This window comes from Ruegeria sp. K3 (genome assembly GCF_056531845.1).
On sequence record NZ_JBQFMM010000002.1, the window covers coordinates 55627 to 281293 of the forward strand.

Consider the following 225667-nt stretch of genomic DNA (forward strand, 5'->3'; position numbering starts at 1 on the left):
ATTCGGACCATTCTGAAGGCCGATGTCGCTTCGGTCACGCTGGGCGGGGATCATTATATCAGCTTCCCGATCCTCAAAGCTTATGCCGAGAAATATGGGCCGATGTCGCTGCTGCAATTTGATGCGCATACGGACACCTGGGCCGATGACGACATGTCCCGCGTGGATCACGGGACGATGTTCTACAAGGCAGTGAAATCGGGGTTGGTTGATCCGAAACGCTCGGTTCAGGTGGGCATTCGCACTACAAACGAAGACACGTTGGGCGTCAACATCATCGACGCGCGCGAGGTTTACGAATCCGGCGCAGCCGCCGTGGCGCAGAAGATCAGGGGTATTCTGGGCGACAGCCCCGTGTACCTGAGCTTCGACATCGACGGTCTGGATCCTGCTTTTGCGCCCGGTACTGGTACGCCGGTCTGGGGTGGGCTGAGTTCGATTCAGGCGCAAATCATCCTGCGCGACATTGCCGGGATCAACCTCAAAGGTGGCGACGTGGTCGAGGTTTCTCCGCCGTATGACACCTCTGGTGCGACGGCGATTGCGGGGGCTCATGTGGCAACACAGATCATTTGCCTTTTGGGGTGGAACAAGCTGGTGAAGCCTTAACCTTTGGTTAGGCATAATCCCGGTATCTGCTTGGTGAGGCACCGGATCGGAGACATTACATGACCCAATACAACCAACCGATTGGCGGCAATGATCTGGCACGGTTTTCGGGGCCGAACACGTTTATGCGGTTGCCACAGGCGTCGTCGCTGGACGGGCTGGATGTGGCGATCCTGGGGGTTCCGATGGATATCGGCACTTCGTGGCGGTCGGGCACACGGTTCGGACCCAAGCAGATTCGCAGCGAAAGTGCGATGATCCGGCCCTATAACATGGCCAATGGCGCGGCACCGTTCGACCATTTGCAGATCGCAGATATCGGCGATCTGGCGATCAACACTTTCTCGCTTGCCGATAGTCTTAGGATCATCAAGGAAAGCTATGACGGCATTCTGGCGCAAGGTGTCATCCCGGTGGCGATGGGTGGGGATCACTCGATCACTTTGCCGATCCTGCGGGCGATGGCAGCCAAGCACGGGCCTGTGGCTCTGGTGCACGTGGACGCCCATGCTGACGTGAATGATGAGATGTTCGGTGAAAAGGAAACCCACGGCACTGTCTTCCGCCGCGCCTATGAGGAAGGGCTGATTGTCCCTGACAAGACCTTTCAGATCGGCATTCGAGGCTCGGGTTACGCCGCCAGCGACTTTACCGAGGCACAGGGTTGGGGGTTCCGTCAGTACCCGGCGTGGGAGCTGTGGCAACAGAACCTGACCGAAATCGGCTCTTTGATCCGTAAAACTGTTGACGATCACCCGGTCTATATCACCTACGATATCGACAGCCTCGATCCGGCCTATGCACCCGGAACAGGCACGCCCGAGATCGCAGGTCTGACCACTCCGCAGGCGCTGCAGTTGATCCATGCGCTGGCAGGCATGAATGTGGTGGGCTGCGATCTGGTCGAAGTATCTCCACCCTATGATCCGTCGGGCAATACGGCACTGACCGCAGCCAATCTACTGTTCGAGATGCTGTGCATTCTGCCCGGAGTGACGTCACGATAGGGGTGCGACGCCATCCTCTGACCGAGTAAGCAGGGCATAGCGGGAATGAATGGGCAGATAAAAATGTTGCTGTGGCTGTTGATTGCGGTGGGCCTTGCAATGGGGGCCTATATCAGACTTGCGCCTTCAGATCCTGTGCGCTGGCATGTGGCCCCTGAAGACACGGAACGAGACCTGAAGGGTGGTGTCGTTCGGGTCGTCGAAACCGGTCCTGATGGGCTGGCGCGTCTCGATAAAATTGCGCGCGCAACACCACGCACCAGTGTGCTGGCCGGATCGCTGGAAGAGGGCATGATCACCTATATCACCCGTACCAAGGTGTTCGGTTTTCCCGATTACACCACCGTGCAGCTAGACAGTGATACGCTGCGTATCTATGCAAGATTAAGATTTGGCCGGAAAGATTTCGGCGTCAATCGGGACCGGGTCACCCAATGGCTTGCTTTGCTGCAACCCTGACGACAAACAGCCCTCTTGCACCTCGCGCCACATGGGCACGTTCAGCGACATCTGGCATTGAGCCATGAACATGCGGCCGTCGACCTGCAGGCATATCATCTCTCCCAACTCGATGCGGGTGCCGGATTTGTCGGTGCAATAGCAGTCTTGCACTTTGCCTCCGGGGCCAACAACATCGGCCATTCCGGGCGTCGCAATGAGTGTCAGGGCTAAGATCAGTCGCTTCATGGCCCAAGCCTAGCACAAGGCAGGGCCTTGACCAAAGCCTCTGGATGATAGACACCGCGCGGATGATCCCCGAAGAACGCCTTGAACAGATAACTCAGCGATTCCAATACCTCGAAGCGGCCATGGCGGATGGTGCCTCGGGCGGGGATATTGCAGCTTTGGCAAAGGAATATTCCGACCTCAAGCCGGTGGTCGATCAGATCATGGCGTGGCGTCAGCTGGTTTCTGATCTGGCCGAGGCCGAGGCGATGTTGGCCGATCCGGACATGAAAGAGCTGGCCGAAGAGGAAATTCCAGAACTGCAGGCGCGTATCCCCGAGGCGGAGCATGCCTTGCAGCTGGCGCTGTTGCCCAAAGACGCGGCTGATGCGCGCCCGGCAATGCTGGAAATACGCCCCGGCACCGGCGGGGATGAGGCCGCGCTGTTCGCCGGAGACCTGTTGCGCATGTATCAACGCTATGCCGAAGCGCGGGGCTGGCAGTTCGAGATCATCGAGGAACAAGCGTCTGATCTTGGTGGGATCAAAGAGGTGGTGGCACATATCAAGGGCGACAATGTCTTTGCGCGGATGAAGTACGAATCCGGCGTGCATCGCGTGCAACGCGTGCCCGAAACCGAAAGCGGTGGGCGCATTCATACCTCGGCGGCGACGGTGGCGGTTTTGCCAGAGGCCGAGGATGTGGACATTCAGATCGATGCCAATGACATCCGTATTGACACGATGCGCAGCTCGGGCGCGGGGGGGCAGCACGTGAACACGACGGATTCGGCTGTGCGGATTACCCACTTGCCCAGCGGTATCGTGGTGACCAGTTCCGAGAAATCCCAGCACCGAAACCGTGAGATAGCGATGCAGGTGCTGAAAACGCGCCTTTATGATCTTGAACGGCAGCGGATCGACAGCGAACGCTCGGCGGATCGCGCCAGTCAGGTCGGTTCAGGTGACCGGTCGGAACGGATTAGGACGTATAACTTCCCGCAAGGCCGCATGACGGATCACCGCATTAACCTGACGCTTTATAAGCTGGATCAGGTGATGCAGGGCGATCTGGATGAGGTGATCGACGCGCTGACCGCAGATGATCAGGCTCGGCTTCTGGCCGAAATGGCGCAATGATTGCGGCGCTGACAGCCGCGCAGGCCATGGTCGCTGCAACCGCACGTTTGCGCGCAGCCGGTGTGCCTGATCCAGCGCGGGATGCGCGGGTGCTGCTGGCGCATGCGGCGCGGATCGAGGCCAGTCGGGTGACGCTGATCGCGCCCGAGGAGCTGCCGGTGGATATCGCGGAACGCTACGATCAATTGATCTCGCTAAGGGCCATCCGAGTGCCGGTATCGCATCTGCTGGGCGAGCGTGAATTCTATGGTCGGCGGTTTCGGGTCAGTCGCGATGTGCTGGACCCGCGCCCGGAGACCGAAGCATTGATTGAGGCGGCGCTGAGCGAGCCGTTTGATCATGTACTCGATTTGGGTGTGGGCTCGGGCTGTATCCTGATCACCTTGCTGGCCGAGCGGGCGAGTGCCTCGGGCGTCGGCGCCGACCTCAGCGAAGCTGCCTGTCTGCAGGCCAGCGCCAATGCAGTACAGCATCAGGTGCAGGCGCGCGTCGAGATTCGGCAATCTGACTGGTTCGAAAACATTGAAGGTCAGTTCGATCTGATTGTTTCGAATCCGCCCTATATTTCAGCTGACGAGATGCACGCGCTTTCCCCTGAAGTGCGCGAGCATGAGCCGCGCATGGCGCTGACGGATGAGGGCGACGGTCTGGATGCCTATCGCCGTATTGCGGCGTCGGCCCCGGATTATCTGATGCCCGGCGGGCGTATCCTGGTTGAAATTGGCCCGACACAGGGCGCTTATGTTTCTGCCCTTTTTGATGCCGCTGGTTTGACCGGCGTAAAGGTGATCCCCGATCTGGACAGGCGTGATCGTGTTGTGGGGGCCAGAATGCCGCCTTCTAAGCGAAACTGAGGCCGAAAAATGCCGATTGATGTAAAAAAGCTGCGACATTTTCGAGAATCCCCTTGTCTGAACGCTCAGGACATGTTTACTCAGGATTAGTCGGCGAGGTTGACGCTGTTTCAGCGCACCCCTGACGCCAAGCCCAAAAAGTCGATAGCGCGTAACGGCACAAGCCACTGAGCAGCGTTAGATACGGGTTGATCGACAGTGAATTGATAAGGCTGACGTAAAGTAAGATGAGATCTTCCAAATCCCGCTCGCGGGCCAAGAACAACCGCAATCGTCCTTCTGGCGGAAACGTCGTAAACCGGGTTTTTGACAGCTCGGGCCCCGAAGGCAAGGTGCGTGGCACACCGCAGCAGATCATTGACAAATACAACCAATTGGCGCGCGACGCTCAGCTGTCGAATGACCGCGTGGCAGCTGAGAACTTTCAGCAACACGCCGAGCACTATCTGCGCATGCTAAGCGAAGCGCAGCGCGAGATCGAAGCGCGCCGCGAAGAGCAAGAGCGCCAGAACCGCGAACGACAGGCCGAGCGTGATCGTGAACGCGCGGAGCGTCAGGAACGCGAAGCAGCCCGTCAGGCCGATCCGGCCGAGGCTCCGCAGCCGGACGTTGTGGATTTCGGGAATGAGGCGGCTGCGCCCGATACAGGGCTGGTCGAGACGCCGGAAAGCAAGGATGCCGAGCAACCCGAAGCGACCGAGCGTAAGGAAAAGCCGCGCCGCCCGCGCACCCGGAAGCCAAAGGCTGCCACCCCTGCGGCTGAGGATGCACCCGCTGACAAGGGCGACGCACCCGAGGCAGCTGAATAAGCGCTTTTCGATCATGAATTTAATGAAAACCCCGGGCAAAGGCCTGGGGTTTTTTCGTTCAGGGTTTGCGAATTTCGCGCGCGAGCGCGCAGAAGGCTTCGAGCGGGATCTGCTCGGCCCGGTCGGTGGGTTTGATTCCGGCTGCGATCAGGCGGTCCTCGATATCTGGCGCTGCCCCTTTCAGTGAGGCCCGCAGCATTTTGCGGCGCTGATTGAAGGCTGTGGCAACCACGCGCGACAGGGTTGCGGCGTCAGCGGGATAGCGGGGTTCGGGCAGGGCAGTCAGGTGAACCACGGCGCTTGAGACCTTGGGCGGTGGAGTGAAGGCTCCGGGTGGCAGGGACATCGCAATGCGCGCTTCGGCCCGCCATTGGGCAAGGATGGCGAGGCGGCCATAGGCCTTGTTGCCGGGTTGGGCCACGATCCGCTCGGCCACTTCACGTTGAAACATAAGGGTCAGGCTCTGCCAGAAGGGCGGCCATTCGGGCGGGGTGAGCCAGCGGACCAGAAGCTCGGTCCCAACATTGTAGGGCAGGTTGGCGGCCACCCGGATCGGAGGCGTCAGATGGGCCAGCGGCTCGATTTCCAGCGCGTCGCCGTTGATCACTTCCAGCTGGCCCGGATAGGCGGCGGCGATGTCGTTCAGGGCGGCGATGCAGCGGGTGTCCTTTTCCACGGCCACGACCTTGCGCGCGCCTTCGGACAGAAGCCCGCGAGTCAGACCTCCGGGGCCTGGGCCGATTTCAAGGACATCGCATTGAGTCAGATCACCCGCCTGCCGCGCGATCTTGGCGGTCAAGTTGAGGTCGAGCAGGAAGTTCTGGCCCAGCGACTTGCGGGCCGAAAGCTGGTGAGTTGCGATAACCTCGCGCAGCGGGGGGAGGGAGTCGATGGCGCTCATGACTTTACCGTCGCGCGGGTTGCGGGGAGAGCACCAGAGATTTTTTTGCCTCCGGCGGAGGTATTTGGGGCCAGATGAAGCATTAGCGGGACTGCGCCATTCGCTGGGCGAGCTTCAGGGCCTCGATCAGGCTGTTGGGGGTCGCGCTGCTTTGGCCCGCGATGTCCAGAGCGGTGCCGTGATCCGGCGAGGTCCGGACGAAGGGCAGGCCCAAGGTTACGTTCACACCGCGGTCGAAATCCAGTGTCTTGATCGGGATCAGGGCCTGGTCGTGATACATCGCAATCGCGGCATCATATCGCGTGCGCGCCGCGGCGTGGAACATGGTGTCTGCCGGGTGGGGTCCGGTCACGGTGCAATCGACTGGATTGAGGTCTGCGATCAGTGGCGCGATCCAGTCAAGCTCTTCCGTACCCATTTTCCCGCCTTCGCCCGCATGGGGGTTCAGCCCCGCGATGGCGATGCGAGGGTGGGGGATGCCGAATTGGGTGCGCAGGCCTTGGGCGGTGATCTCGATGGTTTCTTGCAGCACTTCTGGGGTGAGTGCGCTTGGGACCTGGGAGAGCGGGATGTGGATGGTGGCCGGAACCACGCGGAGCTGTTCGCTGGCCAGCATCATCACCACGCGTGACCGGCCTGCCAAAGTAGCAAGAAATTCGGTATGGCCGGGGAAGGCAAAGCCCGCACCGTCGATCAGCGCCTTTTTGTGGATCGGCGCGGTACAGAGTGCAGACGCCGCGCCGGATTTCACCAGTTCAACACCTTTTTCGATCGAGTCGATGACCGAAAGGGCGTTTGCCGGATCAGGATAGCCGGGCGTGTTCGGGGCGGGGAAGTCGAAATGCAGAACCGGGAGGGCCGAGGCGCTGGCCGATATTGCCTCAGTCGGGTCGGCGATCCGGGCAATGGGTGTTTCTTCGGGCAGATGCGATGCGTCGCCGATATAGAAGAATGGACAGGTTTCGCGCAGGGCTGCCCAAGCTTTGGCTGCGATTTCGGCCCCGATCCCGGCGGGCTCACCGCAGCTTAGCGCGATTGGGGCGATCATTGTTCGATGATGACAGCGTCGGCCCTGAGCTGTTCCAGCAGGCTGTTTGCAAGGGCCTGTAACCGTTGCTGGGTCAGTGCGTTTGCCACGTCCACACGGGTGGTATCTTCGCCCAGGTTGCGGGTGCGATTGCACAGCATCAGGAACATCAGCGTCTGCCCGTTGTTGCGCGTCAGCGTGGCCGATGCCTCATTTGGATCAAGCTTGGCCAGCTCAAGCGCTACGTCGCGTGGAATCGCCGAGGGGCTTTGGGTAAGGCGTTCCAGCACGTCGGGCGATTGATCTTTGGCGATGCCGTAGAGGTCATCGCAGGTGTCGATCTCTTCCTTGAGCTTTTCGGCTTTCGCAAGCGTTTCGGCGCTGCGGCCACCGGGAAGGTAGTAGATCGCGTAGTCGATCTCGGAATAGGTTGGGGCACCTGCGGCAACTTCGCGGATGCCGCGCATCTGGAACAGAGCCACGGCGTTCGGGAGCGAAAGTGGGTCGGTGATCTCACCGTTTTTCAAGCCCAGAATGACGGGTTGCAGGGCCGGAGGCAGGTTGTTGAGCGACAGCCAATCCAGTCGCCCGCCATTCTCGCGTGTGGCAGCGGCAGAGTATTGCGTAGCAGCCGAAGAAAAGCTGTCTTGATCGGGAAGTTGTGAGATTTCATCGGCCAGGGCTTCAGCCTGCGCCAGGGTCTGCGGTGTTACCGGAATGATAATTTCGGACAACAGAACCTGCAGGCCGCCGCCGCCACCCTGACCCAGTGCGCGGTTGATCTCATCTTCCGAGGGGCGAGCCTGCGACAGAAAGCGGGTACTGACAAAGTCGCGCCAGGACAGTTGATCGGCAACAAAATCCCGGACGGTTTCCTTTGATACGCCCGCATCGTTGAGCAGCTGCAGAAACTCTTCGCTGCTAAGGTTGCCGCGCGAGGCGAATTCATCAATCCCGGTCTGGATATCTTCGGGTGCGGCTTCGATGCCGGCATCGCGCATCGCCTGTTTGCGCAGACGATCCTCGATCAGGGCTTCGCGGACTTCGCGCTCGGAACTGCCCGGAACACCGAGCAGTTCGAGAAACTGCTGACGTTGTTGAAGTTCATACCAGGTGACAATGTCCTGATTGACCCGGATTGCAGGCGAGAACAGGCTTTGAGCCTGGACCTGTGGTGTGGCCATTGCAACAAGCGCGGCAGCCAGCACCGGCAGCACCGATCTACGGCAGCCAGAGCGGAGAGATTTTGTGAAACCTGAGATCAACTGCATCTTCTCTTAAACTTCTGTCCATCGCCTTCGACGGAATACCCTGTCAGGGCAACGGTAAAGCCGAATTCTGTCGAAGGCTCAATACTTGATGTGGAGGTAAAGCGTCTGTTGACGTTCACATTTACCTGCACACACTCATTTTCGTAGGTCACGCCGAACCCAAGGCGGAGTGGTTCGGATTCGCTGAAATCATAGCGTGCGCTAGCAAGGGTTAGCCAATTTTGGTCTACGCGGTAGCGGCCACCGACCCGTAGTTCCGAGATTTCATCATTATTTGCTTCAGCAGGATCAGGTTCGAGCCAGATGTACCCGCCGGAGATTGCCGTATCTCCATTAGACCAGCCTGCACGAATTTCAGCTTTGGTAAAACTGAAATCGCTGTTTAAAAGCCCACGCGCGGCCAATGTCAGCCCCTTGCCGTTATTCAATTGCCCGGCAAGCAGAATGTCGGACTTGGTACCCTGCAGCCCCGATGTGAGCGTGAAATCCGGATCCGCATCGGACCGGAAGACCTGTCCGATTGTCGCCAGCGCCCGCCAGCCGTCAGCGTTGTACCGAGACCAGTTCAGGCCCACAACGGCTGTTGCACCGTCTTCGCGGCGGTCGGGGGCCGGAAAGCGCGAAAGGGACAAAAGATTGCCCTGATCGAGTTCCTGAAAGGTACTTTCATCGTTGGGAACGTCATTGTTCGAAACATGCGTCCAACCAATTTGCGCGATTGGCTCAAGGATTTGTGTTGCACCGGACTGCTCGCGGCGCAGCATGGGGTAGCGCAGGGTAAAAGCTGCACGCGGGGTCGAGCGGGTTACATTGTTCGGAAACTCGCTGTCATTGCGGATATTGAAGGTATCCACTGACGCGCCCACCAATGCTTCTGCACGTAATCCGGTCGCAAAGGTCCAGTTGCGCAACCATTCCGCATCGAATGTTGCCCTGGCGACGTCGCGACCAATAATATCTTCGTCACTGGTTCGCGTGTGGGTGTGACCATCGAGGCTTAGTTCAACTTCACCCCCTAAGGTGCTGGGGAAGAATCGCTTTCGATAGTTGATGTCGAAGACACGCGATGGGATTTCATCCTGATTTTCGCTATCCCGAAGGGACTTGTAGTGGATGAAGCTGGTTCTGAATGCGGTATCACGCTTGATCCGCTCAAGTGCAATTTCGCTACGCAAGCGGTCAAAATCGGGCAAGCCGTAATCTGCCAGATACGAGTCATCCGAAGTTGTTTTGATATCGAATGTCAGCCGGTAGTCATTTCCAAGACCGAACCGGCCATCGGCGAAGAAATACCCCCGATCCTGACCGGGCTGCAGGTCGTCGCGTGTATAAGAGCCCCGCAGCCGAATGCGCCCGCGTTTGAATGCCTGTCGGTAACGAAACCCAAGTGTGCGGGTCTTGGACGACAGATACGGCGTCAGAGTCAGGTCCTTGTGATCTCCGATCTTGAAGAAATACGGCACCTGAACGCCAGTGCCCAGTTGCGAAGTGGTGCGGATCGACGGCACGAGAAAGCCGGTCGCCCGCTCAAGTGTCGGGTCGGGTAGGCGCAGCGTGGGAAAGTAGAAGACCGGGACATCAAGTATTCGGAACTGTGCGCCTTCGAAATAGAGCTGCCGTTCAAGCTGGTCATGGGTCACTTTACGGGCGCGAATTTGCCAGATCGGGGGTCTGCCATTCGCGCAGACATGACATGAGGTTGCGGCGACCTTGCTGAATTGCGTGTAGCGACCTGCCGCACGGGTGGCCTGGACTGAGGCGATCTGCACTTGCTGGTCAAAGACCATGCGCGCGCCCATCAAAAGGCCATTTTGTATCCCGCTGTCCAACTGCGCGGAATCGGCCAGCAATGTGCTGTTCCCGCCTTGATCGATCCGGATTGGGCCGGTCAGGGTCAGCTCGCCGGTTTCGCGATCATAGGTGACGCTTTGCGCTGTCAGTTTGACGTCGCCTTGGAAGGCCTCGACATTCCCCTCTGCGACCAGTTTGCGATCCGGGGTAATGAATATCTCATCGGCCACCAGTAGCGCGGGTTGATTCTGTTCAGTCGCGTCAGCCTCGCTGGCGGCACCTTCTGGTTCGGACTGTGCGGCAACTGCTGCTGGCAGCGAGAGGATCAGTGCGCTCGACAGCAACAAAGACAGGACGGAGCGCATCAGCCATCCTCCGCATGGAGCAACAGTCCCAGAGACAGTAGAATGCCCGCAAAGGGTGGGGCCCAAGCCGAGACCAGAATAGGTAATTGCCCGTTTTCGCCAAGAATTTGGGCGAAATTCCGGATGAAGTAGATACCGAACCCCAGCAATACAGCGGTCAGCACGGCAACTCCGGTGCCGCCGAACCGGACATGGCGCATTGTGAAGGCGGCCCCGATCAGAACCATCGAAACCAGAAACAGGGGTCGCGCAAGTTGTACTTGCAGCCAGACCTCATATTGCTTGGTTGAAAATCCCGCCTCGCCCAGATCACGAATCAACTGCGGCAGATCATAGACCGAAACTGAATCCTTTTGCCCGAGAGTGTCCAGAATCCGGTCTCTGGTCAGCGTTGTGGGTAGGTTCAGGATCTCATGGCTGGTGGCATTTGCTTCGGGATTGAGATCGTCCTGAATGGGCCAGATTTTGGCCTGATGCAAGGTCCAGAAACCATCCTCCAGATCAGCTTGCTGGGCCGAGATTTGCTGGTTCGGCTTGCCGTCGGATGAGAACGTTGTGATGGTCACGTTCTGCAGGGCGAACCGGTCGCCGTTGACAGTGCCGGTTGCGTGAATCACCGACTGACCGTTGGCTGAGCTCTGGCGCAGCCACAACCCCTCGCGGCTGATGGACAGGGCTGAGCCACCCTGGTTGCGATAGCCATCGGACAAGCGTTGGAACTCTTCCGATGTCGCGGCCGCGATGGGATTCAGCAAAGTCACAGCAAGTGCGCCGATGGTCAGCGCAAGCAACACGGGCGCTAGCAGGGCTCGGATACCGGATCGCCCGATTGCGCGGGTCACGACCAGTTCGGAGCTGCGGGCGAGGCCGACAAACAGCGCGATCGTGGCCAGGATCATCAGCAGAGGCAACATCTCGCTGATCGCGGCTGGTGTGTTCAGCAACGTCAGTTGCAGCAACTGGCCAAAGGATAGGTCAACACCATCGAACCGCCGCACCTGTTCAATCAGATCGATCAGGATCATCAAGGTCAGAAAAATACCGCCGATTACAAGAAAGCTTTGAATAAAGCGGCGGGCAAAATAGCGGTCGAGGATCACTTGGGCATCCCCGTCAAACCCCGGCATCCAAGAATCACAATCGGGCATGGAATCATGCGCGACGGCCTGTAACTGCCGATTGGTGTCACGTTCTCTCCCCCGAGCCTGCCGTTATTTTCGCGCGACCATAATGCAATTGCCCGGCGGGGAAAACTGCTATCTGGTCAACGGTGGCCGCGCGGGCTAGGTCTTGGGCAACGCATTTTTCAGGAGAATGATATGAGCAGTCTTGTGCCCGTCCGATTCACCCCCTTTGACCTTGATGCGATAGCGCAAACCGAAGGGCGCCTGGCCATTCTCATTCCCGCCGATGGTAAGATGAGCCCCGCCGCGCGTCGAGCCAATCGCCTGACCAAAGGCGCGGTTGCGCGACTGGTCGAAAGCGAGCGGTTCAGCAAGGTCAAATCGGGTAATGTTATTTCGCTGGCCTGGCCTGCCGGAATGGTGGCCGAGGCGCTGGATATTCTGGTGTTGCCGCGCCGTCCCGACGCGGACGAGGCACGCAAGGCCGGGGCCAATCTGGCGAAAGCTGCAGCGGGCAAACCCGTGCTGGTCATGGCCGCCAATCACGCGCGTATCGAAGAACTGGCCTTGGGCATGGTGCTGCGGACCTATGATTTTGATGTCCACAAGACCAAGGAGGCCGATCCGGCAGGCGAGATCACCATCGGTCACTCCAAGCCGGAGGAGGCCGAAGCTGACTTTGCGCCGCTCTATGCCGTCGCAGACGGTGTGCGCATGACACGAGATCTGACAAATGAACCCGCGAATGTGCTGACGACAACTGAGTTCGCGGACAGGTTGGTCGAGATGGAATCGCTGGGCCTGAAGGTGGAGGTTCTGGAAGAGGACAAGCTGGCCGAACTGGGCATGCGTACACTGCTGAGCGTCGGGCAGGGCTCGGTCAGCCCCTCGAAAGTTGTGGTGATGCAATGGGACGGCGGCGACAAGGATGACGCGCCACTGGCCTTGGTCGGTAAGGGCGTCGTGTTCGATACCGGCGGTATCTCGCTTAAGCCGGCCGGAGGCATGGAAGACATGACCATGGACATGGGCGGCGCGGGTGTTGTTGCCGGAACCATGCGAGCGTTGGCTAAGCGCAACGCCAAAGCCAATGTCGTGGGGCTGGTCGGGTTGGTCGAAAACATGCCCTCGGGCAATGCCTCTCGCCCGGGCGATGTGGTCACTTCGATGAAAGGCGACACTGTCGAGATCATCAACACCGATGCCGAGGGTCGTTTGGTTCTGTGTGACGTCATGTGGTACGCGCAGGATCGGTTCCAGCCGGTGGGCATGATCGATCTGGCCACTCTGACGGGCGCGGTCATCATTGGTCTTGGGCATGAGAATGCCGGTGTGTTTTCAAACAATGACACCTTCTGCAACGCCTTCCTGAAGTCGGCCAAGGCCGAGGACGAGGGCGCATGGCGGCTGCCCTTGGGTGAAGGCTACGACAAACAACTTAAATCGCGCATTGCGGATATGAAGAACGTAGGCGGGCGGCCCGCAGGTTCGATCACCGCAGCGCAGTTCCTGCAGCGTTTCGTCAAGGAAGAGACGCCGTGGATTCACTTGGATATCGCAGGTGTGGCCTCTGTCTCTTCCGAGACCGCTTATGCACCGAAAGGGGCCACGGGCTGGGGCGTCCGCGCGCTAAGCCGGTTCGTGCAGGACAATTTCGAGTAAGCGCATGGGTGCCGTCTATTTCTACCACCTGACCCGTCAGCCGTTGGAGCACACATTGCCTGTGCTGCTCGACAAGGCACGGCAGGCCGGATGGCGGATTGCCGTGCGGGGTGTCGACCCTGCGCGGATGGACTGGCTGGATGAGAAATTGTGGCTGGGACCTGAGGACGGGTTCCTGCCGCATGGCCGCGAAGGTGGCCCGCACGACGCGGCACAGCCCGTTCTGCTGACGACCGGCCAAGGGGCAGCAAATGGCGCGACCTGTGTAATGGCTGTCGATGGGGCAACGGTTGAGGCGGAGGAAGTTTCGACCATGGAGCGTTTCTGCATTCTGTTCGACGGGAATGATCCGGAGGCGGTTCAACATGCGCGCGGGCAGTGGAAGGCTCTGACCGGGGCGGGGTGTTCGGCACAGTATTGGTCCGAGGAATCCGGACGATGGGAGAAAAAGGCTGAGGCTTGATCAGCCACAAATATATTTTAGGAGATTTCAAATGGATATGAAGCCTTTGGGCCGCACCGGGATCATGGTGTCGGATTTATGTCTTGGGACAATGACCTTTGGTACTCAGACCTCGGAAACGGAGGCGCACCGCCAGATGGACATGGCGCTTGCGGGTGGGATCAACTTTGTCGACGCGGCTGAGATGTATCCGGTGAACCCGATCTCGGCAGAGACGGTCGGGCGGACCGAGGAAATACTTGGCATTTGGAATGCCGCCAATCGTTCGCGTCGAGGGGAATATGTGCTGGCGACGAAACACTCCGGTGAAGGGTTCGTGCATGCGCGCAATGGCGCCCCAATCTCGAAAGAGACCATACCTGAGGCGATAGAGGGTTCACTGCGTCGTCTACAGACTGATTGCATAGATCTCTATCAGTTCCACTGGCCAAATCGTGGCAGCTACATGTTCCGACAGAACTGGGACTATGCGCCCTTGGGTCACAACCGTGACGAGATTATGGACGAGATGCGCGAAAGCCTGATCGCTCTGCAGGCGCAGGTGGACAAGGGCAATATCCGTGCCTTTGGTCTGTCGAATGAAAGCGCTTGGGGTACCGCTCAGTGGTTGCGGGCGTCGGATGAGGTTAGTGGACCTCGGGTCGCGTCGATCCAGAACGAGTATTCTTTGCTCTGCCGGTTATTCGATACCGACCTGGCTGAATTGTGTCTTCTGGAAGATGTCGGGTTGCTGTCCTTTTCGCCTTTGGCTGCGGGTTTCCTGACCGGGAAGTATCAAGGCGGGGCTATTCCAGAAGGGTCGCGCATGGCGCTAGTGCCGAATATGGGCGGACGCAAAACGGATCGCGTGTATGATGCCGTGGCTGCTTATCTAGAAATCGCGCAGCGACACGGGTTGGACCCCGTGCACATGTCCTTGGCGTGGTGTTGCAGCCGGCCGTTTATGGGATCGACCATTTTCGGCGCGACGACTGTGGCGCAGCTAGAACATATTCTGGCGGGTAAGGATTTGAAGCTGTCGTCCGAAGTGATGGCCGAGATCAGTGCGGCGCATCGGGCGTTTCCGATGCCATATTGAAGGGATGGGGGCTCTGCCCCCGTCGCCTTTGGCGACTCCCCCGAGGTATTTTAGGCCAGATGAAGCTGGATCGTATCAGTGATGGGTGGGTTGCGTACGGTCTTGCCTGAGGTCGCGAGCCGTGAGGCCGTGGGCGGTTCGGAACGCGCGGGCGAAGCTGGATTGCGAGGCGAAGCCGGTGGCTAGAGCCACGTCCATCAGCGGCAGGTCGGTATCGGTAACCAGACGGCGGGCCTCGGCCAGTCTGAGTTGCAGGTAATGATCCTGTGGAGTTGTATTCAGGCGCAGGCGGAACTGCTGCTGCAGGGTGCGTGTACTAGTGCCGAGTCTATCGGCGATGTGCGCAAGGGACAGCGGGTCGTCCAGTGAGGATTCCATCAATGAGTTGGCTTTGGCTGTGAGCGCGGTGTGACGGTGCGGCGCACCGGTGCGGCTTTGTGGTTTTGAGGGCTGAGACGCACCTTCATAGAGGAATAGCCCGGACACGCGGGCGGCAAAGCCCGCGCCATGACGTGCAGCAATAATATGGAGCATCATATCGATCGCCGGGACGGCGCCGCCAGAGGTTAGGCGTGTATCGGAGACGGTAAATCGGTCAGGGCGCACATCGACATTGGGAAAGCGCGCAGCGAAGTTCTCCAAATCCTCCCAATGGGTCGTCGCCGCGTGACCGTCGAGCAATCCAGCCTCAGCCAGTAACCAGGGGCCGCCATCTATCCCGGCGATTGTTGCACCGGTGGCCGCGATCCTGCGGAGCCCGGCGAGCAGGCTGGGCGTCGCATGACGGGCCAATTGGAATCCGGCAACTACAATCAACAGATCGCAGCCCTGCAACCGGGCCAGGGGAATGCCCTGCACATTCAGAGCGCTGGTCAGCAACGCGGGTTCTGCGGTTGCCGTGACGTAGTCCCAATCAAAAGCGGGCCGATCCGCTAGTCGGTTGGCAGCACGCATCGGATCGACGGCGGCCGCGAAGCTGAGTGTGTTGCATTCGTCCAGCACCAGCACCGCCGTTTTCAGGGCGCGATGTTCGGGCTGCAGTATGTTTTTTGCGGATTTCATCAAGTCTGATTCGCATTTTGCTAAGTGGTTCCCTCAAGGCTGCGTCAGAGTTGGCGTTGACGCAAATCGGAATCCGGGGAGAAGCCTGGGGAAAACCCACGGTAAAACCGGGTATAAGCTGGGGATAACGCCATGCCTTTGGAAATGAACCGCGAAGTCTTTATCACCTGTGCCGTCACCGGCTCGGGCGGGACACAGGATCGCAGCCCACATGTGCCGCGTTCGCCGAAGCAGATTGCCGATAGTGCAATTGCTGCAGCGAAAGCCGGTGCGGCCGTGGTGCACTGCCATGTGCGCGACCCCGAGACCGGTGCGCCTTCACGCGATCTGGCGCTGTACCGTGAAGTCACGGACCGCATTCGCGATGCCGAAGTAGACGCGGTTCTGAACCTGACGGCGGGCATGGGCGGAGACATGGTGTTCGGCGGGATCGAAAATCCGCTGCCTTTGGCAGAGGCCGGAACAGATTTGGTCGGCGCGACTGAACGTGTTGCGCATGTAGCGAAGTGCTTGCCTGAAATCTGTACTCTGGATTGTGGCACGATGAACTTTGCCGAGGCCGATTATGTGATGACCAATACGCCCGGCGCCTTACGGGCGATGGGGCAGATGATGACCGATCTGGGCGTGAAGCCCGAGATCGAGGCCTTCGACACCGGCCATCTGTGGTTCGCCAAGCAGCTGGTGAAAGAGGGTGTTCTGGAACCGAACGCTCTGGTCCAGCTATGTATGGGGGTGCCGTGGGGGGCTCCGGATGATCTCAACACCTTTATGGCGATGGTGAACAATGTGCCGGATGACTGGACGTTCAGCGCGTTTTCGCTGGGGCGCAATGAGATGGCGTATGTCGCGGCCTCGGTTCTGGCGGGCGGCAATGTGCGCGTCGGGCTGGAGGACAACCTGTGGCTGGAAAAGGGTGTTCTGGCCGAAAACTGGCAGTTGGTCGAGCGTGCAGGCAGCATCATCGAAAACATGGGCGCGCGGGTGATCGGGCCGCAGGAAGTACGTGAAAAGTTGGGGCTTACTAAGCGGGCTCCGGTTGCGAAGTAGTCGCGGATTGGGGGCCAGCCCCCAAACCCCCGAGATATTTTTGGCCAGATGAAGAGGCGGATCGTGGGCAAAGAACAGCAAGCAAAAACAGCAGCAATCATCGGAGGCGGTGTGATTGGTGGCGGGTGGGCTGCCCGGTTCCTGCTGAACGGATGGGATGTTCGGGTATACGATCCCGACCCTGAAGCCGAGAGGAAGATCGGTGAGGTGTTAGATAACGCGCGCCGTTCTTTGCCGGGGTTGAGCGATGTACCTCTGCCGCCTGAAGGGACGCTGAGCTTTCATGACGATCTCGGTGAGGCAGTTCAGGGTGCGATCTGGATTCAGGAGAGCGTACCGGAAAGGCTCGATCTGAAGCTGAAGGTTTACAAGAGCTTGCAGGGGGCTTGTGATCCAGATGCAATCATCGGGTCCTCGACCAGCGGGTTCAAGCCCTCGGAGTTACAAGAAGGCGCGATGCGACCCGAGCAGATCGTGGTGACCCACCCGTTCAACCCGGTCTACCTGTTACCACTGATCGAACTGGTTCCGACCGACAAGAATTCACCTGACTTGATCGCGCGGGCCAAAGATCTTTTGACCTCAGTGGGGTTCTTCCCGCTGCACATCAGGAAGGAAATCGACGCGCATATTGCTGACCGGTTCCTCGAGGCGGTGTGGCGCGAGGCGCTTTGGCTGGTGAAAGACGGCATCGCAACGACCGAAGAGATCGATGAATCCATCCGCATGGGTTTTGGTATCCGTTGGGCCCAGATGGGACTGTTCGAAACCTATCGCGTGGCCGGTGGAGAGGCCGGGATGCGGCATTTCATGGCTCAGTTCGGCCCAGCGCTGAAATGGCCCTGGACCAAACTGATGGATGTGCCTGAGTTCACCGATGAGTTGGTCGACATGATTGCGGATCAGTCGGATGCGCAGTCTGGCAAGTACTCGATCCGCGAGTTGGAGCGTATCCGGGACAATAACCTCGTTGGTATGATGCGGGCGCTGAAGGCCCAGAACTATGGTGCAGGGGCGGTATTGAACCAGCATGATGCGGCCTTGAAGCCCGGAGCGCTGCCGACGCTGGACGAGGCGGATCTGAGCCAGCCGATCCTCACGCTGTCGCGCGCCGTTCCGCTGGATTGGACCGACTACAATGGCCACATGAATGAAGCTAAATATCTGGAGGCCTTTGCAGCGGCCACGGATCGTTTCATGGAAATCATTGGCTGCGATATGGAGTATATCGCGACAGGCGGCAGCTATTTCACTGCCGAAAATCACATCCGTTACATGCAGGAGACCCATGCGGGGTCGCGGATCGAATGCCGTACGCAGATGCTGTTAGGGCAGGGCAAGAAGCTGCATGTCTTCCACAGCATGTACGAGGGTGAAACGCTGTTGGCCACAGGCGAAAGCTTTCTTCTGCATGTCAGCCTTGAGACCCGACGCCCCAGCCCACCTTCACCCGAGATCGAGGCCGCGATGGCACGGGTTGCCGAGGCGCAGGCCGGGTTGCCTTATCCCGAAGGCGCGGGCGCGGCGATCCGCAAGCCCGCATGAGCAGCCGGGTCTTGATTACCGCAGGCGCCTCTGGCGTCGGCAGGGCCATGGCTGAAGCGTTTGATGCTGCCGGGGCTCAGGTCTGGGTTGCGGATGTTGATGCGGATGCGTTGGCGGATTGCCCGGCGCATTGGAAGCAAAGCCAGCTTGATGTGTCGGATGAGGATGCTGTCGCGGCTGCGTTTACCGACCTTGAGACCGAATGGGACGGGCTTGATGTGCTCTGTGCGAATGCGGGGATAGCGGGTCCCACCGCAGCAGTTGAGGACGTTTCCTTGACGGATTGGAGGTCATGCCTTTCCATCAATCTAGAGGGGTCATTTTTGTGCTCTAAATACGCCGCACCTCTGATGAAACAGCAACGCAGCGGCGCGATCTTGATCACTTCATCGACTGCAGGCCAGTACGGATACCCCAACCGCGCGCCGTATGCGGCGGCCAAGTGGGGCATGGTGGGATTAGGCAAAACGCTGGCGATGGAGCTTGGGCCGCACGGTATCCGCTGCAATGTGATCTGCCCGGGTTCGGTCGAAGGTCCACGAATGGAGGGCGTGCTGCAGCGCGAGGCCGATGCCAAGGGCATGACCCGGGATCAGGTTTACGACGGCTATGCCTCGGGCACGTCCATGGGCCGCTTTGTAGAGGCGCAGGACATTGCGAACATGGCTGTATTCCTGGCTTCAGATGCAGCGAGGCTGGTGTCGGGTCAGGTAATCGCGGTGGATGGCCATACGGTCAATCCTGACCCGAAACTGTGAATCAGCCCTGATTTGGCCCCCGAATCTGGCGGATGGCGCTGCGGACGGCTTGCCAGTCCTGCGCCTCCTGCTGATTTCCGGCGGCTTCGCATTCGCGCATTTTCTGCGCAGCTTCGGCTTCGGCCCGATCGCCATGGGCCGTATAAAGGGCACGTGCGTATTCAGCGGTTTTGAGTGCGTCCATTCCCGTCATCCTCCATCTCAGATCGGAATGTCTGTAGTTTCGCGCCAAGTGACTATACTACAGCTTTCAGCCCAGGTCATGTCTGAGAGATTTCTGAGCGCAATTGCTGCAGATGGTCCGGAAAATCACGCGCGGTCATATCCGCCTCTCGAACCAGCCGGTCGAAATGGAGCGTAAAGACCTCAATCCGGTCGCGGTCTCGGAAAGCCATGTAGTGGCTTCCGGCATAGAACACGCAAAGAAGTGGGCCGAATATCGTGACGGGGGCAGAGTAAAGACGTTTTGCATCAAATAGATAGATGCGCAGACGTGGATAAAGCTGCTCGCACACCGACAGCAGGTGATCGATCTGATCCAACCGGACCTGAAGCGGTAGTCCCTCGTAGTAACCGGTGGCATAGGCAAAGCTGTGAAGCTCGTACAACGGCATGGCAATCTCATAGTCGGACTGGGCGCTGCGCATCCATGCCAGCCGGTCTGCCGAGGCGCCAATGGCTTGATCTGCAGTACGGCCCAGATGCGGAGCGTATTCCCATTCAAGCACGGCGCGGGTCTTGAGCATGTCGGGCAGGGTAGCCGGAACGTAGCGTATCTTGTAGCCGGCGGCCTCTTGATGCCATTCAAAAATGCGCTCATCAACCAATGCCCGGGCGGCCTCGGTTAGGGTGAGGGAACTGGCCAATAGTTCTGCCGCGCTTTCGGGTCGGTTGGAAAGCCCAAGAAGCCAATCGGCGGAAACCCCAAGCGCCGAGGCGCAGCTGCCGACGACATGAGCATTCGGAAGGCGTGCCCCCGCCCCGGTCAGCAATTGCGAAACGGTAGATCGGTCAACCCCGATGCTGCGTGCCAGGGCGCTTTGGCTGACGTTGCGCTCTTGCATCGCTCGGGCCAGGCGCTGGCGAAAATGCAGGGCGCGATCCCGTTTGTCGATTTTATCAATCATGTGGTGATTAATATCACCTTTGGTGAGAATTGTTAATCATATTCAGAATTCACGACCCTTGGGTCTGTCTGTAACGCTGGTGTTACAAAAATAAGAATGGGGTCTGGAATGGAAACGCGACGCAGGTCGGTCGTGAAGGCGCTGGTGTGGAATGCGATGGGGCTGGCGATGATGACGCTGGTTGGTTTGATCGCCACGGGTTCAGCAGCACTTGGAGGGATGGTTGCACTGGTCAATACGGCCATTGGTTTGACCATGTATGTGATTTACGAGCGTATCTGGGCCGGAATTTCGTGGGGCCGCAATGGCTGAGCCGGTCACACCCAAATCTCCCGAATGGGCGACATTTGCCCTGATTATCGCGTGTTATTCCGCTTGGCTTGGTGCGATTTTCTGGTTGGCAGGCATATCGCTTTGGGTTGCGATCCCGTTCATGGGGCTGGTGGCTGCGCTGCATTCCTCGCTGACCCATGAGGCTTTGCACGGGCATCCCTTTCGCCAGAAGTGGCTGAATGAGGCGCTGATGGCGATGCCGCTGACTTTGTTCATTCCCTACAATCGGTTTCGGGACCTGCATCTGGCGCATCACTGTGACGCGAACCTAACCGATCCCTACGATGACCCTGAGACCAACTATCTTGACCCACAGGTCTGGGCGTCTCTGTCCGGTTGGCAGAGGCGGATGTATCAAGTGAACAACACTCTGCTGGGGCGGATGGTTCTGGGGCCTGCAATTGGGCAGGTTGCGTTCTCGCGAGATGAACTGCGTGGTGCACTTCGCGGAGATCGGGCGATTTTGTTGGCATGGGCGCTGCACATGCCCGGCGTTGTCGCGACTCTTTGGATCGTCGCGCTTTCGCAAATGCCGATCTGGGCCTTCGCCCTTTCAGCATATATCGGGTTGGGTTTGGTCAAGATTCGCACATTCCTGGAACACCGCGCGCATGAGAAATCGCGCGCGCGCACAGTGATCGTAGAAGACCGTGGCATCCTTGCATTTCTGTTTTTGAACAATAACTTGCACGTCGTTCATCATATGAACCCATCAGCACCTTGGTACCGATTGCCTGCACTCTACCGCACGGGCAAGGAAAGATACTTGGCCTGTAACGAGGCTTATGTCTACCGTTCGTACGGGCAGATATTCCGAGAGTATTTCTGGCGCGCCAAGGATCCAGTGGCGCATCCGCTCTGGCCAAAGCCTTGATTTAACGACAGAAGGGAAGCCATGAGTTTATGGATTCCCGTCACCATCGCGGCCGCATCGTTCCAGACGGTGCGGTTCATGCTGCAGAAATCCCTGAGCAGCGTGAAGCTTTCGGCTGCCGGGGCGACATTTGCACGATTCGCCTATTCCATGCCATTGGCCTTGCTGGGGCTTTTCATTGCTTTGGCCGCGACAGGGTACGAACTGCCAGCGCTGACGGCGAAGTTCTGGATATTTGCTGTCATCGGTGGGACCACACAGATATTGGCCACGATCTGCGTTGTGGCATTGTTCAAGCAGCGCAACTTTGCGGTAGGGATTACGTTTAAGAAAACTGAGGTGATTCAAACCGCTATTGTGGGGTTCCTTGTCCTCGGCGATCAGGTCTCTACCGGGGCGCTGGGGGCAATTCTGCTTGGGTTGCTGGCCGTCCTGTTATTGTCAAAAACGCCCGGAGGCAGCGGCGCTTGGTGGCAACATCTGACAAACAAAGCCTCGCGTCTTGGACTGGGGTCAGGCGTGTTATTCGCATTCTCCTCGGTCAGCTATCGCGGCGCCTCTTTGCAATTGGGCGACATCGATGCGTGGTTTCGGGCACTTGTGACACTTGCCGTCGTGGTAACGTTTCAGTTTCTCAGCATGTGGCTGTGGCTGCTTTGGCGAGACAGGGCCGAGCTGCGCGCGGTGTGGGAGACTCGCCGGACCGGTGTTTTTGTCGGCCTGACCAGCCTCTGTGGTTCGTTTTGCTGGTTCTTCGCCTTCACGTTGCAGAACGCAGCCTATGTAAAGGCCTTGGGTCAGATCGAACTGATCCTCAGCCTGTTCGCATCGCTGCTGTTTTTCCGTGAAACCATCACCCGGCGCGAGATCGCCGGGATGACGTTGCTTGGCTTGTCGATACTGGCGCTTGTGCTGACAATCTAGCCAGCGCGACGCTCATCAAAGCTGAGAGCGATAAAGCTGGGGAGGTGATCCCCCATGCCTACAAATGCTGGCCCGCCATCGTCGCGACGCCCACGACCACGGGTTTTGGGCTCTCGCTCTTTGCGGCTCTCGCTCTTTTTGTTGTCCGACGCTTTGGCCTTCTTCTCTGGCTTTGGCGCCTCGGGCTTGGGCTCATCGGCCTTGACCGGATTGTCGATGCGCGGAATGTCCTTCTGGATCAGGCTCTCGATCGCGGCCAGCGCCTTTTCATCGCGGCCCGAGCAGATCGTGATTGCCTTGCCTTCGCGTCCGGCACGGCCCGTGCGGCCGATGCGGTGGACATAATCTTCGGCATGGCCGGGAACATCGAAGTTGAACACGTGGCTGACCGAGGGGATATCCAGACCCCGCGCAGCAACGTCCGAAGCCACCAGCAGCCGCAGTGATCCATCGCGGAATCCGTCCAGTGTTTTCATCCGCTGCGACTGATCCAGATCGCCATGGATCGCGGCGGCGTTATAGCCGTATTTCTTCAGCGACTTGGCGCAGATATCTACATCGGTCTTGCGATTGCAGAAGATGATGGCGTTGGTGCATTTGTCACCCTCGGCATCGATCAATGCGCGCAGGGTTTTGCGTTTCTGGCTGGCCTCACGATCCCGGCGACCACCTTTGAACATCACTACGCCTTGTTCGATGGTTTCCGAAGCGGTGGCCTGACGCGCAACTTCGACCCGGGTGGGGGCCGACAGGAAAGTATCGGTGATCCGTTCGATCTCGGGCGCCATGGTGGCCGAGAAGAACAGCGTCTGGCGGGTGAATGGCGTCAGCGAGAAGATGCGCTCGATGTCAGGAATGAAGCCCATGTCGAGCATCCGGTCAGCTTCGTCCACCACCATGATCTGAACGCCTGTCAGAAGCAGCTTCCCGCGTTCGAAATGATCCAGCAGACGGCCCGGAGTGGCAATCAGCACGTCAACACCGCGGTCAATCAGAGCATCCTGTTCCTTGAAGGAAACGCCACCGATTAACAGTGCTTTGGTCAGCTTGAGGTGCTTGGCGTAGGTATCGAAATTCTCGGCCACCTGCGCTGCCAGTTCCCGCGTCGGGCACAAGACCAGCGAGCGTGGCATACGTGCACGGGCGCGCCCACGGGCCAGCAATGTGATCATCGGCAGGGTGAAGCTGGCGGTTTTGCCGGTGCCGGTTTGGGCGATCCCCAGAACATCGCGCCCTTCCAGCGCGGCTGGAATTGCGCCTTCCTGGATCGGGGTCGGAGTTTCGTATCCGGCTTCCTCAATTGCTTTGAGGACCTTCGGGTTCAGGTTCAGTTCGTTAAACTTTGTCATGTATGTCCGGTTCAAGCGGACACTAGACCTGGCCCGCGCGTCTGAAAATGCCCGGCCCGGATGGCCATGCGCCCCATGCGCGTTTCGGCTGTGGCGCGGGCATAACAAAAACGTGGGGCAGGGTCAAATGAAGTCGGTTTAATCCGTGGCAAATCTGCCGGTAACAAGGATTTCCGCAACAATTCAGATGGTTCCGGGAAAGTGTTTCGCGACTTTTTGGTCCAGATCAAGCGGCCGGTGACGGATCATGTCGTTATCCTCAAGCCGTTCCAGCACTTCCGGGTCAGCAGCGCTGATTTCATCGTAAAATTCCCGCAGGCCATCGAGCCCGTATTCGGTCTCCAGAAGGGTGATCAATTCGTACCTGTCTAGCGCACCGATCTTTCGCGGGCGATCCGGGCTGGCCTGGTACGAGCCGCGTTCGAGGCGGAAACGATAATGCGCCAGCCAATGCTCCCAATCCGGGGCGTGGCGATGACACAGATCGATCTGAGGAAGCTCGGTTCTGACTGGCAGAAACTCACCGTGCTGATAGAGGTTGTGGATACGGTCGCTCAGTTTTTTCAAACCGCCGCGTACGAACAGTTTGCCCTGAATGTGGCTCATGAAACCGGCCAGAACGTAAGTGCCGAAATTGGGATAGAGCGCTTCGACCAGCGCTTGTCGATTCTGACCTTCGGGAATGAACGCTTTGTAGAGGTCCTGGCCACCCGCCAGCGCCTCAATCGGGCGGACGCGGACGGCGGGGATGTCATCGGGAATGTCGCGCAGCAGGTCGGGGATCGGGGACATTGGCCATAAAAACTCATCGACATCGATATGTGCGACCCAGTCCAGATCAGTCCTGTTGTAGATCAAATTCGCATTCGAGGATTGGCGAACCTGATGTTTGTCCGGCCTCTCACGCCTGCGACGCTTCCAGAACGCCGCATCGCAGGTACGCACCCGGATCCGGGGATGCTCGCGCAGGGCTGAGATGTCCCCCTGGACCGGCTCGTCCAGAAAGATGTGAATCCGGTCCGCGCCGATATCGAGGTGATGGGCGGCAAAGCGCAGAATATCCTCACGTGGGGCGCGGATCGTGGACACAATCCCCCATGTGGTCACTTCTGGATTGCCCGCAGAGTCCGTCAGGTCATCATTTCCTTCGTCGCGGTCAGGCTCAGCTCGGGATAATCGCGGACGACCCGGTCGATGTCCCACTGCAGCCGCGTCAGATAGACGATATCTCCATCGTGATCATGGGCAATATGCTGCTTGTTGGCGTTGACGAATTTGTCGATCTCAACCTTGTTGCCACTGACCCAACGGGCCGAGGTGAACTGAGACGCCTCAAACCGCACAGGCAGGCCGTATTCCATCTCAATCCGGCTGGCGAGCACCTCGAATTGCAGCGCACCGACGACGCCTACGATGAATCCTGACCCGATTGAGGGTTTGAAAACCTTCGCGGCACCTTCCTCGGCAAACTGCATCAGGGCCTTTTCCAGATGCTTGGCCTTCAATGGGTCACCCGCGCGCACCGTTTGCAGCAATTCCGGTGCGAAGGAGGGGATGCCGGTCACCCGGATCGCCTCGCCTTCGGTCAGCGTGTCACCGATGCGCAACTGACCGTGGTTGGGAATGCCGATGATATCACCGGCCCAGGCTTCCTCGGCCAGTTCACGATCAGAGGCGAGGAACAGCACGGGGTTCGATATTGCCATCGGTTTCTTCGATCGCACATGCGTTAGCTTCATGCCGCGTTTGAAATGGCCCGAGGCCATGCGGACAAAGGCCACCCGGTCGCGGTGTTTGGGGTCCATATTGGCCTGCACCTTGAACACGAAACCGGCGACCTTCTTTTCATCGGGCGCGATCTGACGGGGCTCAGCCGACTGAACCTGCGGCTGCGGACCATAGGCGCCGATACCCTCCATCAGTTCCTTGACGCCAAACGAGTTGATGGCCGAACCAAACCAGATCGGGGTCATGTGCCCCTCAAGCACCGCCTGAGGGTCGAGCTTGGGCAGCAATTCGCGTGCCATCTCAACCTCTTCCAGCAGCTTGTCGAGCAATTCAGCGGGCACATGCTCGGCCAGCTTAGGGTCATCCAGACCATTGATTTGGATGCTTTCGGCCACCTTGTTGCGGTCGGCGCGGTCCATCAGCTCAAGCCGGTCGCGCAGCATGTCGTAGCAGCCGATGAAATCGCGACCCACACCGATAGGCCACGCGGCTGGCGTGACGTCGATCGCCAGCATTTCCTGAATTTCGTCGATGATCTCGAACGTATCCCGGCTTTCGCGGTCCATCTTGTTACAGAAGGTCAGGATCGGCAGATCGCGCAGGCGGCAGACCTCGAACAGTTTCTGCGTCTGGCTTTCCACACCTTTCGCACCGTCAATGACCATGACGGCGGCGTCTACGGCTGTCAGGGTGCGATAGGTGTCTTCGGAGAAATCCGAGTGGCCGGGTGTGTCCACAAGATTGAACCGGAAGTTCCCGTAGTCGAATGACATGGCCGAGGCTGAGACCGAGATACCGCGATCTTTCTCCATCTGCATAAAGTCCGACCGCGTCCGCCGTGCCTCACCCTTGGCCCGTACCTGTCCAGCCATCTGGATCGCGCCGCCGTACAGCAGAAACTTTTCCGTCAGCGTTGTCTTGCCCGCATCCGGGTGCGAGATGATAGCGAAGGTCCGGCGACGAGCGATCTCGGGCGGCAGGGTGGGTTGGTTCGAGGTATCAAGCATATTCGCGCGTATAGGCGGGGAATCCTGCCGAGGCAAGACAAAGGGGCTGGTTCGAATCATGTGGCTATGGCAATAAGAACATATAGTGAACAAAATATGGAGTGGACCAATGAATTTGAAAGAAATCGCAGACGAACTGGTTGCTGGATGCCGCGAGAACCGGGCCAAGGAAAACCTCGAGAAGCTTTATGCCTCGGATGCTGTTTCTGTTGAGGGACAGGATTTTGCGGGCATGGGGCGCGAGACGCACGGATTGGAAGCCATTCGTGGCAAGCACGAATGGTGGGAAGGCGCTCATGAAGTATCGGGCGCGTCCGTCAGTGGCCCGTACCCGCATGGTGACGACCGCTTTGCCGTGATCTTTGAAGTGCAGGGCAAGGTGAAAGAAACCGGTGAGAGCTTTGATATGCGTGAGGTCGGTGTTTATCACGTCGCCGATGGCAAGATCGTGCGTGAAGAGTTCTTTTATTAATCCGCAAGATCCCATTCTGGCCTTCTTTGCCGGGCCGATGTTAGATGTGTGCCGAAGATAGGGAGGGCCAGAATGGACATGGGAATTCGCGGAAAACGCGCGCTGGTTTGTGCCAGCAGCAAAGGCTTGGGATTGGGCTGTGCTGAGGCGTTGGCCGAAGCCGGCGTCGATCTTGTGATGAACGCGCGCGGAGCCGAAACGTTGGAGGCCGAAGCCACGCGTTTGCGATCATTATATGGCGTTGCCGTGCAGACAGTGGCTTGTGATGTTACCACACCAGAGGGTCAGGCCGAGGTGATAAGCGCTGCGCAGGGTGCTGATATCCTTGTCACAAACGCGGGTGGCCCTCCGCCCGGCATGTGGTCGGACTGGGAGCGTGATGATTTCATCAAAGCGCTGGATGCCAATATGCTGACACCCATTGCTTTCATGAAGGCTCTGCTGCCGGGCATGATGGATAAGGGCTGGGGTCGCGTGGTGAATATCACCTCGCAGTCGGTACGCGCGCCGATTGCGGTGCTGGGCCTGTCGAATGCGGCGCGAACTGGATTAACCGGCTATGTTGCGGGCACATCGCGCCAGGTGGCACCACATGGCGTGACGATCAATAATCTGCTGCCAGGTATCCACGCCACAGACCGCGCGAACGCGCTGGATGGCGGGGTGTCAGAGCAGAAAGGTATTTCGATGGCCGAGGCACGGGCTGAACGCGCTGCAACCATCCCAGCGAGACGCTATGGCACGAGGGAAGAGTTTGGGGCGACCTGCGCGTTTCTATGCTCGCAACACGCCGGGTTCATTGTCGGGCAGAACATTTTGCTGGACGGTGGTGGCACCAATCTGACGATGTAGGTATGGCACAGAACTTTTCTCTGAAAGATCAGTTGTTCAACGCGGAAAAGGTAAGCTTTCTTGCGGGCTTGTTCGCCAAGGTTGATTCCGATTTCAAGGAAGAAGCATTCGCGGCGAAAGTGATGTCGCGTTTGCCCGAGCTTGAATTGAAAGAGCGTATGGCGTGGATTGCAGAGTGTCTGCAAGAATCGGTGCCCGGCGATTTGCCGGCAGTGGCACCGGTCATTCTGCGGGCGCTGCCACCTCCGCTGGACCCCGCCAAAAGTGATGATGACTTCGGAGACTTTATCTTTGCGCCCTTGGGTGATTGGGTTTGTACGATCGGCCTGGATCATCCCGCTTTGGCGCTGGATGTATTCGAAGAGCTGACCCAGAGATTTTCGATGGAATGGGCGATCCGCCCGTTCCTCAATCACCACTCCGAACTGGTCATGGCGCGGATGCAGGCTTGGTGCACGCATCCCAGCTATCACGTGCGTCGTCTGGTCAGCGAGGGCACGCGGCCGCGTTTACCGTGGGGGCAGGCCGTTGGCTTGGCAATGTCAGACCCATTGCCGTTATTGGACCGGTTGCACGGGGATCGGACGCGCTATGTGACGCGCTCGGTCGCCAATCATCTGAATGATATCACCAAGAAAGACCCCGATCTGGTGCTGGAACGTCTGCGTAGCTGGGGCGAGACAGGGCGGCAGGACAAGGACGAACTGAACTGGATGACATCTCATGCACTACGAGGCCTTGTGAAATCTGGGCATCCCAAGGCGATGAAGGTGCTTGGATACGATCCCGATGCAGATATTGCGGTTGAGATTCAGGTAAACGGTCCGGCCCGGATTGGTGAAGCGCTGGAGTTTGAAATCCGCCTAAGCGGCGCAGAAGATCAGCCAGTCTTGGTCGACTATATCGTTCATTTCCAACGACCTGGCGGAAAGATCTCACCCAAGGTTCACAAGTTGAAACAGGCCGAGCTTACAGGTGGTCAGTTGACACTTAGAAAGCGGCACAAGCTGAAGGGCAATGCAACAACATTCAAGTTGGTTCCTGGGCCGCATCGGTTAGAGATTCAAGTGAACGGCCGCGTGCACGCAGGCGTGGATTTCGACCTGCTCGCCTGAGCCCTGTCACGGTTTCGTCAGATCGGGCGCTGGTGGATTGCGTGGTGTGGATTGCTGCACTAGCTGCAAAAGACCAGTGACAAAAGGATTGCCCCGATGAAGCACGAGGCTGTGCAGAACTACTATGGTGAGGTGTTGCAAGGCAGCGCGGATTTGCAAACAAATGCCTGCTGTACTCCGGATGATATGCCGGATCACTTCAAGAAAATTCTGTCGCAAATTCATGATGATGTGCTGACACGTTACTATGGATGCGGGCTGATTGCTCCGTTGGATCTGGAGGGAATGCGTATCCTGGATCTGGGCTGTGGTGCGGGGCGCGATGTGTATGCTTTATCCGCGATGGTCGGTGAAAAGGGCCGTGTTGTCGGCGTTGACATGACGCCTGAGCAGCTCGACGTGGCGCGCGCGCATCAGGACCATCACGCGAAGGCATTCGGACATTCGGCCAGCAATGTCGAGTTTCACCACGGCTATATCGAAAAGCTGGATGAGCTGGACCTCGAACCGGGATCGTTCGATATCATCGTCTCAAACTGCGTGATCAATCTGGCGACCGACAAGGCTGCTGTGCTGCGTGGTACGCATCGGCTGCTAAAAGAGGGCGGAGAGATGTATTTCTCGGACGTCTACGCCGATCGCCGGGTGCCCAAGGCGATGGCCGAGGATGAGATCCTGTATGGCGAATGCCTGTCGGGTGCGCTCTATTGGAACGATTTTCTGTCGATGTCGCGTGCGGTCGGGTTCAGCGATCCCCGTCGGTTGACGCATCGGCCTTTGACCATCGAGAACCCAATTCTGGAAGAACGGGTCGCACCGCTGAGCTTTATTTCGGCCACCTACCGTCTGTTCAAGCTGCCGGAGTTGGAACCTGCATGCGAGGATTACGGTCAGGCTGTGATCTACAAGGGCACAGTGCCGCATGCGCCGCATGAATTTGTGCTGGATGACCACCATACGATCGAGGCCGGCAAAGTATTCCCGGTCTGTGGCAACACGTGGATGATGCTGCAAGACACCCGTTTTGCACGACATTTCGAGTTTATCGGCGATTTCTCGACCCATTACGGGATTTTCGAAGGCTGCGGCGGGGATAGCCCGTTTGTTGTACAGGGCGAAGCTGCCTCGACCGGGTGCTGCTGATCCCTTGCGCCTGATGGGCGGGGTTGTTATCCCCGCCTAAGCCCGATGGAATTGATCGGGAAAGGCAATGGGGTCCATCGGTGACAGTGACGACAACTCCTCCTCGATTGGAAATCCGCAATCTGATTGCGCGCTTTGGCGGGCGGACGGTCGTGGATGATGTATCGTTGACCGTGCACGCGGGGCAGGTGACTTGCCTGCTGGGGCCTTCGGGCTGCGGAAAGTCGACCACCTTGCGGATGATCGCGGGGGTCGAAATGCAGACCTCAGGCGAGATTTATGTAGATGGCAAGCTGATCTGTGACACGGTGTTCCGAGTACCGCCCGAACGGCGCGAGATTGGGCTGATGTTTCAGGATTTTGCGCTGTTTCCGCATCTCAGCGTGGCGGATAACGTCGCGTTCGGCCTGAAAGGCAGCAAGGAGCAGAAACGCGCGCGGGTCGAGGAACTGCTGACCAAGGTCGATCTGATGCGGTTCATCGATGGATTTCCGCATCAGTTATCTGGGGGTGAGCAGCAGCGGGTTGCTCTGGCGCGTGCGTTGGCCCCACGTCCGCGGATCATGCTGATGGATGAGCCGTTCTCGGGCCTCGATAACCGTCTGCGCGACGGCATTCGGGACGAAACGCTCGCAGTCCTCAAAGAAGAGGACGCTGCTGTTCTATTGGTCACGCATGAGCCGGACGAGGCGATGCGAATGGCTGATGAAATCGCGCTGATGCGGCGCGGCAAGATTGTGCAGCAGGGGGCGCCATACAATGTCTATACCCGGCCTGCAGACAAGGCAGCAGTTTCGTTTTTTAGTGATATCAATGTGTTGAAGGCCCAAGTTAATGGTGCGTTGGCGCATACTCCGTTTGGCCGTTTTCTTGCGCCCGGTGTGCCGGACGCGACCGATGTTGAAATCGTGTTTCGACCCCAGCACGTCAAGCTGGACTTCGACCGCAATGGCAAAGGGCCTGCGCCGACGCCGACAGACGGCATTGCCGCCCGAGGCGTGGTTGAGCGTGCTCGGTTTTTGGGAAATGAAAGCCTTGTCGAGTTTCGCATGGACTATGATGGCTCGATCCTGAAGGCGACGGTTCCGAACGTCTTTGTGCCCAAAGAGGGCCGTGTCATGTGGCTGACCATTCGCCGCGACCGGTGTTTTGTATTCCCGGCCTGACGCTCAAATCCTGCATTTTCATCCAAGTGGTGCGTGAAAGCCTCAGATTGCGCTTGTGCATTGCTTGTCGCAGCGCTGAGGCGGGTCTATCAAGGGCAAAACGAGGGGTGGACCGGGCATGCGAATTCTTCTGACCAATGATGACGGCATCAATGCGCCGGGACTGATTGTGCTTGAAGCGATCGCGGCTGAACTGGCCGGTCCCGATGGCGAGGTCTGGGTCGTCGCGCCTGCCTTTGAGCAGTCAGGCGTGGGCCATTGCATTAGCTATACCCACCCAATGATGGTCGCCAAACTGGGTGAGCGTCGCTATGCCGCCGAAGGGTCTCCGGCGGATTGCGTGTTGGCCGGTTTGCACGACGTTATGAAGGACGCCCCGCCCGATCTGGTGTTGTCAGGGGTGAACCGGGGCAACAACTCGGCTGAAAACACGCTGTATTCGGGTACAATCGGCGGCGCGATGGAGGCGGCGTTGCAAGGTGTGCCCGCGATTGCCTTGTCTCAGTATTTCGGGCCGCGCAATCTGGGGCTGGACGATCCGTTTGAGGCGGCTGCCAAATTTGGGGCCGATCTGGTGCGCCGCATTCTTGATGCGACACCCGAGCAGCAGGGCGACTATCGTCTGTTCTATAATGTGAATTTCCCTCCGGTTCCCGCAGATGAGGTGCTGGGTACGCGCGTGGCCCCGCAGGGGTACCGACGCGATACACATTTCTCTGTCGAGCCGCACAGCTCGCCCTCGGGTCGCCGGTTCCTTTGGATTAAGGGCGGGTATCAACATAACCCGACTGCTCCGGGCACGGATGCGGCGGTCAATCTGGAAGGATATATCTCGGTCACTCCGATGCGCGCTGATCTGACAGCATATGACACGCTCGAGGCGCTAAAGGTCATCGAATGACTGGACCAAGCGCAGAAACCATAATGCAGTTCCTGTTTGCCCTGCGCTCGCGCGGGGTGACGGATGCACGTGTACTGGCAGCGATGGAGCAGGTTGACCGGGGGCGGTTTGTCAAAGGCCTGTTCGCGGACCGGGCCTATGAGGACACTCCGCTGCCTATTGCCTGTGGACAGACCATCAGCCAGCCTTCGGTTGTGGGGCTGATGACGCAGGCGCTGCAGGTGCGTCCGCGTGATACGGTTCTAGAGGTCGGCACCGGCTCGGGCTATCAGGCGGCGATCCTGTCCAAGCTGGCGCGCCGGGTCTACACGGTTGAGCGGCACAAGAGGCTGGTGCGCGAAACGGGAGAACTGTTCCGTGAGCTGGGGCTGACGAATGTGACCGCGATGCTGTCGGATGGATCATTTGGACTGTCCGAGCAGGCCCCGTTCGACCGTATCATTGTGACCGCGGCCGCCGAAGATCCTCCGGGGCCGCTCTTGGCGCAGTTGAAAATCGGCGGTATCATGGTGTTACCCGTGGGCCAGTCGGACGCGGTGCAGACCCTAATCCGGGTCACGCGCACTGAAACCGGTCTGGACTATGACGAATTGTTGCCGGTCCGTTTTGTGCCCTTGCTTGAGGGGCTGGGAAAAGACGGAGCGTAAAGGTATATTAGAGGCGCCAGAACCCCGGAGAACAGGGGCAGGTGTTGAGGACAGTAAAATGAGAGCAGTTTCCAAATCAGCAATGCGCCGCTATGCGACAGGTGTTGCCGCGCTGGCAATTTTGGCCGGGTGTGAAGGGCCATATGACTATGACCTGCGCGGCAATGTCGGCGGGTTCTCCACTGCAGATGCCGCCCTTGCAGCGACCGCCAACCGCCCGACGCCGGATGCGCGTGGCGTGATCACCTATCCGAACTATCAGGTCGCGGTAGCCCGCCGTGGGGATACAGTTGGCGATGTCGCCACCCGGATCGGCATGCCGGTGGCCGAATTGGCGCGGTTTAACGGATTGCAGCCAAATGACAGCCTGCGTGACGGTGAAGTTCTGGCCTTGCCGCGCTCGGTCGGTGGGACGAGCAATGTTGATATTGCGACCATTGCCGGAACCGCGATTGACGAGGCACCGGACACAGGATCTGTACAGACATCGACATTGGAGCCCGCGCAACCTGCTGCGGCTCCGGCACCGGTTGCTACGGGGCCTGAGCCGATCCGGCACAAGGTCAAGCGGGGTGAGACAGCCTATACAATTTCGCGGCTCTATCAGGTGCCTGTGGAGTCTCTGGCAGAATGGAACGGTTTGGGACCAGACTTTATGGTGCGCGAAGACCAGTACCTGTTGATCCCGGTCAAGAATCAACCGGCACCTCGGGCAGCGGCGCCGGCCGCCACGGCAACTGCGGTAACCCAACCGGGCGAAGGCTCACCAACTCCTACGCCGCCGAGCGCGACGCAGCCATTGCCGGATGAGAAAGTTGCCGCGGCAACGCCTGCGCCGGATATTACAGCCGAGGCCCCGACCAATTCGGGAAGCTCGGCGCTGGCAAGCCCGGTGAGCGGCACCATCATTCGGACCTATAAGAAGGGTAAGAATGAGGGGATAGATATCGCCGCAGCGCCAGGCGCGTCGGTCAGTGCTGCCGAGGCAGGCACGGTCGCCGCGATCACCGCGGATGCGGATCAGGTTCCGATCATCGTTGTGAAACACAACAATGACTTGCTGACTGTTTATGCCAATGTCGACAATATCACCATCAAGAAAGGTGATCGGGTGCGACGGGGACAGAAGATCGCCTCGCTTCGCGGGGGCGACAATGCATATGTGCACTTCGAAGTGCGCAAAGGGTTCGAGTCGGTTGATCCCGAGCCTTACCTTAAGTGACCGAAATGGCCCGTTCCGGGCCATGCCTCCGGCGGAGGTATTTGGGGCCAGATGAAGGACGGATCACGCATTGGGATCGTAGTCGCTGAGCCTTTTACCCGGTTCGTCGGTAAAGAGTTCAGGTAGAGGCGTGACGTTTTCTATCAGGTCGATGCGGAAGACGCGGAAGTCGTTGCGCAGCTCGCACCAGGCAGTCAGTGTCCAGACACGGCCCCAGTATTCCATATGTAGCGGTCGGATGGTGCGTTCGGTCAGCGCGCCGTCAATGCGACGGTAGCTGAGCTGCAATTTCTGGCGCGATTTGATCGCGGCGCGGATCGGGGCCATATGTGCCATTCCGCGTACGACATCAGCGAAGGGATAGACCGCGAATTTCCAGCTGTCGGCCTCGGCAATGACCTGCGTGGGCAGGACGGCGTCGATTTTCTCGGCTAGAGATTCTGCGGCGGATTTAAGATCGGGATCGGCGGCCTCGGCAACGATCGCCATGCCGAGGTTCAGAGCCTCAAGCTCGGCGGGTGTCAGGTTCAGCGGGGGCAAAGTGATCTGCTCGCGTACCATGTAACCTACGCCGCGTTCGCCTTCTACAGGTACGCCCGAGGCCACCAACGTGTCCATATCGCGATAGATCGTACGGACCGACACCTCAAGTCGGTCCGCGATGTCCTGCGCGCGGTGCAAGTTACCATCGCGCAGGATCTGTATGATGTCGAACAGGCGGTCAGTGCGGCGCATGACACGCCGTCTGAGCCGCCCTTAGGCGGTCATGTTCCATAGCACGGTCTCGTGACGCATCTGGGCGCTGTCGGGGTTGATTGCCGCCATCAGAGCGGGTGCAAAATCCTGTTGCATGAATGCAGCAGCGGCGTCCTTTGCGGATTTCATATCGGTCCAGACGACATAGTCGGTCCAGCGGCCATCTTCGCCATGGCTTAGCTGGCGGTGGGTAAAGCCGGGAGCCGCGCGGACGAAGGCTTCGGAGGCTTGGCTTAGCCTGACGAACTGTTCGGGCTTTGTGCCGTCGGCAAGGGTAAAGGTGACGATTTCTGCGACATGGGTCATGTGGTTCTCCGTAGACCAGGTTTCGATATCGTCCTTCTAGGTGATATCAACTGACATAAACCTGTCAGTTGAGAAATGCGAGTCCGCAAAAAACGCATGATCCGTTCAATTTTGCGCGCGGATTTGATCTGTCGCACTTTTGCTGATGCCCGTACGGGCGTAGACACGGGGCCAGACATATTCACGGCGCGCTGCGCCGACGTAGAAGGAGACAAGTCATGCTCAACAATATTGGCCTTCCGGGTATCCTGCTGATTGCTGTTGTGGTTCTCGTCCTGTTTGGACGCGGCAAGATCAGTTCGCTGATGGGTGAAGTGGGTAAAGGCATTACCTCGTTCAAAAAAGGCATCAAGGAAGGTTCGGAAGAGCTGGAACAAGACGCGTCTGAGCTGGCCAAAGACGTCACGCCTGAGACTGACAAAGACAAGGTCTGAGCCTAGATGTTTGATCTGGGCTGGACCGAGCTTCTGGTCATCGGCATCGTCGCGTTGATCGTGGTGGGGCCAAAGGACCTGCCTGTGCTGTTCCGCAATGTCGGACGGTTCGTCGGAAAGGCGCGCGGCATGGCGCGCGAATTCAGCACTGCAATGAACGAGGCTGCGGACGAAGCAGGCGTCAATGAGATCAAGAAGGGCCTGAACGCGGCGACCAACCCGGTTAGTACAGCGATGGACGGGATCAACGAAGCCGCGCGCGACGTGGCCAAATCCATCGACCCAACCAAGTTCGACCCTGACAGCGAGACCGGCAAGCTGGCCACCGAGCGAGCAGAGCAAGCCAAGAAGATCCAAGCCACAACTGCCCGCGCTGCCGCTGAACGCAAGGCCAAGGAAGCCGCGGATGCGCTGGCCAAGGCGGAAGAGGCCGAAGCAGCGCTGAAAACCGAAAGCAAGACATGACCAAGACCGACGAGATCGAGGACAGCTCGGCACCCCTGATCGAGCACCTGGCCGAGCTACGTACGCGGCTGATCCACTGCGTTGTGGCGTTTCTGATCGGTATGATCATCTGTTTCGCCGTGGCCACGCCACTGTTCAACTTCCTCACGCAACCGCTATGTGAGGTGCTGACCGAGCGTGGACAGGATTGCGGGCTGATCTTCATCTCGCCGCAGGAAGGGTTCTTTGTAGCGATCAAGGTTTCGCTGCTGGGCGGGTTCATTCTGGCCTTTCCCTATATCGGGATGCAGATGTGGAGGTTCGTGGCGCCGGGCCTGTATAAGTCGGAAAAGAACGCGTTTCTGCCGTTCATGCTGGCCTCTCCCTTCATGTTCCTGCTGGGCGCAAGCTTCGCTTTTTATGTGGTCACGCCATTGGCCTATGACTTCTTCCTCGGTTTCCAGCAATTTGGAGCGGAAGGGGAAGCTGTAGCAGAAGGCGCAACCGCACCTTTGAGCGTGGTGTTTCAGGGTTCGGCGCAGGAATATCTCAACCTGACCATCAAGTTCATCGTTGCCTTTGGCCTGTGCTTTCAATTGCCCGTATTGCTGACACTGATGGGTAAGGCCGGACTTGTCAGTGCCGAAGGTCTGGGGGCAGTGCGTAAATATGCGGTGGTAGGCATTCTGGTGTTGGCTGCGATTGTCACACCGCCGGACGTGATCACCCAGATCATCCTCTTTGTCGTAGTTTACGGGCTCTATGAAATTTCAATATTCCTGGTCGCCCGTGTCGAGAAGAAGCGCGAAGAACAGTTGCGCGCCGATGGATACTACGACAATGAAGAGGCCGAAGCCGACGCAGACGTGATGCAGGATTACGAAGAGAACAAGTAACCTGTTCCAATAGCTTTAAAGGCGCGCCCAAGGTAGGCGCGCCTTTTTCAATTGCTACTCTTGTTGTGTTGATCGGAACATGGTTGAACTCCGCCAGAACATCCCGGAGGAGCCGATGGACGACCAAGCCCTGAATCGCATTGCGGACGCGTTGGAACGCATGGCGCCCGCGCCGCTGGCGGCACCTGATTTCAACGCGGCCCCGGCTTTCGTCTGGCATGTCGAGCCTGACCGGCTGGAACCCGTCACACAGGTCAATCGGGTCGACCTTGATCTATTGGTGGGGATCAACCGCTCCCGCGATACGTTGCTGGACAACACGCGCCGCTTTGCTGCGGGTTACAAGGCTAATAACGCGCTCTTGTGGGGCGCGCGCGGAATGGGGAAATCCAGCCTCGTCAAAGCGGTGCACGGTACGTTGCAGGATGAGCATCCTGACCTGAAACTGGTCGAATTGCAGCGCGAGGATATGGGCTCGGTCGCGCGTTTGCTGAACCACCTGCGTGCCGCGCCGCACAGGTTCATCCTGTTTTGCGATGATTTGTCGTTCAGCCACGATGACCAGCATTACAAATCGCTCAAGACCGTGCTGGATGGCGGTATCGAAGGTCGCCCGGAAAACGTTGTGTTCTACGCCACATCAAACCGCCGCCACCTGATGCCGCGCGACATGATCGAAAACGAACGCTCCAGCGCCATTAATCCGTCCGAGGCGGTCGAGGAGAAGGTCTCACTCTCTGACCGTTTCGGCCTGTGGCTGGGGTTCCACCCCTGCGATCAGGACGAATATCTAGCGATGATCGATCGCTACTGCGCCGCTCATGGCGTCAAGGTTGATCCCGAAACTCTGCGCGCCGAAGCCATCGAGTGGCAAGCCACCCGGGGGGCACGCTCGGGCCGCGTCGCCTGGCAATTCTTCGTCGACCTCGCCGGGCGAAACGGCGTCCATATCGGTTAGTCCGCGCGCTTCATCTGGCCAGAAATACCTCCGCCGGAGGCATGGCCCGTCAGGGCCATTCTCACAACAGTGCTATAATCCGCGCCGCCTCATCCGCAGTGCTGGTTAATACATCCCGATCCTCACCGGGATGGAAACGCGCACGTACGGCGGTCGGCATCGGTGCAGGCTCAACAATCGACACGCGCGGTCCTGTCCGCGCGGTCTCGGTCGCCCAGCTGCGAGCCAGCGCCATCTGCGCCGCTTTGGTGGCGCCGTAGATGCCATAGAACTTCTCGCCTGCCTTCGGGTCATCGAAGAACACGGCATGGCCAGTTTCGCCCAACAAAGGCGCGACATACGGGATCAGAACCGAGGTGGCGTTTGCATTGATGCTGGCTGCCTTGTTCCATTCCTTCGGATCAACGAAATGCACTGGCGTCAGGGCTGAGGTATGGATTGCAGTATGCAACCACAAATCGATCTTGCCCCAGCGATCGTGAATGCCCCGGCACAGGGTCGCCATCGCATTGGGATCGGTGATGTCCATGGGGGCCAGAGTGGCCGAGCCACCCTTCGCCTGGATGCGGTCATCCAGCTCTTCCAGCCCGCCCTGAGTGCGAGCGACAGCGACGATGTGATAGTCGGGGGCCAGCGCTTCGGCCAGCGCCGCGCCCAACCCGCGAGAAGCCCCGGTGATAAGGGCGATTTTGGTCTGATCGGTCATGAGGGGGGTTTGAACCTGCACGCGCAGGGCGTCAAGTCAGGATCAGCTGCCGGGGATGTCGATCCGGCGGTTCTGGCCGCTTTGTCGCAGCACAACACCATTTTCATCAATGGCGACGACCTTACCCGGGCCGACACGACTGCCGGGTTTCACTTTCTTAATGCGCCCCGACGACATGCGGACCAGGGCTTGCAGGTCCGCCTTGGGTCCAAAAATACCCAATACCGAGACCGCGTTTTTCTTGAGCGCCCCCGCCTGTGTGGCGGCGCTTTTCACCGTTGCGTTTGCCATGATCTGTGGCCGAGCTGCGCGCCCGGACCCCGTTTTGTGAGTGGTTTTCGGCATCCGGGTAACACGGGCTTTGCCGGACCAAAAGGCCGGCAGCACTCGGTTGGAAGCGGTTCGAATGCCGCATACCGAACCCTTTGCAAATGCAGCCTGTTCAGCAATAGGTTGTCGGCGGATTCTGACCTATGGCCGCTAGCGCAAGTCTCTTGGCCGACGCCTCAGGACAAAGCGATTCGCCCGATCACCCCGAGGCCAGTTTCGCCGCGTTCCACGAACTGCCGACCACCTGCATATCTTCACGCTTTTTGCTGACCCGACTGCTGTTTTCTAGGCTGCCCAGATATTCCTCATCGACGCCGGTGACGTAGTTGCCGTCAAAGCAGGAACAGTCAAAGGCTTCGATCTCGGGGTTGCCTTCCTTGGCAGCCCAGATCAGATCGTCGAGATGTTGGTAGAACAGCGCATCCGCACCCAGTTCTTCGCGAATCTCCTCGATCTCTTTGCCATTCGCGACAAGCTCGTGTCGGGTGGGCATATCGATGCCATAGACATTGGGGTATTTCACCGGGGGCGAGGCGCTGGCGATATAGACCTTTTTTGCCCCGGCCTCACGGCACATCTGGACGATCTTTTTGATTGTATTGCCGCGCACGATCGAATCGTCGATCAGCAGTACGTTATGACCGTCAAACTCCAAAGGCACCGCGTTCAGTTTGCGACGCACGGATTTCTGCCGTTCTTCCTGGCCCGGCATGATGAAGGTGCGACCGACATACCGGTTCTTCACAAGCCCCTCGCGATAGGGAATGCCTGTGATCTTTGCGGCCTCAAGCGCGACAGGGCGGGCGCTATCTGGCACAGGGATGATCCGGTCGATCTTAAGTCCCGAGTCCTGAATTTGCTTGGCCAGCGTCTGCCCCATGCGCATCTGGGTTTTGTAAACCGACACCCCATCCAGCAGCGAATCTGGTCGGGCCAGATAGACATACTCGAAGATGCAGGGTGTCAGTTTACCTTCAACGGCCTGGAACTCGTGCATATTGCCGTCGAGGTCGATAAGGATCGCCTCGCCGGGACCTAGGTCGCGCAGCTTGTCAAAACCGTTGATGCCGAATGCCACATCTTCGGACGCAAAGGCATAGTCATCGCCAGCACCTGGCGCATCGCGCTTGGCGACTGAAAGCGGGCGGATTCCATAGGGGTCACGGAAGGCGAGCATACCGACACCCGCGACCAGACAGATCACGGAATACGCCCCCTGAACCCGCTCCATCGTCATTTTGACACCGGCAAACAGGTTGCGGATCGGATCAGCATTACCATTGACCTTGATCGCATCAGCGACCTTGTCGGCCAGTACGTTCAGAAGGACCTCTGAATCCGAAGTTGTGCGCAGGTGACGGCTGTATTTGGCAGTTACCTTTTCGCGCTGTTCTTCGGTATTGGTGATGTTGCCGTTGTGAACCAGATAGATGCCATAAGGCGCGTTCACGAAAAATGGTTGCGCCTCGGCCGCGCTGAGCGAGCCAGCGGTTGGATAGCGGACATGGCCCATGCCGACCTTTCCCAACAGGGTTTCGGCGTCACTGGCATTGAACACGTCTTTGACGAGACCATTTGCTTTCTTCTCACGGAAGAACTCGCCGTTGTAGGTGACGATCCCCGAGGCGTCCTGACCTCGGTGCTGAAGCATCAGCAAGCCGTCATAGATTTCCGCAAAGACATCATGTGTCCGGCTTGCGATCCCCAAAATCCCACACATACACGGGCTCCAATTTCTATGACTTGCTTAGGATGGCGTTCAGGTCGGATCGGGTGCGGACGGGTATCTGAATGGTGTGTTTTGGTCCGTTTGCACGGGACTCAGGCACAAGCACGAAAGCGGCTAGCGCATAAGAAAACAGATACAGCAAGGTCGGCAGCTCCGATTCCATGTCGGTATGGCCTCCACATAATGCCAAACGATGCGTGTGTCATCAAAGGATCACATTCGCGATTTGACGCAGGTGCGAATTGTACACGCCGCGGGTTTAGGATGACAAATGTACAGACCTATGCTGTCATATCATTACGAAGGTTTTTTGCATGCAGTCCGGCAATACCTGGTGGAGCAGACGCCATGTGGCAACACAAGCAAAACACACCGAAGGACAAACCTGTCAAGCGGCGTTGCCACCGATGTCGTGGGGCAGGGCGCGCACCCTGCGAGATCTGCAAGGGAACCGGTGAAGTGATCAAGAGCCGAGACCAGTATGGCAAGCCGATCTCAAGCCGATGTGACGGATGCTTTGGCCTGAAGACCATCCGTTGCAATATTTGTGGTGGCGAAGGGTTTATCTGATTTTTCCGAACCAAACGCAAAAAAGCCCGGCTGAAACCGGGCTTCTCGTTGGAATTTGGTTTGATTAGCCCTCAGAGGCGTTGTCGGCGGTGCAGCTTGCGACCAGCTCTTCGTACTGGGCGGTAACCCAACCCAGCGCCGCCTCGGGGTTTTGTTCTTCGATCTGTCCGCTGAACTGTTCGAACACTTTGGCAGAGCGGCTTTCATCAACCATGGTATAAGACTGGCCGGTCATCACCGTGTCGTAGACAAAGAACGCGATGGCAACCAACAGGATGCCGCGGGCGATGCCGAAGAAGAAGCCAAGCGCCTGATCCAGCCCGCCAAGCGCGGAACGCTGCACCAAAGACGAAAAGAGCGGTGTGAAGATGCTGACCACGATCAGCGCAATGGCGAAGACGGCGGCAAAGCCGGTAATGACCGAAAGCTCGCAGCTATCACGCAGGAATTCTCCAACCACCGGGACCTCTTTGACCAGTGGTACGGCCTGCGGTGCGAAGATGAATGCTAGAACTGCCGCGGCGACCCAGCCTGCGATGGCCAAAACCTCGCGCATGAAACCGCGCGAATAGGCCAGCAAGCCCGACAGCACGATGATCAGGGCCACAACCCCGTCAATTATTGTAAAACCTTCCATGGCCCTCGCCTGTTCGTTTTCTGCCCCTCAAGGCGCGACTTTACCCTGCTCCGAAGGTTTCGCCAACAAACCCCACCAAATCAGAGGGTCGGGTGAGTGTCAGACCTGCCACAGTGCCAGTTTTGCCACCTGCCGGAGCAATTGCCGCTGTGAAACCAAGTTTTTGCGCTTCTTTCAACCTGTTTTCGGTCTGCGGGGCTGGTCTAAGTGCCCCGGATAGCGAGATTTCTCCGAAAACGACCGTATCGGCAGGCAGGGCGGTGTCTTCACGAGCGCTGAGCAGCGCAGCAGCAACGGCGAGGTCGGCAGCAGGTTCGCTGACTTTCAGCCCTCCGGCGACGTTCAGGTAGACATCGAGCCCGGCAAAGGGGATGCCGCAGCGGGCTTCGAGTACTGCAAGGATCATGGCGAGCCGCCCGCTATCCCATCCCACAACCGTGCGGCGGGGCTGGGAATGGGGGGACGGCGCCACCAGTGCTTGCAATTCGACCAGCACGGGGCGGGTGCCTTCGATACCTGCGAATACGGCGGAACCTGGGCTGGGCTTACCGCGTTCCGATAGGAACAGGGCCGAAGGGTTGGTGACTTGCGCCAGCCCTTTGCCGGTCATTTCGAAGACGCCGATCTCATCCGCTGGGCCAAAGCGGTTCTTAACGGCGCGCAGGATGCGGAACTGGTGCCCGCGTTCGCCTTCGAAGTAAAGCACGGTGTCGACCATATGTTCGACTACACGGGGGCCAGCGATCTGGCCTTCTTTGGTGACGTGGCCAACCATGATGATCGATACGCCGTGGCGTTTTGCAAATGTCGTCAGCTCGTGCGCTGCGGCGCGCACCTGCGACACCGAGCCCGGCGCGCTGTCGACATTGTCGGCCCACATCGTCTGGATCGAGTCGATGATGGCGAGGCCGGGTTTTTCTGCCTCTAGCGTCGTGAGGATGTCCCGAAGGTTGGTTTCAGCGGCCAATTGCACCGGCGACTCTTCCAGACCTAACCGGCGCGCGCGCATCCTAACCTGTGCGCTGGCCTCCTCGCCCGAGACGTAGATGGTTTTGACACCTTTGCGGGCAAAACGTGCTGCAGCTTGCAGTAAGAGGGTCGATTTGCCAATGCCGGGGTCACCGCCCACCAGCAGCGCCGATGCAGGGACAAGGCCGCCGCCGAGGACACGGTCCAATTCTTCAACACCGCAGAGGGTGCGGGGCGGGGGTGTTTCTTCGGTCGAGAGGTCGGTGAGCGCGATTGACTGGCCGCGTTTGCCGCCGAGGGATTTCTTGGCTGGTCCAGCCGAGAGCGGGGCTTCCTGAACGATGGTGTTCCACTCGCCGCAGCCGTCGCAGCGGCCTGACCATCGTGTATGTGAGGCACCGCAGGCGGAGCAGGTGAAGGATTGTGTCTTTGCCATGTCGCCCTTGGTGCCCGAGGAAGGGCGGTTCTTCAAGCCCTTGCGGGCTTTCCTCACCGCCGGTGGCGCGCCACGTCCTCAGGCCCTTCGGGCCATCGTCCGCTGCGGGCGCTAGACGCGCCTATTCCGCAGCACGCGGCGGGGTCATCGCAACCACGCTGCCTGGTGTTTGATCGTCCGTGGGGGATTGCAATTGCGCCGACAGTTCCGGAAGCAGATCGAACAGCTCATCCCTGAGGCGCGCGAGTTGCGATTTGGCGATGGATTCCTCGATCTCGATGTCTCGGGTCCATTGGCGCAGCTCGTGCTGGATGATTTGGGCTTCCTCGATGCGCTGCTGGAATTGTTCGACCTCTTCCTGACGTTGCCGCAGGAAGGCGCGGGCGCGTTCGACCTTTGTGTCCCCATAGGTCTCGGCCAGTTCCTGGCTGATCTGGCTCATCTGAGCAGCCAGTTCCAGCACCTGCGGTTCGAGCCCCTGCAAATCGGGGTGATCGCGCAGGAAGGCCATGCGCTCTTTCACCGCGTCGAATTCGGAGGCCAGCGCAAAGGCGCCGCTGCGGTCGGCGGCATGGGCGACCTGATAGGCCCCGGCCACGTCCTGCATATTCATTGTGAACTTACGATGGGTGTTTTCAAGCGCCATCATGCGGGCGTTCGATGGCAGATAGAAGACCAGCATCAGGATCAGGGCGGTTAATCCGATCTGGATATAGATGCCTGCGTCAATTGTTGCACCGTTGCTGAGACCGGCCTGCAACGAGAGCCAGGGCAGGATTCCAATCGCGGATAAAATGGTGGTCGTCACCGCGAACAATGCTGCGGCGCAGATCAGGAAAAAAGTGAGCCTTAATAAGGTATTCTGAAATTGCAATGTTATTGTGTGGAGGGCGGCCATGATCGTCGTTCTCCTTCTTCAACCGGTACAAAAACCGGGCCGAAGCGGAAGGTTAGACAGACGCGAAGTGATCCGCTACGGACCCGAAAACTACAAAATTTACTGCTCGAAATATAAAGATGATACTCAGAAATCTGTTTTCAATCAATTAGGTCTGAGGTTTTCGTGATCCAAATGTCATCTCTGTAATATGGCCCAGTGCAAGTGAGGCCAGAATGCAGCCGGTGAACAGGTAGAGACCCCATGCGGTTTCGATGGTGGCGTATGAGATGCCTTTGGCCAGCGTGATGTAGAGCGCGATGAGGAAGATATCGGCCATCGCCAGCTTGCCGAGGATGTTGAGCGCGGGCTGGACGCGCGGGTCCAGCAGGTTCCATTGGATCAGCGCGGTGCCGATGGTTTTGACGTAGGGCGCGAAGAGGGCGAAGACGGTAACGATCAACGCGAGGAAGATGTCGGACTTCCACAAGGACTGGAGCCCGGTGATGACGCTGATTTCACTGAGGCCGAAGATCGGGAGGAGACCGGCGCGCATCAGCGGGGCGAACCACGCGATGGGGTAGAGGATCAGGAGGGATAGGGTGGCGAGGCGGAGGATCATGAACAAGAATTTTGATAAGGCAGTTGAATACTTAATGAGTGGAGGTATCTGCGGCAAGTTCTGAGTTGCGGTCGCTTGAGTTGAGTGTAAGTTTAAGTAAGTCCTAAATTAATCAGCTTTAGATTGCAGTGCCTGACCCAATAATAAAGATCGTAAATGGCCCATCCGCATTTAGTAAAGGAACCGTTGCTGCGGGAACTGACGGCTTAAATGCTGTCTTTTCAGCTGCGAGTGCGGCAGCAGACAGGTTGCCGTTTGACCGAGAGCAGCTCTTTGGTGTTTTGCATTTCCGACTTTACGAAACGGATCGCGCACGAAGAAGAGCGGTATGGTTTGGTGGCCGTCTATTCAACAGGTTTTCTGGTGAAGATCCCGGCTACATCCCGGTTTCCGGAACACATCTTCGCCAAGTGTTTGATGCAATACGCATTCAAACCCCCGACTTTGTGATAAGCGCAGGGCAATATCTATTGCGCTATGACTACGCTAAGCGCGCGTATGATCAGTTAAAGCAGGAACGTGAGGCGGAGAGAGCTTAACGCACCGCCTCAATCGGCCCCTCGGCACTCCCGCTGATGAACTGCTCCACATAGGGATCACCTGAGGCGTCCATCTGGCTGACCGGGCCAGTCCACTGGATCACGCCTCCGTGCAGCATGGCTACGTTGTCGGCAATCGCGCGGACCGAGCTCATGTCGTGGGTGATGGTCATCGCGGTGGCGCCCATCTCGGTCACGATTTCTCGGATCAGGTCGTTGATGACGCCGGACATGATGGGGTCGAGGCCGGTGGTGGGCTCGTCGAAGAAAATGATCTCGGGTTCGGCGGCGATGGCGCGGGCGAGGCCGACGCGTTTTTGCATGCCGCCTGACAACTCCGCCGGGAATCGGTCAGCCACGTTGGATTTCAGGCCCACACGGCGCAGTTTCTCGATGGCGATCTCGCGCGCCTCATCGACTGGGCGTTTCAGCGAGCCGCGCAGCAGGCGGAAGGCGACGTTTTGCCAGACGGGCAGCGAGTCGAACAGCGCCGCGCCCTGAAACAGCATTCCAAAGCGGGCCAGAAACGCATCGCGGTCGCCTTTGGCGGCGTCTTTGCCGTCGACATAGATCATGCCGCTGTCGGGCTTGATCAGGCCGAGGATGCATTTCAGCGCCACGGATTTGCCCGTACCCGAACCACCGATGATGACCATCGAGGTGCCCTGTGGGATATCAAGGTTCATGCCTTGCAAGACGTGGTTGTCGTCAAAGGCCTTATGTACGTTCTCCATTCGGATCATAGCGAGAAGAACACCCCTGTAAGAACGAAATTGGCGGCGAGGATCAGTACAGCAGCAGCCTCGACCGAGCCCTTGGTGGCGCGGCCCACGCCCTGCGCGCCGCGGCCTGAGGACATGCCGTAATAGCAACCCATAATGGCGGCGATCACGCCGAATGCAGCACCTTTGACGAGTGACGAAACGATATCCCGCGCTTCAAGGAAATCGACGGTGTTTTTCAGATAGGCTGCCGGGTTGAAGCCCAGATTTTGCGTCGCGACCGTGTAACCGCCTGCGATCCCGATGATATCTCCGACCCCGACCAGCGCTGGAACTGTGATCAGGGCGGCCAGCACGCGTGGGGCGGTGAGGTATTTCATCGGATGGGTGGACAATGTGACCAGAGCGTCGATCTGCTCGGTCACTTTCATCGTCGCAATCTCGGCGGCGATCGAAGACGTCACGCGGGCGGCGATCATCAGGCCGACCAGCACCGGGCCAAGCTCTCGCACCATGCCTATGGCGACGATCTGGGGCACAACGGCTTCGGCGTTGAAACGCGCGCCGCCTGCGTAGATCTGCAACGCCAACGCGCCGCCGGTGAAGATGGCGGTCAGGCCGACCACGGGCAGGGACAACCAGCCGATGTTCAGCAGGGCGATTCCGAACTCGCGCGGATAAAACGGTGGTCGAAAAATGTGCGAAACCGCGTCGAGCGCGAACAGCGCGACGCGGCCAAACGCGGCGAGCATGGTCAGGATAGAACGCCCCAGCTCACCCAGCAATGAAACGGGATTCATTCCACGTAGCCCCGCGAAAAGCGACTGCCGAGCGAGGTCAGAATTTCATAGCCGATGGTGCCAGCGGCTTCGGCCAGATCATCGACGGTTTGGTGCCCGTTCAGGATACGCAGGCGATCAGGTTTATACGGCAAGTCAGTCACATCCACGGTGATCAGGTCCATCGAGATACGTCCTACCACTGGGCAGGGCTGATCACCAGCGAATGTATCGATGCCGCCCCCAATGGCGCGATGCAGCCCATCGGCATAACCGGCCGCAACAGTCGCAATCTTCGACGGGCGGCGCGCGCTCCAGCTGTTGCCGTAGCCGACGGTCTCGCCCACGGCGACGTCGCGCACTTGAATCACCGGCATATCGACGGTGACGACCGGCTTGGCCCCGGCAAAGGGCATCCCGCCGTACAGGCCAATCCCTGGGCGGCAAAAGTCAAAGTGGAATTCCGGCCCCATCAGAGTACCACCCGTCGCCGCAAGCGAGCGCGGCGCGTCGACGCCATCGGTCATCTGTTTGAACGTGTTCAACTGTTGGCGGTTCATTGGGTGTTCAGGCTCATCCCCGCAGGCCAAATGCGACATTATCACCAACGGGTTCAGGGCAAGGGCTTCGTGCCGCAGTTCGGCCCAGTCCGCAGGCTCAAGCCCAAGGCGATTCATACCGCTGTCGAGCTGGATACCAAAGCCATGATCGGGCAGGGCCTGACGATGACGCTTGAATTGTTCGGGCGAGTTGATCAACGGCGTCAGATCATGCTGGCGCAGCAGATCCGTGTCACCCTCCATATGTCCGGAAAACACCGCAACCAGCGGGCCGGGGCCCACAGCCTCACGCACGGCCACGCCTTCCTCGGCAACGGCGACGAAGAATTTTGCAACGCCTTCCTCAGCCAGCGCAGAGGCTACTGGACCGGCACCTAACCCGTAAGCGTCAGCTTTAACCACTGCGCCGGTCTCAACCTGGGTCTTTGCGTCAAGCGCCTGCCAGTTCTGGGCGAGCGCGTGCAGATTTATCGTCAGATGTGCGGTACTCATAAACGCCGTTCATCACATAGGATTGGCCCAGGTCAAGGGGGAGCACCTTAATTCTTGGCGGGTTTATGCGCCTCATAGGCCGCTTCCAGCTCGGAACGCAGGAAATCCGCAAATAATAAGGGGCTAAACTGAGGTTGGCCGGTCCCGGGTAGGGGTTCGATGATTGTGCTGACATGAGGATCAAAGAAGAACGGAACGCTATATCGTTCACGGCCAGAACGGTTGATGACCCGATGCGGCGTCGATAGCAGGCGACCGTTTGACATCCGGTGCAGCATATCCCCGACATTGACGACAAAGGCGTCGGGACGGGACGGAACGTCAACCCAATGCCCTGACGGTGTTTTGACCTGCAAGCCGCCCACCTGATCTTGAGCGAGCAGCGTTAGGCATCCGAAATCAGTGTGCGGGGCCGAGCCGAACAGATCATCGGGGCTGGTCTTTGCTTGCGGAGGATAGTGAAGCAGACGCAGCCAGAAGGTAGGTTCATCAAACGCGGAAAGGATCGAGAAATCCCGTGCGTCGCAGGCGATCAGCGCGATATTCATCAATCTGCGTCCGAGGGCGGACATAGCCTGAACGTAGATATCCAGGGTGTCGCGAAAATCCGGCAGATCGGGCCATCGGTTCGGACCCGAGAGGTAGATATCGGGATCAACGCCAGCGTCCTCACGCATCATCATGAAGCTGGCGGACTGGTTGGGTTTTTTTACATCAGCCAGTGTCGAGTTTACATCTGTCGATGTGTTGATGGCGATATAACCTCGATGCGTGTGGTCAACTGCGATGGCCAGCTTTTGATCCAGCGGCAGTGCGTGAAACCGTTTTGAGGCTTCGAACACATCGCGCAACAGTTGCGGGTCGATCCCGTGATCTTCGATATAGCCGAAACCGGTCGTGCCGTAGGCCGACCGAAACTCGGCCGCGATTTCCTCATCAGGGCGTGCACCCAGACGAATAACGGGGATCTCTGTGAATTCAGTCATGTCTCTCTCGCTTATGTAGGGAAGAATGCAGGGGCAGAAGGTGCCCCCGATCTATCCCGCAAAGCGTTTGCGGCGATGCCCGAAATGACGCGCCAGAACCACGCGCCGGGGTAGGGGATTGAGAGAAGCTTGCATAGCCCGATCCGTACATATCGGGCCGGGCAGGTCAAGGGATCAGTAGCCCTCGATCTGACCATCCTGTTGCCAGGGTTTGACCAGATTGCCAAATCGGGTGAACTGAGCTTCGAATGACAGCTCGACCGTGCCGATGGGGCCGTGGCGCTGCTTGCCGACGATGACCTCGGCCTTGCCATGCAGGCGCTCCATGGCCTGTTTCCACTCTTCCATCTTTTCCAACTCGTGATCGCCGGGTTTTTCGCGTTCCTTATAGTATTCCTCGCGAAAAACGAACATCACTACATCAGCGTCCTGTTCGATCGAGCCCGATTCCCGCAGGTCAGACAGCTGCGGGCGCTTGTCGTCGCGGCTTTCCACCTGACGGGACAGCTGAGACAGTGCGATGACCGGGATGTTGAGTTCCTTGGCGATGGCTTTCATGCCCATCGAAATCTCGGCGATTTCGTTGACGCGGTTGTCGGCCATTCCGCGGCAGAGCTGAAGGTAGTCGATCACCAGCAAATCCAGCCCGTGCGTCCGCTTCAGCCGCCGTGCACGGGCAGCGAGTTGCGAGATCGGCAGGGCGGGGGTGTCATCGATGAATAGCGGGCAGGCTTCCAGTTCTTTCGCGGCGTCAACGAAGCGGCGGAACTCGGACTCGGTCATGTCGCCCTGGCGGATTTTGTGACTGGAGATCTCGGAAGCCTCGGCCAGAACCCGACCCGCAAGCTGTTCGGCGCTCATTTCGAGTGAAAAGAACCCAACCACACCGCCGTCGATCGCACCTTCAGAGCCGTCCGGCTTGGTGCCGCGCTTGTAGGCCTTGGCCACGTTAAATGCGACGTTTGTTGCCAGCGATGTCTTACCCATCGACGGACGCCCGGCCAAAATGATCAGGTCGGACGGGTGCAGGCCACCCAATTGCTTGTCGAGATCGGCCAGACCGGTGGAAATCCCCGCCATGCCGCCACCGCGTTGGTACGCCTCGTTGGTGACGTTGACGGCTTCTGTGACCGCCTTGAGGAAGGATTGAAAACCCTGTTCGGTCTGGCCCTGCTCGGATAACTGATAAAGCTGTTGCTCGGCCTCGACGATTTGTTCTTTGGGCTCGCTGCTGACATCGACCCTCGCAGCCTTGTCTGAAATGTCCCGGCCCAGCCGGATCAGCTCGCGCCGAATGGCGAGGTCGTAGATCATTTGGGCGTAGTCATGCACCGCAAAGGCACTGATTGAGGCACCGGCAAGCTTGACCAGATAGGCCGGACCACCCAGTTCCTTCAGGCCCTCATCCTCGGCCATGAAAGACTTCAGCGTGACGGGTGAAGCCAGCGCATTTTTAGCGATACGGGTCGACGCGACTTCGTAGATGCGCGCATGAACCGGATCATAGAAATGCTCGGCCCCAATAATCGATGCGACCCGATCATACAGATCGTTATTCGTCAGAATAGCACCCAGAAGCTGCTGCTCGGCCTCGATGGAGTGCGGCATTGTTTCTGGGTTCTGAATCTGTGCGGCGGCCTGCTCGATACTGCTGATCTCGTTCATTGCTGTTCTCTTTGTCCCCTGGACAGAGGCCATAGCGCGGCCCTGTGAGTCGGCGCAAATTGTATGTTTTCTGGGGATATGCTGTGCATATCTCTCTGCCCCATCATATTGAAGGATGAGGCAGGGTTGCGTCAACATCTTGTGGATGAAGCGATCGACGCAGCGGTCAGTGTTTCCATTCTGAAAACAGTTTGCGCAACGTCAGCTTTTATGTGCGTCCTGCCAACCGCGCGGGTCGTTCAGGAAGGCCTCGACGCCATCAAGCGTCTCTTCGTCAAAGGCCTTTTGCGCTTTGGCTTCCGCCAAAACATCCCACCAGGTACAAAGCGAGTGCAATTTTACGCCGTGATCGCCCAGCGTTTTCTCGGTTTCGGGGAAAATACCATAATAGAAGATCACAGCCGTATGCCCACAGGTCGCACCGGTTTCGCGGATCGCGTCGACAAAGGACAGTTTTGAGCCTCCATCGGTGGTCAGGTCTTCAACCAGCAGTACCCGCTCACCCTCGCTCATCGCGCCTTCGATGCGGGCGTTCCGGCCGTAGCCTTTGGGTTTCTTCCGCACGTAGGTCATTGGCAGTGCCATGCGCTCGGCGACCATTGCAGCGAAGGGAATACCCGCTGTTTCGCCACCGGCGATATTGTCAAACGCTTCGAACCCCGCGTCGCGCATCACGGTAACCGTCAGGAAGTCCATCAGGGTCGAGCGGATGCGCGGGTACGAGATCAGCTTGCGGCAATCGATATAGGTCGGGCTTGGTAGACCGCTGGCCAGCGTGAAAGGTTCGCGGGAATTAAAGTGTACGGCTTTGATCTCCAGCAGCATCCGCGCGGTCAGGCGGGCGATTTCGGTGCTGTCGGGGAAGGAACTGGGGATCATGGCGCAAACCTCTGGGCTGAAAGGGTGTCGCAGGCTGATAGCCTGACCCCCGGCCCAGAGTCGAGAGGGCACGCCAAAAGAAAAGCGGACCCCCAAGAGGTCCGCTTGATGCCCTTGCGGGCAGAGCAGCCAAGGTGGGCTTGACTGCTCATTTCTCGGGCTCGCTTTCCGCAATCGGCAAGACCGTGCCTTCAATCTCGGTTTCGACGTGTATGCGAGGCGAGGTAAGAAGCGCAACCACCATTGCCGTCACAAATGTGTAGGCTGCCGCGCAGTAACTGTATTCAGCGCCCAGTATTCGAATTGATGCGCTGTAGGTTGCACGTTTTCTTAGGTCTGAGCCAGATCAGCAAGAGCGTCGCTCAAAAGGGTCAAAGCGTGGTCCCGTGCAGCGCGACGTACGTTATCCCGTCCCTGGGCTCCGAATTCCACGGTCTCGGTTCGGGTCGGTTGACCCTGTGCAGCGAGGCCAAAGCAAACGCGGCCTTCGGGTTTGTGTTCGGACCCGCCGGGGCCCGCGATGCCGGTGATCGAGACCGCCAGCTGCGCCCGCGAATTCAGCAGGGCGCCATTGACCATTTCTTGGGCGACTTCTTCTGAAACTGCGCCATACGTCTCAAGCGTATCGGCGCGCACGCCCAGCATCTCTTGCTTTGCGGTGTTGGTGTAGGTGACAAAGCCGCGCTCAACCACGGCAGAGCTGCCGGGGATGTCAGTCAGTGCAGCGGCGACCATACCACCGGTACAGCTTTCAGCAGTGGCGATCATCATGCCCTGCGCCTTGGCGCGATCCAGCAGCTCGACAACGGTCATAGACCCATCACTCCATGTGAGATACCGGCGAGGACGACCACACCGATGGCCGCAAAGACGCCAGCGATCACATCATCCAGCATGACACCCATCGGATCTCCACGCCGGTCGGCCCAGCCAATGGGACCGGGTTTGGTAATGTCGAAGAGGCGGAACAAGAGAAAACCCGCGATCCAGCCGGGCCAGAGCGCTGTGATGTCGATCCCATGCGCCCAAGACGGGTAGGAAATCGCCCATATCGCGATGAACTGGCCCGCGACTTCATCAATGACAATTTCGGACGGGTCGTGGTCATCTTGTCCAGCTGTCATCACTTGCGTAGCCCACAGGCCCCCGAAGAAAACCGCGAGTGTTGAGATGACCAGCAAGGGGAAGCCACCCAGCGTATGCAGAACCCATGCCAGCGGCAAAGCAGCCAGCGATCCCCAGGTGCCGGGGGCAGGGCGGAGGTAACCGACGCCGCAGACGGTTCCGATTAGACGAGCCGCTGTCATGACTTCACCAGACAGGCAGTTGCGAGCGAGGCAATGCCTTCGCTGCGACCGGTAAAGCCCAGCCGTTCGGATGTGGTGGCCTTGACCGAGACCTGATCGGTGCGCAAGCCCATGATCCGTGCCATTTCGGCACGCATGGTATCGGCATGAGGGCCGATCTTGGGAAATTCGCAGACCAGTGTGCAGTCGACATTCGAGATCTCATAGCCCAACTGCCCAGCCAATTCGACTGCGTGGCGCAGGAAAATTTCACTCGCTGCACCTTTCCACTGCGGATCGGAGGGCGGAAAATGCTGTCCGATATCACCCCGCGCCAGGGCGCCATAGATCGCGTCGGTGACCGCGTGCATCCCCACATCTGCATCGGAGTGACCTTGGAGCCCACGATTGTGCGGCACCTTCACACCGCAGAGGATCACGTGATCTCCGTCACCAAAGCGGTGCACGTCGTAGCCGTTGCCCAGCCTTACATCCATATTCATACCCATTGTACGTTCGGCCCGTGCGAAATCCTCGGGCCGTGTGATTTTCAGGTTATCCGCATCGCCCGGAATAATCGCGACTTCGATTCCCGCAGCGCGCGCGACTTCTACATCATCCGCTGCACCTCCGGGATGGGCTGAATGGGCGGCGGTGATTGTGCCATAATGAAATCCCTGCGGTGTCTGCGCAGCGTAAAGGCCGGATCGATCCTGCGTTCCTGTGACCACTGAACCGTCGCCTGTCCAGAGCGCATCCGTGACGGCCAAGCCTGGAGCAGCTGCCGCATGCGTGTCGAGTGCTTTCAGAACATCGCCGATTATCCGAGCGCTGACGCAGGGGCGGGCAACATCGTGAATCAAAACCTTTTCAACGCTGTACGCTTCCAAAGCCTGCAACCCGTTGCGCACTGATCCGGCGCGGTCTGCACCGCCGGGTGCAAGGATCAGGTTTGTCGCGCTGAATTCTTCCCAAACGGCTGTGTCCTCTTCGGCCAGCACCAAAACGACGTGATCAACCAACCCTTCGAAGCGGTCAATCGCCCAATCGGCCACGCGCCTCCCGCTCAACGCACGCCACTGTTTGGGCACTCCGCCTCCGGCGCGCAGGCCGCGCCCGGCGGCGACGATGATGGCGGCTGTGGTCATCTGAAAGGCCTCCTGATTGGGGCATTGTTTAGGGGTCGGTGAATGCAGAGGCAATCACCCGCGTCAATTTGCTTAAAAAATAAGCATATGATGATTTTACGGGCTTGAATGCTCCCGTTTTATTGTTCATATGCCGCAATTTCGATATCAAATGCGCAACTGCTCAAGGATTAAGCACATTGGCCCTGCGTCTTGCTGAAAAGGATCTGACCCCTCCGGTGCTGTTGGCGCCAATGGCCGGAATCACCGACCGGCCTTTTAGGGACCTTGTGATGCGCTTCGGCGCGGGCATGGTTGTCAGCGAAATGGTTGCCAGCCAAGAGATGGTGCAGGCCAAACCAGGCGTACGTGAACGGGCCGAGCTGTCGGCGGATCTGGAAAACACCGCTGTGCAACTGGCCGGACGCGAGGCGCATTGGATGGCCGAGGCCGCCCGGCAAGTCGCTGACCGGGGCGCGCGCGTGATCGATATCAATATGGGTTGCCCAGCCAAGAAGGTAACCAACGGCTATTCCGGTTCGGCTTTGTTGAAAACTCCGGACCATGCACTGACGCTGATCGAGGCCGTTGTGGGTGCAGTTGATTTGCCTGTTACGCTGAAAACGCGGCTAGGCTGGGATGACAATCTGCTGAACGCGCCGGATGTGGCGCGGCGTGCGCAGGACGCAGGCATCCGGATGGTGACCATCCATGGGCGTACGCGCTGTCAATTCTATAAAGGCCGGGCAGATTGGCGGGCGATCCGGGCGGTGAAAGAAGCCGTCTCGATCCCAGTCATCGCAAACGGTGACATCGTCGATACCGAGGCCGCGCAAATCGCGCTGAATCAGTCCGGGGCCGATGGCGTCATGGTAGGTCGGGGGGCGCAGGGCAAGCCCTGGCTGCTGGCGCAGATTTGCCATGATCTCTATGGCGCTGCTTCTCCAACCATTCCCACGGGCACTGAACTGATCGAGATGGTGCGTGGCCACTATCTGGCGATGCTGGAGTTTTACGGTACCGATCTGGGCCTGCGCGTCGCACGCAAACATCTCGGTTGGTACATGGATGAGGCCGGAACACCCGCCACCTTGCGGCGGGCTGTCCTGACATCCCGCGACACCGATGAGGTGTTACGTCTTATAACAGATGCGCTGAGTGGCACGGCGGAGGCAGCAGCATGACCTCGGACCAGAGCATCTGGACCTCGCTTCCGGTTCCGGCGTTCATTATCGATGCCGAAGATCGGATATCGGACGTCAACTCCTCGGGTGAGGGGTTTCTGAACGCCTCCCGCAAGGCAGTGATTGGACACCCGGTCTGGGATCAACTCGCGGTTGACGCGCCGTTGGAAGCGGCGTTTCTGCGCGCGCGTCAACAAGGTACACCGCTGTTCGTGAACGATGTGGACGTTGGGTCGGGCAATCGCGCGCCGCTGCAATGTGCGCTGCAAATCGCGCCGCTGATGGGGCATCCCGGTTCAATGATCATGATCATCTCGCCGCGCGAACTGGCCGGTCGGATGACCCGTGGCAACACTGTGAAATCGGCAGCGCAGTCTGCGATTGGCATGGCCGAGATGCTGGCGCATGAGATCAAGAACCCTTTGGCAGGGATCACCGGTGCGGCGCAATTGCTCAGCATGAATATTTCGCAGCAAGATCTTGAGCTCACTGACCTTATCGTTGAGGAAAGCCGCCGCATTGTGAAGTTGTTGGAGCAAGTAGAACAGTTCGGCAACCTGTCTCAACCCGATTTCAAACCGGTCAATATCCACGATGTACTGGATCGTGCGCGCCGGTCAGCGCTGTTGGGTTTTGGCGCGCATATGACGATTATCGAGGATTACGACCCCTCGCTGCCCTTGGCCTATGGGGACCCGGATCAGTTCCTGCAGGTGGTTCTGAACTTGCTCAAAAACGCTTCGGAAGCTGCTGATGGCAACGGTACAATCCGGCTGCGTACCTATTTTGAGCATTCATTCCGACTGCGGCGCAGTGACGGTTCGGGTCATTCGCTGCCTCTGCAGATCGAGATTATTGATGATGGGCCGGGCCTGCCGGAAAATATTCGCAGTGATATTTTCGACCCCTTCGTGTCAGGCAAGGAGAACGGCACCGGGCTTGGGCTGGCGCTGGTCAGCAAGATCGTTTCCGACCACGACGGCTGGATTTCGGCTGAATCTGTGCCCGGACGCACTAGTTTTCGACTGTCCCTGCGGCGTGCACCGAACGACGCGTATGAAAAGGAGAGCATCTGATGGATGGCACAGTTCTGGTTGCCGATGACGACCGCACGATCCGCACGGTTCTGACACAGGCCCTGACGCGGGCGGGGTGCAAGGTTCACGCGACATCTTCGCTGACCACGCTGATGCGCTGGGTGGCCGAAGGCAAGGGCGACGTTGTGATCTCGGATGTGGTAATGCCGGATGGAAACGGGTTGGAGATGCTGCCAAAGATCGCGCAGGACCGTCCCGGTTTGCCGGTCATCGTGATCTCGGCCCAGAACACCATCATGACAGCCATTCAGGCGGCTGAGGCGGAAGCTTACGATTATCTGCCAAAGCCTTTCGATTTGCCCGATCTGATGAAGCGCACCGCGAGGGCGCTGGATCAAAAGCAGCGGGTACAGGCTGAGCCGGTGATGGCCAGCGAAGACCGACCTGATGAACTGCCGCTTGTCGGGCGCACCCCGGTGATGCAGGCGCTTTATCGTCTGGTCGCTCGGGTGATGAACACGGATCTGTCTGTGATGATTTCTGGTGAAAGTGGGACGGGTAAATCTCTGATAGCACGCGCTATTCACGATTTCTCTGACCGAAGGACACTGCCCTTTGTCACCGTGACTGCTGCCGATCTGAGCGATTTGGAAGGCCCGGCACGGGTTATGGCGCGCGTACGTGGTGGTACGCTGCTGATCGATGAAATTGCCGATATTGATGATGAGATTCAGGCCCGTATCGTGCGCATGATGGACACGCCGGGCGATCACGTGCCGCGTTTCATGGCCACAAGTCAATCAGATCTGACCGACGCGATGGAAAGTGGTCGCGTACGACAAGATCTCTATTACCGTCTCTGCGGTGCGACGATCCACGTGCCTGCGTTGCGCGAGCGGGTTGATGATATCACCTTGCTGACCGATCACTTTCTGGCGCGGGAGGAGCGGGAAAGCGGCGCGCAGCGTCGCCTCAGCCCCGAAGCGGTCGAGTTGGTGCGCCGGTATTCCTGGCCCGGCAATGTCCGACAGCTTGAAAATGCGATCCGGCGTCTTGGTCTAACCAGCCGTTCTGATGAAATCTCGCGCACCGAAGTAGAGATGGTGCTGGGTAGCCAGCCCGAGGCCGAACCAGTTCTGGGTGATGGCGAGCGTGAGAAGCTGTCATCTTCGGTTGGTCGTCACCTGCGCCGGTATTTTGATCTGCACGGAAACATCCTGCCGCCTCCCGGCCTCTATCAACGTATTCTACGCGAGGTCGAGGCACCGTTAATCGAAATCGCGCTGGATGCGACTGGTGGAAATCAGGCAAAATGTGCTGATCTCCTGGGGATTAACCGGAATACGCTGCGGAAAAAGATTACTGACCTCGATATTCAGGTGACACGCCGTCGCAAACTGATGTAATATCGCCACACAAACAGTGGCATTCGGGTTCGACCCCGAGAACGACCACGATATATGGCGGTAAGCCGCGCAAGCGGCACATCAGAATGAGGGCAGACGGTGGCAACCCGGGCACAGAACGGGCCGATCCTATCGATCAACCGGTGGCGCAAGTCCCGGAGGATGCGCAATTTCAGTACATTGGGATTGGTTATGCTGGGCCCGGTTCTGGCGCTTGCAACCTATCTCGTCATTGGCCCTTTTGATCTTGGCGCGGCGGCACCGACACTGCGGCTGATTTTGTTGGCTGATCTGGTCTACGTGCTGGTCGTAGCTGCGCTGGTGTTGGGCCAATTGTTCAGTCTGATCGCCGCGCGTCGCGCAAAATCTGCGGGCTCCCGTCTTCACCTGCGCCTGATCGGCGCTTTCACGCTGTTGGCTCTGGTACCGACGGTCACGGTGGCGATTTTCGCCGGGCTGACGGTGAATATCGGCCTTGAAGGTTGGTTCTCGGACCGTGTGCGGCAGGTGGTTGGGTCGTCACTGACTGCGGCCGAAGCTTACGAACAGGAACACCGCGAGGGCCTGACGCAGGATGCGGTTGTTCTGGCGCGTTTCCTCGATAACGCGCGATCGTTGGATTATTTTGTCTCAGACGCCGAATTGCGAGAGGTTCTGGCCCAGGGGCAGGCCCAGATACAACGCGGTTTGCGCGAGGCCTATGTGATCGATGGCAGCGCCGAAATCCGATCGCGCGGTGATCGGTCCTACCTGTTCGACTACGAGGCACCAACTCCCGAAGAGATGATCGAGGCCAATGATCAGGGCGTGGCCATCATTGCCGATTGGGAGAACAGCGAATTCCGCGCGCTTGTTCCTTTGCATGCCTATCTTGACCGGTATCTTTATGTCAGTCGCGAGGTTGATGGGCAGCTTCTGACCCTGCTTGATGAAACCAAAGAGACAGCACAGTTCTACAGCCAATTGGAAAGTGAGCGGGGCAGGGTCCTGTTCGAATTCGGCCTTCTTTATCTCGGCTTTGCTGTGATCCTGATTCTGGCCGCGATGTCGCTGGGCATGTGGTTCGCCGAACGTCTTTCTCGCCCTGTTGGACGGCTGACAACGGCGGCGCAGCGCGTTGGTGCTGGTGATCTGAGTGTTCAGGTCATCGAAGAGGCCAGCGATGACGAAATCGCGATGCTGGGCCGCTACTTCAACCAGATGACTCGTCAGTTGAAGGGGCAGCGCGACACGCTGTTGGAAAACACTCGCCATATCGAACGTCGAAGGCGGCTATTTGATTCAGTTCTAAGCTCGGTGACATCCGGTGTCGTTGGCGTTGATTCAGAGGGCTGTGTGACCTTCGTGAACCGATCCGCGGAACGTCTTCTGGGCTGGTCTGGTGGAGAGCAGAACCTGGCTATCGGTATCGCTGTTCCCGAATTTTTGCCTTTGTTCGAAGCCCTTAAGGACAGCGGTCAAGAGGCGGTCCAGGGGGAGATCAAGGTAACCCGCAAAGGCCGGTTGGAGAACTTACTGGTACGCATGGCGACGCGGCGTGGCGAGGATGGAAGGCTGGAAGGCTACGTTGTGGCCTTTGATGACGTGACCGATCTGGTAAGCGCGCAGCGCATGGCGGCCTGGGGCGATGTGGCCCGTCGCATTGCGCATGAGATCAAGAATCCGCTGACACCGATCCAACTGAGCGCCGAGCGGATCAAGCGCAAATTCTCGCGCAAGCTGGACGAGGACGATTGCGATAGCCTGGAATCGATGACCGACGTGATCGTGAGGCAGACCAATGATCTGCGGCGGATTGTTGATGAGTTCTCGAAATTCGCACGCATGCCCGAACCGGAACGGCGCGAAGAGAATATCGTGACGCTAGTGCGTGAGGCGGTTCTGTTGCAGCAGGCGGGTCAGCCTGATGTTCAGATCGATGCGGATTTACCTGAACAGCCCATTTTGGCGGATGTGGATTCGACCATGTTGAGCCAAGCGTTGACGAACCTGATCAAGAACGCGGGCGAGGCTATTGAAACGCTGAAAGAAAAAGGCGCACCGGACAATCTGAAACCTCAGATCAAAGTCGTAGTCTCCACTGACGATGCAGGAACGCAGATCACCATTGCGGACAATGGCATCGGTCTGCCCGAGGACAGGGCACGGCTGTTCGAACCTTATGTGACTACGCGTGACGAAGGCACAGGCCTTGGCCTGCCCATCGTAAAGAAGATCATCGAAGAACATGGCGGAGCGCTGACATTGGAAGACGCGCCCACATTCGACGGACAGGACCATTTCGGCGCAATGGCTGTCATTCGTCTACCCGGGGCCTCAGGCGGCCCGACAAATGCGCCGGAAAAACAGGCGATTAAAACAAACAAACTGAAAGCAGGCCAAAGATGAGCGACATTCTGATCGTAGATGACGAACGCGATATTCGCGAATTGGTGTCCGACATTCTGGAGGACGAAGGCTATTCCACCCGGTTGGCGGCAAACTCGGACGAGTGCATGTCGTCGATCAATGCTGAACCTCCGGGATTGTTAATCCTGGATATCTGGCTGAAAGACAGCCGTATGGACGGGATCGATATCCTGAAAGCTGTAAAACGGGACAACCCGGATGTGCCGGTGGTGATCATTTCGGGCCACGGTAATATCGAAATTGCGGTGGCCGCGATCAAACAGGGGGCATACGACTTTATCGAAAAGCCCTTTAATATTGACCAGTTGATGGTTGTGATCCGTCGCGCGATGGAAACCTCGCGCCTGCGTCGCGAGAATGCCTCGCTGAAACGGCAGGAAGTCAGCTGTTCAGACATGATTGGCAATTCTGCGTCGTTCCGAGCGATGCAGGGGCAGTTGGACAAGGTAACAAAGTCGAATGGCCGGGTTATGCTCAGCGGGCCGGCTGGGTCGGGCAAGGAAATTGCCGCGCGCTATATCCATGCCCATTCCAACCGGGCGAATGCCCCATTTGTGACGGTCAATTGTGCGGGGATTGAACCTGAGAGGGTTGAAGAGGTTCTTTTCGGACGAGAATCGTCTGAGCGCGGAATCGAGTCAGGCCTGCTGGAAGAGGCGCATGGCGGCGTTGTCTACTTCGACGAAGTCGCTGACATGCCGCTGGGGACGCAGTCCAAGATTCTTCGCGTGTTGGTTGATCAGCAATTCCAGCGTGTTGGTGGCTCTGACAAGGTGCGGGTTGATCTGCGGGTCATCTCCTCGACCAACCGCGATCTGGAAGAAGAGATCGCCGCCGAACGGTTCCGCGAAGAACTGTATCACCGGCTGAATGTGGTGCCGATTGCGGTTCCCTCGCTGGAGGAACGGCGAGAGGACATCCCGGTTCTGGCGCAACACTTCATCGAGATGTGCAACGATACACAGGGTCTGCCGATGCGCGAGCTGTCGGATGAGGCTATTGCTTTGCTACAAACGATGACATGGCCGGGCAATGTGCGTCAGCTGAAGAACCTGATCGAGCGGGTGCTGATCCTAGGCGACAGCACTGGCCCGATCGAGGCCCGCGAGTTGCCCAACGAAGAAGAGAAATCCGACGAGTCCGGGCGCGTGGTACTGTCTGGCGCACTGGCGACGCTGCCGCTGCGTGAGGCGCGCGAAGCGTTCGAGCGTGAATATTTGCTGACCCAGATCAATCGGTTTGGTGGCAACATAAGCCGCACGGCCAGTTTTGTCGGCATGGAGCGCAGCGCCTTGCACCGCAAGCTCAAGTCGCTGGGCGTCGTGACCTCGAACAAATCCGGTGCGCGGGTGGCTCAAATTGACGAGCCCGAACCAGCCGAGTGATTGCTGCGCCGAATAAAAAGACCGCAGCCGTTTCCATCGGTTTTCCCGCCTTTGGTAAACGGTTGAAGCGGTTGCGGCGGTCGGTTGGACTTAAGCAATCCGCCCTCGCAGATCTGATTGAAGTCGACCAAACCACGATTTCCCGGTGGGAAAACGGGGGTCAAACGCCATCGCCGCATATTCAACAGTCCGTTTTTGCGGCGTTGGGGCCGGTTCGGGTGCAGGATTCTGCGCTGAAACGTCTGGTCGTTCATTCGGCAGAGTGCTTGCACCTTGTCGAAGAGGCCAGCCATACCTGCCTTGCTTATTCGGGCAGCCGGGCGCGGGATTGGAAGACCTCACAGCGCGCCTTGCTGGGCGTTTCGCTTTGGCAATTTGCAACGGATGAGATCAGGCAAGCCGAAGCAGAACTGCAGAAAGATGGCTGGTGGGATTTGCATTCGCCTTCACCCAAAGCGTTTCTGACTTCCGAGGCTGTGCACGATCAAATCAGGATCAGCGCCGGGCAAATCGTGTGGGAGCGGTTGTATCTGGGTGATGGTACTCCGGTCCGTCTGGTCAGCGGGCGGCGCGAAGTCACCGCATAATTTATGTGTTCCGCTGACAGGTTAGGCGCGATAGACCGGCTGCATGAGTGACTCTTTTCGCACATTTTTGCAGGTCATGCTGATCTGGTTTGCTGGCCTCGGTGCGGCAACCCAATTTGCAAAGATTGCCGTACCATTTTCTGATGTGGGGCTGTTGTACCCGGACAATGCTGCCGTGATCGGCTGGTTGCTGTCCATTATCAGTCTAATGGGGGCTGCCTTGGGCGCGATATCCGGAGCGATCACAGCGCGTATTGGGCCAAATCGTCTATTGCTATTAGGGCTTGTGCTCGGCGGCGCGTTATCTTTGCTGCAAGCAAGCTTGCCGGTTTTTCAACTGATGCTGCTCAGCCGGGTGATCGAGGGGCTGTCCCATCTTGCGATTGTGGTGGCGGCACCGACGCTGATTGCTCAGATCACATCCGGTCGGGCGAGGTATAATTCCATGGTGCTGTGGAGTACATTCTTTGGCGTTGCATTCGCATTAAACGCTTGGGTTGGGCTGCCCATCGTCGATCGTTTGGGACTGCCCACATACTTTGCCATGCACGGGGGTCTGATGCTGCTGATCGCCGCGCTGATCGCGCTTAGCAATCTGAAAACCGACATGGGCCAGACGGAGAGTACCGGGTGGGGACTCTTCGCCTTCCTTGATGTGCATATCAGGACCTACCGCTCACCCTTTATTTCGGCCCCGGCAATTGGCTGGTTCTTTTACACGCTGACATTTGTTTCGCTGTTAGCGATCCTGCCGGGGCGTTTACCCGAAGGGCAGGGCGCATCGATTGCGGCACTTATGCCCCTGGCAGGGATTGTACTGTCATGGCTGCTGGTGCCCTTGCTGTTGACCGTCCTGTCCTGCGTCAGCGTCGTCAATCTGGGCTTTATGCTGGGGATCGCGACGATCATCGCATTGTTTCTGGGGGCGCCCCTTACGTTCGGATGTATCGCCTTGTTTGCCGTGCTCGGGCTTGTACAGGGCGGCAGCTTCGCCGCAGTGCCAGAGTTAAACGATACCACCGAAGCCCAAGCTCTGAGTTATGGTGCGATGGCGCAGATGGGCAATGCCGGAAACCTGCTTGGAACCCCGGTATTGCTGGCGATATTGCTGGGCGTCGATGAGGCTGGCATGTTTGTAGCCGTCGCCGCGTTCTATAGCATCGCGATCATAGCGCATCTGCTGCTGGCGCGGCGTCGCAAATCAGCCGGCTTGTCCCGGAGTGATGATCTGAAATGACCCGTCGTCGAATTTCACGAAACAGGACGCGCTGTTCAGCGGCGGGAGCGTCGTGGTGCGCGTGGGCGTGACCCGCGATTTGACACCCTGTTTGCAAGGCGGAAGGCTGACCGGGCGATAGCCCTTTTGGGCCATGCACTGCGCCTCGACCTTGTTTCTCAGCCCCTGATTCACGTCGACGGTATAGACCCGCCCAGGCTCCCACCATCCGGGGTTGCGATAGCAGCGTCCTCGGCCATCGCAATAGGTGCGCCCGGGCCAATAGACTGGCGGGCTCTGCCGGACCTGATTGGCGACAGGGGCGTCCTTGAGCGCCTGCACTTGGCAGTTCGTGGTCTCGGTCTGCATTCGCGAGACGCTCTCACCTTCGCGATAATACAAAGAAAGCGGACCACAAGCGGACAGCGTCAGCAGGCAAATCAGGGCAGGCAGAATGGTTTTCATATGCTTACTTTGGCGTAGCTTAGGAGGCATGACAATTCAATTGACCGCTTTGGGGGCATCTGTCATTCAAAGATTTCAGGCAGAAAGGCCAAGAGCATGAAGGTCATCATATGCGGTGCCGGTCAAGTCGGCTGGCAGATTGCGCGTCACCTTTCGGGCGAACTGAACGATGTGACGGTGGTCGACAACAATCCCGATCTGGTACGTCGCGCGACCGAGACGCTGGACGTGCAGGGGATCGCCGGTTTCGCCAGTTATCCGGATGTGCTGGATCGTGCAGGGGCGCGGGATGCCGATATGATCATCGCCGCGACCCATTCGGATGAGGTGAATATGGTCACCTGCCAGATGGCGCATTCGGTTTTTTCGATCCAGCGCAAGATCGCGCGTTTGCGATCAAAATCCTATCTTGAGGCGATCCACTCCGATCTGTATCGTCGTGATCATCTGCCCATCGATGTCGTAATTAGCCCCGAGCGCGAGGTTGCCGCCGCAGCGATGCGCCGTCTTTCGGCACCTTCTGCTTTTGACACCGAGATTTTCATGGACGGTAAGGCGCAACTGCTGGGCATTCGGGTCGAGGAAGACTGCCCAATCGTCAACACACCGCTGCGACAATTGACCGACCTGTTTTCCACGCTCAGCTCGATTGTGGTTGGTGTGCGCCGTGAAGGGACGCTGTTTGCGCCGGAATCCGAGGATCAGCTGTTTGTAGGCGACGAATGCTACGTCTTCACCAGCGTCAAGGACGTTGAACGTACGATGGAGGTGTTCGGCAAGGCTCAGCGTAAGCAAGATCGTGTGGTGATCGTCGGCGGCGGTAATGTCGGGTTGGAAGTGGCCCGCACACTGGAAGAGCGCGAAAGCCGGGTGCGTGCCAAGATTATCGAGCGTGACCGCAAATGCGCCGAAATCGCTGCCGAAGCATTGGAGCGGACGATTGTTCTGAACGGCGACGGCCTAGATTCATCTTTGCTGAGCGAAGCAGGGATTGAGCGCGCCGACGCGATGTTGGCGGTCACGGATGACGATCGCACCAACATGCTGGCCGCGGTACGCGCCAAGGGAGAGGGTTGTCCACTGGCCATCGCCCTGATCAACGATCCCAGCATGGTCGCTTTGATGGGACCGCTGGGGATTGACGCATATATCAACCCGCGCGCCACCACTGTCAGTTCGATCCTGCGTCACATTCGGCACGGGCGCGTGCGTCAGGTGTATTCCATTGGTGATGCCGAGGCCGAGGTAATCGAGGCCGAAGTGCTATCAACCTCGCCCATGGCCGGACAAAAGCTGCGCGACATCGATTTCCCAGAAGGCGTTCTGGTCGGCGCAGTACGCAAAGGTGACGAGGTTCTGCGCCCGACCGGCAGCCTGCGCATCGACGAGAAAGACGTGGTGGCGATCTTTGCAATGGCCAAAGACGTGCCCGAGGTTGAGCGTCTGATGCAGGTTTCAATCGATTTCTTCTGATGTTGCAGGCACGCGGACAGCAACGGATCGGAGTATTGCGGCGATTGCCGCTGCTGCTGATGATCTGGGGTATCGTGTCGCTGGCAATGTGGATACCCGCAGTTTATGCGCTGGCGCTGGATGATCACGCCACCTCACGGTCATTCTTCTATTCCGGATTGCTGGGTGTTTTTGCGGTGTCGATCATAGCTCTGGCCATGTCGAACCGACGACCACGGCGGGGAACGCTTGGTCAATTGGCGGTTCTGCTGGCCGCCTTTACCGTACTGCCGATATTTCTTGCTATTCCGTTTCATGATGCGCTGGGGACAACCAGCTTCCTGAACGCCTATTTCGATATGGTCAGCGCGCTGACCACAACCGGCGCTGATCTGTTCCCCGATCCCGCACGCCTTTCGGCGCCGTTGCACTTATGGCGCGCGTTGGTCGGTTGGATGGGCGGATTGCTGATGTGGATCTCGGCGGCCGCGATTCTGGCGCCCTTGTCGTTGGGCGGTTTCGAAGTCACAGCCCGGGGGCAACCGGGGCGTCCCGTCTCGGGCGTGGCACAGAGCGAGAAGTCCGATCCACGCGGCCATCTGATCCGCGTGTCGCGCACATTGGCACCCGTCTATGCGGGTTTGACAGCTGTGATCTGGATCCTGCTGTTGATCGCAGGTGAGCAAGGGCTTACTGCCGTGAGCCACGCGATGTCAGTGATTGCGACGTCCGGCATATCACCTGTCGGCGGATTGGAAGGATCGACCGCAGGAATCACTGGCGAGGCGATCCTGTTCTTGTTCCTGTTCTTTGCCCTGTCGCGGCTGACCTTTTCGACCGATACGGCGACCTCAGGGTATTCGCGGCTGGACAAAGACCCAGAATTTCGGATTGGCATCTTCATCGTGCTGGCGGTCGCTGTGCTGCTGTTCATCCGGTTTTTGGCTGGAACGGCCGAACTGAACATTGCCGTCGAAGTGCGGCAAGCACTTGGCGTTTTTTGGGGGTTCATGTTTACGGCGATGTCGTTTCTGACCACGGCCGGATTTGAAAGCGCCAACTGGAACGACGCGCAGCAATTGTCGGGCTTGAGCACACCGGGCCTGATCCTGATGGGGCTAGCCCTTGTCGGAGGAGGCGTGGCGACGACTGCGGGTGGGGTAAAGCTGTTGCGGGTTTTTGCGCTCTATCTGAATGGCAAGCGCGAGATTGACCGACTGATCTATCCTTCTTCGGTCAGCGGAGAGGGTGGCGGCAACCGCCGCATTCAAAGCGACGGTGCCTTCATCGCCTGGATCTTCCTGATGATGTTCGCCCTGACGTTGGCCTTGTTCGATTTGTTGCTGGCCGTCATGGGCGTAGGTTTTGAACAGGCCATGTTGCTCAGCGTTGCCGCTCTCAGCACCACGGGGCCGTTGATAGAATTGGCAACGGATGTGCCCATACGTCTGATTGATCTTTCCAGCGGGGCCAAGTTGACGGTCTGCGCGGCGATGGTGATCGGGCGGTTGGAAACTCTGGCGATCGTGGCACTGATTACGCCAACGCTGTGGCGCGATTGACCCTGCGTCAGGCACCTGGTGTTACTGCCTGATTTTTCATCTGGAATATCTGTGCGCGGCACTCCATACTCTGCCGGAGGGAGCGCGTTGGTCCGCAGCGCGTAGCAAGAACAATGGCGAGATAACAAAATATGGCTTCGGACAGACAGAATCTGCAGGACGCGTTCCTGAACAATGTACGGAAAGCAAAGGTCCCGGTCACAATATTCCTGATCAACGGTGTGAAATTGCAGGGTGTAATCACCTGGTTCGACAACTTCTGCGTGCTGCTGCGCCGCGACGGACAGTCGCAGTTGGTGTACAAGCATGCGATTTCGACCATCATGCCGTCACAGCCGATCAACCTTTATGAGGGCGAAGACGCCTCTTGATGGAACATGAGAGGGCGCGCACCCGGGCTTGGGTGCTGCATCCCGAAATCAAATCAGATGAACAGCGCCGTGTCCCCGAACCAGCGCTGGAAGAGGCGGTGGCACTAGCTGCCGCTTTGCCCGATCTGGATGTGGTCGGTTCCGAAATAGTGCGCCTACCGCGCGCGCAGGCTGGTTTTCTGTTCGGCAGCGGCAAGATCGAGGAACTGGCCGAACGCGTCCACGACAATGAGATCGAGCTGGTTCTGATCGACGGGCCAGTAACTCCGGTTCAGCAGCGCAATCTGGAAAAGGCGTGGAAGGTCAAAATCCTCGACCGGACCGGTTTGATTCTGGAAATATTCAGCGACCGTGCGCGTACCCGTGAAGGTGTGCTGCAAGTTGAGATGGCCGCGCTTAGCTATCAGCGTACGCGACTGGTTCGGGCCTGGACTCACCTGGAACGTCAGCGCGGTGGCCTTGGGTTTGTGGGTGGTCCCGGTGAAACTCAGATCGAGGCCGACCGGCGTGCTATTGATGAACAACTGGTCCGCCTGCGCCGACAATTGCAAAAAGTGGTGAAGACCCGCACCCTACACCGCGCAGCGCGCGCGAAGGTTCCATACCCGATTGTTGCACTTGTTGGCTATACAAACGCCGGGAAATCCACGCTGTTCAACAGCCTAACCGGGGCCGAGGTGATGGCAAAAGACATGCTGTTCGCCACGTTGGACCCAACTATGCGACGGGTTGAGCTGCCGGATGGCCCCGAGGTGATCCTGTCCGATACCGTGGGTTTCATCTCGAACCTGCCCACGGAACTGGTTGCGGCCTTCCGCGCCACGCTGGAAGAGGTTCTGGGGGCTGATCTGGTCGTGCATGTCCGCGATATCAGCCACGAAGAAACCGAGGCACAGGCACGGGATGTTGAGGCGATCCTGAACTCTTTGGGTGTTGAGGACAGTCGCCCCCGGTTGGAGGTTTGGAACAAGATCGATCTGCTGAGCCCGGAAGACCGCGAAGCCGCGCTTGCCCGGGCCGAGCGTGATCCGGCGATCTTTGCCATATCGGCCGTAACGGGCGAAGGTGTTGATCCGCTGCTGTCTGAAATCGCCACGATCCTGCAGGGCGCGCGGCATGAGACTATCCTGAAACTGGGCTTTGCCGATGGTGACAAACGCGCGTGGCTCTATCGTCAGGATGTGGTCAGGTCTGAAGATCAGACCGAAGAGGGGTTCGAGATCACGGTGCTCTGGACTGACAAGCAGGCGTCCCGCTTCGCGGCGTTCTAGGTACCGTCTATCTGGCGCTGGTAATCCTCTGCATCGAACCACCCAAGCGATGATAGCACCTTGTTGTCCTTTGAAAGCTCCCACTCTTCCCAGCCGCGTGTAACGACACGGTTGCCGGTCTCGGCGTGATGGCCTTCGAGGGTCCAGACAAAAATGACATGCCCTCCGGCCCAACGCATCATATCGCAACGCACCTCAAGATCGGGGAATTCTGCATAGAACCCGCGGGCCATTTCGGCGATTTCGGCATGGCCACGCAGGGGCTCACCGCGATTAATGCTGATCTGACCTTCGGGGGCGAAAAAACTGGCGACCAAGTCGGGATCGCCCGAGCTCCAGGCGATGGCATAATCGCGTGCGAGATTGTTTAAGGTGTCTCGAAAGCTGCCCATGCATTTTCCCCCTTCGTGCAATGCGACGGCCAGACGAGTTTAGGCGATAACGAAGGGGTGCGCCACGCGAGGTTCAAAAAGGGGCGGGGATTTGCCGATCAGATCAGCGCGGGTTCAGGACAGTCACACCAACCGCCGCTGCACGGGCAAGCCCGATATCCAGCGACATGGGGATGTATTCTCCGCGCCGCCATAGTTGGGCCTGATCGTCATAATAGCGAGATAGGAAATGGCCTGACTGGCCAGTTGCGGTGATGAAAACCGAACTATCGGGGTCCGCAAAATCGTAGACGCCACGATAACCTGCGCCATGCACATTCTGGAACGGGTCCGGTCCTTCGCCTGACGTGCGCCCGCGCAGCAGTGTGTTATCGCCACCGCTGGTGGATTGGCGAATGTTGACGAAAAACCGCAGCACCGGAACCTGGCCCAGCGCAGGGTGGTCCTGGGTGGCCTGATGCGCATCGCCCCAGCGTAAAGATTCGAGTGCGGGGCCATAGCGTTCGGAAATCCAAATGATCGCGTCATCCAGGGCCAGTCGTGCCATGTCGGTGCAGTTTTCGACGGGAGCGCTCTGAACCACGTCGCACCAGACCGAGGCACCGTCGATATCGCGATACACCCGTTCGATAAACAGCGGCTCGACATGCTTGTATTCGGCAGCCAGCGGACCAAGTTCGTCCGAGATCAGGCGGATTTGCAGCGCGCGCAACCATGCGGCGTAGATCAAGGGTTCCGGCAGATGCTCGTTCATCTCACCGTTCCAGTTGGCCAGCAGATCCAGCGCGATCTGACGCTGCCGTTCGGGCGTGCCATCGGGTGCCGACTCACCGGTAAACCAGAGGTCGGCGCCGATCAGAGGAAGCAGTGATCGCGCTGTAAAGCTAACCGTGTCCAACTGCGCTTCGATAAAACTGTCACGCGTATGTACCTCGCGCGATTGCATCAGGCGTTCCCAGCGATTGACCCGCTGGGTGTCGCCCCACTCGTACGACACATGGCGCGGGAAGGGCCGGTCGATAATCTTGTTGTTGGTGTTACCCAGAACTCCGCCGACCGGGGCCACGAATTCAGGATTGTCTGAATAGGGCAGGCGGCCCTGCCAACGGTTCCGTTCCAGCCAGCCGGGGGTGGGAATACGGCCTCGGCTTTGATTGTTCAGATCGCGCCGGGGCATAGCGCCGACCAGTTTCATGCCGATCGTGTCTTTATCGACAAGCGACAAGTTTTGCGAAGGGGCAATATAGTCCTCGGCCGCGTCGATGGCGTCTCGAACTGAATCGGCATTCATCAGCGCCAAAGAGGCGCTCATGGATGTATCGCGGGGGCTTAGCGCGCTCCACGACAGAGACGCGACATGGCCCGGTGGTGTGATGGTTTCCAGATCATAATGCGTGCCCGGCAGAACCGGGCCATTCTCGGTCCAGCGCAGGGTCAGGGTAATTGGGGCGGCGTCTTTGATCTCGATAATCGAAGGGCGGGTCTGAAAGCGTTTGTAGCCGTCTGGGGTAAGGTATTCTTCGCGATTTTCGGGGTTCAGTTGTTCGATGTGAACGTCCTGATCGTCCAGATAGGAGGAGGTAAGGCCCCAGCCCAAGCGCTCACTCCGTCCGGCTGAGATTGCCGGTACGCCTGGAACGGTTGCACCGATAACGCCGCCTTTGGCCAGTTCCAGCCGCGCCAGATACCAGATACCCGGGGCGGTGAGGCCCAGATGCGGATCGTTTGCCAGCAACGTGCCACCGCTGGCCGAGCGGGACGGCGCGGCGGTCCACGCGTTTGACGCACCTGCCAGCCCGCGCTGCGGGAAAGGCGACAGCGGCGTGTCGGGCATCGGGGTGCCTTGGGCATAGCGCGGAAGGTCTGGAAACAGATCAGCATACTCGGGCAGCGCGGCAATACCGGGACCGGGGACGTCGGGCAGAATGTCGGCCAGCCGTGCGGGATTATCCAGCATCAGCGATGTGCGTGCGCGCAACACTTCATCAGCAAGATGGCCGGAAAGCTGCAGGCTCATCAGCTTGATAATCGCTACGCTGTCGCCCGGCTGCCATGGGGGAACGGGGGCGTTGAACAGGAACATCTCGGGGGCGCCACGTCCAAGCGCCTGTTCGTTGATCTCGGTAAGCCGGGCGTTGATCCCTGCGGAATAAGCGCGAAGCGCGGCCTTGGTATAGTCGTCCTGAAACTCGACTGACCGATGGGCGAGTCCGTAAAGATCGAAACGGCGAAGTAATTTGTCGATGGCTACCGTGCGCTGGCCGAACACTTCGGACAAGCGGCCCTGTGCGGTCCGACGCAGGATGGTCATCTGCCACAGCCTGTCTTGTGCATGGGCATAGCCCAGACCAAAGAACACGTCCGGGTCGGACTGGCCCAGTATATGCGGCACATTTGCAGTGTCGCGAACGATCTCGACAGGGGCAGTTATTCCTTCAACTTCAAGGGTTTGATTGTATTCAGGCAGGGATTGGCTGGCCAGAAAGTAGACCAACCCCACAGCAGCGATTGCCAGCAGGATCAGGCCTGTCGTAAGTCTCACCAGCCAGCGAAAAACCAGGCCCATTTGTCCCCCGAGAATTCTATGCGGTCATTTGCGCCAAGGTTACTGGAACCTCCGCCCGACCGAAAGAGGAATGCCACTGGAATTTGTGGAAAACCGCGAAAACTCGGAGCCCCGCCACAAGATGTAGCGGGGCTCGTCAGAGGGGGGAGGGTGGTATCTTGAGTCTTAGGGGATGATGCGCGTATATTTGGTGCCTTCGACCGTCGCGCCGAACTTCAGACCCGCTTGTCCAAAGACTGCGGCCAGCACGGGTTTGCGCAACTGAGTGGTGTCGGTCGATAAGGATTCTCCGGTCGCGTCGACGACGTATCCGATATCTGCACCGGCCGTCCAACCGCTGGAGCGGCGGAAATCGTTCAATGCCTCTTCGGTCATAAAGAACAGAACATGCGCATATTGCTGTGCGCCGATCTGCAGACCCGCAGTACCGGAGATGGCGGAATAATAGTCGACCGTCGCGCCCTGAATACGCAGTGCACCCTGACCATAGGCGCCACCAAAGATAAATCCGGCATCTGTAATCAGTGGCATGACCAACATTCCGTTGGCCTTGTTGGCAATCTCAACGGTGTTGGGATACTTGCTGTACATCTCGTTCAGTGTCGCGTCGACACGCGCGTCGAGTGTGACGGCGTTGGAGTTGCCAACGCCGTTGCCGCAAGCGGCGGTCAGCGTCAGTCCGGCCATGCCAAAAGCAAAACCGCGACGGCTAAGTCGGGGGGAGTTTGAACTGCTCATGTTTCTCTGTCTCTGTGTATGTGCCTGATATGTCGGGTGTTCCCGATCTTGTCTGCAAGAATACGCCGATTGCACCGGCCTGTCACGGGAAAGCTGTGCTGCGCACGCAGCAAATCGGCGAAAAATTGCGACAATCTGAGGTGTTAGCCCTGCAGGATGCGCGCGGCTTCGGGTGCAAAATAGGTCAGGATGCCGTCACAGCCTGCGCGCTTGAAGGCCAGCAGGCTTTCCAGCATCACCTTTTCGCCGTCGATCCAACCGTTTTGTGCAGCGGCTTGGATCATCGCGTATTCGCCAGACACCTGATAGGCATAGGTCGGCGCACCGAAGCTGTCTTTGACCCGTCGGCAGATATCCAAGTATGGCATCCCCGGTTTGATCATGACCATATCTGCACCCTCGGTCAGATCACGCTCGATCAGACGCAGGGCCTCGTCCGAGTTGGCAGGGTCCATCTGATAGGTCTTCTTGTCACCGGTCAGAGCGCCCGATGCCCCAACGGCGTCGCGGAAAGGGCCGTAGAAAGCGCTGGCATATTTGGCGGCATAACTCAGGATCATGACATTCTGGTGACCCGCCGACTCAAGTGCGCTGCGCATGGCGCCGATACGGCCATCCATCATGTCGGACGGGCCGATGATGTCAGCTCCGGCTTGGGCCTGCGCCAGCGTCATTTTCACCAGCGCCTCAACAGTCTGGTCATTCACAATCTCGCCATCGACCACATAGCCGTCATGGCCGTTGATGTTGTAGGGGTCCAGGGCCACATCCGTCATCACCGCGATTTCGGGCGCAGCGGTCTTGATCGCACGAATGGCGCGGTTGGACAGGTTGTCGGGGTTCCAGGCCTCGGCACAATCCTCGGTTTTCAGGCTCGGATCGGTGTATGGGAAAATACATATTGCAGGAATGCCAAGGGCTTGCGCTTCAACCGCGGCTTTGGCGATCAGGTCGACCGAGCGTCGCACGACCCCGGGCATCGACGGGACGGGTTCTTCGATATTTTCACCGTCGCGCACAAAAATAGGCCAGATAAAGTCATTCACGGTCAAGGTGTTCTCGCGCACCAGACCCCGGATCGCCTCGGATTGGCGGGCCCGGCGGAAACGGGTCCGGGGATATGGGGCGATAGTCGGTTTCATGGCGCACTCTCCTTGAACAATTGCGCATTGGGTGGCATGAATTCCCGGTGGTCTCAAGGGTAACAATGGACGCATCGCTGCGATGACGGTCCCTGCGGACGTTGAACAAAGGGCAGACGCTTGGACATTTACTCGTCGATTTTCGAACTCATCGATATGCGGAGCTTCTCAAATCTGTGGTATTGGATCGGCTTGGCCGCCCTTTGGTCATCTGCAAGCCATTGGACCATGGGAGTGCCCTATGATCTGGTGTTGCGCGCCCGTCGTGTGGGTGGTCAAGCGGAACAGGACCTTTTGGATATCGCGCGGATCAACTCGAACAGAGTGTTGTACATCGTTGAAGCCTCGGGTCTGGTATTGATGGCAATTTGCTGTTTTGTTTTGACTGGCCTTGCGACGTTGGGTTTCTTCTACGACGTGGAATTTGCACAGGCCGTATTCCTCCTTCTGCTCCCGATGTGTTTTGTAATGATGATCAGTATTGCGGCAGCGCGTCGATTACAGACTCAAGAAGCGACCGTAGAAAATGTTTCCAAAACGCTGACGCGAAGTCGAACCTTTACTCAGATCATCGGTATGTTCTCGATCTTGATCACTGCGTTCTGGGGAATGTATCAGAACATTTCGATTGGTGTCCTGGGTTAGTAGTCCCTGAAAGGCAAGGTAATGACGGCTCCGAACCACGTAACAGTCGGCGGCGGCCCCGAGGGGTTTGATGCACAGCTTGTGCTGAATGAGATCACGCGCTCGGGCGGTCCAGTCTGTCATATCGCCCGCGATGACAAACGGATGGAGGCGATGCGGGCAGCGTTGGCATTCTTTGCCCCGGACATGCCCGTATTTGTATTCCCCGGATGGGACTGCTTGCCCTATGATCGGGTGTCGCCCAACGCCGACATTTCTGCTGCCCGCGTGGCAACATTGGCTGCTTTGGTGCATCAGATTCCGCAGCGGTTCGTGCTGCTTACCACGCTCAATGCCGCGACCCAACGGGTACCCGCGCGTGCAGTGTTGCGAGAGGCCGCATTCACCGCTCGCGTAGATCAGCGCATAGACGAAGATGCCCTTCGCAACTTTCTGGTGCGGATGGGCTTTACCCAAAGCCCCACGGTGATGGAGCCCGGAGACTACGCTATCCGAGGCGGTATCATCGACATCTTCCCACCCGGTGAGAGCGGTCCCGTGCGGCTGGACTTGTTCGGGGATGTTCTGGATGGTGCACGCCGGTTTGATCCTGTCTCGCAGCGAACGACTGAAAAACTTGATGTGGTCGAGCTTGCCCCGGTGTCCGAGGTCATACTGGACGAAGCCGCCATCACCCGATTCCGTCAGAACTATCGCATCGAATTCGGCGCCGCGGGTACGGATGATCCCTTATACGAAGCTGTCAGCGCAGGTCGCAAGCATCAGGGGATCGAGCATTGGTTGCCGTTTTTCCATGAAAAACTGGAAACGCTGTTCGACTATCTTCCAGGGGCCTCAATCTCGCTTGACGATCAGGTCACGCCTGCTCGGCTGGCGCGCTGGGATACGATTGCGGATCAGTATGAGACGCGAAAGCTCGCTTTGGAAAACCACTCGCGCATGGATACGGTTTATAAACCGACGCCTCCCGGTCTGCTCTATATGGACGATGCTGCATGGGCAGATGCAGTGGGCGATCGTCGCGTTTTGCAGTTCAGCCCGCTGCCGCAGGCGAGTGGTCCGGGCGTGATCGATGCAGGCGGACGGATCGGGCGCAACTTTGTACCCGAACGTCAGCAGGAAAGCATCAGCCTGTTTGGCGCTCTGGCGGCGCATATCACCGAAAAGATGGACAAGGGGCCGGTCCTCATTGCCTCTTACTCCGAAGGCGCTCGTGAACGACTGACCGGCTTGATCGAAGATGAAGGCCTGGCCGAGGCAATCCCGGTGACCGACGGAACCCGGGTTGGAAAGCGCGGCCTGCATCTTGCGGTTTGGGCATTGGAACACGGGTTTGAAGCGCCCAATCTGACCGTGATCTCGGAACAGGACGTTCTGGGCGACCGTCTGATCCGCCAACCCAAGAAACGCCGCAAGGCCGAGAACTTCCTGACTGAAACGCAGTCGCTATCGCCCGGTGATCTGGTGGTGCATGTTGACCACGGGATCGGGCGGTATCAGGGGATGGAGGTCGTTACGGCTGCTGGGGCCGCCCATGAATGCCTGCTGCTGGAATATGCTGAACAGTCCAAACTCTACCTGCCGGTCGAAAACATCGAACTGCTTTCGAAATATGGCCATGACGAAGGGCTGCTTGATCGCTTGGGTGGTGGCGCTTGGCAGGCCAAGAAGGCCAAGCTGAAAGAGCGCATCCGCGAAATGGCGGACAAGCTGATCCGCATCGCCGCCGAACGAGCCCTGCGGAAAGCTCCTGTCATGGACCCACCGCCGCATGCATGGGAAGAGTTCAGCGCGCGTTTCCCATATCAGGAGACCGACGATCAGTTGCGCGCGATTTCCGAGGTGATGGAAGACATGCATTCCGGCGCGCCGATGGATCGTCTGATCTGTGGCGATGTAGGCTTTGGCAAGACCGAGGTCGCCATGCGCGCAGCCTTTGTCGCCGCGATGTCGGGCGTACAGGTTGCCATTGTGGCACCGACCACGTTGCTCGCGCGGCAACACGCGGCGTCCTTCAAGGATCGCTTCCGGGGTTTCCCACTTGAAGTCCGACAACTGTCGCGCTTTGTCTCGGCCAAAGAGGCGCAGCAAACCCGCGATGGGTTGGCGCGAGGCACGGTGGATATCGTGATCGGCACCCATGCGCTGTTGGCCAAAGGGATACGGTTCAATAATCTGGGTCTGCTGATCATCGACGAGGAACAGCATTTCGGCGTGGGCCACAAGGAACGGCTGAAACAGCTGCGCTCGGACGTGCACGTCCTGACCCTGACAGCGACACCGATCCCACGAACTCTGCAACTGTCCCTAACAGGCGTGCGTGATCTGTCGATCATAGGCACGCCCCCCATCGACCGGCTTGCGATCCGCACCTATGTTAGCGAATTCGACGCGGTAACAATCCGTGAGGCGCTGCTGCGCGAGCATTATCGTGGCGGGCAGAGCTTCTATGTGGTGCCGCGCATCTCTGACCTGCCTGAGATCGAGGAATTCCTGAAAGAGCAGTTGCCTGAGTTGTCCTACGTGGTCGCACACGGGCAGATGGCTGCGGGTGAGCTTGATGACCGCATGAACGCGTTTTACGACGGTAAATACGACGTTCTGCTGGCCACGACGATCGTAGAAAGCGGGCTGGATATCCCGACTGCCAACACGATGGTCGTGCATCGGGCGGATATGTTTGGCCTAGCGCAGCTCTATCAGATCCGGGGGCGGGTGGGGCGCTCAAAAACCCGCGCCTATGCCTATCTGACCACCAAACCGCGCCAGCGCCTGACGGCGACGGCTGAGAAACGGCTGCGGGTTCTGGGCTCGCTGGATACGCTCGGGGCCGGGTTCACACTGGCATCGCAAGATCTCGACATTCGTGGTGCGGGCAACCTGCTGGGTGAGGAACAGTCCGGCCAGATGCGTGATGTGGGCTACGAACTCTACCAATCGATGCTGGAAGAGGCGATTGCCAAGATCAAAGCCGGCGAGATGGAGGGGCTATCGGATGCCGATGACCAATGGGCGCCGCAGATCAATCTGGGTGTCCCGGTTCTGATCCCCGAGGATTATGTGCCCGATCTGGACGTGCGTCTGGGCCTCTACCGCCGCCTGTCGTCACTGTCGACGAAAGTGGAACTGGAAGGATTCGCTGCCGAGTTGATCGACCGCTTCGGCAGCCTGCCGAAAGAGGTGAATACCCTGATGCTTGTCGTGCGCATTAAGGCGATGTGCAAACGTGCCGGGATCGCCAAGCTGGACGGCGGGCCAAAGGGCGCAACGATACAGTTCCACAATGATAAGTTCGCCTCACCCGAGGGGTTGGTCGAGTTCATTCAGAACCAACGCGGGCTGGCCAAGGTCAAGGACAACAAGATCGTTGTGCGGCGCGACTGGAAGAAGGACAGCGACAAGATCAAAGGTGCGTTTGCCATCGCCCGTGATCTGGCCGAAAAGGTCGTGGCTGTGAAGAAAAAGGCGAAAGCCTAGTCCCCCGTCACAAAAGTGCAGATTTGCCAGTCGCCCGTATCGGATTTAACAAACGCAGCGCGGTAGCCAACCATCGATGTCAGAAAATCGCTGAGTAAGTAGCCCGATGTCCCATCGGTTAGTCTGATTTTCTGGTATTCCCCATCAGGTTGATAGTCAGGGACGATCACGATTTCATGACTGATCAGCGCGAGGATGGGCGCGCCACGAGACGGTGCCTGACGCAGTGTGATGCTTTCGCCCGAAACATAGAAGGCGGTGAAAGGGTCTACTGTAGCGGGAAGAATGATCCGCCAATAGTGCGGCATCCAGAATTCACCCTGATCGTCAAAATATCCCGGTTGGGAAACTGTTTGCTGCAATTGCGACCAGTAAAAATCACGTAGCTCCGCAGCCTCGTCCTGAAATTCTTCACCAAGCGTTTCCGGAGGCACAGTCAAGTTGGTGCGAAACTCTTCCGGTCCACCTGCTGTGCCGTGACTGAGATAGATGTCGGGACAAGCGGCGGCGACAACTGCATCGGTATCGCGTGCCTCGATTTTCGCCAGCAAGTCAGCTCGGAATGCGACCAGTGATGGATTTTGACCTGCCTCGTCGATAGGTGGAAAGGTCTGGCGCTGTGCCAGCGCTGGACTGGCAAGCAGCAAGCCTGCCACCAAAAGGAATAGCTTCATTCCGCAGCCCTCATGGCGGCTTGGGCACAGAAGCACGACGCGCCGACGGTGCGGTCCGCGCGCGCCAAGGCAAGATCAAGGCGTTGCTTGATTTGGCGGATTTCTACTGTCTCGCCGCGTGCTTTCAGGCAATCATGCAAACCCTTCAAACTCCAGACATTGTCAGGGTGGATCGAGGCGCGGCTGAGCGTGCCACCCAAGCCTAGATCTTCACGATAGACTGCCTCGGCCTCGTTCACATGCCCTTGTTCGCACAACAACGCACCAAGCGCATGGCGTGTTGGTTGCATCCAACCCCATGGCTCGTCATAGGGCAGCGTGTCATCCAACTCGACCGAGCGGCGTAGATGTGCATAGGCAATCTCGTAGTTGCCTTTGCGATACTCGATTTCTCCGCGCAGCATTTCCGCTGCGATCTCCAGAAGGTCGATGACCCGATTGTTGTGCAGGCGGCGGGTCTCGGGCACGCAGGTTTTTGCGGCAAGGAACAACTGCTCTTCGGCCTCGGCTTGCGCCACCTCATCAGTGGCCGCATGGGCGATGGCGCGAGCATAATGTGTTGTTGCTGTCAAAGTGCGATAAAGGTCAGGGTCGTCTGGCAAATTCAGTGCCTTGGCCTCTTCCCAGCGGCCAAAGCGGATCAGGATATGCGGGCCCATGGACATGTAGCTTTCAAAATAATCCGCCATGGGCGGGCTTTCGATCCGAAGCATATCTTCGGGGGTGGTATCCCACAGGCCCTGATTGGCACGCAGGGCTGGTTCCATCTGACCGAGAAACAGAGCGCCATAGATGGTGAAGTGATAGTTGTGCTGACGATAGCCGGTATAAATGTTGAACGCGCCTTCACGCTCATAATATTTCAGATCGGCCTCGGTAGCCTTTTCGTTCCAGTAGGCAACGTTGTGATAGTGGCCGCACAGCACGTCGATATGGGTCGGCATATGCACCAGGTGACCGGCATCGGGTACGAGTGTACGCAGGATGTCTCCGGCCTGCAGCGCCTTTTCTGGCGTCGGCGACATCTCCATCAGGTGCACATATAGGTGAAGTAGACCGGGATGAGACATCGACGCCGGGTCATTGACCAAAGCGCTCTCCAAAGCGTCTTGCGCTTCAAGGGTCGCGGCACCCTCGGCCGGTTGGCCCGTTTTCAGGTCCCACATCTTCCACGGGGTGAGGTTCATCAGCGCCTCAACATGGATCGTGCGCAGGTCCAGATCATCAGGCTGTTCGGCAAATGCGGCGCGCATGGCATCCGCATAGTCATAGTCCCACTGGTGCATGTTTTCGATGGGGTCACGCTGAGGGTATCGGGCGGGTAGGGCGCGGATCAATGCTTGCTCAACCGCTGTGCACCCGTTGAGCAGCGACAGCGCCTTCTGTGTTGCATCATAGGCGATGGCCAGTGATTTGGCCCGGCCCTGATCGTCCCGCAATTCCCACGGCAGGTTATAGTTTGGGCCTGCTGCATAGGCGACGCCCCAATGGGCCATGGCGCAATCCGGGTCAATCTCGGCAGCTTTCTGAAAGCACGTGACCGCTTCGTCGTGGTTGTAGCCATACGTCCAGACCAATCCGCGATCGAACCAAAGCTGTGCTTCGGGTGATGCTGTGGTGACGGCACAGGAATACGTGCCCAGATCATAATAGTCGCTCATGGCGCCCCCTCCCCACGATTTGCGGGAAGGTTAGCGTGTTTCAGCGGCTCTGCACAGATCAGGCGGGCAGTCTGTTTTCGATCCGGCCCATATGTAGCATCAGGCCGAAGCCAAGGATGCACATCGTTAGCACGCCGGTCGTCAGCGGTGTGATCGACCCGTCAAATAACAGCCCAATAGGGGCCGCGATGGCAGCCGCCAGAATTGTGGCGATCGAGCCAATGACCGAGGCAGCCATTCCCGCGATATGACCCATAGGTTCCATGGCAATGGCGTTCAGGTTGCCCATGGTTACACCGGCCATAAAGAAGATCGAGGTCTGCCACGCCACAAAAACAGCAAAGGATGCGCCCGGTGAAAGTGGTGTCATGTTCAGGATGATGACGGCGCTTGTGATCAGAATCTGCGCGCCCAAGGCCCAGGTCACCATACGGCGCATCCCGACGCGTACGACCACGGCGGCGTTCAAAAGGCTGGCCGAACCCGAGATCAGCGCCACGAAGGCGAACCAGAAGGGAAAGCTGTCTGCCCGATCATGGATGACGTCAAAAACCGGCTGAACCATCGTTAGCATGGTGAACAGCAACCCCATGCAAAGGGTCTGCACCAGGATCGAGAGGCGTACGGTGGGGTGTGCGAACATCTCATGCACTGCCGCAATCATCAGGGGCAGGCGGAAGGGGCGCCGGTTTTCGGGCGCCAGAGATTCAGGCAGGCGCGTGGCCATCCAGATCACGATGATCGTGGCGAATATGATGAAGGACACAAAGATGCCGCGCCAGCCGACCAGTGCAATAACGCCTGCGCCTAGCAGCGGTGCCACGGCGGGGACCAGAGTAAAGATCATCATCGCAATCGAGATGATGCGCGCCATCTCGCGCCCTGAAAACAAGTCGCGAATGATCGCCATAGCCACAACGCGCGGCCCGGCCGCCCCGAGGCCCTGCGCGATGCGCGCAGCCAGCACCAGTTCAAGCGATGAGCTCGACCACGCAACAGCGCAGGCCAGTATATAGAGAGCGGCACCACCATAAATCACCGGCTTGCGCCCGACCGCATCGGAAATTGGCCCGGTAAAGAATGTGCCGATCCCCATGCCCAGCACAAAAGAGGTCAGGATCAACTGTGCTTTGTTCAGATCGTAGGGGCTGAGCTCTGCGCCGATCTCGGGCAGGGCTGGCAGCATTGAATCGATCGAAAAGGCTATCGTGGCGAACATCATCGCGATCAACGCAATGAATTCGCCCCGGGACATGCGGTCGGCCATGGGGAACTCCTTCCCGAATGCGCTATCACGGCGTTTCGGGTTGGACTAGATCAGAAATGCACAGGGGTATGTGCTATTCTGCAGGGGAAGCCTCAATCTGAGACATGATCTCAGCGATCACTTTTGCCCACAATTCAGGAGGTTGCGCGCCCGGAACAGCGTGCTGGTTTGCAACGATATATGTGGGAACAGAATTTACGCCCATTTCGCGTGAATGGCTGTCGCGGTTACGGATATCCTCGCGGTCGGCGTCTGACTGCAGCAGTTTCAGTACGACCGCTGCGTCCATGCCGACGCTGTCGGCGACATCAGCCAACACCTCATGATCACCAATATCACGCGCCTCGACGAAGTAAGCATTAAAGAGTGCATCGACCACGGATTCCTGCTTGCCCTCAATCCCCGCCCAGTGGATCAGGCGGTGGGCATCCAGCGTGTTGGGCGTGCGTTTCATGCCTTCGAAATCGATATTCAAACCTGCGTTTTCGGCATGTTCGACAACGGGAGCGTATGCGCGAACTGCTCCGTCCTTGCCGCCGAACTTCCGTTCAAGGTATTCGCGCCGATCCATGCCCTCGTCGGGCATATCGGGGTTCAGTTGAAAGGGGTGCCACTCGATCACAAAGGGGTGGTCTGGCACTTCGGCCAGCGCCTTGTCCAGATGGGTCTTGCCGATATAGCACCAGGGGCAAATCGGATCGGACATGATGTCGAGCTTTACAGTGTGTGTCATTCGGACGTCGCCTTGAAATAGGCCGGCAGGGCGCGGCGCAGAAGTTTGCCGTTGCCTCCGGTGGGTAAGGCGGGCAGATGGACAAAGGCACGCGGCTGTTTGTAGCGCGCCAACTTGTCAGACACATAGGCGTGCAGGTCCGCCGCGTCCAGTTCTTCGGGGCCAGTGTAGAAGGCAACGATGATCGAACTGTCCTGTTTTACCTCAACCGTAGCCGCCCCGACCTGGGTGATCTCGGGATGGGTGGATAAGGCCGCCTCGACTTCGACCGGGGAAACGCGATATCCGCCCGCATTCATCATGTCGTCATCTCGACCCAGATAGGTGATTTGCCCATCAACCGCCATCGCGCCTTGATCACCGGTCAGGAACCAATCCCCCTGCATCCGAGCAGCGGCCTCGTCGGGGGCATTCAGATAGGTCAGCATCAGGCCCGGATCTTCGCGATGTACGGCTATTGTACCTTCCTGACCTTGTGGCACAGGGCCATCCGGCCCGAGGATGGCAATCCGACGCCCGGGCTGCGGCTGCCCCAACGCTGTGCCGCGTGCCGGGTGGCTTGGGCTGGATGAGATGAAGGTCGAGCATTCGGACATGCCGTAAGCCTCATAAAGCTCGGTGCCGGTGAACTGCACCCATTTTTCATGCAGGTGTCGCGACAGCTTTTCCCCGGCGCAAAGGCCGTGGCGCAGATCGGGAAGGCCGGGCTGCGTGTCACTTTGCATCATCTTCCGAAAGACCCCCGGTGCGGCTGCAAAGATGGTGGCACGATGTTGTTTCAACAGGGCAGGCAGATCGCGTATGTCTGTCCCGGGTTCAGGGATCAGAGCCGTTGCACCAATGGCCCAAGGGTCCATCAAGCCGGTGCCCAGCGTGTAGGTCCAATTGAATGCCCCCGCATGGCACAGCCGGTCCGAGGATTTCAGGCCATACCAGCCGTCGACCATCATCTGCCGAGCCCAGATGGCGCGGTGTGCATGCGCAACCGCACGGGGTTTGCCCGAAGTACCCGAAGTGTAGACCACGTAGGCAAGCCGCTCGGGATCACCCATGGCAAAACTTGCAGGCGGCAGTGATCGCATCCGGGCCAGTTCAGGCAGCATGATCTGATCCGGGTGCGCCGCGCAGGCGACCTGGGGATCTCGCAAAATGGCGGCGGGTTTCAGATCGTCGACGATCTTTGCGGTCTCTTGCTCGGTCAGTTGTGATGAGGTGGGCACGGGGACCAGCCCCACGGCGATTGCGCCCAGATAGGCGATCGGAAAATCGACGGTATTGCCCAATCGCATGAGAACAATGTCTTGGGCGCGAAGGCCGCTCTGCAGCAATCCTGAACCGGTGCCCATTATCGCCGAATGCAGATCGCCATAGGTCCAGTCTGTTGCACCATCCGATCCCAGCACCGAAAGTGCGGTCTTCTCAGCTGAACTTTTCGCATGGCGCAGCACATGCGCGGCAAGATTGAATGGGCGCGGGCAGGGCGTAGGCGGCCCCTGATCAAAGATCGACAACATGAGAACTGGCTATCCCCGTGCGAGGCGCGTTGCAAGCAGGGCATGCTCGCCCTATAGAAAGACCCATGGCCACCAATGATCATAAATCTATCGTCAGAATTGCCCGCGACAATGGTGTCAACACCGAGTTGGAGCCGGTCGATCTGGGCGCGCGCGTGCGCGAACTGCGTAAAGCCCGCAACTGGACGCTGGAACAGGCGGCGAGTCAGGCGGGTCTGGCTCGGTCGACACTCAGCAAGATCGAAAATGGTCAGATGTCTCCGACCTATGATGCTTTGAAAAAGCTGGCGACCGGATTGGAGATTTCGGTGCCTCAGCTTTTTACGCCGCCACAACGCGATCAGGTGATCGGTCGAATGGCAGTGACCAAGATGGGCGGGGGTGCGGCCCATGCGACCACCACCTACGAACATGAGTTGCTGGCAGAAACGCTGACCAAAAAGCAGATGCTGCCCTATCGCGCCCGTGTACGTGCACGCTCGATGGAAGAATTTGACGGCTGGGTGCGTCACGATGGTGAGGAATTTCTGTATGTTCTGACCGGAGTGGTGCGGTTGTTTACCGAGTTCTATGAGCCGGTCGAAATGCGCCGCGGCGACAGCGCTTATTACGACGGCAGCATGGGGCATAACGTCATTTCGGTCAGTGATGAGGATGCGACGATCCTGTGGGTGACGTCACTTGCTTAGGGCTTGGGCCGCTTCGCGGTTCAATGCTTCGGTGAACAGGAAATCCTCAAGCTCTTCGCGCGCCTCGTTTACGGTCAGGTGGTGACGCTCGGCCAGGTAAGCTTCGAACTGTTTGCGATCTTCGCCAACGCGCGCCATATCCCTATCGCGCAGGTTCGGAAACCTACGTTTTGCACGCGCATATGACGCGTCCCAGTCTTGCGTCAGATCAGCCCAGTTTAGCATCTGCGAGCCTTCCTTAGTTGGTGTTTCAGGATTGCTCTCCCCCAAGACAGCCTACGGAGCGCCGTGCGTTGCTGCAGACATGACAAAATGTCGCAGCCGGAGTCGGGAGATAAGATGCAAAAAACCCGCTGCGGAGATACCGCAACGGGCCCACGGACCTGCTGTAAAGTGAGTGGCGGCCGGTCCGTTATTCTGCTGGTTCGAATAACCAGTTCAGTATTTTGTGTCCGATAAATACAGCAATTAACTGCATAATTATGAACATCGGAATGTGCGCAGGGTATATCCCTGCAAAGGTATCCGTAAAGCCCCTTGCGATTGTAACGGCCGGATTAGCAAAACTTGTGGAAGACGTATACCAGTAGGCGCCGGTAATATAGAGGCCCACAAGGGCTGGTACCGTGTCCGGCTTGTGCCGAATTCCGCCGAAAATCACAAACAGCAAACCCAAAGTGGCGACAATTTCCGAAAACCACTGATGTGCCCCGGTACGATGCATCGTTTCCGAAGTTTGCAGAATCGGCAGGTCAAACATGTAATGGCTGGCCCAGACCCCCGCGATACCTCCGGCAATCTGAACAAGCATGTAAGGGGTGACCGCACGCCAGGGATGTTCACCGCGCAGCGCAAAGGCCAATGTCACTGCAGGGTTGAAGTGAGCGCCCGAGACAGGGCCGAGCGTAGTGATGATAGCGTAAAGGATGCAGCCGGTCGCAATTGCATTGGCCAGCAACGCCAGCGCGATGTTCCCCTCGGACAAGGTTTGCGCCATGATGCCTGATCCGACAACGCCGATCAGCAGGAAGGCGGTTCCGAGGAATTCGGCAAAGTATTGGCGGGCGCTCACAGCAGGGCTCCTATACGTTTGAGATGGGCCGAGAGTTCAACGCTGTCCATGGTTTCAATGGGCAGCTCCAGAAGTGCCTCGGCGCGGCGCCCAAGAATGTCATATGCGGTCCTAAAGGCGGTTTCCCAGTCTGACTGAGACGCGGCGGCTGGGTCCTCGACACCCCAATGCGCGCGTACGGGGGCGCCGGGCCAGACGGGACATGTCTCTTCGGCGGCTGAGCCGCAAACCGTGATCACTATGTCCATTTCCGGAGCATTTTCTGCTGCAAACTCATCCCAGCTTTTAGAGCGGGCATCGCGGATGTCATGGCCTTCGGCACCAAGCAGCGTCAAGGATTGCGGATGCACCTTCCCGGTCGGGTTGGAGCCTGCTGAATAGGCGCGTACACGCCCTTCGCCGGTGTGATTGAAGAGCGACTCCAGCAGAATCGACCGAGCCGAGTTGCCGGTGCATAGAACCAGTATGTTCATGGGGGTATCCTTGGATTGATCGAGGACTACTCGGCCATTCGGCCGATATCATCCACCTTGTGCTGTAGTGAGATGCGGTCGAGCGTTTCGAACGGGAGGCTGGCAAAGGTGGTGATACGGTTGCGCAGCAATCCGTAGGACTGCTGGAATGCCAGCTGCTTTTGCGCGTCGGTTCCTTCAACTTTGACCGGATCGGGCAGACCCCAATGCGCGCTTATCGGTTGTCCTGGCCAAGCGGGGCAGGCCTCGTTCGCTGCGTGGTCGCAGACGGTAAAGACAAAATCCATCTTTGGGGCATCAGCAGCGGCAAATTCTTCCAGTGATTTTGAGCGGAGCGAGGTCGTGTCGTAGTCTTTTTGCTTCAAGAGTTCCAAAACGATTGAATTTGGTCCGTCCGATGGTGCCGTTCCTGCCGAATAAGCGCGAAACAAGCCGTTACCTTCATTGTTCAGGATGGCTTCCGCCATGATCGAACGGGCCGAATTTCCGGTGCAGAGGAAAAGCGCATTCATTACGCGGTCAGGGGACGCCATAACGGGGTCATCCGAGGGTTGCATGCACAAATCAGGACGATTTTGACAGCAACCGCCCAGCAACTCATCAAACAGCCCGCGCACCGCTGGTAAGTTGGCGGCATATTGCAATGATGTCCCGCTGCGCGACTGCTGGATCAGCCCGGCGGATTTCAATGCATTCAGGTAGGTTGACGCAGTATTGGGTTTCAGCGCTAAAGCCTCGGCAATCTGACCCGCAGCAACGGAATCTGGATAGCGACGCATCAACAGCCGGAACAGATCCAGCCGCTTGGGATGTGCGAGTGCGTTCAGCCTGTCATGAATCTCTATTTCCATAATTCATGAAATATGGAAATAGAAAGGACTCGTCAATCCTGAAACCACCAGACCTGTGGCATATATTCTGGCCCATCGCCATAAATTGGCAGAGTGTCGGGTTGTTTCAGCTCTTTGACATGGGCGATACGGCCGACATCAAAGCTCCAGATAGGAATAACATAGCGACCCGCTGTCAGAACACGATCCAGCGCGCGCGTTGCCGCAACAAAATCCTCGTGGCTTTCCGAGGCCAGCATCGCGTCGATCAGCCCGTCCACGGCGGGCGAGGTCAGACCCATGACATTCCGCGTCCCGGGAGCGTTGGCGTTTTCGCTGCCCCAATACAGGCGTTGTTCGTTGCCTGGCGAGAGCGACAGCGCACGACGGAACGGGGTCATGTCAAAATCTTGCGCATCGATGCGTGAAGTATATTGCGCGTCATCTACTTTCTCGACTGTCAACTGGATACCCAGGCGTTCGAGGGCGCGGGCGTAGATTTCCGCGATCACGCCGACATCCTGGACCACGTTCAGGCTGCCCTGGCTGATGACCAGATCAATCACAAACGGCTCACCGCTGGCGTTGCGAAGCTGGCCGTCCTGAATGGTCCATCCGGCCTCTTCCAGCAGTTTAAGCGCTTTGCGGATATTTCGGCGGTTGCGTTCGGTTCCATCGCTTTGAGGCAATTCATATCCATCCAGCGTGCCCGGTGCCAACTCGGCGGCGTAAGGTTGAAGCAATTCCTCGACACGACCAGTGGCCGGTCCGGGTTGCATCCCCAATTCCGAACCCGAGAAATATGAGATGATCCTGGGCTGCGCCCCGCCTGTAATGGTGTCGTTGATGAACTCGAAGTTGAAGGCCAGCGTTAGTGCCTCGCGTACGCGCCAGTCATCGAATGGGGCCTTGCGTGTGTTCATGACAAAGCCGGTCATGCCTGACGGCTTTTGATGGGGAATTTCCGTCTTCACAATATCACCGCGCTGAACCGCTGGGAAGTTGTACTGCGTGTTCCATTTATCCGCGTTGAATTCACGAACGGCCGAAAGCTCACCAGCTTTGAACGCTTCAAACGCGACTGTGCCGTCTCCGTAGAACTCAATCCGCATGTCATCCAGATTCATCGTGCCCTTGCGGTAGGGGATATCGGCACCCCAATAGTCAGGATTGCGACGCAGGTTCACATAGCGGCCAGCCTCATAGTCATCGATTACGTATGGTCCGGAACCGATGGGTATATCGTGTAGTTGAGCGTCAGCGAACGACTTTCCCTCCCACTGCGCTTTTTGCAGGATCGGGCGCATTCCGGCGATCAGGGCCAGTTCGCGATCCGGTTCGTTAAAGGTGATCCGAACGTTGCGCGGTCCAGTCTGTTCAATGCTATCAATCTTGCCCCACAGCCCGCGATATCGCAGGTGGCCTTCGGTGCCCAGTGTCTCATACGACCATATCACGTCATCGACAGTGACCGGCGATCCATCCGAGAATTCAGCATTTTCGCGCAGCGTGAATTCGACCCATGTGCGGTCCGAATCCGTCTCAACTGATTCGGCTAACAACCCGTAAAGAGTGAAAGGTTCGTCCCAGGAGCGACCCATCAGGCTTTCATGAGTCCAAAATCGCAACTGCCACGGCGCGGTACCTTTTTGCACAAACGGGTTCAGACTGTTATAGCCGCCGGTATTGCCAAATACGACCTTGCCGCCCTTGGGCGCGTCAGGATTTGCGTAGGGTAGCGACACAAAATCCGGTGGTAGGGCCGGGTCACCATACATAGCTATGCCATGGGCCGATTCTGCTGACGCCATTGAGGCGGCGAAAATACAGGTGATTCCCACAATCGCGGGACGAAGGGGGCGGAGATAATCGGGGCTCATTTTGGAAACAATCCTGCTCTGGCCTTATTTTGTTTGGGATTCACCGTAGCCATGATTTTTCTTATTATCAAACTTTTAGCTTGGACGAGGGCGTGGAATTGCTTATAAAGGTTCTACTGCTCGATAGGTTTCTTGCCTGTATGAAACCTGCCTCAATAACTTAACGCCCGCTTCGTGCGGGCGTTTTTTTTTGGCAAAACTCGTGCGGGTGCGCGGATCAGATCATTCCCCGTTTTCTTTGCAGGTGCAGCATGGCACTGTGTTTGAGAAACAAAAACTCATAAGGAGAGTGCCATGAGTCTTTCGGGCAAAACAGCCGTCGTCACGGGGTCGAATTCGGGGATTGGGCTGGGCATCGCGCGTGAGCTGGCGAAGGCCGGGGCGGATGTGGTGCTGAATTCGTTCAACGACCGTGATGAAGATCATGCGCTGGCCACCGAGATTGGCAAAGAGACGGGAACCAACGCGCGCTATATCAAGGCAGATATGTCCAAGGGCGATGAATGCCGTGCACTGATCGAACAGGCAGGTGCTTGTGACATTCTGGTGAACAACGCCGGCATTCAGCATGTGGCTCCGATCGATCAGTTTCCGTCGGACAAATGGGATGCGATCATCGCGATCAACATGAATTCGGTCTTTCATACGATGGCGGCAGCGCTTCCGATGATGCGCGCGGCGGGCTGGGGGCGGATCGTGAATATTGCCTCGGCTCACGGTCTGACGGCCTCGCCCTACAAGGCGGCTTACATCGCGGCAAAGCATGGTGTCGTCGGGATGAGCAAGACCGTGGCGCTGGAGACTGCGCAGGAGCCGATTACCTGCAATGCTATTTGTCCGGGATACGTACTGACTCCATTGGTTGAGGCGCAAATTCCCAACACGATGAAAGAGTACAATATGAGCCGTGAGGATGTGGTGAAGAACATCCTGCTGGAGCGGCAGCCGTCGAAGGAGTTTGCCACGGTCGAGCAGCTGGGCGGAACTACGATCTTCTTGTGCTCGGATGCAGCGGCACAGATCACAGGAACGACGATATCCGTGGATGGGGGATGGACGGCATTGTGAGGGACCATGGGGGCTCTGCCCCCATACCCCCGAGGTATTTCTGGCCAGATGAAGAGGCGGAACCATGAAACGGATCAATCTGGCATTGCAGGGCGGTGGGGCGCATGGCGCGTTTACCTGGGGTGTACTGGATCGATTGCTGGATGAAGAGGATATCGAGGTTGCCGCGATCACTGGGACTTCGGCCGGCGCGCTGAACGGGGCAGCGTTCAAATCAGGGATGGTGCATGCAGGGCGCGACGGGGCGCGGGCGTGTCTGGATGGGCTTTGGAAACGCATGGGTGCCGTCGGCGATATGCGAATTGCCCATTGGATGCGGGGCATTGAGCCTGCTCATGTTGCACAAGCGTTAGAGTACTCCGTTCCGTTCTCGATGGCCGAAGCATGGTCGCGGCTGGTATCGCCTTACGCCTATGGGCCGTTTTATCGCAATCCGCTCACCCCGGTTGTGGATCGGTTCAACTTTGATGAGATTTGTGCAGACGAAGGGCCCGCGCTGTTTGTCTGCGCCACCTGTGTGCGCAGCGGCAAGATTCGCGTGTTCACAGGCGAGGAGATTTCGACCGATGCGATTCTGGCCTCGGCCTGCTTGCCGAACCTGTTTCAGGCGGTTGAAATCTATGACCCGAAATCCGAGCGGACCGAAGCGTATTGGGATGGCGGCTATACCGGAAACCCGGCGCTTTATCCGTTGTTCGGTGGAGATTTGCCAGATGATGTGGTGATTGTGAACATCAACCCGCTGGAACGCGATGAGGTGCCTAAAACGCCGCAGCAGATTCAGAACCGGATCAATGAGATCAGCTTTAACTCATCGTTGTTTCGCGAGCTGCGTGCGATCAATTTCGTTCAACGGCTTCTGGCCGAAGGCAAGCTGAAGGCTGGTGAGATGAGCCGGGTGCTGGTGCATATGATCGCTGATGACGCCTTGATGAACGACCTTTCGGCGGCCACCAAGATCGTGCCAAACCCGGTTGTGCTGAACCGGCTGAAACAGTCCGGGCGCGATGCGGCGGATCAGTTTCTGAGCGCGCATAAGGACGATCTGGGTCAGCGAAGCACGGTCGATTTGCCCGCAATGTTTGGTTGATTATTCAGGCGGCTGGGTTGGGTCTTTGTCATTCGGGTAAACCAGGCCCGCTGAGATCACCAGCTTGGCTGCGTCCTCGATGGACATATCCAGCAGGATCACATCCTCTGCGGGGAAAAACAACAGGAACCCGGATGTGGGGTTTGGGGTTGTCGGGACAAACACGCTTAGCAACTCGCCCCCGGTTTCGGCGCGATCGCTCACTTCACCGCGCGCTGTTGTCGAGACGAAGCCGATTGCCCAGATGCCCCGGCGCGGATACTGGATCAGGCAGGCTTTTTCGAAAGACCGCTCGGTCTGGGCGAACACAGTTTCCGAGATTTGCTTGATCCCGGAATAAACCGAACGGACCACGGGCATGCGGTCGACGACACTCTCGGCGAAATGGATCAGAGAACGGCCCAGAATGCCCTTTGCGATCCAGCCGACGATAATCGTGAACAGCAGGAATATGACCACGCCAACGCCGCGCAGGTTGATGCCGACATATTCCGAGGGTTGGAACCGTTGCGGGATCAGTGGCAGGACGGCGCTGTCGATCCAGCCAACCACAGACCAGATCAACCAGATGGTCAGCCACACCGGAGCAATGACGACGATACCAGTCAGAAAGGACGCGCGTAGCCGGGAGAACAGGCCGGGGCGTCGGTGGGGTTCTTCGTCAAACGGAGTGTTCATTGCGGTCCTGAGTGGTTTGCGGAATTAGGTAAGCAGTCCGGGCGCTTGGTGCAATAGCTGGGGTCAGTGGGCTGATTCCGTTAGCGCACGCGCGATGACCGCTGCCAGTCGGGCGTTGTTGCGTACCAAAGCGATGTTGGCGGTAAGCGAACGGCCTTCGGTCTGTTCATAGATACGCTGTAGCAGATAAGGTGTGACGCCTTTACCTGTGATCCGGTGAGTTTCTGCATCGGCCTGTGCGGACGCGATGATCGGGGCCAGCTCCTCGGACGGGATCTGGTCGGCTTGCGGGATCGGGTTAGCGACCAACTGACCACCCGGCAGCCCCAACGCACGCCGTGCTGCGTGGGCTTTTGCTATGTCAGCGGCATCATCCATGCGCAGCGGGGCTGCCAAGGGTGATTTTGCGGACCAGAAGGCCGGGAACTCGTCCTGTCCGTGGGCGATGACGGGGACGCCGAGCGTTTCCAGAACTTCAAGTGTTTTGGCGAGGTCGAGGATGGCTTTGGCCCCGGCCGCGACCACAGTCACCGGGGTCTGCGCGAGCTCGTGCAGGTCAGCGGAGATGTCGAAGGAGGTTTCGGCCCCCTGATGCACCCCACCGATGCCTCCGGTGGCGAAGACCTCGATGCCTGCATAATGTGCGGCGATCATTGTTGCGGCGACGGTGGTGGCCCCGGTGCCGCCTGTGGCGAGGCAGGCGGCCATGTCAGCGCGTGACAGTTTGGCGACGCCTTGCGCCTGACCCAGTGCGCTCAGCTGGTCGGCTTCGAGGCCGACGTGCAAAACTCCGTCAATAACGGCAATCGTTGCTGGAACGGCGCCCGCATCGCGGATGTCTTGTTCAACCTGTGCCGCGACCTCGATGTTCTGGGGGTAGGGCATGCCATGGGTGATGATGGTGCTTTCCAATGCCACGATCGGTTGGCCCGCATCCTTGGCGGCGCGGACCTCTGCAGAATAATGAATGGTGATCACAGTGGGGTTTCTCCGGAAACATAGGTTGCAGCGGCGCGCAGCGCGCGGCTGAGTGCCGCGTCGCTGTCGGCACCATTCGCCTCGGCCGCGATATGGGCGGCCATGAAAGTGTCACCCGCGCCGGTCACGCGGGTGACCAGAACGGAAGGGGGTGTTTGGGTCAAGACAGCATCAGCATCCCCGACGGTGGCCGAGTTGCCGCCATCGGTCACAAGAACCCGCAACGCGCCACGGTCCAGCAGGCCTTTGGCGGCGCTCTCGGAATCGGTGAACTCGCGCTGGCAAAGCAGTCCGGCCTCTTCGAGATTCACATAGAGCGTTGCACGGGCGTGTTTGAGGAAGGGCAGCAGCCGTTCTGCCTTGCCGGGCGAGGCCGGGGCGACGCGCAGGTCGGCTTTAGCGAAGGCGGGGCTTTGGGCGATCTCTTCCAACAAGGTCAGCGTCAGGTTGCCGTCCAGCGCGATAGGTCCTTCAAATGGGGTATTCTCGTAGCCCAGTGGCCCGTGCATCAGGGGGTGCAGGATTTTGGCTCCGGCAGCTTCAAGCGAATGCGCATCGGCAATGGCGGCGATCAGCCCGTTGGCTCCTTCAACCGCCATATATCTGTCGGTTGGCAGGTCTTGCGAGCGATAGATGTGATCGGTGACCATCCCCAAACGCGCGCAGGACCGGACCAGTTCATCCCCTTCAGCGTCGCGGCCAATTGCGGTCAGCAAAGTCGGGGTCATTCCGAACCGCACCAGCGTCATGGCGATGTTCATGGCGACGCCACCCGGCAGGCGAGTAATGCGGCCGGGTACATCCGAGCCCTGTCGCATGGCGCTGGCCGAGCGTCCGATCACGTCCCAAAGGACCGAGCCGATGCACAAAATTTCGCTGTTCTTGTTCATGCCTTGTGTCATGCCGCAGCCCCGACGCGGGTGCAAGGGTTAACGCTCGCATCCCTCAGCGCATTGCGGCAATCAGAGAGTTCAGCGCCTCCAACGGGTTATCTTGCGACCAGATTTCCTCTCCGATGCCGAAGAAATCGGTGCAGGGGGTGAGGTCTCGGATCAGATCGGACGTCAGGCCGCCCTCGGCCACGACGGGAACCTCGATCATTTCGGACCACCATTGGAACAGGTCCTTTTCGGCCTGAGTACCATCGCCCAGCGTGGCTGAACCAACCGGGCCAAAGGCCACGTAATCCGCGCCACTTTCACCAGCAGTCATCCCGTCATGAATGGAAGACCCGCAAAAACTGCCGACAATCGCATCCGTGCCCAGCTCCTTGCGGGCTGCCCTGACAGACCGCGCGCCGTCATCCAGATGCACCCCGTCCAGACCCAACCGCTGCGCCAGCAATACATGGTTGGAAATCACGATGGCTACATCGCGCGCATGCGCAACTTCGCGGCAAGCATCGGCGGCGCGCGCGATGGTATCTTCGTCGCTTCCAGCCAAGGCGAGGCGGATACATGCAATTTCAGACCCGTCTAATACGTGGCCCAATTGATCAGGGAATGTACTCAGCGCGATGGTAGGAGGCGTGATCAGGTAAATCTGCGGCTGCTCGGGGGTGTCCATGGCGCGTCCTTCGGGTTTGTCATCTTTCGCGCGGTTTAGCGGATTGCGCGGGGGAAGCAAACTTTTATGCCGGCTACGTACCCTTTTGCGAACAGAAGACGCCGGGCCGACTTGCCCTCGACCCATGCGGCCATTAGAGCAAGCGGAGTTTTTCGGAGTTAGCCATGCCCAGCGATACATCACAGCCGTCTTTTGTTCTGGTGCGCCCTCAGATGGGTGAGAACATCGGTGCTGCCGCGCGGGCGATGTGGAACTTTGGGCTGGATCGGATGCGGATCGTGGCACCGCGCGACGGCTGGCCCAACCCCAAGGCGGTGGCGATGTCCAGCGGGGCCGGGCGGCTTTTGGATGAGGCGCAGTTATTTGACGATCTGGCGGGCGCGCTGGAGGACACCACCTTTGTCTTCGCCACCACAGCGCGGCAACGTGGGTTGACCAAGCCTGTCTATAGCCCGGAGCGCGCAATGCAGCTTGCATCGCAGAAAGTGGCGGCGGGCGAAAAGGTCGCTGTTCTGTTTGGCCCGGAACGGGCAGGGCTTGAGAATGAGGATATCGCCAAGGCCAATGCGATTATCTCGGTGCCAGTGAATCCGGAATATGCGTCGTTGAACCTCGGGCAGTGCGTTCTGCTGACCGCCTACGAATGGATGCGCCAGACCGGGGATGTCGTGCATGAGGCAACTGATCTGGGCAAGGGCGATTGGGCGACCGGGATCGAGGTTGAAAAGTTGGTCGAGCATTATGAGGACCGTCTGGAACAGGCCGGGTTCTTCTATCCGCCGGAAAAAGCTGAAGGAATGAAGGTGAACCTGCGCAATCTGTGGTCGCGGATGCGGATGACACGGGCCGATGTACAGATGCTTCACGGGATCATGCGGCAGATGGTCCGCTGGAAAGACAAAAGCTGAGGCTGGACCTATCTTCCGCCAAACCATAGCTTGCGACGAAAACAGGACATGAGGACAGCATGAGCGGTAAGCGCAGCATCTTCGAAGAGGTCTCGGACAGCGAAAAACAACAGGCCGTCCAACCCGGTATGATCGACCGGGGGCGTGGCGGTGCGCGGGCCGCGATCCGGGTTTGGCTGATGATCCTGTTCGCGCTGGTCGTGATCATGATTGCCGTGGGCGGGCTCACGCGGCTGACCGACAGTGGACTATCGATCACCGAATGGCGACCTATTACGGGTGCGATCCCACCGATGAGCGCTGCCGACTGGCAAGCCGAATTCGACAAATACAAGCAGATTGACCAATGGCGCATTCAGAACCAATGGATGGAGCTGGATGATTTCAAAACCATCTATTGGTGGGAATGGGGCCATCGCCAGTTGGGCCGCGTGATAGGATTGGTTTGGGCCGTTGGATTTATCGGTTTCCTTGTGACCCGCAAGATTCCGACAGGATGGGCTGGTAAGCTGCTGATCCCCGGCCTGCTTGGCGGTGTTCAGGGTGCTGTAGGCTGGTGGATGGTCGCCTCGGGCGTCACACAGGGTGAAGGAATGACCGCCGTTGCCAGCTATCGTCTGGCAACGCATCTTGGCTTGGCCTTCGTGATCCTCGGCTTTCTTGCCTGGTACATCTTTGAACTTGGCCGTGACGAACGCGACCTGATGCAGGCCCGCCGCGCGAAAGAGGCTAAGCTTTTCTCGATATCGACCGGACTGCTGCACTTCACCTTCCTGCAAATCCTCATCGGTGCGCTGGTGGCCGGGATCGACGCGGGGAGGTCCTACACTGACTGGCCCCTGATTGGCGGTCAGTTGCTGCCGCCCGATGCGGCCATGCTGGAACCGATGTGGCGTAACTTCTTTGAAAGTCCCGGTCTGGTGCAGTTTATCCACCGTTGCGTCGGCTATCTGCTCTTTATTTTCGCCATCATAGTCTGGCGGCGCGGTGGCAGCAGCGCGCACCCACAGACCCGCTTTGCCTTCAACGCCATGTTCGCAGCTTTGTCACTGCAAGTGGTCGTGGGCATCATCACAGTCGTCTATGCGGCACCTTGGCAGATCGCCATTTTCCACCAGTTCATGGCCGTGGTCGTCTGGACCCTGATCCTGCGCGCCCGCTTCCTGACAGCTTACCCTATCGCAACATCTGTGCGCGGAGCATGACCCCATGACAGCATACAACGACTTGATGGCCTTTCAGCGCGAAACCTCGGCCCTGGGCCAGATTGCCGGTAGGCTCGGCTGGGACCAGGAAACGGTGATGCCGCGCGGTGCCGCGCCGCAACGGGCCGAGGAAATGGCAGCGATCGAGGCTGTATTGCATGCTCGCCGCTCTGACTCTCGCGTTGCCGAATGGTTGGAGCAGGCCGCACCGCAAGATGAGGTCGGCAAGGCACAACTGCGTGAGATACGCCGCGCCTATGACCGCGCGGTGAAGGTGCCCGCCGATCTGGCGACGGCGATTGCACGCGTGACATCCGCCGCGCAGGGCACATGGGCCCAGGCGCGAGCGGACGAAGATGTCTCAGCCTTCCTGCCGGTGCTGGAAGAAGTTGTCTCGCTGAAACGGCAAGAAGGTGAAGCGCTGGCACAGGGTGGCGACGTTTATGACGCGATGGTCGAGGATTACGAGCCCTACACAACCGGCGCTCAGATCGCTGCGATCTTTGACGAAATGCGCCCACGTCTGGTGGCTCTTCGCGCCGCCGTTCTGGATCGCCCGGAACCTGTCGCGCTGACCGGCAACTTTGACGAACTGACCCAGATGCGCCTGACGCAGAAACTGGCAACGACATTCGGCTATGACCTGAACAATGGCCGCGTCGACAAGGCTGTGCATCCGTTCAGCTCGGGCAGCGGGCTGGACGTTCGGATCACCACTCGCACCAGCGAGACCGATCCGTTCAACTGCTTTTACTCGACCATTCACGAGGTTGGCCACGCCGCCTATGAGCAGGGCATCGACCGCGATTACCTGCTGACCCCGCTGGGACGTGGTGTGTCGATGGGTGTGCATGAAAGCCAAAGCCGGATTTACGAAAACCAGCTGGGCCGCTCGCGCGCCTTTACCGGATGGCTGTTTGACCAGATGAAAGAGGCGTTCGGTGATTTTGGCATCGCCGATGCAGATGCGTTCTATGCCACCGTCAACCGCGTCCACAACGGCTATATCCGGACCGAGGCGGATGAGGTGCAGTACAATCTGCACATCATGCTGCGGTTTGATTTGGAACGCGCACTGATGGCCGGTGACTTGCAGGTCGGCGACCTTGAAGCCGCCTGGAACAACCGCTTCAAAGCAGATTTTGGTTATGCGGTCGACAAGCCCTCGAATGGATGCTTGCAGGACGTACACTGGTCGGTTGGCCTGTTTGGCTATTTCCCGACCTATTCACTGGGCAATGTATATGCCGGATGCCTGTATCAAGCACTGCGCGCGGCAATTCCCGGACTTGAGGGGCAGTTGGCAGCTGGCGATACTTCCGGGGCGACCGGTTGGCTTCGAGAGCATGTGCAGCAGCATGGAGGACTGTACGCGCCCCGCGAAATCATTCAGCGCGCCAGTGGGGTGGAACCAGGGCCGGAGCCGCTGTTGGCTTATCTGGAGCAGAAGTTCGGGGCGTTGTACGGGCTTTGAGGCGTGTTCGTGGCGCTCCGGCGTTACACTGGCCCTGACGGTACCATTTCGATACGCAAGGCAACAGCGGCGAAGAAAAGGCCGCTTCCTGCCAATACAAACACGTGCCAGATGGTGTTGTGGTAGGGCAGCCAGTCCAGAAGGTAAAATACCACGCCTGCGGTATAGATGAGGCCTCCGGCGATCATTAAAGTAAGGGTAAGGGGTGAAAGTTCGGCCAACATGGATTGTCCGGCCCAAACCGCTGCCCATCCCATCAGAAGATACAGCGCCAGCCCGAACCAGCGGAAGCGGTTCGGGTCGATCATCTTCAGAACAGAGCCCAGCGTCGCAGAAGACCACAGCCCCAGCAAAAGTCCCGGAGGTTGTGAAGCCGAGAGCAGCAGGAACGGCGTATAAGTTCCTGCGATCTTCACATAGATACCCGAGTGATCAAGGCGGCGCAGAAACTCTGCCCACTCATCATGCTCGATCATGTTGTAGAGCGCCGAGAACGTCAGCATCAAAACCAGAGTTATTCCATAGATCGAGGCGCCCAAAACCGCCGCCGGGTCTGACCGATAGAAGACTGTCATGATGATCAGCATAGGCGCTGCGATCACCGCCGAAGAAACACCCAGCACATGAACAACACCGTCACTTATTCGCTCAGCATGGCTGTAGGCAGGTCGGATATGGGCGAATGACCACATATCGAAATGCTAGGCGTGCCGGGTCTGCTGGGGCAAGCCCACCCTCGTGCCGTTGGCAGGAACGTGACCCTGAGTAACAAAACGCCCGCAATACGGGCGTTTTGTTACACTTCTGTAGTGCTTTGTTATTCCTCGGCTTCTTCGTCACCCTGGTCGGCGATCCAGGCCACACTGACGACTTCTTCGCCTTTACCGGTGTTGAATACACGCACACCACCCGCGCTGCGGGAGCGGAACGAGATGCCCTCGACCGGCACCCGGATCGATTGGCCTTTCGAGGTAGCCAGCATGATCTGATCGTCGATTTCTACGGGGAAGGAGGCAACCAGTTCGCCACCGCGCATGGCTTTGTCCATCGCCGCCACACCCATGCCACCGCGACCGCGGACAGGGTAGTCGTGACTGGAGCTCAGCTTGCCCGCGCCGCCCGACGTGATGGTCAAGATCAGGTTCTCGGCTGCCGACATCTCGGCATAGCGTTCCTGCGTGATACTGCCAGGCGCGGCTTCGTCCTCGTCCGTTTCGCCGTCATCCGCAATGCCCGCGACTGCGCGGCGCATCTTGAGGTAGGCGGCGCGCTCGTCCGGGTCGGCCTCGAAATGGCGAATTACGGACATCGAGACGACACGGTCGCCATTGCTCAGCCTGATGCCGCGCACACCGGTAGATTCGCGTGAGTTGAAGACACGTACATCAGTGGTCCGGAAGCGGATCGCACGGCCCGAATTGGTGACCAGCATCACGTCTTCATCTTCTGAACAGATGCGAGCGTTTACCAGTTCCACATCCTCGGGCAGTTTCATCGCGATCTTGCCATTGCGGCGGACGTTCGTGAAATCTGACAGACGATTGCGGCGGACGTCACCTGCACTGGTGGCGAAGACGATTTGCAGGTTCTCCCACTCTTCATCCGGCACATCCACGGGCATGATCGCCGCGATCGAGACACCGGTCGGGATCGGAAGAATGTTGACGATCGCCTTACCCTTACCGGTCCGGCTGGATTGCGGCAGACGCCAGGTCTTGAGCTTGTAGACCATGCCTTCGGTGGTGAAGAACAGCAGTTGCGTATGCGTGTTCGCCACGAAGAGATTGGTGACAACATCCTCTTCCTTGGTCTGCATACCCGACAGGCCTTTGCCGCCACGCTTTTGCGCCCGGAAATCGGCCAGAGGGGTGCGTTTGATGTAGCCGCCTGAGGTGACAGTCACGACCATATCTTCGCGTTCGATCAGGTCTTCGTCTTCCATATCACCGGACCAGTCAACGATCTCGGTGCGGCGGTCGACGGCGAACTGCTCGCGCACGCTGCGTAGCTCATCGGCGATGATGCCCATGATGCGCTCACGCGAAGACAGAATATCCAAGTATTCCTTGATCTTGTCGGCCAGTTCTTCCAGTTCGTCCGTGACTTCCTTGACACCCAGTTGGGTCAGACGCTGCAGCCGCAGTTCGAGAATGGCGCGGGCCTGTACCTCGGTCAGGTTATAGGTGCCGTCGTCATTCATCTTGGACAGCGGATCGTCGATCAGGCGTAGATAGCCTTCGATCTCGGATGCAGGCCAGCGGCGGGTCATCAGTTTCTCGCGCGCTTCAGCAGCGTCTGCCGACGAGCGGATCGTGGCAACCACTTCGTCAACATTCGAAACGGCCACGGCCAGACCACACAGGATGTGACTGCGCTCACGCGCCTTGCGCAAGTCATAGGCTGTGCGGCGGGCAACAACATCTTCGCGGAAGTCGATGAACGAGGTCAGGAAGCGGCGCAGGGTCAGCTGTTCGGGTCGACCACCGTTCAACGCCAGCATGTTGCAACCAAATGAGGTCTGCATCGGCGAGAAGCGGTAGAGCTGGTTCAGCACCACTTCGGGCGTTGCATCGCGTTTCAGTTCGACCACGACACGCACACCATTGCGGTCGGATTCGTCCTGTACGTGGCTGACGCCTTCGATGCGTTTTTCACGCACGGCTTCGGCGATCTTTTCGATCATCGAGGCTTTGTTCACCTGATAGGGGATCTCGTCCACAACGATGGCGTACCGATCCTTGCGCAGCTCTTCTACGCGGGTCTTGGCGCGGATGATAACGCTGCCACGGCCTTCAAGGTACGCTTTGCGCGCACCTGAGCGGCCCAGCATCACACCGCCGGTCGGGAAGTCGGGGCCGGGCACATATTCGATCAGTTGTTCTGATGTCAGATCCGGGTCGTCGATCAGCGCCAGCGTGGCATCGACCACTTCGCCTAAGTTATGCGGTGGGATGTTGGTTGCCATACCCACGGCGATACCACCGGCACCATTGACCAGCATGTTCGGGAAACGGGCGGGTAGGACGGTCGGCTCTTTGTCTTTGCCGTCATAGTTGTCCTGAAAATCGACAGTCTCTTTTTCGATATCGGCCAGCAGGGACGCGGCGGGTTTGTCCATCCGTACTTCGGTGTAACGCATCGCCGCCGGGTTATCGCCGTCCATTGAGCCAAAGTTGCCCTGACCATCAAGCAGCGGCAGCGACATCGAGAAATCCTGCGCCATCCGCACCAGCGCGTCATAGATCGCACTATCACCATGCGGGTGGTACTTACCCATCACGTCACCAACCGGACGGGCCGACTTGCGATAGGACTTGTCATGAGTGTTCCCGGTCTCATGCATCGCGTAGAGAATACGCCGATGCACCGGTTTCAGCCCATCGCGCAGATCGGGGATCGCACGGCTGACAATGACCGACATCGCATAGTCCAGATAGGACGTGCGCATTTCGGATTCGATGGATACCGTCGGGCCGTCATAAACGGGGCGCTCGGGCGGGGTTTCGTCCATGTTTTCAGGGATTTCTGGCGTATCGCTCACGTAGGCTGCCCGTGTCTTGTTCTTGATCTATATCTTGTGGATACACTTTATCAGACCCGGCATATAAGGTGCAAGCAAGCAACCGTTCCCCGGCCAAATTAGGTCGGTAACACCTGAGTAACATATTGTTATCTAAGTATTAGGGCAGTTCCGTGTTACTCTGACTAGACCTTGTAACAAATTTGGAGGTCTGCATGGCGCAAAGTGAAACTGAACTCATGCTTAAGGGGTACGGGCTGACCACGGCGGAATTTTTCTACCACATGCCCGACTATATTCACGTACTGAACACGTTTATTTGGCAGGATTACGACCTTGCTCCGGACCATCCGAAGCTGTTCGAATTCGTAGAATTCTGGCAGAAAGAGATTGAAGGTCCGCTGCACTCGGTCAGGTTCACGCACCGTAAAATGATCGCGCCGGGGGAATGGCGCAACATGGTGGGTGAGTTTCGGGTAAATTAGCCCTCAGGCCGAACAGCTCGCGCCGCCCAATACACAGAATTTGGCGCAATGCGGGTGGTTCAGATGCACGTCGGCCTCGGCCTCTTTAAGGGTTTCGCCCAATTCAAACTCCGGCGAATAAGGCAGCAGCGTACAGGCCAGCACCACCGGACGCTCGGCGCCTTTGCGTTTGACGACCATACGCGAGCTGGCGCACATCACCGCATCAGGGGCTTTGTCCAGGATGCCCCAGCAAGCGGTTGTGATTTCAGGAACTTCAACTGTTTCGTCCATCTCGGGAAACAAAACTGTTTGGCCCGGATTTTGCGCATCGATGTCAAAGCCGTGCTTGGCAAAGAATGCTGCATACCCCGCGCGGCTTTCAGCGTCGCTATCCCCCCAGACTGAGCGCCCGGCAATTGCCATCCTAAAGCCGTTGTCCCGCAACCACTCCATCCCCGTCAGAGTTTTGGCAAAACTGCCTTTGCCGCGTTCTTCGTCATGCAGATCGGGGCGGTAGTGGTCGACGGAGACACGCAGCGTCAGTTTTTCTGCGTAGTCGCGCTGTAATTCCAGCAAACCCTCGCGCATTTTGCGGCGCATCATCGGCCGCATTGCATTGGTCAGGATCAAAACTTCGTACCCGCGCTCTAGCGCAACGCGCGTCATCTCGATCATCTCGGGGTTCATGAAGGGCTCACCACCTGTAAAGCCTATCTCGCGGATCGGCCATTGGCGCTGTTCGATCTGATCCAGATAGTCGCGGACTTCGTCGGCGGTGATGTAAACCAGAGCATCGTTGGTTGGGCTGCTGGCGATATAACAGTTTACGCACTCGATGTTGCACAGCGTTCCGGTGTTGAACCAAAGGGTTTCGGGATGAGTCAGCGCGACGGACGCGCGCGTTTGCCCGTCTGCTGTCACTAAACTGTTCTGAAACTTCCCGATATTCGCAGCCTGTTGGGCGTTGTCTTTCATTCCGGCATCCGGTTCTGTGCTTGTGCCAAACCGACTTAACCGTTTGTGCCGGTTTAGTTAAGAGTATCTACCCCTCGCTGACAGAGTTTTGATGTGGGAAGAAAGTTGCTGATTGGTTGCGCTAACATTGGACATGCCCCAAGCGGCAAGGTAAGGAAAAGCCATGGTTTCTCGTGTCATACCTGTTGACCCATTTGATCTGGTCATATTCGGCGGAACCGGCGATCTGGCACAGCGCAAGATCGTTCCGGCCCTGTTTCGGCGTTACTGCGCCGGGCAGTGGCCCGAGGCCACCCGGATCATCGGCGCAGCGCGGGGCGCTCTGACCGTTGATGGCTTTCGCGAGATGGTGGCCGAATCGTTGCGGCAGCACGCACCGAAGCGGGCAAATGATCAGGAGGCTGTGAACGGTTTTCTGCAGCTTGTGGAGTATGTCCCGCTTGACGCATTGTCCGAAGATGGTTGGGCCCAGTTGGCCGAAATGCTGAATGCGGATCGTATCAGGGCCTTCTATTTCTCGGTAGGCCCCCGATTGTTTGGCCCGCTGGCCGAACAGATCAGGGCGCACAATCTGGCCACCCCGCAAACCCGTATCGTCGTCGAAAAGCCTTTTGGGCACGATCTGGAAAGTGCTCGCGCGTTGAATGCGACACTGGCGGCGCATTTTGACGAAGGGCAAATCTATCGGATCGATCATTATCTGGGTAAGGAAACCGTTCAGAATCTTATGGCCGTTCGGTTCGGCAACATGCTGTTCGAACCGCTTTGGAACAGCCAGTATGTCGATCACATTCAGATCACTGTGGCCGAGACCGTCGGCATTGACGGTCGTGAAGAGTATTACGAGCGCGCTGGCGCCATGCGCGACATGATGCAGAACCATCTGATGCAGCTTTTGTGTCTGATCGCGATGGAACCACCCGCAAAATTTGATCCGGACGCGGTGCGCGATGAGAAACTCAAGGTCATACGCGCGTTGGATTCGGTTGAGCCGCACCATATCGTGCGAGGTCAGTTTGCAGGCGGTGCCGATGGCCGAGGGTATCGTCAAGTTGTCGGCAATCAAAGGTCGACGACGGAAAGCTACATCGCATTGCGCGCACATATCAGCAATTGGCGTTGGGCGGGCACACCGTTCTATCTGCGCACGGGCAAAGAGCTGGTGGCGCGGTCCTCGGTCATCAATGTGATGTTCAAGGATGCTCCGCATTCGATTTTTGGCGAAGAGGCCGGGCGTCATGCGAATGCCCTGTCGATCCGGTTGCAGCCCAATGAAGGCATCACTTTGAAAGTGACAATTAAAGAGCCGGGGCAGGGAGGCATGCGTCTGGTTGACGTTCCGCTGGACATGAGCTTTGCCGAAGCGCTTGGGCCTGAAAACCAGGACCCACCCGACGCTTATGAGCGGCTGGTGATGGATGTCATTCGCGGCAACCAAACCCTGTTCATGCGCGGCGATGAGGTAGAAGCCGCATGGGCCTGGACCGATCCGATTATCGCGGGCTGGGAGGCGCGTGGTGATGTTCCCAAACCCTATGAAAACGGCAGCACCGGCCCGGGCGACGCTGAGTTGCTGATGAAACGAGACCACCGCCGCTGGCAAGGAATAAATCCATGAATATCAAAGAATATGCCGATCGCGACATGCTGGCGATTGATGTCGCGAATGCATTGGCCGGAGACCTTGAGGCCGCATTGCTACATCATGATACTGTCTCGTTGGCCGTTCCGGGCGGAACCACACCGGGGCCGATCTTTGATGGATTGTGCGCTGCGGATCTGGAATGGGATCGTGTGCACATACTGCCGACCGATGAAAGATGCGTGCCGGGTGATCACGAGCGTTCGAACGAGAGGTTGATCCGGGAACGGTTGCTGACCAGTCGCGCATCCATTGCACAATACATGCCGCTCTATGTTGCGGAACATGAGCCTGAGGCGGTTTTGCCCGAGATCGAAAGCCTGATTAACCCGCATCTGCCGCTATCGGTTCTGGTGCTAGGTATGGGTGAGGACATGCATACCGCCTCGCTCTTTCCGGGGATGCAGGGCTTGTCTGCTGCTCTGAACAACAACGCCCCGACACTGGCGGTAGCGCGGACCGACGTGCAGCCCGAAGCGCGTATCACGCTGACGGGTCCGGTTCTGGACGGCGCTTTGTCCAAGCATCTCGTCATATTCGGAGAAACTAAACGGAATGCCCTGGATCGTGCCATGTCACTGCCACCCGAGGAAGCTCCGATCGCGGCCGTGCTCAGCGGCATGACCGTACATTGGGCGGAGTAATCACGATGCAGCTGGATCAATTGAACTCACTCGCAGCCACACAGACGGGCCGTCGGATACTCGATCTGTTTGACGCCGATCCAAACCGGGCGCAGGGTTTCTCGGCTTCGACCGGAGATCTGCTGTTTGACTATTCGAAGACACAAATCGACGAAGATATCCGCGCGGCACTGATCCAGCTTTGCGATCAAGTCGAATTGGCAGAGCGTCGGGCCGCGATGTTCTCCGGTGAAAAGATCAACGAAACCGAAGGCCGGGCTGTATTGCATACCGCGCTACGCAATCTCGACGGAGGCCCGGTCGAGGTCGATGGTCAGGACGTAATGCCGGACGTACTGGGCACTTTGCAGCGAATGCGCGTCTTTGCCGAAGAAGTGCGTGGCGGGGCGATCAAAGGGGCAGGGGGCAGCTTTACGGATGTGGTCAACATTGGCATCGGCGGCTCGGACCTTGGGCCGGTGATGGCGACGCATGCCTTGGCACCTTATCACGACGGGCCAAGGCTGCATTATGTCTCAAACGTGGATGGCGCGCATATTGCGGATACGCTGCGCCCGCTTGATCCGACACGGACTCTGGTGATTGTCGCTTCGAAGACCTTTACGACCATCGAGACGATGACCAATGCACGCACGGCGCGGGCTTGGATGGTCGATGGTGGTGGTGATCCGGCGCGGCAATTCGCAGCGGTCTCCAGCGCTGTTGACAAGACTCAGGCCTTCGGGATTCCCGAGTCGCGGGTGTTTGGCTTCGCGGATTGGGTCGGCGGGCGGTACTCGGTCTGGGGGCCGGTCGGACTGCCGGTAATGATCGCCGTTGGCTCGAACGCGTTTGACGCGTTTCTACGGGGCGGTCAGGCGATGGATCTGCACTTTCAATCCGCCGAATGGGCAGAAAATCTGCCAGTTATGCTGGCGCTTGTGGGGGTCTGGCATCGTCAGGTGCTTGGGCATGCCAGCCGCGCAGTTCTGCCATATGATCAGCGTCTGCTGCGCCTGCCTGCCTATTTCCAACAGCTTGAGATGGAATCGAACGGTAAATCTGTCGCGATGGATGGCAGCGCGCTGACCATGCCTTCAGGTCCGGTTGTCTGGGGCGAACCCGGCACAAATGGGCAGCATGCATTTTATCAGTTGATCCATCAGGGCACCGATGTGATCCCCTGCGAATTCATGGTGGCGGCAAACGGGCATGAGCCGGAACTGGCCCATCATCATCGCCTTCTATTGGCCAATTGCTTGGCCCAGTCCGAAGCGCTAATGCGGGGTCGGTCGCTGGATGTTGCACGCGCACGCATGGCCGAAAAGGGCCTGACAGGCGACGAGTCGGAGCGTCAGGCACGCCATCGTGTGTTTTCGGGCGACCGCCCGTCAACCACGCTGATCTATCCGCAGCTTACCCCGTTTGTGCTGGGTCAAATCATTGCGCTTTATGAACACCGTGTGTTTGTCGAAGGCGTGCTGCTTGGAATCAACTCGTTCGATCAGTGGGGTGTTGAGCTGGGCAAGGAACTGGCAACGTCTCTGGGACCGATCGTGGACGGTGAGGTCAGCGCCGATGGCAAAGATGGCTCGACCTCGGCGCTGGTTGGATACGCATTGCGACATCGCGGTTGACGCGGCACCCTGCCGCACTCTCTTATTGTCAGACAATTGAATTCTTGGCAGGGTTGTTGCCAAGACATAACGGCGCGGCCAAGCGCTGACGATGGGAGGAATGTCCATGCTGGGACAGATGATGACGCAGCCTTTGCTGATTTCGTCGCTTATTGAACATGCTGAACGTTATCACGGGCAGACCGAGATCATCTCGGTCGAGACGGACGGAACCGTGACCGAGACCAATTGGTCCGGGATCGCGCAGAACGCCCGACGGATGGCTTCGGCGTTGGAAAAGCTGGGGCTGCAACCGCAGGATCGCGTGGGCACGCTGGCCTGGAATAACCGCCGCCACCTTGAGATCTACTATGCGGTGTCCGGCGCGGGCTTTGTCTGCCACACGATCAACCCGCGTCTGTTTCCCGAACAACTAACCTATATCATCAACCACGCGCAGGACCGGGTCCTGTTTTTCGATGCGACCTTCCTGCCTTTGGTCGCCGCGCTGCAAGAGCATCTGACTGAGGTGCAGTACTATGTGCTGATGGGTGCGCGGGACGAGGCTGCGCTGTCTCAGGTGCCGGGGTTGGTTTTTTATGACGAGATGATTGAAACCGGTGATACAGACTACGCGTGGCCCAGCTTTGATGAAAACACTGCCTCCAGCCTCTGTTATACTTCGGGTACCACTGGGAACCCCAAAGGCGTTCTCTATTCCCACCGCTCTACAGTTCTGCATAGCTTCGCGTCGAACACGCGCGACGTAATCGGCTATTCCGCCATGGATGTGGTGATGCCGGTGGTGCCAATGTTCCACGTCAACGCTTGGGGCTCGCCCTATGCCAGCGCTATGTCTGGTTCGCGAATGGTGATGCCGGGGCCGGGATTGCATGGCGAGGCATTGGTCAATCTGATCGACACATATGGCGTCACGCTGGCGATGGGCGTACCGACCATTTGGCAAGGTCTGCTGGCCCATGCCGCGACATGCGGGACCAACTTGAAAAGCCTCAATCGTACTGTAATCGGTGGTGCGGCATGCCCGCCCTCAATGATTGAAACGTTCCGCGAAATTTATGGTGTCGATACCGTCCACGCCTGGGGCATGAGCGAAATGAGCCCGCTGGGCACGACGAATTATCCGATGGCCAAACATCTGGACATGCCCATCGAAGCGCAACACAAGCTGCGCGAAAGCCAGGGCCGCCCGCCCTTTGGGGTTGAACTGAAAATTGTTGATGATGATGGCAACGATCTTCCTCATGACGGCGAAACGCAGGGCGATCTGATGGTGCGCGGCCATTGGGTTCTGGACAGTTATTTCCACATGCAGGACGAGGACTTGTTGCAAGATGGCTGGTTCGCGACTGGCGACGTTGCAACACTGGACCCGGATGGGTTCATGACCATCCGCGACCGTTCGAAAGATATCATCAAATCGGGGGGCGAATGGATCAGCTCTGTCGAGTTGGAGAACATCGCGGTCGCACACCCTCAGCTAGCGACGGCTGCCGTTGTGGGCGTGCCGCATCCGAAATGGGACGAACGCCCGCTTTTAGTAGCAGTGAAGGCCGAGGGCGAAGAACCGACCGAGCAGGATTTGTTGGCATTCTTCGACGGCAAAATCGCCAAATGGCAGGTGCCCGACAAGGTCGTGTTCGTCGACGCCTTGCCCCTTAACGCGACCGGAAAGGTCCTGAAACGCACGTTGCGCTCGGATTTCAGTGATGCGCTGATGGAATAGTGCCAGTCTGGGAAGAATGGCTCCGGCGGTAGGGATCGAACCTACGACCAATTGATTAACAGTCAACTGCTCTACCGCTGAGCTACGCCGGAACGGTCCGCGCCGTATAGCAACCTCAAATTGCGGCGTCCAGTGGGTTAGTGGAGTTTTTTCTGCGAAACAACTTCGCCGTGGCTCACGTAGCTAATTATGAAGAATTTGGTGTGATTTGGCTCCGGCGGTAGGGATCGAACCTACGACCAATTGATTAACAGTCAACTGCTCTACCGCTGAGCTACGCCGGAACTGAGGGGCGTATAACAACCCGTATTTTCGGCGTCCAGAGGGGAAGCGCACGGGCCGTCAATTTTTTCCGATTCACGCGATGCGCTTGAAACGAGACGCAACTGACAGATCCCCCAAGGGCGCTACACGGGATCTGCCGGTCAGATCAACCAGATGGGCGAAGACATTACGCTCGGCCGCGGGAAGCAGCGCGGCGGGGGTTTCGATATAGATTCGCTGGGCAAGCTGTTGGCCCGTTTCTGGGCCATTTTCCAGGGCGTCGAGTATCTGTGATTCCCGCTGCAATCGGTGGTCTATCAGCCAATCCAGGCGCTTGGCAGGATTCGTGATAGGGGCACCATGGCCCGGATGAAAAACCGACCACTCGCGCGCACGCAGGCGGCGACAGGCTGCCATGAAATCCGTCAGGTCTCCGTCCGGGGGCGAGACCAGAGAGCTGGCCCAGCCCATGACGTGATCAGCCGTAAAGCAGACATCCCCCCAGGCCAACGCGATATGGTTGCCCAGATGGCCGGGTGTGTGGATCACTTCGAGTTGCCAGCCTTCTGCCGCGACGCGTTCACCGTCTTCAAGCTCGATATCAGGGCGGAAATCGGCATCGATTCCCTCACCACCTCCGGCAAGCCCGTTCTGGGCCAGCTCGGTCATGACTTCGCTGCGTCCAGCTCGCGGACCACCAAAAGCCAGAACCGGAGCGCCGGTGCGGGATGCGAGCGGGGCGGCCAAAGGCGAGTGATCCAGATGGGTGTGCGTAACAAATATGTGGCTGATCCGCTGCCCGGGTTCCAGCGCATCAACTATGGCTTGCATATGGGCATCACTCAATGGCCCAGGGTCGATGACAGCAATGTCCTTATCGCCTAGAAGGTAGGTATTCGTACCACGATAAGTCATTGGCGAGGGATTGGGCGCAAGAATGCGCCTTAGCCCCGGGGCAAGCACGGCAACCTGTCCAGGGAGAGGGTTGAAATCGTCGTGGGCTTGCATTCTGACCTCTTCCTCTTGCCCGGGCAGCCCGCTAGGTTTAGCGTATGTCGACCCAATGGCTCAAACCCTATATGCCGCGTAGCCTATATGCGCGTGCCGCACTCATTCTGGTACTGCCGGTCATTGTCGTGCTTTTGGTGGTGGCGATTGCCTTTTTGCAAAAACATCTTGAAGAAGTGACCGCCCAGATGACCCGCACGGCGGCGCGCGAGGTGACACTGGTGCTGGACGTGATGGAGGGTGCGGAAACCCAGCAGCAGGCATTGGCAGCTGCGCGGCAGGACTTGTCGGTCTTGAACATGACCGCCCGCTTTCTGCCGCCGAATGAAGAGCCGAAAAACAGTCCGCGTCGATGGTACGATTTCATTGCCCCGCAGGTGGATGCGGAAATGCGCAGCTTGTTGCCTGAAACCCAGTATGTGGCTCTGCCAAATGGACAGGAAGTGAGTCTTTTTCTGGCAACCAATCTGGGCATGCTTGAGCTAGAGTTTGATCGCCGACGCCTGTCGCCGACTGCACCGCATCAGCTGATTGTGACGATGGTGTTCTTTGCGGCTCTGATGACAACGATCTCGTTTCTCTACATGCGCAATCAGTTGCGCCCGATCACGCGCCTTGCGGACGCGGCGCAGGCCTTTGGTCGCGGGCGGGTCGTGCCTTATTCACCCGGTGGTGCAATCGAGGTACGCGCTGCGGGCAATGCCTTCGTTGACATGCGCGCCCGAATCGAGCGGCAGATTGAGCAGCGCACGCTCATGTTGTCGGGGGTCAGCCACGATCTGCGCACACCTCTGACGCGTCTGAAACTTGGATTAGCTATGTTGCCCGAGGACGAGGCCGCACCGTTGTTGCAAGACGTGGACGAGATGCAATCGCTGCTGGATGCATTCTTGGACTTCTCGCGTGGCGCTGCAGAGAGCGCACCCGAAGAGATTGAACCCGAAAATTGGCTGAGCCAAATCGTTGACGATGCACAGCGCGCGGGCCAGCACGTTGAACTAATCTCGGTCGAGGGGCGTGGAACGACAATGCTGCGCCCATCGGCCATGCGCAGGGCAGTAGAGAATCTGATTGGAAACGCGAATCGCTATGGTTCACGCGCCGAGGTCAGCCTTTCGATGACGCCAAAGTCACTACGCATTCGGGTAGAAGATGACGGCCCCGGTATCCCGATCGAACAACGCACCGAGGCCGTCAAACCCTTCACGCGACTTGATCCGGCGCGAAACCAGAATCAGGGCACCGGCGTGGGTTTGGGCCTTGCCATTGTTGCCGATATCGCCCGCGTACATGGTGGTATTCTGCGACTGGGCAGCAGCGAAAGGCTGGGCGGATTAAGCGCGGATATCGTGATTGGACGGTGATTTGGTAGGCCCGGAGGGACTCGAACCCCCAACCAAAGCGTTATGAGCGCTCTGCTCTAACCAATTGAGCTACAGGCCCACCGTCCCGCCTTGGGTATCACGATCACTGGCCGCGTCAAGCCTGACCGTTGCAACATGGCCCACAATCGAATAACCCGCGCGCAAAGCACTCATGAGGGATTGGCCATGACAGCGGGCAAGAACGGAATCACCTATGCCGACGCAGGTGTAGATATCGATGCAGGCAACGCTCTGGTCGATCGGATCAAGCCTGCGGCCAAGCGCACCAACCGTTCGGGCGTGATGAGCGGGCTAGGCGGTTTTGGCGCTCTGTTCGACCTGAAAGCGGCTGGCTATCAAGACCCGGTTCTGGTGGGCGCAACCGATGGTGTGGGCACCAAGCTGCGGATCGCAATCGATACCGGCGTTGTCGATGGCGTGGGAATCGATCTGGTGGCGATGTGCGTCAATGATCTGATCTGCCAAGGTGCTGAGCCGCTGTTTTTCCTGGATTATTTTGCCACCGGTAAGCTGGACACCGATACTGCCGCGCGGATTATCGAAGGAATTGCCGAGGGGTGTGTCCAATCTGGCTGCGCCCTGATTGGTGGTGAAACCGCCGAGATGCCGGGTATGTACCCTGACGGCGATTTCGATCTGGCCGGTTTCTCGGTTGGTGCCATGGAACGCGGGGCCGCATTGCCCGAGGGTGTTGAACAGGGTGATGTCCTGCTGGGGCTGGCTTCGAACGGGGTGCATTCCAACGGCTATTCGCTGGTGCGCAAACTGGTTGAAATGTCCGGGCTGGGCTGGGAGGAAGAGTCGCCTTTCGGTGGCGGAACATTGGGTGAGGCTCTGCTGACCCCCACGCGGCTGTATGTGAAACCAGCGCTGCAGGCGATCCGGGCTGGCGGTGTTCGCGCGCTTGCCCATATCACCGGCGGCGGCCTCACCGAAAATCTGCCGCGCGTATTGCCCGAAGGGCTCGGGGCCGAGATTGATTTGAATGCTTGGGACTTGCCGCCTGTGTTCAAATGGATGGCCGAGACCGGTGGCATCGCCGAGTCTGAGATGTTGAAGACCTTCAACTGCGGCATCGGCATGATTGTTGTCTGCGCTGCAGATCAGGCAGATGATCTTACAACACTGCTTGCAGAGGCAGGCGAATCCGTTGCGCGCATCGGAACAGTCACCGCAGCGCCGGGTGTGGCCTACTCAGGCAAACTGCTGTGAGCCACAAGCGCGTCGCGATCCTGATCTCCGGGGGCGGATCGAACATGCTGTCGCTGGTCGACAGCATGAATTGCGATCATCCCGGTCGGCCATGTCTGGTATTGTCGAACGATGCAAATGCCGGAGGGCTGAAGAAAGCTGCACAGCGCGGAATTCCGACCGCAGCCGTCGACCACAAGCCCTTTGGCAAAGATCGCGCTGCGTTTGAGGCAGAACTGCTTAAACCGCTTATGGCAGCCCAGCCGGATGTTGTCTGTCTGGCCGGTTTCATGCGTGTATTGACGGGTGAATTTGTATCGCGTTTCCAGGGCCGGATGCTGAACATCCACCCATCGCTTTTGCCTAAGTACAAGGGTTTGAACACCCATGCCCGCGCCATTGAAGCAGGCGACGCCGAACATGGCTGCACCGTTCACGAAGTTACTGCAGCGTTGGATGACGGGCCGATTCTGGGTCAGGCGCGCGTGGGTGTACGGGTAGGGGACACGCCTGAGGAGCTCGCCGCCCGCGTGTTGACCTGGGAGCACAAACTCTACCCTGCCGTGCTTCGCCGTTATTGTATGGGCAACAAAGACCCAGTTCTTCTGCCCTAACGCGGAGGGGTGATTTACACGCAAAGGTTATTCGTCTTATGGTCGCATATCGCTCGGGACGAGGACGGCACGGGCAGTCACAATAACCAAAAGCAAGAACAGCACCGCGCATGAAAACCCTGACGACGACGCAAGAGCTGGCCGCATTCTGCTCGGCTGCTGCACAATATCCTTATGTCACTGTAGATACCGAATTTCTGCGCGAACGGACCTATTATTCGAAACTCTGTCTGGTGCAGCTTGCAGTGCCATCGGAAGATGAAGACAGCGCCGTTCTGGTTGATCCATTGGCTGACGGCATGTCGCTGGAGCCTTTGTACCAGCTGTTCAGCGACGAAAGCGTGGTCAAGGTTTTCCACGCCGCGCGGCAGGATCTTGAAATTTTTTGGGTCGACGCGGGCGTCTTTCCGACTCCGTTGTTTGATACTCAGGTCGCTGCGATGGTCTGCGGTTTTGGTGAACAGGTTGGCTATGAAACTCTGGTCCGGAAGATCTGCAAGGAAGGGGTCGATAAAACTTCTCGCTTCACCGACTGGTCACGGCGCCCTCTGACGGATGCGCAGAAAACATACGCACTGGCAGATGTAACCCATCTTCGGAAAATCTATGAGCATCTGGCTGCAGAACTTAAGAAGTCGCGCCGGGATCACTGGGTCGCAGAAGAGCTTCGCATACTGACCCGACCCGAGACATATGACATTCGCCCGGAAGAGGCGTGGCGGCGGGTCAAAACGCGGACCAACTCTGCCAAGTTTCTGGCCGTGGTTCGAGAGCTGGCGCAGTTCCGTGAGGCCTATGCGCAAGAGAACAATGTGCCACGAAGCCGTGTGTTCAAAGACGATGCGTTAATCGAGATGGCCTCGACCAAGCCCAAGACGCCCTCTGATCTGGGCGGGTCGCGCTTGTTGCTGCGCGAAGCGCGCAAAGGGGCGATCGCAGAAGGCATTCTGGAGGCGGTAAAACGGGGCGTAGGTTGCCCGCAAGACCGATTGCCGAAAATTGACAACAGCCGTGACAAGCTGAAGGTCAACCCGGCACTTGCAGATTTGCTGCGCGTTCTTTTGAAATCAAAGACCGAAAGCGCAGGCGTTGCCGCAAAATTGATCGCCTCCAGCGCGGAATTGGATCAGATCGCTGCAGGCGAACGAGAAGTTCCCGCCATGTCCGGTTGGCGGTTCGAGGTTTTTGGCGAGGACGCGCTGAAGCTTTGCGAAGGCAAGATTGCTTTGGCCGCCAAGGGACAGGCAGTGCAGGTTGTCTCGCTTTAACGGCGACGAGATTCCAACGCGTTCTGCTGGCCTTTGACCCGAACTAAACGAATACCTTCCAGTTCTTTTCGGCTTACATTGACGGCCTCTGAAACCATCCGCGACCGTTCGGTGCCCTGCGCAGTGGCGTAGTCCGGGTAATCCACGCGGAAGGTGAACTCCATAACGCCATTTTTGCTGAGTTCTTCCGATCTTACGCGCGCGAGCTGTGCGTTGAACGCACCCTGTCGAATGGCTGTGCCAGCCGCATAGATGATTGCACCCGTCGAGGTTGGGTCGATCCGCAATTCGTTGATCACGGCGATTGGAACGCTATTATCCTCGGCGTCCGGACGCTCGAACAGGCCTTTTTTGTCGGCATTTTCGGGAACCAAGGCATTAGCGTCATCGGCTGATACTTCGGATGGGCTGGGTGTGCTGCTGCCAAACCAGTTCGATGGATTCGCGCTTGAGTTGCTCCAGTTGCTACAAGCGGACAGAGCCATTGTGGAGATCATCAGAACAGGCAGAGTTTTGTGCATGGACCCAGTACTTTGTGCAACTTTACCTGCATCGGGTTAACGCAAATTCGATCGTTTGAAAAGCCACGCTGGGGACTGGACAGTCGGTAGCGCTGAGCATAGTTCACAATTGTGAACGCGTAACGCAAGGACGGACCCGATATGGCAACGCCAGCCTTCGAAGAGATAGTCGAGGATTTCGAGTTCCTGGAGGACTGGGAAGACCGCTATCGCCATGTGATCGAGCAGGGCAAAGCGATGGAGCCTCTGGATGATGCATTCAAAGTCCCTGCGACCAAGGTGAATGGTTGCGCCAGTCAGGTCTGGCTGCATCCAACCATTGAGGGCGGTCAATTCCGATTTGACGGTGACAGCGATGCCCTGATTGTTCGGGGCCTGATTGCGGTTCTGCGTAGCCTGTATAACGGCTTGCCGGTGGCCGAGGTGCCCAGTGTTGATGCCGGTGGAGAACTCGCGCGACTGGGGTTGCAGGATCATTTGTCTGCCCAACGTTCGAACGGGTTACGCGCTATGATAGAACGTATTCGCGAAGTGGCATTGGCCAGCGCCTGACTTTTAGGTGGATTTGCGTGCTGCCCAGTCAGCAAGCGTGGTTTCCAAATCGCCATAGCCGGTTTGCCGACGTTCGAATTCCAGCCCCATCCGTTCGGCACACTCCTGCGCGCGGCGAGTGAGGTTGGGATCATCAGTTTGTGCTTGATAGACGAGCTTGGTGTAATTGCCGAAATACATCTCTCGCAATTCAGGATGCCGGTCTAGACCCAGCGGTTTCCAGACAAACGCATCAAACTGCCGCGCAAGGAAATCTGTCAGATAAAAAGCGGTGGTTTCATCGTCTCCATGCGCGGCAAAGGCCAAATTGCCCTCGAAGAAGGAATAGCAATGGGGCCCTTGGATCATCTCGACCCCCAGTCGCTCGCACGCTGCTTGTAGCAACCCACCGGTTCCGCAATCAGCATAGACAACGTAGATGCGATCGTAGGAGTCCCGATGCTTGGCAACCGCATCCTCGACCGCCTGTGTAATCTTTTCCGGGTGCACATGTAAAATGGCGGGCAGGCAAGTCAGCGCCATGTGATCCCAGCCGTTCCGTTCTTTCAAGTCCAAAATCTCGCGCGCCAGTGCGCCGCATGCGATCAGAAGAATTGACTCGGTGCTGTGCGGTGCGACATAGCCCTGACGGGTCAGGCTGTCATCATCTGGCATGTTTGAGTCGGTCATCTGATCTCTCTGACTGGTCTTTAGCTAAATATGTGCCCGAGGTTCGGACAAAAAAGGCCGCCCCAATAAGGGCGGCCTGTCTCGCGATATGGTATCGCGCGTCAGCCGGCCAGTTGGTTGTGCTTGCGCGACATAAAGTCCTTGGCCATTTCCACCGCCACGGCTGCGTCGCGGCAATAGCCGTCAGCGCCGATCGCCTTGCCGAACTCTTCGTTCAGCGGAGCGCCGCCAACCAGAACGGTATATTCATCACGCAGGCCCTGTTCGACCAAAGTGTCGATCACGACCTTCATATAAGGCATCGTCGTCGTCAGCAGAGCGGACATGCCCAGAATGTCGGGCTGTTCGTTTTCCAGCGCTTCGAGGTAGTTCTCGACCGGGTTGTTGATGCCGATGTCAACAACTTCGAACCCGGCGCCTTCCATCATCATCGCAACAAGGTTCTTGCCGATGTCATGGATGTCACCCTTTACGGTGCCGATCACCATCTTGCCAACGCGCGGAGCACCAGTTTCAGCCAGCAGAGGCTTCAGGATCGCCATACCGCCTTTCATGGCGTTGGCCGCGAGCAGAACCTCAGGCACGAACAGGATGCCGTCGCGGAAGTCATGGCCGACAATTGTCATGCCGCCAACCAGCGCTTTGGTCAGGATGTCATAGGGTTGCCATCCGCGCTCGAGCAGGATGTTCACACCTTCTTCGATCTCTTCCTTCAGGCCGTCATAAAGGTCATCGAACATCTGTTCGACGAGTTCGTCGTCATTCAGTTCGGACAGGACGATGTCTTCTTCATCAGACATGGGTATTTCCCTGAGCTGTGCGGGCCTGCGGCCCGTGGTGGCATTTTCACCGTTTTGGCCATTTCGTCGCAGGTCTACTGTGACGATTGCGACCTAGGTCGTTCTGAGACCGACCTATAGGCCGAATATTCGCACTCAGCGACATCGAATTTTGCAAGATCATCCTGCATTGGTTTCATTAGCCACGGTAAATTCACCTGCAGTCTAATGCGTCGCCGGTTTCGAGCATCTGATGATTTTTGGGAATCGAAACATGAATCTTGCCAGTGAAACTGGTTTTAATTACATCTAGTGATAGGAACAAAAGGCGAACAAATGACTGCTGCCATCAAAAGCCCTGGGCGCGGAGCAACCTCAAACGAAGCAGGTCGATTCGAGAGGTTTACAACCGAGTTGACCGAAGATGGCTGGGATTTGCCAGACGAACTGCCCCCGTTGCGGACCGAAGTTCGGGAAGAAATGGCGCGCAATCTGATCACCTATAACAAGTCGCCGGACCTACCTTTTGACCGATCCATAAACCCATATCGGGGCTGCGAGCATGGATGCGTGTATTGCTTTGCTCGGCCAACGCATGCGTATCTGGGGCTGTCTCCGGGTTTGGATTTCGAAACCCGCCTTGTTGCACGACCCAATGCGGCTGAGCTATTGCGTCGCGAACTCTCGGCACGTTCTTACAAGGTGGCCACGATTGCACTGGGCACCAACACCGATCCCTATCAACCCATCGAAAAAAACCGCAAGATAACAAGAAGCTGTCTAAAGGTTCTGAGAGATTTTCAACATCCGGTCGGTATTGTGACCAAGGGGACTCTGATCGAGCGTGATCTTGATATTCTGGCACCGATGGCCAGCAATGGTCTTGTCCGGGTTGGCATTTCGCTGACCACATTGGACCGGGATCTTTCCCGGCGGATGGAACCCCGGGCGCCTTCACCACAGCGCAGGCTCGGAATGATCCGCAACCTGACCGAGGCTGGCGTGCCTGTGCGCGTTATGACGTCTCCAATCGTGCCCGGATTAACCGATCATGAGCTGGAAAATCTGCTGGAGGCCGGAAAGCAGGCCGGCGCAGATTCCGCGAGCTGGATCATGCTGCGGCTACCGCGTGAAGTATCCGGGCTTTGGCGCGAATGGCTGAGTGAACATCAGCCAGGCAGAGCAGAGAAGGTGATGGCGCGGCTGCGCGAAATGCATGGGGGTAGGGAATACGACCCCCGGTGGGGCCACCGCATGCGGGGCGAAGGGACCTATGCCGAGATGATTGCGCAACGGTTCAAGGCCGCAGTCAAACGTCTCGGGCTGTCGACAGACATGCCGCCACTGAACTGTGCGGCGTTTGCACCTCCACCCCAGCCCGGTGATCAACTGGCTTTGTTTTGAAGCCTTGGTTCAGAAACTAATGCCAATACCGGCCGAGAAGCCGTTGACGGTATCGCTGCCGTAGTAGCGGACCATAAACCGTGTCGTTGATACCCAAGGCACCCATGTGTCAGACAGATCGACCTCGATCCCACCACCTACGCGTGCCAGCCAGTCGGTGCCCAATACAAGTGCCTGATCCCCGATCAGATAGGACAGGGACAGATCGCCCACCCAGCGGACCGGGCGACCGAACATGCGTTTTCCAGTTGGAAAGCGGTAGCGTGACCACAGAACTGCATTTGCGGCAGTTGATTCAACCAACAGGTCCTCGTTGTCTCCGATAGGCCAGTATTCGATATGGGTATAGCGCAGGCTTGCCTCGAATTCCCGGTCGTTGGACAGAGCTCTCTCGTACGAGACCGTCATCGATCCGCCTGCGCCACCAGCCCAGATGCCGCCGCTTTCGAGAAAGTCTCGATCAAGCCCCAGGCGGTTGGCGATGGCTTGCGCACCGACAGATGCGTCGGATTGCGTACGTCCGACCGAGATATGGGCCATCGGGGTCATTTTCCAATACTCGCCGATGTCGAACTGATAGCCGACACCGCCGGTCATGGCGAGGCTGGTCCATTTCAGCGGAATACGCGTGGTATCTCCGGTGCCGCTGAAGGTCAGAACGGGGTCATAGCGCGCGTAGCCTAAATACCCCTCAAGATAGATCGGCACGCCCTCAGCAAGGCGAAACCCGCCGCCCAGCTGGGCGGATTTGAAATCGTAATCGCGATTGTCTGTATTTGATTGCAGTGAGATTGCGCTGGCAGAATCGTCCGGGATGCCTGCCAGCCCCAAGATTGCCAACGACCCGGCGGCGTTTTCCTGCTGCTGCTTCTCAAAAGCACGTTCCAGCACGCTTTGAGCGGATGCCGATTGCGCAAGTAGCAACATGGTGAACAAGAAGATGAAACGCATGAGAACCAAACACTATTCGTCGGACGCGGCAACATTAGGCGGACAGAGGTAACGCGGAAAGATGCATCGAAACAGTCATTTACGATTGGTTTCGAACGGTCTCATTTTGGTAACGCTACGGAAAAAAAGACCCCGGCTAACCGGGGTCTTAACATCGATATTGTGTGTGGATCAGCGGTTTTCGATGTCCACGTAATCGCGGTTGCTCGCGCCCAGATAAAGCTGACGTGGGCGTCCGATCTTATTCTGTGGATCGGCAATCATTTCTTTCCACTGGCTAACCCAGCCAACGGTGCGTGACAATGCGAAGATTGGCGTGAACATCGAGGTTGGGAAACCCATCGCTTCCATCACGATGCCCGAATAGAAGTCGACATTCGGGAACAGTTTCTTTTCGATGAAATACGGATCTTCCAGCGCCTGTTTTTCCAGCGCCTTCGCGACCTGTAGTTTGGGATTGTTTTCTACGCCCAGCAGGTCAAGTACTTCGTCTGCCGATTGCTTCATCACTTTCGCGCGTGGATCGAAGTTCTTGTAGACGCGGTGGCCAAAGCCCATCAGACGGAACGGGTCATCTTTGTCTTTGGCACGCTCGATAAACTCGGGGATGCGGTCCACGCTGCCGATCTCTTCCAGCATTTCAAGGCAAGCCTGGTTCGCACCACCATGGGCCGGACCCCATAGACAGGCGATACCGGCCGCGATACAGGCGAATGGGTTTGCACCCGAAGAAGATGCCAGACGCACCGTCGAAGTCGAGGCGTTCTGTTCGTGATCCGCCTGCAGCATGAAGATACGATCCATGGCGCGTGCCAGAATCGGGTTCACCTCGTAATCTTCGGCAGGAACGGCAAAACACATGCGCAGGAAGTTTGACGCATAGTCCAGGTCGTTGCGCGGATACACGAAGGGCTGACCAATATGGTATTTGTAGGCCCAGGCCGCGATGGTCGGCATTTTTGCGATCAAACGGTGCGAAGCTACTTCACGCTGACGCGGGTCCGCGATGTCGGTCGAATCGTGATAGAACGCGGACATGGCACCAACCACACCCACCATGATGGCCATCGGATGCGCATCCCGGCGGAATCCGCGATAGAAATACTGCATCTGCTCGTGCAGCATCGTGTGGCGGGTGATTGTGGTCTCGAAGTTCTCCAGATCCTTCGCCGAAGGCAGCTCGCCATACAGCAGCAGATAGCTGAGTTCGAGGAAATGCGACTTCGAGGCGATCTGTTCGATCGGATAACCGCGATGCAGCAACTCGCCCTTGTCACCGTCGATGAATGTAATGGTGCTGTCACAGCTTGCGGTGGACGTGAAACCCGGATCATAAGTAAAGACGCCAGCCTGACCATAGAGCTTGCGGATATCGATCACATCGGGCCCAGCGGTCGGAGAAAACACCGGCAGATCATAGCTTTCGCCGTGGACAGTCAGTTTGGCTGATTTTTTGCTCTCGGTCATGTTTGTCCCTTCTTCATTCGTGCGCATGCCGGATCGCTGTCCGACAAAGCAGGCAACGACTGCGTTCCGTCGCGCAGTCCGTTCTTAACGGAGCAGCGTTACCCTTATGTGAAATCAGGCCGGGTTCGCTGCATCAGAAAGCCGCGCCAGGGTTTCATCGCGCCCAAGCACAAGCATCATGTCAAATACCGAAGGTGTAACTGCCCGGCCCGCTAGTGCCGCCCGCAGCGGACCAGCCAATTTGCCGAACTTAACCCCATTCGCCTCTGCGAACGAATTCAGGGTCTCCTCCAGTTCGTTCCGGGACCAGCTAGCATTTTGCAGCTGCGGCGTCAATTCTTTCAGTATACCGTCGGATACAGATGCCAGCGCCTTTGCGGCCTTTTCATCTGGCTGGATAGGTCGCGACGTAAGCACAAAATGAGCTTTTTCAATGAGTTCCGGGAACGTGCGTGCGCGGTCCTTGAGGCAATACATCGCACGGATCAAATCACTGGATTGTGTTTCGGAAAGCGGCGGCAAACCAGCTGACTTCAGATATCCCTGAATTTCATGCTGCAGCGCGGCATCTTCCCCGACGGCAATATGTTGTCCACAAAGGTTTTCAAGCTTCTTCACATCAAATCGCGCCGGGCTTTTGCCGATGCCATCCAGATCGAACCACTCTTTAGCTTGGGCATCGGTAAAGAACTCATCATCCCCATGGCTCCAGCCCAGCCGAGCCAGATAGTTGCGCATTCCGGATGCCGGATATCCCATAGCCTGATATTCTTGCGCCCCCAACGCACCGTGACGTTTGCTGAGCTTTTTACCATCTGGTCCATGGATCAAAGGGATATGCGCCCAGACTGGTACTTCCCAACCCATCGCCTCGTAGATCATCATCTGACGGGCGGCGTTGTTGAGGTGATCGTCGCCCCGGATCACATGAGTCACGCCCATATCATGATCGTCAACCACAACGGCCAGCATATAGACCGGAGTCCCATCCGAACGCAGCAGGATCATGTCATCCAACTGATCGTTGCGAATGGTGACATCGCCCTGCACCTGATCGCGGATCACAGTGGCACCGTCTTGCGGAGCCTTGATGCGGATCACGTAAGGTGCGTCGGGATGTGTGGCAGGGTCAGCCTCGCGCCACGGGCTGCGAAACAGGGTCGACTGCCCCTCGGCCCGCGCCTGTTCACGGAATGCAGCGATTTCTTCCTGCGTCGAAAAGCACTTGTATGCCTTGCCGTCGGACAGCAATTGATGCGCGACCTCTGCATGTCGAGGGGCACCCTCGAATTGGCTGACGACCTCACCGTCATGATCAAGCCCTAGCCAGTCCATGCCTTGCAGTATGGCCGCTGTTGCTTCCGGCGTGGAACGTTCCCGATCGGTATCCTCGATCCGCAACAGGAACTTGCCGCCGCGACCCCGCGCATAAAGCCAGTTGAACAGCGCAGTGCGGGCGCCACCGATATGCAGAAATCCGGTGGGAGAGGGGGCAAAACGGGTGACGACCTGATCGGACATGGTGTGGATTAACCTTTTGGTAACCTTAGCGGGCATAGTTTGGCGACTATCTACCCAGCCCGAAGGACGGGGGCAACCATGCGTGTTCTGACACGGGTCGAGACCGCATTGCTGACCCAGCGGGGACACTTGTTTCCGTGGTCCCCGATCTGCCTGGCGGTCGGGATTGGTTGGTATTTCAGCCTCAGGTTCGAACCCGAGGTTGAGCTCTATGTCGGCGTTCTGGCGCTTGCCTTGCTGGCGCTTGCCTCCACCCGTTGGATGGGGGCCGCGTGGTCACCGCTGGCCACTGGCTTAGCCCTGATCGCGATGGGGTTCGCTCTGGCCGGGACGCGGGCACATATGGTTGCGGAGCCGGTCCTGCAATGGCGTTACTATGGCCCGGTCGAGGGGAGGGTCGTAGCGCTGGACCGCTCTGCGTCGGATGCGCCGAGGGTGACATTGGATCAGGTGCGGATCGGGGACGTTCCTGCTGATCAAAGACCCCGGCGCATCCGGCTTTCTATTCACGGTGAGTCAGTTGCGCTGTCCCCGGGTCAGCGGATTATGACCACAGCACATCTTTCGCCGCCGCAAGGGCCAGTTGAACCCGGAGGTTTTGATTTTCGCCGCCACGCCTGGTTCCAGCAACTCGGCGCTGTTGGATACACTCGGGCTCCGGTCCTGACGTCGGCTGCGGCGCGAGATGGTTTGGACGGAGTGCGTATCACGGCCTTGCGCATGGAGATCTCGGATCGGGTGCGCACGATCCTGCCGGGCGAAGTCGGGGGCTTTGCCGCCGCCGTAACTACCGGTGATCGCGGCGGGATGGGGCAGGCCTCGTTAGAGGCGTTGCGCGCGTCCAACCTGGCTCATCTTCTGGCGATTTCGGGCCTTCACATGGGTTTGTTGACCGGTTTCGTTTTTGTGGCGTGCCGCATGGGGTTCTCAATGGTACCTGTCATCGCGCTTCGCATGCCCGTACGCAAGGTGGCCGCGCTCTGTGCGTTATTCGCGTCGACAATCTACCTGCTTCTGTCTGGTGGGAACGTCGCGACTGAGCGCGCCTTTGTGATGGTCTGCGTTATGCTGGGGGCCGTATTGTTGGACCGGCGCGCGATTTCATTGCGGGCGATGGCCATGGCTGCGCTGATTGTTCTTACCTTGCGCCCGGAAACTCTATTGAGCCCCGGATTTCAGATGTCTTTTGCTGCTACAACCGCCTTGGTCGCAGGGTTCGGCGCATTGCGGGACTATGGCCCAATGCCAGGCCCAAAGTGGCTGCGGCCTGTGCTGGCCTTGTTGACATCCTCGGCGATCGCGGGGATCGCGACAGCTCCGATCGGGGCGGCGCATTTTAACGCTATTTCGCACTATGGGTTGTTGGCAAATCTCGTCTCCGTGCCCGTCATGGGAACGCTGGTCGTTCCAAGTGCGGTGGTCGCCGCCCTTCTTGCACCTTTTGGGCTTGAAGCGATTGCATTGCACGTAATGGGTCTTGGGCTGAGATGGATCCTTACCGTTGCCAATTGGGTCGCGGGACTGGAGGGCGCGCGCGGGTACGTAGTAAGCCCAGACTATTTCGTATTGCCTGCTCTGGCTCTGTCTCTTCTGTGGCTAATGCTGTGGCAAGGGCGCGCACGGTGGCTCGGCATCGCTCCGGCAGCACTAGCGATAGCGCTGTGGGGTCAGGGAAGCCGCCCAGACGTGCTGATCGCCGATACCGGCGGGCTGGTCGGAGTGATGACTGAACACGGGCGCGCGCTGAGCAAACCGAAAGGCAGCGGATTTGTCGCGTCGGTGTGGCTGGAAAATGACGGGGACGGGGCAGATCAACCAAAGGCCGCTTTGCGATGGCCAGAGGCATCAGCGGGAATTCAACGTTTTCTTCTGGGAGACAAAGAGCTTGTCCACTTGACTGGCAAGCGGGCTGCGAGCGCCTTTCAGGAATGCAGGAAAGATCAGATCATTGTCGCCCCGGTGTCGTTGACTTTGACCGGTGAATGCAGCGTTTACGATACGGAATTTCTGCGGAAGACAGGCAGTCTTGCGTTATCCAAAGGGCGTTTGTTCGCGAGTTCTGATATCTCAGGCCGCCGCCTATGGTCCCCCAAGCTGCCTCAGTAGCTTCGGATCAAGCCTACCAGGCGGCCCTGAACTTTCACCTTGTCCTCTGGCAGCACGCGGGTCTCATAGGCCGGATTCGCCGCTTCCAGCGCAATGGCCTGACCTCGGCGGAAAAACCGTTTCAGCGTGGCTTCCTGATCTTCCACCAATGCCACCACGATGTCACCGTTGTCAGCGGCCGTTGTTTCGCGGATCACCACGACATCGCCATCGTTGATACCGGCGTCGATCATCGAGTCGCCACGAACCTCAAGCGCATAATGTTCACCACGGCCCGAAACCATCGAGCCCGGTACCGCAACGCGGTGCGAAACATGGCTGATCGCTTCGATCGGTACACCGGCAGCAATCCGGCCCATAACAGGCAATTCCATCGCATCAACTGTGACGGGTTCAAAGTTCGCGGGGCGTGGACCTTCAGGGCGATCGCCTTCAATCACACGGGGTTTGAAACCTGCCGTGGGCTCTCCCCCAAGGCTTTCTGGCAGCTTGACAATTTCGATGGCACGGGCTCGATGGGCAAGGCGGCGGATAAAGCCACGTTCTTCCAGCGCGGTGATCAGTCGATGAATCCCGGATTTTGACCGTAGATCCAACGCGGCCTTCATCTCATCAAAACTGGGCGGAACACCGTCCGCTTGCACGCGTTTGTGGATGAATTCCAGCAAATCCAATTGCTTCTTGGTCAGCATTGCTCATACCTCGTCGCTCATGCGTTTTCTTTTGTTCTACGCATGTTCACGTTTTGTGTCAACGGATTTGCTAGATCGGCAGGTAAAGGACCTCATCCCCGGCCTCGCGTGCGGGATCGAGTGGTTGGCGTACCAACAGTGCATTGGCTTGCGCCAAAACACTCAGCAGCGAGCTGTCCTGATCATCACAGGCGCGGATGCCGCCGTTGTCCAACACCGCCCGCATATAATGCTCACGCGGGCCATTTTTTCCGAGCGGGGCAGAAAGGCGGGCGCGTTGGAATGGCTGTAGGGCCTGTTCAATCCCCAACATGCGGCGCACCATTGGGATGAGGAACAGGTAACCGCACACCATGGCACTGACCGGGTTTCCGGGTAGACCGACCATTGCAGCCCCCCCAAGCCGCCCGGCCATCAGTGGTTTACCCGGTCGCATGCGAATCTTGTAGAACGATTGCTTCAGCCCAAGACCTTCCGAGACATCCGCTACCAGGTCGTACTCGCCAACCGACGCCCCTCCGATGGTCACCACGAGGTCAGCGCCTTGCGCCAAGCCAAAAGCTGTTTCTAGTGAGGCTAAAGTATCTTGTGCGATAGGAAGTACACGAACTTGTGCGCCAGCGTTTTCCAGTAACGCCTTAAGACCAAGGGTATTTGAGGCGACGATCTGATCGGGGCCGGGTGTTTCTCCGGGCATCACCAGTTCGTCACCGGTTGAGATTAGTGCAACCACGGGTTTGCGGTTCACAGGGACCGAAGCGATGTTCATCGCAGCCATTAATGCGACATCTTCGGGTCTGAGCTGGCGTGGGGCCGTGATCTGCGTACCGATGCTGAAATCGATCCCCGCAGGGCGGATATTGGCCTTTTCACCGGGGGCGTCGGTTATGGTGATCAGATCACCGCGTCGGTCGACATCTTCCTGTATGACGACGAAATCTGCACCATCCGGCACAGGCGCACCAGTGAATATCCGCACAGCTTGGCCGGGTCCGACGCTTCCAGCAAAGCGACGTCCGGCCGCAGCTTCGCCAACCACTTTGAACATTGCATGCAGTTCGACTTCGGCCGCCTTGACGGCGTACCCATCCATCGATGACGCAGCAAAGGGCGGCTGATCACGCGTTGCTGCAACGTTTTCTGCCAGGATACGACCGGCAGCCTCGGCAAGGGCAACCGTTTCTGCGGGCAGCGGTGAGACCAGATCGAACAGCAGAGCCCGCGCTTCTTCAACCGAGATCATGATGCCTCGTAACGCCCTGATTTTCCGCCGTCTTTCAGTAGAACACGAATACCGCCGATCTCCATCGATTTGTCCACGGCCTTCGCCATATCGTAAACCGTCAGTGCGGCTGTCGAGACTGCTGTCAGCGCTTCCATCTCTACGCCAGTCTGGCCGGAAGTCTTTACAGTCGCTTCAATCTGAACGCCGGGAAGGTCCGGGTCTAAGCTCAGTTCAATGGCGACTTTGGTCACGGGTAGCGGATGACACAGAGGTATCAGGTCAGGCGTTTTCTTGGCGCCCATTATGCCCGCAAGTCTGGCAACACCAAGAACATCGCCTTTCTTAGCGCGTCCTTCTGAAATGATATCAAAGGTTTCCTTCGCCATCTTGATGTATCCAGATGCAACCGCAACCCGGTCGGTGACAGCCTTGTCGGACACGTCCACCATATGGGCCTCACCTTTGGCATCAAAATGGGTCAGCGGCATCACATCACTCCGGGAATGAGCGGGTTGGCGAGCAGTGCTCGAGTTGCCGAAGCTACATCATCCTGACGCATCAGGCTCTCACCAATAAGGAAACAGCGCGCACCGTAGCGGGCGATATCGGCGAGGTCCGCCGGAGTGCTCAGGCCGCTCTCGCAGACGATCGTGCGATCCGCTGGAACCAGCTTTGAAAGGTGGCGGGTGGTATCGAGGGTCGTCTCGAACGTCTTGAGATTGCGGTTGTTTATCCCGATAAGCGGGCTTTTCAACTGCGATGCGCGTGCAAGTTCATCGGCGTCGTGCACTTCGATCAGAACATCCATGCCCCAGTCAAACGCGGTTTGCTCAAGCTCGGCGGCCTGTGCATCGCTGACCGATGCCATGATGATCAGGATGCAATCCGCACCCAATGCACGCGCTTCGACCACCTGATAGGGGTCGTACATGAAGTCCTTCCGCAATGCTGGCAACGAACAGGCCGCGCGCGCTTCGGTCAGAAAGGATTTGTCGCCCTGAAAGCTAGGCGTGTCCGTCAGAACCGACAGGCAAGCCGCGCCGCCCTCTTCATAAGCTTTGGCAAGCGCGGGCGGATCGAAATCAGCGCGGATCAGACCTTTGGACGGGCTGGCCTTTTTGACCTCGGCGATCAATCCGTACCCCTTGCGCATAGCCGAATGCAGGGCTTCGGCAAAACCGCGTACCTCGGGTGCGTTCCCTGCCTCAGATTCTAGTGTTTCCAGAGGCTTATGCGCCTTATCCGCAGCGATCTCTTCCAGCTTGTACGCTTTGATTTTGTCCAGAACGGTCTCGGTCATGCGGCTTCCTGTGTAATGCGCGCCAGCGCGGTGATCTTTTCACGGGCCTTGCCGCTGTCAATGCTTTCTGTGGCCATCGCAACGCCCTCGCGCAGATCGCTTGCCGCATCTGCAACGACCAGCGCCGCTGCCGAGTTTAGCAACACCGCGTCGCGGTAGGCTGAAGGTGCCCCATCCAGTAGGGCGCGGAAGGCGACGGCGTTCTCTTCGGGGGTGCCGCCGATGATATCTTCGAACGGATGCACCGGCAGGCCTGCATCTTCGGGGTGAAGCTCGACCTCTTTGACAAAGCCGTCCTCAACTGATGCGACCCAGCTGACCCCGGTGATCGTAAGCTCATCCGTACCGTCTGAGCCGTGGACTAGCCAGGCATGTTCAGCCCCAAGCAGACCCAGAGTTTCGGCCATCGGGCGGATCAGGTCGCGGCTGAACGCACCGGTCAGTTGGCGCTTCACCCCGGCGGGGTTGGTCAGGGGCCCCAGAATGTTGAAAATCGTGCGCGTCCCAAGTTCTTGCCGCGAAGGCATGACATGGGCGATCGCCGGGTGGTGCATCGGGGCCATCATAAAACCGATACCGACTTCTTTCAGCGCTTTTTCAACGACTTCCGGGCCGACCATAACGTTAATACCAAGCTGCCCAAGAGCATCTGCTGCGCCGGATTTCGAGCTCAGGTTCCGATTACCGTGTTTTGCAACGGTGACACCGGCGCCCGCCGCCACAAAAGCCGTGGCTGTCGAGATATTGAGTGTTCCTTTGCCGTCGCCCCCCGTGCCAACGATGTCCATCGCGCCAGCGGGAGCTTTCACTGCATTGCATTTCGCGCGCATTACGGCAGCGGCTGCGGCGTATTCCTCGACCGTCTCGCCGCGCGTGCGCATTGCCATCAGCAACCCGCCGATCTGGCTGGGCGTGGCGGCCCCTTCAAAGAGGATGCCAAAGGCCTGTTCCGCCTCGGCACGGGTCAAAGGTCGATCGGCCGCAGCACCGATCAGCGGTTTCAGAGCGTCGCTCATGCGGGGACTTTCATTTCGTTCAGGAAGTTCTTGAGCAGGGCGTGACCATGCTCGGACGCGATGGATTCCGGGTGAAACTGGACGCCGTGGATCGGCAGTTCTTTGTGCTGCAGACCCATAATCGTGCCATCCTCAAGCTCGGCCGTGATCTCAAGGCAATCGGGCAGGCTTTCGCGTTCTACAACAAGCGAATGATACCGGGTGGCCTCGAAGGGCGAGGGCAGGCCAGCGAATACACCTTTGCCGGTGTGTTTCATCGTGCCCATTTTCCCGTGCACGATCTCATGACAGCGCACAACCTTGCCGCCAAATGCCTGACCGATGGTTTGATGCCCCAGACAGACCCCCATCAGCGGTGTTTGCGTCTCGGCCGCGGCTTCGGTCAGGGCCAGACAGATGCCCGCCTGATCGGGATCACAAGGGCCGGGGCTGAGCAGAATACCAGCCGGGTTCATCGCCATTGCTTCCTGTACATCCAGCGCGTCATTCCGGCGCACGACCATCTCGGCCCCGAGCTCACCCAGATAATGAACGAGGTTGTAGGTAAACGAGTCATAGTTGTCGATCAGCAGCAGCATTTGGGCACTTATCTTCCTATGGGCATTTCGGGCTGGCGATGCAGTCCCTGAGCGCGGTATAATGTCGGGACATACATGCTCAGGCTTGTGCGGCAGCGTCAAGAGGACATACCCAACTTGACACCGTGCGGGTGAGCGCCGCGGAAGATGGCGTCTGGGTGGATGAGGCACGAAACAACGCGAGAGGCGAGATTTCGATGAGCGGATTTTACGGTGGAGTGATCGCCGGGGCGGTCTCGGTATTGGCACTGGGCGCGGTTCTTTCGCTGACAACTCCTTTGTCACGTAAACCAGATGTGACGGCAACCGCGCCCGAAGTGGCTGATACTCCGCAGCCTCTGGAGGCTGCGAAAGTTGAAGAAAGCAATGCCGATGCCGATCTGGTTCAGTTGCCACCATCCGGCCCTGAAACCCCCGATCTATCATCAGATTCGCTGGATGGCTTGGCAGGTATCGAGCTTGAGCCCGGTGCCCGTCCTGAGGCGGGTGGAGCACCGACCGTAGCCGAGGCACCCGCAGCGATCTCATCTTCTGACGTGACCGTTCAAACCGAAGCGCCCGCGGCACCGCCAAATCCACTTGCCGAACCGACCTCGCCACAACAGGAAGTCGAACCGGCAGCGCTCGCGGACGCTCCAGCAGCGCCTGCGCCCGAGGAAGCCCCGGAACCGCAGGTTGCGGAAGAAACGCCCAAGGAGGCCCCTCAGGTCGCTGCCTTGCAGCCTGAGATCGCGGATGTGCCGGATGCAGCTCCAGAGGCTCAGGAAGCGGAACCCGTGCCTGATGAAAATCCAATCGCGGTTGAGGGTGAAGAAGATACCCGCCCTGTACGTCAGCCGCGCGTATTGACCCTGCCGCAAATTGGCGGAGAGGGAGCCACAGGTTCCGGTTCGTTGATCGGCAAGCGTGTCGTGCCCCTAACCGAGAGGGATGACCCGCCCGTCGAACAAGCCGTGATTACTCCAGAAGTGGCGGCCAAGCCCATCGAAGCACATGCTGCCACCTTCGAAAACCCAGAATCCAAGCCATTGATGTCGATCATTCTGATCGATGATGAAGGGGCTTTTGGGGCCGAGGCGTTGCAGGATTTCCCATACCCGCTAAGTTTTGCCGTCAGCCCGTCTGACCCGAATGCAGCGGAAAAAATGGCCCGTCATCGCGAGGCTGGATTTGAAGTATTGGCCTTGGTTGACATGCACGAAGCCGCCAGTGCTCAAGACGCTGAGGTGTCGTTGTCAGTGTGGTTGGATCAATTGCCTCAAACCGTTGGCATTCTGGAAGGTGTCGGAAGCGGCATTCAGGGCAACCGAAAGCTGGCTGATCAGGTTGCGGCGATTGCCGGAGATACCGGGCGCGGGCTGGTGACGCAGGACAATGGTCTAAACACTGCGCAAAAGCTTGCAGCGCGCAACGGCATTCCATCCAGCGTAGTGTTCCGCGATTTCGATGGTGCCAAACAGGACCCTAAGATCATGCGGCGTTTTCTGGATCAGGCAGCCTTCCGCGCCGGACAGGAAGGTGCCGTGGTGATGCTGGGTCGTCTGCGTCCCGAGACGATCTCGGCTCTGTTGCTGTGGGGGCTTGAGGATCGCGGCAGCCGCGTGGCGATGGCCCCAATTTCTGCCGTGATGATGAAAGAAGTCCAGCAGGGCGTTGCCGGATCGCTGACGGACGGGTGACGGCAGCGACCATCCGCCACCCCACTAGCTGTTTCCGCTGCCTGTAAACCGCGCCGCATCCGCAGCCGCGCGGCGAATGGCGTTCGATTTATGGACGGTCTCCATGTATTCCGCTTCTGGATCGCTGTCATAGACAACGCCGCCTCCAGCTTGGATATACAGTTTGTGGTCTTTCACAATGGCCGTCCGCAGCGCGATGCACATATCCATGTCGCCGCCTGCGCTGAAATACCCGACACCGCCACCGTAGATGCCGCGCTTTTCAGGCTCCAACTCGTCGATGATCTCCATCGCGCGCACTTTGGGCGCGCCCGAAACCGTGCCTGCAGGCATCCCGGCAAAGAACGCGTCCAGTGCATCCTTGTCTTCGGCCAGTTCGCCGACCACGTTTGATACGATGTGCATCACGTGGCTGTAGCGCTCGATGATGAACTCTTCGGTAGGACGCACGGTTCCAATCTTAGAAACACGCCCGGTGTCATTGCGGCCCAGGTCCAGCAACATGAGGTGCTCGGCCAGTTCTTTCTTGTCGGCCAGCAGGTCGATTTCGTTGGCCTTGTCTTCTTCGGGCGTCGCGCCACGCGGGCGGGTACCCGCGATTGGGCGGATCGTGACCTCATTGCCGAAGACACGCACCAGGATTTCTGGGCTTGCACCTACGACCTGAAAGCCGCCGAAGTTGAAATAGAACATGAACGGCGACGGGTTAGTGCGCCGCAGCGAGCGATAGAGAGCAAATGGCGGTTGTGGAAAATCCTGCGTCCAGCGTTGGGCCGGGACGACCTGAAAGATATCGCCCGCGCGGATATATTCCTTGGCCTTTTCAACGGCCTCCATATAGCCCGACTTGGTAAAGTTCGACACCGGAGGCCCAACTTCGACCGCGTCGCCCAGATCGCGGGTTTCGGCGGGCATGGCGCGTTCCAGATCGCGCACGGCATCCATCACACGCTCGGCAGCCTGCGCATAGGCGGCTTTGGCGGTTTGCCCCTCGCTGACCCAGGCGGGCGACACCACGGTAACCTCGCCTTTGACGCCGTCCAATACAGCAATGACCGAGGGGCGCAGCATGATCGCATCGGGAAGGCCCAACGGGTCAGAGTTCACATCCGGCAGATATTCCACCAACCGGACCATGTCGTAGCCCAGATAGCCAAACAGCCCGGCGGCGGCCTGCGGCAGGTCATCGGGAAGCGCGATGCGGCTTTCAGCCAACAAGGCGCGCAAGTTGTCCATCGGTTTGCCATCCTGTGGCTCGAAGGCCTCGGCATCGAAGCGGGCTGATCGGTTCAAGGCCGATGTCTCGCCCTGACAGCGCCAAATCAGATCGGGCTTCATTCCGATGATCGAATAGCGCCCACGCACTTCACCCCCGGTTACCGACTCGAGCATGAAGGCGTCTTTCTGAGCGCCTGTCAGTTTCAGCATCAGTGAAACCGGCGTATCCAGATCAGCGGCGAGGCGGGTATAGACGACCTGATTTTCGCCTGCATCATAAGCGCGCGCGAAACTTTCGAAATCCGGGGTCAGGGCCATGTTCTGTCTCTTTTAGTAACTGGCCCGTACCGCGTTCAGCGCTTGCTGATCCAGCACAGGGCGTGCGCGTGTCTGGGCATTGCGCACATAGATGTCGAAGATGTTCTGCGCCAGCGCCTGGCTCAATTGCGCAGCCAGTGCATCCTGCATCTGGCGTTGCTCATCGGTTTCCGCCGGAGGTAGCTCTTCATCCAGACGCACGATCAGGGCGTTACCGTTTCCGGGAATGACACGCAGCTCACCAGGGTCCATTTCAAACACCTGAGTCATGAAGTCCACGGGAACATCCTCGAGGAATGCGGTACGTGTCAGCGCATTTTCGACGCGGAAGGGCAGGCCTGTGGCGGTAAAGTCGCCATCTGTTGCCAGTTGGGTCAGAACCGTGTTGCCCTGATTTTGCAGCGCTTTCGCAGTTTCTACCTGCAGCCATGCCTCGGCGACACGGTCACGGGCGCTTTCCAGAGGTTCCGGGCGCGGCTCTAGCACTTCATTCAAGCGCAGCGCAAAGATCGAACCATCTTCAAGGAACGCGACCTCTGGGAAATCACCTTCTTGCACAGCCTCAGCGACTGAGCGGAAGCCGTCATACGCGGCAACGCCATCGTCGCTTTGCTGGGTCCAGTCGATCTGACCCAGTTCCATCTCGGTCTCACCGGCCAGTTCTTCCAGTGTTGCGCCGCCTGCAAGCAGGTCGTTGATGTCTTCGGCCTGTGCTTCGATCTGACGGCGCGCTCGGTCGGCGGCGAGTTCTGCACGAAGTTCGGGTTCGGCGTCTTCGAAACTGACATTGTTCTCGGCCAGCGATCCATTGATCCGGAACAGGGCAGGGCCGAACACCGTGGGAAGCGGGCCGACCACATCGTCGATCTTGGCGGCAAACACGGCGTCGGCTGCATCGCCCAGATCTTCACGGGTGACATCGCCCAGATCAACATCGCTCAGCTCAAGCTGACGTTCGCGGACCAACTGTTCGAAATCGGCCCCGCCAACTTCAAGTTGTGCCAGCGCCTCGGTTGCGGATTCTTCGCTGGGATAGGGAAGGCGCTCGACCAAGCGGCGCTCGGGTTGGAAAAATTCGTCAGCGCGTTGGTCGTATAGACGGCGCAGAGAATCTTCGTCCACTTCGATCGTATCGAGCAGCATGTCGGGCGACAGAATGGCGTAGGTCAGTTGCTTGGTGCGGGGCAGGGTGAACTGATCGGTATTCTCATCGTAATATGTCTGAATCTGCGCGTCTGTGGGTTGGGCCACGGGCGTTTCGAGAAGGTCGGCTGACAGGGTCGCCACGGTAAAGCTGCGGCGGGCCAGCACATAGTTCGACAAAGCCTCGGTCAGCGTACGGGGCATTTCAACACCGCTCATGACCGCACCCTGAACGATGGTGCGTGAAGATTCTTTGCGCAGATCCGATTCGAATTCGGAATCGGTCATTCCGACCTGTTCCAGCTGAAAGCGATAGGCTTCGCGGTCGAATGTACCGTTTACACCTTGGAACGCCGGTATCTGTACAATCTCGTCCTGCAGGTTCTCGTCACCGATCGAAATGCCAAGCTGTCCGACCTCGTTATCGATTGCGGCCAGCGCGATCAGGCGCGAAAGGGCAAGTTGATCGAGGCCAAGATCATGTGCCTGCGAAATCTGCATTGCCTGTCCGGTTTGCGCTTCGACGGCCCGGATCTCGCGCTGAAGCTCACGAAAATACGCGTCGACCGAAATGCTTTCATCACCGACCTGCGCAACCGTACGAACGGTTCCGGTCAGGCTGGTGGCGCCAAAGCCCGCAAGGCCCAGCATCAAAAGACCCATGAGAATCCAGACAAAGGTTTTGGATAGGTTTTTCATGCCTGCGGCCATGGTGCCCTCTTGGTTTTGTCGGCAAATATCTGCCCAGTCGGTTGCGGCCCTGAATACGATGCGTGCAGCCGGGGGGCAAGCTTAGAAGGACAAGCCCTGCAATCGGTCGAACAATTGCGCGATACCGGCGCGGTCGAGGTTGGCAAATGCTACACGAACCTGCCGCTTTCCCGCGGAATCGCCCTCTGGCATGAACATGGTACCCGGCAAAAGCAGTATACCTGCCTCGGGTACCAGCCGTCGGGCCAATTCGTCGGAAGCGATGCCAAAGGGATGTTCGAGGTAGGCAAAGTAAGCGCCAAGTCCCAAAAGACGCCAGCCTTTGTCTTCAAGGCGTGGCATTCCTTCTGCAATGGCGGCTCTTCGGTCGAGAATTTCATCTCGTTCACCCGCAACCCATTGGGTCAAGTTCCGCATGCCCCAAAGCGCGGCAAACTGGCCGATCTGGCCGGGGCAGATCGCGACCGTGTCCAGAAATTTCTCGATCTCCGCCAACAGGGCGGGGCTGGTTGAAATCGCGCCGACACGGTGACCGGTCAGGCGATAGGCTTTTGAGAACGAGTAGAGATGGACAAACGTATCGTCCCAACCCGATTGCTGGAACAGGTCATGAGGCGCGCCTGATCGACTGTCGAAATCGCGATAGGTTTCGTCAACCAAAAGACGAAGCCCCGTTTCCCGCGCAAGATCATAGAAGCGGCGCACCAAGTCCGCAGGGTATTCGACACCACCGGGATTATTCGGCGTCACCAACGAAATCGCCCGTGTCTTTTCGGTGATAAGGGCGCGGGCGCGTTCCAGATCGGGAAGCAAATCATCGTCTGTGGGCAAATCAACGGTTTTTACCCCAGCCATATCCAGCCACATCTTGTGATTGAAGTACCAAGGGGTCGGAAGGATCACCTCATCCCCCTGATCGGTAATTGCCGAAATCACGGCTGAAAAGGCCTGATTGCAGCCCGAGGTGATTGCGATCTGATTCGCCGTTACCTCAGCCGCATAATGTGCGCTGATCTGAGCCGCGAGCTCGGACCGCAGGTCATCGTTGCCCAAGACCGGGCCGTAAAGATGTGCGCTGTCCTGCTCGACTGCGAATTCGGCCATTGCTTGCCGCAGCGCTAACGGGGGCGGATCGACTGGAGCCGCTTGACTGACATTGATCAACGGACGGTCAACCGCGAACTCGACCCCGTCCAGCCAACGGCGTGCCTCCATCACCGGAGGGGCAAAGGTGGCGGCAGTGCGGGTCATTGTCATGGTGAGTCCGTGATTTCAGCGCTTAGTTGAAACGCTTGATTAATCGGTTCCCCGATAGGGTTCGACATATTGCAGGGCCATGTCCCATGGGAAGAAAATCCATGTGTCCTGACTGACCTCGGTAATGAAGGTGTCTACCATCGGACGGCCTTTAGGCTTGGCGTATACGGTCGCGAAATGCGCTTTGGGGAACATCTCGCGCACCAGTTCCAGCGTTTTGCCGCTATCGACCAGATCGTCGATGATCAGAATACCGGTGCCATCACCCATCAGATCAGCATTGGGCGCTTTGAGAATTTCTGCTTCGCCCTGCGCCTGATGATGATAGGATTTCACGCTGACGGTATCGACCGTACGGATATCCAGTTCGCGGCTGACGATCATTGCGGGGGCCATGCCGCCACGTGTAATTGCCACGACCGCACGCCAAGCGCCATCATCTGGTCCTTGCCCATCCAGACGCCACGCAAGAGCGCGCGAGTCGCGATGAATCTGATCCCAGCTGATGTGGAAGCCTTTTTCGTGTGGCAGGCGGTCCTTGGCGCTCATTGTCTATTATCCTTTTTCAACGTCCGGCGCGTCGACGGCCTTCATTCCGACGATGTGATAACCTGAATCCACGTGCAGATTCTCACCTGTCACTCCGCTGCTGAGATCAGACAGCAGATACAGGGCCGATTTACCAACATCATCGATGGTCACATTCCGGCGCAGGGGCGAGTTATACTCGTTCCACTTCATGATGTAACGGAAATCGCCGATGCCGCTGGCCGCGAGCGTCTTGATCGGGCCTGCCGAGATCGAATTCACGCGAATGCCGTCTTTGCCCAAATCCTCGGCCAGATACTTTACGGATGCCTCAAGGGCGGCTTTTGCAACACCCATTACATTGTAGTGTGGCATGACCTGTTCAGCGCCGTAATAGGTGAGGGTGATCGCACTGCCGCCTTCGTTCATCATTTTCTCCGCGCGCTGCATAACGGCGGTGAAAGAGTAGACCGAAACATCCATCGTCAGGTTAAAGTTCGCGCGCGATGTGTCGACGTAGCGCCCGCGCAATTCGTTCTTGTCAGAAAAGCCAATGGCGTGGACGACGAAATCCAGTTTACCCCATTTCTTTTCCAGCGCGCTGAAGAGTTCATTAATTGATTCTTCGTCGCTGACGTCACAGGGCAAAACGATCTCGCTGCCCAACTGCGCCGCCAATGGATCGACGCGTTTTTTCAGGGCGTCCCCCTGATAGGAAAAGGCCAGCTCGGCCCCGGCGTCGGACAAGGCGCGGGCGATACCCCATGCGATTGATTTGTCATTGGCCAGTCCCATGATGAGGCCGCGTTTTCCGGCCATCAACTGATTTGACATCTTCGGTTCTCCGCCTGTCGTCGCATTGTGTTCGGTTGGTTTATGCCATTGATTGTCCTGCTTCAAGGCCATGCGCTCTTGCCCGCAGCGGGTTCTCGCCTTAGGGTCATGTTAATTGTTTCCTGGGGATGGAAATGAACGAGCATACTGGCATCTTCGCCGGGGCTGATCCGTTTGAAATCGCGGATCGGTGGCTGGCCGAGGCAGAAAAGACCGAACCGAATGATCCTAATGCGATTGCTTTGGCAACCGTGGACCCGGAAGGTTTGCCGAACGCCCGTATGGTTCTGCTGAAGGAAATCGAGAAGGACGCGTTTGTTTTCTATACGAACTATCACAGCGCCAAGGCTCAGGAGTTGGACAGCGCCCACAAAGCGGCTTTTGTGATGCATTGGAAATCTTTGCGGCGACAAATCCGTGTTCGTGGTACAATCACCAAGGAAGATGGGCCGCAGGCGGACGCATACTACGCCTCGCGCTCGCTCAAAAGCCGCTTGGGTGCTTGGGCGTCACACCAGTCGCAACCGCTGGAAAGTCGTGCATCCCTGATGGCCGAAGTGGCTAAAGTGACCGCAAAGTTGGGTACCAACCCGCCTCGCCCTGAATTTTGGGGGGGATACCGTGTAACACCTGTCGAAGTCGAGTTCTGGGCCGATGGTGCCTTCAGGTTGCATGACAGGTTTCAGTGGAAGCGACAAAATGTCGATTCCGACTGGCAAGTGCTGAGGTTAAATCCATGACGTTCGCGTTGCGTGAAATGCAACTGTTTGCAGACAATAGCTTTTTTCAGCTTGAATTTGCGAGCCAAAACATAAACAAGAAACCCTTAACGACTTGCCTATCGTAATGGGAAAACAGTGCCAGAAGATCTGAACAGCATGTACCGCGTCCGTGGACACGTAAAATGGTTCGATCCCGCCAAGGGATACGGATTTGTTGTGTCTGACGAAGGCGGCCCGGACATTCTGTTGCACGTCAACGTGCTGCGAAACTTCGGGCAAAGCTCGGTCGCGGATGGCGCCGGCATCGAGATCATGACCCACAAAACTGATCGCGGTGTTCAAGCGGTCGAAGTGATCAGTGTTGACCCGCCTGTTCGCGCGGAAACCATGATGTTGGCCGATTTTGCCGAGCTTGATCCAACCGTGATCGGCAGCGCTCCGCTTGAGGCTGCGCGCGTCAAATGGTTCGACAAGGGCAAAGGGTTTGGCTTTGCCAATGTTTTCGGCAGCAGTGAAGACGTATTCCTGCATATTGAGGTGCTACGTCGTTCTGGGTTGGCAGATCTGCAACCGGGCGAAGCGCTGGCCATGCGGGTCATTGATGGCAAGCGTGGAAGAATGGCCGCGCAGGTTCTGGCCTGGGAAGCGGCCCTGAACGACTAGGTTCTGAATGATGAGAACGGCTTTCGTACTGGCGCTCCTGAGTTTTTTGATTGGCGGGATCGCGCGGGCTGAATGCCGTCCGGATCGTGTCGAGCTTCGAAATGATCTGGCAGAGGTTCGCTTCGACGTTGAACTGGCCATCACACCGAAAGAGCGATCGCGCGGATTGATGTTTCGCGAAAGCATGCCCAACAGATCTGGTATGTTGTTTGTTTTTGATCCCCCTCAACCTGTTGCGTTCTGGATGAAGAATACCCTGATTCCGCTTGATATGATCTTTGTTGATCGCGCGGGCACTGTGACGCGTGTGCACGAAGGTGCAATTCCGGGGGATCTGAGCCCAATCGAAGGCGGCGATTCGGTTTATGCAGTCTTGGAAATCAACGCTGGCCTAGCCGAGCGTTACGCCATTCGGCCTGGATCGCAGATGCGCCACGAAGTTTTTTCGCAAGGTCCTGCAATTTGGCCCTGTTAGGGCTTTTCAAATCAGATCGGCACGTTTAGGAAGGCGCACGGTCCGGGGCGTGGCGCAGTCTGGTAGCGCACCTGTTTTGGGTACAGGGGGTCGTAGGTTCGAATCCTGCCGCCCCGACCATTTTTCCTCTACACTGGCGTTCCGCCATAGTCGGTGTAGAGTTTGGAAAAATCCCTGTCCAAATCTTTGCTTTCAATAGGTATTCTAAGAGTTGAACCATCTTTCTGCGGAACCAGAAAGTACAACTCTGCGTCCACGCGATACCCGGCCTGATTCTTGGTCGAGCTCAGTCGCGTTACGATTTGCGGCAAGTTCTGCGGATAGCCGTTGAAGCTGAGAATCAAATACGCCGTTGCCTCGGGCGGCAAGGTCTCGCGGCATTCAAAGATGCTTGCGGTGGTCTTGATATACTTGTCGCCCGGCCCCGCGCAGTCGGTCCTGAAGGAATTGAAAAGGTTCTGCGGATAACCGTCGAATTGCGCGCTGCGAGATGCAGGTGGTGCTTCCTGTGATGTGCAGGACACGATTAGCGCCACAATAGTTAACAATGAAATCAAACGCATGTAGAGTAGATTTCCCATCCAGAAATGTCGTGTGATTTCAAGTATGGCACGCGCTGCGATGTCGTGACGATGATTCTCTGAACATGTCCTTAACGCGGGATCGGTTGATCAATGACCTCTAACTGTGGCGGAAAACACGAGAAATCACTCTGACACATCAAGGCGGAATGGGCTGGTCGTCCGGGACATGTCTGTGGAGGAATCGCGATGCGGCGAAATTCCGCCGGTTCAGCAAAACAGGTCAAGCTAAAAGATTCCAAAAATGACCGAAAAAGCCCGTTGACCAACTATGGGAATATACGTCAGATTGTATGGGCCGAAAGACGAGCCACTAAATCTGGTAGGCAATGACCGGAAAAGGCATCGGGCGAGGGACGGAAAGCATACCACTATGACGTAGACCGTATTCGCGGTTCTGCGCTGTTCTAGGCAGCGTCCGGTCCCTTGCGTCTCAAATTCGTCGGTAGTGCGGGCGGCACCCCGCAGCATCAAGATTTAGTGCCGGGACTTGAAATTTGGACAGATCGAAGCTGGGGCAGCGGACATGAAGATTGAAAGAAAATTCACCAAACCGGGACAGGATGCATATGGCGATCTGGATTTTGTGTCCGCAACATCCGAGATTCGCAATCCGGATGGCACAATCGTGTTCCGTCTGGACGAGATCGAAGTGCCTGCAAAATGGAGCCAGGTGGCTAGCGATGTCATCGCACAGAAGTACTTCCGCAAGGCCGGTGTTCCTTCCAAGCTGAAGAAGGTTAAGGAAAAGGACGTTCCCGAATTCCTGTGGCGATCGGTTCCTGCGGAAGATGCTGAATTTGATGGCGAAACCTCATCGAAACAGGTTTTTGATCGTCTGGCCGGCGCGTGGGCTTATTGGGGCTGGAAGGGCGGCTATTTCTCGACTGAAGAGGACGCGAGCGCCTATTTTGACGAGATGCGCTATATGCTGGCGACCCAGCGTGCAGCTCCGAACTCGCCGCAGTGGTTCAACACCGGTCTGCACTGGGCATATGGGATCGATGGCCCGGCGCAGGGGCACCACTATGTTGACTACAAAACCGGCAAGCTAACCAAATCGAAATCCGCTTATGAGCATCCGCAACCGCATGCGTGCTTCATCCAGTCGGTCGACGATGATCTGGTCAACGAAGGCGGCATCATGGACTTGTGGGTGCGTGAGGCGCGCCTGTTTAAGTATGGCTCGGGCACCGGAACCAACTTCAGCCATCTGCGTGCAGAGGGTGAAGCGCTTTCGGGTGGCGGCAAGTCTTCGGGCCTCATGGGATTTCTCAAGATCGGCGACCGCGCCGCTGGCGCGATCAAATCAGGCGGTACAACCCGTCGAGCAGCAAAGATGGTAATCGTCGATGCAGATCACCCGGACATCGAGCAATTCATCGAATGGAAAGTGATCGAAGAGCAGAAGGTGGCCTCGATCGTTGCCGGATCGAAGATGCACGAGAAGATGCTGAACGGCATTTTCGAGGCCATCCGGTCTTGGGACGGCTCTGCCGATGATGCCTATAATCCAAACGCAAACGACGCCCTGAAAAATGCGGTTCGCGAAGCGAAAAAGGTCGCGATCCCAGAAACTTACATCAAGCGCGTTCTGGACTACGCCAAGCAGGGCCACGATAGCATTGAATTCCCGACCTACGATACGGACTGGGATTCGGAGGCTTATAGCTCGGTCTCGGGCCAAAACTCGAACAACTCGATCCGGGTGACCAATGCGTTCCTGACCGCAGTTGAAAAAGACGCGGATTGGGAACTGATCAACCGCACCGACGGCAAGGTTGCTCGTACAGTCAAAGCACGTGATTTGTGGGAAAAGGTCGGCCACGCCGCATGGGCCTGTGCCGATCCTGGCATCCAGTTCCATGATACTGTCAACGAATGGCACACTTGCCCCGAAGACGGTGAAATCCGCGGTTCGAACCCGTGTTCGGAATACATGTTCCTCGATGACACGGCCTGTAACCTGGCGTCGATGAACTTGCTGACCTTTTTCAAGGACGGTGAGTTCCAGGCGGCGGACTATATGCACGCCTCGCGTCTGTGGACCCTGACGCTGGAAATCTCGGTGACCATGGCGCAGTTCCCGTCTAAGGAAATTGCGAAACTCTCTTACGATTTCCGTACGCTGGGTCTGGGTTATGCCAACATTGGCGGTCTGCTGATGAACATGGGTTACAGCTACGACTCGAATGAGGGGCGTTCGATCTGTGGCGCGCTGACCGCGATCATGACCGGTGTGGCTTATGCGACCTCGGCAGAGATTGCAGGCGAGCTTGGCCCGTTCAAAGGATATGAGCGCAACGCAGACCATATGCTGCGCGTCATCCGCAACCACCGTCGTGCGTCGCAAGGAGTGACCGAGGGGTATGAAAAACTGGCTGTTAAGCCGGTGCCTCTGGATCACGACAATTGCCCGGATAAGCGTTTGATCGATCTGGCCATGTCAGCTTGGGATGAAGCGCTGAGCCTCGGCGAAAAGAACGGTTATCGCAACGCGCAGGCCACAGTTATCGCACCAACCGGCACCATCGGTCTGGTGATGGATTGCGACACGACCGGGATCGAACCGGACTTTGCTCTGGTCAAGTTCAAGAAGCTGGCCGGCGGTGGTTACTTCAAGATCATCAACCGCTCGGTGCCTTCGGCGCTGGAAAAGCTGGGCTATTCCTCGGCTCAGATTGAAGAGATCGTGGGTTATGCGGTTGGTCATGGCACCATCGGCAACGCGCCGGGGATCAACCACACCTCGCTGACCGGTCATGGTTTTGGCCCGAACGAGTTGGCAAAAGTAGATGCCGCACTGGAAAGCGCGTTCGACATTCGGTTCGTCTTCAACCAGTGGACGCTGGGCGAGGACTTCTGCACCGGTGTTCTGGGCATCCCGGCGACCAAGCTGAATGACCCGACCTTCGATCTGCTGCGCCATCTGGGCTTTACCAAGGCGGATATCGACGCGGCCAACGACCATGTTTGCGGAACCATGACGCTGGAAGGTGCGCCGCATCTGAAGGAAGAGCACTATTCGATCTTCGACTGCGCCAACCCGTGCGGTAAAAAAGGCAAGCGTTTCCTTGGGGTTGATAGCCACATCACCATGATGGCGGCGGCGCAGAGCTTCATCTCAGGCGCGATCAGCAAGACGATCAACATGCCGAATGACGCGACCATCGAGGACTGCCAAAAGGCATACGAACTCAGTTGGTCGCTGGGTGTGAAGGCGAACGCGCTATACCGCGACGGCTCGAAACTGTCGCAGCCTCTGGCCGCGGCGCTGGTCGAAGATGATGACGAAGCGGCGGAAATTCTGGAAAGCGGTTCGACGCAAGAAAAAGCTGTCGTTCTGGCCGAGAAGGTGATCGAGAAGGTTGTGGTCAAGGAAATGATCCGCAGCCATCGCGAGAAACTGCCGCATCGCCGCAAGGGCTATACCCAAAAGGCAATCGTGGGCGGCCACAAGGTTTACCTGCGGACCGGTGAGTTCGAAGACGGTAAGCTGGGCGAGATTTTCATCGACATGCACAAGGAAGGCGCTGGCTTCCGGGCGATGATGAACAACTTCGCCATCGCCGTGTCGGTTGGCCTGCAATACGGCGTGCCACTGGAAGAGTTTGTGGATGCCTTTACCTTCACCAAATTCGAACCAGCGGGGATGGTGCAAGGCAACGACTCGATCAAGAACGCGACGTCGATCTTGGATTATATCTTCCGCGAACTGGCCGTGTCCTATCTGGATCGCACCGATCTGGCGCATGTCAAACCCGAAGGCGCAACCTTCGACGATCTGGGTCGCGGCGAAGAGGATGGTCTGTCCAACGTATCGGAAATCAGTGAAAGCGCGGCGACCAAATCCTTGGAAGTGCTGAAACAAATCAGCTCGACTGGGTATCTGCGCAAGCGGCTACCGCAGGATCTGATGGTCTTCAATGGTGGTCAAGCCGACGTGTCCGGTATGGCCGAAACCGCAGCGACATTCGAAGCACCCGCTGAGACGGCGGTTGCGACCGGAATGGACGCTCGTACCAAAGCCAAGATGCAAGGGTACGAGGGCGATCCCTGCGGCGAATGCGGAAACTACACGCTGGTGCGCAACGGCACCTGCATGAAATGCAACACCTGCGGCGCGACAAGCGGGTGTAGCTGAGTTTAGCGCCCCGGCAACCCGGGGTGCAGGGGTCGGATGCTGCCACAGTAACCGGCCCCGACGAATACGAAGCAAGGCGCTGAGACTTACCATCGATGCCTTGTTTCACTCGGCCGACATGCCCGTGTCGGCCGGGAACAGGGTGGGGCGGAATATTTGCTCCCTCCCACTCTCTCACGGGACGGGTGCGCTCGTCCCATGCGCAGTCCAGGCCGCAGGCAAAAAAACACCGGGCGGTCAACGAAATGAGCCTGGAAGGCGAAACTGACAGGGGGCTTCGGCCCCCTTTCTTTTTTCAACCCCGAGTCGTGGATTTGAGCAGGGCATTGCCGGATCATCCTGTTTGGATCGGGCAAGAGTTGCCGAAACCTGTCCTGGCCATTTCGCCCAGCAAGCCTCCGCAGATGCGACTCAGTCAAACACGCAGAGATTGGCTTGAAAGCGGCCACATCAATCTGAGCGGGTGACACGCCTTCAGGATGGCCTTTTTTTGGCGCTTGTCCGGACGCAAACACTCAAGAAAACGCAATCAGGAGGCATAACATGAAACCGCAAATTCTGGCCCTTATCTCAACCTTCGCACTTGGCCTGCCGACATTGGCCGTCGGCCAAAGCGCCGCCGATACCAACGGCGACGGAGTACTGACGATCGATGAAGTTCAGGCCGTCGTGCCTGACGTTGATGCCGAAGGCTTTGCGCAGATGGACGCAAACGGCGACGGTGCGCTAGATCAGGATGAGATCACCATCGCTGAACAAGCGGGCCTGCTGCCGCCGTCCAACGGCTGATCAAGCAGGAATGCTGGCGGCCCGGAATATCCGGGCCGCTTATTTTTCAGCGGCTTACGCGGGTAAGTAAATGTTGAACTTGCCGCGAATTTCCGCGTCCAAAAGCGGGTCGAATCTGGCCGGGGATGGCACGGCGAGGATCTCTTCCTTCCGCTTCACTGCCTTTTCGATCAGATCTGGTTTGCCAAGCTCAACCCATTCCTTCGGAGATGATCGGTCACCAAAGGTAGGATAGACGTAATCTGCCTGCATACGGCCTAGCGTCGCATCGGTGCCAAGATAATGCCCAGGACCACCCATGCAGACTTCGGCCATCTGGTCCAGTGCCAGCGTCTCGTCCGTTACCTCGATTCCGCGCACACAGCGCTGTGCCTGTCCGATCAGGTCATCGCTCAGGATCAGGCTCTCGTGGCAGAACCCCAGCAACGAGGCATGCATGCCTGCGGCTTCATACACCATGTTCAGGCCTGACAGCCCAGCCATGACGTTCGAACACATTTGTTCCCAACCGGCCTGCATGTCGGGCAATTTCGCGTCCGATGCACCAGCTGCGGCACCACCGGGCAGATCGTAAAACTGGTGCATTTGCGCGCAGCCCGCGGTTAGCAGAGCTTGTTCACCCGATCCGATGGACATAGCACCGGTGCGCAGGTCCAGACCAAAAGGCCAAGTGCCAAAAATCGCGGGTGCACCGGGCTTTACGGCGTTTACATAAACCAAACCCGCCAGACATTCGGCGGTGGCTTGTGTGATCGCTCCGGCAACGGTCGAGGGTGCGGTAGCTCCTGCCATGCCCGCAGAAAGCAACAAAACCGGCATTCCGGCCTTGATGCATTCTTCCATCACCTCGCAGCTTTCGGTGGCGAATTTCATCGGGGGCACAACGAAGCAGTTGGAGTTGGACATGAAGGGCCGCTCGCGCCACTTGTCCTCTCCGCCCGCGATCATGTGCAGCATCTCGATGGCGGGGGCCACATGGCTGGGCTCTGTGAACGACGTACCGATGTGTTTGAACGTGCCTGAGGTGGTGGCGTAGACCGTGTTCAGATCCATCTCAAGGTTGTCGGCGATATCTCGGCACACCATGGGGCGTTGAACAAAGTGAATGTTTTCAAGCTGTTCACAGATGCGAGTCGCGTCATGCAGGTCCTGCAGGGTCGAGTCGCGATATTCCTGCCCATGCACGTCGACCATGCTGACCGCTGCGCCTGCGGTGCCATAATGGACACGCGTTCCCGACAGCTCCAGATCCGATTTGCCGTCCCGGCTGTGCAGAGTGATCGAGCGATTGGCCTTGGCGATTGTGTCCTCGACCAATGCGCGCGGAAAGCGGATGCGGCCATCGTCGCCCAAGGTGCATCCCGCAGCCACGAGATAGTCGATCCCACTTTGTGGCGCATCAGCAAGGCCGATGGTTTCCAGTGCGGTCAGAGCGGCCTCGTGGATGCGTTCGATCTGTGCTTGGGTCAGAACCTTCAGGGTTCCGCCCTCCATACCAGGCCGAATCGGGCGAAGATGTTCCGGAAGAGCTGACGCACGGGCGGCACGACGCGCGGCGCGGCCACCGCTGCGGGATGAGTTTCGCGTTTGTTCGTTCATGTGTGTGTCCGGTCAAAAAAGTACGTTGTGGGTGAGTGTACCTAGACCAGTGCAGGCCGTCCTCGTGCCGCACGACCGCGATCCGCACCAATGGTGCGGCTGACCAGCCGAATTTTCCAAACTTCGTTATGCATCAACTTCCTCAGTCTGATGCGCCCATTGTTTCAATGCACTTTTGGAAAATCTGTTCTGTTTGCGACTTTGGACTAATTTTATTGGGCCATCAGTCAAAATGAACTGGGCGCAAATCCTCGTGACTAAATGTTTTTTTCCAATTGCGGTAAGAATCTGTTAATCTGCACGTAGTTATTTGGATTTGTACCTTAGGTTTAAGTAAATACTGGGGTTGGCTGATCAGCAGATCGCTGCCTCGGGGATGCGCCCAAACCGGCAACGGATGTTTGGAGGTCTGCATGAAGTCATTACTGGCCGCACTCGCCGCAGCACTGATAACAGGTGCAGGGCAGGTTGTGGCAGAAGACTGGACAGGCGCGTACGCTGGTTTCAGCTTTGGTTATGCAGATGTTGATGGGTCCGGAGGGGCAGGCGGAAGCGGGGGCAGTTTTGGCCCGCTGATCGGATACGACTATGATTTTGGAAATTTCGTGCTTGGCGGTGAGTTGGAATATAACCGCCTGAATCTTGATCTGGGACAATCCGAAGGAAGCCTTGATAGTATGTCGCGATTGAAGTTGCGCGGCGGCTACGATTTTGGATCAGCCCTTGGCTATGTTGTCTTGGGAACCGCGCGGGCCAGTACGTCGGGTGACAGTGATACGGCTGCCGTTTACGGGATCGGTGTTGCCTATCCGCTTGGCGATCGGTTTGTAATCAGTGGCGAAGCGCTGCGGCAGAACTTCGATGATATACCGGAGTCTGGTCGAAGCCTCGACGCAAATGTGTTCAACTTGCGCACCACATTCCGCTTCTGAAACTCGGTGGTCGATTGTCATCCATCTGCCAATTGAGCGGCAAATTCGCATAGGGTCTGTAGCGATGTGACGAATTTCTCGTCATCGATTGTCATGGCCACGCGGATGTGACCTGCGGCGGCAGAACCAAAGCTCTCACCGGGCATCACAGCGATGGCATGCGTGTCCAGCAGCGCATTTGCGAACACATCGCCGCTAAGACCCGTAGCCCGGATATCCAGCATCAGATACATCGCGCCTTGCGCCGGTATTAAGGTGACGACCTGCTGCGCAGCCAGCACTTCAATCGCCAGAGCGCGGCGGCGGCGAAACGGCGCGGCGATCTTGTCTTCGAGAGGTTGTCCCACGCTCAGCGCATAGTTGGCCGCATCCTGTATAAAGCCGGGCACACCATAGGTTGTGTGTGTTGCCAAGTTGATCAGGTGGTCGATCACGCCTTCCGGAGCAACGATCCACCCACAACGCGAGCCAGTCATGGCATGAGATTTCGACATTGAACCCACGACCAGAGTGCGCTCAGCCATGCCGGGTAGGGCGCGCGGTGACAGGTGTTCACCCTCCCAAACCTGCGTGTCGTAGACTTCATCGGAAATCAGCCACAGATCGCGGCGCTGACAAACCTCGGCGATGGCAGAAAGTGTTTCGGCGGAATAGACCACACCAGTTGGGTTGTTTGGGGAGTTTATCAGCAGCGACACCGCCCCGCCTGCCGCGCCATCGATATCGGAAGCGCGAGGTTGGAACAAATCTTCGGCGCGTGTTTCTATGCGTTTGGCTACCGCTCCAACGCCACGGATCGTGCCGGGGTAGGTGGCATAATACGGATCCAGGTAGAGCGCGATATCGCCCGGATCGCAAAGCGCGGTGTGCGCCGCAAACAATGCGGCCTGACCGCCGGGGGTGATGATAACGTTGTTGCGTGTGGTCGCTACACCTGTTCGCATTTGGACACGGGCGGCCACAGTATCACGCAGCAGATCAGTGCCAGGAACCATCGCGTATCCTGTGTGCCCGCTGCGGGCCGAACTTTCCATGGCCGACAATATCGACTGATCGGTCCGAATGTCATGCTCGCCGATCGTCAACTCGGTGACGGCATGGCCTTCGGCAATCATCCGACGCGCGCGGATGAACACCTCCCAGCCGTCTGATCCACCCTCGGTCAGATGCGTAATGCGATGCGATAGTTTCAAGGGATTCTCCCGACCGGCTATGACGCCGAATGGGGCAAAGCACAGCAATTTTGTCAATCAGCTTCGCGGCGGCAAACTCGCCTGTATCTTCTTGGTCAGCGATGCACGGACGATATCGTATGAGGTGATCAGGCGATGTTGCATCTCGTCGGCGGCGGTTTCCCACGGCAGGCGAACCCAGCTGCGGTGAAAATACGGGGCCTTGGTGCCAATCCCTGCGTCGATCAACATCTGCGCGGTCTCAATGTCGGGAGTCTTGACCGATACACCATCCCCGACCGAGCCGACGCAGGCAAACATCTTGCCGCCCACTTTCCATGCGTCGTGGCCGCCACCCCACGGGTCCGAAAGTTCGGCACCGGGCAGGTCTGCGCAAATAGTGTTAACGAATTCACGGCTCATGGTGGGCAGAGTGCCGCTGCGGATTGTAAAACTCAAGACTTGGCTCAGAGCGGTAGCCGTGTTATCGAAACCGCATGAACCGGAAGACTTGCATCATTATCTGCTGCATTACCTGCTGATTTCTCAAGCGGGCCGGTTTCTTTCGTTTTCATCCCTGAGACAAGTTGCTAAGCCCGCGCCAACGCGTGACGTATATGCTGTTTCAGGAGCACGACCCGATGACGACGATCAAACTGCACAACACAAGGACTCGGACGAAAGAGGATTTCGCGCCGATCGATCCCGGTAATGTGCGGATGTATGTCTGTGGTCCGACGGTCTATGATCGGGCGCATCTTGGGAACGCACGGCCTGTGGTTGTGTTCGACGTGCTCTATCGTTTGTTGCGGCATGTATACGGTGCTGATCACGTGACCTATGTGCGCAATTTCACCGACGTGGATGACAAGATCAACGCCACCGCATTGTCGCGCAAGAAGGCTGGGGCTGACGGGTCTTTGGAACAGTTGGTGCAGGAACGTTCGGACGAAACCATCGGCTGGTATCTGCACGACATGGGCGCGCTAGGGGCGTTGGAACCCAACGCGATGCCGCGCGCCACAGAGTATATCGCGCAGATGATTGCGATGATCGAAGACCTGATGGCCAAGGGGCATGCCTATGCCGCCGAGGGTCACGTGTTGTTCGCGGTGGACAGCTGGAAGGAACACTACGGTGCGCTGTCGGGGCGGTCGCTTGATGACATGATCGCCGGGGCGCGGGTCGAGGTCGCGCCTTACAAGAAGAACCCGATGGATTTTGTGCTGTGGAAGCCGTCGACCGATGAGTTGCCCGGCTGGGACAGCCCATGGGGCCGGGGGCGTCCGGGGTGGCATATCGAATGCTCGGCCATGAGCTATGAATTGCTGGGCGAGAGCTTTGATATTCACGGTGGCGGCAACGATCTGATGTTCCCGCACCACGAGAACGAGATTGCTCAGAGCAAATGTGCCCACCCGCATGGCGAATTCGCGCGTGTCTGGATGCATAATGAGATGCTACAGGTCGAGGGCAAGAAAATGTCCAAATCGCTGGGCAATTTCTTCACCGTTCATGATCTGCTTGAGCAGGGTGTGCCGGGTGAAGTGATCCGGTTTGTGTTCTTGCAGACCCATTATCGCAAGCCGATGGACTGGACCGAGAAGAAGGCGCGCGAAGCCGAGGCAACATTGCGCAAGTGGCGGGCGTTGACAGCGGGCATCGAGCCCGCCGCCACCGCGGCACCTGCGGTCATCGATGCGCTTGCGGATGATCTGAACACTGCAGGTGCCATCGCGGAACTGCATCGTTTGGCTGCAGATGGTGATGCTTCGGCTTTGCTGGCAAGTGCGCAGCTGGTTGGACTGTTGGGGGACGATATGGGCGCTTGGGCCGAGACCGCTTCGGCTAATCTGTCGTCTCATGCAGAAAAGCTGGCCGCGGCGCGCGCGTTTGCGATGCAGAGCAAGGATTTCTCTGAGGTTGATCGTCTAAAGGCGGCATATATCGCCGCCGGGCTTGAGGTTCGGATGAGCAAGGATGGTGTGGAATTGGTGCCCGGCGCCGGATTCGACGCCGCAAAGCTGGAGGGGGTCGAATGACCAAGGAACGCCTTTACCTCTACGACACCACGTTGCGCGACGGGCAGCAAACTCAGGGTGTGCAGTTCTCGACAGCCGAGAAGGTGCAGATCGCGCAGGCGTTGGATTCGCTGGGGATTGATTACATCGAAGGGGGTTGGCCCGGAGCGAACCCGACCGACAGTGCGTTTTTTGAAAGCGCGCCTGAGACGTCGGCCTGTATGACGGCGTTTGGAATGACCAAACGCTCGGGCAGGTCGGCTGAGAATGATGACGTTCTGGCTGCTGTAATGAACGCGGGAACACCAGCCGTTTGTCTGGTTGGGAAATCGCACGACTACCATGTGACCCATGCGCTTGGTATTGCTCTGGAGGAGAATACCGAGAACGTGCGCGCCTCGGTCGCGCATATAGTGGCGCAGGGGCGTGAGGCCTTGTTCGATGCCGAGCATTTCTTCGATGGGTACAAAGACAATCCTGGTTACGCGGTGGAAGTCTGTCGCGCGGCTCTGGATGCGGGTGCGCGGTGGGTTGTGCTGTGCGATACCAATGGAGGTGCGCTACCGGCAGAGGTCGGGCGGATCGTATCCGAGGTGATTGCGGCCGGTCTGCCGGGGGATCGGCTGAGCATTCATACGCATAACGACACCGAGAACGCAGTGGCGTGCTCGCTGGCTGCAGTCGATGCGGGAGCGCGGCAGATTCAAGGTACGTTGAATGGGTTGGGAGAGCGCTGTGGCAATGCCAACCTGACCGCTTTGATCCCAACGCTGATGCTGAAAGAACCCTATGCCTCGCGCTATGAGATCGGAGTGATGCCCGAGGCGCTGGCCGGGCTGACGCGCATCAGCCGGATGCTGGATGATATCCTGAACCGAGTGCCCAGCAAGCAGAGCGCCTATGTAGGCGCGTCGGCTTTTGCGCATAAGGCCGGGCTGCATGCCAGCGCGATCCTCAAGGACCCGACAACCTATGAGCATATCGATCCGGCAAGTGTTGGAAATGCGCGCATCATTCCGATGTCGAACCAGGCCGGGCAATCGAACCTGCGCAAACGTCTGACCGATGCGGGATTGTCCGTAGAAGCGGGCGATCCGGCGTTGGGACGTATCCTTGAGCGGATAAAACTGCGTGAGGCCGAGGGGTATTCCTATGACACCGCGCAGGCTAGTTTTGAGCTGCTGGCGCGGGATGAATTGGGGCAGTTACCCGAGTTCTTTGAGGTCAAGCGCTATAAGGTGACCGTTGAACGCCGGAAAAACAAATACAACAAGATGGTCAGCCTGTCCGAAGCGGTTGTTGTTGTGAAAGTGGATGGTGAGAAGAAGCTGTCGGTAAGTGAGTCGCTGGACGAAAGCGGTAGCGATCGCGGTCCGGTGAACGCGCTCGCCAAAGCTCTGGCCAAGGATTTGGGGCAGTATTCGCAGATACTGTCGGATATGCGGCTGGTCGACTTCAAGGTGCGCATCACTCAAGGCGGGACCGAGGCGGTCACGCGCGTGATCATTGACAGCGAAGACGGGCAAGGGCGGCGCTGGTCTACGGTTGGGGTGAGTGCGAACATAATTGATGCCTCGTTCGAAGCGCTGCTGGATGCTATTCAGTGGAAACTGGTGAGCGATTGCGCCCCGCAGTCAGCGGCCGCCGAATAAGGTGGAGTTCGACGACGACATCAAGGCTTGTGCTGCGCTGGTTCATCGGGCCGATCCCGATCGCTTTATGGCTGCCATGGCCGCGCCAGTTGAGGCGAGGGCAGTTTTGTTCCCGATTTATGCGCTGAACGTCGAGGTGGCCCGTGCCCCGTGGGTGACGCAAGAGAGCATGATCGCCGAGATGCGGCTGCAATGGTGGCGCGATGCCTTGCAAGAGATTGCCGAAGGGCCATCTGTTCGTCGGCACGAGGTTGTCACACCTGTGTCGCGCGTGATTTCTCCGCATCTGGCAGCGCATCTGGATGAATATGTGGCCGTAAGGCGTTGGGATATCTATCGTGATCCGTTCGAGGATGAGGCGCATTTTGACGCCTATATTGCCCATAGCGCTGGGACATTAATGGTGGTGTCGGCGCAGGCTCTGGGTTCGGCGGATGAAACTGTTCTGCGTGATTTCGGATATGCAGCGGGGGTCGCGAATTGGCTGCGCGCAATTCCCGAGCTTGAGGCACGTGGGCGCATTCCTTTGCTGGACGGAACCCATGACGGGGTTCGGGCGCTGGCGCAGAAGGCTTTGGACCGATTGGCGCAAGCGCGGTCCACCCGCAACGAGATCTCGGCACAAGCACGGCCTGCGCTCTATGCGGGGTGGCAGACGGAATGGGTGTTGCGGACTGCATTGGCCAGACCGGACCGGGTGGCCGCAGGTGCGTTGGCTCAGGGTGAAATCCGACGTCGGTTTACGCTGATGAAAACCGCAGCGACCGGGCGCTGGTAACGTCAGACGGTTTGTGGGTCCGAAGGCCTCAGAACCAGCCACAGCAGCGCGCCACCTGCAAGGGTCAGCAGCGGGATCATGGCGAGGTTTACGGCCGTCCAACCCTCGACCGCTGAACCGCCCGAGCAGTTCATCAATCCGCCAGAGGCAAGCGAGGCAAAGGTCACGCCGCCAAACACCAGCAAGTCATTCAGGCCCTGCATTCGACCGCGTTCGTGCACTTCATGCGAGTCTGCCAACATGCTGGTGGCGCCAATGAAGCCAAAGTTCCATCCGATGCCCAGCAGGATCAGGGCGACGAAAAAGTTACCTAGATCAACACCTTGCAGGGCGACAATGCCTGCGCCGCCAAGGATTGCCAAACCGAGAGCTACGATCTTTTCGACCCCAAACCGCGCGATCAGGTGGCCGGTGAAGAAGCTGGGAATGTACATCGCCAGTACGTGGCTGGTGACGATATCCGCGGCATCACCTTCGGTATATCCGCACCCGACGACGGCCAAAGGTGTAGACGTCATTACAAGGTTCATCAGCGCGTAGGAAACCATTGCGCAGATGATCGCTACTGCGATGCGTGGAGTTTTCAGCAACTCCAGCCGCGTGCGACCTTTGGGTTCATCTTCGGTCGGTTTCGGCGGAGTAGGGATGTCGAGAAAGAAGAACAGGGCTGAGCCGATTACGTTGATCGCGATCACCGCCAGATAAGTGCCCAAAAACGGGACCACATACGCCTGCGAGGTCAGCTTGACGATCTGAGGGCCGATGATCGCCGCCGCAAGCCCTCCGGCCATGACGTATGAGATCGCCTTGGGCCGAAATGCATCAGAGGCGGTGTCTGCTGCTGCAAAGCGATAAAAGCCATGTGCGCTCATGTATATGCCGGTCAGGAAGCTGCCGATCAGGAAGATCGGGAACGAGCCGAGATAAAGGCCGTAAGCCCCGATAACGCCCCCTGCGGCACCTGCGGTTGATCCCACAAGAAACCCGGCACGGCGTCCCCAGCGTTGCATGATGGCCGAAATCGGCGTGGCCGCCAGCATTGAACCCAGAACGATCAGTGAAATCGGCAGCGTCGCAAGGCAAGCGTTGCTGGCCAGCGATTGGCCTGCCAGCCCGCCGACGATGAACATCATGGGCATCTGTGCACCCAGGATTGCCTGTGCTGCCACCAAAACGGCAACGTTGCGTTTGGCCTGACTATCGTCAGGGGTGGCAGCGATCATTGTCATGGGCGAATGGTTATCTACGATTGAGACTTGGCACAAGCGGGTTGCATATGCGGCACATCCGCCTAACGTGCGGACAAGGATCACTTATCGGAGAGCGCATGTCCGTCGGACGCATCATCGAAACACCGGACTGCGTTACCGAAGGGGCCGAGTGGTTGGCTGAGGCCTGCCCCCGGATGGCTTATGCGATGGAGCAAACCGGACCCCTGCCACTCAGGCGCAAGCCTGACGGGTTCGCCCAATTGCTCAGCGCGATTGTCAGTCAGCAGGTCAGCGTGGCCTCGGCAAACGCAATCTGGAAGAGGCTGCAGGACGCAAAACTGACCGGTCCGCGCAAGATTATGTGGGCCACTGATGATGATCTGCGCGCTGTGGGTCTCAGCCGTCAGAAAATTCGCTATGCCCGCGCCTTGGCTGAGGCGCGGATCGATTACAAAGCGTTGCGTGATGCGCCAGATGACGAAGTGGTCGCAATTCTGACCGAGGTACCGGGAATCGGTGTCTGGACCGCCGAGATTTATGCGATGTTTTCACTGGGTCGCGCCGATGTGATTGCACCAGGCGATCTGGCCTTACAGGAAGCTGCACGCATCCTCTATGAATTGCCAGAACGACCAAAAGACAAAGAGTTACGCCAGATGGCTGAAGCATGGTCGCCGTGGCGATCGGTTGCGGCGCGGGTGCTGTGGGCCTATTACCGGGTTGCAAAAGACAGAGAAGGGATCAGATGACACGGGTTTTGAACGCGCTCAGGAAAGAGCCGGTTTCAGGCGACACACGCTCGGTCGTGGTGTTTGTGCATGGTTATGGTGCAAACGGAGCCGATCTTTTGGGGCTGGCTGATCCGTTAGGCGAGCATCTGCCGGATACGTTGTTTGTAGCTCCGGACGCGCCTGAACAGATCATCGGTATGCCCAACGGTTTCCAGTGGTTCCCGATCCCGTGGATTGATGGCTCATCCGAGGAGGAAGCCCGACGGGGTATGGAAATGGCAGTTGAGGATTTCAACGCGTTCCTTGATGCGCTGATGGTGGATGAGGATGTCCTGCCAGAGCAGGTAGTGCTGTTCGGTTTCAGCCAGGGCACGATGATGAGCTTACATGTAGCCCCGCGCCGCGAGGACCCAGTGGCGGGGATCGTAGCGTTCTCAGGACGTTTGCTGGAACCTGATTTGCTGCCGGACGAAACCGTAAGTCGCATGCCAATCCTGCTGGTGCATGGCGATGCTGATGACGTTGTACCGCCGCAATCGTTGCCAGAAGCAGCTGAGGCACTTCAGGCGGCCGGGTTCAAAGAGGTTTATGCCCATATAATGAAGGGCACCGGCCACGGGATTGCTCCGGATGGCTTGAGTGTTGCGCTGGCCTTCATGCGGGATAAGCTGAGCCTCTGACTTGCAGGGCGATCTAAGGAGAGCATGATGCTGATCGTGACAGGAGTGGTCGAAGTTTCAGATGCAGCGGTCGAGAAAGCCATTGATGCCGCGCAGGAAATGGTTGCGGAAACTCTGAAAGAACCCGGATGCCTGATCTATGAATTCAGTCAAATCCTGGGTCAGGCGACCCGCTTTCGGGTCTATGAGGAATGGCAGGATCAGGCCGCGCTTGAGGCCCATTTCGCGACCCCTCATATGGCTGCTTTTCAGGCGGCACTTGGTGAGGTCGGCGTTGTCTCTAGCGAAATCTACCGTGTGATCGGGGGCGAGAAGCAGCCGCTTCGCTGATCGATCACTCCCAAAGCCTTCCTTCCGAGAATTCGACCGAATTGCCTGCAGGGTCTCGTACATAGAGCGACCGGGCTCCGTTGGGCCAGTCGAACTCGGCATCGACAGGGATGTTCCAGTCCAAAAGATGTTTGCGCATCACAGTGATTTCATCTCGGGTTAGGACAAGGCAAACATGGCTGGGACCGCGCGCCCCATGCGGTGGGACCGGCAGATCGGGGTTTCCTGGCGGTTTCTCGGTTTCGCTGGCATTGAACAGCAATAGGACGGACCCGCCGATCCGATAGAACACATGGCGGTCGGTGACGCGCTGGATTTTCTCTAGCCCCAATATCTGACCATAGAAATCCTCGGCCGCATCTAGATCGTCGACATACAGCGCGGCTTCCAGGATGGCAGACGGGGCAGGGATATCCGGTGTGACCTTCATGCCCTAAGCCTATCACATCACGCAGTTTTTGTCACCGGCGCGGGCGGCGGTCCCGCTTGCGCGACGGTGCTGCGTCAACAGCTGGCATCGGCAGGCTTTCCCACTGACCGGGGTCAAGGCCGTCCAAAGACCAATCTCCAACACGGGCTCGGATCAGGCGCAGAGTTGGGTGCCCGACTGCGGCTGTCATCCGGCGAACCTGACGGTTGCGGCCCTCTTTAATCGTCAGTTCAACCCAGCTGTCGGGCACCGTTTGACGAACCCGGATCGGCGGGGTGCGTGGCCACAGCCATTCGGGTTCGTCAATCAGCCGCGCCTTGGCGAGGCGCGTCAAACCATCCTTAAGTTCAACACCTTCCCGCAACGCCTTTAGTGCCGCTGTATCGGGAACGCCTTCGACCTGAACCCAGTATGTCTTAGGCATCTTGTGCTTGGGGTCTGATATCTGCGCCTGCAATCGCCCATTATCAGTCAGCAGCATCAAACCCTCGCTATCCCGGTCCAAGCGTCCCGCAGGATAGACACCGGGCAGGTCGATGAATTCCGACAGCGTGCTACGGGGCGAGTCAGAATTGGCGCGGTCGGTGAACTGCGGCAATACATCGTAAGGTTTGTTGAAACGGATGAACCAGGACATGCCCCGCCATAGCTTGCAGACCACATCTGCGCAACCTGTGGATAAGTGTCACTTATCTGTTACGTATTCGGCCTAACCAATACCCGAGATGTTGTGTGAACTCGGCACTTGTCAGAGATTTAACACGATATATAGTTAACTTAAGGCCGGGGCGGGTGTTCCCCGCTCTGATGTCACAAACGGGCAGTACAGAGCGAGGAGCGATTCTGTTATGGACGGAGACTTCAGGACCGAATTTGTCAGGGAAACCGGTGCGCTCAAGCATCATCCGGCATTGGTTTTGAACGCCGATTACAGACCTCTTTCCTACTACCCGTTGTCTTTATGGCCGTGGCAGGAGGCGATCAAAGCTGCCTGGCTGGACAGGGTGGATATTGTTGCGGAATATGACGAGGTTGTCCGCAGTCCCAGTACCGAGATCCGAATACCCTCGGTCGTTGTCCTGAAAGACTATGTAAAACCCAGAAAGCGCGTGGCCTTCACGCGCTTTAATTTATTTTTGCGGGACGAATTCAAATGCCAGTACTGCGGCAGCCGTGAAAACCTGACCTTTGATCATGTTGTACCGCGCGCTGCGGGCGGGGTCACAAGTTGGCAGAATGTCGTTGCAGCGTGCAGCCCGTGCAATCTGCGCAAGGGCTCAAAATCCCTGCGACAGGCCAGAATGTCACTGAATAAACCGCCGCGTCAGCCGGATGCTGAGGCTTTGCGCAATATCGGTCGGAAGTTCCCCCCGAACCATCTGCACGAAAGCTGGATCGACTTCCTCTACTGGGATGCCGAACTGGATCAGCTATAAACCCTAGCGCGCGCGCCAGGCTGCTATCCAGATCAGGACCAGACCCGTCGAAATCAATCCATTCCAGCCCGCCATGGAAATCCCGAACATCTCCCACGGGATGTCATCGCAACGCACGAGCGGGGCGGACATGATCTGATCCATTAACTCTTCTGCACTCAGGCCGCCGATATTACCAGATGTGCAGGTCGATGGGCCTTCCCACCAGCCTTGCTCGACCCCAGCATGGTAAAACCCTATTCCCGCCGTTGTGGCCGCCGCCAGAGCGCCTAGTAGGGGCAGGGGGCGGACGCCCGGGAAGGCAAAGGCTAGAGCACCAAGAATCACTGCGACACCATGAGGATACCGCTGCCAGATGCACATTTTGCACGGCGCGAGCCCACCGATGTACTGAAAGCCCCAAGCCCCAAGTAGCAACGCGGCCGAGCCGGATGCGGCAACCAGAACCAGAAGTCTTTTGCGCGTCATAAGTATTTCACCACAAGAAAGCCGCCAAACAGCAGGATTATGAATAGGGTAAACATCAAACCCAACCGTTTTTCGATGAAGTCACGGATTGGTTCCCCAAATTTCCACAGCAGCCCGGCCACAAGAAAGAAGCGCAAGGCGCGCGCCAGGATCGAGGTGGCTATGAACGTCCCAATCGGCATCCCGGTCCAGCCCGACATGATGGTGATGACCTTATATGGGAAAGGCGTCACACCAGCCGCCAGCACGGCCCAGAAGCCGAAATCATTGAAGCGGGTATTGAATTCTTCCATTGCGTGAGCTTTGCCCATGGCTTCCAGAACAGGCTGCCCAAGGCTTTCGTAAAAGAATGCCCCAATTGCATAACCCAATATCCCACCCAGCACCGAGGCAACCAAGGCGACCGTCGCGATCAGCCAGGCCCTCGACGGACGTGCAAGGATCATGGGAATCATCAAAACATCGGGTGGGATCGGAAAAAACGAACTTTCAACAAAAGCCACAACAGCCAGCGCCCAGAGCGCATGAGGATGTTCGGCCAGACGAATGGTCCAGTCATAAAGGGATCGCAACATGAAGAATAAGTATCCTGGTAACCGCTGCGGCAAGCCAAACCATGCACCCGACTGACCGTCAACCTCCTTCGATGAAACATTCAGAGCAGTGGTTGTTTTTTGCCTCTGGACCTTCTCTCGGTAGGGCGCTAATCCAGTGTTCGTGGCCCAAGTGGCGGAATGGTAGACGCAGGGGATTCAAAATCCCCCGGTAGCGATACCGTGCCGGTTCGAGTCCGGCCTTGGGTACCAAAGTAAAAACAGTGAGTTAGGGGTGCCGGCTCGCTGTTTTTTCTTTTGGGGACATTTACTTTGAACTGTTTTGATTCATCAACGAGTTTGCTTTGAATGCACGAGTCATATCGCCATTTCTGGACAAGCCGTGGCTTCACAATTCTAGGTTTATGCAGATATTTCACACTTCCATAACATTTTCTGGACGGTCGGTTTCGTTATTCAGAATGGGTGCTAATCACGCGCGTTCCAGCGCTCGATCCCGCCAGTGCGATATTGGTTGAGGCAACGCGCCATTGCCCACTAAATCGCGGAACTCTGAAGTAGTCACATCCAGCAATTCTTAATAGTTCTGATGCCCAGTCGCGCGAGATGGCGGCTTTGTAATTGACCTGTGGGTGGGACCCGCTGCTTAGAACGCAGCGGGCAGAGCGTTAGCTACACTTTTGCTCGTAGTAGGCATCAAGTAATTCAATGATCCACTTGATGATAAATTTGGTTGCACCGTTCGCCTTTTCTTTGATCTTTTCCAGAACCACTCGTACCACAGGCCACGCATCGCAAAAATCGATACCTTTTACCTGTTCTGGTTGCCCTAGATCGAGTGAGTTCAAATAGGCTTCGATCTCTTCGCGGCTCACTTCAACGCCATTAGCCATTTTCAATTCCTTTCAAATAAGTGTGTGTAACAGGCAACGCCCGAATTCGATTAGTTAAAAATAGTTTTGTTGAAACGGGCGAAATTGCCGTGTTTTGAACACTAGTGGATTTGATCGAATTTTTCAATTTTCCGCACAACCGCATGAGCGAAATGGAAAAATGTTTGGCTTGCGCCTCGCTCAGACCAGACAGCTATTGCAAGTCTTCTGCCTATTCCTTGCGTGTTTTGTTAACGTGTTATGACATAGCGATTTTTCTGATTCCCTCGCCTCCCATCGATTAAAAATATGTGCAATCCTGACCGGGTGTTTATCGCACTCAGGATAGCAGAGTATGTTATAATACGACGAGGTTCAGTGTCGTGAAACTGATCTTCAGCTCCGACATCAAATACCAGCAACGTCCTGCAAACAGCTCGGGAATATCACTATGATGTGTGGGACGGCTCGGCGTGTTGTTTCTTGTGTTTCTGAATATGACCAGAAGTGGGAACTGGATTTCTACATGGTCTCGAATTTGAATAAGTGGGCGCTGGGTATTGCATGACCCTGAACAGCAAGCTCTGACCCCGTTTGGGGACATCCGCTAGCTTGAAAGAACACGAAATTTCAACTTCAATACCCCGTCATCTCAAGATATCCGCGCCCTGTGTGGCTGCCTGTGATGGTGATTGGGCCTTCCCAGTATTCGAACCGGGTTCCCATCCAGGCTTTCGGGCTTATGGCATCGACTTCAACATCGATCCCGCGATCCGGCAACGACACCTGCCATTTGATCGGAACGTCACGTTGTGCCACGCGGGCGGTTTCAAGGGGTTCTAGCAGGACTGAGCCGCCAGGTAGGGTGGTCGTTTGCCCATCGGCCTCAATCCACGTAGCCGCCGTGAAATCCCCTCGATCCCCGCGTAGGCGGAAGGCCATCAGCTTGTCACCGTCGTCAAAGCTGAGCGAGAACCAGTCCCAGCCGCTTTGATCTTCGGCCAAGGGTTGCGAAGACCATTCGCGATCCAGCCAACCCTGGCCGGCGACTTCGACATCTTCGTTGGGCAGGTGGAGCGTGCCCTCGACCGAGTAGAAGGGTTGTGAATAGTAATAGCTGGCCTGACCATCGGCGGATTTCACCGAATACCCCTCGGCCCCGTGAAACACCAATGGGCCTTGGGCCTTCAGAGTCAGATCATATCCAAAGTTTGATCCGTTTGCTGTCAGGCTCAGGGTTTCCAAATCATCGCCGCGCATGTGCCATTCATCGATCCATGCCTCAAACGGTTGGGCCGTAACGCCAGCCTGTCCAACACCGCCGCGAGAGAGTCGTTCGGCGAAATAGTGTGTTTCTGGCGTTGTGAGCGCGGCATGGCCCATCCAGATCTGTGGGTTTTGCCAGCCGTCAGCCTCGGACGGTTTCAGGGCCGATCGGAACAGGGTCCATTGTATGCCATAGTCGCGACCCTCTGCGTCTTTGAGGTTTGCCGTCAGATACCACCATTCAATCCGATAATCCGGATGGGCGCCGTGATCTTGTGGAAACTGAAAGCTGTAGCCCGGTTCAGGACGCGTAAAGCCATCCGCATTGCCGCCCAAACCGGCATAACCCTGCGCCCAACCGGTAATTGGAAGGAGGATGAACAGAATGAAGGCTTTAAGTTTCATTGGCAAAAACCCTCAATAGCGCAGCAGGTGGCAGGCGGAGCAGTCGTAATGCGGGTAGGGCCGCTGCGAGCACGGCGGCAACCAAAGTCAGCAGGAATAAGCTCAGCCAATCAGTTGGGAACAAATACATGGGCAAGCGCCATCCGAAGGCCTGCACGTTGATCACGGCCAGCAGCACCCATGCCAAGACAAGGCCTAATGGAAGGGCAAGACAAGCGGTCATCACCGCAAGCAGGACACTGCGCAGAAGCTCTAGCTTGGCCAGTTGCGCGCGCGTTAGACCCAGCGCCCAGACCGGTGCGACCTGAGGCAGGCGCTGGGTCCACAATGTCAGTAAACTGGTGAGTATCGCGAACCCCGCAACGCCCAGTGTCAGGACATTCAGCGCTGAGGTGACGACGAAAGTTTTTTCAAAAACAGCCATCGATTGCGCTTTCATAGCGGCCTGCTGCACAACTGCCGATGGAGGCAGGTCAAATTGGTCACGCAACGCCTGTGCCAGCTCCGAGGCCTGATCCGGTATGATGCGGATGCCGAAGCGGCGTGTATCCGTATCCGGGGCAATCTGATCTAGCATCGGCATAGCGACGATGGCCTGACCTGTCGGGTTCCCGTAATCGGAATAGACACCTGCAATCGGCAAGCTGTGCTCGGGTGTGATCGAGATGGTATCTCCAGGCCATAGATCCGCGCGTCGTGCGAGTTGCTCGTTGATGAGTACGGCGCCGCGATACAGGACGTTGTCCCAGACGTCAGGACCCTTGGCGATCAGTGGCCAGTTGTTGCGATAGCTATCGTGATCAACAATCCCGTACAGAAACAACGGCCCGGTCTCGTGCGGCAATTCGGTGCTGCGAATGGGTAGGACAGCTGACGCCCTTGGGTCGAGCCAATCGATAAGGGCTGCGCCTTGTGCATTGTCGGCTGCGGTCACGTAAAGTTCGGAGGTCAACCGTTGATCGAGCCAGCCAGTAAAGGTGAGGCGGAAGCTTGAAACCATTGTGCCGACGCCGATATTCGCGGCGAGCGCCAGCAGCAAGGCCATCAGCGCAAGTGACAGACCGGGCAATTGCGCCCGCATGTCCGCGAGCACCCATTGACCAACAGGCGTGCGGGCCCGGCGCAGGCACAAGGTCAATATCCCTGACAGTGCGAGCGGCAGCAACAAGGCCGCTCCGGTCAGCATCCCGGCAAGCAAGGCAAATCCTGCGATAAGTCCGCCGATTGTGAAATATGCGATAAAGCCCACTGCTAGCAAGGCTAGGCCACATGCGCCTGTAATCTGGGCCGAGGCTTTACTGCCACGCCAAGCTTGTAAGCCCGGCCCTGCGAGGATGGGCATGCGCGAAAGTCGCCAAAGAGCGTGGCCACTGGCCGCCAACGTGCCGCCTGTTGCCATCGCAAGACCTGCGGCGACCCATTGGGGGCGTAATGACATCTGCCCGTCGATTGTTGCCCCGTAGAGGCCGCGCAACGTGGCGGCGACATCAGGCAACAAGGCTCCAGCCAGAAAATACCCCAGGATTAACCCGAACAGGCCACCGATCAGGGCCAAGAGAAGCAATTCACCCAGAACGATCCAGATCAGGCCCCGCATGGGAAGGCCCAACGCCCTTAATGTACGGATAGTGCCACGCCTCTGCGCGAAGGCGAGGCCGACCGTTCCGTGAACGATGAACAGGCCGACGGCGAAAGACAGCAAGCCGAAAGCTGAGAGGTTCAGGTGAAAGCTGTCGGTAAGCTGCGCGGTATCCAACTGGGCCGAGGGGCTAATGCGTTGAAGTTCAGGCGCAAGTTCTGACAGAGACGGGACACCACGGGGCTGATTGGGCAAGATCACCAGACGGGAAATCTGACCGGGACGGTTCAGAAGACGCTCGGCCACTCCAATATCGGTGAGCACCAGATCAGGTGGCAGCGCGGTGCTGGAAAGCACCGGTGGGAAGTCGTCACTAGATTGAAACAGCGGGGTCAGGGCGGGTGACATCAGCAGCCGCCCCGGAGCTGTCAGCATATCAGCCGGGTCGGGGGCATCCGCGCCTTGCTCGATCTGGGTGATCGCGGGCAGGACAGGGTAGGCCACCAAATCCACCCCCATCAGACGTACGGAACGGCCCTTGATGCGAAGCGTGCCTTCTAAGACGGCCGCCACTTGCCAACCTGCGCGCCTGAGCTCGGCGTAGCGGGAAAGAGGGATCGTGGAACCGGAGGCGCGCAGTTCGTCGAATTGTCCGATGGCAAGCTGGGTGCTGGCGCGTTCATAGCTCGCGCGCGCTTCGGCATTGATGGCTTGCACGGCCGACCACAGACAAGTTGCCAGCGCGATACCCGTCAGAAGCGTCATCAATTGCAATGGGTGCATCCGCCAATGGGACACCAGCGCCAGGACCGCAGCGCGTGTCATGCGATATGCCCGCCCGTCAGGTGGGCACGCCGGTCGAGACGGCTGGCGATGTCATTCGAGTGGGTGACCAGCAGGAGCGCAGCGCCGGTATCGGCAACCAATGAAAGCATCAGGTCCAGCACCACCGCACTTGCTGTTTCGTCCAGATTGCCCGTCGGCTCATCCGCTAGCAGCAATCGTGGTTGGATCGCCATGGCGCGTCCGATGGCAACCCGCTGCCGCTGTCCGCCCGAAAGGCTCTCGGGGTAGCGGTCTTGCAGTTCTCTCAGGCCAAGGCGCTCGGTCAGGTGGACAACCCAATCCGGGTCGTTCCGACCCGCAAGTCGCGCATGGATCGAGAGGTTCTGGGCAACGGTCAGCGACGGGATCAGGTTGAACTGCTGAAAGACCAGAGACAGGGTGCCGCGACGCAATTCGGCGCGTTCCGCATCATTCAGGGCCGACATGGCGCGCCCGTCCAGAGTAATCTCTCCGCCATCAAACCCATCCAGCGCCGCCACCAGATGCAATAATGTGCTTTTGCCACTGCCACTTTCTCCGGTCAGCGCCAAGGTCTGTCCCTGTTCCAGCGTCAATGAAACATCAGTCAGGACAGGTCGCCCACCGGGATAGGATTTTCGAACGTGATCAATTGATAGCAACATGCAAACTCTCATCTGGTCTCGTCACAATGTGCAACGCGGCGCGCCAGTGTCCAGAGCCGAGATCGGTTCTATTCGCCGCAGCCTTACGCATCGCGTGGGGTTGTCGGCAACGCGCGAAACCCCCATGCTTGCACAGTTTTCAGCGATCAGAACAAAGGCCGTTTACATGACATTGTCGCAACAAATCATTTGGGGCAGCTTCTATCTGGGTATTTGTTTTCTGATCGAAATCATGCTGCTGACATGGTGCGTTCTGGTCATCCGAAAACTGGTTGCGAAATGGGAGACGCGCAGCACTATCCTCGCAACCGCAGGCCCGATCAGCGTGGCGCTGGTGTTTATCGTGCTGACCCATACGGTTCAGGTCTGGATCTGGGCGATTGTCTGGGTGTGGGGTGATGTGCTGCCGGATTGGAATTCGGCCCTCTATTTCTCATTGGTGACGTTCACAACGCTGGGTTACGGCGACATCGTCTTGGGCGAAGGGCTGCGCATCTTCGGAGCATTTGCATCGGTCACGGGCCTACTGGCCTTTGGGCTGTCGACCGCGTTCCTGGTGGCCCTCATGACGCGGGTGTTTGAAGAACGGTTCCTGAACTAGAGGATCGGTGCAAACAACCGAGCAAGCGGCGCACCAAAACGGATGTGGAACGGTTGCTGGGGCAAATTGCGGGTCAATTCGTAACTTGCTTCAAAATCGGTTTCCAGCATCGCAGCCACTGCGTTTGCTGCGCGACGATCAAAGAACAGGGCCATCGCCTCAAAGTTCAGACGGAAAGATCGGTTGTCCAGATTGGTGGTGCCAACGGCGGCCAAGGTATCGTCTACAACAAACGCTTTTTGATGCATGAAGCCGTCGGTATAGCGAAACACCCGGGCGCCACAGTCTCGGATTTCGTCGAAATAGGCAAAAGCGGCCAGCCAGGGCAGACGATGGTCGATGACATCCGGCACGAGTATTCGTACATCCACACCACGCAACGCCGCGTGCTGTAGCGCGGTCATGATGTCGATGTCGGGCACAAAATAGGGCGAGGCGATCCAAAGCCGTTCTTTCGCCTCAGAAATGGCCGCAAAGAACATCATTGCGCCGGTTTCTGTTTCGTCGCCCGGGCCCGTTGCCACCAGCAGCGCATTCATGTCCTGATCAGATTCATTTCCAGCCCAATCGAGTTGGTCGATCAGATCTTCGTTGCGCGCCCAGTGCCAATCCTCGGTAAAAATCAATTGCAGTTGCCGTACAACGTGGCCGGTCATCTTGATATGCGTGTCCCGCCAGCGACCGAACCGAGGGCTTTGCCCCAAGTATTCAACGCCGATGTTGTGACCACCGATAAAGCCGACATTGCCGTCCACGATCACAGTTTTTCGGTGGTTGCGATAGTTCAGTTGAAACCGGAAATTGGGCCCGCGTTGTTCGCGGGGATCTGCAACATCCACACCGGCCTGGCGCAGCGTCTCAAAATAGCTGGACGGCAAGCCATAGCTACCCACTGCATCGGTCATGAACCGAACATGTACGCCACGCTTGACCGCGGCGATCAGCCGGTCCCGCACCCTTCGCCCAAGATCATCATCCCGGACGATGTAGAACTGGATCAGAACGTAATTCTCGGCCTTATCTATGGCGTCGAGAATGGCATCAAACGTAGCTTTGCCGTCGATCAGCAGCTCGGCTCCATTCCCACGTGAGACGGGCAAATGGGCCAGCGCTTCAAACGCGCGAGGATTGACTCGCATCGTCTGAGGGTCGGGTTTCGAGAAATCGGCAAAGGTCTTGATCCCTTCGACGACGCGCTCACTTTCTTGCCGAGCGATCCGGTATCCTCTGAACCGATGGTGACCGAGGAATAGATACAGCGGCACGCCAAACATCGGGGCCGACAGCAGGAACACAACCCAGCCAACCGCTCCTTGTGGTGTGCGTGCAGTCTGCGCAGCGCGAACTGCAAAGACGACCGCTACGCAATAGAGTGAAAACAGAAAAAACGAGACGAGTAATGTCCACATCGGGGCGCAGCGATCCGGGTTGCTTAGTTTGCCCCAGTGTAGATGCGGGACCAGTCGTTGGCCATATCAACAATGACCCATCCCATATCCGGGCCTTTGTCCAACCCATCGACCAGCCGTCCAATCGGGCTTTCGCGGTCGTAGGCCCATTCACGATCCGCATCAGTGTGATGGATCAAAACGCCCAGCCGTGGCCCGTCGCCTGCGGTGGTCCATTCAAGCATGGCAAAATCCCCGTCCGAGTTTCCCCCGGCAAATATGGGGCGCTTGCCGATGGTGCGCTCGATATTGATAGGTTTGCCTTCTTTATCATCGATGAAGGCGATGCCGGGGGCCTTGTTGATTACAGGCGTGCCGTCCACATTGTCATACGTGGTCTCACCATAGGTGCCCAGAATCTGTTCGGGCGGGATGCCATAGGCCTGTTCGGCGAAGACACGCATGAAATGCAGGCCTCCGCCTGAAACGATATAAGTTTTGAAATCCTCATCCCGCAGATAGCGCAACAGCTCGACCATCGGCTGATAGGTCATCTGGTCGTAGGGCAGATCGGTCTCGGGATGTCGTGCAGTGTCCAGCCAATCGGCCACCGACGCCTGAAATACTTCAACGCTGCTGCCGGAATGCGATGCGTTGACCACTTCGATCAGAGCGTCGTGCCCGCCTTCCAGAATGGTTTTCAGATCACCTTCAGCAGCCGCTTTCAACGCTGGAGTCGATAAGATCGATGGGTCTTGTTTAGCAAGCTCTGCCAGTTGGTCCATGGCAAATATGAACTGAAAATAGACCGGTTGTTCAGCCCAGAGCGTGCCGTCATTGTCAAACACCGCAATCCGGTCGGCGGGAGTGACATAGAGTTCATTCGCCGGGTCGCTGACCGCGTCAACAAAGTCGATGATCTGCTGTTTTGATGCCGAGTCGGTCCAGCTGGGCAGGGGGTCTGCGAACGCCACTAAGGGGACGGTGGCTATAAACGCCGTGAGTTTGAGAAATCTCATTTAATAGCCTCTGATACTGGAAAAATGGGCCGCGCTTTACGGCGGCCCCTGTCTTGTTTTCTAGTTCGAAGTCGGTGTGGCCAATTTCTGCATTACCTGATCCAGACTGAAGCTTGCCGCCTTCTGGCGTGGTGGGAACTCTTGGAAAGTACTCAGGAAACTCGCCACATATTGCTGCGCCGGTACTAGGAAATACACCCGGTCAATCATCCAGTCATAGTATGTGTTGGATGTCCGGTATCCACGCTCATAAGGGTCGCGGCGCAGATTCACGATGATCGGCACGCGCAGCTCCGTGAATGGTTCCATCCATGCGCGCAGGGTGGCCCATGCTTTTTGCTCCAAAAAGATCAGCTTCCAGTCGTCAAAACGCAAAGCGGACAGGTCGCCGTCATCCGTGAAATAAAAGATTTCACGGCGGGGGCTTTCAGTGGTCTCACCGGTCAGCAACGGCAAGATGTTGTAGCCATCCAGATGCACTTTGTAGTCGCGACCCATGGCAGGTGAGGAATAGCCGGCTTTCAGCTTTTCCTTGATTTCGGGGTCGCCAGCGACCGCCAGATAGGTGGGCAGCCAGTCCATGTGATGCACGATTTCGTTCGAGATCGAACCCGCTTCGATCTTGCCGGGCCAACGCACCATGGATGGTACGCGCCAGCCGCCTTCCCAGTTGGTATTCTTTTCGCCCCAGAACGGTGTCGAAGCGGCATCCGGCCATGTGTTGTAATGCGGGCCGTTATCGGTGGAATAATGAACGATCGTGTTGTCGGCGATGCCGAGTTCGTCCAGCAGATCAAGCAGTTGGCCGACCTGAATGTCGTGTTCGATCATGCCCGCCGTGTATTCATCGGCCGGACTACCTAGAATTTCGTTGGCTGTTTCGCGCATTTCTTCCCCGACATGGGTGCGGAAATGCATCCGTGTGCCATTCCACCAGACATAGAATGGTGTGCCGTTCTGGTTGGCCTCACGAATGAACTCAACGGCAGCTTCCAGGGTTTCCTGATCCACCGTTTCCATGCGTTTGCGTGTCAGTGGACCGGTGTCTTCGATGGGGCCGCCTGCGCTGGACTTGATCACACCGCGCGGACCATAGGCCTCGCGGAACGTGCGCCCGTCGGGCAGAACCGCGTCCCCGGGATAATCTTCATGCTCGGGTTCTTCTTCGGCATTGAGGTGATAGAGATTCCCAAAAAACTCATCAAATCCGTGATTTGTCGGCAGGTGCTCATCCCTGTCGCCCAGGTGGTTCTTGCCAAACTGGCCGGTCACGTACCCATGATCCTTAAGCAACCCTGCAATCGTGGGGTCTTCGATCTGCATCCCTTCTTTAGCGCCAGGCAAGCCAACCTTGGACAGTCCAGTCCGGAACACCGATTGGCCCATGATGTAAGATGAGCGGCCAGCTGTGCAGGATTGCTCGCCATAATAATCGGTGAAGATCATGCCTTCATCGGCGACCCTGTCGATATTGGGGGTCTGGTATCCCATAAGGCCCATTGTGTAGGCCGAAATGTTGGATTGGCCGATGTCATCGCCCCAAATGACCAGAATGTTGGGTTTTTGATCCTGCGCCCATGCGGGCAGTGCGACCAGAACGGCAATCGACGCTGCTGCGGTACGGCGCAGTCCGATACGCCAGCTTTCCAAGAACCGGGTTGTAGTTAACATGTTTTACTCCTGAACTTGTGGACAATTTGTCCCTGTGAACTATCTGAGACTTGTGTCCAGAATAGGATTAGTTGCAGTCGTTAAGCATTGGATATCCCGCGAAAATAGCCAGATTGCGGGATTCGTGTGTAAGTAATGTAGGCCAGTGAGCCTGATTGAAATTTATCATATGATGAAGTTTAAATATATAGATGGCACTAATTGAAACTGATCTAGACGCGCTGCAGGAAAGTTCCTGGTTCAAAACCAGATCTCCCGCCTTTCAGGATGCTCTGATGCGCAGCGCCGTGCGCCGAACTTACGGTGCTGACGAAGCTTTGTTTGTCCAGGGTGATCCCGCCAACGGGATCCACGCTGTATTGGATGGTAGTGTTAAGATCACCGTCCCCGCAGATGACGGTCAGGAATTTGTCATACACCAAGAGGGACGTGGCTTTTGGATCGGCGATCTCGCGTTGTTTGCGACTGCACATCGGCTGATCAGCGTGGTAGCGACTCGGCCAACCGAGACGCTTTTCTTGCCGGCCTCGCGGCTAGAACGCTTGGTGCAGGATTCTCCTGACTTTGTTCGGGATTTCTACGCCTTGAGTCATGAAAACATGCAAAAAGCCCTGCGTATCGTAGCCAATCTTGCGGTGACCGGCACCGAGAAACGGCTGGTTTTGAGGCTGCTGCATCTGGATGAGGTGACATCCGATGCAGAGGGTTGGATACCGGTTTCGCAGGAAGAGCTGGCGGTTATGATTGCAGTCTCTGCGCCAACGCTTCACAGAGCATTACACAGGCTTATCGAATTGGACTTGATCGAAGGCGGGTATGGTCGGCTGAGGTTGAAAGATCGACGCGCCCTCGTCGCTAGCTGTCAAAGTTGACGGACGTTCAAGCCGAATGTTCGGTTGACGACCGATCATCCTCGCCAAGCCTTCCATCCAAAGACATCAAGATCGCGACGGGGCGCAGCGCGGGGATGTGGCTGAAGATGATCAGGATGCAGACGGTCAAAGGCACACTCAGGAACGCTCCGATCAGACCCCAGACCGTAGTCCAGAAGGTCAACGCCAAAATCACTAGGAAGGTCGACATGTTCAGCGATCGGCCCAGCATAGCCGGATCCAGAAAGTTGCCGATTAGAAACTGTAGTGTGCCGCACCCCAGAACGATCACGAGAAATGGCCCGATCGTCTCAAACTGAACCAGAGCGATCATTGCGGGAAAGATAACGGCGATGATCGAACCGATTGACGGGATGAAATTCAGGGCGAAAGTCAGCACGGCCCAGGTTTCAGCATATTCCAGACCCAGCGCTTTGAATACGGCGTAGCTGATGGTGGCGGTGATCAGACTGATAAAGGTTTTCACGCCGACATATCGCTGCAGGCTGTACGAAATCGCATCCAGAACCAAGGCCAGGTCAGCCCCCAGCCGTGGGTTGCCGGCGGCAAGCTGGATTTTCTTGCGAAAGGCCAACCGCTCGGCCATCAGAAAGGCGACATAGAGGCTGATTAGGAAGAACTGGTTAAGCAGTGATGTGGCGCTGCCCAGCAATATCCGAGCGACATAGGACATATCGATGCTGACCAGATTGTCTCGGATAAAACTTGTGACATCGTTGCCGACCAACCCGGTAATTCTATGAACAGCCCCGTCAAACTGGCTTTCGTAGGTGTTGATCGAGCGTGCAAATTGCGTGGCCTGACTGCCCAGAATGTACATGATCATGAACAAACCGGCCAATACAACTGTTACTCCCGCGACATTCGCCAACCAGATTGGCACCCGCGTCACTGCAATGACCCGGTCGCTAAGGGCCAGGATCAGCACGTTGACCAGTAACGCCATGGTCAACGGCACCAGAAAGTTTGCCCCTGCATAGAGGCCAAGCACCATTAGCGTGGCCACGATCGCTACATCCCGCAATACGCTCAGTTGCGGACGCGCACGGGATGGGCTGTTTTCTGGGTCAGAGGTCATAAGATGGCCTTGGTCTGAGTGCTGCCTGGATGTGTTTTGATTGATCCTGCACAGGCTGGCGGGTTTATGCAATCCATACAGAAGGTTATACGCATGAAATCGGTGGCCTGATCCGATTGGCGGTTCTGCCAAAGGAAAAGGCAGGCTAGGCTAGCGCAATGCCAACTGTTTTGATTCCCTCGTTCGGCCAATTCCTGCGTGCGCTCTGGCTTGCTGTGCGCCGATTTAATGACAAAAACGGCTTCGTCATGAGCAGCCACGTCGCCATGTCGTTGATGATGGCCCTGTTTCCATTCGTTCTGTTCACGGTTGCGCTGGCAGGGGCCTTGTCACAGGGCTATGTGACCGATGAACTGATCGAACTGATATTTGGCGCCTGGCCCAAAGACGTGGCCGATCCCATCGTTTCAGAACTGCGTGCTGTTCTGGCCGGTGCGGGCTCGGGCGTGATCACTTTGGGTGGCTTGTTGGCGATCTACTTTGCCTCGAACGGAGTCGCCGCCGTGCGAAAGGCGATGGCGCAGGCCTATCACGACACGGACAATTGGCCCTTCTGGAAGACCCGACTGCTGTGCTTTGTGCTGGTCATAATCGGCGGTGCTGCCATTCTGGCCATCGCGGCGGTCGAAGTCGTTCTGCCGGTCTATACCCGTTTGGTTTCGGAAAAGACGGCAGTGGATGTGGACAACTGGCTGTCGGTGGATCGTCTGCGATGGACCTTTACCGTGGCTGTCCCAGCTGGCACCGTTCTTTTGGCCCATCTGATCTTGCCCACCCGACGGCACAGCCTACTACAAATCTTGCCGGGCGTAATCCTGACATTGGCTTTGTGGGCTGCAGGTGGATGGGGCTTTTCAATCTACATCGCCAAGTTTGCGACCTATAGCGCGACGTATGCCGGGCTTGCAGGGGCAATGGCAGCGCTGATTTTCCTGTACTTATGCTCGGCCATGCTGATCCTCGGGGCCGAATACAACGGTGCGCTTATCGATTTGCAAAACGAAGAGGGGCAATGATGTATCTCCGCGCTATCGTGATGACCGCGATCCTTTGGGCGACCGCGCAGCAGTCGCAGGCGCAGGACTATGTTGGATCAGACGCGTGCTCGGATTGTCATAAGGAAGAAACCGAAGCCTGGGAAAGCTCATACCATGCGCTTGCCTGGACCGAGGTGGAGGACGGCCATGTTAAGGCTGATTTCGATGGAACACGCTTCTCGCATGACGGAATGAGCGTGGCCTTTGCGGATCAAGATGGAGCTCTTACGGCGCAGGTCACCGAAAAGGACGGCGTTACAACGACCTATCCGGTCCATTCAGTGGTTGGTATCGCGCCGCTACAGCAATATCTTTTCGAAACCGAACCCGGCCGATTGCAGAGTTTTGATGTGGTTTGGGACGTCGAAAAGGGCCGTTGGTTCCACCTTTACCCGGATCAGGATCTGCCTCCGAATGATGGGCTGCACTGGACCGGTCCGTACAAAAATTGGAACGCCCGCTGTGCCGAGTGTCATGCGACCGGCTATGTGAAGAACTACGACTCTGAGGAAAGGCGCTATGCCTCGACACAGGTCGAAATTGGTGTCGGGTGCGAGGCTTGCCACGGGCCGGGTTCTGCGCATTTGGAGTGGACGACCGGAAAAGTGTTGCAAGACGGTTTGAGCGAGTTCGGATTCCCTACGACATGGGGCAGGGGGCAGACAGAAGCGGAAATTCAGCAATGCGCCGGCTGTCATTCCCGGCGCGAGGCGTTGGAAGATGGTAATCCGCTTCCCGGCAAGCCGTATCACGACGCCTATAACCTGGCGTTGCTGCGACCGGGTTTGTATCACCCAGATGGCCAGATTTTGGACGAGGTCTATGTTTATGGCTCATTCCTGCAGTCGCGCATGTATGCAGAAGGGGTGGGTTGTATGAATTGCCACGATCCGCACCGGGCTGAGGTGAAAGCCGAGGGTAATGGGTTGTGTACCCAATGCCACTCCCCCGCTGGCAACCCGGATTTCCCGACCCTTCGGCTGGCCGAATATGACACGCCCGCGCATCACCAACATGCTGAAAATTCTGCGGGTGGCCAATGCAAGAACTGCCACATGATCGAGCGTGTCTATATGGGGGTAGATGGCAGGCACGATCACAGCTTCCGCATTCCCCGCCCTGATCTGGGGCTCGGAACTGATGCCTGCACCGATTGCCATGCGGATGAAGATCAGTCTTGGGCGGCGCAGCAGATTGAACTCTGGTTCCCGGAATCATCCTATAGAGTGGCGCATTATGGCACGACATTTGCAGCAGCAGGCAGTGGTCAATTGGACGACCCTGAAACGCTGGTCGCGATCGCTCTGGATGAAGGGCAGGCAGGTATCGTTCGCGCAACCGCTCTGTATTTGTTGCAACCTTTTGCAACGCCTGATCTTGCCGAGCGTCTGGCACCGTTGCTGGCCGATCCGGACCCACTGATACGTGCCAATGGACCGGTACTGCAGCGTCAGGTTCCTGCCCAGTTGCGCGCTTCGCGGTTAGAGCCGTTGTTATCCGACCCCACGCGCAATGTACGCATCTCGGCTGCGAAAGAGTTCTTATCGATCCCAGCGCAGGCCATGACGCAAGACCAACGCGCAAGCGCGCAGCAGGGCATGGCGGATTGGCAACGTAGCATTTCCAATCGTTTGGACTTTCCTGAGACCCATTTGGTGTTGGGTGGTTGGGCGCTTACGCTCAGAAACGCACCGGCTGCAGAACGTGCGTTCCGAGAGGTTGTAACGCTCGACCCGCAGCGCGTTGAGGCTTGGCCGATGCTGGTTCAACTTGCCCACATCAATCGCGGTGTTCAGGCTGCGTTGGCGACATTGGACGAGGCCTTGTTAGTGCTTCCCGATGATCCGAACTTAGTGCAACTTGCGCAGGAACTCGGGAGATAGCTGGCATGGAACTGGCAGAATTGCGCCATCTTCGCGGCGCATTCTACGGTTAGCCAACCGGTATCAGCACTCGGATTGCTACAGGTGATGTATGCCGGATCGCACCGCTACCTTCGCAAAGCCGCTGACGGCGGCTCGTAAAACAACGCTTGACCAGCGTATTGAAGAGCTGCGCGCGCGCAAGCCTGTCGATATCAATCATGGCGAAGCACTATTGCTGCAAGGCATAGCTACAGCGTCTCTGCGGAAACAGAGCATAGCGCCGGGAAAGATCGATCTGGATTAACGCCGCTTAACCCCGGAAGCCGGTGGCGACAACAAACTTCTCGGAACTATCAGAACGTGAGGCCGGAGGCTTCACATTGGCAACCTTGTTGAATTTCTGCTTGAGCAGTTTCTGAAGGTCCCCCTCAGCCCCGCCAGCAAGCACCTTGGCAACGAAAGTGCCGCCCTCTTCCAGCACGTCGAACGCGAAATAAGCCGCCGTTTCGCACAGGGCCATGATCCGCAGGTGGTCAGTCTGTTTGTGGCCCGAAGACGCAGCCGCCATATCAGACATGACCACGTCCGCTTTGCCACCCAGCCAGTCCTTGACCTTCTGATCGGCGTCATCTTCCATGAAATCAAGGACATGCGCGGTGGCGCCGGCGACGGGCTCAACCTCTTGAAGGTCAACTCCCAGAACGGTGCCGACGCGCTTGGCGCTTTTCTCGCCGAGTGCATTGACGCGTTTCACGGCGACTTGCAGCCAGCCACCGGGCGCACAACCCAGATCGACCACGCGCGCGCCGGGTACGAGAAACCGGAACTTGTCGTCCAACTCAAGTATCTTGAATGCCGCGCGTCCGCGATAGCCTTCGACCTGCGCGCGTTTGACATAGGGGTCGTTCAACTGCCGTTCAAGCCAGCGGGTCGAGCTGAGCTTGCGCCCGCGCGCTGTCTTGACCTTCACCTTCAGGTCGCGTTGCCCGCGACCCGAGTTGCTTTTGCCAGTTGGTGTCTTCGCCATCAGAACGGTCCGTCTTCCAATACACCGTCCGCACTCATTTGCGCATAAAGCAAACCCTCGCGCAGCCCACGGTCCGCCACAGAAAGGCGATCGGTGGGCCAGCAGCGCAACAGCGCCTGCAAGATGGCCGAGCCGGACATGATCAGGGCCTGCCGATCTTCTCCGATCCGGGGATCACGGCGGCGCCCACGAGGGCCGAGTTCTAGATAGCCTCGTATCACCTTGTCAATCTGATCGCTGGTCATCCTCAATCCGTCCACCTTCGTCCGGTCATAGCGCTTGAGGCCAAGGTGTGAGGCGGCGACAGTGGTCACCGTTCCGCTGGTGCCCACAATCTGAAACCCTTCGCGGGCCTGTTCATCCTTGTAAGGTGCGAAATCGGCCAGATTTTCTTCGAAAAACCAGCTCATTAGCGCAAAACGCGCGGCATCGTCTTCGACGTCGTTGAACTGATCACGCAATGTTGCCACGCCCAGCGGGACGCTGATCCAATCGACCACCTTGGCCGCAGGGAAAGGGCTTTCTGGTGTGTGGAACCCGTTATGCAATCTCATAATCGCGGCAGGCCGATCCCGACGAGGAACAGAGGAGATGTCGATCCAGACCAATTCGGTTGAGCCGCCGCCGATATCGACGACCAACAATTGCTCGGTCTTGGTCGACACCAGCGGTGCACAGGAAATCACAGCCAGACGTGCTTCTTCCTCGGGCTGGATGATGTCGAGCGTCAGGCCGGTTTCGCGTTTAACTTGCCGGATGAAATCGCGGGAATTCTTGGCGCGACGGCAAGCCTCGGTTGCTATCAAGCGCATGCGCTTGACCTTGTTACGCTTGAGTTTTTGCTGACAAATCCGCAGCGCCTGAACGGTACGTGCCATGGACGCCCGCGACAATCGCCCGGTGCGTTCCAGACCGGCACCCAACTGCACCGATTTGGAGAAGCTGTCCACCACATGAAATCCACTGCCCTTGGGCTGGGCGATCAACATGCGGCAGCTATTTGTCCCCAAATCCAGTGCCGCATATAACGCATCTGGATCGGGTCTTGCCGGCGCGGGGCTTTCGACCGCTTTCGGGAACGCGCCCGCACCTCTGGGACGCTTGGGCGCCATCTTAAACGCCCTCCGATTTTCGAGTTACCCCGACCATAGGTCGCGCAATTGGATCACGCAAGACGCTCATTAAAGTCATTAGGATTTTGATGTTCGGTTTTGCCCACCAAGGCATTAAAAGCTGCGGTACGCAGCCGTGGGCAAAAAGGTCGCTGCAAATACGCCGTATGTCGAAAATCGACCGACTTGGACCCACATTGAAGTTTAGAACCGGTCCATCTGGTTAGGAGGAATCACGGTAATGCCTGACGTCACCATCGTATATTGGCGCGATATTCCCGCCCAAGTCATCGTCGGCAAGGGCCGTCGTGGCGCTAAGCGGCAGTTGGAAGAGCGGTTTGAACAAGCCATCGACCGGGCCGCAATGAAGGTGAACGCCAAGGAAAGTGATGCCTATCTGGCCGAGTGGCGCAAAGCCGAGCCTTTCGCAGTTGAGGGCGACCCGTCCGAAATTGCCGAAGCCGAGGCCGCGCGTTTGGAAACAGAGTACGATCAGGACCGTATCAAGACCCTGATCGCCAATGACGGTTGGGCATGAGCCCCAGATCTTTATGGGAGGCCGCTATGGCTTTGCTGAACTTCAAGAAACGTGATGCGGTCGAAAACGGCCCTGTGAACCCGACCGTCGAAGCCTTTTTGCAGGGCTACTCGATCGAGGTGATGCCGCGCACTGCGGAAAAGGTCGAAGATTTCCGCGCGCTGCTGCCAGAAGGCACCCGTGTCTACATCGCCCATATCGAGGGCACGCCAATCGAAGACATGGTCAAAACCGCCAAGCGCATCGCGGCCGAAGGTTACCCTGTCATGCCGCATTTCCCGGCACGGATCATCAAGGATGCCGCGACGCTGGAAAACTGGATTTCCATGTATCAGGGTGAAGCGGGTGTCGAGCAGGCGCTTCTGCTGGCCGGTGGGGTCGCCAAACCGCATGGTGATTTCGACAGCTCGATGCAGCTGCTGGAAACCGGACTGTTCGACAAGGCGGGGTTCAAGCGACTGCACGTAGCCGGTCACCCCGAAGGCAACAAGGATATCGATCCCGACGGCTCGACCAAGAATGTCGATGACGCGCTGCGCTGGAAGCAGAAGTTTTCGGAAACCACCGACGCCGAAATGGCGCTGGCCACTCAGTTTGCGTTCGACGCCAAGCCGATCATCGCTTGGGCAGATAGCCTGAAAGAAGCGGGTATTGATCTGCCGATCCATATCGGTATCGCGGGCCCGGCAAAGCTGCAGACGCTGATCAAATTCGCTATCGCCTGCGGCGTTGGTCCATCGCTGAAAGTCCTGCAGAAGCGCGCCATGGACGTGTCCAAGCTGCTGTTGCCTTACGAGCCAACCGATGTGGTCACCGAACTGGCCAATCACAAGGCAGCCAACCCGGATTTCAATATCACCAAGGTACACTTCTTCCCGCTGGGCGGGATCAAGACCAACGCCAACTGGGCGATCAACAACGGCGGCGCTTCGGCAAAGCCGGTTAACTCCTAAGGAACGGACATGACCCGTACAGTCGTAGAATCAAAAACAAAAACTGCCGTTCTGGGCTTTGACGAGCCATTCTGCGTTATCGGTGAGCGGATCAACCCAACGGGCCGTAAGAAACTGGCTGCCGAATTGGAAGCAGGCGATTTCTCGACAGTCGAAAAGGATGCTCTGGCGCAGGTCGCTGCAGGCGCGACCGTTCTGGATATCAACGCAGGTGTCGTCTACAACTCGAATCCCAACCCGAACGAGACCGAGCCGCCGCTGATGACCAAGATCGTCGAGCTGGTGCAGGGGCTTGTTGATGTTCCGCTTTGCATCGATTCCTCGGTTCCGGGCGCTTTGGAAGCCGGTCTTGAGGCGGCGGAAGGTCGTCCGCTGTTGAACTCGGTCACCGGTGAAGAAGAGCGTCTGGAACTGGTTCTGCCACTGGTCAAGAAATACAACGTACCCGTTGTGGCGATCTCGAACGATGACACCGGAATCTCGGAAGACCCCGATGTGCGTTTTGCCGTCGCCAAAACCATCGTTGAGCGTGCCGCCGATCACGGCATCCCGGCTCATGACATCGTGGTCGATCCGCTGGTCATGCCGATTGGTGCGATGGCAACTGCTGGCCAGCAGGTGTTTGCTCTGGTCCGTCGTCTGCGGGAAGAGCTGGGCGTGAACACAACATGCGGTGCGTCCAACATCTCGTTCGGCCTGCCGAACCGTCACGGTATCAACAACGCCTTCCTGCCGATGGCAATGGGTGCTGGAATGACTTCAGCGATCATGAACCCGGTGGCTCTGCCGGTTACGCAGAAGAAGATTGCTGAAAAGAAAGAGGCCGTTGCTGCCGCCGGTATCATTCTGCCCAAGGATATGGACGACGAAACCTTTGTACAGATGTTCGGTCTGGGTTCGACCCTTCCACGTGCGGGCAAAGAGATGGAGGCCATCCGCGCCGCCAACCTGCTGACCAACAACGACGCACATGGCGGTGAGTGGATCAGGTTCAACAAACCACCCGCCGAGGCCGGAGCCGAAGGCGAGGGTGCACGCGGACGTCGTGGCGGTGGCCGTCGTCGCCGCGCTTAAGGTAAATAAAACAATGGATTGGGCCGGATTTTTTGATCCGGCCTTTTGGCTTCGTCAGCGTTTGTTGACCCTTGAACCCCAGTAAAGAGCAGTGCTAATCAATGCCCAGCGGCGGGTATGATGTAATGGTAGCCTGTCAGCTTCCCAAGCTGAACGCGCGGGTTCGATTCCCGCTACCCGCTCCAATCATTCTGCGCGTCGGGCCTGATAGAGGTTGATCATCGCTGGGATGAGGATCTCCGAACCAGACTGATACTGTCGGAACTCTTCTGCGACCGCTTGTTGAATGGCGTCAGTATCAGCCTCACTCCCTTCGAAATGAGCAACAACACGGCCCGCAGGACCAACACGTGTCACCAGCCTCGCCGTGCCTTCAACGCCGCCAAAACCCGTCAGGTTCACTGTGATCGCGTCGCCGGTTATTTCAGACAACCCCGCTTGGGTCATCAGACCTTTGACATGGTCGATGTCGTGGAACGCCAGCGGCCCGGGCGCATAGCGGTCTACGCGGGGCGGTTGACCCATTCGCCGAACGGCGGCGACATGGGGTATCTTGAACCACGGGTTGACGTCCAATGGCCCCCAGGAAGCGAACGTCATTTGCCCACCGGGTTTCAGTGCCAAGGCGATGTTTCGGAATGCTGCGATCGAGTCGCTAAAAAACATGACACCAAACCGGGAGATTGCGGCATCCATTTGTCCGGGTTCAAACGCGTAGATTTGCGCATCCGCGTGCTGAAAAGTGATAGTCTGTATCCCGTTGCTTTCAGCACGTTTGGCTGCGCGGTCCAGAAACGGCTGCGATATATCGGCCGCCAATACGTGTCCTTCGGCCCCAACCGCGCGCGCCGCTGCGATTGCACTGACGCCTGTGCCGCATCCGATATCCAGCACTTGCATACCCGCCGACAGGGCGGCCCGGTCCAGAACGAGATCAAGAACGGGCGCGAAGGCGTGGTCAAGCTGATCCTCAAAGGTCAGCCATTTGGTGCCTTGTTCCGAGTTTCCCCAGAATTCCGCCTGTTCCTCGTTCACTGATGTCATATTCGCCTCCTGTGGATGGGGCGACTATGACCGCCGGCGGCGTCGACGGCCAGATTTTTCATCATCCCCGCCGCCGGTATTGAAGGACGGAGCGGGCAGGGTGACGACCTGGGCCAATTCAGGGAACGGATCGGTTTTGTGCGGGATCGCATTGGCGGCGACGAAATGGTCTTGAAACTTGGGTTCGATTGCCGTTTCGACCTTGGTGATCTCGCGCACCACGCGTTCGATCTCGGCCCGCGATCCGATGTTACACAGCGCGATCCGGGCACCGGTTCCAGCGGCATTACCCGCGCTGGAGACCTTCTCCAGCGGTGCATCAGGGATCATACCCAGCACCATCGCGTGTTTGGTCGAAATATGCGCGCCGAAGGCACCGGCAAGTACCACGCGATCCACACGGTCAACCTCCATCTCATCCATTAGGAGACGCGCTCCGGCGTAGAGCGCGGATTTAGCCAACTGGATGGCACGGATATCACCCTGAGTTACTGTGATACGCGGACCGCCCTCGGCGCTGGCATCGTGGATCAGATAGGAGTTGGTGCGGCCTTCGGGAACGCAACGCGGTGTGCCCGTCTGCGCGGCCGAGCCGATCAGCCCGCTTTCGTCCAGAAGACCTGCAATGCGCATCTCGGCCACGGCCTCGATAATGCCTGAGCCGCAGATACCGGTGATGCCCGTGGTGGCAATGTCCTGATCAAAGCCTTCGTCATTCGACCATTTCTCGGACCCGATCACGCGGAAACGCGGTTCTTTGGTGACAGGATCGATTTCGATTCGTTCAATCGCACCGGGCGCGGCTCTCTGGCCCGAGCTGATCTGGGCACCCTCAAATGCGGGGCCGGTGGGTGACGAACAGGCCAGAACGCGGTGGGTGTTGCCCAGCAAGATTTCCGCATTGGTACCCACATCCACGATCAGTACCAGATCGTCGGACTTGCCGGGTTCCTCGGATAGGGCAACGGCAGCGCAGTCCGCACCCACATGGCCCGCAATACACGGCAGGATGTAGACCTGCGCGCGCGGATTCATCGTGGTCAGGTCCATCTCATGCGCAGGCAGGGACATGCTTTCAGACGTCGCGAGCGCAAATGGCGCCTGACCCAGTTCGACTGGGTCCAGACCCAGCAAAAGATGGTGCATGACCGGATTGCAGACGAACACCGCTTCGACGATCAAAGCGGCATCGATCCCGGCCTCATCAGCGATTGAAGTGGTCAGATCGTTGATCGCTTCGCGCACGGCCCGAGTCATTTCCTTGTCGCCACCGGGATTCATCATGGCGTAAGACACGCGGCTCATCAGGTCTTCGCCGAAACGAATTTGCGGGTTCATCAGGCCGGAAGAAGCCTTGACTTCACCTGTTTCCAGATCGGTCAGGTGCGCAGCGATGGTGGTCGAGCCGAGGTCGATAGCCAGACCGTAAAGCCCATGTTCGTGCAGGCCGGGCCAAATTTCGACGATACGGGCTACGTTGTCCTTGTGGCCTTTGTGGACGGCGACCGTGACCTCCCATTTCCCTTTGCGCAGCACTGGCTGCAGCTTGGACATCAGCGACAGATCGGCGGTAATCGCATCGATCTTCCATTGTTCGCGCAAGGCGCGTTCTAACCGTTCCAGATCGCCTGTGGGCGAGTGCATGTCGGGTTGTTCCACCACCACGAAATACAGGCGTGTTGCAGGGTCCATGGTGATGGCGCGGGCGGCGGCGGCCTTGCGGACCACCTGACGGTGAACCTGGCTTTCAGGAGGCACGTCGATCACCACGTCACCCTGAACCGAGGCCTGACAGCCCAAACGGCGCCCGGGTTTCAAGCCTCGCTTGTCGTCATATCGCTGTTCAACCGCGTTCCATTCGCTCAGCGCGTCCTCCGAGACGGTCACGCCATGCTTGGGAAACTCGCCATAGCTGGGGGTGATCTGACATTTCGAACAAATACCGCGTCCACCGCAGACTGAATCAAGATCGACACCCAACTGGCGCGCTGCCGTCAGGATTGGCGTGCCAACGGGAAAGTGTCCGCGTTTGCCGGACGGGGTAAAAACGACAAGAGGATCGGTGGTCATGAATGGCCTGCCTTTGTATTCGCGCGTATGCCGGCGAACATATGGGTTTGAACGCAAAGGGAAAGGGCATTCAGCGGCACGTTTTGCATTGCTTGCGTCGTTTTCGGGCGTGGCAGAAGCCCGCAGGGGAAAACAACTTGGGTTCGGGGCTTTCCCTCTGGTGAAATCCATGCAATAGGGTCACCGTCAAACGGGCTTTTGCATGGGGTTATCAAATGCAGATTCGTGAGGCACTCACCTTCGACGACGTTCTTCTGGTTCCGGGCGCATCTTCTGTGCTGCCGGCAACCGCTGATACCACCACGCGCGTGACGCGTGAGATTACGATGAACATCCCGCTGCTAAGCTCGGCGATGGACACGGTGACCGAGGCGCGTATGGCTATCGCCATGGCGCAGGCTGGAGGCATCGGCGTGGTGCACAAAAACCTCTCGGTCGAGGAACAGGCTCGTGAAATTCGGCGGGTAAAGCGGTTCGAATCCGGTATCGTCTATAACCCGGTCACGCTGCGCGCGGATCAAACATTGGCAGATGCTCAGGCTTTGGTAGAGCGCTACAACTTCACCGGCTTCCCGGTCGTTGAAGAAAGCGGTCGTGTCGTCGGCATTGTCACCAACCGAGATATGCGCTTTGCGACCTCGGATGACACGCCGATCAAAGCGATGATGACCTCTGACAATCTGGCGATGCTGCAAGAGCCCGCCGATCTGGAAGAGGCCAAAAGCCTCATGCGTGCGCGTCGGATCGAAAAATTGCTGGTCGTCGATGGCGAGGGCAAGCTGACGGGCTTACTGACGCTGAAAGATACCGAGCAGGCCGTGCTGAACCCTACAGCCTGCAAGGACCGGTTGGGCCGTCTGCGTGTGGCTGCTGCAACCTCGGTCGGAGACGCTGGGTTCGAGCGGTCAGAGCAGTTGGTCGATTCCGGGGTCGATATCATTGTTGTGGATACCGCACATGGTCATTCGCAAGGGGTTCTGGACGCGGTGAAACGTGCCAAGACGCTGTCGAATGAGGTTCAGATCATCGCCGGTAACGTCGCCACTGCCGAGGCCACCAAAGCGCTGATCGATGCAGGTGCAGACGCGATCAAAGTGGGCATCGGGCCCGGCTCGATCTGTACCACACGGATGGTCGCGGGTGTTGGCGTCCCTCAGTTGACGGCCATCATGGATTGTGCCGCTGCGGCGGGGGAAGTTCCGGTCATTGCTGATGGTGGCATCAAATTCTCGGGCGATTTCGCCAAGGCGATTGCGGCAGGGGCATCTTGCGCCATGGTGGGTTCGATGATTGCGGGCACGGATGAAAGCCCGGGCGAGGTGATCCTCTATCAAGGCCGCTCGTTCAAATCGTATCGCGGCATGGGAAGTCTGGGTGCGATGGCGCGCGGCTCGGCGGATCGATATTTCCAGAAGGACGCCGCGAATGACAAGCTGGTGCCCGAAGGGATCGAAGGCCAGGTGCCGTACAAAGGGTCCGCAAGTGCTGTTGTGCACCAACTGGTTGGAGGTTTGCGCGCGGCGATGGGCTATACCGGTTGTGCCACCGTCGATGAGATGCGCCAGAACTGCAACTTTGTCAAAATCACTGGCGCAGGTTTGAAGGAAAGCCATGTGCATGACGTTCAGATCACACGGGAAAGCCCCAATTATCGCGTGATGTAAGTTTGTGAGACCCTTCAGGGGGTCTCTCGAAATTGATCGTGTAGACGAACGGAAAACGCGATGACACCTGCTGCTCGGGTACAGGCCTCGATAGAGATCCTCGATGACATTCTTGCCGGTGCACCGGTCGAGAAGGCGTTGACCGGCTGGGCTCGACGCAGTCGGTTCGCGGGATCTAAGGATCGCGCTGCGATCCGGGATCATGTGTTTGATGCATTGCGGTGCAAGCGATCCTTCTCGGCGCTCGGTGGATCCGAGACGGGGCGCGGCCTGATTATCGGTGCCGCCCGATCCTTGGGCTCAGACCTAACGTCAGTATTTTCGAGCGCGCGATATGCACCCGCAGAGGTAACCGAGGCTGACCAACCCAGGTCATTTCGGAGCGACGCAGAACGTCTGGATATCCCCGAGTGGTTGTGGCCCCAATTTCAGGCCGCGTTGAAGGACGAAGCTGAACTTGCCGCAGCCGCGCTACAATCGCGCGCTCCGATTCATCTGAGGGTCAACCTGCTGAAAACTGACCTGCCTACAGCCATTCAACGACTGGCTGCCGAGGAGATCACGGCGCATCCACATCCGGCCTGCGATACTGCATTGGAAGTTACCGAGGGCGCACGCAAGATATCTCAGAGCGATCCGTATACAGATGGGCTGGTTGAGTTGCAGGATGCCGCAAGCCAGGCGGTTGTTGCCGCGCTTGATTTGCAGCCAGGCATGCGAGTTCTGGACTACTGTGCAGGCGGCGGTGGTAAGGCTTTGGCATTGGCGGCAAGGGCCCCCGGCGTTCACGTCTTTGCCCATGATGCCAGTCCCAAACGCATGCGGGATTTGTCAGCACGCGCGGCAAGGGCGGGCGCAGATGTCACGATCTTGACCACAGGCCAAGTCTCCAGTCAGGCGCCGTTCGATGTCGTTTTGACAGATGTGCCCTGTTCCGGCAGCGGATCGTGGCGCCGCGCACCGGCAGGGAAATGGGCGCTTACACCGGAGCGCTTGGACGAGCTGACGCAGATTCAGGCCGCTATTCTACAAGATGTTTCACCTCTCGTTGCGCCCAAAGGCGTGCTTGCTTATGCGACCTGCTCGATGCTGACGATTGAAAACGACGGCATTATTGATGGATTCTTGGCCAGCAATCCCGAATGGCAGAGCGGATACCGCAAAACGTGGCTGGTTTCACACGGGACCGATGGATTTTTCACAGCACACTTGACGCGAATATAAACTTTAAAACACAACCTTAAGAAGTTTATGTCACTGATCATTAAGCAGCAATTAACCATTGCAGGCAGATATTGATCAGAAATTGTAATAATCCGGGCTGTTTATGTCTATTCAATCTGAATTTACCCCCTCTCGATCAAGTGGATGGGGCATCGATCGTGGGCGCTATGCCTCGCTGGCATTGATCGCCATTTTATTGAGCGTACTTTCCTTCTTTGACGTCTTGCCGCCACGGTTAAGTGCCGGGGTCGCAGCCGTTGGCTTGTCCTTCCTGGTAGTAGTGGTCTTTGCATTGGCGCGTGCTTGGATATTGAATCAGATCGAAGCGCAAACATACGCTGCGATGACGGGTTTTCTAGAGCAAGAAACCGATGCCTGTGTCATTTCGGATGCGACGGGCGAGGTGCTAGTTGCAAACGCTCAGGCCAATGCGCGTCTTATTCGGAACGCGGGTACGCGACTAGATGAGTCTCTGCGTACCGTATTTGCAAACCCGTCGGCGGCGCTGTTGCGTTTGCAGTCTCATGCCCTGAAACGGGGTTTTTGGGAAGAAGATGTTGTCACGCGCGGACAAACAATACCGGTGTCTGTTTCAAAGCTGGGTGAAAATCGGTTTTGCTGGCGTTTTAGGATAGATGCACCCCAGATCTGGCGCAGCGTGCAGCGGCCGGTTCTGACGGTCGGACGAAATGACGTGGTGCTGGATGCCAATGATGCGGCTATCGAGCTTTTTGGTCAGATTCCCACATGCCTCAAGCCGATGGTTCAGGCTGGCGGTGCAGTTGATGGTAGCATCATACAGATTAAAACCGGGGAACCTGAAGCACCATTCGCTGTCACAACGCTAAGGCACAGCGGTATTGTGCGTGAGTTGCTTTTAACGCCGCTGCAGCACGCCGAAGGACCGCAGCACACGACATCATTTGCAGATTTGCCAGTTGCGATCATGTGCATGTCTCCCGATGGAGATGTTAGCGAAGCAAACCACCTCGCGGTTGAATTGGTCGGTGAGATCCAACCGGGGCCGACGAATATCGAAAGCATGATGCAGGGGCTCGGCTATCCGATCAGGGACTGGCTGGCGAGTGCTGCCGAACAAGGCGCAGCACCGCGGTCTGAATTCCTGCGTTTGGTGCGCAAGGACAAAGAGGTATTTGTGCAAGTTACGCTGTCACGGATTCTCAGGGATGGTCAGGTCTGTCTTATTGCGGTTCTGAACGATGCCACCGAACTGAAAACGATGGAGGCGCAGTTTGTTCAAGGCCAGAAGATGCAAGCCGTTGGGCAATTGGCGGGCGGGGTGGCACATGATTTCAATAACTTGCTGACGGCGATTTCGGGGCATTGTGATCTGTTGCTGTTGCGCCATGACCAAGATGACCCGAATTACGGCGATCTTGTACAGATCAATCAGAACGCCAACCGTGCTGCAGCGTTGGTCAGCCAGCTTCTGGCCTTTTCGCGCAAACAAACGCTCCGGCCCGAAGTGCTGGATCTGCGAGATACGATTTCAGACCTTATCCATTTGCTAAACCGTCTTGTGGGCGAGAAGGTCCGCCTGACGCTCAGTCATGATCCGGTGCTCAAATCCGTCTGCGCGGACAAGCGCCAGTTAGAGCAGGTTTTGATGAACCTGGTCGTCAATGCGCGTGATGCGATGCCCGAGGGTGGGGAGATTCGGATCGAGACCGAAGTAGTGACGTTGGATCAATCGATCACGCGCGATCGGGCTACGGTACAGCCGGGGGAATATGTTACGGTCAAAGTCATCGATAGCGGCATCGGGATTCCTGCAGACAAACTGCAAAAGGTGTTTGAGCCATTTTATACGACCAAACGCACAGGCGAGGGGACGGGGCTGGGGCTATCGACTGTTTACGGGATCGTAAAACAGACTGGTGGTTTCATATTTGTCGACAGTGTGCAGGACCGGGGAACGGAATTCACCGTGCTCTTGCCTGTGAGTTCCCGGGTCCAAGAATCGGAGCCTGAGGTACCCGATACGTCAGAGGTGCAAAGTTCCCGATTGGGTGAAGGCGTGGTTTTGTTGGTCGAAGACGAAGCCCCGGTGCGCGCCTTCGCGACTCGGGCGCTTCGCTTGAAAGGCTACACTGTGCTTGAAGCTGAATCAGCCGAAGATGCGCTGCAATTGTTGGACGACCCCAATTTGCTGGTGGATGTTTTTGTTACCGATGTCGTCATGCCCGGAATGGACGGCCCGACCTGGGTGCGCGAGGCCATGAAAACACGGCCTGACGTGCGGGTGGTCTTCATGTCAGGCTATACTGAAGGGGCGTTCGGCGAATCTGGTCCTCAGATCGAAAATTCCACCTTCCTGCCCAAGCCGTTTTCGTTGACCCAGCTGACCGAAGCGGTGTTTCAGCAAATGAATTGAAAACGCTATTCGGCAGCACGATACAATGCGTATTCTGCGGCGTTCAATGATTGGAACCGGAGTTCAGTTTGTTTTGAGAAGTCCATCGGGCAAGCGGGCGAGACGTTCTCACGCGGTAGATCGATTTTACATTCCAGCCGATTCTGAAGGAAATCCAGTATCTTTTGCTGGCTGTCATATTTGAAGATATGCGCAACACCTTTACCGTTACTGCGGGGTTGCAAAAAATCGGTTTGGCATCCCACATCTGCGTAGACCGGGCGGGGGGTTTGCATATAGGCGTCAAGGAATGCCTCGAAGCTTAAACCTTTTGTGGAATGCGGATGACCTGCCAATTCGGCGCGCGTTCGATATCGATACCAACTTCCCAACCAATCGACAGGTTCGCGCACAATGGCCATGACGTCCATTTCTGCATCAAACATCTTGCGAAACATGGTCTGGAAGAAACGATCATAGCGACGCATGTTCGCATGTTTCAGGTCTGTTGGTCCGGACACGACGATATCGGCCCTATCGCGTAAAGCTGATTGATACGCGGTGGAGCCGGTCTTTGGAACAGACAGAAGCGCAAGCCGCTTTTCATAGAAAACAAGCATTTATCTTTTCTCTTCAATGCCTTTCATGTCTCAGATTGTCGTAAACGACTCTTTAACACAATTGCTGAAGAGTAGTTTTCATAAGTTTTAGTTGAAATGTTCTCTTTTTGGTCCCATAAGGAACAAGAGGCGAACAAAGCAGCGATTGCCGCCCGATCAAGGGTGTGACAAAAGAGAAGGCGACAGGACAATGGCGGATCTTCTGACGATGAGCGACAAGAAAAACGCAGACAAGCAAAAGGCGCTCGACAGCGCATTGGCCCAGATCGAACGGCAGTTCGGCAAAGGCTCGATCATGAAGTTGGGCGAAGATTCCAAGCAGGATATCGATGCGAGTTCGACCGGATCGCTGGGCTTGGATATCGCTCTGGGGATCGGCGGCTTGCCGATGGGCCGGATCGTCGAGATTTATGGCCCGGAAAGCTCGGGTAAGACCACGCTGACGCTGCACTGCATCGCTGAACAGCAAAAACGCGGCGGAGTCTGCGCGTTCGTCGACGCAGAACATGCACTGGACCCTCAATATGCGCGCAAGCTGGGTGTGGATCTGGATGAATTGCTGATCTCTCAGCCCGACACCGGCGAGCAGGCCCTTGAGATCACCGACACCTTGGTGCGGTCGGGGGCCGTGAACATGGTCGTGGTCGACTCGGTTGCGGCGCTGACGCCGAAATCCGAGTTGGAAGGCGACATGGGTGACAGCAGCGTGGGTGTTCAGGCCCGGCTGATGAGCCAGGCGATGCGCAAGCTGACCGGCTCGATCAATCGCTCGAACTGCATGGTGATCTTCATCAACCAGATCAGGATGAAGATCGGTGTGATGTTTGGCAGCCCGGAAACCACTACCGGTGGTAATGCGTTGAAATTCTACAGCTCGGTCCGTCTGGATATTCGCCGTATCGGTGCGATCAAGGATCGGGACGAAGTTGTGGGCAACCAGACCCGCGTCAAGGTCGTCAAGAACAAGGTGGCACCGCCGTTCAAGCAGGTGGAATTCGACATCATGTATGGCGAAGGCATCAGCAAAATGGGTGAGCTTCTGGATCTGGGCGTCAAGGCCGGTGTGGTCGAAAAGTCGGGTTCGTGGTTTAGCTACGGTGATGAGCGGATCGGGCAGGGGCGTGAGAATGCCAAGCAATATCTACGTGACAATTCCCGTGCGGCGCTCGAGATCGAAGACAAAATACGTGCCGCCCATGGGTTAGACTTTGAAATGCCACCCGAGGCGGAAGAGGATGACATCCTCGAAGCTTAAAGCGTGCCTGAGGGGGAACCAAAGAAATCCCCCGGCACCCCGTTAGTGCTGAATCTATCTGGAACAGGGTGGCCCCTAGGGGCCGCCTTGTTTCGTTTCGGATGGGCCAATGCTGTGGACACTCTCGGGGGGTGGGGCTAAACCTTTGCTGACCATAACGACTGCGCGCCGAGAGAGCCTTATGCCAACGCTGAACGACATTCGATCTACCTTCCTGAACTACTTTGCCAAGCAGGGGCACGAAGTGGTTGCGTCTAGCCCGCTGGTTCCGCGCAATGATCCGACACTGATGTTCGTCAACTCGGGTATGGTTCAGTTCAAGAATCTGTTTACTGGCGTCGAAACCCGCGACTACAGCCGTGCTACCACTGCACAGAAATGCGTGCGTGCAGGCGGCAAACACAACGATCTGGACAATGTGGGCTATACCGCTCGCCACCATACGTTCTTTGAAATGCTGGGGAATTTCTCATTCGGGGATTACTTTAAGCATGAGGCGATACCGTTCGCTTGGGAACTGATCACCAAAGAATTTGGTATCGATAAGAACCGTCTGTTGGCCACTGTCTATCACACCGATGATGAGGCATTTGAAATCTGGAAAAAGGTTGGTGTCCCTGAAGACCGGATCATCCGCATCGCTACTAATGACAATTTCTGGCAAATGGGCCCTACCGGCCCCTGCGGCCCGTGCACCGAAATTTTCTATGACCATGGTGATCATATCTGGGGTGGGCCTCCGGGTTCGGCTGAGGAAGATGGCGATAGGTTCATCGAAATCTGGAACATCGTTTTTATGCAGAATGAGCAGTTCGAAGACGGCTCGATGGTCGAACTCGATATGCAGTCGATCGATACCGGCATGGGATTGGAACGCATTGGTGCGTTGCTGCAAGGCAGCCACGACAATTATGACACCGATCTGTTCAAAACGCTGATCGAAGCCTCCGCGGATGCGACCGGTGTTGATCCTTATGGGGATCAAAACGTGCATCATCGCGTGATTGCGGACCACTTGCGTTCAACTTCGTTCCTGATCGCGGATGGTGTGATGCCGTCAAATGATGGGCGAGGGTATGTTCTGCGCCGTATCATGCGCCGCGCGATGCGCCATGCGCATCTGTTGGGGGCCAAAGATCCGGTGATGCATCGCCTGGTACCCACGCTGGTGCAATTGATGGGTGCGCAATATTCAGAGCTTGGTCAGGCGCAGCCACTGATCGAAGAGACACTGCTGCTTGAGGAAACTCGGTTCAAGCAAACTTTGGATCGCGGTCTGAAGCTGTTGGATGAGGAAGTCTCGGGCTTACCTGAAGGCGATCCACTACCCGGAGACTCGGCGTTCAAACTGTATGATACCTATGGTTTCCCGCTCGATCTGACGCAGGATGCGCTGCGCGAGAAAGGTCGAACCGTCGACACCGATGGATTTGACGTGGCGATGGCCGAACAAAAAGCCAAGGCACGCGCGGCGTGGGCCGGATCTGGCGAATCTGCCGATCAGGTGGTTTGGTTCGATGTGCTGGATGCGGCCGGTGCGACCGATTTCCTTGGCTACGATACTGAAAAGGCCGAGGGGCAGGTCGCTGCGTTGGTGGTCGATGGTGCATTGGTCGACAAGATCGAGAAGGGTGGTACCGGCTGGGTCGTAGTCAACCAGACACCGTTCTATGGCGAGGCCGGCGGCCAGGTCGGCGACACCGGTGAAATTCGCAGGCTGGATGAGCGCGACGATATCGCCCGTGTTGAAGACACCAGAAAGTTTGCTGATGGCAAAGTCTATGCTCACAAGGTCACGATTGATCATGGGGCGATCTCAAAAGGTGACGCAGTTGAGCTGGAAGTCGATCACGCGCGCCGCACGGCCATTCGTGCCAACCACTCCGCGACGCACCTTCTGCATGAAGCCCTGCGTGAGACATTGGGTGACCACGTAGCGCAGCGCGGGTCGCTCAACGCATCAGATCGTTTGCGGTTCGATTTCAGCCATTCCAAGGCTCTGACACTGGAAGAAGTGCAGAAAGTTGAGCGAGAGGTGAACGCATTCATCCGCCAAAACTCAACCGTGGAAACCAGGATTATGACACCGGATGACGCCCGTGAACTGGGTGCTCAAGCTCTGTTCGGTGAGAAATACGGGGATGAGGTGCGCGTGGTTTCGATGGGCAAAGCAGCCACCGGCAAAGGCCAGGATGGTGAGACATGGTCGATTGAACTGTGTGGCGGCACCCATGTGCGCCAGACCGGTGATATCGGAACCTTCGTCGTGCTGGGCGATAGTGCCAGCAGCGCAGGCGTGCGGCGGATCGAGGCTTTGACCGGTGATGACGCGTTTAAGTATCTGTCGAAACAGGATCATCGCCTTTCAGCAATTGCGCTTGAGTTGAAAGCCCAGCCGGATGACGTTGTGGCGCGTGTGAAGACTCTGTTGGACGAGCGTAAATCGCTGCAGAACGAAGTTGCGCAGTTGCGCCGCGATCTGGCGATGGCCGGAGGTGCGGGGCAGGGCAGTGGCGCTGAAGCGCGCGATGTGAACGGTGTGGCGTTCTTTGCGCAGTCGCTCACGGGTGTTTCCGGAAAGGATCTGCCTGCGTTGATTGATGAGCACAAAAGCCGTCTGGGTACGGGCGCAGTATTATTGATTGCTGATACCGGCGGCAAAGCGGCTGTCGCAGCGGGTGTCACTTCGGACCTGACAGACACGGTATCTGCGGTGGATCTGGTCCGGGCGGCGGTCGCTGAACTGGGCGGCAAAGGCGGTGGCGGACGGCCTGACATGGCACAGGGGGGGGGCAAGGATGCCTCGAATGCAGAGGCTGCAATCAAGGCCGCTGAACAGGTTTTGGGAGGATAAGATGCCAGCACTTTGGATCGCACACGTCACTGTGACAGACGCCGATGCTTATGGAAAATACGCCGAGCTTGCAGGGCCGGCAATTGCGGCGCATGGGGGTGAATTCATCGCCCGCGCGGCACGTTACGTGCAGTTAGAGGGCAAAGAGCGACCACGCAATGTGGTCGCCCGCTTTCCAACCGTAGAGGCTGCGGTAGAGTGCTACAATTCTCCCGCATATCAGCAGGCATTGGATCATGCCCGTGGCGCCAGCGAGCGAGAGCTGGTGGTCGTTGAAATTACCGACTGAGAATCAGGCTAAATCTACCTTCGCATGAAATTTGCAAATTCTGCCCGGCCCCGAGCCGTGCGTCCTGCCATGCATTTTAGCGTGGGCGGCTCTTCACGATCGCTCTGAATTTATACACATTATTACAATGGGTTGTGCGTACTTCCTGTTGATTTTGAACATATTTCTCTGTCCGATTGTGGCACTTCGCGCCACTTTCTTGCGCGGAAATGGTCACGAAATGTGACGAATTTCCGCCGTTTTTTCCGCTCAATCTCGGATTTGATTGCGTGACAACCACGGTTTGCGGATATGGTCCGGTATACAGATGGGTTCTGATCCACGCAGTTTGCAGGGATTAATAGGACTCGAGGGACAGCATGAAATTCTTTGGTACGACCATAGATGCCCACTTAAAGAGCGCTGCCAAGCTTGGCGGGCTGTTTGGTTTGGCTATCCTGATTAACGGTTCGCTGTTGTTTGGGACTGAAGCATCGGCGAAAGATGCCGCGTTTATCCCGAGTATCGCTGCCTCGCCACCACCCTCCGGTGCGCGTCAGCTTTGCGGTAAGTATTCCTGGGCATGTGCGCAAAAAGGTATCGGTTCCTTATCTACCAGCCAAGAATTGAAGCTTGTCAAAGAGATCAACCGCCGCGTTAATCGATCCACGCGAGAGGTCACGGATCAGTCGCAATACAAAACCAGTGAACTTTGGGCGCTTCCAACGTCGCGCGGTGGTGACTGCGAAGATTTTGCGCTTCTAAAGAAAAGAGATTTGATCCAGGCTGGTTTCGACCCTCGTAAACTACTGCTCGCGACAGTGTTGGATACGCGCAGAAACTCTCATGCTGTTTTGGTTTATCGGTCGAGCGGCGGCGATCTGGTCCTGGATAATTTGACCAATCAGATCAAGCCTTGGAAAGCGACGCGCTATCTGTTCTTGAGGATGCAAGACCCAAAGCAGCCACGAAATTGGGTCGGGGTTTTCGGTAAGAGCTAGAAAATCGTGAAACAAAGATACGGGCGCCTGCTATTAGCAGCGCCCGTATCTTTGTAATAGTTAACAAAATACTAGTGTTTACCCTGGTATTCGAATTTTTTTCTACCTTTTGTCTTCAGACCTTTTCTCCTTCAGCTTTAAGTTGTGTAAATTATTGTCTTTGGTTTGATTGTTGTCAGGATCTTTGTTTTTTCCGTTGTCCTCGCTTTCCGGCGTCAAGAAACCAGGGTCGTTGTCTGGAGAAGGAATACGGCTCGGGCCGGAACATGAACATTCCCGCTCTGATTCATCCCATGGACCATCGTCTGATCTTAGGTTGGCAAAGCCGGTGCTCAAAGTTGGCAAGTCAGTCAAGACTGCCACAAATTGAGGACAATCAAGAATGGTACGCTCCAAAGTCAACTTAATATCTGCGCGTCTCTGGATGCAACGGAGTATGCCCGCAGTAATCATTTCGCACGTACAAATAGTGTTCGACGATACAGATTTTTGTCGTTCTCACGGCGCATTTATCAGTTGCCTAAGCGAATTCACGAAGATGAAGTGTATGATTGCTAAGGCAAAGCAATTAATAGCAGTTTGGATTCAATGCGCATAGGACACTGCTCAAACGCTCATTAACTAAACTGCCGTAGACTCGAGCGGCGTATCACTCTTGAGACAATGCCCACTTTCTGCCGCCTATTATCAAACAAGCTATTTATCTGATCACAGTGAGCTGGCTCACTCAAATGAAGATTAACCCATAAGAAACAAAAAGAAGACCTGCTGTTGCACCAGGTCTTCTTTTTCTGTGTTGTTTCTAGCCTGACGCAAAAATGTCACGAATGTGGCAATGTTTCCAAAACGTGAACAAGTTCACAGCAATGATCAGGCTGATTTTGACATCCGTTTACGCTCATGCGGATCCAGATAACGTTTGCGAAGCCGGATCGCATTGGGCGTAACCTCGACCAGTTCATCGTCGTCGATATAAGCGATTGCCTCTTCAAGCGAGAACTGAATATGAGGGGTCAGCCTTACAGCGTCGTCCGAGCCGCTGGCACGCACGTTTGTCAGCTTCTTCCCTTTCAGCGGATTCACTTCCAGATCGTTGTCTCGCGAATGCTCTCCGATCACCATGCCCTGATAGACATCAGTTTGCGGGCCAACGAACATGCGGCCACGCTCTTCCAAATTCCAAAGCGCATAGGCAACCGCCTGGCCGTTTTCCATCGAGATCAGAACACCTGCGCGTCGGCCTGGGATCTGTCCTTTATGGGCCGCCCAGCCGTGGAAGACACGGTTCAAGACACCAGTTCCGCGCGTATCGGTCAGGAACTCTCCGTGATAGCCGATCAGGCCACGAGACGGCACGTGGGCGATGATCCGGGTTTTGCCTGCCCCTGCAGGGCGCATTTCAGCCAGTTCACCTTTGCGCGCACCCGTGATTTTCTCGATCACCGCGCCAGAATATTCATCATCCACATCGATCGTGACTTCTTCGATAGGTTCAAGGCGCTGGCCGCCCTCCTCGCGGAACAAAACCTGTGGGCGCGAGATGCTGAGCTCGAACCCTTCACGGCGCATGTTTTCGATCAGAACACCCATCTGCAATTCGCCGCGACCAGCAACCTCGAAGGCTTCGCCGCCGGGCGTGTCGCTGATGCGGATGGCTACGTTCGATTCGGCTTCTTTCATCAGGCGATCACGAATGACCCGAGACTGAACCTTTTTGCCGTCACGACCGGCCAGCGGGGAATCGTTTATGCCGAAGGTCACTGTGATGGTTGGCGGATCGATAGGCTGGGCAGGCAGGGCCTCTTCGACTTGCGGGGCTACAAGGGAGTCTGCCACGGTGGCTTTGCTCATACCCGCAATCGTGACAATGTCGCCTGCTTCAGCGACGTCGATGGGTTGTTGAGCTAATCCACGGAATGCCAGGATTTTCGACGCGCGGAAGCTTTCAATCTGGGTGCCGTCTCGGCTGAGTGCCTTGAGGCTGTCACCTGCTTTCAGAGTTCCACTTTCCACGCGACCGGTCAGAATGCGACCGATGAATGGATCGCTGCCCAAAGTGGTGGCGAGCATCCTGAACGGTTCGTCCTTTTTCTCGATCTGCTTGGGGGCGGGGACGTGATCAACGATCAGATCGAACAGGGCGGTCAAGTCCTTGCGCGGACCGTCAAGCTCCATATCGGCCCAGCCGGACCGGCCCGAAGCATACATGGCCGGGAAGTCCAGCTGATCGTCATCGGCGCCCAAGTTGGCGAAAAGGTCGAAACATTCGTCCAGAGCGCGATCAGGCTCGGCATCGGGTTTGTCGACCTTGTTCAGCACGACAATCGGGCGCAGGCCCAAAGCCAGCGCCTTTGAGGTCACGAATTTGGTTTGCGGCATCGGGCCTTCGGCGGCGTCGACCAGCAGTACAACGCCGTCGACCATGCTGAGAATACGTTCGACTTCCCCACCGAAATCAGCGTGGCCGGGGGTGTCGACGATGTTGATGCGGGTATCCTTCCACTCAACGCTGGTGGCTTTGGCCAGGATGGTAATGCCGCGTTCGCGTTCCAGGTCGTTGCTGTCCATGGCGCGTTCTGCCACGGCCTGGTTTTCCCGGAACGCGCCGGATTGTTTAAGCAGCTCATCCACCAGGGTCGTCTTGCCGTGGTCCACGTGAGCGATGATTGCGATGTTGCGCAGGTCCATGAGAGGTCAGCCTTTGAACGGGAAGTTGCCGCGCGCATAACGCGGCGCGACAAAATATACCAGCCCTAACCGGCGGTCAGTGGCCCGCTGTAGCTGAAAACAGGTGGATGATCAGAATGCCGCTCAAAATCATGCCCAAACCCAAGACTGCGGGCCAATCGAGTTTTTGGCCAAAAACCAGAAATCCAATCAGTGCGATCAGGGCAATACCAAGGCCCGACCAGATTGCATAGACAATGCCCACAGGCATGACCTTTAACGTGAGGGCCATAAGATAAAAGGCCGACCCATAGCCAACCACGACAAGAGCCGACGGCCAAAATCGCGTAAACTGATGGCTAGCCTGCAACGCAGTCGTGCCGATGGTTTCCGCGATAACAGCCAACATTAGGATTAGGTAGGTCTTTGGCACGAGCGATGCCTCTCTGAATTATCGCGAAAGGTTGAGCATACTTGCGATCATTTGGGCAAGGGGATTCACATGCAGATGATCAAAACCCTAACTTTACCAAAGGTCAGGTAAACCCGACTATTCGGGCTTTTGCATTCGTGCTAAACACTCGATTGTTTTTAGTGTGTTTTTAATGAGTTTGATAAGATGACGACTTTTGCAAAATCGGTCATTATCGTTTCGGTTTTGATTGTGGCGTTGGGGTGGCTTGCAGACGGGGGGTCCGTCGACATTGATGCAGCCCAGAATGTTGAGCGGTTCACAGGTTTTCCGGTTTAGGCGCCCACCGAGCGATATCCTCGAAAAGGAGCTTTCGGGCTCCTTTTCTTTTCTTCAGACGCTGAGCAATCTTTACTGCTTTTCGATCGCTTTCAGCTTGGATCGATGTTCAGACAGTCTTTTCACCACGAATTGCCGCGCCTTGCGTTCCGCCAGCCTAACCCGGATTTCGGTCAAGAACGCTTCTTCCAGAGATTGCGAGGCTGCACCGAGAACGTCTCCAACCTCCACAAAGAATCGATCCTCGCCCGTCTCGTCCATAACCTTCATCGTGTCCTCGGCCAATCTGGCGGCCAGGGTAGTGATGGTATCGGACATCAGCGCGTATTCTCTGTCAGGCGACGTTTCACGTAATCCGTCACATCTGTCATCAGTGTGTCCATGTGGCGGTCTTGGAAGAAGTGATCGGCACCTTCCACCTCATTATGGGTGATGGTGATACCCTTTTGTTCATGCAGCTTTCCGACCAGAGACGCAGTGTCTGCAGGTGGCGCTACACGGTCCGCCAATCCGTTGATGATCAAGCCAGAAGACGGGCAGGGTGCCAGGAACGAAAAGTCGTACATGTTTGCGGGCGGCGATACACTGATGAAGCCAGTGATCTCGGGGCGGCGCATCAGAAGCTGCATTCCGATCCATGCACCGAACGAGAACCCAGCGACCCAGCAATGCTTGGAGTTGTTGTTCATCGACTGAAGGTAATCCAGCGCTGATGCTGCATCGCTCAGCTCACCTACACCCTGGTCATACTCGCCCTGGCTGCGACCAACGCCGCGAAAGTTAAAACGCAGAACCGTGAAGCCCATGTTGTAAAAGGCGTAATGCAGGTTATAGACCACCTTGTTGTTCATGGTCCCGCCAAATTGTGGATGCGGGTGAAGCACGATAGCGATCGGTGCGTCTTTTTCCTTTTGCGGGTGGTAGCGGCCTTCCAGGCGGCCTTCGGGTCCGGGAAAAATCACCTCGGGCATGTGTGCTTTGGTCCTGTTTTTTGACGCGTCGGCCCCGAGATTATCTTGACGGTAATCCTCAGGTACCTTAGAACGGTTCTAATTACATTGTGTCGCGTGAAAACGCTGTCAGTGGGAGATACGCACTGGCTCGGGCGACGTCAATGTTTTCGCGCAGTTCTTGCCTTAAGGAAACAAAATGAAGCTGTCTACCAAAGGCCGCTATGCGATGGTTGCGCTGGCGGATATCGCCCTTCAGTCCTCGGACAAACTCGTCACGTTGGGCGAGATTTCCGAACGTCAGGATATTTCACTGCCGTATTTGGAGCAGCTTTTCGTGAAACTGCGCCGAGCTGATCTGGTCAGTTCAGTACGCGGACCGGGTGGGGGCTATCGCCTGGCGCGACCAGCCTCGGAAATCCGTGTGGTCGAGATACTGGCCGCGGTTGATGAGACGGTGGATGCGATGCACAAGGGGGCAGGTGCCTCGGGCGCGTCTTCGGGCAGCCGGGCGCAGTCACTGACCAATCGGTTGTGGGAAAGCCTGAGCGCGAATGTTTACGTATTCCTGCATCAAACGCGGCTGTCGGATGTAATTCGGAATGATCTTGCACCGTGTCCCGCTGTTCCTAGCTTGTTCGCAGTCGTGGACGATTGATCTGATGACGTTTTTCTGTGTTCCGTCAAAACCCATCTTGGAAAAGATACATCTATGAAACGGGTTTATCTCGACCATAACGCAACCTCCGCTCTGAGGCCCGAGGCCCGCGATGCAATGATCGCGGCGATGGATTTGGTGGGCAATCCGTCCTCGGTCCATGCCGAAGGGCGCGCCGCAAAAGCGGTGGTCGAGAAAGCGCGGGCTCAAATCGCAACAGCGTTTGGGGCCGATGGTGCCGACATCGTGTTTACATCCGGCGCGACTGAGGCAGCGGCTTTGGCCATGGCGGGGCGCGATCTTCAAGGTGCAGCGATTGAACATGACGCGGTAAGAGCTTGGATTAATGAGGTTCTGCCTGTCTCCCAAGGCGGTTACGTTGACGTGCCGGACGCTTCCCGATCCACGCTGCAACTGGCCAATTCGGAAACTGGAATTGTTCAAACTTTGCCTGCCGGTCTTGCGGTCACCGACGCGACTCAGGCTTTTGGTAAGTTGCCGATAGCCTTCAACTGGCTGGGGGCTGAGATGGCGCTGATTTCAGCCCACAAACTTGGCGGGTCAAAAGGGATCGGGGCGTTGGTGATGAAACGCGGCACCGATCTTGCTGCGCAAATCAAGGGCGGCGGGCAGGAGATGGGGCGTCGCTCGGGTACAGAAAATGTCACTGGAATTGCGGGGTTCGGAGCAGCAGCTGAAGCCGCGTCCCGTGATTTAGCAAATGGCGTTTGGGAAAACGTTGCAGAACTTAGAAATATTCTAGAAAACGCTCTTGAGGCTGGTACGAAAGCTACTATTTTTGTCGGGAAAGACCAAAGGCGACTCCCCAACACTCTGTGCTTCGCCACACCGGGATGGAAGGGCGAGACACAGGTCATGCAGATGGATTTGTCAGGCTTCGCGATCAGTGCTGGCTCGGCCTGTTCCAGTGGCAAGGTTCGTGCAAGCGCCGTACTGACGGCCATGGGATTTGATGAGATGACGGCCTATAGCGCAATCCGCGTATCGCTGGGGCCGGAGACGGCAGAAGAAGATGTGCTGCGTTTCGCGGAAACGTGGCTTGAAAAAGAGAAAAAGCATCGCGCGCGGGCCGCGTGATCTGACGGAGGGTGAATTATGGCCGCTTTGGACCAGACCCAGGTGAAAGAGGGTGTCGATCAGGAAACCGTAGACGCGGTTCGCGAGGTCAGCACTTATAAATACGGCTGGGAAACTGATATCGAGATGGAGTATGCGCCAAAAGGCGTGAATCCCGATATCGTTCGTCTGATCTCGGACAAAAATGATGAACCTGAGTGGATGACCGAATGGCGTCTGGCCGCGTTCGAGCGCTGGACGCAGATGGAAGAGCCTAAATGGGCGATGGTGCACTACCCGCCGATCGACTTTCAGGACCAGTATTATTATGCCCGTCCGAAATCGATGGAAGATAAACCCAAATCTCTGGATGAGGTCGATCCAAAGCTTCTGGCGACTTACGAAAAGCTAGGTATCCCTCTGAAAGAACAGATGATCCTGGCAGGTGTCGAGGGCGCTGAGAATGCACCGGCAGAAGGCCGTAAAGTTGCTGTTGATGCAGTATTTGACTCGGTTTCGGTCGGGACGACTTTTCAGGAAGAGTTGAAGAAAGCCGGCGTTATCTTCTGCTCGATTTCCGAGGCGATCAAAGAGCATCCGGAACTGGTCAAGAAATACTTAGGGACGGTCGTACCGGTCTCGGACAATTTCTATGCCACGCTGAACTCAGCTGTATTCTCGGACGGCTCGTTTGTTTATGTCCCTCCGGGCGTGCGCTGCCCGATGGAACTGAGCACATATTTCCGCATCAATGCAGAAAATACCGGCCAGTTTGAGCGCACGCTGATCATCGCCGACAAGGGCTCTTACGTCTCGTATTTGGAAGGCTGCACGGCGCCTCAGCGCGACACTGCACAGCTTCACGCGGCGGTTGTCGAGATTATCGTCGAAGAAGATGCCGAGGTGAAATACTCGACCGTTCAGAACTGGTTCCCCGGGGATGAGAATGGCAAAGGCGGTATCTACAACTTTGTGACCAAGCGCGCCGATTGTCGGGGTGATCGGTCCAAGGTGATGTGGACGCAGGTCGAAACCGGCTCGGCTGTGACCTGGAAATACCCGTCCTGCATCCTGCGTGGCGACGATAGCCAGGGTGAGTTCTACTCGATCGCAATCACGAACAACATGCAGCAAGCCGACACCGGCACCAAGATGGTGCATTTGGGCAAGAACACCAAGTCGCGGATCGTATCGAAAGGGATCAGTGCCGGTAAGGCGCAGAATACCTATCGTGGTCTGGTGTCGATGCATCCAAAGGCCAAGGACAGCCGCAACTATACGCAGTGCGACAGCTTGCTGATTGGCGACAAATGCGGGGCGCATACGGTTCCGTATATCGAGGTGAAGAACAACTCATCTCGGGTCGAGCACGAGGCGACTACCTCGAAGGTAGACGACGATCAGCTGTTCTATTGCCGTCAGCGTGGCATGGACGAGGAAGAAGCCGTGGCCTTGGTCGTCAACGGGTTCTGCAAGGACGTTCTGCAGGCGCTGCCGATGGAATTTGCGATGGAAGCGCAACAGCTTGTGGCAATCAGCCTTGAGGGATCAGTCGGCTGATGACACCAAAACCCCAACAGCGAATCCGAAAGGACGATGTCCTGACCGTGCTTGGCTATGCGTTGCCGGTGCTTGGCGGCCTGTTGGGGGTTGCTTACGTCAATACCAAGTACATGGACTTCATAAACCCGGTTTGGGCAGTGGGCGCAGGCGCGTTGCTTGGATGGATCATCGCCCGCGTGATCCGCAAGGTGCTGGGATAAGAACTTATCGGGGCCGCAATGCGCCCCTTGCGAGATGCTAAAGGACAGAAAATGCTGGAAATCAATAACCTGCACGTCAAACTTGAGGAAGAAGACAAGCAAATTCTGAAAGGGGTCGACCTGACGGTCGAGCCTGGCAGGGTGCATGCGATCATGGGGCCCAATGGCTCGGGCAAATCAACGCTCAGCTACGTGTTGTCTGGTCGTGATGGCTATGAGGTGACCGAGGGCGGCGCGACGCTTGATGGCGATGATCTGCTTGAGATGGAACCGGAAGAACGTGCAGCCGCAGGTGTGTTTCTGGCGTTCCAGTACCCGGTCGAGATTCCCGGTGTGGGCAACATGACCTTCCTGCGCACCGCCGTGAATGCGCAGCGCAAAGCACGTGGCGAGGAAGAGCTGTCGGCGACGGATTTTTTGAAAGAGGTTCGTGCCAAGGCCAAGGCGCTGAAAATCGACGCTGAAATGTTGAAACGTCCGGTCAATGTTGGCTTTTCGGGTGGTGAGAAAAAGCGCAACGAAATCCTGCAAATGGCGATGCTTGAGCCGAAGATGTGCATCCTGGATGAGACAGACTCGGGCCTTGACGTGGACGCGATGAAACTGGTGGCCGAGGGCGTAAACGCGTTGCGTGATGAGGGGCGCGGGTTCCTTGTTATCACGCACTATCAGCGGCTTCTCGATCACATCAAACCTGACGTGGTTCACATCATGGCGGATGGTCGTATCGTGAAATCCGGTGGTCCCGAACTGGCGCTGGAAGTTGAAAACAACGGCTATGCCGACATTCTAGCCGAGGTGAACTGATGGCTTTGCCCCAAGCGAAACAAACGGCGACCGAGGAACGGCTGGCAGCGCTGACCATGCCGGATGCGGGATGCACACGCAAAGCGCGCGAAGCCGCAATTGCACGTGTACGCGCGATGGGTTTGCCCAGTCGTCGAGATGAATACTGGAAATATACCCGTCCAGACACTCTGGTCTCTGCGGAAGCTCCCAGCGCTGCTTTGTTCAAAACGGATGAACCGGCTCTGTTCCACGCGCTCGACCGGCTGAAGATCGTTTTCATTGATGGCGTATTCAGCCCGGAAGAGTCTGATGATCTGTCTCTGGAGGGTGTAACGATCGATCGGCTGGAAGATATCTGTTGCAAAGATATCCATTGGGCCAAAGAGTTATACGGCGTTCTTGAAGCAAAAGGCCAACAACCGGTGCCGCGTCCATTGGCGGCGTTGAATACGGCCTATGCGTCAGATGGAGTTGCCATTCATGTATCCGGCAAGCCGAGCAAACCGATTAACCTGATTTATCGCCATGAATCTGAAACGTCGGATGCGATCCTGCATCACGTCGTTCGGGTTGAAAGCGGTGCCGAAGTCACGATCCTTGAAAACGGACCCGCAGCGTCGCGCTTCAACAAATGCATGGAGATCGATATCGCCCACAATGGCACGCTGCATCATATCCGTGCGCAGGGCAGGGATCATCAACGCCGTGCGGCGACTCATATGTTCTCGCGGCTTGGTAAGGAATCCGTCTATAAATCCTTCACGCTGACCGTGAACGGAGTTTTAACGCGTAACGAGCAAGTCGTCGAACTGACGGGTGACGATGCGGTCGCGCACGTGGCGGGTGCGTGTGTTGGAGACGGTGATTTTCTCCATGATGACACGGTCTTTGTCACCCATGATGCGGTGAATTGCGAGAGCCGCCAAGTGTTCAAGAAGGTGCTTCGCAACGGTGCGACGGGTGTTTTTCAGGGCAAGATCTTGGTGAAGGAAGGTGCCCAGAAAACCGATGGTTACCAGATCAGCCAGTCATTGCTTCTGGACGATGACAGTCAGTTCCTCGCCAAACCCGAGCTTGAGATTTACGCCGATGACGTTGCGTGTTCGCACGGTTCGACCTCGGGCGCCATCGATGAAACGGCTTTGTTCTACCTGCGCTCCCGTGGCGTCCCAACGGCAGAAGCAACCGACATGTTGACACTGGCCTTCCTAGCTGAAGCCGTTGATGAAATCGAGGATGAGGATCTGGCAGCTGATATCGTGTCCCGATTGCAAGATTGGCTGGCACGCCGCCGCTGATGCCTGTCACAACTGATATCGTGGCCACGTATCGCGGACCGGGGCGTGTGGTGCGTCGACTGCTTGATATGGGGCCGCGCGAGGATCGCGCATTGGCGTTTGTGATGGCGTTCTGTGTAATAGGCTTTATCGCACAGTTGCCCGGCCTTGCACGGAGGGCTCATCTGGAAGGGATAGAGCTGAACATGTTGATGGGCGGGGCCCTGTTGGGCTCGGTCTTTATTCTGCCATTGTGCTTTTATCTTCTTGCTTGGCTCACCCATTTCATCGCGCGGATGATGGGGGGCGTTGGCACCAGCTATGGCGCGCGGCTAGCCTTGTTCTGGGCGCTTCTCGCGTCAGCGCCTTTGGTGTTGCTGAATGGGCTGGTGTCCGGTTTCATCGGCCCCGGGTCAGCGCAAACACTTGTGGGGCTGTTATGGGTTGCGGTTTTTCTCTGGTTCTGGTTGTCGGGCCTCAAGCAATCGCAAAAGGCTGCTAAATGAATTCCACCGCACTGCTCAACCTGGTCGTTCTGACCCTGTCCAATCCAGCCGAAGCCGCAAGACGATTGCTCGCGTTGCGGCTGGGTACGGAGGTACTATGGCTCGCCTTTTCTCTTGCGGTGATCCTGAACGCTCTGGTCCAGTCGGCGTCCAGCTTCGTCCTGCCGCTTATCAGTCCGGATGTTCAGCAACTGGCTGAGCCACTATCGAGGACGCTTTTTGTTTCCGTTGCGGCAATCATGATCAGCGTCGTGACGTTCCTATTAGTGGGCCGCGTCCTGGGTGGAACGGGAACGTTCAATGACTTCATGACGCTGATTGTCTGGTTGCAAATCCTGCAAATTGCGGGGCAAGCAATCATTCTAGCGCTGGTTGCAGCGCTGCCGTTTCTATTCTTACCGGCCAGTCTGGCGATGCTGGGTCTTAGCCTATACATCACCCTGCATTTTCTCAACGAGGCGCATCGATTTAATTCGTTGGGAAAGTCGTTTGTTGTGATCCTGATCTCTGGTCTTGTGGCCGTCCCGTTTGTTCTTTGGCTGATCCCCGCCGGGTCTGTATAGGGAAGTCCTGTCTATGTATGACGTACAAAAAATCCGCGCAGATTTTCCGATCCTGTCACGTCAGGTCAACGGAAAGCCGCTGACTTATCTAGACAATGGGGCCTCCGCGCAGAAACCCCAGGTAGTGATCGACGCGATCACGCAGGCCTATGCGCACGAATATTCGAACGTGCATCGAGGGCTTCACTATCTGTCAAATCTCGCGACCGAGAAATATGAGGCCGTCCGTGGCACGGTTGCGCGGTTTCTGGGCGTATCAAACGAGAATGAGATTGTCCTGAATTCGGGTACGACCGAGGGAATCAATTTGGTCGCCTACGGTTGGGCAATGCCACGCCTGCAGGCGGGGGACGAGATTGTCCTCAGCGTGATGGAACATCACGCCAACATCGTGCCGTGGCACTTCCTGCGCGAACGGCAGGGCGTGGTGCTGAAATGGATCGACGTCGATGCGACCGGCCATCTTGACCCTCAGGCGGTAATCGACGCCATTGGCCCCAAGACAAAGCTGGTTGCGGTGACCCAGTGCTCGAACGTGCTGGGCTCTGTGGTTGATGTCAAAGCAATCACGCAAGCCGCCCACGTCAAAGGCGTTCCGGTTCTGGTGGATGGCAGCCAGGGCGCGGTTCATATGCCCGTCAATGTCGATGACATCGGATGTGACTTCTATGCCATCACGGGTCATAAACTGTACGGCCCATCCGGTTCTGGCGCAATTTTTATCAAATCGGACCGCATGGCTGAAATGCGCCCCTTTATTGGTGGCGGTGACATGATCAAAGAGGTTTCAAAAGATCAGGTGATCTACAACGATCCGCCAATGAAGTTCGAGGCCGGAACCCCCGGCATCGTGCAGACCATCGGGTTGGGTGTGGCGCTTGACTATATGATGGACCTTGGCATGGAGAGCATCGCATCGCATGAGGCCGGCTTGCGCGACTATGCGATGCAACGGTTGAATGGATTGAACTGGCTGCAGGTTCAAGGCACCACAGCGAACAAAGCCGCGATATTCAGCTTTACTTTGGATGGGGCAGGGCATGCCCATGATGTTTCAACCATTCTGGACAAAAAGGGTGTCGCCGTGCGCGCAGGCCACCACTGCGCCGGGCCGCTGATGGATCATTTGGGGGTCACTGCTACCTGTCGTGCCAGCTTTGGGCTCTATAACACGACGGATGAGGTCGACACTCTGATCGATGCGTTGGAGCTTGCCCACGATCTGTTTGCCTGATCGTACTGCGGATTTGCAGTTGCACCCGGATTGGAACGAGGGTAGCTAACGGCCAAGGCACCTGTAGCTCAGCTGGATAGAGCGCTGCCCTCCGAAGGCAGAGGCCAGAGGTTCGAATCCTCTCAGGTGCGCCATTTCACCCTTGCTAGTCGTCATATTACGCAGAACTGACGGTGCACGAACCTGTTTTTCCAGGCAAAACAAAACCCCCGCCAGAACTATCTGATGGGGGTTGTGCAACAGCGAAAGATGAAATGCTCGATTAGCCGCGCCACGAGCGGATGACACCGCAATCCATGTGAACGAAATTCGAACGATAGTACTGTCCAACGCCACCGGCACGACAGGCCATCGCTGCCTTGCCCATTTGCGAGACCGAGCGTGATGACAGTCGCAGATCAGCAGCCTGACCCTTCATATGAAGCGAATTCTTCGCAACACCCCGCGAGCGGCGGCGCAGCATTGCGTTGGTTTGCGGTGAGCGGTAACCCGACAGCAGCATGTATGGCTCGCTGACATCCAGAAGGTTATGAGTGGCCGCCATGATGTCGATGGTCCTCAGGTCCACGGATTTGACTTGATCGCTGCGCCAGTCGCGCATGAAGTGGTTGACCTCTTTCACCGCGTCTTTGATGTATTTTCCATCAACCCAATAGACCATATCGATACGTTCACCGGTACGGCCGGAATACATGCGGATACGGCGAATATCACCTCCGCCGCGAAGGAAACCTGCTGCGTTGGAATATGTGGGGGCTGCAACAACTGCGGTTGCGGCGAATGCGCCCAATAGGGCACGCCGGGTCAGGCCCGAGGTACTGCTCTTGGTCATTTTTTGTTTCGTCCCGTACTGTTCCTGCCTGCACACGATGTTACGCGCGCCGTATTAATTTTTTCCCATCCCAGATGCGGGATTTATGGCACAGTAGGATTCAACAGCCAAGAAATCTTTGGTCGCAGTCAAATCAAGGGGGAAATTTCGGCAGTTTTTTGCGCAACTGATGCAAGTATGCTTGCTTTTGGCGCAGTTCGCGCGTCGGCGATGCAAACGCGCACCAGGGGTCAAAGAAGCGGTCTGGTGATGAATTTGTGAATAGACATCAGGCGCTCAGCAAAACATTATTTTCAGACGCCGCTTATAGGGCGTGACAAGTCATTGAAGAAACAGGGCCATCCTATGTCATTTGTTACCCGTGCTCGTTCAAGTGTTTTTATCGCCGCTTTCCTTGTGGCTTCGGCCTCAGTCGCGCAGGCGGGGACGGATGGCACAGCGTTTCAAATGGCCGTTGCGGAAAGTGTGTCCAACAGCCCGGCAATTGCTGAGTTTTATCGCACAAACGGGTTTGATCCGGTTTGGGTTGGCGATACGCCCGAACATGCTGCACGACGCAAAGCCCTGATCGAAGCGCTTTCGACGACCGATCTGCATGGATTGCCTGGGACACGTTACGACGTCCAGACTTTGAAGACAAAGATGCAGGACGCTCGCAACACCCGTGATCTGGGCATGCTCGAGGCCGAGCTGACTCGGGTTTTTGTCAAATATGCCAGAGACTTGCATTCCGGTTCTGTAACGCCTTCGCAGATTGATCCCGGCCTAGTGCGGGCGGTGGAACGACGCAGCGCCGCAGAGCATCTTGAACTGCTCGATTCCAGCCAGGGTGATACCTATTTCAGGGATATGATGCCTCAATCGCGCCAGTATCTTGCGCTGTTGAAACAGAAGAAGGCGCTGGAAGCGCTGATGACACAAGGTGGCTGGGGCGAGACCGTTCCTGTCTCCAAGCTTGAGCTTGGGGACACAGGGAACAGTGTCATCAGGCTGCGCAATCGACTTGTCGCGATGGGTTATCTGAAGCCTACTGCCAGCCCAAACTATGATGATGCGCTGTTTGCGGCGGTGCAATCCTTTCAGGCTGCTCATGGTCTTGAGGCGGATGGCGTAGCTGGCAAAGGCACTATTTCCGAGATCAATCGCCCAGTTTCAGACCGCTTGAAAGCTGTTTACGTTGCGCTTGAACGGGAGCGCTGGTTACCCAAAGACCGTGGTGAGCGGCATATTCTGGTGAATCTGGCCGATTTTTCTGCCAAGATCGTCGATGACGGGCAGGTCACGTTTGAGACTCGTGCCGTGATCGGCAAAAACACACATGATCGCCGTAGCCCAGAGTTCTCGGATGAGATGGAGCATATGGTGATCAACCCAAGTTGGTATGTGCCACGCTCGATCATCACGAAGGAATATCTGCCGCAATTACGGGCCAATCCAAATGCTGTTGGCCATATCCAGATCACCGACCGCCGTGGCCGTCAGGTAAATCGTGGAGCGGTTGACTTTACCCAGTTCACTGCGCGTAATTTCCCGTTTTCCATGCGTCAGCCCCCCAGCAAAAGCAACGCACTGGGGCTGGTGAAGTTCATGTTCCCTAATAAGTACAACATCTATCTGCATGATACGCCTCAGAAATCTCTGTTCGCACGCGAGGTTCGGGCATTCTCGCATGGATGCATCCGTTTGGCGCAACCGTTCGAGTTTGCCTATAAGCTGCTGGCCAAGCAGGAAGAGGATCCAAAGGCGTTTTTCCACCGCGTGCTGAACACGGGCAAAGAAACGAAGGTTGAACTGGATAAAAAAATTCCGGTGCATCTGATTTATCGCACGGCCTATATTGGCCCCAAAGGCGAGGTGCAGTATCGCCGCGACGTGTATGACCGGGATCGCAAGATCTGGGAAGCGCTGCAAAAGGCAGGGGTGGTCCTGCCGGACGTTCAAGGGTAATCACGAGGCAAATCCCGCCACGAGGACGCCCGACATGCAGTTTACCGTTCAACAAATCGCCGATTCCCTGGGGGTCGCCGCAGAAGGCCAGACTGGCTTGACCATCTTGCGGGCAGCCGAGCCGGGAGATGCCGGGCCAACCGATCTGGCCATGGCGATGTCGCCAAAATATGCTGAAGCTTTGGAGACCGGTACAGCACGGGCCGCGGTTTTGTGGGATGGCGCGGACTGGAAAGCACTGGGGCTTGAGGCCGCCATTTTTGTGCAACGCCCCCGCATGGCGATGGCAGGGATCACCGCGATGCTGGATCGCGGGCAGGGGATTGCGCCGGGAATTCATCCGTCGGCTGTCATTGATGAAACCGCCGAGATCGGGGTTGACGTATCGGTCGGCCCGCTTGCTGTTATCGGCGCGCGCGCGCGCGTCGGCGCGGGTTCGGTTATCGGCCCGCATTGCGTGATCGGGATGGATGCGTCGCTTGGTGAAAACGCGCTGCTGCGCGAAATGGTCAGCATCGGTGCGCGGGCTCAAATCGGTGATCGATTTATCGCGCAGCCGGGTGCCCGTATCGGCGGGGACGGTTTCAGCTATGTCACGCCAGAAGTCTCGGGTGCCGAAAATGCGCGGAAAACTCTGGGTGATCAGGGGGATGCAAAGGCGCAAAGCTGGTTGCGCATCCATTCGCTGGGTGCGGTCGAGATTGGCGATGACGTCGAGGTCGGCTCGAACTGCACTGTCGACAACGGGACCATACGCAATACTGTAATCGGAAGTGGATCGAAACTGGATAATCTTGTCCACGTGGGACACAACACCCGAGTCGGGCAGGATTGTTTGTTATGTGGGCAAACCGGCGTTTCTGGTTCGGTCGAGATTGGTAATAACGTAGTACTGGGTGGTCAGACTGGTGTTGTCGATAATATTTTCATAGGTGATGGCGTGATTGCCGGTGGCGGCACCAAGATTCTGTCAAATGTTCCTGCTGGTCGCGTGATCATGGGCTACCCGGGCATTAAAATGGAAAGCCATACCGAGATATATAAAGCCCAACGTCGTCTGCCCCGATTGTCGCGCGACGTCGAGGCGTTGAAAAAGGCTGTTTTCAAACAGCCTTCAAGTGATTAAATCATCCCCAAGGCGAAAATCAGGGGATCGAGATGAGCATCAGCGACCGCGTCATAGCAATCATTGCCGAACAGGCCGTGCTTGAGCCTTCGGATGTGACGCCCGACAGTACGCTCGAAGAATTGGGCATCGATAGCCTGGGTCTAGTTGAGAGTATCTTTGCCATCGAGGAAGAGTTCGATATCACCGTGCCCTTCAACGCAAACGAGCCCACATCCGGCGATTTCGACATTTCGAATGTGACAGCGATCATTGCGGGTATCGAAAAACTCGTGTCTGAAAAGGTCTGACCGCTGGTATGAAACGCGTCGTCATTACGGGTGCTGGCACCATTAACGCGTTGGGCCATTCCGTCCCCGACACTCTGGAAGCCATGCGCGAGGGTCGTTGTGGTATCTCCGAGCTTGAGTTTCGTGATGTGGATCGCCTGTCGATCAAGATCGGCGGTCAAGTCCGGGGTTTTGAGGCCGAGGGCCGTTTCAACCGCCAACAGATGACGCTGTATGATCGGTTCACGCAGTTCACGTTAACCGCCGCCAAAGAAGCGATCGATCAATCCGGTATCGTATTCTCGGGTGACACAGCCGCGCGGTCGGGGGTGGTGCTGGGAACGGCCGGTGGTGGCGTCTCCACCTGGGATGACAACTACCGCTCGGTTTACGAGGATGGCAAAAATCGCGTGCATCCTTTTGTCGTGCCCAAGCTGATGAACAACGCGGCGGCCAGCCACGTTTCGATGGAGCACAACCTAAAAGGCCCTAGCTTTACAGTATCAACAGCGTGTGCGTCCTCGAACCATGCAATGGCGCAGGCATTTCAGATGGTGCGCAGCGGGGCAGCGCCCGCAATGGTGACCGGTGGGTCCGAGTCGATGCTGTGCTTTGGTGGCGTCAAGGCATGGGAAGGGCTTCGCGTCATGTCAAAAGATGCCTGTCGGCCCTTTAGCGCAAACCGAAACGGGATGGTGCAAGGCGAAGGTGCGGGTGTTTTTGTGTTCGAAGAATACGAACACGCGCGCGCGCGCGGAGCAGATATCATGTGCGAGGTCGTGGGCTTCGCCATGTCCTCGGACGCGGCCGACATAGTTATGCCGAGCAAACAGGGTGCAGCACGGGCCATGGCCGGGGCGCTATCGGATGCACGGCTGAATGCAAGCGATGTGGGTTACATAAATGCCCATGGGACCGGCACGGCTGCAAATGACAAAACCGAATGTGCAGCCGTTGCTGGTGTGTTTGGTCCGCACGCCGACGATCTGATGATTTCGTCAACAAAGTCCATGCACGGACACCTGATCGGCGGTACCGGCGCAGTTGAGCTATTAGCCTGTATCATGGCCCTGCGCGACGGGGTGATCGCCCCGACCATTGGCTATGAAGAGCCCGACCCCGAATGCGCGCTGGATGTGGTGCCAAACGAGGCGCGTGAGGCGAAAGTTAATGTCGCCCTTAGCAATGCTTTCGCCTTTGGTGGGCTGAACGCCGTTCTTGCGTTGAAGCGTATATGAAGAAGCCGCCGTGTTATCACGGCGGCTTTCTTATTCGATGCTTTTGCGGGGCTTAGTTTATGGAAACGTTCAGTCCGTCAAAGCCTGCTGTGAAGCCAGACAAAGACATGTCCATATTCAGAACCTGATCTGGCAGGCGCGCAGGAACCAGCGACAGCACTGCCTTTTGGCCTGATTTCATCGCGTCGATATCACCCTGTGTCAAACCCAGTTGCGCCACGCAGCCAACTGGAATGCAGTGGTGATAATTGTAAAGCTTGCGCGGTGCCCCATCGATCGACATAGCCAATTGCGCCTGCAGCAGGGTTTCGAGCGGTACAACAACATTCGCCCAAGCAACAGCGGCACCGCCTTCGGGCAGTTTTCCGATCGAAACTTCAGCAATCGGATCACCCTGTTGGTTATTGAGGATCTGAACCATCGCGCAGGGATCGTCTTCGCCTTCGGTTTTGATGCAGGAAATATTCCATTCACCCGTTTGTTCTTTGACGTATTGCTCGCCAACACGGGGACCGGATTCACCCAGATCCAGATCGCTGCCAACTTCGGCTTCAGCACCGGCTTCAGGTTGCTGTGTGGTTTCCTGCGCAAATGCTGTTCCGCATAACAGTGCTGCGGCCGCCACATTAAAAGGGACAAGTTTCCTGATCATGAATGCCTCATCTAACTGATCCAGTTTTTTGTTTCCTCTATCACCGCAATTCAGTGGTGTCAGGGTAAATCCGAATTCCAGACCGGGAATTGATCGTTTTTTGCCGAAATGCGTGGGAAACACCGCGATCTGCAACGAAAAAGGGAGCCGGTGGAGCGGCTCCCTTCCTGAATATTTTCTCCCCGTCGGACTGGCCGACTTAGTTATGCGCAGACGTTACGAAAGGGGAACCCGTTGGTCAACTCCTAACCCTAAAAAACTATTCTTGCGTCTTTCGGTTTTTGTAGAATTTAAAAAAAGCCGTGCCCAAAGGCACGGCCAGTCGACAGGGAGGAAGTTTGCCCCCGCAGCCAAGCCACGAGAAGCAACATTTACTCTCGCAGCGAAAGGTTAACTTTGTATGCTTGCAGCAGATCGGTAGAATTCGGGACAGATTTTCAATGGACAACAAGATCTTCGTAGGCGGTGGTGGCGACGGCTATTCAGTGGCACAGGGGCTGTCGCTGAAATATGCGAACCGCCATGGCCTGATTGCTGGTGCGACCGGTACGGGCAAAACGGTTACGCTGCAAATTCTGGCTGAAGGCTTCTCACAGGCGGGGGTTCCAGTGTTTCTGGCCGATGTGAAAGGTGACTTGTCGGGGCTGGCGCTGCCTGGAAGCGAAACCCACAAATTACACCAGGCTTTTTTGGATCGGGCCGCGAAGATCGGGTTCGGCACATTCTCTTACGCCGCGTGTCCAGTCACGTTCTGGGATCTGTTTGGCGAGCAGGGGCATCCGGTCCGGACCACAGTAACCGAGATGGGCCCACTGCTGCTATCGCGATTGATGGAACTGAGTGAGGCGCAGGAAGGCATTCTGAACATCGCCTTTCGGGTCGCAGACGAAGAAGGCATGCCGCTGCTCGACCTGAAAGACCTGCAGGCATTGCTGGTCTGGATAGGCGAGAATCGCGCCCAACTATCGCTGCGCTATGGCAATGTCTCGACATCTTCGATCGGTGCTATTCAACGCCGCTTGCTGGTTCTGGAAAATCAGGGCGGTACCAATCTGTTTGGCGAGCCTGCGTTGGACCTGGCCGACCTGATGCGGACAGATGCGAACGGGCAGGGGATGGTGAACATTCTGGCCTCTGACAAGCTGATGGGCTCTCCGCGCCTATACGCGACTTTCCTGTTGTGGCTGCTTAGCGAATTGTTTGAAGAACTGCCCGAAGTGGGGGACCCTGAAAAACCGAAGCTGGTGTTCTTCTTTGACGAAGCGCACTTGCTGTTCGAGGACGCCCCCAAGGTGCTGGTGGACAAGGTCGAGCAGGTGGCGCGCCTGATCCGATCAAAGGGCGTTGGCGTTTATTTCATCTCGCAGAATCCGGCAGACATCCCGGAAGATATTTTGGGTCAGCTGGGCAACCGGGTCCAACATGCGCTGCGGGCCTTCACAGCGCGCGACCGCAAGAATCTGCGACTTGCTGCTGAGACCTATCGTGAAAACCCAGCTTTCGATACTGAGACCGCAATCCGAGAGGTGGGCGTGGGCGAGGCCGTAACGTCGATGCTGCAAAAGAAGGGTGTACCGGGCGTGGTCGAGCGCACTTTGATCCGGCCACCGGGCTCACAACTTGGTCCGATTACCAAAGCTGAGCGTCAGTCGGTGATCAAAGCTTCGCCGATGGATGCAAAATACGGCAAGCGTATCGACCGCAAATCGGCGTTTGAGATTCTGCAGGCGCGCGCGGATGCCGCTGCGAATGCGGCGGAACAGGCGGAATCCGACGAAGTTCTGGAACAGCAGACCCCGGCAGAACGCGAATACGCCTCGGCCCGAAGGTATTCGGGCAACCGCGTTGGGCGATCGTCATCTCGTCTTTCGCGCAAAAAGGATACCTTCGCCACGGCCATGAGCGAGGCCGTGATCAAAGAGCTGAAAGGAACAACTGGCCGCCGCATCGTCAGGGGCATACTGGGCGGCTTGTTCCGCAATCGCTAGGATCCGGAGTGCGGCGCGCGCCGAACCAGTCGCGCGCCCATATTGTTATCGATTAAGCCGGCGCAGGCCTTCCTGTCTGCAATAATTATCCGCCTCGGGCACCGACATTTTGGTGGCCGGAAAATCGATTGCGCGGTCCCAGGTGACGCGGTCCTGGCGGTAAAGCTGACAGGTCACAACACCTTTGGGCGTCTGGACCTTGACCGGGGTGGTCTCTAATTGTTCAGGTGAGGGAATACACGCTGATAGCGTTGCCATCAGCGGGATCCCGATTGCGAAAACTCTGAGTGGTTTAATCATTGCGACTACGGTGCTCTCATCTTGGTTAACTGTCAGATCGTTACAACTCCGCACCAAACAAACATGGTATGGGGCACAGCGCGATGTGGTGGATCACGATACACCGATTTAGAGCGTTCTGACTCGCCGCACAATAAAACGCACCGATTAACGGTGCGTTAGGGGAATTTCGCAGGAAATTTTGCTTATTTCTCGGGGATCAGCCCTCTTGGACTGAATCTGAGAACAATCAAAAGAATCAGTCCCATGGTGAACAGGCGCATATGTGCGGCGCTATCGATCAGATGCGTCTTAAGTGCGCTGCCGTCAGGCATGCCTGAGGTTATCAGGTTCATCAGCCACAGGCCCATGGGTTCAACCTGAACCCACAGGAACCAGATCAGGAACGCTCCCAGTACGGCTCCGAAATTGTTGCCCGACCCGCCGACGATCACCATGACCCAGACAAGGAAGGTAAAGCGGAGCGGGTTGTAAGTGCCCGGCGTCAGCTGCCCGTCCAAAGTGGTCATCATCGCACCGGCGATGCCGCAGATGGCTGAGCCCAGAACAAAGATCTGTAGATGGCGGCGGGTGACATCCTTGCCCATCGCCTCGGCGGCAACCTCGTTGTCGCGGATGGCGCGCATCATGCGGCCCCAAGGGCTTTTCAACGCCATCTGAGCCATCCACAGCAGCACCAGTAGCACGATCAGGAACAGCAAAGAGTAGCCCAGCTTGACGGAAAGCGTCGAGGCAGTAACCGGATCCAACCCGAACCACTCGGCCCTTGCAAGGAAAGTTGGGTCTTGCTGCAATTCAACTTCGTAGCCAACCACCGGTGAGGGGCGTGGAATGCCGTAGACGTTCTTGACCCCACGTGCCAGCCAGTCCTCGTTTTTCATGACGGCAATGATGATCTCGGCGATACCAAGTGTGGCGATTGCCAAATAGTCCGAGCGCAGGCCCAGCGCTGTTTTTCCGATCAGCCATGCTGCGCCCGCCGCCAAAAGTCCCCCGGCAGGCCAAGCGAATAGGACAGGAAGGTTCAAACCGCCGATATTACCAGCGACAGCAGGATCAATCGCTTCGATCGCAGCTACGTTGGGATCAAAAATTGCGCGGTAAACAAAAAAACCTACGACCAGAATACCGATGATTGCAAAGGTTTGTGTGCGTCCCTTGGGCATTTTTTGGGCCACCATCACAGCTGCAACCACGGTTGCCGCGCCCATTAAAAGCGACAGGATGACGCCATATCCTCCACCAGACCAGGCGCCGGGGGTTGGGGGTGTCGAAACCAGCACAACCGCGAGCCCGCCCAGCGCGACAAAGCCCATGACACCAACGTTGAAGAGGCCAGCAAAGCCCCATTGCAGGTTGACGCCAATCGACATGATGGCCGAGATCAAGCCCATGTTCAGGATCAGGATTGCGGCGTTCCAGCTTTGGGTGAATCCGGTCAACAGGATGAGTGCGCCGACGACCACAAAAAGCAGCGTGTTTTTGACGGGCTCGCTCATATCACTTTTCCTTTGAACAAGCCGGTTGGCTTAAACAGAAGTACGATCAGCAAAATGGCAAAGCTGACAGCGAATTTGTAATCGGTGGACAGGAACTGCACCAAACCTGACGGCTCCAGATTTTCAGGTGCCAGATAGGTGAGCACTTTCTTCCACGCGTAGGTGATCGTCACCTCAGAAAACGCGATGATGAAACCGCCCGCGATAGCGCCCAGAGGGTTTCCTAGGCCACCCACGATAGCCGAGGCAAAAATCGGCAGCAAAAGCTGGAAATAGACAAATGGCTTGAAGCTTTTGTCGAGGCCGTAGAGCACACCAGCAGTGGTCGCCAGCGCGGCAACGATGATCCATGTGATCATCACCACGCGCTCGGGGTTGATACCGGACAGCAACGCAAGATCCTCATTGTCAGAATAGGCCCGCATTGATTTGCCGGTGCGCGTTTTGTTCAGGAACCAGAACAACAGCGCCACGGCGACAACCGCGACGATCACCGTGATGCCCTGGGAGGTCTTGATTGCCAGCCCTTCACGCAGCCCAGTCATCGCCTTGAAATCTCGCGCCGAGACGATGAAACGCGCTCCGTCCGAGAACCTCTGGTCATCCGGACCGATGATGAAACGAACCAGCCCGTTCATGATGAACATCACGCCCATCGAGACGATCACCAGAATGACAGGCTTGGCCTTCTGTTCCCGATAGAAGCGATAGACCAACCGGTCGGTGATCAGCACCAGAACGATACAGCCCAGAATGGCAAAGGGCAGGGCGAGCAGAGCCGTTGGCAACGGCCCGAAACTGACGCCTGCGGCTTGCAGGCCCCAAGTGACCAGCACCGCGATCATCGCGCCAAAGGCCATCGTATCGCCATGGGCAAAGTTCGAAAACCGCAGGATGCCGTAGATCAGCGTCACCCCCAAAGCGCCCAGCGCCAACTGACTGCCATAGGCGATTGCGGGAACAAGAACGAAGTTGGAGAGCGCCACAAGGGCGTTGAGGAAGTCCATTAGTTCGTTACCTCATTTTCCAAGTTCGTACGTCTTTTCGACCTGATTTCAGAGTGATCAAACACGAGAGTAGCTGTCACTGGCGTCATCCCCCCAAGAAACTCTTGCGAACTTCTGGATCGGCCAACAGCTCCTTGCCTGTCCCGGTATAGGCATTGCGACCCTGGACCAGTACATATCCCTTGTCCGCAATCTCCAGCGCCTGACGGGCATTCTGTTCGACCATCAGGATCGGCAGGCCGGTGCGCGAAACTTCGATGATCCGGTCGAACAGCTCATCCATCACGATTGGTGAGACACCGGCGGTGGGTTCGTCCAGCATCAACACCTTGGGCTGGGTCATTAGCGCACGGCCCACGGCGACCTGTTGACGTTGACCACCTGACAGCTCTCCGGCGGCCTGATTGCGTTTGTCGCGGAGAATGGGGAAGAGGTCATAGACCTGTTCCATCGTCTGGCTGATGTCGTCGCGCCGGATGAAAGCACCCATCTCTAGGTTCTCTTCCACTGTCATCGACGTAAAAATGTTCGAGGTCTGCGGGACAAAGCCCATGCCGCGTACCACGCGGTCTTGCGGGCTGAGATTGGTGATATCTTCGCCATCCAGCCGCACAGACCCTTGGCGTACGTCCAGCATGCCAAACACAGCCTTCATTGCGGTGGATTTGCCCGCGCCGTTGGGGCCGACGATCACCGCGATCTCGCCCTTATCAACGGCGATGATGCAGTCATGCAGGATGTCCGGCCCTTTGCCATAGCCACCAGTCATGGTGTCGCCAATCAGGAAAGGACCGCCCTCGACCCGATGCGTTTCACCGCTTTTGCGATGCGCTGGTGTCATGGTGCCGACGCCATGCGTATTGGTGATCGAGGCGTCCTTGTTGCCCTTGTCGTCCTGGTAGGGGTTGTCGCTCATGCGCCCGCCTCCAGCTTGTCTTTGTTCTTCAGGCCGGTGCCTAGGTAGGCTTCGATCACGTGTTCATTGGCCTTGATCTCGTCCAGAGTGCCTTCGGCCAGCACCTTTCCCTCGGCCATACAGATGACCGGGTCGCAAATCTTGCCGATGAAATCCATGTCGTGCTCGATAACGACGAAGGTATAGCCGCGTTCCTTGTTCAGGCGCAGGATCGTGTCGGCGATGGTCATCAGCAGGGTGCGGTTCACACCAGCGCCGACCTCGTCCAAAAACACGATCTTGGCATCGACCATCATGGTTCGGCCAAGTTCCAGCAGCTTCTTCTGACCGCCCGAGACCTGACCGGCCTTGTGATCGGCCAGATGTTCGATTGTCAGGAACTCCAGCACCTCATCGGCTTTCGCCCTAAGTGCGCGTTCCTCATCCGCGATACGCTTACGCCCGAACCATGTGTTCCACAGCGATTCCCCGGATTGTGCGCCGGGCACCATCATCAGGTTTTCACGGCAACTCATCGACGAAAACTCATGCGCGATCTGGAAGGTGCGCAGCAGGCCCTTATGAAACAGCTCGTGTGGGGGCAGGCCAGTGATATCCTCACCGTCCATGTGTACCTTACCGCTGGTCGGTGGAAGTACGCCCGCGATCACGTTGAATAGCGTGGTTTTTCCGGCCCCGTTCGGTCCGATCAGACCGGTGATCGAGCCCTTTTGGATTTCCAGCGATGCCCCGTCCACCGCATGAAACCCGCCGAAATGCTTGTGCACGTCATCGACGACGATCATCTTTTCCCCTAGCCGCCGTTTTCGGCGTTTTTACCATCCCCGTTAACCGGAGTGCGGCCTTTTTTCATTGAAACAGCCCGGACACAAGGGCCGGGCTGCTTGTTTTTATGACTTTTAACCTTGGATCAACGGAAGTTGACGGTCTTGTTTTCGCCGTCGGTCACCTCGATCTCGCGATAGGAACCTGCGCTTTCACCAGGGCCGATCAGCTCAACGCCCGATGCGCCGACATAATCGATGTCCTGACCGGCAGCCAACAGCTCCAGACCTTTAGCCAGTTCTCCGGGGAAGATTTGCTCACCCGGAGCATTGGCGACATCCATGATTTTCGCGCCGTATTCAGCGGGGTTGGTCGAACCTGCGGCCTGCATCGCCAGCATGAACAGCGCGGCGGCGTCATAGCTTTCCGGCGAGTAGGGCGACGAACCGTCAAAGCCCGCAGCTTCAGCCATGGCAAAGTACTTCTCGGCACCTTCACCGCCCGAGCCAGCGATCTGACCGAACGAGCCGTTCAGGTCGGGGCCAACGTTTGCCGGCAGCGAGTCACCGATCATGCCGCCCGGCAGACCGAACGTGTCAAACGCTCCGCTGTCCAAAGCCGACTGGATGATGCCCAAACCACCTTGGTCCAGATATCCTGCGACCACGAGAATATCGCCACCGGCCGAGGCCAGCGCGCCAACTTCGGCCGAATAGTCGGCCTTGCCGTCTTCGTGCGCGGCAACGATGGTGACTTCGCCGCCCGAAGCCTCGAACGAGGACTGGATCGCGTCCGCCAGACCCTTGCCATAGTCGTTGTTGGTGTAGGTCAGCGCGATCGAGCTGATGCCACGATCGTTCAGGATGTCAGCCATCACCTGACCTTCACGCGCATCCGACGGGGCGGTGCGGAAGAACAGGCCGTTGTCTTCCATGGTCGACAGACCCGGAGACGTGGCCGACGGCGAGATCATGACCATGCCATTCGGTATCGCGACGTTCTGCAGGATCGCGCCAGTGACGCCCGAGCAGTCGCCGCCGATGATACCGGCGACGCCATCGGCGATCATACGTTCGCCGTTCGATGTGGCCAGACCATTGTCGATACAGCCGGTATCGGCGCGGGTTCCGGTCACGCTTGCGCCGTCCAGCAGTTTGCCGGATTCGGTGACCTCGGCCATCGCCATTTCTGCGCCCGAACCCATGGCCGGGGCCAGCGATTCAATCGGGCCTGTAAAGCCGAACAGCACGCCCAGCTTCACGTCCTCGGCCATAGCGGTACCCGCCAGCAGAGCGGTTGCTGCAGTAGCGGTAAGCAGCTTTTTCATTAGGTTACTCCCTATTTATCGTTTGAACGTCGTCGTTCTGGGCATGACCCTAGGCAAGCTGTCCGAAAAAGAAAAGTCCTAACAAAAAAGTGCTTTTGAATGCAGCAATCCTATCTGTTTTGTTAGGCTAGGTCAGTTCGTTGCGGTACACCACTAGGGATTGGGTCGATATGATCAGGACTTTTGCGATTCTCATTCTGTCGTGCTGGTCGATTGCAGGCTGGTCCGATGTCATCAACACAACCGGCGGGCCGGTTCAGGTTACTCAGGTGGTCAGAGGCCTTGATACACCTTGGGCGATTGGCATTCTTCCGGATGGCAGCTTTGTTGTCACTGAGCGAGATGGCGAGCTTTTGTACGTTGCCGGAGGTGAGGCGAAGCGCATCAAGGGTCTGCCAAAAGTGGTCGCGAACGGGCAGGGCGGTTTGCTAGATGTCACCATCGCGCGTGACTTCAATCAGACCCGCGAGCTTTTTCTGACTTTCTCCAAATCGCAACGAGGCGGTGCAGGCACCGCTGTCGCTGTCGCTCGTTTATCGGAAAACAGGGAACGTCTGACCAATCTGCGCGTGATATTCGAGGCCTCTCCCGGTGGCTCAGGCGGGCGCCACTTTGGTTCTCGCGTCGTTGAAGCGAATGATGGCACGTTGTTCGTCACTATCGGTGACCGAGGTGATCGCCCGGCTGCGCAGGATCGAACGAACCACATGGGTACGGTCATTCGGATCAACCGTGATGGTTCAGTTCCCAGTGATAACCCGTTTGTGGGCAATCCCGGTGTCCGCCCCGAGATCTGGTCGTTTGGTCACAGAAACCCTCAGGGTGCCAATTTGGATCTGCAGGGCCGGCTTTGGGTTTCGGAACACGGGGCAAAAGGCGGGGATGAGGTTAATCTGATCAGACCCGGTGCCAATTATGGCTGGCCAGTGATTTCATATGGCGTTCATTATTCGGGTCAGAAGATCGGTGAAGGCACGTCGAAGCAAGGAATGGAACAGCCCGAGCACTATTGGGATCCTTCCATCGCACCCTCTGGCTTGATGGTCTATTCCGGGAAACTTTGGCCGGAATGGAAGGGGAATCTATTCGTTGGCTCTTTGAAATTCGACTACATTGCACGTTTGGCGGGCGATCCACTGCGTGAGGTTGAGCAGATCGAAGGCCCCGAGACCGAACGTGTTCGCGACATCGCCGAAGCACCAGATGGGTCGATCTGGTTCATTTCCGTCGGGCAAGGCGCGGTTTACCGAATGACGCCCCTCTGACGGTTTTAAACGGGGTTAGGGCGTTTGCTTCTATGCCATTCGGTCACGGTGTATCTGTTCCGGGCTTCAGGGTGATCAGGAGATTTGAATGAGTGATTTTGTAATCGAGCTTTGTGAAACAATGCCGCCAAAGCGCGAACTGAATACGATCCTGGCACAGTATTACGCGCTTATCGTGCAACGAATGCAGGATATGGGCTTTGAGATTGATCCAGCGGCCCCCGAAAGCGCATTGGCGGAGTTTTGGGCGCATACAGAGGATTACCTACCCCCGAATGGATGTCTTGTGGTGGCGCGAAACGATGCCGGAGACATCATTGGATGTGGGATGCTGAAACGATTTGATCACCAAACCGGTGAACTTAAACGGGTTTTTGTGACCGAGGAGGCACGGGGGACCGGTGCCGGGCGTGCCTTGATCGAAGCCCGGGAACAGGCCGCGCGTGATATGGGTTTGAAACGCCTCATCGCCGATACGCTTACACCGAATGTCGAAATGCTCGACCTGTACCCCAAACTTGGTTTTGTTGAACTGGACTCACCAATCGAAACCACGACCTATCTGGATCAACCGATGTTACGGCCGCACCTGCACTACTTTGCGAAAGATTTGTAAGGTTTCCCTGCGGCTTTGGATTAAACAGACAACCGACCGCTCTGTGCACCGCGTTCGCGATAAGGCGTGGTGTTGTAATGCGCCCGGTAGCATTTAGAGAAATGCGACGGGCTGGCAAAGCCGCAAGCCAGCGCCACATTGATGACGCTCATATCGGTCTGCATCAGCAAGTTCCGCGCTTTATGTAGGCGCAACTCCATGTAGTAGCGCTTGGGCGAGCGGCTGAGATAGCGGCGGAACAGACGTTCTAGCTGGCGCGTCGACATGCCTACGTCCTTGGCTAGAATAGAAGGCGAGATTGGCTCTTCTATGTTCTTTTCCATCATCAGGATAACCTGACTGAGCTTGGGGTGGCGCACGCCGATCCGTGTAGGTGTCGACAAACGTTGCGTGTCCTGATCCGTACGTATCGAAGAATAGATCATCTGATCAGCGACCGCGTTGGCCAGATCTTCTCCGTAATCTTCGGCAATCAGCTTGAGCATCAGGTCAATCGAGGATGTGCCGCCTGCAGTTGTCATTCGGTTGCCATCAACCAAAAACACCGACTTGGTCAGCTCTACAGTGTCGAATTCTTCGGCAAAACTGTCTGAGTTTTCCCAATGGATCGTAGCGCGCTTGCCTTCCAGCAAACCGGCTTTGGCCAGCGTATAGGCCGCGGTGCAAAGACCGCCGATTTTCAACCCTTTACGCGCTTCGCGGCGTACCCAGTTCAGGATGCGTTTGGTGGTTGCCGCTTGTACATCGACCCCCCCGCAGATCAGGACGACGTCGTCACGCTGCAATTCGGTCAGATCAGAATCAAGATTGAAAGAAGTACCGGCTGAACAAGTCACTGTTTCACCGCCTTCGCCCGTCAAGGTCCAGGTATAAAGCTCTCGGTTGGCCATTCGATTGGCGATCCGCAGACTGTCCAAAGCCGAAGCGAATGACAGAAGGGAAAACTTGTCCAAAAGCACAAATACAAAGTTATGCGGCTTGCCTGTGCTATGATCCACAGTGACAACTTGGCGTTGCTCTTGCATGGCGAACTGTCCTTGATTCGGCGCGCACCGGGATTTCCACGGTGGCGGATATGCCAGTCACCATGCTCAAAGCTTGATTATGGCGTCAAGAGGCGCAAAAGGGATATGGCCTCTCATTCATGCATTTTGTATAGAGGCCACCTGAAATACTTCAGCGGAGATAAAAGCTATGACTGAATGGCAAAAAACGAACTGGCGCAACAAGCCCCGGGTTCAGATGCCAGACTATACCGACGCGGCCGCGCTGGCCAAAGTCGAGGCGCAGCTTTCGCAGTATCCCCCGCTGGTTTTTGCGGGTGAAGCGCGACGGCTGAAGCAGCATCTGGGAGCCGCGGGTCGTGGCGAAGCGTTCCTGTTGCAAGGCGGGGATTGCGCTGAAAGCTTTGAGCAGTTCAGCGCGGATGCGATCCGTGACACGTTCAAGGTTATGCTGCAGATGGCAATGGTGCTAACTTACGGCGCCAAGGTTCCCGTGGTTAAAGTTGGCCGCATGGCGGGCCAGTTTGCAAAACCGCGCAGTGCACCGACTGAGGTTGTGGACGGTGTGGAACTGCCCAGCTACCGCGGTGACATCATCAATGAGCTGGCCTTTACACCCGAGGCACGTATTCCGAATCCCGACAAGATGCTTCAGGCCTATACACAGGCGGCGGCAACACTGAATCTGCTGCGGGCGTTCTCGACCGGTGGTTTTGCGGATATGAGCCACGTGCATTCGTGGACGCTGGGTTTTGCTGACGGGCAAGACGTTCAGAAATACTCTGAGATCGCCGACCGCATTCAGGATTCGATTGACTTCATGGGGGCTGCAGGCATCACCGCCGACACCACCCACGAATTCTCATCGGTGGAGTTTTATACCAGCCACGAGAGCCTGTTGCTTGAGTACGAAGAGGCGTTGACCCGTCTGGATTCGACCTCGGGCAATTGGTTGGCCGGTTCTGGGCACATGATCTGGATCGGCGATCGGACCCGTCAGCCCGACGGCGCGCATGTCGAGTTCTGCCGGGGTGTTCTGAACCCGATTGGTCTGAAATGTGGCCCGACAACTAGTGCCGAAGACCTCAAGGTTCTGATGTCCAAGTTGAATCCCGAAAACGAAGAGGGGCGTCTGACTCTGATCGCGCGCTTTGGTGCAGGTAAAGCGGGTGAGCATCTGCCGCGTCTGGTCAAAGCCGTGAAGGAAGAGGGCGCACAGGTTACTTGGGTCTGCGATCCGATGCATGGCAACACGATCAAATCCGCGACCGGCTACAAGACCCGGCCGTTTGATTCCGTGCTGCGCGAAGTACGCGATTTCTTTGGCGTACATCAGGCTGAAGGCACGATCCCCGGTGGTGTTCATTTCGAGATGACAGGGCTGGATGTCACCGAATGCACCGGAGGTGTGCGCGCGGTGACCGAAGAGGATCTTTCGGATCGCTATCACACAGCTTGTGACCCGCGCCTGAACGCCTCGCAGTCGCTGGAACTTGCATTCCTTGTCGCGGAAGAACTGACCAACCTACGTCGTGACCGCAGCAAGCGCGCTGCAAGCTGACTTCGAATACATCCTGAATTAGTAAGACGGCGGGCCTCATGCCCGCCGTTTTCATTTAGTCGTCACGTGATGATACCAACCTTAAGTGCGGTGCCCCTTTGAACGTGGTCTGGTCTTCAGCGAACCCCTCTGCTTGCTGTTGGACAGGCCTTGGAGGCTGTTGCAAATCAGAGATCGTGTTGACGCGGCGATCCGAGACGATGAAGCGACGCGGTGTCGCCCCGATGGTTCCGTCGCTGACCATGACCCCAAGAATGCGGCTGACGTCGCCCAGATCGCTTTTAAGCGGCAGCAGGATCATGCGGGCCTGAAGGCTGGTTCGTCCCAGCTTGCCTTTCGAAAGCAAGCCCAGTTCGGCAACCGCGGAGCCGGTGAGAACTTGGTCCAGAATGGATTTGACATCATCGCGGGCGCTCGGTTCGAAAAAAGCCGTTAGAGGCATACCGCGAACTTCCATGCCCGCCAGATTGTTCAGGTGACTTCCCGCCAGCCGAAACCGGGCCAAACCCGGCGCGATGCGTTCCAGTATGAAAGTGTATTCGAGAATATTCTCCAGGCCGCGCGGATCGATCTGCGAGCGCATCGGAATGCCTTCACCTGTCAGCAAGGCGGTCCAATAGGCTTCGGCCTGACGGATGGGAGAAAGGCTTCGCCCGCTGTCAAATCGGTCCATTGCGATGATCTTTCCAAGTTCTGAGCCGGAACCAGTCCCGAAAAAGGTTTTCATTTCATCACCCTACCGTCAATCACTCGCGATTTTCCTAAAATGCCATCTAATGGGCAAAGCTGCGATCCGCCGGCTTTTCTGACTGTCAGATTGACACGGGTTAATACAATTTTGGAGCAATTCTTTAACGAATGGTTAACCTCTTGGCATTGATTGGGGAATGAGCAAGGTCTTGCCCCTTGCTGGTCAATGGCATTAGGTGCGACCAGTGAATTTGACGGAAAGGGCAGGCATGATCAAATCCATGACCGGTTTCGCCTCGGGCAAGGGGGCGTTTGGTCCCCATAGCTGGACTTGGGAATTGCGCAGCGTCAATGGCAAGGGGCTGGATTTGCGACTGCGGCTCCCCGATTGGTTGACAGGGTTAGAGGCCGCGCTGAGAGGCGATCTGTCGAAGCAGGTCAACCGAGGGAACATCACGCTGTCCCTTCGGATGGGACGGGAAGAATCCGCCGCGGATGTCCGGTTGAATACCCCAGCGATGGAAACTGCGCTGGATGCACTGGCCCAGACCGAAGCGCTTGCAGGCGCGCGGGGCGTATTGTTGGCTCCGTCCAAAGCAAGTGATCTTCTTGCGTTGAAAGGGATGTTGGAAGCCGGAGCTGACGCGGATGATCCAGCCCAACTTGTCGAGCACCTGAAATCTGAGTTCGGTGGCTTGCTTGCTTCATTCATTGAGATGCGCGGTTCCGAAGGTGAAGCTCTGTCAGGCATTCTTGCGGGACAACTCGACCAAGTCGCAAAGTTGACGGATCAGGCCGCTGATCTGGCCGAGCGTCGCCGCGAGGAAATGGCGCAAAACATGCGCGAAAATCTGACGCGCGTTCTCGACAATACGCAAGGTGCGGACCCTGATCGTGTTGCACAAGAACTGGCCCTGATCGCGGTCAAGGCCGATATTACCGAAGAAATTGACCGGTTGAAGGCCCATGTCACTGCGGCGCGTTCCCTTTTAACGCAAGACGGCCCGGTTGGGCGTAAGCTGGATTTCCTGATGCAGGAGTTCAATCGTGAGGCCAACACGCTCTGCTCGAAATCGCAGAATGCTGAACTGACGGCGGTTGGTTTGGAGCTAAAGGCGGTCATCGATCAGATGCGCGAGCAAGTGCAGAACGTGGAATAAGGACGGGAACATCACATGGCGGATCGCCGCGGTCTATTAATCATACTGTCCTCGCCTTCGGGTGCAGGTAAATCCACTCTGGCCCGCCGTTTGATGCGGTGGGATGTCGGTTTGGAATTCTCGATCTCGGCCACCACCCGCGCTCCGCGCCCGGGTGAGGAGCATGGCCGGGAGTACTACTTCCTATCCGAGGACGAGTTCAAACAGCAGGTGGCGGATGGGCAGATGCTGGAACACGCGCATGTGTTCGGCAACTTCTACGGCTCTCCTGCTGGACCGGTCCGCGAGTCCATCACACAGGGGCGCGATGTGCTGTTTGATGTTGATTGGCAGGGTGAAGTGCAGATCCGCAATTCAGATTTGGGCAAGCATGCGTTGTCGATTTTCATCCTCCCTCCCTCGATCCGTGAACTACGCCGCAGGCTGGAAGGGCGTGGGCAGGACAGCGAAGACGTGATCGCCAAGCGCATGTTGAAAAGCTGGGATGAGATCAGCCATTGGGGCTACTACGACTATGTTCTGATCAACGATGATTTGGATACCACGGAGGAAAGGCTAAAAACCATCGTCAGCGCAGAACGCATGCGTCGCATCCAACAGCCCAGCCTGCAGAACCACATCCGCTCGTTGCAGACCGAGTTCGAGGGCTTGTCATGACCATCTATGCTTTGGGCGATCACTCGCCGCAAATTCACGAAGACACCTGGGTAGCCCCCGACGCCAACTTGATCGGCAAAGTGGTCCTGGAACAAGGCGCTTCGGTCTGGTTCGGGTGCACCATCCGGGCCGATCACGAAGAAATCCGTGTGGGCGCAGGCAGCAATGTGCAGGAAAACTGCGTGATGCACATCGATGCGGGCTATCCGCTGACCATTGGGAAGAACTGCACAATTGGTCACAAGGTCATGCTGCATGGTTGCACGATCGGAGACAATACGCTGATCGGTATGGGGGCTATCGTTCTAAACGGGGCGAAGATCGGAAAGAACTGTCTGATCGGGGCAGGGGCGCTGATCACCGAAGGCAAAGAGGTTCCCGATAATTCGTTGGTCATGGGCTCGCCGGGCAAAGTTGTGCGGCAGCTTGATGAGGCGGCGGCCCAGAAACTAACGCTGAGTGCGCTGCACTATCAGGACAATATGCGTAAGTTTCGCCAAACATTGCGTCCGGTCTAAACGCGCATGACGGATACCCTGCTTGCCGAATTGGTTTCAGCCATTCCGATGCCCGCCGTGCTGGTCGGTCAGACCGAGCGTATTGTCGCCGCAAATAGCGAGGCGCGGACGCTTTTGGGGCACGCAATCGAAGGCAGGCATTTTGCCACAATCCTGCGCCAGCCTCAGGTCATCGATGCCGTCGAACAATGCCTGCGCTCGAAACAACCCGGCAAAGCGCGGCATCTTTCCAATGATGGTGCTCAGGATACGACGTTTGAGGTGCAGTGCAGATTCGTCGGTGGGACCGAGGCGGTATTGGCGGTATTTCAAGATATCACGCATCTGGAACAGGCAGGTCAGATGCGGCGCGATTTTGTGGCCAATGTCAGCCATGAATTGCGCACGCCGCTAACGGCCTTGATGGGGTTTATCGAAACATTGCGAGGCCCCGCCCGCGATGACACCGCCGCCCGCGACCGTTTTCTTCAGATCATGGCGGATGAGGCCAATCGGATGAACCGGCTTGTGGGGGATTTGCTGTCGCTGAATCGAGTGGAAAGTGAAGAACGGGTCAGACCCAAAGAGCCATTGGAACTGACAGGTCTGATTCAATCGACCTTAAACACTCTGCGACCGCTGGCGGATGATGCCAGTGTTGTTGTTTCGTTGGATGCCCCAAACGAGTCGATCGAGATGGTCGGAGACAGCGATCAGCTTCGTCAGGTGATAACCAATCTCGTTGAAAACGCGATCAAATACGGGGGCAGCGGTGGCAAGGTCGGTGTGGTCGTTACCCTGTCTGAGCGGGATACGGCGATGCGCGGTCCTGCGGTACGTATCAAGATCATTGATCAAGGGCCCGGTATTGATGCCAAACACCTGCCCAGGTTGACCGAACGGTTCTATCGCGCAGACAGTCACCGC

General features: G+C 57.4%; 216 protein-coding genes and 7 tRNA genes (2 of these 223 running past the window's edge). 113 read left to right on the top strand and 110 right to left on the bottom strand.

All coding sequences use genetic code 11. The annotated features are described in order from the left end of the window. The 3 genes in view from speB (ACR0MP_RS04035) to ACR0MP_RS04045 are tightly spaced (at most 59 nt apart) and all read left to right on the top strand, a layout consistent with a single transcriptional unit that may run on beyond the window. Positions 1 to 609, top strand: the 3' portion of a protein-coding gene (gene speB, locus ACR0MP_RS04035; protein ID WP_480886950.1) for an agmatinase. 360 nt of this gene lie to the left of the window's left edge; 609 of the gene's 969 nt are visible here — the last part of the coding sequence; its start codon lies off the left edge, out of view; it ends in the stop codon at positions 607 to 609. Positions 610 to 668: 59 nt separating this feature from the next. Next, the gene (gene speB / locus ACR0MP_RS04040) at positions 669 to 1616 is read left to right on the top strand and encodes an agmatinase (protein ID WP_170817855.1); all 948 of its coding nucleotides are present in this window, start codon (positions 669 to 671) and stop codon (positions 1614 to 1616) included. 45 nt (positions 1617 to 1661) lie between these two features. Next, positions 1662 to 2075: a DUF1499 domain-containing protein gene (locus ACR0MP_RS04045; protein WP_480886953.1), complete on the top strand. Its 414-nt coding sequence runs from the start codon at positions 1662 to 1664 to the stop codon at positions 2073 to 2075. On the opposite strand, the gene ACR0MP_RS04050 is transcribed toward ACR0MP_RS04045, so the two are convergent. Beyond that, positions 2001 to 2303 (bottom strand): hypothetical protein, encoded by a 303-nt coding sequence (locus tag ACR0MP_RS04050; RefSeq protein ID WP_170509520.1) that lies wholly within the window; start codon positions 2301 to 2303, stop codon positions 2001 to 2003. The genes ACR0MP_RS04045 and ACR0MP_RS04050 overlap by 75 nt on opposite strands. Before the next feature lie 62 nt (positions 2304 to 2365). On the opposite strand from ACR0MP_RS04050, the gene prfA reads away from it, so the two are divergent. From prfA to ACR0MP_RS04065, 3 genes are all read left to right on the top strand, one after another. Continuing rightward, a complete protein-coding gene (gene prfA, locus ACR0MP_RS04055) occupies positions 2366 to 3421 on the top strand; it encodes a peptide chain release factor 1 (protein WP_170406464.1) in 1056 nt (351 codons plus the stop codon). Next, positions 3418 to 4275 (top strand): peptide chain release factor N(5)-glutamine methyltransferase, encoded by an 858-nt coding sequence (prmC, locus tag ACR0MP_RS04060; RefSeq protein ID WP_170610984.1) that lies wholly within the window; start codon positions 3418 to 3420, stop codon positions 4273 to 4275. The genes prfA and prmC overlap by 4 nt, the downstream gene beginning before the upstream one ends. A gap of 227 nt (positions 4276 to 4502) precedes the next feature. Further along, positions 4503 to 5084, top strand: a complete 582-nt coding sequence (locus ACR0MP_RS04065) for a DUF4167 domain-containing protein (RefSeq protein ID WP_170396747.1) — start codon at positions 4503 to 4505, stop codon at positions 5082 to 5084. Between the two features lie 58 nt (positions 5085 to 5142). Here ACR0MP_RS04065 and rsmA read toward each other — a convergent pair whose 3' ends face one another. From rsmA to lptG, 5 genes are all read right to left on the bottom strand, one after another. Then, entirely contained in the window at positions 5143 to 5985 is an 843-nt protein-coding gene (gene rsmA, locus ACR0MP_RS04070; RefSeq protein ID WP_170396749.1) for a 16S rRNA (adenine(1518)-N(6)/adenine(1519)-N(6))-dimethyltransferase RsmA, read from the bottom strand. A gap of 82 nt (positions 5986 to 6067) precedes the next feature. Continuing rightward, positions 6068 to 7033 carry a 4-hydroxythreonine-4-phosphate dehydrogenase PdxA gene (pdxA, locus tag ACR0MP_RS04075; RefSeq protein WP_170406239.1) on the bottom strand — a complete coding sequence of 322 codons (966 nt, stop codon included), beginning with the start codon at positions 7031 to 7033 and terminating at the stop codon, positions 6068 to 6070. Continuing rightward, on the bottom strand, positions 7030 to 8283 hold the full coding sequence (locus ACR0MP_RS04080; protein WP_170406236.1) for a peptidylprolyl isomerase: 1254 nt from the start codon (positions 8281 to 8283) through the stop codon (positions 7030 to 7032). Before ACR0MP_RS04080 ends, pdxA begins: the two co-directional genes overlap by 4 nt. Then, a complete protein-coding gene (locus tag ACR0MP_RS04085; protein WP_170406233.1) occupies positions 8274 to 10439 on the bottom strand; it encodes an LPS assembly protein LptD in 2166 nt (721 codons plus the stop codon). The genes ACR0MP_RS04080 and ACR0MP_RS04085 overlap by 10 nt, the downstream gene beginning before the upstream one ends. Beyond that, positions 10439 to 11539 carry an LPS export ABC transporter permease LptG gene (lptG, locus tag ACR0MP_RS04090; protein ID WP_170406461.1) on the bottom strand — a complete coding sequence of 367 codons (1101 nt, stop codon included), beginning with the start codon at positions 11537 to 11539 and terminating at the stop codon, positions 10439 to 10441. The genes ACR0MP_RS04085 and lptG overlap by 1 nt, the downstream gene beginning before the upstream one ends. Positions 11540 to 11758: 219 nt before the next feature. On the opposite strand from lptG, the gene ACR0MP_RS04095 reads away from it, so the two are divergent. The 3 genes from ACR0MP_RS04095 to ACR0MP_RS04105 are packed head-to-tail and all read left to right on the top strand — an operon-like array spanning position 11759 to position 14766. Continuing rightward, on the top strand, positions 11759 to 13225 hold the full coding sequence (locus tag ACR0MP_RS04095) for a leucyl aminopeptidase (RefSeq protein WP_480886956.1): 1467 nt from the start codon (positions 11759 to 11761) through the stop codon (positions 13223 to 13225). A 4-nt stretch (positions 13226 to 13229) separates the two neighbouring features. After that, a complete protein-coding gene (locus ACR0MP_RS04100; RefSeq protein ID WP_480886958.1) occupies positions 13230 to 13688 on the top strand; it encodes a DNA polymerase III subunit chi in 459 nt (152 codons plus the stop codon). Between the two features lie 31 nt (positions 13689 to 13719). Beyond that, positions 13720 to 14766, top strand: a complete 1047-nt coding sequence (locus ACR0MP_RS04105; RefSeq protein ID WP_480886960.1) for an aldo/keto reductase — start codon at positions 13720 to 13722, stop codon at positions 14764 to 14766. A 75-nt stretch (positions 14767 to 14841) separates the two neighbouring features. Here ACR0MP_RS04105 and ACR0MP_RS04110 read toward each other — a convergent pair whose 3' ends face one another. Further along, on the bottom strand, positions 14842 to 15828 hold the full coding sequence (locus ACR0MP_RS04110; RefSeq protein WP_170396763.1) for a GlxA family transcriptional regulator: 987 nt from the start codon (positions 15826 to 15828) through the stop codon (positions 14842 to 14844). 132 nt (positions 15829 to 15960) lie between these two features. On the opposite strand from ACR0MP_RS04110, the gene bcoG reads away from it, so the two are divergent. The 3 genes from bcoG (at position 15961) to ACR0MP_RS04125 (ending at position 19181) form a co-directional block, all read left to right on the top strand. Then, positions 15961 to 16878, top strand: a complete 918-nt coding sequence (gene bcoG, locus ACR0MP_RS04115) for a 3-dehydrocarnitine:acetyl-CoA trimethylamine transferase BcoG (protein ID WP_170595417.1) — start codon at positions 15961 to 15963, stop codon at positions 16876 to 16878. A gap of 63 nt (positions 16879 to 16941) precedes the next feature. Next, positions 16942 to 18423, top strand: a complete 1482-nt coding sequence (locus ACR0MP_RS04120; protein ID WP_480886961.1) for a carnitine 3-dehydrogenase — start codon at positions 16942 to 16944, stop codon at positions 18421 to 18423. Then, positions 18420 to 19181, top strand: coding sequence for an SDR family oxidoreductase (locus ACR0MP_RS04125; RefSeq protein ID WP_170396769.1), 762 nt, complete (start codon positions 18420 to 18422; stop codon positions 19179 to 19181). Before ACR0MP_RS04120 ends, ACR0MP_RS04125 begins: the two co-directional genes overlap by 4 nt. Position 19182: 1 nt before the next feature. Here the strand turns inward: ACR0MP_RS04125 and ACR0MP_RS04130 are convergent, their stop codons facing one another. Together ACR0MP_RS04130 and ACR0MP_RS04135 are read right to left on the bottom strand one after the other, a co-directional pair. Further along, a complete protein-coding gene (locus tag ACR0MP_RS04130; protein WP_170396771.1) occupies positions 19183 to 19365 on the bottom strand; it encodes a hypothetical protein in 183 nt (60 codons plus the stop codon). 76 nt (positions 19366 to 19441) lie between these two features. Further along, complete coding sequence (locus ACR0MP_RS04135; RefSeq protein WP_170396773.1) at positions 19442 to 20308, bottom strand: helix-turn-helix domain-containing protein; 867 nt, start codon at positions 20306 to 20308, stop codon at positions 19442 to 19444. Positions 20309 to 20416: 108 nt separating this feature from the next. Between ACR0MP_RS04135 and ACR0MP_RS04140 the strand changes: the two genes are divergently transcribed. The 3 genes from ACR0MP_RS04140 to ACR0MP_RS04150 are packed head-to-tail and all read left to right on the top strand — an operon-like array spanning position 20417 to position 22439. After that, positions 20417 to 20620 (top strand): DUF2061 domain-containing protein, encoded by a 204-nt coding sequence (locus tag ACR0MP_RS04140; RefSeq protein ID WP_039535902.1) that lies wholly within the window; start codon positions 20417 to 20419, stop codon positions 20618 to 20620. After that, positions 20613 to 21515: a fatty acid desaturase gene (locus tag ACR0MP_RS04145; RefSeq protein WP_170406205.1), complete on the top strand. Its 903-nt coding sequence runs from the start codon at positions 20613 to 20615 to the stop codon at positions 21513 to 21515. Before ACR0MP_RS04140 ends, ACR0MP_RS04145 begins: the two co-directional genes overlap by 8 nt. Positions 21516 to 21536: 21 nt before the next feature. Next, a complete protein-coding gene (locus ACR0MP_RS04150; protein ID WP_170406200.1) occupies positions 21537 to 22439 on the top strand; it encodes a DMT family transporter in 903 nt (300 codons plus the stop codon). Here ACR0MP_RS04150 and ACR0MP_RS04155 read toward each other — a convergent pair. The 3 genes from ACR0MP_RS04155 to ACR0MP_RS04165 all read right to left on the bottom strand — a co-directional run bounded on the left by ACR0MP_RS04155 (position 22436) and on the right by ACR0MP_RS04165 (position 26523). Continuing rightward, positions 22436 to 23788 carry a DEAD/DEAH box helicase gene (locus ACR0MP_RS04155; RefSeq protein ID WP_480886964.1) on the bottom strand — a complete coding sequence of 451 codons (1353 nt, stop codon included), beginning with the start codon at positions 23786 to 23788 and terminating at the stop codon, positions 22436 to 22438. The two genes, ACR0MP_RS04150 and ACR0MP_RS04155, sit on opposite strands and share 4 nt — an antisense overlap. A gap of 183 nt (positions 23789 to 23971) precedes the next feature. Next, positions 23972 to 24877 carry a glycosyltransferase family 2 protein gene (locus ACR0MP_RS04160; protein WP_170406195.1) on the bottom strand — a complete coding sequence of 302 codons (906 nt, stop codon included), beginning with the start codon at positions 24875 to 24877 and terminating at the stop codon, positions 23972 to 23974. 41 nt (positions 24878 to 24918) lie between these two features. Further along, a complete protein-coding gene (locus ACR0MP_RS04165) occupies positions 24919 to 26523 on the bottom strand; it encodes a peptide chain release factor 3 (protein ID WP_170396785.1) in 1605 nt (534 codons plus the stop codon). A gap of 109 nt (positions 26524 to 26632) precedes the next feature. On the opposite strand from ACR0MP_RS04165, the gene ACR0MP_RS04170 reads away from it, so the two are divergent. The 8 genes from ACR0MP_RS04170 (at position 26633) to ACR0MP_RS04205 (ending at position 34041) form a co-directional block, all read left to right on the top strand. After that, on the top strand, positions 26633 to 26995 hold the full coding sequence (locus ACR0MP_RS04170) for a SnoaL-like domain-containing protein (RefSeq protein WP_170396787.1): 363 nt from the start codon (positions 26633 to 26635) through the stop codon (positions 26993 to 26995). 72 nt (positions 26996 to 27067) lie between these two features. Beyond that, positions 27068 to 27847 carry an SDR family oxidoreductase gene (locus tag ACR0MP_RS04175; protein WP_170406190.1) on the top strand — a complete coding sequence of 260 codons (780 nt, stop codon included), beginning with the start codon at positions 27068 to 27070 and terminating at the stop codon, positions 27845 to 27847. 2 nt (positions 27848 to 27849) lie between these two features. Continuing rightward, positions 27850 to 28962, top strand: coding sequence for a hypothetical protein (locus tag ACR0MP_RS04180; RefSeq protein WP_170406185.1), 1113 nt, complete (start codon positions 27850 to 27852; stop codon positions 28960 to 28962). A 96-nt stretch (positions 28963 to 29058) separates the two neighbouring features. Continuing rightward, positions 29059 to 30105 carry a methyltransferase domain-containing protein gene (locus ACR0MP_RS04185; protein ID WP_170406181.1) on the top strand — a complete coding sequence of 349 codons (1047 nt, stop codon included), beginning with the start codon at positions 29059 to 29061 and terminating at the stop codon, positions 30103 to 30105. Between the two features lie 80 nt (positions 30106 to 30185). Further along, positions 30186 to 31271: an ABC transporter ATP-binding protein gene (locus ACR0MP_RS04190; protein ID WP_170396795.1), complete on the top strand. Its 1086-nt coding sequence runs from the start codon at positions 30186 to 30188 to the stop codon at positions 31269 to 31271. Between the two features lie 118 nt (positions 31272 to 31389). Beyond that, entirely contained in the window at positions 31390 to 32172 is a 783-nt protein-coding gene (surE, locus tag ACR0MP_RS04195) for a 5'/3'-nucleotidase SurE (protein ID WP_170406170.1), read from the top strand. Further along, positions 32169 to 32819 (top strand): protein-L-isoaspartate(D-aspartate) O-methyltransferase, encoded by a 651-nt coding sequence (locus ACR0MP_RS04200; protein WP_170406167.1) that lies wholly within the window; start codon positions 32169 to 32171, stop codon positions 32817 to 32819. Before surE ends, ACR0MP_RS04200 begins: the two co-directional genes overlap by 4 nt. Positions 32820 to 32877: 58 nt before the next feature. Next, positions 32878 to 34041 carry a peptidoglycan DD-metalloendopeptidase family protein gene (locus tag ACR0MP_RS04205; RefSeq protein WP_170406164.1) on the top strand — a complete coding sequence of 388 codons (1164 nt, stop codon included), beginning with the start codon at positions 32878 to 32880 and terminating at the stop codon, positions 34039 to 34041. A gap of 63 nt (positions 34042 to 34104) precedes the next feature. On the opposite strand, the gene ACR0MP_RS04210 is transcribed toward ACR0MP_RS04205, so the two are convergent. Then, positions 34105 to 34776, bottom strand: coding sequence for a helix-turn-helix transcriptional regulator (locus tag ACR0MP_RS04210; protein ID WP_170406161.1), 672 nt, complete (start codon positions 34774 to 34776; stop codon positions 34105 to 34107). A 21-nt stretch (positions 34777 to 34797) separates the two neighbouring features. Beyond that, entirely contained in the window at positions 34798 to 35103 is a 306-nt protein-coding gene (locus ACR0MP_RS04215) for a hypothetical protein (protein WP_170406158.1), read from the bottom strand. 218 nt (positions 35104 to 35321) lie between these two features. On the opposite strand from ACR0MP_RS04215, the gene ACR0MP_RS04220 reads away from it, so the two are divergent. From ACR0MP_RS04220 to ACR0MP_RS04235, 4 genes are all read left to right on the top strand, one after another. After that, complete coding sequence (locus ACR0MP_RS04220) at positions 35322 to 35537, top strand: twin-arginine translocase TatA/TatE family subunit (RefSeq protein WP_010440381.1); 216 nt, start codon at positions 35322 to 35324, stop codon at positions 35535 to 35537. A 6-nt stretch (positions 35538 to 35543) separates the two neighbouring features. Beyond that, positions 35544 to 36002: a Sec-independent protein translocase protein TatB gene (gene tatB, locus ACR0MP_RS04225; protein WP_170396807.1), complete on the top strand. Its 459-nt coding sequence runs from the start codon at positions 35544 to 35546 to the stop codon at positions 36000 to 36002. Continuing rightward, entirely contained in the window at positions 35999 to 36877 is an 879-nt protein-coding gene (gene tatC, locus ACR0MP_RS04230) for a twin-arginine translocase subunit TatC (RefSeq protein WP_480886968.1), read from the top strand. Before tatB ends, tatC begins: the two co-directional genes overlap by 4 nt. Before the next feature lie 115 nt (positions 36878 to 36992). Next, positions 36993 to 37835 carry an ATP-binding protein gene (locus tag ACR0MP_RS04235; protein WP_170734918.1) on the top strand — a complete coding sequence of 281 codons (843 nt, stop codon included), beginning with the start codon at positions 36993 to 36995 and terminating at the stop codon, positions 37833 to 37835. Positions 37836 to 37896: 61 nt separating this feature from the next. Here ACR0MP_RS04235 and ACR0MP_RS04240 read toward each other — a convergent pair whose 3' ends face one another. From ACR0MP_RS04240 to ACR0MP_RS04320, 17 genes are all read right to left on the bottom strand, one after another. After that, positions 37897 to 38541 (bottom strand): SDR family NAD(P)-dependent oxidoreductase, encoded by a 645-nt coding sequence (locus ACR0MP_RS04240; RefSeq protein ID WP_170421973.1) that lies wholly within the window; start codon positions 38539 to 38541, stop codon positions 37897 to 37899. A 42-nt stretch (positions 38542 to 38583) separates the two neighbouring features. After that, on the bottom strand, positions 38584 to 38832 hold the full coding sequence (locus ACR0MP_RS04245) for a hypothetical protein (RefSeq protein WP_170396813.1): 249 nt from the start codon (positions 38830 to 38832) through the stop codon (positions 38584 to 38586). A 238-nt stretch (positions 38833 to 39070) separates the two neighbouring features. Then, positions 39071 to 40591, bottom strand: a complete 1521-nt coding sequence (gene purF / locus ACR0MP_RS04250) for an amidophosphoribosyltransferase (RefSeq protein WP_170734920.1) — start codon at positions 40589 to 40591, stop codon at positions 39071 to 39073. 16 nt (positions 40592 to 40607) lie between these two features. After that, the gene (locus ACR0MP_RS04255) at positions 40608 to 40763 is read right to left on the bottom strand and encodes a hypothetical protein (RefSeq protein ID WP_170396817.1); all 156 of its coding nucleotides are present in this window, start codon (positions 40761 to 40763) and stop codon (positions 40608 to 40610) included. A 471-nt stretch (positions 40764 to 41234) separates the two neighbouring features. Further along, positions 41235 to 41807: a CvpA family protein gene (locus ACR0MP_RS04260; protein ID WP_170406144.1), complete on the bottom strand. Its 573-nt coding sequence runs from the start codon at positions 41805 to 41807 to the stop codon at positions 41235 to 41237. A gap of 40 nt (positions 41808 to 41847) precedes the next feature. Further along, entirely contained in the window at positions 41848 to 43212 is a 1365-nt protein-coding gene (radA, locus tag ACR0MP_RS04265) for a DNA repair protein RadA (protein WP_170406458.1), read from the bottom strand. Between the two features lie 121 nt (positions 43213 to 43333). Next, positions 43334 to 44110, bottom strand: coding sequence for a DNA repair protein (locus ACR0MP_RS04270; protein ID WP_170509585.1), 777 nt, complete (start codon positions 44108 to 44110; stop codon positions 43334 to 43336). 148 nt (positions 44111 to 44258) lie between these two features. Next, positions 44259 to 44711, bottom strand: coding sequence for a paraquat-inducible protein A (locus tag ACR0MP_RS04275; protein WP_170465294.1), 453 nt, complete (start codon positions 44709 to 44711; stop codon positions 44259 to 44261). 535 nt (positions 44712 to 45246) lie between these two features. Then, a complete protein-coding gene (locus ACR0MP_RS04280; protein WP_170734926.1) occupies positions 45247 to 45993 on the bottom strand; it encodes an ATP-binding cassette domain-containing protein in 747 nt (248 codons plus the stop codon). Further along, entirely contained in the window at positions 45990 to 46772 is a 783-nt protein-coding gene (locus ACR0MP_RS04285) for an MlaE family ABC transporter permease (protein ID WP_170396831.1), read from the bottom strand. Before ACR0MP_RS04285 ends, ACR0MP_RS04280 begins: the two co-directional genes overlap by 4 nt. Next, complete coding sequence (alr, locus tag ACR0MP_RS04290) at positions 46769 to 47803, bottom strand: alanine racemase (RefSeq protein WP_170406133.1); 1035 nt, start codon at positions 47801 to 47803, stop codon at positions 46769 to 46771. The genes ACR0MP_RS04285 and alr overlap by 4 nt, the downstream gene beginning before the upstream one ends. 47 nt (positions 47804 to 47850) lie before the next feature. Then, complete coding sequence (locus tag ACR0MP_RS04295) at positions 47851 to 48789, bottom strand: isopenicillin N synthase family dioxygenase (RefSeq protein WP_480886972.1); 939 nt, start codon at positions 48787 to 48789, stop codon at positions 47851 to 47853. A 174-nt stretch (positions 48790 to 48963) separates the two neighbouring features. Beyond that, positions 48964 to 50454, bottom strand: a complete 1491-nt coding sequence (locus tag ACR0MP_RS04300) for a replicative DNA helicase (protein WP_480886974.1) — start codon at positions 50452 to 50454, stop codon at positions 48964 to 48966. A 201-nt stretch (positions 50455 to 50655) separates the two neighbouring features. Further along, complete coding sequence (locus ACR0MP_RS04305; protein WP_170406124.1) at positions 50656 to 51333, bottom strand: orotate phosphoribosyltransferase; 678 nt, start codon at positions 51331 to 51333, stop codon at positions 50656 to 50658. A 330-nt stretch (positions 51334 to 51663) separates the two neighbouring features. Further along, positions 51664 to 52146 (bottom strand): CinA family protein, encoded by a 483-nt coding sequence (locus ACR0MP_RS04310; protein WP_480886975.1) that lies wholly within the window; start codon positions 52144 to 52146, stop codon positions 51664 to 51666. Continuing rightward, positions 52143 to 52640: a phosphatidylglycerophosphatase A family protein gene (locus ACR0MP_RS04315; RefSeq protein WP_480886978.1), complete on the bottom strand. Its 498-nt coding sequence runs from the start codon at positions 52638 to 52640 to the stop codon at positions 52143 to 52145. The genes ACR0MP_RS04310 and ACR0MP_RS04315 overlap by 4 nt, the downstream gene beginning before the upstream one ends. Then, positions 52637 to 53767, bottom strand: a complete 1131-nt coding sequence (locus ACR0MP_RS04320; protein ID WP_480590183.1) for a bifunctional 2-C-methyl-D-erythritol 4-phosphate cytidylyltransferase/2-C-methyl-D-erythritol 2,4-cyclodiphosphate synthase — start codon at positions 53765 to 53767, stop codon at positions 52637 to 52639. Before ACR0MP_RS04320 ends, ACR0MP_RS04315 begins: the two co-directional genes overlap by 4 nt. A 179-nt stretch (positions 53768 to 53946) precedes the next feature. Between ACR0MP_RS04320 and dusB the strand changes: the two genes are divergently transcribed. The 7 genes from dusB (at position 53947) to ACR0MP_RS04355 (ending at position 62991) form a co-directional block, all read left to right on the top strand. Next, complete coding sequence (gene dusB, locus ACR0MP_RS04325; protein WP_480886979.1) at positions 53947 to 54930, top strand: tRNA dihydrouridine synthase DusB; 984 nt, start codon at positions 53947 to 53949, stop codon at positions 54928 to 54930. Continuing rightward, complete coding sequence (locus ACR0MP_RS04330; protein WP_170406109.1) at positions 54927 to 56006, top strand: ATP-binding protein; 1080 nt, start codon at positions 54927 to 54929, stop codon at positions 56004 to 56006. The genes dusB and ACR0MP_RS04330 overlap by 4 nt, the downstream gene beginning before the upstream one ends. Continuing rightward, complete coding sequence (locus ACR0MP_RS04335; RefSeq protein ID WP_170396851.1) at positions 56006 to 57373, top strand: sigma-54-dependent transcriptional regulator; 1368 nt, start codon at positions 56006 to 56008, stop codon at positions 57371 to 57373. The genes ACR0MP_RS04330 and ACR0MP_RS04335 overlap by 1 nt, the downstream gene beginning before the upstream one ends. Positions 57374 to 57535: 162 nt before the next feature. Next, positions 57536 to 59761, top strand: a complete 2226-nt coding sequence (locus ACR0MP_RS04340) for a sensor histidine kinase NtrY-like (protein WP_480453723.1) — start codon at positions 57536 to 57538, stop codon at positions 59759 to 59761. Beyond that, on the top strand, positions 59758 to 61167 hold the full coding sequence (gene ntrX, locus ACR0MP_RS04345; protein WP_170396856.1) for a nitrogen assimilation response regulator NtrX: 1410 nt from the start codon (positions 59758 to 59760) through the stop codon (positions 61165 to 61167). The genes ACR0MP_RS04340 and ntrX overlap by 4 nt, the downstream gene beginning before the upstream one ends. Then, complete coding sequence (locus ACR0MP_RS04350; protein WP_480736069.1) at positions 61164 to 61754, top strand: helix-turn-helix transcriptional regulator; 591 nt, start codon at positions 61164 to 61166, stop codon at positions 61752 to 61754. Before ntrX ends, ACR0MP_RS04350 begins: the two co-directional genes overlap by 4 nt. A gap of 43 nt (positions 61755 to 61797) precedes the next feature. Continuing rightward, entirely contained in the window at positions 61798 to 62991 is a 1194-nt protein-coding gene (locus ACR0MP_RS04355) for an MFS transporter (protein WP_480886981.1), read from the top strand. Here ACR0MP_RS04355 and ACR0MP_RS04360 read toward each other — a convergent pair. Next, the gene (locus ACR0MP_RS04360) at positions 62956 to 63435 is read right to left on the bottom strand and encodes a hypothetical protein (protein WP_170406102.1); all 480 of its coding nucleotides are present in this window, start codon (positions 63433 to 63435) and stop codon (positions 62956 to 62958) included. The two genes, ACR0MP_RS04355 and ACR0MP_RS04360, sit on opposite strands and share 36 nt — an antisense overlap. Before the next feature lie 96 nt (positions 63436 to 63531). Between ACR0MP_RS04360 and trkA the strand changes: the two genes are divergently transcribed. From trkA to hflX, 4 genes are all read left to right on the top strand, one after another. Next, positions 63532 to 64908, top strand: a complete 1377-nt coding sequence (gene trkA / locus ACR0MP_RS04365) for a Trk system potassium transporter TrkA (protein ID WP_170396865.1) — start codon at positions 63532 to 63534, stop codon at positions 64906 to 64908. Continuing rightward, a complete protein-coding gene (locus tag ACR0MP_RS04370) occupies positions 64908 to 66449 on the top strand; it encodes a TrkH family potassium uptake protein (RefSeq protein WP_170396867.1) in 1542 nt (513 codons plus the stop codon). The genes trkA and ACR0MP_RS04370 overlap by 1 nt, the downstream gene beginning before the upstream one ends. Before the next feature lie 131 nt (positions 66450 to 66580). Further along, entirely contained in the window at positions 66581 to 66820 is a 240-nt protein-coding gene (gene hfq, locus ACR0MP_RS04375; RefSeq protein ID WP_005982826.1) for an RNA chaperone Hfq, read from the top strand. Further along, a complete protein-coding gene (hflX, locus tag ACR0MP_RS04380) occupies positions 66820 to 68091 on the top strand; it encodes a GTPase HflX (protein WP_170406099.1) in 1272 nt (423 codons plus the stop codon). The genes hfq and hflX overlap by 1 nt, the downstream gene beginning before the upstream one ends. Here hflX and ACR0MP_RS04385 read toward each other — a convergent pair. The 4 genes from ACR0MP_RS04385 to hemB all read right to left on the bottom strand — a co-directional run bounded on the left by ACR0MP_RS04385 (position 68088) and on the right by hemB (position 72929). Further along, the gene (locus ACR0MP_RS04385; protein ID WP_170406095.1) at positions 68088 to 68483 is read right to left on the bottom strand and encodes a nuclear transport factor 2 family protein; all 396 of its coding nucleotides are present in this window, start codon (positions 68481 to 68483) and stop codon (positions 68088 to 68090) included. The genes hflX and ACR0MP_RS04385 overlap by 4 nt on opposite strands. Positions 68484 to 68586: 103 nt before the next feature. Beyond that, entirely contained in the window at positions 68587 to 71049 is a 2463-nt protein-coding gene (locus ACR0MP_RS04390) for a penicillin acylase family protein (protein WP_170406092.1), read from the bottom strand. A 165-nt stretch (positions 71050 to 71214) separates the two neighbouring features. After that, complete coding sequence (locus ACR0MP_RS04395) at positions 71215 to 71787, bottom strand: lipid-binding SYLF domain-containing protein (RefSeq protein WP_170396874.1); 573 nt, start codon at positions 71785 to 71787, stop codon at positions 71215 to 71217. A gap of 143 nt (positions 71788 to 71930) precedes the next feature. After that, a complete protein-coding gene (gene hemB, locus ACR0MP_RS04400; RefSeq protein ID WP_170734939.1) occupies positions 71931 to 72929 on the bottom strand; it encodes a porphobilinogen synthase in 999 nt (332 codons plus the stop codon). Positions 72930 to 73049: 120 nt separating this feature from the next. On the opposite strand from hemB, the gene ACR0MP_RS04405 reads away from it, so the two are divergent. Further along, complete coding sequence (locus tag ACR0MP_RS04405; RefSeq protein ID WP_480886983.1) at positions 73050 to 73574, top strand: component of SufBCD complex; 525 nt, start codon at positions 73050 to 73052, stop codon at positions 73572 to 73574. A 21-nt stretch (positions 73575 to 73595) separates the two neighbouring features. Then, entirely contained in the window at positions 73596 to 77051 is a 3456-nt protein-coding gene (mfd, locus tag ACR0MP_RS04410) for a transcription-repair coupling factor (RefSeq protein WP_480886986.1), read from the top strand. Here the strand turns inward: mfd and ACR0MP_RS04415 are convergent. From ACR0MP_RS04415 to ACR0MP_RS04435, 5 genes are all read right to left on the bottom strand, one after another. Continuing rightward, positions 77048 to 77725 carry an SH3 domain-containing protein gene (locus tag ACR0MP_RS04415; protein WP_170406081.1) on the bottom strand — a complete coding sequence of 226 codons (678 nt, stop codon included), beginning with the start codon at positions 77723 to 77725 and terminating at the stop codon, positions 77048 to 77050. The genes mfd and ACR0MP_RS04415 overlap by 4 nt on opposite strands. After that, positions 77722 to 79386, bottom strand: coding sequence for a hypothetical protein (locus tag ACR0MP_RS04420; protein WP_480886989.1), 1665 nt, complete (start codon positions 79384 to 79386; stop codon positions 77722 to 77724). The genes ACR0MP_RS04415 and ACR0MP_RS04420 overlap by 4 nt, the downstream gene beginning before the upstream one ends. A 58-nt stretch (positions 79387 to 79444) precedes the next feature. After that, on the bottom strand, positions 79445 to 80653 hold the full coding sequence (locus ACR0MP_RS04425; protein WP_170406074.1) for a multidrug effflux MFS transporter: 1209 nt from the start codon (positions 80651 to 80653) through the stop codon (positions 79445 to 79447). Between the two features lie 73 nt (positions 80654 to 80726). After that, positions 80727 to 81386, bottom strand: coding sequence for a DsbA family oxidoreductase (locus ACR0MP_RS04430; RefSeq protein ID WP_170406071.1), 660 nt, complete (start codon positions 81384 to 81386; stop codon positions 80727 to 80729). Beyond that, a complete protein-coding gene (locus ACR0MP_RS04435) occupies positions 81383 to 82900 on the bottom strand; it encodes a class I adenylate-forming enzyme family protein (RefSeq protein WP_170406068.1) in 1518 nt (505 codons plus the stop codon). The genes ACR0MP_RS04430 and ACR0MP_RS04435 overlap by 4 nt, the downstream gene beginning before the upstream one ends. Positions 82901 to 82965: 65 nt before the next feature. On the opposite strand from ACR0MP_RS04435, the gene ACR0MP_RS04440 reads away from it, so the two are divergent. Beyond that, the gene (locus tag ACR0MP_RS04440) at positions 82966 to 83589 is read left to right on the top strand and encodes an XRE family transcriptional regulator (protein WP_170396891.1); all 624 of its coding nucleotides are present in this window, start codon (positions 82966 to 82968) and stop codon (positions 83587 to 83589) included. Here the strand turns inward: ACR0MP_RS04440 and ACR0MP_RS04445 are convergent. The 5 genes from ACR0MP_RS04445 to ACR0MP_RS04465 form a co-directional block, all read right to left on the bottom strand. Continuing rightward, a complete protein-coding gene (locus ACR0MP_RS04445; RefSeq protein WP_170396893.1) occupies positions 83578 to 83814 on the bottom strand; it encodes a hypothetical protein in 237 nt (78 codons plus the stop codon). The two genes, ACR0MP_RS04440 and ACR0MP_RS04445, sit on opposite strands and share 12 nt — an antisense overlap. A gap of 187 nt (positions 83815 to 84001) precedes the next feature. Further along, the gene (locus ACR0MP_RS04450; RefSeq protein ID WP_170406065.1) at positions 84002 to 84661 is read right to left on the bottom strand and encodes an MIP/aquaporin family protein; all 660 of its coding nucleotides are present in this window, start codon (positions 84659 to 84661) and stop codon (positions 84002 to 84004) included. Further along, positions 84658 to 85134 (bottom strand): arsenate reductase ArsC, encoded by a 477-nt coding sequence (locus ACR0MP_RS04455; protein WP_170406062.1) that lies wholly within the window; start codon positions 85132 to 85134, stop codon positions 84658 to 84660. The genes ACR0MP_RS04450 and ACR0MP_RS04455 overlap by 4 nt, the downstream gene beginning before the upstream one ends. A gap of 26 nt (positions 85135 to 85160) precedes the next feature. Beyond that, positions 85161 to 85985, bottom strand: a complete 825-nt coding sequence (locus ACR0MP_RS04460) for an arsenate reductase/protein-tyrosine-phosphatase family protein (protein ID WP_170406059.1) — start codon at positions 85983 to 85985, stop codon at positions 85161 to 85163. A gap of 32 nt (positions 85986 to 86017) precedes the next feature. After that, a complete protein-coding gene (locus tag ACR0MP_RS04465; RefSeq protein WP_170406056.1) occupies positions 86018 to 87844 on the bottom strand; it encodes an extracellular solute-binding protein in 1827 nt (608 codons plus the stop codon). A gap of 294 nt (positions 87845 to 88138) precedes the next feature. Here ACR0MP_RS04465 and ACR0MP_RS04470 point away from each other — a divergent pair, with 294 nt between their 5' ends. Together ACR0MP_RS04470 and ACR0MP_RS04475 are read left to right on the top strand one after the other, a co-directional pair. Beyond that, on the top strand, positions 88139 to 88912 hold the full coding sequence (locus ACR0MP_RS04470; RefSeq protein ID WP_170406053.1) for a 3-hydroxybutyrate dehydrogenase: 774 nt from the start codon (positions 88139 to 88141) through the stop codon (positions 88910 to 88912). Between the two features lie 64 nt (positions 88913 to 88976). Beyond that, complete coding sequence (locus ACR0MP_RS04475) at positions 88977 to 90002, top strand: patatin-like phospholipase family protein (protein WP_170734946.1); 1026 nt, start codon at positions 88977 to 88979, stop codon at positions 90000 to 90002. Here ACR0MP_RS04475 and ACR0MP_RS04480 read toward each other — a convergent pair whose 3' ends face one another. The 4 genes from ACR0MP_RS04480 to ACR0MP_RS04495 all read right to left on the bottom strand — a co-directional run bounded on the left by ACR0MP_RS04480 (position 90003) and on the right by ACR0MP_RS04495 (position 93224). Further along, complete coding sequence (locus ACR0MP_RS04480; protein WP_170396909.1) at positions 90003 to 90680, bottom strand: DUF502 domain-containing protein; 678 nt, start codon at positions 90678 to 90680, stop codon at positions 90003 to 90005. 63 nt (positions 90681 to 90743) lie between these two features. Beyond that, positions 90744 to 91658, bottom strand: coding sequence for a pseudouridine-5'-phosphate glycosidase (locus ACR0MP_RS04485; RefSeq protein WP_170406047.1), 915 nt, complete (start codon positions 91656 to 91658; stop codon positions 90744 to 90746). Further along, entirely contained in the window at positions 91655 to 92548 is an 894-nt protein-coding gene (locus ACR0MP_RS04490; RefSeq protein WP_170406044.1) for a PfkB family carbohydrate kinase, read from the bottom strand. The genes ACR0MP_RS04485 and ACR0MP_RS04490 overlap by 4 nt, the downstream gene beginning before the upstream one ends. Positions 92549 to 92603: 55 nt before the next feature. Further along, positions 92604 to 93224, bottom strand: a complete 621-nt coding sequence (locus ACR0MP_RS04495) for a thiamine phosphate synthase (protein WP_170406041.1) — start codon at positions 93222 to 93224, stop codon at positions 92604 to 92606. A 164-nt stretch (positions 93225 to 93388) separates the two neighbouring features. On the opposite strand from ACR0MP_RS04495, the gene ACR0MP_RS04500 reads away from it, so the two are divergent. Genes ACR0MP_RS04500 through ACR0MP_RS04510 form a run of 3 tightly spaced genes read left to right on the top strand, consistent with a single transcriptional unit; the run spans position 93389 to position 96811 of the window. Beyond that, a complete protein-coding gene (locus tag ACR0MP_RS04500) occupies positions 93389 to 94132 on the top strand; it encodes an RNA methyltransferase (protein WP_170396917.1) in 744 nt (247 codons plus the stop codon). A 59-nt stretch (positions 94133 to 94191) separates the two neighbouring features. Beyond that, positions 94192 to 95337, top strand: a complete 1146-nt coding sequence (ctaA, locus tag ACR0MP_RS04505; RefSeq protein ID WP_170595478.1) for a heme A synthase — start codon at positions 94192 to 94194, stop codon at positions 95335 to 95337. A 4-nt stretch (positions 95338 to 95341) separates the two neighbouring features. Next, the gene (locus ACR0MP_RS04510) at positions 95342 to 96811 is read left to right on the top strand and encodes a carboxypeptidase M32 (protein WP_170396921.1); all 1470 of its coding nucleotides are present in this window, start codon (positions 95342 to 95344) and stop codon (positions 96809 to 96811) included. Positions 96812 to 96834: 23 nt separating this feature from the next. Here ACR0MP_RS04510 and trhA read toward each other — a convergent pair whose 3' ends face one another. Then, complete coding sequence (gene trhA, locus ACR0MP_RS04515; RefSeq protein WP_480886991.1) at positions 96835 to 97503, bottom strand: PAQR family membrane homeostasis protein TrhA; 669 nt, start codon at positions 97501 to 97503, stop codon at positions 96835 to 96837. 125 nt (positions 97504 to 97628) lie between these two features. Next, positions 97629 to 100352: a DNA gyrase subunit A gene (gyrA, locus tag ACR0MP_RS04520; RefSeq protein ID WP_170396932.1), complete on the bottom strand. Its 2724-nt coding sequence runs from the start codon at positions 100350 to 100352 to the stop codon at positions 97629 to 97631. A gap of 194 nt (positions 100353 to 100546) precedes the next feature. Between gyrA and ACR0MP_RS04525 the strand changes: the two genes are divergently transcribed. Continuing rightward, a complete protein-coding gene (locus tag ACR0MP_RS04525) occupies positions 100547 to 100816 on the top strand; it encodes an usg protein (RefSeq protein ID WP_039535770.1) in 270 nt (89 codons plus the stop codon). A gap of 3 nt (positions 100817 to 100819) precedes the next feature. Here ACR0MP_RS04525 and ACR0MP_RS04530 read toward each other — a convergent pair whose 3' ends face one another. Continuing rightward, a complete protein-coding gene (locus ACR0MP_RS04530; RefSeq protein WP_170406026.1) occupies positions 100820 to 101773 on the bottom strand; it encodes a radical SAM protein in 954 nt (317 codons plus the stop codon). A 163-nt stretch (positions 101774 to 101936) separates the two neighbouring features. Between ACR0MP_RS04530 and zwf the strand changes: the two genes are divergently transcribed. The 4 genes from zwf to ACR0MP_RS04550 all read left to right on the top strand — a co-directional run bounded on the left by zwf (position 101937) and on the right by ACR0MP_RS04550 (position 107401). Then, complete coding sequence (zwf, locus tag ACR0MP_RS04535) at positions 101937 to 103391, top strand: glucose-6-phosphate dehydrogenase (protein WP_480886993.1); 1455 nt, start codon at positions 101937 to 101939, stop codon at positions 103389 to 103391. Next, positions 103388 to 104059 carry a 6-phosphogluconolactonase gene (gene pgl, locus ACR0MP_RS04540; protein ID WP_170396937.1) on the top strand — a complete coding sequence of 224 codons (672 nt, stop codon included), beginning with the start codon at positions 103388 to 103390 and terminating at the stop codon, positions 104057 to 104059. The genes zwf and pgl overlap by 4 nt, the downstream gene beginning before the upstream one ends. 5 nt (positions 104060 to 104064) lie before the next feature. Then, positions 104065 to 105675, top strand: a complete 1611-nt coding sequence (gene pgi, locus ACR0MP_RS04545; protein WP_480886994.1) for a glucose-6-phosphate isomerase — start codon at positions 104065 to 104067, stop codon at positions 105673 to 105675. A gap of 106 nt (positions 105676 to 105781) precedes the next feature. Then, complete coding sequence (locus ACR0MP_RS04550) at positions 105782 to 107401, top strand: long-chain-fatty-acid--CoA ligase (protein ID WP_480886996.1); 1620 nt, start codon at positions 105782 to 105784, stop codon at positions 107399 to 107401. Positions 107402 to 107418: 17 nt separating this feature from the next. Here ACR0MP_RS04550 and ACR0MP_RS04555 read toward each other — a convergent pair. From ACR0MP_RS04555 to ACR0MP_RS04565, 3 genes are all read right to left on the bottom strand, one after another. Beyond that, positions 107419 to 107493 (bottom strand) — tRNA-Asn (locus ACR0MP_RS04555). Positions 107494 to 107610: 117 nt separating this feature from the next. Further along, a tRNA-Asn gene (locus tag ACR0MP_RS04560) sits at positions 107611 to 107685 on the bottom strand. A 73-nt stretch (positions 107686 to 107758) separates the two neighbouring features. Continuing rightward, positions 107759 to 108673: an MBL fold metallo-hydrolase gene (locus tag ACR0MP_RS04565; RefSeq protein ID WP_480886998.1), complete on the bottom strand. Its 915-nt coding sequence runs from the start codon at positions 108671 to 108673 to the stop codon at positions 107759 to 107761. 44 nt (positions 108674 to 108717) lie between these two features. Here ACR0MP_RS04565 and ACR0MP_RS04570 point away from each other — a divergent pair, with 44 nt between their 5' ends. Beyond that, complete coding sequence (locus ACR0MP_RS04570; RefSeq protein ID WP_170406010.1) at positions 108718 to 110037, top strand: ATP-binding protein; 1320 nt, start codon at positions 108718 to 108720, stop codon at positions 110035 to 110037. Between the two features lie 2 nt (positions 110038 to 110039). On the opposite strand, the gene ACR0MP_RS04575 is transcribed toward ACR0MP_RS04570, so the two are convergent. After that, positions 110040 to 110116 (bottom strand) — tRNA-Ile (locus ACR0MP_RS04575). Between the two features lie 107 nt (positions 110117 to 110223). Here ACR0MP_RS04575 and purM point away from each other — a divergent pair. From purM to rnd, 3 genes are all read left to right on the top strand, one after another. After that, positions 110224 to 111270 (top strand): phosphoribosylformylglycinamidine cyclo-ligase, encoded by a 1047-nt coding sequence (purM, locus tag ACR0MP_RS04580; RefSeq protein ID WP_170406007.1) that lies wholly within the window; start codon positions 110224 to 110226, stop codon positions 111268 to 111270. Further along, positions 111267 to 111863, top strand: coding sequence for a phosphoribosylglycinamide formyltransferase (purN, locus tag ACR0MP_RS04585; protein WP_170406004.1), 597 nt, complete (start codon positions 111267 to 111269; stop codon positions 111861 to 111863). The genes purM and purN overlap by 4 nt, the downstream gene beginning before the upstream one ends. A gap of 110 nt (positions 111864 to 111973) precedes the next feature. Beyond that, the gene (gene rnd / locus ACR0MP_RS04590) at positions 111974 to 113131 is read left to right on the top strand and encodes a ribonuclease D (RefSeq protein WP_170406001.1); all 1158 of its coding nucleotides are present in this window, start codon (positions 111974 to 111976) and stop codon (positions 113129 to 113131) included. On the opposite strand, the gene ACR0MP_RS04595 is transcribed toward rnd, so the two are convergent. Then, positions 113128 to 113616, bottom strand: coding sequence for a hypothetical protein (locus ACR0MP_RS04595; RefSeq protein WP_480561439.1), 489 nt, complete (start codon positions 113614 to 113616; stop codon positions 113128 to 113130). The genes rnd and ACR0MP_RS04595 overlap by 4 nt on opposite strands. A 177-nt stretch (positions 113617 to 113793) precedes the next feature. On the opposite strand from ACR0MP_RS04595, the gene ACR0MP_RS04600 reads away from it, so the two are divergent. After that, on the top strand, positions 113794 to 114204 hold the full coding sequence (locus tag ACR0MP_RS04600) for a SufE family protein (RefSeq protein WP_170392962.1): 411 nt from the start codon (positions 113794 to 113796) through the stop codon (positions 114202 to 114204). Between the two features lie 3 nt (positions 114205 to 114207). Here ACR0MP_RS04600 and ACR0MP_RS04605 read toward each other — a convergent pair whose 3' ends face one another. Both ACR0MP_RS04605 and ACR0MP_RS04610 read right to left on the bottom strand, forming a co-directional pair. Then, a complete protein-coding gene (locus ACR0MP_RS04605; RefSeq protein ID WP_170405995.1) occupies positions 114208 to 114873 on the bottom strand; it encodes a DUF1638 domain-containing protein in 666 nt (221 codons plus the stop codon). A 101-nt stretch (positions 114874 to 114974) separates the two neighbouring features. Further along, positions 114975 to 115673 (bottom strand): corrinoid protein, encoded by a 699-nt coding sequence (locus tag ACR0MP_RS04610; RefSeq protein WP_170392964.1) that lies wholly within the window; start codon positions 115671 to 115673, stop codon positions 114975 to 114977. 315 nt (positions 115674 to 115988) lie between these two features. On the opposite strand from ACR0MP_RS04610, the gene ACR0MP_RS04615 reads away from it, so the two are divergent. Continuing rightward, positions 115989 to 117056 (top strand): PA0069 family radical SAM protein, encoded by a 1068-nt coding sequence (locus ACR0MP_RS04615; protein WP_170405992.1) that lies wholly within the window; start codon positions 115989 to 115991, stop codon positions 117054 to 117056. A 9-nt stretch (positions 117057 to 117065) separates the two neighbouring features. Here ACR0MP_RS04615 and ACR0MP_RS04620 read toward each other — a convergent pair whose 3' ends face one another. The 3 genes from ACR0MP_RS04620 to gltX form a co-directional block, all read right to left on the bottom strand. Next, positions 117066 to 118007 (bottom strand): autotransporter domain-containing protein, encoded by a 942-nt coding sequence (locus ACR0MP_RS04620; protein ID WP_170405988.1) that lies wholly within the window; start codon positions 118005 to 118007, stop codon positions 117066 to 117068. A 171-nt stretch (positions 118008 to 118178) separates the two neighbouring features. Further along, entirely contained in the window at positions 118179 to 119474 is a 1296-nt protein-coding gene (gene gltA, locus ACR0MP_RS04625) for a citrate synthase (protein ID WP_170405985.1), read from the bottom strand. A 114-nt stretch (positions 119475 to 119588) separates the two neighbouring features. Next, the gene (gene gltX, locus ACR0MP_RS04630; protein WP_170405982.1) at positions 119589 to 120995 is read right to left on the bottom strand and encodes a glutamate--tRNA ligase; all 1407 of its coding nucleotides are present in this window, start codon (positions 120993 to 120995) and stop codon (positions 119589 to 119591) included. Between the two features lie 78 nt (positions 120996 to 121073). Here gltX and ACR0MP_RS04635 point away from each other — a divergent pair, with 78 nt between their 5' ends. Continuing rightward, positions 121074 to 123101, top strand: a complete 2028-nt coding sequence (locus tag ACR0MP_RS04635) for a ComEC/Rec2 family competence protein (protein ID WP_480887000.1) — start codon at positions 121074 to 121076, stop codon at positions 123099 to 123101. On the opposite strand, the gene lexA is transcribed toward ACR0MP_RS04635, so the two are convergent. The 6 genes from lexA to ACR0MP_RS04665 all read right to left on the bottom strand — a co-directional run bounded on the left by lexA (position 123095) and on the right by ACR0MP_RS04665 (position 127912). Further along, positions 123095 to 123793: a transcriptional repressor LexA gene (lexA, locus tag ACR0MP_RS04640; protein ID WP_170392970.1), complete on the bottom strand. Its 699-nt coding sequence runs from the start codon at positions 123791 to 123793 to the stop codon at positions 123095 to 123097. The two genes, ACR0MP_RS04635 and lexA, sit on opposite strands and share 7 nt — an antisense overlap. Positions 123794 to 123863: 70 nt before the next feature. Then, positions 123864 to 125036: a molybdopterin molybdotransferase MoeA gene (locus ACR0MP_RS04645; RefSeq protein WP_480887002.1), complete on the bottom strand. Its 1173-nt coding sequence runs from the start codon at positions 125034 to 125036 to the stop codon at positions 123864 to 123866. Beyond that, positions 125033 to 125506: a cyclic pyranopterin monophosphate synthase MoaC gene (gene moaC / locus ACR0MP_RS04650; protein WP_170405973.1), complete on the bottom strand. Its 474-nt coding sequence runs from the start codon at positions 125504 to 125506 to the stop codon at positions 125033 to 125035. The genes ACR0MP_RS04645 and moaC overlap by 4 nt, the downstream gene beginning before the upstream one ends. After that, complete coding sequence (gene trpC / locus ACR0MP_RS04655; RefSeq protein WP_480887004.1) at positions 125506 to 126318, bottom strand: indole-3-glycerol phosphate synthase TrpC; 813 nt, start codon at positions 126316 to 126318, stop codon at positions 125506 to 125508. The genes moaC and trpC overlap by 1 nt, the downstream gene beginning before the upstream one ends. Further along, positions 126315 to 127334, bottom strand: a complete 1020-nt coding sequence (gene trpD / locus ACR0MP_RS04660; RefSeq protein ID WP_170405967.1) for an anthranilate phosphoribosyltransferase — start codon at positions 127332 to 127334, stop codon at positions 126315 to 126317. Before trpD ends, trpC begins: the two co-directional genes overlap by 4 nt. After that, positions 127331 to 127912 carry an anthranilate synthase component II gene (locus tag ACR0MP_RS04665; RefSeq protein ID WP_170392975.1) on the bottom strand — a complete coding sequence of 194 codons (582 nt, stop codon included), beginning with the start codon at positions 127910 to 127912 and terminating at the stop codon, positions 127331 to 127333. Before ACR0MP_RS04665 ends, trpD begins: the two co-directional genes overlap by 4 nt. Positions 127913 to 128109: 197 nt before the next feature. Here ACR0MP_RS04665 and ACR0MP_RS04670 point away from each other — a divergent pair, with 197 nt between their 5' ends. Further along, positions 128110 to 129591 (top strand): divergent polysaccharide deacetylase family protein, encoded by a 1482-nt coding sequence (locus ACR0MP_RS04670; RefSeq protein ID WP_480893696.1) that lies wholly within the window; start codon positions 128110 to 128112, stop codon positions 129589 to 129591. Positions 129592 to 129615: 24 nt separating this feature from the next. Here the strand turns inward: ACR0MP_RS04670 and trpE are convergent, their stop codons facing one another. The 5 genes from trpE to fabI all read right to left on the bottom strand — a co-directional run bounded on the left by trpE (position 129616) and on the right by fabI (position 135600). Continuing rightward, positions 129616 to 131127: an anthranilate synthase component I gene (gene trpE / locus ACR0MP_RS04675; protein WP_170405960.1), complete on the bottom strand. Its 1512-nt coding sequence runs from the start codon at positions 131125 to 131127 to the stop codon at positions 129616 to 129618. 12 nt (positions 131128 to 131139) lie between these two features. Further along, positions 131140 to 132981, bottom strand: a complete 1842-nt coding sequence (locus tag ACR0MP_RS04680; RefSeq protein WP_170405957.1) for a peptidyl-prolyl cis-trans isomerase — start codon at positions 132979 to 132981, stop codon at positions 131140 to 131142. Positions 132982 to 133062: 81 nt separating this feature from the next. Next, a complete protein-coding gene (locus ACR0MP_RS04685) occupies positions 133063 to 134238 on the bottom strand; it encodes an aminotransferase (RefSeq protein WP_170734953.1) in 1176 nt (391 codons plus the stop codon). Between the two features lie 39 nt (positions 134239 to 134277). Beyond that, positions 134278 to 134787, bottom strand: coding sequence for a xanthine phosphoribosyltransferase (gene gpt, locus ACR0MP_RS04690; RefSeq protein ID WP_170392980.1), 510 nt, complete (start codon positions 134785 to 134787; stop codon positions 134278 to 134280). Between the two features lie 6 nt (positions 134788 to 134793). Beyond that, positions 134794 to 135600 carry an enoyl-ACP reductase FabI gene (fabI, locus tag ACR0MP_RS04695; protein WP_170405951.1) on the bottom strand — a complete coding sequence of 269 codons (807 nt, stop codon included), beginning with the start codon at positions 135598 to 135600 and terminating at the stop codon, positions 134794 to 134796. Between the two features lie 134 nt (positions 135601 to 135734). Here fabI and pdxH point away from each other — a divergent pair, with 134 nt between their 5' ends. The 4 genes from pdxH (at position 135735) to ACR0MP_RS04715 (ending at position 137580) form a co-directional block, all read left to right on the top strand. After that, positions 135735 to 136340 (top strand): pyridoxamine 5'-phosphate oxidase, encoded by a 606-nt coding sequence (gene pdxH, locus ACR0MP_RS04700; protein WP_480887006.1) that lies wholly within the window; start codon positions 135735 to 135737, stop codon positions 136338 to 136340. A gap of 117 nt (positions 136341 to 136457) precedes the next feature. Next, a complete protein-coding gene (locus tag ACR0MP_RS04705; protein WP_170392983.1) occupies positions 136458 to 136985 on the top strand; it encodes a cold-shock protein in 528 nt (175 codons plus the stop codon). A gap of 7 nt (positions 136986 to 136992) precedes the next feature. Then, the gene (locus ACR0MP_RS04710; protein WP_170392984.1) at positions 136993 to 137460 is read left to right on the top strand and encodes a DUF192 domain-containing protein; all 468 of its coding nucleotides are present in this window, start codon (positions 136993 to 136995) and stop codon (positions 137458 to 137460) included. Positions 137461 to 137503: 43 nt separating this feature from the next. After that, positions 137504 to 137580, top strand: a tRNA-Pro gene (locus ACR0MP_RS04715). A gap of 8 nt (positions 137581 to 137588) precedes the next feature. Here the strand turns inward: ACR0MP_RS04715 and ACR0MP_RS04720 are convergent. After that, complete coding sequence (locus tag ACR0MP_RS04720; RefSeq protein ID WP_170392985.1) at positions 137589 to 138023, bottom strand: hypothetical protein; 435 nt, start codon at positions 138021 to 138023, stop codon at positions 137589 to 137591. Between the two features lie 544 nt (positions 138024 to 138567). Between ACR0MP_RS04720 and ACR0MP_RS04725 the strand changes: the two genes are divergently transcribed. Further along, on the top strand, positions 138568 to 142185 hold the full coding sequence (locus ACR0MP_RS04725) for a vitamin B12-dependent ribonucleotide reductase (RefSeq protein ID WP_170405945.1): 3618 nt from the start codon (positions 138568 to 138570) through the stop codon (positions 142183 to 142185). A 543-nt stretch (positions 142186 to 142728) separates the two neighbouring features. Further along, entirely contained in the window at positions 142729 to 142974 is a 246-nt protein-coding gene (locus tag ACR0MP_RS04730) for an EF-hand domain-containing protein (protein WP_170405941.1), read from the top strand. Positions 142975 to 143028: 54 nt separating this feature from the next. Here the strand turns inward: ACR0MP_RS04730 and ACR0MP_RS04735 are convergent, their stop codons facing one another. Beyond that, a complete protein-coding gene (locus ACR0MP_RS04735) occupies positions 143029 to 144573 on the bottom strand; it encodes a trimethylamine methyltransferase family protein (RefSeq protein WP_170421793.1) in 1545 nt (514 codons plus the stop codon). 413 nt (positions 144574 to 144986) lie between these two features. Between ACR0MP_RS04735 and ACR0MP_RS04740 the strand changes: the two genes are divergently transcribed. Next, positions 144987 to 145505 carry an outer membrane protein gene (locus tag ACR0MP_RS04740; protein ID WP_170405935.1) on the top strand — a complete coding sequence of 173 codons (519 nt, stop codon included), beginning with the start codon at positions 144987 to 144989 and terminating at the stop codon, positions 145503 to 145505. A gap of 17 nt (positions 145506 to 145522) precedes the next feature. Here the strand turns inward: ACR0MP_RS04740 and ACR0MP_RS04745 are convergent, their stop codons facing one another. Continuing rightward, the gene (locus ACR0MP_RS04745) at positions 145523 to 146698 is read right to left on the bottom strand and encodes a pyridoxal phosphate-dependent aminotransferase (RefSeq protein ID WP_480561451.1); all 1176 of its coding nucleotides are present in this window, start codon (positions 146696 to 146698) and stop codon (positions 145523 to 145525) included. Positions 146699 to 146755: 57 nt separating this feature from the next. Then, on the bottom strand, positions 146756 to 147100 hold the full coding sequence (locus ACR0MP_RS04750) for an MmcQ/YjbR family DNA-binding protein (RefSeq protein WP_170646136.1): 345 nt from the start codon (positions 147098 to 147100) through the stop codon (positions 146756 to 146758). Between the two features lie 218 nt (positions 147101 to 147318). Between ACR0MP_RS04750 and cysS the strand changes: the two genes are divergently transcribed. Genes cysS through ACR0MP_RS04765 form a run of 3 tightly spaced genes read left to right on the top strand, consistent with a single transcriptional unit; the run spans position 147319 to position 151128 of the window. Continuing rightward, on the top strand, positions 147319 to 148719 hold the full coding sequence (cysS, locus tag ACR0MP_RS04755) for a cysteine--tRNA ligase (RefSeq protein WP_170646134.1): 1401 nt from the start codon (positions 147319 to 147321) through the stop codon (positions 148717 to 148719). Then, on the top strand, positions 148716 to 150350 hold the full coding sequence (cimA, locus tag ACR0MP_RS04760) for a citramalate synthase (protein WP_170646132.1): 1635 nt from the start codon (positions 148716 to 148718) through the stop codon (positions 150348 to 150350). The genes cysS and cimA overlap by 4 nt, the downstream gene beginning before the upstream one ends. Before the next feature lies 1 nt (position 150351). Continuing rightward, positions 150352 to 151128, top strand: a complete 777-nt coding sequence (locus ACR0MP_RS04765) for a squalene/phytoene synthase family protein (RefSeq protein ID WP_170734966.1) — start codon at positions 150352 to 150354, stop codon at positions 151126 to 151128. Positions 151129 to 151130: 2 nt separating this feature from the next. Here ACR0MP_RS04765 and ACR0MP_RS04770 read toward each other — a convergent pair whose 3' ends face one another. Then, on the bottom strand, positions 151131 to 152357 hold the full coding sequence (locus ACR0MP_RS04770) for an MFS transporter (RefSeq protein WP_223118012.1): 1227 nt from the start codon (positions 152355 to 152357) through the stop codon (positions 151131 to 151133). A 98-nt stretch (positions 152358 to 152455) separates the two neighbouring features. Here ACR0MP_RS04770 and ACR0MP_RS04775 point away from each other — a divergent pair, with 98 nt between their 5' ends. The 3 genes from ACR0MP_RS04775 to ACR0MP_RS04785 are packed head-to-tail and all read left to right on the top strand — an operon-like array spanning position 152456 to position 154080. Continuing rightward, positions 152456 to 153088, top strand: a complete 633-nt coding sequence (locus tag ACR0MP_RS04775; protein WP_170392996.1) for a DNA-3-methyladenine glycosylase family protein — start codon at positions 152456 to 152458, stop codon at positions 153086 to 153088. After that, positions 153085 to 153750: an alpha/beta fold hydrolase gene (locus ACR0MP_RS04780; RefSeq protein ID WP_170392997.1), complete on the top strand. Its 666-nt coding sequence runs from the start codon at positions 153085 to 153087 to the stop codon at positions 153748 to 153750. Before ACR0MP_RS04775 ends, ACR0MP_RS04780 begins: the two co-directional genes overlap by 4 nt. Positions 153751 to 153777: 27 nt before the next feature. Next, positions 153778 to 154080 (top strand): putative quinol monooxygenase, encoded by a 303-nt coding sequence (locus tag ACR0MP_RS04785; protein ID WP_170405913.1) that lies wholly within the window; start codon positions 153778 to 153780, stop codon positions 154078 to 154080. A 4-nt stretch (positions 154081 to 154084) separates the two neighbouring features. Here ACR0MP_RS04785 and ACR0MP_RS04790 read toward each other — a convergent pair whose 3' ends face one another. After that, positions 154085 to 154510: a VOC family protein gene (locus ACR0MP_RS04790; RefSeq protein ID WP_170405910.1), complete on the bottom strand. Its 426-nt coding sequence runs from the start codon at positions 154508 to 154510 to the stop codon at positions 154085 to 154087. Positions 154511 to 154541: 31 nt separating this feature from the next. Continuing rightward, a complete protein-coding gene (locus ACR0MP_RS04795) occupies positions 154542 to 155147 on the bottom strand; it encodes an rRNA large subunit pseudouridine synthase E (RefSeq protein WP_170405907.1) in 606 nt (201 codons plus the stop codon). A 211-nt stretch (positions 155148 to 155358) separates the two neighbouring features. Here ACR0MP_RS04795 and ACR0MP_RS04800 point away from each other — a divergent pair, with 211 nt between their 5' ends. Continuing rightward, positions 155359 to 155946, top strand: coding sequence for an HNH endonuclease (locus tag ACR0MP_RS04800; RefSeq protein ID WP_170405905.1), 588 nt, complete (start codon positions 155359 to 155361; stop codon positions 155944 to 155946). 3 nt (positions 155947 to 155949) lie between these two features. Here the strand turns inward: ACR0MP_RS04800 and ACR0MP_RS04805 are convergent, their stop codons facing one another. After that, on the bottom strand, positions 155950 to 156414 hold the full coding sequence (locus ACR0MP_RS04805; RefSeq protein ID WP_170405901.1) for a disulfide bond formation protein B: 465 nt from the start codon (positions 156412 to 156414) through the stop codon (positions 155950 to 155952). Then, entirely contained in the window at positions 156411 to 156989 is a 579-nt protein-coding gene (locus ACR0MP_RS04810) for a YqaA family protein (RefSeq protein ID WP_170393003.1), read from the bottom strand. The genes ACR0MP_RS04805 and ACR0MP_RS04810 overlap by 4 nt, the downstream gene beginning before the upstream one ends. 145 nt (positions 156990 to 157134) lie before the next feature. Here ACR0MP_RS04810 and ACR0MP_RS04815 point away from each other — a divergent pair. Next, positions 157135 to 157220 (top strand) — tRNA-Leu (locus ACR0MP_RS04815). A 416-nt stretch (positions 157221 to 157636) separates the two neighbouring features. Here the strand turns inward: ACR0MP_RS04815 and ACR0MP_RS04820 are convergent. From ACR0MP_RS04820 to ACR0MP_RS04835, 4 genes are all read right to left on the bottom strand, one after another. Further along, positions 157637 to 157861 carry a hypothetical protein gene (locus ACR0MP_RS04820; RefSeq protein ID WP_170393004.1) on the bottom strand — a complete coding sequence of 75 codons (225 nt, stop codon included), beginning with the start codon at positions 157859 to 157861 and terminating at the stop codon, positions 157637 to 157639. Positions 157862 to 158476: 615 nt separating this feature from the next. Continuing rightward, complete coding sequence (locus tag ACR0MP_RS04825; RefSeq protein WP_480887012.1) at positions 158477 to 159511, bottom strand: lipocalin-like domain-containing protein; 1035 nt, start codon at positions 159509 to 159511, stop codon at positions 158477 to 158479. Then, the gene (locus ACR0MP_RS04830) at positions 159501 to 161915 is read right to left on the bottom strand and encodes an FtsX-like permease family protein (protein WP_170405892.1); all 2415 of its coding nucleotides are present in this window, start codon (positions 161913 to 161915) and stop codon (positions 159501 to 159503) included. The genes ACR0MP_RS04825 and ACR0MP_RS04830 overlap by 11 nt, the downstream gene beginning before the upstream one ends. Next, positions 161912 to 162559: an ABC transporter ATP-binding protein gene (locus ACR0MP_RS04835; RefSeq protein WP_480887014.1), complete on the bottom strand. Its 648-nt coding sequence runs from the start codon at positions 162557 to 162559 to the stop codon at positions 161912 to 161914. Before ACR0MP_RS04835 ends, ACR0MP_RS04830 begins: the two co-directional genes overlap by 4 nt. Between ACR0MP_RS04835 and ACR0MP_RS04840 the strand changes: the two genes are divergently transcribed. After that, entirely contained in the window at positions 162558 to 163160 is a 603-nt protein-coding gene (locus tag ACR0MP_RS04840) for a potassium channel family protein (RefSeq protein WP_480887015.1), read from the top strand. The genes ACR0MP_RS04835 and ACR0MP_RS04840 overlap by 2 nt on opposite strands. On the opposite strand, the gene cls is transcribed toward ACR0MP_RS04840, so the two are convergent. From cls to ACR0MP_RS04855, 3 genes are read right to left on the bottom strand one after another with little or no spacing between them, the layout of a single operon-like run. Further along, a complete protein-coding gene (gene cls / locus ACR0MP_RS04845) occupies positions 163157 to 164569 on the bottom strand; it encodes a cardiolipin synthase (RefSeq protein ID WP_170405886.1) in 1413 nt (470 codons plus the stop codon). The two genes, ACR0MP_RS04840 and cls, sit on opposite strands and share 4 nt — an antisense overlap. Positions 164570 to 164592: 23 nt before the next feature. Further along, a complete protein-coding gene (locus ACR0MP_RS04850) occupies positions 164593 to 165567 on the bottom strand; it encodes an HAD family hydrolase (RefSeq protein WP_170405881.1) in 975 nt (324 codons plus the stop codon). Between the two features lie 60 nt (positions 165568 to 165627). Next, on the bottom strand, positions 165628 to 167238 hold the full coding sequence (locus ACR0MP_RS04855; protein WP_255612093.1) for an arylsulfatase: 1611 nt from the start codon (positions 167236 to 167238) through the stop codon (positions 165628 to 165630). A 275-nt stretch (positions 167239 to 167513) separates the two neighbouring features. On the opposite strand from ACR0MP_RS04855, the gene ACR0MP_RS04860 reads away from it, so the two are divergent. Beyond that, complete coding sequence (locus ACR0MP_RS04860; protein WP_480893699.1) at positions 167514 to 168110, top strand: Crp/Fnr family transcriptional regulator; 597 nt, start codon at positions 167514 to 167516, stop codon at positions 168108 to 168110. Positions 168111 to 168117: 7 nt separating this feature from the next. Here the strand turns inward: ACR0MP_RS04860 and ACR0MP_RS04865 are convergent, their stop codons facing one another. Next, a complete protein-coding gene (locus tag ACR0MP_RS04865; RefSeq protein ID WP_170393011.1) occupies positions 168118 to 169209 on the bottom strand; it encodes an AI-2E family transporter in 1092 nt (363 codons plus the stop codon). Between the two features lie 158 nt (positions 169210 to 169367). On the opposite strand from ACR0MP_RS04865, the gene ACR0MP_RS04870 reads away from it, so the two are divergent. From ACR0MP_RS04870 to ACR0MP_RS04880, 3 genes are all read left to right on the top strand, one after another. Then, a complete protein-coding gene (locus tag ACR0MP_RS04870; protein WP_170393012.1) occupies positions 169368 to 170225 on the top strand; it encodes a YihY/virulence factor BrkB family protein in 858 nt (285 codons plus the stop codon). Continuing rightward, complete coding sequence (locus ACR0MP_RS04875; RefSeq protein ID WP_170735812.1) at positions 170225 to 172129, top strand: cytochrome c3 family protein; 1905 nt, start codon at positions 170225 to 170227, stop codon at positions 172127 to 172129. The genes ACR0MP_RS04870 and ACR0MP_RS04875 overlap by 1 nt, the downstream gene beginning before the upstream one ends. 91 nt (positions 172130 to 172220) lie before the next feature. Next, a complete protein-coding gene (locus tag ACR0MP_RS04880) occupies positions 172221 to 172415 on the top strand; it encodes a hypothetical protein (protein ID WP_170734981.1) in 195 nt (64 codons plus the stop codon). A 6-nt stretch (positions 172416 to 172421) separates the two neighbouring features. On the opposite strand, the gene ACR0MP_RS04885 is transcribed toward ACR0MP_RS04880, so the two are convergent. After that, the gene (locus ACR0MP_RS04885) at positions 172422 to 173138 is read right to left on the bottom strand and encodes an RlmE family RNA methyltransferase (RefSeq protein WP_170646108.1); all 717 of its coding nucleotides are present in this window, start codon (positions 173136 to 173138) and stop codon (positions 172422 to 172424) included. Next, positions 173138 to 174250, bottom strand: coding sequence for a Ppx/GppA phosphatase family protein (locus ACR0MP_RS04890; protein ID WP_170393015.1), 1113 nt, complete (start codon positions 174248 to 174250; stop codon positions 173138 to 173140). Before ACR0MP_RS04890 ends, ACR0MP_RS04885 begins: the two co-directional genes overlap by 1 nt. Before the next feature lie 241 nt (positions 174251 to 174491). Between ACR0MP_RS04890 and ACR0MP_RS04895 the strand changes: the two genes are divergently transcribed. The 4 genes from ACR0MP_RS04895 to ACR0MP_RS04910 all read left to right on the top strand — a co-directional run bounded on the left by ACR0MP_RS04895 (position 174492) and on the right by ACR0MP_RS04910 (position 177000). Then, positions 174492 to 174788 carry a virulence factor gene (locus ACR0MP_RS04895; protein ID WP_170734983.1) on the top strand — a complete coding sequence of 99 codons (297 nt, stop codon included), beginning with the start codon at positions 174492 to 174494 and terminating at the stop codon, positions 174786 to 174788. 26 nt (positions 174789 to 174814) lie between these two features. Further along, positions 174815 to 175741 carry a methylenetetrahydrofolate reductase gene (locus ACR0MP_RS04900; protein WP_170393017.1) on the top strand — a complete coding sequence of 309 codons (927 nt, stop codon included), beginning with the start codon at positions 174815 to 174817 and terminating at the stop codon, positions 175739 to 175741. 9 nt (positions 175742 to 175750) lie between these two features. Next, positions 175751 to 176815 carry a methyltetrahydrofolate cobalamin methyltransferase gene (locus tag ACR0MP_RS04905; protein WP_480887021.1) on the top strand — a complete coding sequence of 355 codons (1065 nt, stop codon included), beginning with the start codon at positions 175751 to 175753 and terminating at the stop codon, positions 176813 to 176815. A 111-nt stretch (positions 176816 to 176926) separates the two neighbouring features. Next, positions 176927 to 177000 (top strand) — tRNA-Gly (locus ACR0MP_RS04910). A gap of 1 nt (position 177001) precedes the next feature. Here the strand turns inward: ACR0MP_RS04910 and ACR0MP_RS04915 are convergent. Further along, entirely contained in the window at positions 177002 to 177859 is an 858-nt protein-coding gene (locus ACR0MP_RS04915) for a class I SAM-dependent methyltransferase (protein WP_480887023.1), read from the bottom strand. Positions 177860 to 177883: 24 nt separating this feature from the next. Then, positions 177884 to 179929 carry an ASKHA domain-containing protein gene (locus tag ACR0MP_RS04920; RefSeq protein ID WP_170734988.1) on the bottom strand — a complete coding sequence of 682 codons (2046 nt, stop codon included), beginning with the start codon at positions 179927 to 179929 and terminating at the stop codon, positions 177884 to 177886. 215 nt (positions 179930 to 180144) lie between these two features. Between ACR0MP_RS04920 and guaB the strand changes: the two genes are divergently transcribed. The 3 genes from guaB to ACR0MP_RS04935 all read left to right on the top strand — a co-directional run bounded on the left by guaB (position 180145) and on the right by ACR0MP_RS04935 (position 185212). Next, the gene (gene guaB / locus ACR0MP_RS04925; RefSeq protein WP_170405866.1) at positions 180145 to 181593 is read left to right on the top strand and encodes an IMP dehydrogenase; all 1449 of its coding nucleotides are present in this window, start codon (positions 180145 to 180147) and stop codon (positions 181591 to 181593) included. Between the two features lie 60 nt (positions 181594 to 181653). Next, positions 181654 to 182817: an RsmB/NOP family class I SAM-dependent RNA methyltransferase gene (locus ACR0MP_RS04930; protein ID WP_480887026.1), complete on the top strand. Its 1164-nt coding sequence runs from the start codon at positions 181654 to 181656 to the stop codon at positions 182815 to 182817. Between the two features lie 103 nt (positions 182818 to 182920). After that, positions 182921 to 185212 (top strand): ATP-binding protein, encoded by a 2292-nt coding sequence (locus ACR0MP_RS04935; RefSeq protein WP_480887028.1) that lies wholly within the window; start codon positions 182921 to 182923, stop codon positions 185210 to 185212. A 5-nt stretch (positions 185213 to 185217) separates the two neighbouring features. On the opposite strand, the gene ACR0MP_RS04940 is transcribed toward ACR0MP_RS04935, so the two are convergent. After that, a complete protein-coding gene (locus tag ACR0MP_RS04940; RefSeq protein WP_170405857.1) occupies positions 185218 to 185811 on the bottom strand; it encodes a sulfotransferase family 2 domain-containing protein in 594 nt (197 codons plus the stop codon). Positions 185812 to 186001: 190 nt separating this feature from the next. On the opposite strand from ACR0MP_RS04940, the gene recA reads away from it, so the two are divergent. The 4 genes from recA (at position 186002) to ACR0MP_RS04960 (ending at position 191189) form a co-directional block, all read left to right on the top strand. After that, positions 186002 to 187066, top strand: a complete 1065-nt coding sequence (recA, locus tag ACR0MP_RS04945; RefSeq protein WP_170393025.1) for a recombinase RecA — start codon at positions 186002 to 186004, stop codon at positions 187064 to 187066. A gap of 181 nt (positions 187067 to 187247) precedes the next feature. Beyond that, positions 187248 to 189920 (top strand): alanine--tRNA ligase, encoded by a 2673-nt coding sequence (gene alaS, locus ACR0MP_RS04950; protein WP_480887047.1) that lies wholly within the window; start codon positions 187248 to 187250, stop codon positions 189918 to 189920. Between the two features lies 1 nt (position 189921). Beyond that, complete coding sequence (locus ACR0MP_RS04955; protein WP_170393026.1) at positions 189922 to 190209, top strand: DUF1330 domain-containing protein; 288 nt, start codon at positions 189922 to 189924, stop codon at positions 190207 to 190209. A 359-nt stretch (positions 190210 to 190568) separates the two neighbouring features. Then, on the top strand, positions 190569 to 191189 hold the full coding sequence (locus ACR0MP_RS04960) for a transglutaminase-like cysteine peptidase (protein ID WP_170405851.1): 621 nt from the start codon (positions 190569 to 190571) through the stop codon (positions 191187 to 191189). 870 nt (positions 191190 to 192059) lie between these two features. Here the strand turns inward: ACR0MP_RS04960 and typA are convergent. Beyond that, the gene (gene typA / locus ACR0MP_RS04965; protein ID WP_170405848.1) at positions 192060 to 193877 is read right to left on the bottom strand and encodes a translational GTPase TypA; all 1818 of its coding nucleotides are present in this window, start codon (positions 193875 to 193877) and stop codon (positions 192060 to 192062) included. Positions 193878 to 193953: 76 nt separating this feature from the next. Then, the gene (locus ACR0MP_RS04970) at positions 193954 to 194289 is read right to left on the bottom strand and encodes a DMT family transporter (protein ID WP_480453698.1); all 336 of its coding nucleotides are present in this window, start codon (positions 194287 to 194289) and stop codon (positions 193954 to 193956) included. A 186-nt stretch (positions 194290 to 194475) separates the two neighbouring features. Between ACR0MP_RS04970 and ACR0MP_RS04975 the strand changes: the two genes are divergently transcribed. Next, a complete protein-coding gene (locus ACR0MP_RS04975) occupies positions 194476 to 194607 on the top strand; it encodes a hypothetical protein (protein WP_480759554.1) in 132 nt (43 codons plus the stop codon). 72 nt (positions 194608 to 194679) lie between these two features. Here ACR0MP_RS04975 and ACR0MP_RS04980 read toward each other — a convergent pair whose 3' ends face one another. Beyond that, the gene (locus ACR0MP_RS04980) at positions 194680 to 194925 is read right to left on the bottom strand and encodes a hypothetical protein (RefSeq protein WP_170393030.1); all 246 of its coding nucleotides are present in this window, start codon (positions 194923 to 194925) and stop codon (positions 194680 to 194682) included. Beyond that, positions 194925 to 195578 (bottom strand): alpha/beta hydrolase, encoded by a 654-nt coding sequence (locus ACR0MP_RS04985; RefSeq protein ID WP_008758207.1) that lies wholly within the window; start codon positions 195576 to 195578, stop codon positions 194925 to 194927. The genes ACR0MP_RS04980 and ACR0MP_RS04985 overlap by 1 nt, the downstream gene beginning before the upstream one ends. 178 nt (positions 195579 to 195756) lie before the next feature. Here ACR0MP_RS04985 and iscR point away from each other — a divergent pair, with 178 nt between their 5' ends. The 10 genes from iscR to ACR0MP_RS05035 all read left to right on the top strand — a co-directional run bounded on the left by iscR (position 195757) and on the right by ACR0MP_RS05035 (position 203558). Further along, positions 195757 to 196215 (top strand): Fe-S cluster assembly transcriptional regulator IscR, encoded by a 459-nt coding sequence (iscR, locus tag ACR0MP_RS04990; RefSeq protein WP_170393031.1) that lies wholly within the window; start codon positions 195757 to 195759, stop codon positions 196213 to 196215. Positions 196216 to 196269: 54 nt separating this feature from the next. Further along, on the top strand, positions 196270 to 197313 hold the full coding sequence (locus tag ACR0MP_RS04995) for an aminotransferase class V-fold PLP-dependent enzyme (protein ID WP_170405845.1): 1044 nt from the start codon (positions 196270 to 196272) through the stop codon (positions 197311 to 197313). 18 nt (positions 197314 to 197331) lie between these two features. Then, positions 197332 to 198852 carry a Fe-S cluster assembly protein SufB gene (gene sufB, locus ACR0MP_RS05000; protein WP_170393033.1) on the top strand — a complete coding sequence of 507 codons (1521 nt, stop codon included), beginning with the start codon at positions 197332 to 197334 and terminating at the stop codon, positions 198850 to 198852. After that, positions 198852 to 199055, top strand: coding sequence for a hypothetical protein (locus ACR0MP_RS05005; protein WP_170405842.1), 204 nt, complete (start codon positions 198852 to 198854; stop codon positions 199053 to 199055). The genes sufB and ACR0MP_RS05005 overlap by 1 nt, the downstream gene beginning before the upstream one ends. A 51-nt stretch (positions 199056 to 199106) precedes the next feature. Next, a complete protein-coding gene (gene sufC / locus ACR0MP_RS05010; protein WP_480887031.1) occupies positions 199107 to 199862 on the top strand; it encodes a Fe-S cluster assembly ATPase SufC in 756 nt (251 codons plus the stop codon). Continuing rightward, positions 199862 to 201142, top strand: coding sequence for a Fe-S cluster assembly protein SufD (gene sufD, locus ACR0MP_RS05015; RefSeq protein ID WP_170405837.1), 1281 nt, complete (start codon positions 199862 to 199864; stop codon positions 201140 to 201142). The genes sufC and sufD overlap by 1 nt, the downstream gene beginning before the upstream one ends. After that, complete coding sequence (locus ACR0MP_RS05020) at positions 201142 to 201627, top strand: YIP1 family protein (RefSeq protein WP_170393037.1); 486 nt, start codon at positions 201142 to 201144, stop codon at positions 201625 to 201627. The genes sufD and ACR0MP_RS05020 overlap by 1 nt, the downstream gene beginning before the upstream one ends. After that, positions 201624 to 202190, top strand: coding sequence for a Yip1 family protein (locus tag ACR0MP_RS05025; RefSeq protein WP_170509816.1), 567 nt, complete (start codon positions 201624 to 201626; stop codon positions 202188 to 202190). The genes ACR0MP_RS05020 and ACR0MP_RS05025 overlap by 4 nt, the downstream gene beginning before the upstream one ends. A gap of 13 nt (positions 202191 to 202203) precedes the next feature. Then, complete coding sequence (locus tag ACR0MP_RS05030) at positions 202204 to 203424, top strand: cysteine desulfurase (RefSeq protein WP_170562686.1); 1221 nt, start codon at positions 202204 to 202206, stop codon at positions 203422 to 203424. Between the two features lie 57 nt (positions 203425 to 203481). Continuing rightward, a tRNA-Arg gene (locus tag ACR0MP_RS05035) sits at positions 203482 to 203558 on the top strand. Between the two features lie 128 nt (positions 203559 to 203686). Here the strand turns inward: ACR0MP_RS05035 and mepK are convergent. Beyond that, entirely contained in the window at positions 203687 to 204256 is a 570-nt protein-coding gene (mepK, locus tag ACR0MP_RS05040) for a peptidoglycan L,D-endopeptidase MepK (RefSeq protein ID WP_170393040.1), read from the bottom strand. A gap of 345 nt (positions 204257 to 204601) precedes the next feature. Between mepK and ACR0MP_RS05045 the strand changes: the two genes are divergently transcribed. The 4 genes from ACR0MP_RS05045 to ACR0MP_RS05060 are packed head-to-tail and all read left to right on the top strand — an operon-like array spanning position 204602 to position 208836. Beyond that, positions 204602 to 206203: a L,D-transpeptidase family protein gene (locus ACR0MP_RS05045; RefSeq protein WP_480887034.1), complete on the top strand. Its 1602-nt coding sequence runs from the start codon at positions 204602 to 204604 to the stop codon at positions 206201 to 206203. Between the two features lie 34 nt (positions 206204 to 206237). Then, the gene (gene lpxD / locus ACR0MP_RS05050; RefSeq protein WP_170510276.1) at positions 206238 to 207329 is read left to right on the top strand and encodes a UDP-3-O-(3-hydroxymyristoyl)glucosamine N-acyltransferase; all 1092 of its coding nucleotides are present in this window, start codon (positions 206238 to 206240) and stop codon (positions 207327 to 207329) included. 32 nt (positions 207330 to 207361) lie between these two features. Then, complete coding sequence (locus ACR0MP_RS05055; RefSeq protein ID WP_170393043.1) at positions 207362 to 207619, top strand: acyl carrier protein; 258 nt, start codon at positions 207362 to 207364, stop codon at positions 207617 to 207619. Between the two features lie 8 nt (positions 207620 to 207627). Continuing rightward, on the top strand, positions 207628 to 208836 hold the full coding sequence (locus ACR0MP_RS05060) for a beta-ketoacyl-[acyl-carrier-protein] synthase family protein (protein WP_170405821.1): 1209 nt from the start codon (positions 207628 to 207630) through the stop codon (positions 208834 to 208836). A 52-nt stretch (positions 208837 to 208888) separates the two neighbouring features. Here the strand turns inward: ACR0MP_RS05060 and ACR0MP_RS05065 are convergent, their stop codons facing one another. Further along, positions 208889 to 209488, bottom strand: a complete 600-nt coding sequence (locus ACR0MP_RS05065) for an invasion associated locus B family protein (protein ID WP_170393045.1) — start codon at positions 209486 to 209488, stop codon at positions 208889 to 208891. Between the two features lie 440 nt (positions 209489 to 209928). Here ACR0MP_RS05065 and ACR0MP_RS05070 point away from each other — a divergent pair, with 440 nt between their 5' ends. Next, on the top strand, positions 209929 to 211476 hold the full coding sequence (locus tag ACR0MP_RS05070; RefSeq protein WP_170735015.1) for a helicase HerA-like domain-containing protein: 1548 nt from the start codon (positions 209929 to 209931) through the stop codon (positions 211474 to 211476). Positions 211477 to 211521: 45 nt separating this feature from the next. Here the strand turns inward: ACR0MP_RS05070 and ACR0MP_RS05075 are convergent, their stop codons facing one another. The 6 genes from ACR0MP_RS05075 to ACR0MP_RS05100 all read right to left on the bottom strand — a co-directional run bounded on the left by ACR0MP_RS05075 (position 211522) and on the right by ACR0MP_RS05100 (position 217290). Beyond that, positions 211522 to 211734: a hypothetical protein gene (locus ACR0MP_RS05075; protein WP_480438555.1), complete on the bottom strand. Its 213-nt coding sequence runs from the start codon at positions 211732 to 211734 to the stop codon at positions 211522 to 211524. Positions 211735 to 211961: 227 nt separating this feature from the next. Further along, positions 211962 to 213275, bottom strand: a complete 1314-nt coding sequence (locus ACR0MP_RS05080; RefSeq protein WP_170421678.1) for a branched-chain amino acid ABC transporter permease — start codon at positions 213273 to 213275, stop codon at positions 211962 to 211964. Beyond that, positions 213272 to 214282 carry a branched-chain amino acid ABC transporter permease gene (locus tag ACR0MP_RS05085; RefSeq protein ID WP_170393049.1) on the bottom strand — a complete coding sequence of 337 codons (1011 nt, stop codon included), beginning with the start codon at positions 214280 to 214282 and terminating at the stop codon, positions 213272 to 213274. The genes ACR0MP_RS05080 and ACR0MP_RS05085 overlap by 4 nt, the downstream gene beginning before the upstream one ends. A gap of 85 nt (positions 214283 to 214367) precedes the next feature. Next, the gene (locus ACR0MP_RS05090) at positions 214368 to 215198 is read right to left on the bottom strand and encodes an ABC transporter ATP-binding protein (RefSeq protein ID WP_480887037.1); all 831 of its coding nucleotides are present in this window, start codon (positions 215196 to 215198) and stop codon (positions 214368 to 214370) included. Then, entirely contained in the window at positions 215195 to 215983 is a 789-nt protein-coding gene (locus ACR0MP_RS05095) for an ABC transporter ATP-binding protein (RefSeq protein ID WP_170393051.1), read from the bottom strand. The genes ACR0MP_RS05090 and ACR0MP_RS05095 overlap by 4 nt, the downstream gene beginning before the upstream one ends. Positions 215984 to 216108: 125 nt before the next feature. Further along, positions 216109 to 217290 (bottom strand): ABC transporter substrate-binding protein, encoded by a 1182-nt coding sequence (locus ACR0MP_RS05100; protein ID WP_170393052.1) that lies wholly within the window; start codon positions 217288 to 217290, stop codon positions 216109 to 216111. Between the two features lie 170 nt (positions 217291 to 217460). On the opposite strand from ACR0MP_RS05100, the gene ACR0MP_RS05105 reads away from it, so the two are divergent. Further along, positions 217461 to 218555, top strand: a complete 1095-nt coding sequence (locus tag ACR0MP_RS05105) for a PQQ-dependent sugar dehydrogenase (protein WP_170405812.1) — start codon at positions 217461 to 217463, stop codon at positions 218553 to 218555. Positions 218556 to 218643: 88 nt separating this feature from the next. Beyond that, the gene (locus ACR0MP_RS05110) at positions 218644 to 219171 is read left to right on the top strand and encodes a GNAT family N-acetyltransferase (protein ID WP_480887039.1); all 528 of its coding nucleotides are present in this window, start codon (positions 218644 to 218646) and stop codon (positions 219169 to 219171) included. 20 nt (positions 219172 to 219191) lie between these two features. Here ACR0MP_RS05110 and ACR0MP_RS05115 read toward each other — a convergent pair whose 3' ends face one another. Then, on the bottom strand, positions 219192 to 220196 hold the full coding sequence (locus ACR0MP_RS05115; protein WP_170393055.1) for a GlxA family transcriptional regulator: 1005 nt from the start codon (positions 220194 to 220196) through the stop codon (positions 219192 to 219194). Between the two features lie 169 nt (positions 220197 to 220365). Here ACR0MP_RS05115 and ACR0MP_RS05120 point away from each other — a divergent pair, with 169 nt between their 5' ends. After that, the gene (locus tag ACR0MP_RS05120) at positions 220366 to 221736 is read left to right on the top strand and encodes a class II 3-deoxy-7-phosphoheptulonate synthase (RefSeq protein WP_170393056.1); all 1371 of its coding nucleotides are present in this window, start codon (positions 220366 to 220368) and stop codon (positions 221734 to 221736) included. 55 nt (positions 221737 to 221791) lie between these two features. Here ACR0MP_RS05120 and ACR0MP_RS05125 read toward each other — a convergent pair whose 3' ends face one another. After that, positions 221792 to 222463 (bottom strand): PAS domain-containing protein, encoded by a 672-nt coding sequence (locus ACR0MP_RS05125; protein WP_480887043.1) that lies wholly within the window; start codon positions 222461 to 222463, stop codon positions 221792 to 221794. Positions 222464 to 222695: 232 nt separating this feature from the next. Here ACR0MP_RS05125 and ACR0MP_RS05130 point away from each other — a divergent pair, with 232 nt between their 5' ends. The 4 genes in view from ACR0MP_RS05130 to ACR0MP_RS05145 are tightly spaced (at most 15 nt apart) and all read left to right on the top strand, a layout consistent with a single transcriptional unit that may run on beyond the window. Then, entirely contained in the window at positions 222696 to 223586 is an 891-nt protein-coding gene (locus ACR0MP_RS05130; protein WP_170732225.1) for a YicC/YloC family endoribonuclease, read from the top strand. Between the two features lie 15 nt (positions 223587 to 223601). Continuing rightward, the gene (gene gmk, locus ACR0MP_RS05135; RefSeq protein WP_170595599.1) at positions 223602 to 224243 is read left to right on the top strand and encodes a guanylate kinase; all 642 of its coding nucleotides are present in this window, start codon (positions 223602 to 223604) and stop codon (positions 224241 to 224243) included. After that, positions 224240 to 224761, top strand: coding sequence for a gamma carbonic anhydrase family protein (locus ACR0MP_RS05140; RefSeq protein WP_170646059.1), 522 nt, complete (start codon positions 224240 to 224242; stop codon positions 224759 to 224761). Before gmk ends, ACR0MP_RS05140 begins: the two co-directional genes overlap by 4 nt. A gap of 6 nt (positions 224762 to 224767) precedes the next feature. Continuing rightward, a protein-coding gene (locus ACR0MP_RS05145) for an ATP-binding protein (RefSeq protein WP_170393060.1) crosses the window boundary here: on the top strand, positions 224768 to 225667 show its 5' portion. The gene runs 132 nt beyond the window's last position; 900 of the gene's 1032 nt are visible here — the first part of the coding sequence; its start codon is at positions 224768 to 224770; its stop codon lies beyond the right edge, outside the window.

Bases quoted from the DNA above. Each gene is read 5' to 3' on its own strand.
- speB (WP_170817855.1), top strand. From the start codon at position 669: ATGACCCAATACAACCAACCGATTGGCGGCAATGATCTGGCACGGTTT.
- ACR0MP_RS04045 (WP_480886953.1), top strand. From the start codon at position 1,662: ATGAATGGGCAGATAAAAATGTTGCTGTGGCTGTTGATTGCGGTGGGC.
- ACR0MP_RS04050 (WP_170509520.1), bottom strand. From the start codon at position 2,303: ATGAAGCGACTGATCTTAGCCCTGACACTCATTGCGACGCCCGGAATG.
- prfA (WP_170406464.1), top strand. From the start codon at position 2,366: ATGATCCCCGAAGAACGCCTTGAACAGATAACTCAGCGATTCCAATAC.
- prmC (WP_170610984.1), top strand. From the start codon at position 3,418: ATGATTGCGGCGCTGACAGCCGCGCAGGCCATGGTCGCTGCAACCGCA.
- ACR0MP_RS04065 (WP_170396747.1), top strand. From the start codon at position 4,503: ATGAGATCTTCCAAATCCCGCTCGCGGGCCAAGAACAACCGCAATCGT.
- rsmA (WP_170396749.1), bottom strand. From the start codon at position 5,985: ATGAGCGCCATCGACTCCCTCCCCCCGCTGCGCGAGGTTATCGCAACT.
- pdxA (WP_170406239.1), bottom strand. From the start codon at position 7,033: ATGATCGCCCCAATCGCGCTAAGCTGCGGTGAGCCCGCCGGGATCGGG.
- ACR0MP_RS04080 (WP_170406236.1), bottom strand. From the start codon at position 8,283: ATGCAGTTGATCTCAGGTTTCACAAAATCTCTCCGCTCTGGCTGCCGT.
- ACR0MP_RS04085 (WP_170406233.1), bottom strand. From the start codon at position 10,439: ATGCGCTCCGTCCTGTCTTTGTTGCTGTCGAGCGCACTGATCCTCTCG.
- ACR0MP_RS04095 (WP_480886956.1), top strand. From the start codon at position 11,759: ATGAGCAGTCTTGTGCCCGTCCGATTCACCCCCTTTGACCTTGATGCG.
- ACR0MP_RS04100 (WP_480886958.1), top strand. From the start codon at position 13,230: ATGGGTGCCGTCTATTTCTACCACCTGACCCGTCAGCCGTTGGAGCAC.
- ACR0MP_RS04105 (WP_480886960.1), top strand. From the start codon at position 13,720: ATGGATATGAAGCCTTTGGGCCGCACCGGGATCATGGTGTCGGATTTA.
- ACR0MP_RS04110 (WP_170396763.1), bottom strand. From the start codon at position 15,828: ATGAAATCCGCAAAAAACATACTGCAGCCCGAACATCGCGCCCTGAAA.
- bcoG (WP_170595417.1), top strand. From the start codon at position 15,961: ATGCCTTTGGAAATGAACCGCGAAGTCTTTATCACCTGTGCCGTCACC.
- ACR0MP_RS04125 (WP_170396769.1), top strand. From the start codon at position 18,420: ATGAGCAGCCGGGTCTTGATTACCGCAGGCGCCTCTGGCGTCGGCAGG.
- ACR0MP_RS04130 (WP_170396771.1), bottom strand. From the start codon at position 19,365: ATGGACGCACTCAAAACCGCTGAATACGCACGTGCCCTTTATACGGCC.
- ACR0MP_RS04135 (WP_170396773.1), bottom strand. From the start codon at position 20,308: ATGATTGATAAAATCGACAAACGGGATCGCGCCCTGCATTTTCGCCAG.
- ACR0MP_RS04140 (WP_039535902.1), top strand. From the start codon at position 20,417: ATGGAAACGCGACGCAGGTCGGTCGTGAAGGCGCTGGTGTGGAATGCG.
- ACR0MP_RS04145 (WP_170406205.1), top strand. From the start codon at position 20,613: ATGGCTGAGCCGGTCACACCCAAATCTCCCGAATGGGCGACATTTGCC.
- ACR0MP_RS04150 (WP_170406200.1), top strand. From the start codon at position 21,537: ATGAGTTTATGGATTCCCGTCACCATCGCGGCCGCATCGTTCCAGACG.
- ACR0MP_RS04155 (WP_480886964.1), bottom strand. From the start codon at position 23,788: ATGACAAAGTTTAACGAACTGAACCTGAACCCGAAGGTCCTCAAAGCA.
- ACR0MP_RS04165 (WP_170396785.1), bottom strand. From the start codon at position 26,523: ATGCTTGATACCTCGAACCAACCCACCCTGCCGCCCGAGATCGCTCGT.
- ACR0MP_RS04170 (WP_170396787.1), top strand. From the start codon at position 26,633: ATGAATTTGAAAGAAATCGCAGACGAACTGGTTGCTGGATGCCGCGAG.
- ACR0MP_RS04175 (WP_170406190.1), top strand. From the start codon at position 27,068: ATGGACATGGGAATTCGCGGAAAACGCGCGCTGGTTTGTGCCAGCAGC.
- ACR0MP_RS04180 (WP_170406185.1), top strand. From the start codon at position 27,850: ATGGCACAGAACTTTTCTCTGAAAGATCAGTTGTTCAACGCGGAAAAG.
- ACR0MP_RS04185 (WP_170406181.1), top strand. From the start codon at position 29,059: ATGAAGCACGAGGCTGTGCAGAACTACTATGGTGAGGTGTTGCAAGGC.
- surE (WP_170406170.1), top strand. From the start codon at position 31,390: ATGCGAATTCTTCTGACCAATGATGACGGCATCAATGCGCCGGGACTG.
- ACR0MP_RS04200 (WP_170406167.1), top strand. From the start codon at position 32,169: ATGACTGGACCAAGCGCAGAAACCATAATGCAGTTCCTGTTTGCCCTG.
- ACR0MP_RS04205 (WP_170406164.1), top strand. From the start codon at position 32,878: ATGAGAGCAGTTTCCAAATCAGCAATGCGCCGCTATGCGACAGGTGTT.
- ACR0MP_RS04210 (WP_170406161.1), bottom strand. From the start codon at position 34,776: ATGCGCCGCACTGACCGCCTGTTCGACATCATACAGATCCTGCGCGAT.
- ACR0MP_RS04215 (WP_170406158.1), bottom strand. From the start codon at position 35,103: ATGACCCATGTCGCAGAAATCGTCACCTTTACCCTTGCCGACGGCACA.
- ACR0MP_RS04220 (WP_010440381.1), top strand. From the start codon at position 35,322: ATGCTCAACAATATTGGCCTTCCGGGTATCCTGCTGATTGCTGTTGTG.
- tatB (WP_170396807.1), top strand. From the start codon at position 35,544: ATGTTTGATCTGGGCTGGACCGAGCTTCTGGTCATCGGCATCGTCGCG.
- tatC (WP_480886968.1), top strand. From the start codon at position 35,999: ATGACCAAGACCGACGAGATCGAGGACAGCTCGGCACCCCTGATCGAG.
- ACR0MP_RS04235 (WP_170734918.1), top strand. From the start codon at position 36,993: ATGGACGACCAAGCCCTGAATCGCATTGCGGACGCGTTGGAACGCATG.
- ACR0MP_RS04240 (WP_170421973.1), bottom strand. From the start codon at position 38,541: ATGACCGATCAGACCAAAATCGCCCTTATCACCGGGGCTTCTCGCGGG.
- ACR0MP_RS04245 (WP_170396813.1), bottom strand. From the start codon at position 38,832: ATGGCAAACGCAACGGTGAAAAGCGCCGCCACACAGGCGGGGGCGCTC.
- purF (WP_170734920.1), bottom strand. From the start codon at position 40,591: ATGTGTGGGATTTTGGGGATCGCAAGCCGGACACATGATGTCTTTGCG.
- ACR0MP_RS04255 (WP_170396817.1), bottom strand. From the start codon at position 40,763: ATGGAATCGGAGCTGCCGACCTTGCTGTATCTGTTTTCTTATGCGCTA.
- ACR0MP_RS04260 (WP_170406144.1), bottom strand. From the start codon at position 41,807: ATGGAAGGTTTTACAATAATTGACGGGGTTGTGGCCCTGATCATCGTG.
- radA (WP_170406458.1), bottom strand. From the start codon at position 43,212: ATGGCAAAGACACAATCCTTCACCTGCTCCGCCTGCGGTGCCTCACAT.
- ACR0MP_RS04270 (WP_170509585.1), bottom strand. From the start codon at position 44,110: ATGGCCGCCCTCCACACAATAACATTGCAATTTCAGAATACCTTATTA.
- ACR0MP_RS04275 (WP_170465294.1), bottom strand. From the start codon at position 44,711: ATGATCCTCCGCCTCGCCACCCTATCCCTCCTGATCCTCTACCCCATC.
- ACR0MP_RS04280 (WP_170734926.1), bottom strand. From the start codon at position 45,993: ATGATCCGAATGGAGAACGTACATAAGGCCTTTGACGACAACCACGTC.
- ACR0MP_RS04285 (WP_170396831.1), bottom strand. From the start codon at position 46,772: ATGAATCCCGTTTCATTGCTGGGTGAGCTGGGGCGTTCTATCCTGACC.
- alr (WP_170406133.1), bottom strand. From the start codon at position 47,803: ATGAGTACCGCACATCTGACGATAAATCTGCACGCGCTCGCCCAGAAC.
- ACR0MP_RS04295 (WP_480886972.1), bottom strand. From the start codon at position 48,789: ATGACTGAATTCACAGAGATCCCCGTTATTCGTCTGGGTGCACGCCCT.
- ACR0MP_RS04300 (WP_480886974.1), bottom strand. From the start codon at position 50,454: ATGAACGAGATCAGCAGTATCGAGCAGGCCGCCGCACAGATTCAGAAC.
- ACR0MP_RS04305 (WP_170406124.1), bottom strand. From the start codon at position 51,333: ATGATCCCCAGTTCCTTCCCCGACAGCACCGAAATCGCCCGCCTGACC.
- ACR0MP_RS04310 (WP_480886975.1), bottom strand. From the start codon at position 52,146: ATGACCGTTGTCGAGCTGCTGGATCGCGCCAAGGCGCAGGGCATGATG.
- ACR0MP_RS04315 (WP_480886978.1), bottom strand. From the start codon at position 52,640: ATGACAGCGGCTCGTCTAATCGGAACCGTCTGCGGCGTCGGTTACCTC.
- ACR0MP_RS04320 (WP_480590183.1), bottom strand. From the start codon at position 53,767: ATGACCACAGCCGCCATCATCGTCGCCGCCGGGCGCGGCCTGCGCGCC.
- ACR0MP_RS04330 (WP_170406109.1), top strand. From the start codon at position 54,927: ATGACCTCGGACCAGAGCATCTGGACCTCGCTTCCGGTTCCGGCGTTC.
- ACR0MP_RS04335 (WP_170396851.1), top strand. From the start codon at position 56,006: ATGGATGGCACAGTTCTGGTTGCCGATGACGACCGCACGATCCGCACG.
- ACR0MP_RS04340 (WP_480453723.1), top strand. From the start codon at position 57,536: ATGCGCAATTTCAGTACATTGGGATTGGTTATGCTGGGCCCGGTTCTG.
- ntrX (WP_170396856.1), top strand. From the start codon at position 59,758: ATGAGCGACATTCTGATCGTAGATGACGAACGCGATATTCGCGAATTG.
- ACR0MP_RS04355 (WP_480886981.1), top strand. From the start codon at position 61,798: ATGAGTGACTCTTTTCGCACATTTTTGCAGGTCATGCTGATCTGGTTT.
- ACR0MP_RS04360 (WP_170406102.1), bottom strand. From the start codon at position 63,435: ATGAAAACCATTCTGCCTGCCCTGATTTGCCTGCTGACGCTGTCCGCT.
- trkA (WP_170396865.1), top strand. From the start codon at position 63,532: ATGAAGGTCATCATATGCGGTGCCGGTCAAGTCGGCTGGCAGATTGCG.
- ACR0MP_RS04370 (WP_170396867.1), top strand. From the start codon at position 64,908: ATGTTGCAGGCACGCGGACAGCAACGGATCGGAGTATTGCGGCGATTG.
- hfq (WP_005982826.1), top strand. From the start codon at position 66,581: ATGGCTTCGGACAGACAGAATCTGCAGGACGCGTTCCTGAACAATGTA.
- hflX (WP_170406099.1), top strand. From the start codon at position 66,820: ATGGAACATGAGAGGGCGCGCACCCGGGCTTGGGTGCTGCATCCCGAA.
- ACR0MP_RS04385 (WP_170406095.1), bottom strand. From the start codon at position 68,483: ATGGGCAGCTTTCGAGACACCTTAAACAATCTCGCACGCGATTATGCC.
- ACR0MP_RS04390 (WP_170406092.1), bottom strand. From the start codon at position 71,049: ATGGGCCTGGTTTTTCGCTGGCTGGTGAGACTTACGACAGGCCTGATC.
- ACR0MP_RS04395 (WP_170396874.1), bottom strand. From the start codon at position 71,787: ATGAGCAGTTCAAACTCCCCCCGACTTAGCCGTCGCGGTTTTGCTTTT.
- hemB (WP_170734939.1), bottom strand. From the start codon at position 72,929: ATGAAACCGACTATCGCCCCATATCCCCGGACCCGTTTCCGCCGGGCC.
- mfd (WP_480886986.1), top strand. From the start codon at position 73,596: ATGACGGCTCCGAACCACGTAACAGTCGGCGGCGGCCCCGAGGGGTTT.
- ACR0MP_RS04415 (WP_170406081.1), bottom strand. From the start codon at position 77,725: ATGAAGCTATTCCTTTTGGTGGCAGGCTTGCTGCTTGCCAGTCCAGCG.
- ACR0MP_RS04420 (WP_480886989.1), bottom strand. From the start codon at position 79,386: ATGAGCGACTATTATGATCTGGGCACGTATTCCTGTGCCGTCACCACA.
- ACR0MP_RS04425 (WP_170406074.1), bottom strand. From the start codon at position 80,653: ATGGCCGACCGCATGTCCCGGGGCGAATTCATTGCGTTGATCGCGATG.
- ACR0MP_RS04430 (WP_170406071.1), bottom strand. From the start codon at position 81,386: ATGACACACACTGTAAAGCTCGACATCATGTCCGATCCGATTTGCCCC.
- ACR0MP_RS04435 (WP_170406068.1), bottom strand. From the start codon at position 82,900: ATGTTGTCGATCTTTGATCAGGGGCCGCCTACGCCCTGCCCGCGCCCA.
- ACR0MP_RS04440 (WP_170396891.1), top strand. From the start codon at position 82,966: ATGGCCACCAATGATCATAAATCTATCGTCAGAATTGCCCGCGACAAT.
- ACR0MP_RS04445 (WP_170396893.1), bottom strand. From the start codon at position 83,814: ATGCTAAACTGGGCTGATCTGACGCAAGACTGGGACGCGTCATATGCG.
- ACR0MP_RS04455 (WP_170406062.1), bottom strand. From the start codon at position 85,134: ATGAACATACTGGTTCTATGCACCGGCAACTCGGCTCGGTCGATTCTG.
- ACR0MP_RS04460 (WP_170406059.1), bottom strand. From the start codon at position 85,985: ATGGAAATAGAGATTCATGACAGGCTGAACGCACTCGCACATCCCAAG.
- ACR0MP_RS04465 (WP_170406056.1), bottom strand. From the start codon at position 87,844: ATGAGCCCCGATTATCTCCGCCCCCTTCGTCCCGCGATTGTGGGAATC.
- ACR0MP_RS04470 (WP_170406053.1), top strand. From the start codon at position 88,139: ATGAGTCTTTCGGGCAAAACAGCCGTCGTCACGGGGTCGAATTCGGGG.
- ACR0MP_RS04475 (WP_170734946.1), top strand. From the start codon at position 88,977: ATGAAACGGATCAATCTGGCATTGCAGGGCGGTGGGGCGCATGGCGCG.
- ACR0MP_RS04480 (WP_170396909.1), bottom strand. From the start codon at position 90,680: ATGAACACTCCGTTTGACGAAGAACCCCACCGACGCCCCGGCCTGTTC.
- ACR0MP_RS04490 (WP_170406044.1), bottom strand. From the start codon at position 92,548: ATGAACAAGAACAGCGAAATTTTGTGCATCGGCTCGGTCCTTTGGGAC.
- ACR0MP_RS04495 (WP_170406041.1), bottom strand. From the start codon at position 93,224: ATGGACACCCCCGAGCAGCCGCAGATTTACCTGATCACGCCTCCTACC.
- ACR0MP_RS04500 (WP_170396917.1), top strand. From the start codon at position 93,389: ATGCCCAGCGATACATCACAGCCGTCTTTTGTTCTGGTGCGCCCTCAG.
- ctaA (WP_170595478.1), top strand. From the start codon at position 94,192: ATGAGCGGTAAGCGCAGCATCTTCGAAGAGGTCTCGGACAGCGAAAAA.
- ACR0MP_RS04510 (WP_170396921.1), top strand. From the start codon at position 95,342: ATGACAGCATACAACGACTTGATGGCCTTTCAGCGCGAAACCTCGGCC.
- trhA (WP_480886991.1), bottom strand. From the start codon at position 97,503: ATGTGGTCATTCGCCCATATCCGACCTGCCTACAGCCATGCTGAGCGA.
- ACR0MP_RS04525 (WP_039535770.1), top strand. From the start codon at position 100,547: ATGGCGCAAAGTGAAACTGAACTCATGCTTAAGGGGTACGGGCTGACC.
- ACR0MP_RS04530 (WP_170406026.1), bottom strand. From the start codon at position 101,773: ATGAAAGACAACGCCCAACAGGCTGCGAATATCGGGAAGTTTCAGAAC.
- zwf (WP_480886993.1), top strand. From the start codon at position 101,937: ATGGTTTCTCGTGTCATACCTGTTGACCCATTTGATCTGGTCATATTC.
- pgl (WP_170396937.1), top strand. From the start codon at position 103,388: ATGAATATCAAAGAATATGCCGATCGCGACATGCTGGCGATTGATGTC.
- pgi (WP_480886994.1), top strand. From the start codon at position 104,065: ATGCAGCTGGATCAATTGAACTCACTCGCAGCCACACAGACGGGCCGT.
- ACR0MP_RS04550 (WP_480886996.1), top strand. From the start codon at position 105,782: ATGCTGGGACAGATGATGACGCAGCCTTTGCTGATTTCGTCGCTTATT.
- ACR0MP_RS04565 (WP_480886998.1), bottom strand. From the start codon at position 108,673: ATGCAAGCCCACGACGATTTCAACCCTCTCCCTGGACAGGTTGCCGTG.
- ACR0MP_RS04570 (WP_170406010.1), top strand. From the start codon at position 108,718: ATGTCGACCCAATGGCTCAAACCCTATATGCCGCGTAGCCTATATGCG.
- purM (WP_170406007.1), top strand. From the start codon at position 110,224: ATGACAGCGGGCAAGAACGGAATCACCTATGCCGACGCAGGTGTAGAT.
- rnd (WP_170406001.1), top strand. From the start codon at position 111,974: ATGAAAACCCTGACGACGACGCAAGAGCTGGCCGCATTCTGCTCGGCT.
- ACR0MP_RS04595 (WP_480561439.1), bottom strand. From the start codon at position 113,616: ATGGCTCTGTCCGCTTGTAGCAACTGGAGCAACTCAAGCGCGAATCCA.
- ACR0MP_RS04600 (WP_170392962.1), top strand. From the start codon at position 113,794: ATGGCAACGCCAGCCTTCGAAGAGATAGTCGAGGATTTCGAGTTCCTG.
- ACR0MP_RS04605 (WP_170405995.1), bottom strand. From the start codon at position 114,873: ATGACCGACTCAAACATGCCAGATGATGACAGCCTGACCCGTCAGGGC.
- ACR0MP_RS04610 (WP_170392964.1), bottom strand. From the start codon at position 115,673: ATGTCTGATGAAGAAGACATCGTCCTGTCCGAACTGAATGACGACGAA.
- ACR0MP_RS04615 (WP_170405992.1), top strand. From the start codon at position 115,989: ATGACTGCTGCCATCAAAAGCCCTGGGCGCGGAGCAACCTCAAACGAA.
- ACR0MP_RS04620 (WP_170405988.1), bottom strand. From the start codon at position 118,007: ATGCGTTTCATCTTCTTGTTCACCATGTTGCTACTTGCGCAATCGGCA.
- gltA (WP_170405985.1), bottom strand. From the start codon at position 119,474: ATGACCGAGAGCAAAAAATCAGCCAAACTGACTGTCCACGGCGAAAGC.
- gltX (WP_170405982.1), bottom strand. From the start codon at position 120,995: ATGTCCGATCAGGTCGTCACCCGTTTTGCCCCCTCTCCCACCGGATTT.
- ACR0MP_RS04635 (WP_480887000.1), top strand. From the start codon at position 121,074: ATGCGTGTTCTGACACGGGTCGAGACCGCATTGCTGACCCAGCGGGGA.
- lexA (WP_170392970.1), bottom strand. From the start codon at position 123,793: ATGCTGACCAAGAAGCAATTGGATTTGCTGGAATTCATCCACAAACGC.
- ACR0MP_RS04645 (WP_480887002.1), bottom strand. From the start codon at position 125,036: ATGATCTCGGTTGAAGAAGCGCGGGCTCTGCTGTTCGATCTGGTCTCA.
- moaC (WP_170405973.1), bottom strand. From the start codon at position 125,506: ATGCCGCTGACCCATTTTGATGCCAAAGGTGAGGCCCATATGGTGGAC.
- trpC (WP_480887004.1), bottom strand. From the start codon at position 126,318: ATGACCGAGACCGTTCTGGACAAAATCAAAGCGTACAAGCTGGAAGAG.
- trpD (WP_170405967.1), bottom strand. From the start codon at position 127,334: ATGAGCGACGCTCTGAAACCGCTGATCGGTGCTGCGGCCGATCGACCT.
- ACR0MP_RS04665 (WP_170392975.1), bottom strand. From the start codon at position 127,912: ATGCTGCTGCTGATCGACAACTATGACTCGTTTACCTACAACCTCGTT.
- ACR0MP_RS04670 (WP_480893696.1), top strand. From the start codon at position 128,110: ATGAGCGGATTTTACGGTGGAGTGATCGCCGGGGCGGTCTCGGTATTG.
- trpE (WP_170405960.1), bottom strand. From the start codon at position 131,127: ATGGCCCTGACCCCGGATTTCGAAAGTTTCGCGCGCGCTTATGATGCA.
- ACR0MP_RS04680 (WP_170405957.1), bottom strand. From the start codon at position 132,981: ATGGCCGCAGGCATGAAAAACCTATCCAAAACCTTTGTCTGGATTCTC.
- ACR0MP_RS04685 (WP_170734953.1), bottom strand. From the start codon at position 134,238: ATGACAATGACCCGCACTGCCGCCACCTTTGCCCCTCCGGTGATGGAG.
- gpt (WP_170392980.1), bottom strand. From the start codon at position 134,787: ATGAGCGCCAAGGACCGCCTGCCACACGAAAAAGGCTTCCACATCAGC.
- fabI (WP_170405951.1), bottom strand. From the start codon at position 135,600: ATGTCAAATCAGTTGATGGCCGGAAAACGCGGCCTCATCATGGGACTG.
- pdxH (WP_480887006.1), top strand. From the start codon at position 135,735: ATGAACGAGCATACTGGCATCTTCGCCGGGGCTGATCCGTTTGAAATC.
- ACR0MP_RS04710 (WP_170392984.1), top strand. From the start codon at position 136,993: ATGATGAGAACGGCTTTCGTACTGGCGCTCCTGAGTTTTTTGATTGGC.
- ACR0MP_RS04720 (WP_170392985.1), bottom strand. From the start codon at position 138,023: ATGCGTTTGATTTCATTGTTAACTATTGTGGCGCTAATCGTGTCCTGC.
- ACR0MP_RS04725 (WP_170405945.1), top strand. From the start codon at position 138,568: ATGAAGATTGAAAGAAAATTCACCAAACCGGGACAGGATGCATATGGC.
- ACR0MP_RS04730 (WP_170405941.1), top strand. From the start codon at position 142,729: ATGAAACCGCAAATTCTGGCCCTTATCTCAACCTTCGCACTTGGCCTG.
- ACR0MP_RS04735 (WP_170421793.1), bottom strand. From the start codon at position 144,573: ATGAACGAACAAACGCGAAACTCATCCCGCAGCGGTGGCCGCGCCGCG.
- ACR0MP_RS04740 (WP_170405935.1), top strand. From the start codon at position 144,987: ATGAAGTCATTACTGGCCGCACTCGCCGCAGCACTGATAACAGGTGCA.
- ACR0MP_RS04750 (WP_170646136.1), bottom strand. From the start codon at position 147,100: ATGAGCCGTGAATTCGTTAACACTATTTGCGCAGACCTGCCCGGTGCC.
- cysS (WP_170646134.1), top strand. From the start codon at position 147,319: ATGACGACGATCAAACTGCACAACACAAGGACTCGGACGAAAGAGGAT.
- cimA (WP_170646132.1), top strand. From the start codon at position 148,716: ATGACCAAGGAACGCCTTTACCTCTACGACACCACGTTGCGCGACGGG.
- ACR0MP_RS04770 (WP_223118012.1), bottom strand. From the start codon at position 152,357: ATGACAATGATCGCTGCCACCCCTGACGATAGTCAGGCCAAACGCAAC.
- ACR0MP_RS04775 (WP_170392996.1), top strand. From the start codon at position 152,456: ATGTCCGTCGGACGCATCATCGAAACACCGGACTGCGTTACCGAAGGG.
- ACR0MP_RS04780 (WP_170392997.1), top strand. From the start codon at position 153,085: ATGACACGGGTTTTGAACGCGCTCAGGAAAGAGCCGGTTTCAGGCGAC.
- ACR0MP_RS04785 (WP_170405913.1), top strand. From the start codon at position 153,778: ATGCTGATCGTGACAGGAGTGGTCGAAGTTTCAGATGCAGCGGTCGAG.
- ACR0MP_RS04790 (WP_170405910.1), bottom strand. From the start codon at position 154,510: ATGAAGGTCACACCGGATATCCCTGCCCCGTCTGCCATCCTGGAAGCC.
- ACR0MP_RS04795 (WP_170405907.1), bottom strand. From the start codon at position 155,147: ATGTCCTGGTTCATCCGTTTCAACAAACCTTACGATGTATTGCCGCAG.
- ACR0MP_RS04800 (WP_170405905.1), top strand. From the start codon at position 155,359: ATGGACGGAGACTTCAGGACCGAATTTGTCAGGGAAACCGGTGCGCTC.
- ACR0MP_RS04805 (WP_170405901.1), bottom strand. From the start codon at position 156,414: ATGACGCGCAAAAGACTTCTGGTTCTGGTTGCCGCATCCGGCTCGGCC.
- ACR0MP_RS04810 (WP_170393003.1), bottom strand. From the start codon at position 156,989: ATGTTGCGATCCCTTTATGACTGGACCATTCGTCTGGCCGAACATCCT.
- ACR0MP_RS04820 (WP_170393004.1), bottom strand. From the start codon at position 157,861: ATGGCTAATGGCGTTGAAGTGAGCCGCGAAGAGATCGAAGCCTATTTG.
- ACR0MP_RS04825 (WP_480887012.1), bottom strand. From the start codon at position 159,511: ATGAAACTTAAAGCCTTCATTCTGTTCATCCTCCTTCCAATTACCGGT.
- ACR0MP_RS04830 (WP_170405892.1), bottom strand. From the start codon at position 161,915: ATGACACGCGCTGCGGTCCTGGCGCTGGTGTCCCATTGGCGGATGCAC.
- ACR0MP_RS04840 (WP_480887015.1), top strand. From the start codon at position 162,558: ATGCAAACTCTCATCTGGTCTCGTCACAATGTGCAACGCGGCGCGCCA.
- ACR0MP_RS04835 (WP_480887014.1), bottom strand. From the start codon at position 162,559: ATGTTGCTATCAATTGATCACGTTCGAAAATCCTATCCCGGTGGGCGA.
- cls (WP_170405886.1), bottom strand. From the start codon at position 164,569: ATGTGGACATTACTCGTCTCGTTTTTTCTGTTTTCACTCTATTGCGTA.
- ACR0MP_RS04850 (WP_170405881.1), bottom strand. From the start codon at position 165,567: ATGAGATTTCTCAAACTCACGGCGTTTATAGCCACCGTCCCCTTAGTG.
- ACR0MP_RS04855 (WP_255612093.1), bottom strand. From the start codon at position 167,238: ATGTTAACTACAACCCGGTTCTTGGAAAGCTGGCGTATCGGACTGCGC.
- ACR0MP_RS04860 (WP_480893699.1), top strand. From the start codon at position 167,514: ATGCGCAGCGCCGTGCGCCGAACTTACGGTGCTGACGAAGCTTTGTTT.
- ACR0MP_RS04865 (WP_170393011.1), bottom strand. From the start codon at position 169,209: ATGACCTCTGACCCAGAAAACAGCCCATCCCGTGCGCGTCCGCAACTG.
- ACR0MP_RS04870 (WP_170393012.1), top strand. From the start codon at position 169,368: ATGCCAACTGTTTTGATTCCCTCGTTCGGCCAATTCCTGCGTGCGCTC.
- ACR0MP_RS04875 (WP_170735812.1), top strand. From the start codon at position 170,225: ATGTATCTCCGCGCTATCGTGATGACCGCGATCCTTTGGGCGACCGCG.
- ACR0MP_RS04880 (WP_170734981.1), top strand. From the start codon at position 172,221: ATGCCGGATCGCACCGCTACCTTCGCAAAGCCGCTGACGGCGGCTCGT.
- ACR0MP_RS04885 (WP_170646108.1), bottom strand. From the start codon at position 173,138: ATGGCGAAGACACCAACTGGCAAAAGCAACTCGGGTCGCGGGCAACGC.
- ACR0MP_RS04890 (WP_170393015.1), bottom strand. From the start codon at position 174,250: ATGGCGCCCAAGCGTCCCAGAGGTGCGGGCGCGTTCCCGAAAGCGGTC.
- ACR0MP_RS04895 (WP_170734983.1), top strand. From the start codon at position 174,492: ATGCCTGACGTCACCATCGTATATTGGCGCGATATTCCCGCCCAAGTC.
- ACR0MP_RS04900 (WP_170393017.1), top strand. From the start codon at position 174,815: ATGGCTTTGCTGAACTTCAAGAAACGTGATGCGGTCGAAAACGGCCCT.
- ACR0MP_RS04905 (WP_480887021.1), top strand. From the start codon at position 175,751: ATGACCCGTACAGTCGTAGAATCAAAAACAAAAACTGCCGTTCTGGGC.
- ACR0MP_RS04915 (WP_480887023.1), bottom strand. From the start codon at position 177,859: ATGACATCAGTGAACGAGGAACAGGCGGAATTCTGGGGAAACTCGGAA.
- ACR0MP_RS04920 (WP_170734988.1), bottom strand. From the start codon at position 179,929: ATGACCACCGATCCTCTTGTCGTTTTTACCCCGTCCGGCAAACGCGGA.
- guaB (WP_170405866.1), top strand. From the start codon at position 180,145: ATGCAGATTCGTGAGGCACTCACCTTCGACGACGTTCTTCTGGTTCCG.
- ACR0MP_RS04930 (WP_480887026.1), top strand. From the start codon at position 181,654: ATGACACCTGCTGCTCGGGTACAGGCCTCGATAGAGATCCTCGATGAC.
- ACR0MP_RS04935 (WP_480887028.1), top strand. From the start codon at position 182,921: ATGTCTATTCAATCTGAATTTACCCCCTCTCGATCAAGTGGATGGGGC.
- ACR0MP_RS04940 (WP_170405857.1), bottom strand. From the start codon at position 185,811: ATGCTTGTTTTCTATGAAAAGCGGCTTGCGCTTCTGTCTGTTCCAAAG.
- recA (WP_170393025.1), top strand. From the start codon at position 186,002: ATGGCGGATCTTCTGACGATGAGCGACAAGAAAAACGCAGACAAGCAA.
- alaS (WP_480887047.1), top strand. From the start codon at position 187,248: ATGCCAACGCTGAACGACATTCGATCTACCTTCCTGAACTACTTTGCC.
- ACR0MP_RS04955 (WP_170393026.1), top strand. From the start codon at position 189,922: ATGCCAGCACTTTGGATCGCACACGTCACTGTGACAGACGCCGATGCT.
- ACR0MP_RS04960 (WP_170405851.1), top strand. From the start codon at position 190,569: ATGAAATTCTTTGGTACGACCATAGATGCCCACTTAAAGAGCGCTGCC.
- typA (WP_170405848.1), bottom strand. From the start codon at position 193,877: ATGGACCTGCGCAACATCGCAATCATCGCTCACGTGGACCACGGCAAG.
- ACR0MP_RS04975 (WP_480759554.1), top strand. From the start codon at position 194,476: ATGACGACTTTTGCAAAATCGGTCATTATCGTTTCGGTTTTGATTGTG.
- ACR0MP_RS04980 (WP_170393030.1), bottom strand. From the start codon at position 194,925: ATGTCCGATACCATCACTACCCTGGCCGCCAGATTGGCCGAGGACACG.
- ACR0MP_RS04985 (WP_008758207.1), bottom strand. From the start codon at position 195,578: ATGCCCGAGGTGATTTTTCCCGGACCCGAAGGCCGCCTGGAAGGCCGC.
- iscR (WP_170393031.1), top strand. From the start codon at position 195,757: ATGAAGCTGTCTACCAAAGGCCGCTATGCGATGGTTGCGCTGGCGGAT.
- ACR0MP_RS04995 (WP_170405845.1), top strand. From the start codon at position 196,270: ATGAAACGGGTTTATCTCGACCATAACGCAACCTCCGCTCTGAGGCCC.
- sufB (WP_170393033.1), top strand. From the start codon at position 197,332: ATGGCCGCTTTGGACCAGACCCAGGTGAAAGAGGGTGTCGATCAGGAA.
- ACR0MP_RS05005 (WP_170405842.1), top strand. From the start codon at position 198,852: ATGACACCAAAACCCCAACAGCGAATCCGAAAGGACGATGTCCTGACC.
- sufC (WP_480887031.1), top strand. From the start codon at position 199,107: ATGCTGGAAATCAATAACCTGCACGTCAAACTTGAGGAAGAAGACAAG.
- sufD (WP_170405837.1), top strand. From the start codon at position 199,862: ATGGCTTTGCCCCAAGCGAAACAAACGGCGACCGAGGAACGGCTGGCA.
- ACR0MP_RS05020 (WP_170393037.1), top strand. From the start codon at position 201,142: ATGCCTGTCACAACTGATATCGTGGCCACGTATCGCGGACCGGGGCGT.
- ACR0MP_RS05025 (WP_170509816.1), top strand. From the start codon at position 201,624: ATGAATTCCACCGCACTGCTCAACCTGGTCGTTCTGACCCTGTCCAAT.
- ACR0MP_RS05030 (WP_170562686.1), top strand. From the start codon at position 202,204: ATGTATGACGTACAAAAAATCCGCGCAGATTTTCCGATCCTGTCACGT.
- mepK (WP_170393040.1), bottom strand. From the start codon at position 204,256: ATGACCAAGAGCAGTACCTCGGGCCTGACCCGGCGTGCCCTATTGGGC.
- ACR0MP_RS05045 (WP_480887034.1), top strand. From the start codon at position 204,602: ATGTCATTTGTTACCCGTGCTCGTTCAAGTGTTTTTATCGCCGCTTTC.
- lpxD (WP_170510276.1), top strand. From the start codon at position 206,238: ATGCAGTTTACCGTTCAACAAATCGCCGATTCCCTGGGGGTCGCCGCA.
- ACR0MP_RS05055 (WP_170393043.1), top strand. From the start codon at position 207,362: ATGAGCATCAGCGACCGCGTCATAGCAATCATTGCCGAACAGGCCGTG.
- ACR0MP_RS05060 (WP_170405821.1), top strand. From the start codon at position 207,628: ATGAAACGCGTCGTCATTACGGGTGCTGGCACCATTAACGCGTTGGGC.
- ACR0MP_RS05065 (WP_170393045.1), bottom strand. From the start codon at position 209,488: ATGATCAGGAAACTTGTCCCTTTTAATGTGGCGGCCGCAGCACTGTTA.
- ACR0MP_RS05070 (WP_170735015.1), top strand. From the start codon at position 209,929: ATGGACAACAAGATCTTCGTAGGCGGTGGTGGCGACGGCTATTCAGTG.
- ACR0MP_RS05075 (WP_480438555.1), bottom strand. From the start codon at position 211,734: ATGGCAACGCTATCAGCGTGTATTCCCTCACCTGAACAATTAGAGACC.
- ACR0MP_RS05080 (WP_170421678.1), bottom strand. From the start codon at position 213,275: ATGAGCGAGCCCGTCAAAAACACGCTGCTTTTTGTGGTCGTCGGCGCA.
- ACR0MP_RS05085 (WP_170393049.1), bottom strand. From the start codon at position 214,282: ATGGACTTCCTCAACGCCCTTGTGGCGCTCTCCAACTTCGTTCTTGTT.
- ACR0MP_RS05090 (WP_480887037.1), bottom strand. From the start codon at position 215,198: ATGAGCGACAACCCCTACCAGGACGACAAGGGCAACAAGGACGCCTCG.
- ACR0MP_RS05095 (WP_170393051.1), bottom strand. From the start codon at position 215,983: ATGATCGTCGTCGATGACGTGCACAAGCATTTCGGCGGGTTTCATGCG.
- ACR0MP_RS05100 (WP_170393052.1), bottom strand. From the start codon at position 217,290: ATGAAAAAGCTGCTTACCGCTACTGCAGCAACCGCTCTGCTGGCGGGT.
- ACR0MP_RS05105 (WP_170405812.1), top strand. From the start codon at position 217,461: ATGATCAGGACTTTTGCGATTCTCATTCTGTCGTGCTGGTCGATTGCA.
- ACR0MP_RS05110 (WP_480887039.1), top strand. From the start codon at position 218,644: ATGAGTGATTTTGTAATCGAGCTTTGTGAAACAATGCCGCCAAAGCGC.
- ACR0MP_RS05115 (WP_170393055.1), bottom strand. From the start codon at position 220,196: ATGCAAGAGCAACGCCAAGTTGTCACTGTGGATCATAGCACAGGCAAG.
- ACR0MP_RS05120 (WP_170393056.1), top strand. From the start codon at position 220,366: ATGACTGAATGGCAAAAAACGAACTGGCGCAACAAGCCCCGGGTTCAG.
- ACR0MP_RS05125 (WP_480887043.1), bottom strand. From the start codon at position 222,463: ATGAAAACCTTTTTCGGGACTGGTTCCGGCTCAGAACTTGGAAAGATC.
- ACR0MP_RS05130 (WP_170732225.1), top strand. From the start codon at position 222,696: ATGATCAAATCCATGACCGGTTTCGCCTCGGGCAAGGGGGCGTTTGGT.
- gmk (WP_170595599.1), top strand. From the start codon at position 223,602: ATGGCGGATCGCCGCGGTCTATTAATCATACTGTCCTCGCCTTCGGGT.
- ACR0MP_RS05140 (WP_170646059.1), top strand. From the start codon at position 224,240: ATGACCATCTATGCTTTGGGCGATCACTCGCCGCAAATTCACGAAGAC.